Here is a 230,686-nt window from a genome sequence, read left to right on the forward strand (position 1 = left end):
TGGGCACTGAATACTAGACCTCGAAAAAGCCTCGGCTTTAAATGCCCTGCAGAACTGTTTTTACCTGATACATTTAATGGCGACGAGTATTACCGCCGACTTGTTGCACTTCGCACTTGAAACCACCGTCTATCAACACTGTCACTTGCATCAATCAACGAAAGATGAACGCACCTCACGATATTCAGACTTTGCGCTGCCCGCTTCCTGACGAAATGATCGCTGAGCTTAAAGCGTGTTTTGGCGAGCGGTTCTCGATGGCCAATGCCGTGCGAGACCATCATGGCAGGGACGAGTCTCCCTATCCTTCCATGTTGCCCGATGGCGTGGTGTTCGCGCACAGTACTGATGAGGTTGTGACGGTGGTCAAGCTGTGTGACAAGCATGGTGTCCCTCTGATTCCCTATGGCTCCGGATCCTCCCTCGAAGGCCACATTCTGGCTGTGCAAGGCGGAATCAGTCTTGATCTGACCGGGATGAATCAAATTATTGCCTTGCATGCAGAGGATCAGACTGTGACGGTCCAGGCGGGCTTGACACGCAAACAACTCAATGAACAGATTCGGGATACCGGTTTATTTTTTCCGATCGATCCTGGCGCGGATGCTTCACTTGGTGGAATGTCTGCGACACGTGCCTCGGGAACCAACGCCGTGCGATATGGCACGATGCGCGAAAACGTTGTTTCCCTGACTGTTGTGACGGCCCAGGGCAAGGTTATCCGCACTGCGAGACGCGCCAGAAAATCTTCTGCCGGCTACGACTTGACGCGTCTGTTCGTTGGGAGCGAGGGCACGCTAGGTGTCATCACCGAGGTGACTGTCAAGCTCTATCCTCAGCCTGAGGCAGTCAGTGCCGCTGTCTGCAACTTTCCTAGCGTGCATGAGGCGGTTGCCTGCGTGATTCAGACCATTCAACTTGGTGTTCCCGTGGCGCGGGTAGAGCTCATGAATGCAGACGCCGTGCGTGCGAGTAATCTCTACAGCAAGCTGACTTTGCGAGAAACGCCTTTACTGCTGTTTGAATTTCATGGCAGCGAGGCGAGCGTGAAAGAGCAAGCCCAGACTGTGCAGGAGATTGCCAAGGACTGCGGTGGAATGGATTTCGAATGGGCCGAGCGTCCTGAGGATCGAAACCGTTTGTGGACGGCACGCCATAACGCTTATTTCGCAGGCTTGCAGCTACGTCCGGGCTGCAGGGCCAGTACGACAGATGTGTGTGTGCCGATTTCGCGTTTGGCCGAGTGCATTGATGCAGCCACCGAGGCGCTTTCTAAAGTGAGCTTTCCCAGCACGATCGTCGGTCATGTTGGGGATGGTAATTTTCACGTCTTGATGTTGTTGGATCCCAACAGCGATATTGAGTGGCAGGAATCAGAGCGGCTCAACCACCAGCTTGTGACCCAGGCGATTGACGCGGATGGCACTTGCACCGGTGAGCACGGCATTGGTCTGCATAAAAAGCAGTTCATGGCGCGCGAGCATGGCGAGGATGCTTTGGACTTGATGCGCATGCTGAAACAGTCCTTTGATCCCAACAATATCCTTAATCCCGGAAAGGTCATTGACCCTCGGGTTTAGGTCAAACATCGGGTAAGTCCTGTCCTGCGCAAACTTGTCTTCCGCGCTATTGTTGTGACCTATGAATGCGATCATTGAAACTGGCTTATCCCCCTTGATTGTGCCGCCGAAAGAAGAGGTGGTCCTTGCGCTGCGAGCGGCTGTCCCTCCCCATTGCGTGCTCAGTCGCGAGGAGGATACCCGGCCCTACGAGTGCGATGGGTTGTCTCTCTATCGTGCACTACCCATGGCGGTGGTATTGCCCGAAACAGAAGCGCAGATTCAAAACGTTCTAAAGGTGTGTAAGCGTCTGAATGTCCCCGTGGTGGCACGAGGAGCCGGAACAGGGTTGTCCGGTGGGGCGATGCCGCATGCTCAAGGCGTTTTGCTCGGGCTCGCCAAGTTCAATCAGATCAAACATATCGACCCGACCTCCGCGATTGCCGTGGTGCAACCTGGCGTTCGCAATCTTGCTGTCTCTGAGGCGGCAGCGCCTTACGGTTTGTACTATGCGCCGGATCCTTCGAGCCAGATCGCCTGCACGATTGGCGGGAATGTCGCAGAAAATTCTGGTGGTGTGCACTGCCTGAAATACGGACTGACCATCCATAATGTTCTGAAAGTTCGAATGGTCACAATGGACGGCGAAATTGTGGAGCTCGGTTCACTGGCTCCCGATAGTCCCGGACCGGATTTATTATCTGTTTTTGTTGGTTCGGAGGGCATGCTCGGCGTAGTGACCGAAGTCACATTACGCTTGACTCCAAAGCCTGCATTGGCGAGCGTCATCATGGCGAGTTTCGATGATGTCGAAAAGGCGAGTGATGCGGTCGGAAAGATCATCGGCGCAGGCATCATTCCCGCAGGCCTGGAGATGATGGATAAGCAGGCGACTCAGATGGTCGAACCGTTTGTCAAAGCCGGTTACGACATGGACGCTGAAGCGATTTTGTTGTGCGAATCCGATGGCACAACAGAAGAGGTCGCCGAGGAATTGCATCGTATGGAGCAAGTCTTTCAGCGCGCGGGAGCGACCCGGCTGCAGGTTTCAACCAGTGAAGCCGAGCGTTTACGTTTTTGGGCAGGTCGTAAAAATGCGTTTCCCGCAGCGGGACGCGTCTCTCCCGACTATTACTGCATGGATGGCACGATTCCCCGACGCCGTTTGGGTGATGTGTTGAAGGCTATCCAGGGAATGGAAACACAGTTCGGGCTGCGTTGCGCCAACGTGTTCCACGCAGGGGATGGTAACCTCCATCCTTTGATTTTATTTAATTCCAACATTGCCGATGAGGTCCAGCGCGCCGAAGATTTTGGCGCGGCCATCCTTGAGCTATGTGTGGAAGTGGGGGGCACCATAACGGGCGAGCATGGCGTCGGGATGGAAAAGATTAATCAAATGTGCGTGCAGTTCAGCCGCGATGAGTTGGATGTGTTTATGGCGGTCAAGCGTGCTTTCGACCCCGCCTGTTTGTTAAACCCTGAAAAGGTCATTCCCACGTTGGCGCGTTGTGCAGAATACGGCAAGATGCACGTGCATGGCGGAGCGATTGCTTTTCCTGAGCTGCCGAGATTTTGACGTATGAAAAATTACGAAATCTCTCAACTGGTTGATCAAGTGTTGGCGGCGCGCGCGAGTTTCAAACCTGTGCTGATTCGTGGTGGCGGAACGAAAGCTTTCTATGGCAATCCCTTTGAGCATCGGGGTGAGACGCCAGTGACGCTTGACATGCGAAGTGTGCGGGGGATTGTCAACTACCATCCTTCGGAGCTGGTCATGACGGCACTGGCGGGAACGCCTTTGCAAGAAATCATCGATACGCTGGATGCTTCTGGACAAATGCTTGCGTTTGACCCACCCGCCTTTGGTACCGAGGCGACGATCGGCGGGTGTGTATCTGCCGGCTTGGCTGGTCCCGGTCGACAGGCTGCGGGGCCTCTAAAGGATTACGTCCTGGGCGCACATTTACTGGATGCTCAAGGTCGCGTGCTCAAGTTCGGTGGCGAGGTGATGAAAAACGTGGCGGGCTATGATGTGTCGCGCCTGCTGACTGGGGCCATGGGAATGTTTGGAGCCTTGACCCAGGTGTCGATTAAAGTTGCACCCAAGCCTTTTGAGGTGTGCACGCTAGAGTGGGATATTGACGAGCCCGCTGCGTTGGATATGGTGTTGAAATGGCGCGCGCAGCCGCTGCCGATTTCAGCCACGTCCTGGGAGTTTATTGGTGGGGCGGGGCGTTTGCGTGCACGTCTGGCCGGTGCCTCTGCAGCCTTGCGTTCCGCTCGGCAAGTGCTTGGTGGCGATCTTGTCGATTCAGCCGTCGCGACACGTTATTGGTCGGACTTGCGTGAACAGGCACTGGATTTCTTTTCAACACCTGTCTTGTGGCGTATAGCCTGCGCACCAGGAACACCGGTGCTTGGAGTTGGACCCACCCTGATTGAATGGGGAGGCGGACAGCGTTGGGTAGCTGCCGATTGTGATCCTCAACATATACGTCGAATCGCCGAGCAGGCGGGTGGTCATGCGACGCTATTTAGACAGAATGAAGGAAAGGCATTGCCTCCAATGGGTGTTTTTCATCCATTGAGCCAGGGTGCCGCGACGATTGTGCGACGGCTTAAGCAAGAGTTTGATCCGAAGTCACTTTTTAATCCCGGTCGTTTGATCGCAGGTCTATAAAGAGACAATCATGCAGACCAATTTGGCACAATGGGCACGCGACTCCAAGCTTGGGCAAGAGGCTGACGATATTTTGCGTCGCTGCGTGCACTGCGGCTTTTGTACGGCGACCTGCCCAACTTATCAAGTATTGGGTGATGAGCTCGATAGTCCGAGAGGGCGTATTTACTTGATTAAAGAAGTGCTCGAGGGTAAGGAGCCGACCCAAGCGACGCAAGAGCACCTAGACCGTTGTCTGACTTGCCGTAATTGTGAAACAACCTGCCCCTCCGGCGTCGAGTATGGTCACTTGGTTGACATCGGACGCCAGATTGTCGAGGAAAAAGTTCCGAGACCTTTTGTGCAGCGGATGCAGCGCAGTTTGCTTCGAAAGGGCTTGATTTCGCCGCTGTTTGCGCCTGCATACAAGCTTGGGCAATCTGTGCGGGCCTGGTTGCCTGAAACCTTGCAGCGCAAAATTGTGGAGTCTCGTCCTGTTGGTCAGATTCCCTCTACAAAAAGACATGAGCAGCAAGTGTTGTTGCTGGCTGGATGTGTCCAGCCAACCATGATGCCGACAATCGATGCCGCCACAATTCGGGTGTTGGACCGCTTGGGTATCGGCAGTCAAGTTGTTGCCGGAGCGGGCTGTTGTGGTGCATTGAATTTTCATCTTGACGATCAAGATACCGCGCGCGCGCAAATGCGTGCCAATATCGACGCCTGGTTACCCTTTGTTGAATCAGGAAAAATTCAGGCGATTGTAATGAACGCCTCTGGATGCGGTGCAATGGTCGCCGAGTATGCTCATCATCTGCGCGATGATCCAGTCTATGCCCCACGAGCTGAAAAAATTGTTGCGTATGTGCGGGATATTGCTCAGGTTGTTGCGCCCCATGCTGAAACGCTGGCGCAGCAGATTGATCAACAAAAATTACCAAAGCGTCCAGTGTTTCACCCTCCCTGCACGTTGCAACATTGGCAAGGCTTGCGTCCTGAAAGTGAACAGCTTTTGAGCGCTCTTGGGCTGAGTCTTCAGCCTTTCACTGAGACGCATTTGTGTTGCGGTTCTGCAGGCGCCTATTCGGTATTGCAGCCAGAGATTTCAACGTCCCTGCGAGACCGTAAACTTGGTCATATCAATGCTGCATCCCCTGATATGGTTGTGTCCTCTAATATTGGCTGTATCGGGCATTTGCAAAGCGGCACAGATACACCTGTGCGTCACTGGATCGAAGTTGTTGATGCTGCGCTAAAGTAATACGGCATCAGCACTCTTGGCAATCTCTTAGCAATCGATTGTTAAATAAAAAAAGCCCAACTGATCTTCAGTTGGGCCGGTGACTGAGTTTAAGAGTGATCGACTGCTTTGACCATGTCTTCAATCACTTTTTTGGCATCACCAAAAACCATCATGGTTTTGTCCATATAGAAAAGTTCGTTATCCAGACCGGCATAACCTGATGCCATGGAACGCTTGTTGACGATAATTGTTTTGGCTTTATAGGCCTCCAAAATTGGCATGCCGGCGATGGGAGATTTGGGATCTGTCTTGGCTGCGGGGTTGACGACGTCATTGGCCCCGAGCACAAGAACCACATCCGTCTGCGAAAATTCGCTGTTGATGTCTTCCATTTCGAATACCTGATCATAGGGGACCTCCGCCTCGGCGAGCAGGACGTTCATATGACCAGGCATACGACCAGCAACCGGGTGAATGGCGTATTTGACGGTCACCCCACGTTCGGTGAGTTTTTCAGCCAGCTCTTTCAGTGCATGTTGAGCCCGAGCCACGGCAAGACCATAGCCCGGGACAATGGTCACTGTCTCTGCGTTCGTCAACAGAAATGCCACATCATCAGGGCTACCTGAGCGAACTGTGCGTTGTACAGCCGCGCCAGCCGCAGCGCCAGCGTCGACCGCACCACCGAAGCCACCTAAAATCACATTGAAAAAGGACCGGTTCATGGCCTTACACATGATGTAGGACAGAATGGCACCCGAGGAGCCGACTAAAGAGCCGGCAATGATCAGCATTGGATTGTTGAGCGAGAATCCAATACCTGCTGCCGCCCAGCCGGAATAGCTGTTTAGCATCGAGACGACAACGGGCATATCCGCGCCACCAATCGGGATAATGATCAGAACGCCTAAAATGAAGGCGATGATGGTCATGATGATAAACGGCGTCCAGTCTTGTGAGAACATGAACCAAATGCCGCAAGCGATCATGGCAAGCGCCAAGGCCAGGTTGACCATATGCTGACCAGCAAATACGACTGGTGCACCTTGGAATAGGCGGAACTTGTATTTGCCTGAAAGTTTCCCAAAGGCGATAACTGAACCAGAAAAAGTAATCGCACCTACAAACGTACCAATAAACAACTCAAGACGGTTACCCAAGGGGATTGGTTCGCCTTTGGCAGCAACGATATTGAAGGCTTGGGGTTCTGCAACAATTGCGACCGCAATGGCCACGGCGGCCAGGCCGATCATACTGTGCATAAAAGCGACCAACTCAGGCATTTTGGTCATCTCAACACGCTTAGCCATTAGTGTGCCGATCGAGCCACCAATCAGCAAACCAAGCAAGACCCAGCCCAGGCCTGCGCCAGCCTGTGCTTCGCGTGACAAGCTGACGATCAGCGCTGCCGTAGTTAATACAGCGATAAACATGCCAGCCATGCCAAAAGCATTGCCCAGGCGTGAGGTGGTTGGATGTGACAAGCCTTTGAGTGCCTGGATAAAGCAAACTGAAGCGATTAGATAGAAAAGGGTTACGACGTTGATAGAAATCATGCCTGGCTCCCTTTGTTTTCCGCCTTGTTGTCTTGCGCGGATTTATCTTTAGGCGCTTTCTTTTTGAACATTTCCAGCATGCGTCGGGTGACTAAAAAGCCTCCAAATACATTCACCGCAGCAAGTGCCACGGCAAATACACCCATGCCGCGGGCAAGTCCGCCTTCAGTCAAGGCCGCAGCCAGCATGGCACCGACAATCACGATGGCCGAGATGGCGTTGGTGACAGCCATCAGTGGGGTGTGCAGGGCTGGTGTCACGTTCCAGACAACGTGATAACCCACATAGATCGCCAATACAAAAATAATCAGGTTTACGAGAGTTGGGCTAATGGCTTCCATTATTTCTTCCTTAGATTTTTGCCGCCTTCGCAGACGAGGCAAGCTGCAACGATATCGTCATCACGCGCGATGGCCAGATTGGCCTCTTTATCGATGATGAGTTTGAGGAAGTCCAATACGTTGCGGGCATAGAGGGCCGAGGCATCTGTGGCGAGCATCCCAGGCAAGTTGGTCAGCCCGACAAGTGCGACACCGTTTTCATAAACGACCAGACCCTTTTGCGATAGCGGGCAGTTACCGCCTCGCTCTACTGCGAGATCGACAATGACAGAGCCGGGTTTCATGGCCCGCACCGTCTCGGCTGAGATCAGAGTGGGAGCGGGGCGGCCAGGTATGAGCGCTGTTGAAATGACGATGTCGGCTTGTTTGCAACGCTCAGAAACCAAAACGGCCTGACGTTGCATCCAACTTGCGGGCATCGGGCGCGCATAACCACCCACACCTTTTGCAATCTCGCGTTCTTCGTCTGTTTCAAAAGGTACATCGATAAATTTTGCACCGAGGGACTCGACTTGCTCTTTGGCTGCGGGGCGTACATCGGAGGCCTCCACCACAGCACCTAAGCGCTTGGCAGTGGCGATGGCTTGCAAGCCTGCAACACCCGTTCCAAGGATCACCACGCGGGCGGCTTTGATCGTGCCTGCTGCAGTCATCATCATGGGAAACATGCGGCCGTAGTATTGAGCGCCCAACAACACGGCTTTGTAGCCAGCCAGGTTAGCCTGAGAAGACAAAACGTCGAGACTTTGGGCACGCGTGGTACGTGGCGCAGCCTCAAGCGCAAATGCGGTGATTCCGGCTTGCGCAAGGGCGTCCAGACCTGCTTCGTCAAAAGGATCCAGCATACCGATCAAAGTACTGCCGGTGGAGATGCTTGGTAATTCCAAAGCACTGGGCGCACGGACTTTCAAAATAAGTGGTGCGGCAAAGGCTTGCGCAGCGTCGACTATTTTTGCTCCAACTTGCTCATAGGCTTGGTCGGAAAAGTGAGCGGCTAAACCTGCCGCTTGCTCAACGAGCACCTCATGTCCTGCGGCCACATACTTCTTGACCGTCTCCGGTGTTGCTGCAACACGTGTTTCGCTCTCGCGAGTCTCGCGCGGAATTCCGATGCGCATCGAGCTCTCCATTTAAAAAAGATGATTAATCTTTGGTTTATACACCAAGCAAGGGGGGGCTTGCCTGAGGTTTGAGTCTTGTTTGATCGTTCTGCAGCCATGAGTGAGCGTGGAACGACTACAATTTGATCAATATGCAAACTTCAAAAAAACGCGTTGTGGTGGGAATGTCCGGCGGAGTCGACTCTTCCGTGACCGCGTGGCTCTTGAAACAACAGGGCTACGAGGTAGTGGGTCTCTTTATGAAAAACTGGGAGGACGATGATGACTCCGAGTATTGTTCGACAAGACAGGACTGGATTGATGCGGCAAGTGTTGCCGATATGATTGGTGTAGATATCGAAGCGGTCAACTTTGCGGCAGAGTACAAGGATCGTGTCTTCGCTGATTTTTTGCGAGAGTATTCTGCCGGACGCACACCAAACCCCGATGTCCTATGCAACGCAGAAATCAAATTTAAAGCTTTTCTTGATCATGCTATGTCCCTAGGCGCCGATCACATCGCGACGGGGCACTATGCTCGCGTTCGCTCGGTTTCTATGCCACAAGATATCGGCGGCAGTTCTGTTTACCGATTCGAGCTCCTCAAAGCAGTTGATCACACAAAAGATCAAAGTTACTTTTTGCATCGCCTCAATCAAGCGCAGTTGTCTCGCACACTTTTCCCTCTGGGCGAAATCACCAAACAGGAAGTCAGACAGATTGCCCTTGATATTGGTTTGCACAATGCAGCTAAAAAAGACTCCACGGGTATTTGTTTTATTGGGGAACGACCGTTCAGGGAGTTTTTAAATCGTTACCTCCCTACACAGCCAGGTCCGATTTTGACTGAAACGGGGCAGCAAGTTGGTACGCATCACGGCTTATCTTTTTATACTCTGGGCCAACGCAAGGGCTTGGGTATTGGCGGGGTCAAGGGACGCCAGCATGCGGATGGCACAGGCCCTGTCTGGTATGTGGCACGCAAAGATATGGCACGCAACACACTATTTGTGGTTGAAGGGCATGATCATCCTTGGCTCTTGTCAGAAGGGTTGACCGCAGAGCAGCTAAGCTGGGTGAGTGGTGAGACGCCAGCAAATGGCCAGTATGCCGCCAAAACACGCTACCGGCAAAGTGATGCAGCCTGTACTTTTTCAGCTTCGGCAGATGAACATCAGTTTAGTTTGAATTTTAATCAGGCCCAGTGGGCCGTGACCCCAGGTCAGTCGGCAGTTTTGTACGACGGAGACGTTTGTCTGGGCGGCGGGATCATCGCCTGACCAGATTGCTCACGCTTTGCTGGGTTATTGAGCAGGTGGCTTAGTGTCAATAAAGCTTTGGCGCTGACTCAGCTTGGTATAGAGCCTGTCCAGGTTGGGTGATTCTGCCCGCCAATTGATGTGTGGAAATCTAAAGTCCAGATATCCCAACACGCAACCAACAGCGACGTCAGCTAAGCTGAAGTTAATACCCATACAGAAGTTTTTATTGCCAAGATCTGCTTCCATCGCTTTGATGGCAGCGTGGATTTTGCCGTACTGTCTATCTATCCACTCTTGACTTTGCTGCTGTGCGGGGCGTTGCTGCTCCTTGATGATAGTGATGGCGGCATCAAGCGTGCCATCAGCCAGAGCCTCCCAGCATTTGGCCTCTGCGCGATCACGCCCAGTCTTGGGGATCAGTTGGCTGACAGGCGACAAGGTGTCCACATACTCAGCGATCACGCGAGAGTCAAACAGCTTGTTGCCATCCTCTGTGATCAAGCAGGGTACTTTGCCCAAAGGATTGAACTCTTGCATCACTGTATCTGGCGCCCAGACGTTTTCGAGCTGCATCTGGTAGTCGAGTTTTTTCTCAGCCATCACAATACGCACTTTGCGAACATACGGGCTAGTTAGCGAGGCGAGGAGTTTCATGTTCTTTCAACTTTTACGACAGAATCAATAGCAGCTAAGAATAGCCTAGTAAGAAAATTTTTCTCAGCTAGGGTTAAAAGCTATTAAGCTCAAATTATAAGAATATTAATATCAACAAAAACCTGTATGCCAATAGTCGTACATCTGACAAAAGAAGCACAAATTTAGATACTTCAGTACCATACCCCGAGTTGCTCGGTTACGGGGCGTTAATCAGCCTGAACGCCGAGTGATAAACTCAAACTTACCTTTTTTGTCGTTTTTTTGTCAGCTTTCTCCTATGCAAACAAATCCCGCTTTGACAGTTTTAAATGCCGTTTCGCCCCTTGATGGTCGATATGCATCCCGTTGCGATGCCTTAAGACCACTGCTTTCAGAAGCCGGCTTTATGGCGCACCGTGTTGAGGTGGAAATTGCATGGTTAATTGGCTTGTCGCAGGCTAATTTGCCTGAGTTGCCCCCTTTTACTCCCGAAGCCACCCAGATCTTGCGTAATTTGGTAGCCAATTTTTCAGAGGCAGATGCGGATCGCATCAAGCAGATTGAACGCACGACCAACCACGACGTCAAGGCTGTCGAATACTGGCTCAAGGAAAAAGTCGCCGGTCATCCCGAGCTGGAAAAGGCGGGTGAGTTCATCCATTTCGCCTGTACCTCTGAGGACATCAACAACACTTCCCATGCGTTGATGCTCGGGCGTGCGCGTGAGCAGGTTGTGATCCCTCAATTGCAAAAGGTGTTGGATTCTTTGCAACACATGGCGCATTCACAGGCTGCTCAGCCTATGTTGGCCCGCACGCATGGTCAGCCGGCCTCTCCAACAACACTGGGCAAAGAGTTTGCCAACGTGGCCGCCCGATTGCGTGATGCGATTGCGCACATCCAAGCTGTGGTGCCGCTTGCAAAAATGAATGGTGCAACAGGTAACTACAACGCGCACTTGTCCGCATATCCAGAAATAGACTGGCCGGCATTCAGCGCGGGTGTTCTCAAGGAACTGGGGCTTAAGCAAAACCCTCATACGATTCAAATCGAACCACACGACTGGATGGCGGGCTTGTTTGATGCGATTGCCCGTGCCAATACGATTTTGATCGATTTAAATAGAGATATCTGGGGCTACATTGCCTTAGGATATTTTAAGCAGCGCCTCAGGGACGGTGAGGTGGGGTCTTCGACGATGCCACATAAGGTCAATCCGATTGACTTTGAAAACGCCGAAGGCAATCTTGGTTTGGCGAATGCGGTGTTAAGACATCTGTCTGAAAAGCTTCCAATCTCTCGCTGGCAGCGCGACCTGACTGACTCCACTGTGCTGCGTAATTTGGGTGTGGCGCTAGGCTATTGTTTAGTGGCCTATGATGCCTGCCTGCGAGGCCTGGGTAAGCTCGAAGTCAATACGGCTGCGATTGATGCAGATATCGACAACTGCTGGGAGGTGCTTGCAGAGCCCATCCAGACGGTGATGCGCCGTTACGGTTTGCCTCAGCCTTACGAGCAGCTCAAGGCCTTGACCCGAGGCAAGGGCATTACCGAACAGGCCTTGCGAGAGTTCATAGGTGGCCTAGACCTGCCGGCTGATGTGCGTAACAGAATGTTGGCCATGACGCCGCGCAGTTATATCGGCTTGGCTCAGTCTCTTGCCAAAACAGTGAAGTGACCCAAGTTCTGTTCGATCTATTGCGTGAATGTGTGTTTAAGTATGATTTTTGTGTGGTTTACAGGAGCATGTGAATGAAAAAAATCGTTACATTGTTAATTGGTAGCGCCTTGCTTTCCCCTTTGTGGATGTCAACGGCCAGCGCTCAGTTTGCCAAGCCTGAGGACGCCATCAAGTATCGCCAAGCGGCTTTTGTTGTGCTGGCTTCGCAGTTTGGTCGCATGCAGTCAACAGTGAAAGGTCAAGTTCCTTATGATGCAGCAGCTATCAAAGCCAATGTTGAAATCGTGAAAACGCTTTCGACACTCCCCTGGGGAGCCTTTGGTGCAGGCACGCAAGGTAAAAGCGCTGCCAAGCCCGAAGTTTGGTCGGACGCAGCAGGCTTTAAAACGGCACAAGCCAAGTTCGAGAGCGCTGTCGTCAAGCTCTCAGCCGCTGCGGACTCAGGTGATCTTGAAAAGTTGCGTGCGGCCTTTGGTGACGTTGGTGCAAGTTGCAAGGTCTGTCACGACTCCTATCGTGTCAAGAAATAAAAGGTAGCACTGCCGCCAGATATTCGTGGGGAATCTCTGGTGGCGCGATATGCGCACTCGAAACCATCACCATCTTCGCACCGTTGATTCGGTCAACGAGTGCCTGGCCTCGGACTTTGGGTGTGGAAAGGTCAGCGTCTCCAACTACCACTAGGGTAGGTACCTGAATGCGTTCAAGACGTGGGTAAAGATCCATGTCTCGAATCGCGCCGCAGCAGGCTGCATAGCCTTGCGGTGATTGGGATAGCGCAATATTGCGCACACGCTTTAAATGCACATTGTTTTGTGCGACGAATGCCGCTGTAAAAAATCTTCCCATCACACCATCAATAATCGCGGCCATACCGCCGGATTTCAAAGCTGCGATGCGCTGATCCCAGATACCAGGGTCAAACTCAGCAGCCGTATGGCTCAAGATCAGTTTTTTAAGTCCGGTTGGTTTGCGCGCGGCAAGCTCCATCCCTACCATGCCACCAAGAGAAATCCCCCAGTAGTGATAGCTACTTAGTCGCGCGGCAGCGATCACAGCTTGGGCATCATCTGTGAGTTGATTGATCGAATAGGGGCCCGGGGGCGCATCAGAGCCGCCGTGACCGCGGGTATCGAAACGAACAACATAAAAATGTTTCATCAACGCTTCGAGCATGGGATCCCAAAGCGTGAGGTCGCAGCCAAGTGAGTTGCCCAAGACTAAAGCCGGTAGCTGTGTATCTCCGTCTGCACGCCAATAAATTCTGCAGTCACCGTTATTAAGTGTCGGCATTTTGTAATTCCCCCGATGATTTTTATAGTTTGAGACCCAGTATTATTCACTAAAAGTCCGCTCGGAGACACTGTTCTTTCAGGTAAAGCTCGCGGGAGCATTCATGGCAAGCCCCAATAGCCACCAAGCCAGCGCTCCAAGCAAAGCCGCGAGCAGCAGCGCTCCGAGTCTGACGCGCCAGTCATCGCGTGCACTTTGTGTTCCAGCTGGCAACGTATGCTTTGGTACATCTCCTGTCATCATGGGCGGCACGAGCGCCTCGCCACGAATACTGTAGAACCCGATTGCAAGAAGGTGCAGTGCGATGATTGCATAAAGCACATATTCAGTGAGGCTATGAATGCGTGTGAACAGGGCAACGGTCTCGTTGCTGACAAACTGCGCAAGAGGACCTTGTGTCATTACGTCATCGTTTGCAAATAGGCCTGTTGAACTTTGTAATAAAAAAAGAAGGAGCATCGCCAGAACTGACCAGGCGCCTAATGGGTTATGTCCGGCATAACGTGCACCGTGACGCGCACGTAAATAGGCGATTGTTTGAGCGGGAGAACGGATAAATTGAGTGAAACGGGCGTAACGCGGTCCGATTAGCCCCCAAATCAAACGAAAAAGTAACAAGGCAAAGCTGGCAATGCCAAACCTGACGTGCCAGTCCATCCATGATCCACCCAAGTGAATGGTAATCAGCGCGCCAGCGATGTTCGCAGCGAGTAGCCAGTGAAACAGTCTTGTGGGAAGATCCCAGATACGGATTTGAGGGATGGATTTGGAAGCGCGCATGACCAGAGTCGCAGGAATGTCATCTAAGTGAGGAATGTTCACAGTGAAATTTATCACTGTTTGAATCTGATATGTGTCCCTAAACGCGTGATCTTTTATACGGGTGGCTTATAAATGAAAATTCTGACGTGGAATGTCCAGTGGTTTAAAGGACTAGACGGGGCTGTCAATATTGAGCGCGTGATGGACAAAGCCCTTGAAATAGGAGACTTTGATGTGCTATGTATGCAGGAAGTCAGTGTCAATTATCCCGCGCTCACCGGAGATACGGCTCAGGATCAAGTCGCTCGTTTACGTGAGTTGATTCCTGATTTTCAGGTGTTCTTTAGTCCCGCGGTAGATGAGTTGTCCACTTGTGGATCTTATAGACAGAAATTTGGTAATGTGATCGTTTCCAGATTACCCGTGCTTTTGGTTGAGCATGTGTTACTGCCCAATCCTAGACCCTTAGGTGAAAAAAACACTCCAAGTATGCGACGTGTGTGTCTTGTTTGCACAATTCGTGCGCCTTGGGGACCTGTTCGTTTGATGACCTCTCACCTCGAGTATCACAATGGGGCAGCTCGACTGGCGCAAGCGGCAGCCTTGCGCGAGATCCACTTTCAGGCTTGTTCTCTGGCTGAGAGACCGCCTGAAGTGATTCAGGACGGTCCTTATCAAGCTAAACCGCATACACTGGATGCAATATTGTGTGGCGATTTTAATTTTGATGTTCAGAGTGACGAGCATGCAATATTGACCCAGGCTGGCAAGTCCGGGGCGTTGCTCAATGCTTGGAGCGCGTTAGCGCCAGATCAACCTTATCCAGCCACTTTCCGTCTGTATGACAAAACATATGGCCCCAAGCCCGTTGGTTGTGATTTTTTCTTTGTCAGTGCCTCTCTAGGGTCTCGCGTGAAGAGTTTGTCCGTGGATCAGCAAACGCAATTCTCCGATCATCAGCCTGTGTTGTTGACGCTCAGGGACTAGGTATGGATTTTTACTGCGCTTGCAAGCACAACTCCGGTGTTTGAGCGTCATTGCGGTGCTTGCTTTTAAATATTTGCAATGAGTCGCACCTTCCTGGTGCTTTTTCTGCGAACGATCAGTTAAGTCTTTCCATTCACAGTAGTTTGTTTACGCGAGTGCGATGCTGGCACGCCTTTTGCTTGAGTACCTGTATCGAGTTTCTACACAGGGGTGCTCAACATGTCGATCTTCTCCAATCCGTTTGATTCCAAACTTCGTTTGCGTTGTTCGTGTGGTCAGCATGCCACTGCGGCAGAGCATGAGGCGAGCCAGTCCGCGCTGACTGAAATGAAAGATCGGTCCTCCGAGAGTCTCGCAGAGCGCGTTGTGGAGCAAGCTGTCATGCGTGCGGTATTTCCTCGAGATGAAATGCGCCGTCGCTTTTTACAGGCTGTCGGTGCACCGACAGCTTTGGCTGCGCTTTCATCGATATTTCCATTGGCTCTAGCCAAAGAGGCATTTGCCCAGGGTGGCAAGTTAGAAAAAATTAACTTGAAAGTTGGTTTCATTCCCATTACCTGCGCGACACCGATCATCATGGCGGATCCCATGGGCTTTTATAAAAAGCAGGGGCTTAACGTAGAAGTTGTCAAAACCGCTGGCTGGGCGGTGGTGCGTGATAAAGCACTTAACAAAGAATACGATGCCGCGCATATGCTCTCGCCAATGCCGCTCGCTATTTCAATGGGGGCGGGTGCTTCACCAACGCCCTACACAGTACCTGCAATTGAAAACATCAACGGGCAGGCTATCACGCTAGCAGTCAAACACAAAGATAAGCGTAATCCTAAAGACTGGAAGGGATTTAAATTCGCAGTGCCATTCGACTATTCGATGCACAATTATTTGCTGCGCTACTACCTCGCTGAGAATGGTATTGATCCGGATCGAGACGTACAAATTCGTGTTGTGCCGCCACCTGAAATGGTCGCGAACTTGAGGGCTGACAACATTGATGGTTTCTTGGCACCCGATCCGGTGAATCAGCGCGCGGTCTTTGACGGTGTGGGTTTTATCCACATTTTGTCCAAGGAGCTTTGGGATGGGCATCCTTGCTGCGCGTTTGCTGCTAGCAAAGAGTTCATGACAGCGAATCCAAATACCTATAGTGCTTTATTACGGGCGATCGTTGAAGCGACAGCCTATGCACAAAAAGCTGAAAACCGAAAGGAAATCGCCGCCGCGATCCACACCCCTAATTATCTCAATCAGCCACTGACCGTCGTCGAACAAGTACTGACAGGTACTTACGCGGACGGTTTGGGCAACGTTAAAAAAGTACCTGATCGTATTGGTTTTGATCCGATGCCCTGGGAGTCTTTCGCAGTCTGGATCATGACACAGATGCAACGCTGGGGGCAGGTAAAGGGCGATGTTGATTATCAAAAAATCGCACAGGATGTGTTTCTAGCGACTGATGCGCGACGTGCGATGGAGCAGGCCGGTCTGGCTGTCGCGGCACCAGGTAGCAAGAAAATTGTCGTGATGGGTAAACCGTTCGACGCAAGCAAGCCTCAAGAGTATCTCAATAGCTTTGCGATTAAGAGGGTCTAAGGATGATTGGTCGAGAGCGAACAAGAGCGTTGATTTTGTCGGCTTTAATCTTCGCGATTTTTGCCCTGTTTTGGCAAATTGCGACGATGCCAACACAAGGCGTTCAGGTGGTGGACGAAGAGTACGCCAAGCTGGTCGGGGCCGCAGCGGCCACTGGGCAAAAATCTACCTTCCCTGGCCCCCTCGATGTGGGCGCCAAGCTTTTAGATCATTTGTCTGATCCTTTTTACGATCGGGGAGCAAACGATAAAGGGATTGGCATTCAACTTGCCTGGTCTGTCTCGCGCGTCGCTCTGGGCTTTGGACTGGCAGCACTCGTTGCCATTCCGCTTGGCTTTTTAATCGGGATGTCACGACTATTTTTTCAGGCACTTGATCCCTTTATTCAAGTACTCAAACCGATTTCGCCACTTGCATGGATGCCGCTGGCACTGTTCACGCTGAAGGATTCGAATGTTTCAGCTGTGTTTGTGATTTTTATTTGCTCAATCTGGCCAATGCTGATCAACACGGCATTTGGCGTAGCCTCGGTCCGTAAAGAGTGGGTGGATGTCTCACGCACACTTGAGGTCAGTCCGCTTCGTAAGGCTTTTTTTGTCATTCTGCCTGCTGCAGCGCCAACCATCATGACTGGGATGCGCATTTCAATCGGCATAGCATGGCTTGTGATTGTCGCCGCTGAGATGTTAGTGGGGGGGACGGGGATCGGATATTTCGTGTGGAACGAGTGGAATAACTTGTCGATCGCGAATATTTTGGTGGCTGTTTTGATGATCGGTGTGATCGGCATGCTGCTCGACCTTTGTTTCGCGCGTTTGCAGCGCGCAGTGACTTACAAAGATTAAGTTTGAGAGGAAGAGGCGAGATGCAAAATTTTTTGCAAGTGCAAGGACTGCGCAAGGCATACGCTGGCGTAGGTGGTGCAGGTGAGTTAGTGGTTTTTGATGATGTGAACTTCACCATTGATCGCGGCGAGTTCGTTTGCATTATTGGTCATTCTGGTTGTGGTAAGACCACGATTTTGAATGTTCTGGCTGGACTCGAGACGCCTACTGGTGGACATTCCTTTATCGATGGACGTGAGATCAGTGGCCCTAGCTTGGATCGAGGGGTCGTTTTCCAGTCACATGCATTGATGCCTTGGATGACAGTACGCGGAAACATCGCATTCGCTGTTCGCTCGAAATGGTCTGACTGGTCGCGTGAAAAGGTCGATGCACATGTGCAGCTATTCATCGATATGGTGCATTTGACTGGTTCAGAGGATAAAAAACCCGCTCAGCTTTCCGGCGGTATGAAACAAAGGGTTGGCATTGCACGCGCATTCGCGATCCAGCCCAAAATGTTGCTGCTTGATGAGCCTTTTGGAGCACTGGATGCGCTCACGCGAGGCAATATTCAGGATGAGCTCGTCACGATCGTGCGCGAAACACAACAAACTGTTTTCATGATTACGCATGATGTGGACGAGGCTATTTTGTTATCAGACAAAATTTTTCTAATGAGTAACGGACCCCGTGCCGTATTGGCCGAGATTGTGACGAATCCTCTGCCCAAGGATCGAACGCGCGCAACGATGCACCATGATCCGAAGTTTTATGAGGTCCGGAATCATCTAATTGATTTTCTCGTCCATCGATCCAAGACGTATGCCGATGCGTAGTTTTCTAATTTTTTATTTAATGACAAGGAGTAGTCCATGGCTTCCAAGGCAGTTGCAAAACCAATGACACGCGAAGACGTAACAGATTTGATTTATTCGGCCAAAGTTCAAAAGGGACTTAAATGGGCGGATGTCGCAAAAAAGATCAAATTATCAAAAGAGTGGACCACTGCGGCATGCATGGGACAGATGACTCTGACAAAGGCTCAGGCGATGGTGATTGGTAAAACGTTTGACTTGCCACCCGAGGCAATCAATCTTTTGCAGGTTGTCCCTTATAAGGGATCGTTGCGTAGTTCGGTGCCAACAGATCCGCTGATTTATCGCTGGTACGAAATCGTGAGTGTGTATGGCACGACGATTAAAGAACTGATTCACGAGGAGTTCGGTGACGGCATTATGAGTGCAATCGATTTTTCAATGGACATTAAACGCGAGCCTGACCCCAAAGGTGACCGTGTGAATGTGGTGTTGTCTGGCAAGTTTTTACCTTACAAGTCTTACTAAGTCGTTAAAAAATGCCCTAGTCCAGATTAAACTGTCGCTGTTGCCTGGTGGATACGGGCGCTGCGTTTTTTACAGGGACTGGACATGACTGTTTTACAAGAAGTCGGCCAAGACATTATGCAGTGGTCAGAGCGTTTGGCCCTGCATAGCGAGCCGGGGTGGGCTGAAAAAGGTCAGCTGACTGTGACTTACCTGACTCCTGCGCATTTGGCAGTAGCGGGTGAGTTAAAGTCGCTGATGCAAGAAGCAGGCTTTGATGAGATTTCTGTCGACGCGGTGGGTAACGTGGTCGGTGTCTATCACGGTACACAGCCGGCGAGTCCCGCGCTCTTGACAGGTTCACATTACGATACTGTTCGCAATGGCGGCAAATATGACGGCCGGCTCGGCATTCTGATTCCCATCGCTGTTGTAAAGTCCCTTTCTTCACAAAAGCGACGCTTGCCTTTTTCGATTGAGGTGGTTGGTTTTTCCGAAGAAGAAGGGCAGCGGTTTCGTGCGACTTTTCTGGCAGCCGGGGCCTTGACGGGTAGTTTTGATCCTGATTGGTTGACTCAAGTTGATGCCGATGGCATTACGATGGCCCAAGCGATGCAGACCGCCGGCTTGCCCGGAACGCTTTCTGCTATCGAGTCGCTTAAACGCGATCCCAATAAATACCTTGGCTTTGTCGAGGTCCACATCGAACAAGGCCCGGTTCTTTGCGAAAAAGCGCTCCCTCTTGGTGTCGTGACATCGATTAACGCGGGGGTTCGCGCAACCTGCAAAATAACTGGCTTAGCGGGGCATGCCGGCACGACTCCGATGTCGATGCGTCAAGACGCGATGTTAGCAGCGGCTGAAATCAGTCTGATGGCCGAGCGACGTGCGCGCGGCGAGGAGGGGTCTGTCGCAACCGTTGGACAGATCAGTGTGCCGGGCGGCTCGATTAATGTGATACCTGGCGAATGTGTCTTTACCTTGGATATGCGTGCGCCGACGGATCCCCAGCGCGATGCTCTGGTCTCGGATATCGTCAAGGAGGCCCAGGCCATTGCTTTGCGCAGACAGGTGCAGTTTGAGTACAACGAGGTCATGCGAGCGAGTGCTGCGCCCTCTGATCCTGCCTGGCAAGCACGCTGGGAGCGTGCGGTCGCCAAAATAGGTCAGCCCATTTTTAAACTCAATAGCGGTGCCGGTCATGATGCAATGAAAATGCATACCATCATGCCTCAGGCCATGCTTTTTGTGCGAGGGGGCAACCGCGGCATCAGTCATAATCCACTGGAAATAATCACCGCTGAGGATGCAACCCTGGCTACCCGGGCGTTTGAAGCTTTACTAGACGAAATCAACTAAACACTGAATCATTTCTTTCGAAAGTCACTCAACCTTTTCGACTCATTAAACAATGAATAACAATCGCTCGGAACTTTACTCAAAACTAGATCATTGGATCGATGCTCACTTTGACGAGCAGGTCAAGTTTTTACAATCAGTGATTCAGGTCCCTACCGATACGCCTCCCGGTAACAATACTCCACACGCCGTGCACGTCGCCAAGCTCATTGAGCCGTTTGGCATGCGGGCTGAACAGCATGCCGTTCCGGAGTCCGTTGTTCGCGACGCTGGTTTAGAGTCGATCACAAACTTGATTGTCAACAGACAGTACGAAACTGGCGGCAAAGTGCTGGCCCTCAATGCACATGGCGATGTGGTGCCTCCCGGAGATGGATGGACCTACCCACCTTATGGTGGAGAGGTCCATGACGGACGCATCTATGGACGCGCTGCTGCGGTGAGTAAATGTGATTTTTCGACCTATATTTTTGCCGTGCGTGCGCTCGAAGCGCTTGGTGTCCCCTTGAAAGGTCGGATTGAGCTGCATTTCACCTACGATGAGGAGTTTGGTGGCGAACTGGGCCCCGGCTGGTTATTGAAAAATAAACTCACAAAGCCCGATTTGGCGATTGCTGCGGGTTTTAGCTATCAGATCATCACTGCGCACAATGGTTGTTTGCAATTTGAGGTCACAGTAAATGGCAAGATGGGCCATGCAGCCGTCCCGACTTCTGGGGTGGATGCCTTGCAGGCCGCAGTGAAAATTATGAATGCTTTGTATGGTTTAAACGAGACCTACAAATCAGTCAAAAGCCAAGTGTCAGGGATTAACCATCCATATCTGAATATCGGCTTGATACAAGGGGGCACCAATACAAATGTGATTCCCGGAAAGGTCGTTCTCAAGCTTGATCGCCGGATGGTGCCCGAGGAAGACCCGTCTCAGGTCGAGGCAAGTATTCGCGAGACGATTGACGCGGTTTGGAAACAGATACCTGGCATCACAGTGGAAACCAAGAGAATCCTGCTTGCGCGTGCTCTCAAACCGCTTCCTGGCAGCACGGAGCTGGTCAATGCTTTGCAATCCCACGCCGAACAACAGTTTGGTGAAAAGGTTCCGGCTTGTGGCACGCCTCTGTACGCTGATGCCCGCTTGTATTGTGAGGCAGGCATTCCGGTCGTGTTGTACGGGGCGGGTCCGCGCACGGTGGAGGAAAGCCGCGCGAAGCAACCTGATGAGCGCCTAGAGCTCGAAGACCTCCGCCGGGCGACCAAAGTGATCGCCCGGACTTGCCTGGATATGATGAGCTAGGCCGAAAATCGATAGAGACGCTGGGGATTATCGACCATCAGCTGTTGCAACAGCGCTTGCTCAGGCGCAATCTGGGCCAGCGCGTTCACGAGCACTCCATCATCTGGGATATGCGTGTGATTAGGATGGGGCCAGTCCGAGCCCCAGACGCAACGGTCTGGATAAGTCGTCACCAAGTGTCTGGCAAAAGGAATGCCTAGCTTGTAAGGTGGTTGTGCATCGATACGATCAATGCCACTGACTTTGACCATAAAACCGGGTAATTCCAAGAGGCGACAAAATGCTTGGAAATGCTCGTGTTCCAGACCAAGGCTTGCATCGACTCGGCCCATATGATCCATGACAACAGGCACAGCGGATTGCTTGAGTAGCGGGGTGAGTTCCTTGGCATGCATGGCATGCAACTGAAGTTGCAGGTGCATCCCCAAGGGTTCAAGTCGGCGGGTCAATGCCACGACTTGTTCGGGTGTGTAGTCAATTTTATAGCCGGGCATGAAGTGGAATCGCAGGCCGCGAAATCCAACCGAGGCTAGACGTTTAAGCTCAGTATCCGAGAGGTCGACCGGAGTGAGGGCAATACCCAGATAACGTCCCTGTGCCGCACGCATTGCATCTTCGACCACACTATTGTCGTACCCATGCAGCAGTGTGTTGACGATCACACAACGGTCGATACCAAGTTTTTTATGTAAGGCAAACAAAGTCTCCTTAGGGGCGTCAGCCGGTGTAAACCCACGGTTTTCAGCATAGGGAAATTTGTCGTTGGGACCGAATATATGGACGTGCGTGTCGGTTGCGCCTGCTGGTAGTTTTATGGTGACGGGAGTCGGTTGGTCCATGTAGGTTTTGATGATGTCTGCCATCTGGTCGTCTCTTGTGGTTTTTAGGATGTGGAATTTATGCAGGATATTTTGACACGGAGAGAACGTTCCGGCCTGCAGAGAGTCCAAAAAAATGCTAGACTTTCGCCTCTTAGTTAAAAGTTCATTCAACTTTTGGCTATCTGGGGCGCATTAGCTCAGCCGGTTAGAGCGACGGAATCATAATCCGCAGGTCCCCTGTTCGAATCAGGGATGCGCCACCAGTAAAATCAAAGACTTACGTCAATTACCCCATCCACTAGTTTAATCGTTCGGTCACATGACGCGGAAAGCCTTGGGTCGTGCGTCACGATCAGTACGGCGCAGCCAAACTGAGTGTTGAAATGATGAAAAAGCTCAAACATGCTGTCAGCTGTTTTAGTGTCTAGGTTGCCTGTAGGCTCATCTGCCAAGAGCAAAGCAGGGCGGCTAACAAGCGCCCGAGCGATAGCAATGCGCTGTTGCTGACCACCAGATAGTTCACTAGGCTTGCTGTTTGCATATTGTTCAAGTCCGACTTGAGCGAGCAGGGCTTTGGCATGATCCTGTTGCGTGGGTGTAGGCTTGCCTTCTCTCACCATGATTGGCATGAGGATATTTTCTATCGCGCTAAATGCCTCGATTAGGTGATGGAATTGAAAGACGAAACCGATTTCTTTTCCACGCAAAGATGTTCTGGCCTCGTCATCCATTTCACGTGTGGGGGTCCCCAGTAAAAACAGCTCTCCATCTGTTGGTTGATCGAGTAAGCCAATGAGATTGAGTAGGGTGCTTTTGCCTGAGCCTGAGGGGCCGACCAGCGCTGCAAAATCACTGCGCTCAATTGACAGATCGATGCCGTGGAGAACTTCGACCTCAGTGGGCATGCCGATGTTGTACGACTTTCGCAAACCCACTAGTCGTAGAACATTTTCACCGCGATCTTTTTCGCTGTTCTTTTCGCTCATACGTATCTGATCGCGACAACCGGGTTGAGATTAGAGGCGCGCCAAGCGGGAACCATTGCGGCCAGCACCCCGGTCAGGGTGGAAGCGAACATGACAACAGGGATGAGCGCGGTCGATAGAGGGATATAAAAAAGCCTTGGTCCAAAGGTGTTAAATGCCCACACCATTACGATACCCAGCAATACACCAATCGATGCGCCTGTCAGACCCAGAAGTCCTCCCTGAAATAAAAAAACACGTAGCATTTGATTGCGACGGATACCCATTGCACGCAAAATTCCGATCTCTCGTGTTCTTTGCGTTACGCTGATCGCCAGTACGCTTGCAATGCCAAAAGCGACAGATAGGGCAACAAAAAAATTGATGATGTTGGTTGATAAGCTTTGTGAGCTCAGCGCATTCATCAGCTGAGCGTTGGTTTGCATCCAGCTTTCCGATTTGAGTCCCGTCAGTTGCGCGATGCGTTTAGCTGTTGGTTCAGCTTTAAATAAATTTTGAACAGTGACATCCAGAAGTGTGATTGCACCAAACAGCCCCAGCAAAGACTGCGTCTGTTTAATATCCAAATAAACGTAGCGCGAGTCGAGTTCCCTGACCCCCATTTCGAAAATACCTACAAGCGTCACAACGGCAGAGCGTCCTTGGCCAGCCTCTAGGCGCATTTTGTTTCCAACACGTAATCCCAAGTCGTCAGCCAGTATTTTTCCAATCACGGCATCGCCCGGTCCCACTCTAAACTCCCCTCGAATAATGTCTTTTTCGACTGGGATGATTTTTTCATAGCGAACCGGATCGATACCTAGGAGCGAGACCGACTTCAGTACATCACCTCGTCTTGCAAAAGCAGGGCCCGTGATGACGGGTGAGACGGCTTTGACGTCCTCCAGCGACTCCAGCGCCAACATGACCTCTTGCCAGTTATTGATTGAGCGCAGTCTCTGAGGACGTTTGTCCTCCAGAATCAATTGAACAACACCCTCCGGTGCCGGCTGTATGACATTGACTTCATCAAAAGGCTGAACACGAATATGGGACTGGGTGCCCAAGGTGCGATCAACGATGTTTGCCTGTAAACCCATGACAAGCGTGGTAATGAAGACAATGACAGAAACGCCGACTGCAATCCCGACCAGAATAAGGATTGTCTGCGTGAACCCTTGTCGTAAAAACTTAAGGGCGATTGTCGATTCGATCCACATCAGTTGAATTTAACAGGAGTTTCTTTACGGTCTGTTTTACCAGTGTTTGCATCTCTTTCCGATACAGAAGAGGGTAAGGCGAGCGGTTTGATCCTGACGCGTGTACCATCTTGTAGTGCATCATTTTTCGATGCTGATTTCTCGGTCGGAAGAGCCATGACCCAATCTCCCGCCCTGAGTCCAGAAACGACTTCAGTCATGACCAGTCCTCGCAGACCAAGGCCAACCTCAATACGTCGAATTTTTTCATCAAGTACGGTAAAGAGTTCTGCCCGCTCGCCTTGAGAATGCATGAGCGTATCGTTTGGAACTGAAAGCGTCTGAGCACGTTGGCCGGTCAAAATATTGACTGTGACAGTCATGTCCTGGCGTAGAAAGTCAGGAACAGGATCGACGGTCAGGCGTATATCAACGGTTCCCCGTTGTGGATCAACGGTGGGTGCAATAAAGCTGACGCGGGCTTTAAAGTTACGGCCGGGGTAGGCATCGGTCGTGCATAGCGCCTCTTGACCCAGGCGCAGTACACCTAGATTACGCTCATCCAAGGGCACTAAGATTTCTGTCTTTCCGGTGCGTGCGATTTCAAGTAAAACTCGACCAGGTTGAACCAGATCACCTGGCTCGACGTTGCGCGTTAATACCTTGCCATCAATCTGCGACCGGACAAGGGATTTTTCTAAAGATGCTTTGGCAGACTGGAGACGTTCGCGCAAGATGGTTTCCTCTGATGCACCTTCGGCGAGCGACGCGACTAACAGACGGGCTTGCTCGGCATTGGCCCGAGCAGTATTTTCTAGGTGTTCGGACTGCTCTTTTACTTCCCGCGAAATGGATTGCATGAGAAAGAGCTCACGTCTGCGCTGGGCTTCGCGAGACGCTTGTAAAAACTGTGATTCTGCTTGCGCTAATGCGGCTTGTGCTTGGGGACGTCTGGCGTTTCGCAGCTGATCTAAAGCTGCCTGAGCTTCACGCACTTTGGCTGAAATCTCATCTGAACGCAGGATCACTAAAATGTCATTGACGAATACTTGGTCACCCTCCTGTACGCGCCTTTCAGTAACAACGCCGGTGACTTCACTGCCAATCTGCACGCGAGAGGCGGAAATCACTCGGCCAGTCGCAACGACGATTTGTACTAGGGGGCTTGATTCGATTTGGTAAGCAGGCACCAAAGGCCCGCGCCAACGTTGCCAGAAGATACCAGCAGTAACAATGATTCCAACTACCACCAACCCAATGATCAAACGTGGCGGATTTTTCCAAAAAGTCTTCACTTCATATCCTTTGTCTGGCGAACGCAAAAGAGAAATGTGTTAAGTGCCAGACAGGGATATCTTAGACCTTTTTGATGAATACTTATTCTTGATCGTTTGGCTGGGTGATAAAGCCGATTTTCCCTATACCCGCCTGGTAAATGCTGCCTAATACCTTGGCAATCGTCTCGTAGCGTGCGTCTTTGTCTGGATAAAGCAGTACGACGGATTTTGGATCGCGCTGACGTTCAAGCTCTAGTTTGTTTTTGATTAATTCCAAAGAGATAATGTCTTGGCCCATAAGGTATAAGCCTTCATGATTAATCCATATCTTGATAGGTTCAGTTGGTTCGATGAGTTTTTGTGTCGTGACTTTGGGAAGCTCGATATTGACCGCCTGATGAACGAGCGGCAGAGTCACAAGAAAAATGATGAGCAGTACCAGCATGACATCCACAAAAGGCGTCATGTTGATTTCACTCATCATTTCCTGTGAGGAGTTGTCGTGTTGGATGCTCATTATTCAGTCGCCTGAAATTTTTTCGCCTCGACTCTTGCTCCTGTGACGAGATAGGCATGCAGGTCGTAGGAAAAGCGGTTGAGTGCACCAGCAATCTTCTTGTTTGTCCTGATAAGCGCGTTATAGGCGAGTACTGCAGGTATTGCCACTGCGAGTCCGAGAGCAGTCATGATTAAGGCTTCTCCTATGGGTCCTGCGACTTGATCCAGTGAAGTCTGTCCGCTAGAGCCTATATTCACGAGTGCGTGATAGATGCCCCACACCGTTCCGAACAAGCCAATAAACGGCGCTGTTGAGCCAATGGAGGCCAGAAAAGTCAAGCCGGACTGCAGGCGTGTGAGACTGCCCTCAACAGAGTTTCTTAACGCGCGCGTGACCCAGTCGCTCAGATCTAGCTGATCGTGCAGTTGTTTTTCAGAGGGATGCCCCTCGGAGGTGGAGTCTTGCGTGCAAGAGGGTCGTTCAAGGTGCTGAACGGCCTCTATTCCATCTTGAGCGAGATTTAAAAATACATTGTCGCGATGCTGTCCAAGTGCTTTTAAGCCAGCACTAAAGGAAGCGGAGTGCCAAAATCGTTCAATACGTACGCTGAAGGACTTTTGTCTTGCGTGAGCGAGAGCCTTTAAAAGAATAATTGTCCAGGTTAACACTGACATGGCAATCAAAATCGCCGCTACACAATTACTGATGATGTCACCTTGTGACCAAAAATCGGTTAAAGCTAAATGGGCAGTCATGACTCACTCTAAAACAAAGTTGATAGGAATAGTGACCCACATTTTCTGTGAGGTGCCAGCCTTTTTTCCCGGAATAAATTGCCAGGAGCGAACGGCCTCGAGAGCTGAGTGATCGAGTCGAGGGTACCCGCTAGAGAGGCTGAGTTGGATTTGTGAAACCCTTCCTTCGTGATCAACTTCAACTGCCAGGACAACCTTGCCTTGCTCGCCTAAACGCCGGCTTTTCTTGGGGTAGGGTGGTTGTGGATTCGTTGAATAATGAGCATGACTGCTGGGAGGTATCTCGTTGTGCGGATAAGATGCAAGCCCGGCTGGTTTGGAAATGTCAGGTTCGTGCTTGTGCGACTGCGGCACTGCATGCCGGTGACTCGCTATGACAGATACTTTTTTTGAACTGTTCGCTTCTTTGAGTTGTTCACCACCAGGTTCCGATTGATTCGATGCGGATACTTGATATTCTGTATCGGGCAGAGATTTTTCGGGCTGAGAGATCACAGCGGGTGTGATTTCATCCGATTTTTGAGAGGGGCTCTTGGTTGTCACTTCAGCAAGTTGAGGTTGAAGTAAGAAAGATTCAAAAAAGCTCGCTCCGAGTGGTGTATGTGTTTTTTGTTCCTGTCGTTGCGTGCGATGCATCCATGCGAATCCAAGCGCCACTCCATGCGCAAGGAGCACAATTGAAAAGATGATGACTTTGAAGCGCAGACCAGACTGGCCTGTTGGGCTCAAGACAAGTGGACATGGATCAAACATGACTGACATTGTTTAAGAAAAACAATGCAATCTAACACGAATGAGAATTATTATTATTTGTGAGATTTTGTTACAAACGTATGCCGTGCAAACCAAAGGCACCGAGCCTCTCTAGCCGCGAAAACTCTGAGTCAATCAACTGCTCCACCATATCGTAGTCAATCTTTTTGTCACGGTCGCGTCTCTGAGCGAGTACGAGCGTCCTGCTGAGTTGTACACCTGCTATCTGACTAATTTGAATAGTGCTATTTTCCAGATCGTCTTTAAAAACAGAGACTGGCATGATGGTGGAATGGCCACGCCTGAGCACAAGCTCTCTGATGGCATCAACCGAGTCGATAATCCCTTCGATTTTCAGATTTAAATTGAGGGCGCGTAACTGTTGATCCACGATGCCATGATGCAGGCTGGTCATCAGCACAGGTAGTTGTGCGACTTGGTCGATTTGAATAGTTTGTGCCTGACCTTTTCTGTTCGGTGAAATCAGTGCAAACGGCTCGTTTATCAAAGGCCTGAGTAAAAATTTTCGACCGGGTGGAGGATTGGTCACGATTGCCATATCAATGATTCCACGCCCGAGCCATTCAAGCAGTGCAGGCGTAAATGCCTCTCGTGCACGCATGGGACGTGCGCCAGGCAGCTGCAGGCAGCTCTCAAAAAGACCTGGCAATAGGACTCTTCCCAGTGTGGGCGGCACACCTAGGCTCACGCTCGTTGTTCGATGCAGGCCTTCGCGTAAATTTAAACTGACCCGATCGGCTTCCGCCAGGATACGCTGTGCGGACTCATAAAGCGTGACACCGGCTGCGGTCATGCAAACCCCTCTGGGTAAGCGCTGCAGCAAGAGCGTGCCAAAGTCTTCTTCAAGCTCTCTGATCTGGCGGGTCAACGCTGGTTGGGCGATCGCAACGACATTCGCGGCTGCAGTAATGCTACCCGCATCCACCACGGCGACAAAATAGCGTAGTGCTTTTAGATTATTCATGACGTTGATATAGCAAAATGATATGGCAAATTGATAATTTGATATTGGACTTGTTTGACCTTGATTTTTACAATCATAAATTAAGTTAGATATTTAATTACATTTGCCTATTTTTTTGAGCGAATGGATAAGTTGGACACATCACAATGCATAACAATTCAGTATTAGTTCACTTCGACGCACTGTGCGAATTTATTGCACGTGCTTTTGTTGCGGTGGGCTTGCCTGAGCAAGACTCAAAAAAAATCGCGCGTTTGATGGCTAGTGCTGATCTGCAGGGTTCTGACGGCCACGGTGTGATTCGCTTACCTCAGTACGTCAAGCGGATATTAGCGGGTGGGATCAACAAGCATCCAAAGATCGAAGCGCATTCCTCCGCCCAGGCTGTTGCCGTCGTTGACGGCGATAATGGTATGGGGCATCTGGTTGTTTCTCATGCAGTGGACTTGGCGATTGAGAAAGCACGCACGCAAGGTGTTGCCTGGGTCGGGACCAGACGAAGCAATCATGCGGGTCCGGCTTCGCTTTACGCCACGATGCCTGTCAAACACGACATGATCGGACTTTACTTTGCAGTGGGTAATGCCAATCACCTACCTCCGTGGGGGGGGATGGATATGTTGTTGTCGACGAATCCCATTGCTGCGGGTATTCCTTCAGGCAAGGAGAATCCGATTGTCTTGGATATGGCGACGACTGTTGCAGCCTATGGAAAGGTTAAAGCCAAGGCGAAAGCGGGGCAGATGATGCCTGAGGGCTGGATGATTGACCGTCAAGGTCAACCACTGCTCGATCCTGCGCGCTCCGAGGAGGGGTTTTTGCTCCCGATAGGAGGCTACAAAGGCTATGGGTTAGCACTGATTGTTGGCATTTTGGCTGGTACCTTGCAAGGTGCGGCGATGGGTAAGGATGTGATTGATTTCAACAAAGATCACGTTACGCCAACCAATACCGGGCAGGCTATTTTGGTGTTGAATCTCGCGGCCTTTGGCGGTGCAGAGGTGTTCAAATCCGCGATCGATACTCTGATACGTGACATTAAAGCTTCGCAACGATTACCCAATGTTGACCGGATATGGTTACCCGGAGAACAAAGCCATGCCCGGCGGATGGATTATGCGGAACACGGAATACCGATTGCAGCTGGAGTAGTAAAGGAACTGGGCTTGCTATCTCGCGACCTGGGAATACCTGCTTTGATTGAATAAGTGGCTTATATATTTTCTGGAGAAGACAATGAGGGTTTTTAAAAAGATTGCCTTGTTCGCACAAGCTGCGGCGCTAACAGTTGCCTCTATGGGTGTAATGGCGCAAGCGAATTATCCTGATAAACCTATCCGGATGATTATTCCATTGGCGACGGGTAGTGCGGTGGATAACGCGTTGCGATTGGTTGCGCAAAATATGGCCACAAGTATGGGCCAACCGATTGTGATCGAAAACGTGCCAGGATCCTCCGGCCTGATCGGCGCAGATCGCATGCTCAAAATGCCTGCCGATGGCTACACGATCGGCGGCGTCAATGACAGTGTGCTGACAATGGTGCCGCACATCAATCCCAATACAACGTTCAACACCCTAAAGGACTTCGCCCCGATTTCTTTGATCGGCACAATCGAATGGGGTGTGGTGGTGAAAGCCGATTCACAGTTCAAAACACTCGAGGACTTGGTCAAGTTTGCCAAGGCAAATCCCGATAAGTTGACTTTTGGATCGGGTGGCGTGGGGAGTCCTCAGCATCTTGCTATGGCTCTATTGATGCAGCGTGCAGGTGTCAAACTTGTCCATGTGCCTTATAAAGGCGCAACGCAAGCGGCCGTTGGCGCGGCAGCTGGAGAGGTTGATGTGTCGTTCCAAGGTTTAGGGACCGTTGCCGCGTTGATCAATGGAGGCAAGTTGCGTTTATTGGCGCTTTCGACACCCAAACCCTTGGACCAGTTTGCCGGGGTGCCTACAATCGATCAGTCCGTTTTTCCGGGATTCTTTTTTAACTCTTGGGCTGCCATGGTTGCACCCGCCAAAACGCCTAAGGCGATTGTAGAAAAGCTTTCCGCAGAAGCCCGCAAAGCGATGGATAATCCTGACACACGTGAACGTTTTGCCAAGCTTGGGATCACGATTCGCGGAACGACGCCAGCCGAGTTTGAGGAGGCTTTGAAGAAGCAATACGAGCTTTACGGTAAGGTCATCAAAGACAACAATATCAAAGCTGAGTAAATAGGGGTTTAATAATGGCTGAAACTTTAAAACATGCTGTGTTGCGTCCAGATCAAATCAAGAGCCATGATCGGGGCGGTGGTGCCAAGACGATTCCTCTTGTGACCGCTGCGACTGGTGCTAAAGCTTTTATCAACGGAATCACGGAGTTTGGGCCAGGCGCCGAAATTCCTTTTCACAGCCATAACTGCGAAGAGAGCGTGATCTTGCTTGAGGGTGAGGCATACCTGGACATCGCTGGTGAGGTTCATGAAGTCAAAGCGCATGACACAACTTGGATACCACCCAACGTCTCTCACAGGTTCCGTAACAAGTCCAGTACGCAGGGGATGAAAATTCTCTGGACCTACGCTTCACCGATGGCGACACGTACGTTGACCGAGAGTGGTGAGACGCGATACATCGCGGCTGAGCACAATAAATAAAGCAAATTGAATTAACTCAACATCAGGGCGTCATTTAAATTGGCGCCCTGAATGACTGGATTTAATTTAAGGTTAAGACCAATGAGTGTCCGCATCGAATGGGTACACGGGTCTGGTAAGCTTTTTGTATGGAAAGCGAGAATAGTCAGCGCCTGTTACACCACCACCATCACACTCGACGAGTGCTTTGGCGATCGGAACAAAAACCGGTCTGCAATACATGCGCGACTTCAGCAAAATAAAGCGGTGACTGGGTGCATCGATCCCGATATGCGAAAAAATACCCAGATCCCAATGTTCCTGGGGTGTCTCGGTGATCATGACTTTTGCCTGAGGGAGGTCAAGGCATACCGTGCGCCCCATGTGGATGCGTTGCCCAGTGTAAGTGGGACCTGAAACGACATATTGACCGTCCGAGATTGCTGAGACCACTCCTGTCAGCATTCTGGGTGGATTCGTTACGCCCAATTGGGTAAGAGGCACTTTATCTCCAACGGGCAAGCTAACTGTTGCATGAAGCCCCGCTTGGATGATTTGTGCAACAGCTTCCGGGTCGCAGATCGGCCCCACTACGATATCCTCGAGGCCTTGTTTGAGGGCCTCGTGTAAAACGTTCATATCATCACATGTTCCGCCCGACATGCAATTGTCGCCATGATCGAGCAGTAATACCGGGCCTTTTCCGGGTTGCGCGGCAATTTCTTTGGCTCGTCCAATCGATGTCGCCAAGGGTTCATTTTTATAGATGAAGTCGCTGCGTCTAGACCAAATGAATTCGGCGATCCGCTGGGCGACCGCCTCTGCAGCCGCAGCATCGTTGTCACTCACCACAACAACGCTAATGCAGGGGGCAGCGATGTCTGCAAGCGCAAAGCCTGCCAAAACGGATACACCCAACATACCTTCTGCTTCTGCAGCGCGGGCGAGTTCGACCGCTGCGTGCATGGGGCCAATATCTGTGCGACTGCACAGTGTGTTCAGGATCAAAGGTAATCTGCGCCAAGCCAGAGTTGGCTTGATGCGCTGATTGATCATGTCAACAAGCAGACGTCCCGCGTGCGCGCCGGTTTCATACATGTCGACATGCGGATAAGTTTTAAAACTGATGACGATATCGCTGTTATTAATGATTTTTTCAGTCATTTTGCCGTGCAGATCGAGCGCAACAGCAATTGGCGCATGGGGAAGTGCTGCTCGTACACGCTCCAGCAAATCACCTTCGCCGTCTTCAGAGTTTTCAGCGACCATTGCACCGTGCAAATCTAGAGCCACAGCATCACAGCCTTGCGCGGCGGAGACAATCGTATCGCTCAGATGTGTATAGGCTTGGGCGTTAACTGTACCGCTGGGGTTGGCTGTCGCGCTACAGGCGACCACAACCTCGTGGCCTGCCTGTTCAAGCACATCGATAAAGGCGGCAATCCCAGTGCGCGTGTTTTTTGACGCCAGGTACGCCTCCTCTCCATACAACGGACCTTGGTCGCCAAAAGATTTCAGTGGTGTGGCGATAGGGGAGAAGGTGTTTGTTTCGTGGTTCAGCCTGGCGACAAGTATTTTCATGTTAGTCCAGTATCGTTTTAAATGAGGAGTACATCAGTCCAAGTCCCGTCGCTAAAAGCAGAGCTGTCACCAGCAACTGTGCCACTCTGCGGCTGAGATTAATTGGATGTTTAATTTGCAAAATTGTTGCGATGGTAATGGCTGGAAAGGCGATTGCGGACAAAATGACTGCATTCATAGTGAGCTCGCCTGTCAAAAGTGCAATGACCAGTCTCGCGGCAGAGGTCAGACTAAAAACAATGAAAAGATAGTGTCGAACCAGGTCTTTGTCGAGAGGCTGGCTGTATAAATGATAGACCAGTGGTGGTCCGGGCGTGGCGAACATGCCACCAAGAATGCCGGTCAAAAATCCAGCCGTCATTGTTGAGTATTTGCCGGACGTTTTGCGCTTGTTGGTATTGATCATAAACAACGCAATGGCCGAGGCGAATATGCATACTCCAAGAATGAGTCGCAAGGTATTGATCCCGTTGTCAGTAAACCAGGACAATGAGATAAATCCCAACACGAGTCCTATCATGCTCGTGATCAGCATAGGCTTTAACAGGGGCCCTGTGGTCAACCGTGGAGACTTGCTCAGATAAACAACGTTGTTGGCAATGGAAAGTATGCAAGCGATATTGGCGGCATCTGCAATGGAGATAATTTGTAGCGCGCCCGTCAAGCCTACCAAAATCAATCCAAACGCAAAACCGGTCAGGTTTTGGCAAAAGGCGGCGATTAACGCGATAGAAATAAAAGCGACATACTGCGTAAGAGACATATTCTAGTGATTCCTGACTGCTTGCCCGTTGCTTAGGCTTTGAGTTTTTATATTTGGAGACTTTAATCTATTCTTCTTAAACTAAAGCCTAATTTAAATCATTGATTCACTTGCTGCACGGCATAAGGTGTCAGCGTTTTTTGTAGGAGTCGCCAACTTATTGTGACGCCATCAAAATTTCTGATGACATGGGGGAGAAAGCCAGATAACTCAATCCCCTTTGCAGTGAAACAAAAAGAAAAGGGGCTTGTCTCAGGTTGATGGATTGATTCCAATCCGGACACCAGGCTTGGGTCAAACTCTTTTTCTGTTTTTGCAAGTTGCTCGAAGTGCTGTCTGACAGCGCGCTCCATGATCGCTGACCATTCTCCGGATTGAAAAATATCTCCGATTTTTAATGGCCGCTCTTTTGAAAGAGAGTAAATCCCACATTCAGTTTGACTGGATGGATAGGCACCAGTAAATAGTTCAATGTGTGTTTGTTTGAGAAGCCAGTCTGCAGATACTCTGGAAACCTGTGTATCAAAACTTTCAGTTCCTCTGCCTGCGGGAAGTTCAGGCTGGTTTGCAAAGCCTAAATAAGCATTCAAGTTGCGTCCTGTATCTGTTGTGTCGTCAACTTGGATAAATTTCCTTTCAATGACATAGACGGCATCTTGAGCTTTGGTCACTCGGATGTGATTGTCTATTGCTGTGAATGTTTTAAAACCCGCAACGATTTTTCCTGTGTCGTTGAGCTCTTTTATGCGTAACTGGTAGGCGTGTAATAGGCAATCTGTCGCTTCGCGTTGTGATACCGCTGCAGCTTGGGTATCTATCAAGCAATAAGTCCCAATGAATCGAAGCCAGGAGCGTTGACTGGAAACAAGCGTGGTTTGGGCTGTTGAGGAAAGCTTGGCCCGAGCAGTTTTGTAAGCCAAGGAGAGCGTTTCATCAAGCGTTGAAAGGGCAGGGCTGGAGCAAATCGTTCGCTCCATGTTTGTGCGTGCCTTCTGGCAATCAAAGCTTGCTGCTTTAGCCTGATCGGAGTGTGCGATGCCTGCTAAAACTAAGGCGAATAAGAGATATTTAAAACTCATTTGCCTAGCCTGCAGCGCTCAGCATCACTAAATAAAAAATCCCAGCGGCCATCAAAGCAGATGCAGGCACCGTAATAATCCATGCTGCGAATATCTTATAAACGGCGGAGCGTTTGACCAGCTCTTCGCGGTAGACGCGCTTCATTTTTTTGCGCTCTTTCTTTGAAAGCAAAACCTCGGCCTCATTGATTTTGAGTTGTTTGAGCATAAGCTTTTTGGCTGCAATGTCGGCCTGAGTAAATTTAACTAGGTATTGTTCAACAAGCTCCTTATCCTCGCCTGAGTGATGAAGACGAATGTGCTCAACCATTCTTGAGTACTGTTTTTTGAGACGCTCACGTAAAAAACCAACTCCAAAAATACCGCCGATCGCGATATGCGTCGAGCTGACTGGCAAACCAAGTTGAGAGGCGACAATAACAGTCAAGGATGCTGACATGGCGATACAAAAAGCCCGCATTTGATCGAGCTCGGTAATTTCTCCTCCTACTGTTCGTATCAGTTTTGGTCCATAGAGTGTCAGGCCTAACGAAATACCCAGAGCGCCCAAGACCATCACCCAGATTGGGATCTCAGCTTTGCTCGAGACATTGCCTTGCATCACTGTGTCCACAATCGCAGCCAGCGGGCCCACTGCATTGGCTACATCATTCGCGCCATGCGCAAAACTCAGTAACGCAGCTGAAAAAATGAGCGGAACTGTAAAGAGAGAGTTAATGCCAGCCTTATTGGGTTCAATGGTTTTTGCGCGATGGTTGACGAGAGGGCGAACGACCAACCAGGTTAGAGTACCAATCACGATTCCAATCACGCATGCAAGCCAAAAATCAACTTTCCAAATTTTGTTGAAGCCTTTCAAAATCAGATAAGTTGTAAAGGCAAAAGACATAATTCCGATTAAAAGCGGAACGGTTTTTTTAGCTGCCGAGATCATGTCCGGCTGATAGGTGATGGAGCGCTTGATCCAATAGAGAAAACCAGCAGCGACAAGTCCACCTAATACGGGCGATACGACCCAACTCAATACGATGCCAGTCATGACGGGCCAATTCACAACATCCAAGCCCCCCGCAGCCAGGCCAGCCCCCAGCACCGCTCCCACGATTGAATGCGTAGTTGATACTGGCGCTCCAACCATTGTTGCAAAGTTCAGCCAAAGTGCGCCTGCCAGTAGGGCAGAGGTCATGACCCATATAAAGCGGTTGCCATCTGAGATCAATTTTTGATCAATAATGCCACCGCGAATTGTCGAGACTACATCGCCTCCGGCAATTAAGGCTCCCATCATTTCAAAAATAGCTGCGATGATGATGGCCCAAGTCATTGTGAGCGATTTTGAGCCAACAGCTGGCGCCACATTATTCGCTACATCATTTGCGCCAATGTTCATGGCCATGTATCCCGCGATCATGGCAGCGATGATCATGATGGATCCCTGGTTGCCGGAGACTTCAAGCTTGAGCGTCGTGTAGAGCATGATCGCCAAGACAAACAAAAGTCCCATTCCGAGCTTGAAGATTTCTTTTTGAGCGCGGCTGCTCGCTTTTTGCAGCTCTGCGATATTTTTTAACTCCATGCTCTGTCCTGTCAGTCGTTGATGCGTGCGATTGAATAGCTAGGAATTATACGATTGTCTATAGGTCATTGATTTAATTGAATAAACTCTAATCAAGCCTAGGCAAGGGCAGAAGAAGCCATGGGGATTTCCACTTATACTGAGCGCCTCTGAGGGTTATTTGATTATGTCTATTGCCAGCTTGGCGACTTTGCGTGTGTTATCCGTCATCCCTCCGATGACGCAGCTGAACACGCCTTATCCCTCTACTGCTTACTTAACTGGTTTTTTGCGTGCGCGACAAATTGATGCTGTGCAAGAGGATCTCGCTCTCAAGCTTGTGTTGCGTTTATTGAGTGCAGAGGGCCTAGAGCAGGTTGCAAGTTTGGTAGATCGTATCGCGCCACGAAAACGCAGTCTTGTTCTGCAGTCTTTTGCAGAGCAGCGTGCTCAATATCTCAACACCATTCAAGCGGTCATCGCATTTTTGCAAGGTAGGGATTCGACTCTGGCACACCGCATTGTGAGCCGGCAATATTTGCCAGAGGGACCGCGTTTTGCGTCCCTGGACGCCTATGTTGATGATGAAACTGGAGATCCCTTAGGCTGGGCGTTTGGTGCGTTGGGTATGCAGGATCGCGCCAAACATCTTGCCACTTTGTATCTCAATGACTTGGCCGATGTTTTACGCGAGGCGGCCGATCAACGGTTTGAGTTTGTTCGCTACGGCGAGTCGCTCGCAGCGAGCCAAGCAACGTTTGAACCATTAGCGCTGGCCTTGGCTGCGCCTCAAACGCTTGTCGATGAGTATCTCGAGCAATTGACGCTCGAGTCTATTGCCCGTCATCGCCCGACTGTCGTGTTGCTCTCCGTTCCTTTTCCCGGAACGGTTTACGCTGCCTTCAGGATTGCACAGACTATTAAATCCCATTACCCGGATATCAAAATAGTCTTGGGTGGAGGGTTCGTCAATACAGAGCTCCGCGAGCTCAGTGAGCCGAAAGTTTTTGATTTCGTTGACTATGTGACCCTAGATGCGGGTGAGCGTCCCTTGCTTGCTTTGCTTGATCATTTAACCGGAAAGCGCTCACGACAAAGGCTGGTTAGAACATTTTTACGGGATCCTGAGTCCGGACAGGTACGCTACGTCAATATGGTCGAGCCCGAGGTGCCTTTTGAGGAGGTTGGTACGCCAACTTGGGATGGATTGCCGCTCGCTGATTATTTGTCATTATTAGACATGCTCAATCCCATGCACCGGCTATGGAGCGACGGGCGGTGGAATAAACTGACTGTTGCTCATGGCTGCTATTGGAAGAAATGTAGCTTTTGTGATGTCAGTTTGGATTACATCGGACGTTACGAAACTGCATCCGCACAAGTACTAGCCGATCGTATTGAATCGATTGTCCGAGAAACGGGACAGACTGGGTTTCATTTCGTGGACGAGGCCGCACCGCCAAAGGCTCTTAAATCGCTTGCCCTGGAATTGATCAAGCGTAATCTCAATATTTCTTGGTGGGGCAATATTCGGTTTGAAAAAACCTTCACTCCCGAACTCTGTCAGTTACTCGCTCAAAGTGGATGTATCGCCGTCTCAGGCGGACTCGAAGTCGCGTCTGATCGATTGTTGAACCTCATGAAAAAAGGGGTCTCTGTCGATCAGGTTGCGCGTGTGACCCGTGCCTTTAGTGATGCGGGTGTGTTGGTTCATGCCTATCTAATGTACGGTTTTCCGACTCAAACGGTGCGCGACACGGTCGACGCACTTGAGTATGTTCGACAGTTGTTTGCAAACGGGTGTATGCAGAGTGGTTTTTTTCACCGCTTTACTTGCACCGTACACTCTCCTGTCGGACTCAACCCCGAAGAATATGGCGTCACACTCACCCCGTTATCTCCGGTAAGTTTCGCAAAGAATGACGTTGGTTTCATCGATCCGACCAATGTCGATCATGCAGCGTTGGGAGTCGGATTGCGCAAAGCTATTTATAACTACATGCACGGTATCGGGTTAGATGAGGACGTCCGAAGTTGGTTTTCTTTTAAGGTACCTCGCACGACTGTCGCAAGTGATTATATTGAGCGTGCGCTTGAGCGCGCATCATGACCGTTTCGAGCTTCAACATTTAGTCAATAACCTCATAAACCATCATCGCTAACTAAACATCAATATGGAGAAACCTCATGACAACAAACATGCATGAAGAGGATTTCGATTCGCCTTCGATACGTGCATTACGCAAGGACTTGGCCCTGGCGTTACGGGCCGCTGCTCACCATGGTTTGTCTGAGGGCGTATGCAATCACTTCAGCGTGGAGATTCCAGATGATAGTGGTCGTTTTCTACTCAATCCTAGAGGCCTGTTGTGGAGCGAAATTCAGGCGGAGGACATCGTGATGATCGATGAACATGGCGAGATTCTGGCGGGCAAACATCCTGTCGAACCCACGGCAATGTATATACATGCCGCGGTACACAGAATCGCTAAAAAAACGTGCGTCTTGCATACACATATGCCTTATGCCACGGCGCTGACATTGACGCGTCAGCGCGCGCTCGACACGACTCTCTCACAAAACGCGATGCGCTTTCATGGTCGTGTTGCAGTTGATGCGCACTACAACGGTCTGGCACTTGATGTGGGTGAGGGCGAACGCATTGCTCATGCCATGCAAGGTGCGGACGTCGTCTTCTTGGGTAATCATGGTGTCGTGGTGTGCGGTGAACGCATCGATTATGCCTACGATGATCTTTATTTTCTTGAGCGCGCTTGCATGATGCAGGTGCTTGCCATGTCCTCGGGTATCACTCTAGAACCTGTCGACGCTGCACTTGCTCAGCGCGTAGGCGAGCAAACACTGGGTGAAAGACTTCAGTCAGAATTATTTTTCAAAGCATTGGGACGTACTTTATAAGTTATGTAATTGTTAACGAAGTGCATTTTGAATATCGAACATGTAAATTGTTAAGACATGTTTGATTTGTAACTTAGTACTTTCCCGATGTTTCCTCATGTTTACTTTGGAAATAGGGTAAACATTATTTACATAACAAGTGTATTTAGTTACAGTCTGCCCGCGTCTAGTTCAGTGACTGAACTAGACTTCATTTTTTCAAGGAAACCACATGTCTTCATTATCCGTAAAACTGATGACTGCGTCGTTCGCAGTGTTAGCTTCGGCGTTGGTTGCAACACCCGCCGCAGCTCAGGAAAAACTCCGCATTGCACTTGATACGAACCCTGTACATGTCCGTAATAAAGGTGTGGAAGTTTTTGTTGAAGAATTGAAAAAGCGCACAGGTAACCGCTTTACGATCGAGGTCTACCCAAGTGGACAGCTGTTCCGTGACCGTGACGTGCCACGCGCACTCCGTCAGGACGCCTTAGAAATGGCCGTGCCCGGTACATGGCAGCTTGATAGCGCCGAGCCGAATGCCGCACTCCAGAGTCTGCCCATGTTCTATGGTGTTGACGAGGCGACTGTCCATAAAGTCATGGACGGTAAGCTTGGTCAATATCTGAACAAAAAGTTCGAAGAGCGCATGCGCGTCAAGATTTTGGGTAAGTGGATGGATCTGGGTTTTCAAAACACTTACACCATCAACAAAGAAATCAAAACCTATGCTGATATGAAAGGCATGAAGATTCGCTATCCTGGCGGTACAGCGAATGCGCAGCGCATCACCTCTCTAGGAGGCACGCCCTTGTTGGTGCCATGGCCGGATGTTCCTTTGGCAATGAGCCAGGGTGTGATGGATGGTTTGTTGACAACGTACGAGAGCAGCTTTTCGTCCAAGCTGATGGATTCGGGCTTGAAGTACGCTTTTGAAGACAAAAACCAGTTCAATCAATACGTGCCAATGATGCGCGCGAACTTCTTTAACAAGCAACCCAAAGAAGTCCAGCAAGCGATTCTTGAAGCATGGGATATCGCTGCGACACAAGAGCGTAAAGATGCTGCTGCCGCTCAGCTCAAAGCCAAAGACGTATTGGTTAAGGCAGGCTTGAAGGTTGTGATTCCCTCTGATGCCGAGGTCTTGCAAGCTCGCCGTACCTTGATGAAGATACAACCCGAACTCGTCAAGAGCATCAAGATGGATCAGGATGTGGTGGACGAAGCATTGAAAAATCTTAAAGAAGCAGGCGTGGCGTACTAAAAATGCAAGCAAAAGACACTGTTCAGGCAGCTGAGCCGACAGGCAACCGACTCTACGAGACGTTGCGTCAAAAAGCTCAGGCTGACCTTGAGGCGGAAGCCCATGATGTACCCAAATCCCACCCACTCGAAGCATTGGTGGTGGGGGGCTTAGCCACTCTTGCGCTGGTGATGTGTTCCTACAACGTTATCGTGAGATTGGTTGCGCCCTCGTTGACACTGGACTTTGTTGAAGAAGTGCAGGTGTATATGGTGATCTGGGCGGTATTTTTATCGCTCGGCACCGTTACCCTGATGGATCGTCACGTGAAGTCTGATTTTTTTATCAATATGTTTCCACCCAAACTCAAACATAGCGTTGAAGTGCTCGCCGATGTCTTGGGTTTGATTTTTTGTGTATTTGCTGTCTATTACGGTGCAGTCGTTGCCCATCAGGCCTGGGATTTCGGCGATGTCTCCACAACCATGCTTCGGATGCCCTTGTGGATTTATTTCGCAGCGCTACCTGCAGGTGCTTTTGTAATGGGTTTGGCGTATATCGTTCGCCTCTATCGTAAATGGTTCAAGCGGGAGCCGCAGCATGCTTAGTTTTTTCTCTCCCGTATTTATTATTCTATTGATTCTTGGAGTACCCATTTATCTGACAATGGGTTTGACTTCGGGACTGGTTTTTGCAACCGAAGGTAGTTTAGTTCCGCTCGCTCAAAAAATTATTGACGAACTGAACTCGCCAACGCTTCTTGCGGTGCCTTATTTCGTGGTTGCTGCAATTTTCATGGAGCGGGGCGGTGTTGCCAAGGCTTTGATAAATGCTGCAACAGCCTGGATTGGTCGTGTCCATGGTGGACTAGGCCTTGTTTCGGTTTTAACCTGCGCGATTTTTGCGGCAATGTGCGGCTCTTCTGTTGCGACAGCGATTGCAATGGGCACCATCATGATCCCGGCCATGCTTCGCAACGGCTACTCGCCCGCTTTTGCTGGCGGTATTTTGGTATCGGCCGGTACGCTAGGTATCTTGATCCCGCCCTCACTGGCGTTCGTGGTCTACGGGGTTCTTGCTGATGCCTCCATTCCTCGCTTGTTCCTGGGTGGAGTTGTTCCCGGTCTGATCAGCGCAGCAATGATGGGCGTATATGTTTATTTTTTCAGCAAGAAAAACGGCTACGTTGATCGCGTGCCAATGCCTCGCGAAGAAAAAATAAAGAAAACACTTAACGCTGTCCCAGCCTTACTGGTGCCTGTTGTCGTGCTTGGAGGCTTGTATGGTGGATTTGTTACGCTGACAGAGACCGCAGCACTATCCGCTGTTGTTGCGATCGTGTTGGCTTTGTTTGTGTACCGTGAGGTCAAGCCTAGTGATTTTCTTCAAGTCATGACGCATGCTGTGCGAAGCGCCGCTGCCATCATGATCATCATTGCCATGGCACTTGCCTTTGGCCATCTGATCACAGAAACGGGTGTTGCACAAAAGACTCTTGAGTTTGTAAAAGGTCTGGATATCAAACCCTGGCAGTTTTTATTGGCCGTCAACATTCTCTTGATCTTCCTGGGTATGTTCTTGGAAGTCTTCTCGATCTTGTTGATCATGGTGCCGATCATTCTTCCTCTGCTTGAGCCCCTTGGTATCGATCCAATCCATTTTGGTGTGATGCTCGTCATCAATATGGAATTGGCATTAATGTCACCACCTGTTGGTTTGAACCTGTTCGTCATTAGTAATATTTCCAAGATTCCTTTGGCACAGGTGTTGCGCGGCACGATGCCGTTCTTCTTCCTGATGGTTGGATTGTTAATCGTGGTGACTTACATTCCAATCATTTCAACATGGCTACCTAATTTGTTAATGGGTCCCGGTTAAGATGACTGTTGCCGCATCAGCTAGTTTGACTGGCTGGTGTGACGCATCAATCCAGAGAGAGGCAAAGCCCCCTGGCCGGATACGGTTTGGGGGTTTTTTATCACCTCGTCACTCAAGTAAATCAACACATTTCTGCGGAGACTGATGATGTTGGAACACGAGCTTGATTTTGGATTAACCGAGGAGATCACCTACTTGCGCGAAGCGGTTCGAGACTTCGCTTCGCGGGAAATCGCACCGCGGGCTGCTCAAATTGACCGAGATGATCAGTTTCCAATGGATTTGTGGCGCAAAATGGGTGAGATGGGCTTGCTTGGTGTGACCGCAAGTCCTGAATACGGAGGGGCGGGGTTGGGTTATCTCGCCCATATGGTCGTCATGGAGGAGATCTCTCGCGCCTCTGCATCAGTCGGATTGTCCTACGGTGCGCACAGCAATCTTTGTGTCAATCAGATCATGCGAAACGGCACCCCTGTACAGCGTGCTCGCTTGCTACCCCCATTGATCTCGGGTGAGCATGTCGGCGCTCTTGCGATGAGTGAGCCGGAGGCTGGCTCTGATGTGGTCAGCATGCGGCTACGTGCCACAGCAGAGGGGGCAGGGTACCGATTGAATGGCACCAAAATGTGGATTACGAATGGTCCGGATGCTCAGACCCTTGTCGTCTATGCCAAGACAGATCCGGACAAAAAAGCACGTGGTATTACTGCTTTCTTGATTGATCGAGATATGCCGGGATTCTCCGTGGCTCAGCGCTTGGACAAGCTCGGTATGCGTGGTTCGCACACAGGGGAGCTTGTCTTTAATGATGTTTTTGTTCCCGCTGAAAATATACTCGGCCAACTTGATGGTGGCGTGCAGGTATTGATGAGTGGGCTTGATTATGAGCGCGCGGTGCTCGCTGCCGGACCGCTTGGGATTATGGGTGCGTGTCTAGACGTTGTGATGCCATATGTGCATGAGCGTCGTCAATTTGGTCAATCGATTGGCGAGTTTCAGCTCATTCAAGGCAAAATTGCCGATATGTATACAACCTACTCGGCGTGTAAAGCGTATTGCTACGCTGTCGGTCGCACACTGGATATGAGGAGCGGTGATGGGCTGGATCCGAGCGCGCTGCGCACACAGTCAGGCTCACAGCGCGGCATGCGAAAGGACGCAGCAGGGGTGATTTTATATTGTGCTGAAAAAGCGACGTGGATGGCGGGAGAGGCGATCCAGATTCTGGGTGGTAACGGCTATATCAACGACTATCCAACAGGCCGCCTCTGGCGCGATGCCAAACTCTATGAAATTGGGGCAGGAACCAGTGAAATCAGACGAATGCTGATCGGACGTGAGATTTTCAACGAGACAATGTAGGACCTTTGTTCGTTGGGCACAGTCCGACAGCACCTAAACTTTACGAACAACTACTTTTGCTCTCGCCATTTCTCGAGCAGAGAAATGGATTTTTTTCGGGCTTCTTCCAAGTGTCGCGCCTTGACGTGGCCATAACCTCGAATATGTTCAGGTACTGAGGCGATTTGCACGGCAAGGTCAATGTTTTGTCGGGTGAGCTGCGGGAGCATTGCTTCAATGCAAATCCTGTACTCGGAGATGAGTGCTCTTTCAGTACGACGCTCAGACGTGTAGCCAAACGGATCCAATACTGTTCCACGCAAGAATTTCAAGTGCTTGAGCGTCTTGAATACTGGACGTATCCATCCACCAAAGCGTTTTTTTACAAGCTCTCCCTGACTATTGTGTTGAGCAAGTAGAGGAGGGGCCAGGTAATGCGTGATCTGAAATCCAGGTTCAAATTGCTGGTTTATTTTTTCAATGAAATCTTGATTGGTGTGCAACCGCGCGACCTCGTATTCATCTTTGTAGGCCATCAGTTTAAAAAGGTAACGCGCCACGGCTTCAGAAAGCCTTGGCGTATGCTTGGATGGGACAGGCGCTTTCGAGTCTGTCATGGGCGGTACAGACCAGCTTGCTTGTTCAGCTTTGAATACGCGCTCGACAAAATCCCGGTATTCCTGTGCATACTGAGCATTTTGATATTGCGTGAGAAACTCCACGCGTCGAGTGATGAGTTGTTCGAGAGTGGGTTTTGCCTTGAATTGCAGCGGCTGCTCATTAATGGGTTGAGTACGCAGTTCAGCATTCAAGGCCGCAGCGCGTCCCCATTCAAAAGCTAACAGATTGCGCTCAACTTGAACGGCATTGAGTCGTAGAGCCTGTGTTAACGATTCATGAGATAAAGGAATCCAACCCTTTTGCCAGCAAAATCCCAGTAAGAGGGGATTGGCATAAATGGCATCTCCCAGCTTTTCAACCGCAAGTGCACTGGCATCGAGGCTGGCGAGCTGCTCGGCTCCAACGGCCTGAGAGAGTGCCTTTGCGCAGTCGGTATGGGACGATTGCCAATCGGGGCTCTGAACAAAGCCTGCGGTGGGCGTGTCGTGGCTATTCATTGCAATGCGCGTGACACCATTTTGCATAAGCGCCATCGTTGTCTGATTGGCGGCGACCACACTGTCACAGGCCAGGATCAAGTCGGCTTTAGCCAGATCAACTTTTGTGGCATAGAGCGTTTCAGGCGCTTGCGCGATCTGGACATGACTCCAAGTTGAGCCACCTTTTTGAGCAAGCCCGGCTGAATCTTGCGTGATGACACCTTTACCTTCAATGTGCGCAGCGACACCAAGCAATTGGCCGATCGTGATCACACCTGTTCCACCTACTCCGGCAATCACAATTCGATACGGGCTTGCGCAATCGGGTACGTTCGCTGGGGGAAGTTCAGGTAGTGCATTCTGGCTGTTCTTGGCTGCGGGCTGTTTAAGCTTGGCGTTTTCGACCACAACAAAACTTGGACAAAAGCCTTTTAAGCAAGACTCATCTTTATTACAGCTGCTGTGGTTGATCTGCCGTTTGCGACCAAATTCGGTCTCCAGGGGCTCGACAGACAAGCAATTGCTCTTGGCCGAGCAGTCTCCGCATCCCTCGCAGACGAGTTCGTTAATCATGACAACTCGCTTTGGATCTTCGAGCTTGCCAGACTTACGGCGACGGCGCTTTTCGGTCGCGCAGGTTTGATCGTAGACGATCACCGTGGTCCCGGTGATATCTCTAAAGAGGCGTTGTACCGTGTCCAGCTCATCCCGATGCCAGACTCGAACGTCAGGCTCAAGCTTGACGCCCTCGTAGCGTTCCGGATCGTCGGTGACCACTGCGACACGCTGAACGCCTTCGGCAATACAACTTTTAACGATTTGCGGGACAGAAAGGCCTTCGGGACGCTCCCCGACTTGCTGTCCGCCTGTCATTGCCACGGCATCGTTATACAGAATTTTGTAAGTGATGTTCACGCCAGCGACAACTGCCTGACGAATCGCCAGAGATCCGCTATGAAACCACGTACCATCACCAATATTTGCAAAAACGTGCGTATCTTTAACAAAGTGGGATTGGCCGACCCAGGGTGCGCCTTCCCCTCCCATTTGAGTAAAGGTTGAAGTCGAGCGATCCATCCACAGCACCATGTAATGGCAACCGATTCCCGCCATGGCGCGACTGCCTTGAGGCACACGCGTACTCGTACTGTGCGGACAGCCGCTACAGAACCAAGGCTGTCTTTCTCCAAGGGATAGGTCCGTCACACTCATTGCGCGCTGTTTAGCCTCAATGACACTGAGTCTGGATTGAATGCCTGCACGAACAGTTTCGGGAAGCGTAAAACGCAATAAACGTTTGGCGATCGCTTGTGCAATCAAGGCCGGACTTAAGTCCGCATTGGCGCGCAACAGCCGATTACCGACAGGATTGGGCTGAGCCCATTCGCCGCCACTGTAGTCGGATTCGGGCTGGTCGAATTTACCCACAACAACCGGACGGGTGTCTGGACGCCAGTTGTAGAGCTCCTCCTTGAGTTGATATTCGATCACTTGTCGTTTTTCTTCTACGACAATAATTTCTTCGAGACCCAATGCAAACTCGCGCGTTGTACTTGCCTCCAGCGGCCAAACAACGTTAACTTGATGCACGCGCACACCAATTTGACGGCACACTTCATGGTCGAGACCCAAATCTAAGAGTGCTTGGCAGGTGTCACGGTAAGCTTTGCCGCTGGCCATGATTCCTAGTCGATCATGAGGGCCTTGAATGCTTGTATGGTTGAGTTTGTTCGCACGAATATACGCCAACGCCGCATACCATTTGTACTCCATGAGACGGGCTTCTTGCTCCAGTGGTGCATCAGGCCAGCGAATGTGCATGCCGCCTTGCGGCAAGATAAAGTCTTCGGGCAGGATGATGTTGACACGCGCTAAATCAACGTCCACGCTCGCGCTCGACTCAACGACTTCCTGAATAGTCTTCATCCCAGACCAGAGACCGGAAAAGCGACTGAGCGCAAAGGCGTGCAAACCCATATCAAGAATGCCTTGCACGTCACTTGGGAAAAAGACTGGCAACCCACAGGCTTTGAAAATATGATCACTCTGATGCGCGGCGGTAGAACTCTTGGCAATGTGGTCATCACCCGCAATCGCAATGACGCCACCATGCGGCGCGGTACCAGCCATGTTGGCGTGCTTGAATACATCTGAGCAGCGATCAACGCCGGGACCTTTCCCGTACCAGATTCCAAACACGCCATCGAATTTTTTTTGTTCAGGGTAGATCTCGACTTGCTGAGTTCCCCAAACTGCTGTTGCGGCAAGCTCTTCGTTTACGCCCGGTTGAAAAACAATGTTGTGTCGCTTCAAGTGTGCAGAAGCTTTCCACAGAGCTTGGTCATAGCCCCCCAGGGGACTCCCTCGGTAACCGCTGATAAAGCCGGCAGTATTTAACCCTGCTTGCGCATCGCGCATTTGTTGCATCATGGGTAGTCGAACGAGGGCTTGCACACCGCTCATGAACGCACGACCGCGTTCCTGTGTGTATTTGTCTTCGAGTGACACCTTGTCAAGCACCTTGTGGGTGGACTCAGTCAGTGGGGCGTTCATTGGGTAGATCTCCTTTGATCAAAAGGGTTGCCCGTTAGATTTAATCGAGGATCGCAAGATGAAGTGCCTGAACACCTAAAAAGAAATCCTCCAAATTCATGGCTTCATGAGGGTTGTGAGAACCATGTTCATTGCGTATAAAAATCATTCCACTTGGTATACCGGCGTTTGCAAAAACGGCTGCATCATGTCCAGCGCCACTTGCCATGATTTCAGACTCTACTCCGAGTTTCACACATGCATCAGAGATTTTTTTGACCCATTCCTGACTCATCAAGGCGGGTGCTGTATAGAGCTTTCTGTCAAAGATAAACTCCACACCTCTTGAGCGAGCAATATCTTGACATTCATTTTGCATGAGCTGATAGAACTGCTCAAGCGTCGCTTCATTTTGACTACGCACTTCAAAACTAAACTGGACTTCCCCAGGGATGACCGAGAGGGCGTGGCTCGCAGAATTCGTAGAAAAAATACCGCAGGTCATCACCAAGTCCATCCCCATTTGTTGCAACACGCGCCAATGCTCATCGAGGTGAGAGAGCAGCTCCGCGCAGGCCAGCACCGCATCTTTGCGCATCCATCGTGGGACTGCACCTGAGTGACCGGTCTCGCCCTTGCATATGATCCGGTTGTGACGGATATTTCCGCGTATGCCCGAGACGGCTGCGATGGGCCAGTGGCGTGCGACCATCAGCGGACCTTGTTCAATATGTAATTCAAGATAGGCGCATACGTTTGAGAGATCCATCAGTGGCTTACCCTGGTCTATGCTCTCCACCGAAATTTTCAAAGCACGCATGGCCTCACGCAAGCTTTGTTGCGTGTGTCTGGACTTGAGTTGCAAGTCGTCTGCAGTCAGCTTTCCCAGTAAGGCCAGAGATCCCATGTATGCTTTGCCAAACCATGCGCTTTCTTCTCCTCGTAGAGCCAGCACTCGGATGGGTTTTTGTTTTGCGGCGGGTAATTCTTTCATGTGAAGCAAAATTAACAGCCCGGCGATTACGCCTGCCAGGCCATCGAAGTTACCGCCTTGTGGGACCGAGTCCAGATGCGAACCAATCAAGACGATCTTGCCCTCAGGTTCCTCGGGAAGCGTGATGACGAGATTGGCGCCCGCATCAAAGTGACAAAAAAGTCCTTGCTGTGTGGCGTAATCAGCCAGGATTTGTAGTGCAACGGTTTCTCCAGATCCGTAGCTCTCTCGTGTGATCCCCACTGTATCCCGGGTCGCATCCTGAATCTCTTTGAAAAGATAGTCCGCGACCTCAAGGAGCTTGGGATTCAGGGCTGCAGCTTGTTGAGTCATCATTGAGGTACCGTCTTGCGGGGAAACTGACCTGCTCCACCATGGGCCAAGGACCACGCGATGGGGTCCTGAAGAAAAGATTTAATTTCTTTGGCGCGATCGGATGGAAAATAACTGAGTGCCTTGGATTGAGAAAAAATATCCTGCCAAGTAGCCAAGGCATGCAATCTTATTTCGTGTTCAGTGTACGCACGAAGACTTTGTGGATAAATATCGTAATTAAAGACCACGAATACATCGCGAACGGTCGCGCCAGCCTGCCGCAGGGCAAGTGCTGCGCCGATTTTAGAAAGGCCATCCGTGGTCAGATCATCCACAAGTAAACATCTTGCCCCCGGCGCCAAATCTCCCTCGATTTGTGCGTTCGCCCCCCAGCCCATTGCCTTTTTTCTGACATAGACCATCGGTAAATTGAGTCGTTCAGCGATCCAGCAGGCAAAGGGGATGCCGGCGGTTTCAGCCCCTGCGATACAGTCAATTTGAGTGCCGAGCTGCTCACGAAGAAGGCTTGCAGCGTGATCCATGAGTAGAGTCCGGCGGGCGGCATCCGACATGAGTTTGCGGCAATCGACATACACCGGACTTGCCCAGCCACTTGTGTAGATAAAAGGCCGCTCTTGACAGACATATACAGCCTTGAGCGTTAAGAGAGCATTTGCTGTATCTTGTGCAGCGGTTGCTTGTCGGGAAGATCTTTGATGTGTGTCTGTCATTGATGCGCTCACTAAATAAAGCTTTATTTAAAAGAGGTATGGATCCCTAAGCTCAACCGACTCTGTACCGTCCAATCATCGGTGCAGAATACAATGTTGTCAAATAAACAAAGTATCAAAGAGACAAAAAATGAGTGAATTAAGCTATTGGTTGATCCGTTCTGGCAATCAAGTGTTGATATCTGTTGACGAGAGGGGGGTTGAGGTTTTTCCCCAGGCGCATCGAGCAGACTTCGATGAGCAAACTCAGGCTCTGCATATCGGACACTTCAATGGAGTCGCATGCTATGCCATTGAAACCGATGTGATTCCCTCGCATATCGCTGGTGAGCTCAGACCTGTGCGCAGTCTCTTTGCTTCTGCAGGGCCTGAGATTTTTGCTTTGGCGGGGCGCGGGACTCAACTGATCGACTGGATGAAAAATCATCGTTTTTGTGGCCGCTGCGGTACAACAACTGTCATGAAAAACACCGAGTTTGGCATGGAGTGTCCAGCTTGCCGCCTGGTGGCCTATCCCCGTATTTCACCCGCAGTGATGGTGCTGATTGAGCGTGGAGATGAATTGATGCTGGCAAGAAGTCCCCATTTTCGTCCAGGCGTCTTTAGCGCCTTAGCTGGCTTTGTCGAGCCTGGGGAGACTCTGGAGCAATGCGCTCACAGAGAGGTCCGCGAAGAGGTTGGCTTGGAAATTGAAAATCTTCGCTATTTCACCAGCCAGTCCTGGCCTTTTCCCAACTCCTTGATGGTCGCGTTTTTTGCAGATTACGCAGGAGGCGAAATCACGCCTGACCCTTCTGAAATCGAAGCAGCGGGCTGGTTTTCGCGCGACGCGCTCCCCCCGCTGCCTGATCATGTCAGCATCGCCAGACAGCTGATCGATGCTTCCTGCCGGCTGTATGAGAATCAATAAGTATCAAACATCCGCTGAATCTCGTTCCGGTCTTTTGTCTTGGTGAGCGCCATCGCCAGGAGGATGCGAGTTTTCTGAGGGGTTAGATTGTCGGCCTGTATAAAGCCGGCATCACGCATTTTGCTGGGTGCAAACGTTCGTCCCGAACCGGCTCTTGAGGAGATCGCCACAGCGACCCCTTTTTTAACAGCCGCCTCCATCGCGACGAACTCCTCTGGTGAGAGCAGTCCGGGAGCAAAAGCCGCTCCGACAAGGCCTTGCGCACCTGCGTCCATAAACGCCTGGACGGCAACGCCATCCCCTCCAGCATAGCTGTAGACGATATCGACACGCGGCAAAAGGGTGATGTCCCTGAGGTCGAACTCAGTATCGGGGGTGTGACGGCGAGTGGGGCTCCGATAGATGACTATCCGATCGCCGTCGACGTGCCCAAGGGCGCCAAAATCTGGCGAGCGAAATGTCTGCAAGCGACCATTTGATGTTTTGGTGACTTCTCTTGCGGACTGGATTTCATCATTGAGACAGATGAGCACACCAAGGTTTCTGGCCTCGGGACAAGCCGCCAATCGGACGGCGTTATAGATGTTGAGTCCGGCATCGGTAGACAATGCGCTGGCTGGGCGTTGCGCGCCGGTCAGGACAATAGGAATATTCGTTTTCAGACCTAGGTTGAGTGCATAGGCCGTTTCCTCCATGGAAGATGTACCGTGCAAAATGACAATACCGGCTAAATCGTGATGTTTCTGAATTAAATCGCCGATCACTACCGCCAGTTTTTTCCAATGCGGAAAGCTCACGGCAGTCGAAAGCAGCGTATCAAATGCAACAGGTATCACGTCCGCAATCGACTGAGAGTGAGGGAATTTCTCCAGCATCCCAAAGGCATCCAGCCTTTTGCCAGTCGAACTGTACTCAAACATATCGAGCTCACCCAGCACGCTGAGAGAGGTGATTGTTCCGCCGGTGCTGATCAGGGCGACTTTAGGTTTTGTTGTCATGTGCGTTCCACGATCAAAAAAAAACAAGATGAATTGATATCTGCCGTGCTAAAGAACTACTACACTTTGCTAGCTTCCTTTAAAAACAGCCTGACGCTTTTCTTTCCATGCTGTCGCTCCTTCCTTCATATCATCGGATTGTTCCGAGTGTAGAACCGCTTCTTTGATCGCAGCCACATCCAATTGTCCGCGAGCGATGAGATTTAGGTGTTTTTTTATTCCTAACAAGGCTAGGGGAGCCATCGAAGCGAGTTGCTTTGTCAAGGTATTGACGCTTTCTGTCAGAGAACCGGGCTCAACCAATTCGGTCAAAAAACCGATCTCTTTCATTTCGGAAGCTTCAATTTTTTCGGCTGTCAGAAAGAGTCTTTTGGCATGGTTGAGTCCTAGACGCGTCATGTAGCGCACCATTCCGCCTGGATAAAAATGCAAACCGAGTTTGGCTGCAGGCATAAACATATTGGCGTTGGTACTGCCAATGCGAAAGTCGCATGCCAGGCAGAGGTCTGTGCCACCACCATACACTCCGCCATTGATGGCGGCAATCGTGACTGGGCGTGCTTGCTCGATCAGATCAACAGTTTCTCCAAAATAGAGGGAGGAGGGAGCGCTTTCAGCCGCGAGCGAAGAGATGTCATAGCCACTGCAAAAATATTTGCCTTCTGCGATGAATCGCAAAACCAGAATATCTGGATGATGGTTGACTGTATCGAGGTACTCCCGAATCACCCCCAAATCTGCAGGACTTAATCGATTGGCGTAAGCCGGATTCGCCAGGCGAATCGTCGCGATGGATCCATCAAGGGAGAGTTGGGGCGAGGTCGTCTGGATGGGGTTCTGAGTATTCATATTCATTTGAGTGTATTCAAAAATTAGCGCTTGTCATCTTTGATTGTCGCGATCGCGTAACTCTCTGTTTAAAGCTCTTGACCAATCCAAGCCACCAGTATGGATATTGTCAATACCGACAGTACAGTCGAGACCAAAATAGCCCGCGCACTCGCAGCGGCATCGCGCTGATATATTTGTGACAACATAAAAGGACCCGTACCCACCGGCAGAGCCGCGGCAAGAATCGCAACCAAGGCCCATATTTTGGGGACCTCAAACACATACAGGACGAGCAGGGCAGTCAGTGCGGGTTGGACAAGCAGCTTGAGCAAGACAATACGCATCACTTCAGGCCCCGCACTGGGTGCGGTTGTTTGTCCTAAAAACAATCCGATCGCAATCAGTGCGCATGGGGTCGAGGCATCGCCCAACAGACCGATGAAACGCGAAGCGGGTGTGGGCATCGGCCATTGCATTATGGACCAAAACAGGCCTAAAAGTGGGGCAACCAAGAGCGGATTGCGAAGCATGGAGAGTACAACTTTTTTAATAGCGAGGCCTGCGCGTGCGTGGTCGAGTCGCTGCAGTTCAATCAGCATGATAGTGACTGCAAAAAGTAATGAGACGGTAAACACGGCTGTAATGATGGATGGTCCAAGTCCCGCTTTTCCAAACAACATCAGGCACAAAGGAATGCCCATGAATCCGGCATTTCCATACGCCGCGCTCATGCTGTTGATCAGTTTGTCCACAGGTGGGGTTTGCGGCTCCCTTGAAATGAGGGCATACAAGCTGGCTGTGCCGAACATGCCCAAGGCAAAAGACCAAAAGAAGCCAGGCTGAGCCAACTCAGACAGCTCTGCTCCAGACATTGCGGCAAAAAGTTGCGCGGGTAGCGCGAGATAAATCACAAAGTTATTCAATCCCTCGCGACTGGAAGGTCCGAGAATATTGAGTTTTGTGCAGACCCATCCAGTCAGGATCAAGCCAAACACCGGAAAAGCAGCGTCAATGACCGCAGCAAACATAGCCGACCAGCGAATCGATATTATTGGTACCCAAGTGTAGCGCGTTGATACAGATGGATGCTTGAGCTACGCTCCTCGGTCATAATATCTTTAAGTATCGTGAAATTATTTCTGCCAGGGGGGATCAGTTGAAGCCGTCGAATATTCAGATTGTGTTGGGTGATTGGACGAATCTGCGTGATTCTGCCTCTGCGATCCGCTTTGAAGTGTTCGTTGAGGAGCAGCAAGTTCCCGAGAACGAGGAGCTCGATGCGATGGATGATTTGTGTGTACATGCTCTGGCTTTTGATGAGCAGGGTGAGGTTATCGCAACGGGTCGCCTACTTCCCGATGGTCATATTGGACGCATGGCGGTCAAACGTTCTGAGCGTGGCAAGGGTGTGGGCGCGGCCGTTCTACAGGCATTGATGGATGCCGCGCTTAAAAAAGGCTTTGTTGAGGTGGTTTTAGGAGCCCAGCTTCACGCGCAAGGCTTTTATGAGAAACAAGGCTTTGCTGCGTTTGGGGAAGTGTTCATGGATGCGAATATTGAACACATCATGATGAAAAAAACACTCAAACAGACTTTAAATCATTAAAGCGACAGGGATTATGCTTTACACTTCAATGGTGCCCAGAAGAGGACTCGAACCTCCACACCTTGCGGCACACGGACCTGAACCGTGCGCGTCTACCAATTCCGCCACCTGGGCCTATCTGTACTTCAGAAGCACCGCATTATAAGCGAGATTCATACTTTGGCAAATCGCCTTCCCCCCCAATCTAAAAGCGGCCGCGCAAGCGCAGCCAGTCCTGAGTTACCTCCCGACTTTGATCCGGATGTCCCTAGTCGAGAAGAAATTTTAGAGTCCTTGCGCACAGCGCTTGTGCCACTTTCGCCAGAAGATCTGGCGACGCGACTCGGTCTGGATTCTGAAGAAACCCTCAGAGGATTTGCGCGGCGTCTTGCGGCCATGGAGCGTGATGGCCAGCTGCTACCTAATCGCAAGGGTGTTTTATTACTAGCGAATAAGCTCGATTTTGTCGCAGGCCGCGTGCAAGGCCATCGTGATGGTTTTGGATTTTTGGTGCGCGATGGAGGCGGGCCCGATCTGTTTTTGTCACCCCGAGAAATGCTCAAAGTCCTGCACGGCGACCGTGTGCTGGTTAAGCCTACAGGCGAGTACCGCGGCAAACCGGAAGCCACAATTGTCGAGGTCATTGAAAGGCGTACAAATCGTCTGGTCGGGCGGTTTTTGAACGAGCGTGGCTTGACTATTGTGGTTCCAGAAGATCAGCGTATCAAACACGACGTGCTGATCCCTCCGGCAGATACGGGAGGTGCTCAGCACGGTCAAGTAGTTTCAGTGGATATCATCGAGCAACCCACACGACACACACAGCCACTTGGTCGTGTGGCAGAAATCCTCGGTGAAATTGATGATCCCGGAATGGAAATCGAAATTGCCGTTCGCAAGTTTGATGTCCCGGTTGATTTTTCCGATGCAGCGTTGCGGCAGACAGATAAGTTGCCCGAAGGTGTCCGCAAACAGGATCTTAAAGATCGTGTGGATCTCAGGGATGTTGCGTTTATCACGATCGATGGCGAGGATGCACGCGACTTTGATGATGCGGTCTACTGTGAAGAAGTGGATCTTGGTTCCGGACGCAAACGTCCTGCCTGGCGTTTATTGGTTGCGATTGCTGACGTCAGTCACTATGTGACGCCAGAGGATGCTCTGGATATTGATGCCAGGGAGCGTGGGACCAGCGTTTATTTTCCTCGCCGCGTGATTCCGATGTTGCCCGAAAAGCTCTCCAACGGCTTGTGTTCCCTCAATCCTCAAGTGGATCGCCTCGTGTTAGTTTGCGACATGGTCATCCCACTCAATGGCGCCAAGGCTGGTACCGTTGCAGCCTACCAGTTTTATAACGCGGTGATTCACTCTCATGCGCGAACGACCTACAACCAGGTCTGGGAGTCCTTGCAACATCCTCAAGGTCCTGCGGCAAAATCCTTGACTAAGGTGCTGCCCCAGATTCAGGGCTTGCATTCGATTTTTCAGGTTTTACAGCAGTCGCGTAAAGAACGTGGTGCAATTGACTTCGATACGATTGAAACAAAAATAGTTTGTAACGAACTGGGGCGAATCGAAAAAATTATCGGTCTTGTTCGTAATGATGCACATCGTCTGATTGAGGAGTGCATGCTGGCAGCCAATACGTGTGCGGCTGACTTCATGGCGCGCAGCAAACACATTGGACTCTTTCGTATCCATGAAGGGCCAACGACTGATAAGCTCAAGGCATTGCGAGAGTTTTTGCGCACGCTTGGTTTGAGTTTGGGAGGAGGTGCTGAACCAACCGCCAAAGATTATGCTGAGCTCCTGGACAAGGCGCGTGCTCGTCCCGACTACGCCTTACTTCAAACGATGTGCCTGCGTTCGATGCAACAGGCCATTTACGGCCCTGACAATATGGGTCATTTCGGCCTGTCTTATCCGGCTTACACCCACTTTACATCGCCTATTCGACGCTATCCAGATTTGCTCACTCATCGTGTCATCAAGGCCTTGTTGAAAGGGGAACGATATCAGCCGACTCTTCATGGTTTTGTTGCAGCGCCTGGCGCGACCAAGCAAGAGTATGAGCATGATCTGTGGGAGCGGCTGGGTTTGATGTTGTCCGGCACTGAGCGTAGGGCGGACGAGGCCTCGCGTGATGTGGAGGCGTGGCTCAAGTGCTGGTTTGTCAAAGAACGCGTGGGCGAGACCTTTAGTGGTCGTGTCACAGGTGTGGCCAGTTTTGGTATTTTCGTGACTTTAGACACCCTTCATGTTGAGGGTATGGTGCATGTCTCTGAATTGGGAACCGAGTATTTTCAATTCAACGAGTCGATGCATGAGCTGCGAGGCGAGCGCACTGGAATGCGTTACCGGCTGACGGATGCCGTGCAGGTGCAGGTTGCCCGGGTTGATCTCGAAGCCCGTCGGATCGAGTTTCGTCTCGTGGCTGGCACAAGTTTTGTGGCACTGCGTAAGGCGGCGGCGCGTCCTGATGAATCGATCGCCAGACGTGTTAAAAAGGCGGCCCCCACGAAACCCGCTGAATTGCAAGGTAAAGTGGCAAGCGTGCGACGAGCCGAAGCAAAAAAAGCTGGCAAACAAGAAGCTGCGCGGCCTAGCAAAAAACTATTGCGGGCAACTAAAAAAAGCGCAGGTGTTAAAAAATCAGCCCGTAAAGGGCGCTAGGAACTGATCGATGGCAGCAACACAAATGCTCGCGGGTTTTCATGCGGTGATTGCTCGGCTTCGCCAGGCACCTGAGACCATTCGCGAGGTCTATATCGAGGCACAGCGCAAAGACAAACGGATGCAGTCTTTGGTCGACCAAGTCAGTAAGGCCGGGCGCCCCGTTCATTTGGTCGGTGCAGATCGACTGGACGGTTTGGCTGGCGGGGCGCGTCACCAGGGCGTTGTGGCCGTCGCGGATGCTCGAAAATTAGCGGATGATTTAGACGATGTCCTGGATGGCGTAGAGGGTCCCGCGCTCTTGCTGATTCTGGATGGGGTGACGGACCCCCATAATCTGGGTGCATGTCTGCGCACGGCTGATGCTGCGGGTGTCCATGCAGTGGTAGCTCCTCGGGATCGTGCTGTTGGTTTGAACACCACCGTTCAGCGCGTTGCCTGCGGCGCAGCGGAGTCCGTACCATACATCATGGTGACGAATCTGGCGCGGACGATGCGTGATTTAAAAGATCGCGATATCTGGCTTGTCGGCACAGATGATCAGGCGGCAGAAGGCATTCATCAAATACAAGGTAAGCGGGCAATGGGATGGGTCATGGGGGCCGAAGGCGAGGGTATGCGCAGGCTTACTCGTGAAACCTGCGACGAACTGGTGCATATTCCCATGCTTGGCAGCGTTGAGAGCTTGAATGTCAGTGTCGCCACAGCTGTTTGTTTGTATGAAACCGTCAGGCAGCGCAGCCTAAAGTAACCCAGCAAACTGAATCCACTAAACTGTCTTTTTATTTAACAGTCTTTGGTTGAGTATTTTTTATGGCAAAGCACGGATTTACCACTACCATTTTGCATGGCGATCGACGTTTATCTGTCGAACACGGCGCAGTTCATAAGCCGATCCATACGTCCTCTCAATATGCTTATCCGGATGCGCGAGAGCTGGCTGCGGTGTTTCAGGGTAAACCCGGTTATACCTATGCCCGTCAGGGCACACCTACTACGGATGCGCTCGAGAAAAAGATCACCGCGATGGAAGGTGGCGTGGCGAGTTTGAGTTTTGCCACCGGAATGGGCGCGCTGTCTGCATTGTTTACGACGCTCCTCAGGGCGGGTGATCACCTGATTTCCAGTCAATTCATTTTTGGTAATACCAATAGTTTGTTTGGTACCTTGGAGCTACTTGGGATTGAGCTCACGCTGGTGGATCCGACTGACATCCGCGCCGTTACCGCGGCAATCCGCCCAAACACTCGCATGGTATTTACCGAGACGATTGCTAACCCAGGTACCCAAATCGCTGATTTGGAGGCCATTGGTCAACTATGCGCCGAACGCCATTTGATCTATGTTGTTGACAACACCTTGACTTCGCCCTGGCTGTTTCAACCAAAGTCAGTTGGGGCGAGCTTTGTGATGAACTCCCTTTCCAAACACATCGGGGGCCATGCGCATGCGCTTGGCGGCTCGTTGACGGATACAGGTTTGTTTGACTGGACTCAATGCCCCAATATTCTTGATGTTTACAAAAAAGGACCTGTCGCAGGTTGGGGTCTGACTCAAATCAAGAAAAAAGGTCTCCGTGACATGGGGGCAACCCTTTCTGCGGATGCTGCACACAGGATCTCTGTAGGTGCCGAAACACTCTCTTTACGCCTTGGCAAAATATGCAGCAATGCACTCGCTCTTGCGAATTTTTTATCTAATCATCCCGGCGTTGCACGAGTTGCTTATCCGGGGCTTGCCTCTCACCCCCAGCATGAGCGTGCCCGTCGCTTATTTAATGGCAGATTCGGTAATTTAATTGCTTTTGAGCTGATCGAAGGAATTGACAGTTTCGAATTTTTGAATCAGCTCGAAGTCGTGATTCTGGCTACACACGTCGGTGACACCCGTAGCCTCGCTCTGCCAGCTGCACAAACTATTTACTATGAAATGGGCCCGGCATTACGTGCGCAGATGGGTATTGGCGAGGGTTTGATCCGTTTGTCGGTGGGCATCGAGGATGAGGCCGATTTGTTATCCGACTTCGCTCAAGCTTTTGAGAAATGTCAAAAATAATTTCAACGTTTTATGTTGAAATTGGCATGCTTTTAACGCAAATTTTTATTTGTTGCTAGTGTTTGTTGTGCGGTGCGTAAGTATTGTGGCATCTCTTCACATAAATTCTTTCTTTTTCTTACATTCAATTAAATTGCGGCTGATCGGGTGATTTTTTCTTGACAGCCGCAGCTTCACGAGGCTTAATGTCGGCATGTGCTGTTGCAGTTGAATTGCACTATATGATGTGGCACAGATGTTATAAAACATCTGGCTTTCTTTAACACCACTAGAGGTATTTCTAATATGAACAAAACCGAATTGATCGATCACATCGCCACCAAGGCTGACATTTCTAAGGCCGCTGCAGGTCGTTCACTCGATGCAATGATTGCCGCTGTCAAGACAACGCTCAAAAAGGGCGGCACTGTGACTCTCGTCGGTTTCGGCACGTTTGCTGTGACAGCGCGCGCCGCTCGCACTGGTCGCAACCCACGCACGGGCGAAGCAATCAAAATCAAAAAAGCTAAAGTGCCTAAGTTCCGTCCAGGTAAAGCTTTGAAAGACGCAGTCAACTAAGACGCTTTAATTTGCTAAATGTGTGCGGTTCGCTATAATGCGAACCGCATTCTTTTTTTTAGCTGTGTTGGCCCCTAGTTTTTGCACTTTTTTGCATATCTTTAATACTGGGTGCTTAGCTCAGTTGGTAGAGCGGCGCCCTTACAAGGCGTAGGTCACAGGTTCGACCCCTGTAGCACCCACCAACATTCAGCTGAAATGTTTGTCTTTTGATTTTAGTTTTTCTTGCCATTTCTCCTCAGCAAGACTCTTCTCAGCAAGTCCTCCTCAGCAACATCCTCTCAGCAGTATTCCCCCGGCACTGTCCTCTCAGTAACAATCCCACAGTAACCTCCCCGCATCATTTCCCCCCGCATTATTTCCCCCCGCATCAGCTCCCCCTCGGCGATGCCTCTAAATCATCCAAGCGCATTTCGCTCCTTCTGAGAGTAAAATTCGCATATGAGAGTTTTGGTCATAGAAGATGATGCGACGCTTGGTCGAGCACTACAAGAGTTCTTGACCGGGCAAGGCTACGCTGTTGATTGGTTGGCTGACGGTCAACGAGGTCTGCTGGCCGTTAAAAATTACACCTATGATTTAGTCGTTCTTGACCTGAACCTGCCAGATATGGATGGTTTAGAGGTGCTTAAAACACTTCGTATTGAGGGGCGCTCTGTGCCTGTGCTTATTTTGACAGCCAGAGATGCCTTGGCAGACCGGGTAGCCGGTCTCGATGCAGGTGCGGACGATTATCTTTCCAAGCCTTTCGAGCTCGACGAGCTTGCAGCACGTGTCCGGGCTTTTGCTCGCAGACACCTTGGCGCTGTCGTACCCGTTATTGAGTTCGGTGCCATACGCTTTGACAGTGTTCATCGAGAGGTGCGCGTTGCCGGTGAATTACTAACTGTCTCCGTGCGCGAGCTTTCCGTATTGGAGATGTTGTTGTCCCGTGCGGGCAAAATCGTCACTAAACAGCAAATCACACAGGCTTTGTCCGCAATGGATGCCGACTTCAGTGAAAACGCTGTGGAGGTCTATGTCTATAGATTGCGTAAAAGACTCGAAGGTGTTGCCGGTGTGGCAATTAAAACTGTACGTGGTTTTGGATATATGCTTGAGTTAGAAGCAGGCAGCTGATTTTTATCCCTATGCCTTCGCGTAAGGTCTACTTCATCCAACTGTGCGACTCCAAAAGATGAAATTTCCCCCCGCGGGTTCGATGGCAAGGCTATTAATCCTTAGATTGCTGCCGCCAATTATCGCTTTGGTGTTGTTAGATCAGACTGTTACTTGGTTTGTTTCTTACAAACTCGATATGGACGAGTGGCATCGAGATGATATTTTTTGGTTGATGGTGGTTGGACAGTCTTTGTTGATTGCTTTGTTAGTATGGGCAGTCATTAGTGCAGTCAAGCGTAGTATGGCATCAGTTGAAAAGCTCTCAGAAGAGATCGCTCAACGATCCGCCCAGGATCTCGGACGCATGGAGCTTGAGGGCTTACCAACCGAATTCGAGCAATTACTCACGCATACCAATGCTTTATTTGCCCGTCTGAGCGACTCGTTTGAAGCACAGCGAAGTTTTGTCGGGCATGCAGCGCACCAGCTTAAAACACCTCTTGCGGGCCTAAAACTCGAGTGTGAGCTCATGTTGGCTCAACCTTTACCAGCTGATATTCGCGAGCGCGCCGAGCGCATTAAGATGGTGACAGATCGAATGATCCGTATGGGAACTCAGCTTTTATTACTTGCCAGAGTCGACCCTGAGGGAAGACCGCAGGATCAATTTGTTTTGCTTGATTTGTGTGAGTGGACGCGAACATTTGGCGCTGAGTGGCTTGAACGCGCCCGAGCGCGAAATATTGAGCTTCAGCTTGAGGCGCCTGAGCAGCCTGTCTGGATTGAGGGAGATCCGATCTTGTTGCGAGAGTTGTTGGGGAATCTGATTGACAACGCACTCAGGTACGCCAAGGGTGCGCAGCGCATACGTTTGTTGGTGAGCGCGACCCCACCGACATTATCGATTGAGGATGATGGCTGCGGTATCAGTATGGTGGATCAGGAAAGAGTGTTTGACGCTTTTTATCGTGCATCGGATGCGCCTGCAGGGGGATCTGGGCTAGGTCTGGCGCTTGTCAGAGAGATCGCCAGGGCTCACGGAGCCTGGTGGAATCTGGTGAGCGTCCCTCAAATATCAGGTGTACGCATTACGATTCTTTTCCCAGGTTTGAGAAAGGGCGCTCAGCTCAACCGTATTGAGCGCTTGGGTCAGCTACAGCTTTAAGGGCTTTTTAAAATTTAACGTGCCATCGCATTGCACGACAGCACGTTTATTCAAACGAAAATTTTACTTGCGACCAGCACGTGCCTCGATACGCATACGGAGTGCATTGAGTTTGATAAAGCCCGCAGCATCTGCCTGATTATAGGCACCACCATCATCATCAAATGTTGCGATGGTTTGATCAAAGAGTGTATCTTTTGAGTCGCGCGAAACAGTATAGACGCCACCCTTGTAAAGTTTAACGCGCACCCAGCCGTTGACGTCCTGTTGAGTGGTGTCAATCAATGCTTGTAATGCACGTCGCTCAGGAGACCACCAGTAGCCGTTATAAATCAAAGAAGCATAACGAGGCATCAGGTCGTCTTTGAGGTGAGCGACTTCGCGATCGAGCGTGATTGACTCAATGGCACGGTGAGCCTTGAGCATAATGGTGCCGCCCGGAGTTTCGTAGCAGCCACGTGATTTCATTCCGACGTAACGGTTTTCAACCAAATCCAGGCGACCGATTCCGTGCTTGCCACCAAGCTCGTTGAGTTTTGTCAAAACCTGTGCAGGCGAGAGACGCACGCCATTCAAACCAACAATATCTCCGCGCTCAAACTCGATATCCAGATACTCAGCTTGATCAGGTGCGGCTTCGGGAGAAACCGTCCAGCGCCACATGGATTCCTCGGCTTCGGCTTTCGGGTCTTCGAGGTGTCGACCCTCGAAGCTGATATGAAGGAGGTTGGCGTCCATGGAGTAGGGTGCGCCACCTTGCTTATGTTTCATGTCGATCGCGATACCTGCGGCCTCCGCATACTGGAGAAGTTTTTCGCGGGAAACAAGATCCCACTCGCGCCAGGGAGCAATGACTTTTATGCCTGGTTCCAGCGCGTAATAACCGAGCTCAAAACGAACTTGATCGTTACCTTTGCCAGTGGCGCCATGCGAAACCGCATCGGCGCCAACTTGACGCGCGATCTCGATTTGGCGCTTGGCGATCAGAGGGCGGGCAATCGATGTGCCGAGCAAGTATTCACCTTCGTAGACTGTGTTGCAACGGAACATTGGAAACACAAAGTCTCTGACAAACTCTTCGCGCAGGTCGTCAATGAAAATCTGCTCAGGCTTGATACCAAATTTAATCGCTTTGGCGCGCGCAGGTTCAAGTTCCTCACCCTGGCCAATGTCGGCGGTAAAGGTCACGACTTCGCACTGGTAGGTGTCCTGCAGCCACTTCAAAATGACCGAAGTGTCTAGACCGCCTGAATAGGCCAATACAACTTTTTTAATATCGCTCATGAGCTGCTCTGTATGAAGAAAGTAAGGATTTTAACCCGTTGATTGGGTATATTGAACTAGTTCACTTGGCCAAGGAGCAGGAACTCCATCAAGGCTTTTTGGACGTGCAATCTGTTTTCAGCTTCGTCCCACACAACACTCTGAGGACCTTCGAGTACCTCTGTTGTCACTTCCTCGCCGCGGTGAGCGGGTAAGCAATGCATGAACAACGCGTCGGGTGCAGCGCAGGCCATCATTTCCTCATCCACACACCAGTCTGCAAACGCTTTGCGCCGCTCTTCGTTTTCAGCTTCGTAGCCCATGCTTGTCCAGACGTCCGTCGTCACAAGATGTGCGCCTTGGCAGGCGGCGTTGGGGTCGGCAAACTCTTTGAATGTGGCTTCGTTGGTATGACCAATACGTGAGGGTTCGAGACGATAGCCCGCAGGCGCTGAAACATTGAGTTTGAAATCAAGAAGTTCCGCAGCTTGCAACCATGTATAAGCCATGTTGTTGGCATCACCTACCCAGGCAATAGTCTTACCAGCAATACTGCCTCGGTTTTCGATGAACGTAAAAATATCCGCCAAAATCTGGCAGGGGTGAAACTCATTGGTCAAGCCATTGATCACGGGCACACGAGAGTGTTCGGCAAAGCGCTCCAACCGCGTTTGCTCAAACGTGCGGATCATCACGATATCCACCATGCGCGATACTACGCGCGCAGTGTCTTCGATAGGTTCGGAGCGGCCAAGCTGTGAGTCATTGGTCGTCAGATGAATGACAGACCCACCCATTTGGTACATGCCGGCCTCAAAAGATACGCGCGTGCGGGTGCTGGCTTTTTCAAACACCATCGCAAGTGTGCGATCGTGCAAGGAGTGATGGGGTTCGTAGCGTTTGAATTTATCCTTGATCAGACGCGCACGGTCGAGAACGTAGAGCAATTCCGAACGCGTGAAATCACTAAATTGCAGAAAATGTCTGATTTGAGCGTTCGGTTTTGCGGCGGTTGACATAATTGACTCGGTTATTGAAAAGACACTTATTGCTTGGCAAAGGCCTAATTACTCGGCGGTAAAGGCCTTGATCAAAGGGACTAGGATCTTGACGATTTGATCGGTCTCGGACTCAGTAATGATCAAGGGTGGAAGCATACGAATAACGCGGTCTCTCGTGACGTTGATCAGCAGTCCGGCCTCGAGTGCACGACCCACCAGAACGCCACAGGGCTTTTCCAGCTCGATGCCGAGCATCAGACCCTGGCCACGAACCTCCCGCACGCCTGGCACCCCCTTTAGCGCTTGCTGAAGGGACATTTTGAGATGAGCGCCTACTTTGGCAGCATGCTCAAGCAGTTTGTCATCTTCAAGGGTTTTCAGTGTTGCATTACCTGCTGCACAAACAAGTGGTCCGCCTCCAAAGGTTGTGCCATGACTGCCAGGTCCCAATACCCCGGCAGCAGGGCCCCGCGCGGCGATGGCACCGATGGGTACGCCGCCGCCGAGGCCTTTTGCCAATACGACAACGTCTGGCAGGATGTCTGCCCACTGATGCGCTAGCCACTTGCCGGTTCGGCCGATCCCTGATTGCACTTCGTCAATCATCATGAGCCAGCCGCGTTCGTTGCAAAGTTTACGTAAATCTTGCATGTAAGAGACATCAGATGGACGAATGCCACCTTCACCTTGCAACACTTCAAGCAGCACGGCGACGACACGCGGCTCTCGATCGCCAGCGGCTTTGATCGCGTTGAGATCGTTATAAGCGACTTTGATAAAACCTTCAGGCAAAGGACCAAAACCTGTGCGAGCCTTCTCGCTGTCCGTTGCGGCTAGTGTGCCCAGCGTGCGACCATGCCAAGAGGATTCCATCGTGATGATGGTTGGTAGATCATTGCCTTTTTTGTAGCCGTAATAGCGAGCAAGCTTGATGGCTGCCTCATTGGCTTCTGCACCGCTGTTACCGAACAAGACTTCTGTCATGCCCGAGATATCTACGATTTTTTGAGCCAGCGCCTCTTGCTCCGGTACCTGATACAAGTTGGAGGTATGGATGAGTCGCGCAGCCTGTTGACTGATGGCCTCAACAAGTTTTGGATGACCGTGACCCAAGCAAGAAACTCCAATGCCTGCCATCGCGTCAAGATAACGTCGGCCATTGGTGTCCCATAACCAAACGCCTTTACCATGGGTAAACGCGACAGGAAGGCGGGCATACGTATTAGAAATGGCAGAGGTCATTGCCTTGGCTCCGTAGTCAAAATGCCCACCATGCAGGATCGCAAAGTTATGGGCTCAAAACATCAATCATATACAATCTTGGCGATAGGCTCACGTATCAGAATTTCCTGAGTCTAATAATTGGCGATACAGGTTATGCATGACATCAGAAGTTCGCTTTTTCATCATCTACGGTCAGACCCAGTCCGGCACAACTTTCAGACCTAGCGACTGGTCTGAACGGCTGGCGGGCGTGTTGGCCCCTTATCGACCGTCTGGAACGCTGGGCGGTCACCTTTCTTATTCGCCTTTTGCTATACCAACGGTTATCGATGGGATGCGCTGCGTCGTGATCGATGAGCGGCTGCGGGCTTTGGAGCCTCTTGCCTGGAAATTCGTGCAGGACTTTGCCCGTGATAACAATCTCAAGACTGAGACCCGTGTGACGGTTGAGCCACGCTAGTCGATCGGTGTGATCACCTGACCTGTCGAAAAAAATGATTCAAGGTTGTCCAGTAGACAATCAGTCATGGCTCGACGTGTCTCGTGCGTGGCACTCGCAACATGGGGCATCAGCACGACATTGTTCATTGTTTTAAGCGCATCAGGGACTTTGGGCTCTTTGTCGAACACGTCCAGACCTGCACCACCCAATGCTCCCTCAGCCAGCACACGCACCATTGCGGGCTCGTCAATCACTGAGCCGCGGGCGATATTGACCAATATACCTTTGGTTCCGAGGGCCCTCAAAACGGGCTCGTTAATCAGTCCACGCGTGCTGGCGCCGCCAACCGTTGCGACCACAAGGAAATCGCTCCAATTTGCCAGATCAATCAACGAGTCAAAGTAAGTGTAGGGCACGTCCGTGCGTGCACGACGGTTATGGTAAGCGACATCCATATCAAAACCTAGGCCTCTACGGGCGATTGCCTCGCCAATACGGCCGAGTCCGACAATACCTAGTTTTTTCCCGCTCACTCTGGTCCCGAGGGTCAGACTGCCGACCTTATTTTCCCAGTGATTGGCCCGCACAAAGCGATCGCCCCAGGCAATATTGCGGGCAGCCGCAATCAACAGTCCCCATGCTAAATCTGCCACGCAGTCGTTCAGTACCTCAGGCGTATTGCTGACGACAACATTGCGGCTCTGGGCGCTCTCGACATCGATCGAGTCATAACCAACGCCCCAACTGCAGATTGCCCGTAGTTTGGGTAGCGCCTGAATCACCTCTGTCTTGCAGCCAATATTGGCAGATGTAGCAATGACTTCGATACTCTCTGCATGCTCTCTTAGAAAGGCCTGCGGATCAGATGCTTTCCAATACTGTAATACGTCATAACGCGCAGCAAGCTCCGCGTCAGCGGGTGCATGACCGGTGAGTGATCCGATTTGCAAAATACGAGGCTTAGTCATTTTGTATGGTCTGTCCGGTGAGGTAATTTCAACAAGGCACGCTTGACTGATTGATTATAAATATCCGGCTACAACTAATTATTAATACTGACGGCTTAATGCAAAACAGCCCATTAAGGGCTGTTTCAAATTCTTCACCAATAATAATCTAACTGATAGGTAAGTGGGTACAACACTACCGACTGCGCATCGTCACGTAACTACTGAGTATTGGAGATACCAAATCACTCAGACTCGTTTAAATCAGAAACGAAACTTTTAGGCTAGCGACTTGACTGCGGCAGACAAGCGACTCTTGTGACGAGCAGCTTTGTTCTTGTGGATAATATTCTTATCCGCAACGCGATCAATCACGCTTGTTGCTTTCTGGAGCACTTCTGCAGCTGCGGCCTTGTCACCAGAGTCGATCGCTGTACGAACACGCTTGATTGCGGTACGAAGCATCGAACGCAGGCTGGAATTGTGCATGTTGCGAACAACTGATTGGCGTGCACGTTTGCGAGCTTGGGCGGTATTTGCCATGAATGATCTGTCTTATCTTTAAAATGCGCGCAAATGATTGCTGTAAAAGCTGACTATCAAGATCAATTTGCGCTCTTGGTTGAGTTCAGTCCGCTATGATAGCATTAAGTCACTGAATTGCAAACCCTATTTGGCTCAATTTGCTGCCTATGTTGGTTCTGGCGCGCGTCTAAAGTGTTTTAGACGCATCCCTAGCAACCATAAGGTCGAAAGATAGGTTATGGCGGAGATTGATAGAGTTAAAAATAGCAAAAAAACTCTTAGCCACGGTGTTGTTTGCAGATCAAGCCATCCTATGTGATGCGCGGCATACCAAAGTGGCAAAGACATCGCGATCAGGCCACAAGCTTGTCTGAGTAAAAAGGCGAGCCAACCCGGGCAAGGTTGATAGATCCCCTTGCGTCGTAACCCGACATACAGTGCAGTAGCATTCAAACAGGCACCGAGTCCGATTGCAAGTGCGAGTCCTGCGTGTGCAAGCCAAGGCACAAGCAACAGATTTAGAAGCTGCGTCACAATCAGGACGCCAATTGCAATTTTGACAGGTGTGCGGATGTCTTGTTTGGCATAAAAACCTGGTGCGAGAATCTTTATTGTCAACAGTCCGATCAATCCGACGGAGTAGGCCATCACAGCGAGACGGGTTTGCAGTACGTCCGCTGAACTAAAGGCGCCGTAGTGGAAAAGTGTTGCAACTAAGGCGTCGGCAAGCAGCACCATCGTCAATGCCGCGGGTAGGCCAAGCAGTAGCATCAGTTTAAGACCCCAGTCTAATAAATGACTGTAGCGTTGATGGCCATCGGTCTGTGCATGTGCTTTTGAAAGGCTAGGCAATAACACGGTGCCAAGCGCAACCCCAATCAAAGCCGTTGGGAACTCCATCAGACGGTCCGCAAAGGACAACCATGTGACGCTTCCCGGCGTCAGCCAGGTCGCGATATTCGTGTTAATAAGCAAGGATATTTGAGCAACCGAGACACCCAAGGTGGCCGGTAACATTTGTTTCATGATCCTTCTGACGATAGGGTCTTGAAACGCGGGCTTGACGGGACCGATCAAGCGGGGTCTGAGTCCGAGTCGCATTAGCGCCCACCATTGAACTGAGAGCTGCGCCAGACCACCCAGCATCACACCGGCGGCTAAGGCATAGATAGGCTGAGGGAAGAAATTTGACAACAGAAGGCTGCTGCCTATCATTGATACATTCAGCAGAACAGGCGTAAAGGCGGGTACTGCGAAGCGGCGCCAGGTATTGAGCACACCGGAGGCAAAAGCGACGAGCGACATGCAAATAATGTAGGGAAACATCACGCGTGTCATCCAGACCGCCGCATCAAAGTCATTTGCGCGGGCAGGTTCGGTCAGTCCGCTTGCCATCGCCATGACTACCCAGGGAGCGCCGATTACACCAACCACAGTGGTTAGCGTTAAAACAAGAAATAAAGTAATTGCCACGCGGTCAAGCAAGACTCTTACGGCTTCGGGTTCGTGTTGGTTGCGAACTTCACCCAGAATGGGAACGAAAGATTGAGCGAAGGCACCCTCTGCAAAAAGGCGACGCAGCAAATTTGGAATCCGGAAAGCGACCCAAAAGGCGTCTGTTAGCGCTCCTGCACCGAAAGCTCTGGCAATGATAATGTCGCGTGCCAAGCCAGTGATACGCGAGAGCAGCGTAAAGCTGCTGACGGTCGCGGCGGCACGCAACAGGCTCATTTAGGCGGCATGCGAATGGCACCATCCAGCCGAATCGTTTCACCGTTCAGCATTTCGTTGGTGACAATTTGATGGACGAGTTTGGCATAGTCCTCAGGTCGTCCAAAGCGCGAAGGAAAGGGGATACTGGCAGCTAGCGAGTCCTGAACGGCTTGGGGCATGCCAAACATCATCGGTGTGCCAAAAATGCCCGGTGCGATCGTGATGCAACGAATGCCGAGTGGTGCGAGGTCACGCGCGATCGGTAGCGTCATGCCTACCACCCCAGCCTTTGAGGCAGAGTAGGCGGCTTGACCGATTTGACCATCGTAGGCAGCAACGGAGGCAGTGTTGATTAATACACCGCGTTCGCCAGTTGGTTCGGGTTCGTTTTTACTCATCGCTTCGGAAGCCACTCGAATCATATTGAAGCTACCGATTAGATTGATCGTGATGACTTTCTGGAACATATCCAGGGGATGCGCCCCGTTTTTGCCGACTGTTTTTGCAGCAGGTGCAATACCGGCGCAATTCACCAAGCCAAATAGTGGTCCCAGCTCCAGCGCGGCTGCAACGGCGGCACGCGCATCTTGCTCCTGCGTGACATCGCAGTGTACATAGCGTTGTCCGAGCTCTTTGGCGAGGGCGTGGCCCGCTTCGTCCTGAACGTCGGCCAGCACAACATGTGCGCCGTTAGCGCATAGCATTTTGGCTGTTCCCGCACCCAGACCCGATGCGCCGCCTGTCACGATAAAGACTTTATTTTTGATTTCCATGAGGCTTTTCAGTTGAGTTGAACTTAAACGAGGGCGGCGAATATTTTGGCTTTGATGTCATCGACGGAGCCTACGCCTTCGATTTTGCGATAGCGCGGGGCCCCAGAATCTTTGCCAGCCCAGGAGGAGTAATAATCGATCAAGGGACTTGTCTGGTCTCGATAGACTTTGAGGCGGTGTCGAACGGTTTCTTCTTTGTCGTCATCGCGCTGAACCAGAGGTTCTCCCGTCAAATCATCGCGCTCGGGTGTCTTAGGGGGATTAAAGCGCACATGGTAAGTGCGACCGCTCGCCACATGCACTCGGCGTCCACTCATGCGCTCAATAATGTCATCTTCGGGTACTGAAATTTCCACCACGAAATCGAGCGCCACATTCGCATGTTTGAGAGCGTCTGCTTGTGGGATTGTCCGGGGAAAACCATCAAACAGATAGCCTTTGTTGCAGTCAGCCTGTTTGAGGCGGTCTTTGACTAAACCAATAATGATGTCGTCCGAAACCAGACCTCCTGAGTCCATGATTTTTTTTGCTGCTACTCCGAGGGGCGTGCCCGCCTTGACTGCTGCACGCAGCATATCTCCCGTCGAAATTTGTGGGATGCCGAAATGCTCGGTGATGAATGCCGCTTGCGTGCCTTTGCCGGCGCCTGGTGGACCAAGCAGAATTAGACGCATGAGAACTCCCGATACTTTGAGTGATGATTGACAATATTATGCCGCATTGCAACCGCTCAGTTTTTGTTGATTAAAAAAAACCATTTAAATCAATAACTTGTTTTATTAAGATGATGTTTCACTTCAGATAGCTGTGTCAAATTTGTGTCAAATTTGTGTCAAATCTGTATGTCTGACTATGAAAAATATATATATTTCAATAGCTTAGAATCAAAATCAAAATTATTTATAAGAGTAATTGATCTCTCGTATTTAACAAGTTAGTTATTAAAATCAAAAAATTTTTAAAGAGGTTATTTCGATCAAAACGTCCAAATTTTTCAATAAGATTTTTAAAAGGGTTCAAGAAAGTCACAAAGTTTTTGAAGGGAATGGCTAAAACTATCTTTATTTTGATAGCAGAAATATTGTTAGTGCTCTCAGTGTGAATAAAGGTTCCTCATCTAGATGACAGGTGAAATCACAAAAATTACACGCGCTAAAACCTTGAGTAATCCAAACACTTCTTTTGAAATTTGCTGCTTCTTTTCGTTACCATTGCACAGCAAAATTGTTTGTTCAATGACGATTAAGCGCCTTGCGATGATTTTGCCATTATCGAGTAAAAGATAAACACCGTCTGTAGGATCTTCAATTTCGCCGTCATCGACCAACACGACAGAGCCAGAGGCAAGCTCTTTGAATGAATCATCTTCAATGCGAATTAGCTTCAAATTTTCTGGCGACACCTTAATGTCTTTACAAAAATTTTCAGACATAGCAAACCAAGTTAGGACTGACTCGGTTGATACATCCCCAATTTGACCTGTGTTAGGTGCCACAAAGCCCGTTAGCGAGTCTGGAGCTAGATGAGCAAAACGAGGGGAAATCTCTCTCAAGTTAACGCGCAAAATTTTGGCAAATTTAGAAACAGCAAAGAAACTTAACGCTACTTTGCCATTGAGGTATTGGCTAATTGAACTTTGACTGTTGAATCCAAGCTCTTTTGCAGCTCTTACTTGACTTAGCCCCAGTTCATCCTTTTTGTCTTGCCATAGCTTTTTGAGACGTTTTGCATCTTCAATTTCTTGATAGGTTAATGGTGAGCGCCCTTTGCCTGTCATGGCAAAAAATCCTTGAGTTTGATAGCAGCTGCATTGAACAGATAAAACACTAAAAATAATGTTTCTTTGGCATGGATGATAGCTTTAAATATCTCATGGAAAACAGAGATTGATAAAAGATCAAGGTGGTGAGTCTTTGGTGACTCGGAATCTTATACGCTGAAGTTAAATTTTTTCTAAAGTTAATTGCTCTCTTGTTGTATAAAAGAATAACGTAAAACCAGTTAAAAACACTGTGTCAAATTTGTGTCAGTTCACAAGTGATACTTAAAGCTACATACTTCTCTAAATCTTTGCGTGTCCCCGACCAATATGGGTTGATTTGAGAGAGAGTATGTAGCTTTGTAAACATTCTAACCGGCTTGCCGCATCGCAGCACTTGACGCAGTTTGGCTTGTGTGGTGGTTACCCTGATCTTAATCCTTGCTCAGACAATATTCGACGCACGCGCTCCAGGTCGATTTGTGTGTCAACTCCGGCACCGGGGTGATGCGCTGTTTGATGAACCGCGATTTTGTAGCCGTGTTCAAGTGCACGTAATTGCTCGAGTGCTTCAATCCCTTCTAAAACGCCACGGGAAAGGACTGGAAACTTTTTTAAAAAATGCACCCGGTAGGCGTACAAACCAATGTGGTGAAGCGCAGACGGACTGACTGTCTGAGCGCCGTTTGAGAGTGCATCGCGATCCCAGGGTATGGGCGCGCGTGAAAAATATAGCGCCAGATTATTTTGGTCACACACCACTTTGACAACGTTTGGATTGAAAAAATCTGAGGCCTCGACAATCGGAGCAGCGCAGGTAGCGATTGCAGCGGTTGGATGTTGGGCCAGAAGAGATGCCACGTGATTGATCAGTAATGGGTCGATCAGCGGTTCGTCGCCCTGAACATTCACTACGATTGCCTCATCTGGAAGCTCGAGTTGTTCAACCGTTTCAGCGAGGCGATCTGTTCCCGAGGGATGATCGCTGCGGGTCATGATGGTTTGTATATCGTAGGCGCTCACAGCTTGAGCGATCCCTACGTCATCTGTTGCAATTAAGATTTTCTTGGCTTCGGAGAGAGCAGCGCGTTGCGCGACCCGCACGACCATTGGAATGCCAGCAAGGTCCGCCAACATTTTGCCTGGCAGTCTGGTTGAGGCTTGCCGGGCAGGAATGATGACAAAAAAGGGGTGCATGTTGATGACCTGAGGATTTCAGGATTTGTCTGAGGTGATGTCTTCGGTATCTTCGAGTACGCGCGCCTCAGCCTCTAGCATGACTGGCACGCCATCGTGAACAGGAAAGGCAAGTCGATCAGCCCGGCACACAAGCTCGGTGTGATCGGAGTTTGAATACAGGCGACCCTTGCAAAGGGGGCAGACTAAGAGGTCAAGAAGGCGTGTTTGCATAGATGCATTGTAATCATTCGATGGGCAATCGCGCACTTTTTATCTGTAGCTGACGATCAAGCCAAGGCAAAAATTCCGGGTCTGAAAAATACATGTTGACTTCGGCAACCCATACGCGTGGATCAGAAGTGTTCTCACATTTCACCGCATCTTTGCCTGTGATAACAATGACATCTGCAACGAGTCCAGCAAAAGTCTTTGGATCATAAGAAAAATGATCGGGCAGCGGCACTGTTCCTGCAAGTGTGAGGCCGATTTTTTGCAAGCCTTTGAAAAACCTCGCAGGCATAGCGATCCCTGCGACAGCAATGACACGTGAACCACGGACAAATGATAAAAAGCTATCAAGCTCTATCGAGCGACCATCTTGAAGATGTCGGAAACGACAGATCTCCAGACCGACATTAGTATGTCGCGGCACCATACCTTTTTTTACTCCGCCAGAGAGCAAGGAAGACTGTTTTTTTTCAATATTTGGGACGTTGTCATTTCGGGTCAAAATGGCCTGAACGGTACGCAAACGGCTGACAGGTTCTCTAAGAGGGCCGGCAGGCAGGAGCCAGCCATTTCCTGTCCCCCTTGCATCCTGAACGACAAGCTCAATATCGCGAGGCAGCCTTAAGTGTTGCAGGCCATCGTCAGAGATCACCAGGTCGAGCTGCGGGCAATGTTCAAGTAAAGTTTGGTATGCCAAGCGCCTGTTTGGGTGCACGCAAATGGGAACATCTGACTCTCGTGCAATCATTGCGGGTTCATCGCCAAAGCGCTGAGCAGAGATGTGGCCTTGTCCAAAAAGAGGTTTTTCGCCTATTGCTACCCCATATCCCCGGCTGATGACGCCAGGATGCCAGCCTCTTGCTTTGAGTGCATTGACCAGCGCGATGACAACAGGGGTTTTGCCTGTTCCGCCAATGTAGATGTTGCCAACAATCAACACAGGGATCTTGTTTTGTTCATACTGCTTCGGTCGCCATCTCGAAAGTTGTTTGTGAATTTCAAGGCGAATGCACAAGACGATACCAACTAGCAAGGCGAGGGGCGACATCAGCCATGCCCACAGGCCTCGGGTTTGCCATTGTTTGTGCAACCAGTGCTCGAGTCGGGCTCTGAGGGCCGGATTTCTCACTGCGCGACCTGTGTGGCGAAATGAACTTTGCTCAGTCCTGCTTCGCGTGCTGCTTGCATGGCGTGCACTACGGCCTGGTGAGGTGCCATACCATCAGCGCGAATCAGCAAAACGCTGTCAGGTTGACCGTCATGTTGTGCCCTTAAGCCGGCGGACAAATCAGCGGATGAGATGAGACGTCCCGATAAGGAAAAGCGACCATCTTGCGAAATCGAGACCTCCAGTGTCGGAGAGGTCATTTGCTCAGCGGCAGCCTGGGGTAAGGAAATTTTCAACTGGCGGTCACGCGTGAACGTGGTGGTGGCAGCTAAAAAAATCAAAATGACTAGCAGTACATCAATCAACGGGATCAGATTGATATCAGGTGAGTCGTCTGTCGACAATTGTGAGCGAAAGTTCATCTCTTTGCGTGCTTAAAGATTTTGTGCGACGTAACGTGCGGACTGTTCCAGTTTGAGCAAAAGTGCATCAACGCGGGATTTGAACAGTCGATGTGCCAGAACAGCCGGGATGGCGATCAAAATGCCGAAACCCGTGTTGTAAAGCGCGATGGAGATTCCGCGTGCTAGCTCGGTGGGGTCCGAGCCGTCAGGTCGATAAGCGGCAAATATTTCGATCATACCCACTACGGTACCAAACAAGCCCATCAGAGGGGCAATGCTGGCTACGGTGGCTAGGGCAGGTAGGTAGCGTTGCAGGATATGCGCGACATCGTGTCCGGCATCTTCAACTGCAAGTCTTAACTCGTTTGGTGGCAGGTGCCGGTGTGAAAGTAATGCTGCAAGGACGTACCCTAAAGGTGAAGAAGTACGAAGTTTATCAATGGCCTCGGCCGAGTCAGCCTTTGCGCGAACCATCTGGATGACCTGCGCAGTAAGTTCGGAAGGAATAATGCGTTGGGTTGTTAGACTCAATGACCGTTCGATCACGATCGCCAAGCCAACGATGGATAGGGCAATGAGTGGCCATATTGGCCAACCGGCCTGAATCACGATTGATTGCAAAGAAAAACCTCTAGAATTTAAATGAACATATACAGAATATTGTTGGCATGGTACGGGCGCAACGTGATCCTTGGCAAGCTGAGTAAGGATGAAAAGCTATCCACAGAACTTGTGGATAATTCTGTGCGCATCTTCTGAAATGATGGAAAATGGGTGCTTTGAGGCAATTGCTTAATTTTTGAGCAACCGTAAAGTATTTTTATTGTTTTTCTTTTAAAACAATAGCTTACAAAATTTATTTAATTATATTTAATAACTAAATCGATATTTTCTTTCGCCACAATAACTTATTCATTTTTTATTACGTTTGTGGACAATCTTCGGCGCCAATCCCTTATGTCTTCTAGTTTTCAACTAAATAATCCTGCAATGACGCGGGACATTCTCACGGTGTCAGAGCTTAATCAAGCTGTCGCTAAGCTTTTGGAAGACAGCTTCGATGTGAGTTGGGTTAGGGGGGAGGTTTCCAACTTTACTCCCGCGGCCTCTGGTCATTGGTATTTCACGCTCAAGGATAATGGAGCCTCTGTACGTGCGGTGATGTTTAGAAGCCGGGCTGCCTCAGTTGGTTTTATCCCCAAGTCTGGGGATTCGATCGAGCTAAAGGGACGCGTGACGCTTTATGAGGCGAGGGGCGAGTATCAGATTCAGGCAGAACAGATGCGACGTGCGGGATTGGGCTCGTTATTTGAGGCTTTTCTGGCTCTTAAAGCGAAGTTGACCGAAGAAGGCTTGTTTGATCAGGCAAATAAACGAGAGATTGCGGAGCATCCTCGGGCAATCGGCGTCATCACCTCTCTGTCTGCTGCGGCATTGCGTGATGTTCTGACAGCACTCGAACGACGTGCGCCGCATGTACCCGTTGTGATTTATCCCGCAATGGTTCAGGGTGCGGGAGCTGCGTTGCAACTGCGACAGGCCTTGGCTTTGGCCAATGAGCGCCAAGAAGTCGATACGATCTTGCTCGTCAGAGGGGGCGGCAGCATAGAGGATCTCTGGAGTTTTAATGATGAGGCCCTGGCGCGTGATATTTCCGCGAGTCTCATACCTGTTGTCTGCGGGGTTGGGCACGAAACAGACTTTACGATTGCCGATTTTGTGGCCGACCTTCGTGCCCCCACGCCAACGGCGGCAGCTGAGCTTGTTTGTACCGCGCGCAATGTGCTGATCGAAAGGGTTGGGCGCGCGCGTACGCAGCTCGGACTCTCCATTCAGCGAAAGATCGACCGGCTGGCGCAGCGTGTCGATCGCATCGCAGCTGGCGTGGTGTCACCTTCTCAGCGTTTGACGCATCAAGCGGAGCGGCTCGCGGGGGTCGCTTTTAGAATGCGCGCGACGATGCAACGCATTCATCAACAGCGCTTGACCTTAGTCGATCAAACGCAAACAAGGCTAAGAGGGGTCTTGCCTTCCGTGCAGCTAAACCGCGAGCGCTTGCAGCGCAACATCCATGCGCTATCCTCGGCTCAGCACAGGATGCTTTCAGCGCGCGAAACGGGGCTGATGGCGCTCAACGCGCAACTGCGGGCATTGAGCCCAGAGCAAACACTGAATCGTGGCTATGCGATTGTGCGCACAACAGACGGAAAGCTCGTGCGATCGTCCCACGATATTGAGCTGAACGCGTCCCTTGAGCTCAAGCTTGCGACTGGAGCCGCCTTGGTGCAGGTTCAGGCGCTTCGGCATGCTGATGATGCGATCTAGCGTTCGTTAACCCTTGAGAAAGGAGGGGTTGTAGCCAGGAGTTCTGCGCGTCCGATACAATAAGGAATACGGTTTGTTTTACCTACATTCAAGAGGACTTTGCAATAATGGCCCATACACTCCCAGCTTTGCCTTACGCAATGGATGCTTTGGCACCCACCATTTCGAAAGAAACGCTCGAGTTTCACTACGGCAAGCATCATCAGACCTACGTGACAAACTTGAACAACCTGATCCCCGGCACTGAGTTTGAGTCAGCATCCCTTGAGGAGATTGTCAAAAAATCCTCTGGTGGTATTTTTAATAATGCTGCGCAGGTCTGGAATCACACGTTCTACTGGAACAGCATGGCTCCTAATGCTGGTGGAGAACCAACTGGCAAGCTGGCTGATGCAATCAAAGCAAAATGGGGTAGTGTTGCCGCATTTAAAGAGGCTTTTAACAAATCAGCTGCCGGCAATTTTGGATCAGGCTGGACATGGCTCGTCAAAAAAGCTGACGGCTCCCTCGATATCGTTAACACGAGCAATGCCGCGACGCCACTGACCACTACGGATGTGCCGCTGTTGACCTGTGATGTATGGGAACACGCTTATTACATCGATTACCGCAATGCCCGCCCCAAGTACCTGGAAAGCTTCTGGAATCTGGTCAACTGGTCTTTTGCTGCCAAAAACTTCGGATAAGCCCAGATCACTTGGCTTAATCTATCAAACCGGCCCTTGGGTCGGTTTTTTTTCGACCATGTTTTTGAGCTAAGATTTCGCAAGAGACCTTTAACACTTAATGAGTGATTTGCCATGGATAAAAACGCCTATATTTGCGATGCAATTCGTACACCTTTCGGTCGTTATGCCGGTTCGCTGGCATCCGTACGAACCGATGATCTCGCTGCTATTCCTGTTCGCGCGCTGGCTGAGCGTAATCCTGGCGTTAAGTGGGATGAGCTTGATGATGCGTTAATGGGGTGCGCCAACCAAGCTGGCGAAGACAATCGCAACGTCGCGCGGATGGCGACTTTGCTCGCAGGGTTGCCCGACGTGGTGCCCGGTGGCACGATCAATCGTTTATGCGGTTCTGGCATGGATGCCATCGGGACTGCCGCGCGTGCGATTCGTTCAGGCGATGCGTCTTTGATGCTTGCCGGCGGTGTCGAAAGCATGACGCGCGCGCCCTTTGTCATGGGTAAGGCTGATTCAGCGTTTTCTCGAAGTGCTGCGATTTACGACACCACAATCGGTTGGCGTTTTGTCAATAAATTGATGAAGGCCAAGTATGGTGTCGATTCGATGCCCGAGACTGCTGAAAATGTTGCGGATCAATTCAATATCTCACGCGCAGATCAAGATTTATTTGCGATGGCCAGCCAGGAAAAGACCGCAGCCGCTCAAAAGAGTGGTTATTTTGATAGTGAAATCGTGGCGGTCAGTATCGCTCAAAAGAAAGGCGACGCTTTGATTGTGAATCGTGATGAGCATCCCCGTCAGACTAGCCTGGAATCACTCGCTAAACTCAAGGGCGTTGTGCGAGAAGGTGGCTCTGTCACGGCCGGCAACGCCTCTGGTGTCAATGATGGTGCTGTCGCGATGTTGCTTGCTCATGAACAAGCGGCTTCGCGCCACGGCTTGAAGCCCCGTGCTCGTGTCGTGGCAATGGCGACTGCTGGTGTTGAGCCTCGCATTATGGGGATTGGTCCAGCACCTGCCTCACAAAAAGTTTTGGCCCTTGCAGGTTTGACGCTGGCTCAGATGGATGTGATCGAGCTCAATGAGGCGTTTGCCGCTCAGGGTCTGGCAGTTTTACGCCTGCTTGGTATCGCGGACAATGACCCGCGTGTCAATCCAAATGGAGGCGCGATTGCGCTGGGTCACCCATTAGGGGCCAGCGGTGCGCGTCTGGTCATGACGGCGGTCCATCAACTCGAGGTCACCGGAGGGCGCTACGGGTTGTGCACCATGTGCATCGGAGTGGGGCAGGGTATTGCGATGATTATTGAACGCGTCTAGACCAAACTCTCCTGTGCAGGCTTTCTTCAAATACTCGGCTTACTGCAAGCCGAGTATTTTTTTACCTGCAGTCATACCGCGAGCAGCAAACCATCCTTGTTCCATTTCGAGCGCCAGCCTAACCGGCTTTTCAGAGCAGTGCGACTGATCACTTTGTGGCGTCATATCCGCAATATTGACTATTGTTCCGTCATCATGCAGAAAAGCGATCGACAATGGAATGAAGGTGTTGCGCATCCAAAAACATTGCACATTTGCCTGTTCAAAGACAAATAGCATGCCGTGATTGGGAGCAAGCGACTTGCGATACATTAGTCCCGTTGTTCGAGACTCAGGCGTCGCTGCAACCTCGGCTTGAATGACGTGCATGCCGGCACTTAGTTTTTTGATGGGTAATGTGGTTTTAGTTTGCGCATGTGCAGCGCTAAACGTTGAGAAAAAACCAATAATAAAAACAAACAGCACGACCATCAGATCGCGCTGTTTTTCTTGCGGGAACCGTCTATACATTGCGTAGTATCCAAGGGGTTATTCACCCCGGCCGCTTACGCAGCAGTTATATTGGTGGCTTGTTTGCCCTTGGGACCCTGGGTGACTTCAAAGGCGACCTTCTGGCCTTCTTTGAGAGTCTTAAAACCATTCATCTGAATCGCTGAAAAATGAGCAAACAGGTCTTCGCCGCCATCATCTGGCGTGACAAATCCAAAACCTTTTGCATCGTTAAACCATTTAACGGTTCCGGTGACCTTAGGGCCATTACTTGTGGTCGAGTCTGACATTCCGACTGCCTCTTCTGTACGTTGTATAAACTAAACGGAAAACTGATTAATTGCATTTGAATGAAAAAATCTGCTTCCGGCATCTTGACACTCAAAAAAGCCTTGAGTGTGATGTGATATTGGGGAGATTTAAGAAGTTCGTCAAGTATCGGTTTGCCTAGTATTTGCTGCTTTCGCATGGATTTAGTGTATTTGTTAAGTGATTTTTTATACTAATCTGGTCTATAAAACGAACACTGAACTTTATTTGAACTGTTGACCATGCCAGCACGTACCACCCTGACACCAGACCTTGTCGTAGAGAAGCAGAGCGCTAAAACTGCTCCACCTCCCATGTACAAGGTTATTTTGTTAAACGATGACTACACACCAATGGAGTTCGTTGTTCATGTTCTCCAAAAGTTTTTTGGTAAAGGCCATGAAGAGGCGATGAGGATCATGTTGCAAGTTCACCACGAAGGCAAGGGCGTTTGTGGGGTTTACCCGCACGATATAGCTGCGAGCCGAATTGCGCAGGTTTCGCAGCACGCTCGGGCCCGTCAGCATCCATTGCAATGTGTAATGGAACCGGCAAGTGACGAATAAGGCATAGAATGCAATATAACGGTGTAACACTTGATAGAACGTCGGAGGAAATGTGATTTCCCAAGAGCTCGAAGTTAGTTTGCATATGGCCTTTGTTGAGGCGCGATCAGCTCGTCATGAGTTCATCACTGTTGAGCACTTATTATTGTCGCTGCTAGATAACGCAGCTGCGATTGAAGTGCTGCGTGCATGTTCCGCTAACATGGACGAGTTGCGCAACAATTTGCGTAAATTTGTCACGGACAATACACCTGTCATTCCAGCGGGTGCAGAGGTGGACACTCAACCTACACTTGGATTTCAGCGCGTGATACAGCGCGCGATTATGCACGTGTCGGCAGGTGGGGCCTCCAAGAAGCCTGTGACGGGTGCAAACGTTTTGGTCGCCATTTTTGGTGAAAAAGAGTCCCACGCTGTGTTCTACCTCCAGCAGCAGGGTATTTCTCGCCTTGATGTTGTGAATTATCTGTCGCATGGCATCAGCAAACAAGCTGCAGCCGAGACGCCTGTCAACCCCAAGGAGCAACAAGCTGAAGGTTCTGAGCAGAACGCAGAGGGTCGACAGTCTCCACTGGATTTATATACCCAGGATTTGAACGCTGCCGCGACTGCTGGGCGCATTGACCCGTTGATCGGCCGTGAGCAGGAAGTCGAGCGGGTCATCCAGACGCTATGCCGCCGCCGCAAGAACAATCCTTTGCTCGTCGGCGAGGCGGGTGTGGGTAAAACGGCGATTGCCGAAGGTCTAGCTTATCGCATCACGCAAGGCGAAGTGCCAGAGGTTCTGCAAGATGCGCAAGTGTATTCTCTTGACATGGGTGCACTTTTAGCCGGGACAAAATACCGCGGAGATTTTGAGCAGCGTCTCAAAGGCGTTCTCAAACAGCTGAAAAATAATCCTCAGGCTATTTTGTTCATTGATGAAATTCATACGCTGATTGGTGCGGGCTCAGCTTCGGGCGGCACGCTTGATGCTTCCAATTTGCTCAAACCTGCTTTGTCCTCGGGTCAATTGCGTTGCATCGGTGCGACCACGTATACCGAATTTCGCGGTGTGTTTGAAAAAGATGCTGCGCTCTCCCGCCGTTTTCAAAAAGTCGATGTGTCTGAGCCAACCGTGGCACAGACTATTCAGATTTTGCGTGGTTTGAAAGGTCGCTTTGAAGAACACCATGGTGTCAAATACTCAGGCGCGGCACTGACTGCAGCGGCCGAGTTGTCTGCGCGTCACATCAACGATCGGCACTTGCCTGACAAGGCAATTGACGTGATTGATGAGGCCGGCGCAGCTCAACGTTTGCTACCCCGCTCCAAACAAAAGAAAGTCATTGGAAAGACGGATATCGAAGCAATCGTGTCACAGATCGCGCGCATCCCTCCTCAAACAGTTTCAAGTGACGATCGAAGCAAGCTCGCTACCCTTGAGCGTGACCTTAAAACAGTTGTTTACGGTCAGGATGGCGCAATCGAAGCGCTGGCGGGTGCCATCAAAATGGCGCGCTCAGGTCTTGGGAGGCCAGAAAAGCCCATCGGTGCTTTCCTTTTTTCCGGACCGACTGGTGTAGGTAAGACAGAGGTTGCTCGACAATTGGCTTTCACTTTGGGTGTTGAATTGTTGCGTTTTGACATGTCCGAGTACATGGAGCGCCATACTGTTTCGCGTTTAATTGGCGCGCCACCGGGATACGTTGGTTTTGATCAGGGCGGCTTGTTAACTGAAGCGATCAACAAACAGCCTCATTGCGTGCTCTTGCTCGACGAGATTGAAAAAGCGCATCCAGATGTCTTCAACATACTGTTGCAGGTCATGGACCATGGCACACTCACGGACAATAACGGTCGAAAGGCTGATTTCCGGAATGTCATCCTTGTGATGACAACAAACGCAGGTGCCGAGGCTTTGAACAAACCCAACATCGGTTTTTCAAATACCCGTGCAAGCGGAGATGAAATGGGTGATATCAAGCGCTTGTTTTCTCCCGAGTTCCGCAACCGTTTGGATGCAATCGTTCCATTTGCTGCGCTGAGTCAAGAGGTTATTCTGCGCGTAGTGGACAAGTTCTTGATGCAACTTGAGGATCAGTTGCATGACAAGCGTGTGGATGCGACCTTCACCGATGCTTTACGCGCGCATCTTGGCAAAAACGGTTTCGATCCTTTAATGGGGGCTCGTCCCATGCAACGCTTGATTCAGGACACCTTGCGTCGGGCCTTGGCTGACGAACTGCTTTTCGGAAAGCTCGTAGACGGTGGCTCAGTGCTTGTTGATGTTGACGCCGACGGAAAGGTTATTCTTGATTTTGAATCAAAGAGCAATAAGCCAACTGATGCGGCCAAAGGCTCGGATCGGGAGGCTGAGCTTGTCCACTGATGCCATCAGCATCTGGTCATTCAGTCTCTAAGACTACTGTGCAGAGCCCGTCCCTATACCCTGAGCCGGCCTCTGCACGCGCCCTGACTCTGACTTGTCACCAGTGTGGCGCTGTTTATACTCGTCCTGTTCTGGAACCCGACCAATGGTCGCAGTGCGTACGTTGCAATAGCGTACTTGAAACTTATGCGACTTTTACACCAGGCGCTTGGCTAGCCATTATTTTGACGGCCATCATTAGCCTGGGTTTTGCCAACGCCTATCCGGTCGCCACACTTTATCTTCAGGGCCAAGGGCAAGCTGCCACCTTTTTTGATGCGATCGCAGTGGTTTGGCGCGAGGGCTATCCGGAGGTTGCAGTTGTGACGTTTTCGGTTGGTTTTCTTCTACCAGCTATTCATTTGTGCCTGCTTTTATGGGTGTTGCTGCCACTTTCGTTTGGTCGTTTACCCATGTTTTTTGAATCGGCCCTCAAAGCGATTGACCATTTAAAGCCTTGGTGCATGGTGCCTGTTTTTCTGATGGGCATTCTTGTTTCTGTTGTCAAACTTGCTGGTCTTGCCTCTTTAGTTGCCGGAGTTGGGCTTTTTGCAACCGCCTGTGCAGCCATTCTATTAACAAGTCTTGGACGTTTAAGTGAGCATAGATTGCGCATGATGGCAATCGATTTAGGTGTGCCCGCCGAGCTTCCAGTTGTTCCAAAACCGCCATCTCCAGCACAAATTTCTCGGGCCTGGGCACTTGTGATCTCCGCTACGATTCTCTACATCCCCGCAAATCTTTTGCCGATTATGAACATCACGACTGTGGGAGGGAGTTCCGGGCACACGATTGTTGGAGGGGTGATTGAACTCTTGCAGATGGGTTCCTGGGACATTGCCTTGATCGTGTTCGTGGCGAGTGTCATGGTGCCAGTGTTCAAGCTTGTCGCGCTCTCAGTTCTTATCGGGCTGACTCAATACGGAGCCGAGCATGGTCTGCGTAAACGGACACAAATTTATCGTGTAGTTGAGTTTATTGGACAGTGGTCCATGCTTGATGTGTTTGTGGTGATTTTGCTTTCAGCCCTGGGACAATTTGGCGCTTTGCTGAGTATTCAGCCCGGAAGCGGGGCTATCGCCTTTGGCGCAGTCGTTATTTTGACCATGCTGGCAGCCTTAAGTTTTGATCCTAGGCTCGCTTGGCGTCGCGCTGGACATCGGCGTCACGTATCATCACGTTTTAATATTTAGTCGAACGGTCAACAGAGAGAGCACTTTGAGTCAACCTAATGAGTCTGGATTGCCTGAGTCCGCGCCAGCGCAGTCAGGAAAACCTTTGCCCCGTGTAGGCCGCAGGCCTAAAAGGAGCCTTGCTTGGGTATGGTTTATACCCCTTGCAGCCCTTTTAATCGGACTCTCAATTGTTTGGCGCGGGATTTCACAAAAAGGACCCACCATTACCATCTCTTTCCAGTCAGCCACAGGTATCGAGACGGGTAAGACTCAGATTCGATATCGGGACGTTGTGATTGGACTCGTTAAAAGCGTCCGTCTCAATGATAAACAAAATGGTGTGATCGTCGAGGCGGAGTTGACAAAAGATGGCGCAGTGTTTGCCCGAGAGGGCTCCCGATTCTGGGTTGTCAGGCCACGTATTGGTCTAGGAGGCGTATCTGGCCTGTCCACCTTGCTGTCAGGCTCCTATATCGAGTCTGATTTCGACGGTATGGTCGGGGGTCAATCAAAACGCGCGACTGAAAAGGAGTTTGTAGGCCTTGAACAGCCCCCGCCTATTGCAAGCGATCGCCCTGGTACTCGTTTTGTACTTCGCGCGCCCACGCTCGGCTCACTCGGACCTGGCGCACCTATTTATTATCGTCGGATACAAGTGGGACTGGTGACTGGTTTTGAATTAAACAAGGCCGGACAATCCGTTGATCTGAATGTTTTTATTGATGCACCATATGATAAATACGTTGACGCTAGCACGCGCTTTTGGGATGAAAGCGGAATTGATTTGACGATCGGTCCCGCAGGAATGCACATACAGACAGAGTCTTTAATTTCCCTGATAGCCGGAGGCGTATCTTTCGCTTCCTTTGGTAAGCCTCATGCCCTGACCGATGCGAATAAGCCCTTCAAGCTTTTTGAGTCTCGACGGGCAGCAGAAGCTGTGCCCGAGGGCGTGGCTGTTCCAATACGCATGCGCTATGACCAGCCGGTGCGAGGCCTGAGTGTGGGGGCTCCTGTTGCCTTTCACGGCGTCGATATCGGAGTTGTAGATTCTGTGGCTTTGGATTTCGATATCGTGACTCGAAAGTTTTTTACCAATGTGGATGCGACTCTTTATCCTGAACGACTTGGCTCTGTCTATGTGGAGTTAAAGCTTGCCAGTCAAACTCCGGAGGATCTTGCGGCCTCGTTGAGCGAGCTCACGAGTAAGGGATTGCGCGCACAGTTACGTTCGGCAAATATCTTGACTGGCCAGCTCTATATCACTTTGACAGACTTTCAGAATCTTCCGCCGATCGAGACCCCTCAGGTCACATTGCCTTTCCTCATGCCTACGATTGCCTCGGATGATCTGAGCAGTATGCAAGCGCAGATTGCCAACATCATTAGCAAGATTGATAAGATCCCTTTTGAAAAGCTTGCTCTTGATATCGATTCGATGGTCAACGAAATCAAGCGACTGAGTGCCAATATGGATAAAAACGTCACACCCAAGCTCGCTTCCACGTTGTCGCAGATCGAAGTGACAGTTAAAAATCTCAATACCTTGATTGCTCCGGGCAGTCCATTAACAACAAATGCGGAGTCAGCTCTTGAGGATTTGAAAGCCAGTCTGAAGTCTTTGCGCGCACTGACAGATAACTTACAGGCGAATCCTGATTCGATTATCCGCGGAAGAAGCACGCAACCCTACTCAAGAGACACACTTGGAGCCCCAGGAAAATGAAATTATTTTTCAAGCGTTTATCCTTAGCTCTTGGCGTATTGTCACTTGTTGGCTGCGCGGGTCCTCCCGCGCACTACTACACGCTTAGTCGGGCAGGCACGCCCGGCAGCCCGCCCTCAACAGCCGCCTCCATCACACCCGTTAAAGCCATCGGTCCTTACACGCTGTCCGAGATCAGCGTACCGGCACAGGTAGACAATGTGTCGCTCGTCGTGCGTCAGGGCGATGGTCGATTAATGCTTCTGAGCGAGGATCGTTGGACTGGGCCATTGTCTTCCCAAATCTCTACTGCACTGTCACAGTCTTTAACCCAGCTATTGGGTATGCCACCTATTCAACATCTGGTTTCCGAGGCTGCAAAAGCGTCTGTCACAAAAATCCAATTGGACATACAGCGCTTTGACCTCATTCCAGGTCAGTCCGTGGCACTTGATGCGGTGTGGAGTATTCGCACACCAGGCAGCAAATCATTTTTGACTTGTTACACACCACTCGTTCAACCCGTTGGGATTGGTGTGATAGCCCTTGTTGAGGGGCAGCAGGCAAATGTTCAGGCCCTAGCTCAAGAGTTGGCGCAGGCCCTACAAAATGATCAAGCGCCTAAGGGCTCGCGTTGTACACGTTAGGCCGTACCCGTGCTTCCGAACCCACCTGCGCCGCGCGACGATTGATCGAAGTCTTCGACCACATTGAATTGAATGCGTGCGATGGGGAGAATGACGAGCTGTGCGAGGCGCTCCATTGGTTGAAGCGTATATGCGATTTGGCTTCGGTTCCAGGCTGAAACCATTAGAGGGCCCTGATAGTCTGAGTCGATGAGCCCCACAAGATTTCCCAGAACAATGCCATGTTTATGACCTAAGCCAGAGCGGGGCAAAATCACTGCTGCGTACCCCGGATCTGCTAGGTGAATGGCAAGTCCAGTTGGAATAAGTTGCGTCACACCTGGCTCGAGCACAAGTGGACTGTCCAGACAGGCACGTAAGTCCAAGCCCGCGGAACCATCAGTTGCATAGGCGGGAAGTTGATCTCGCATCCTGGCGTCTAGGATTTTTACGTCAACGGCTTTCATGGGTATTCTCTTTGGTCGGTAGGATGATCTCGGCAAGCGCCTTTGAAAAATGATGAGTCCGATCAGGTACGACTACGCTTGCGTGCGTGTGCTTTGCTATTGATCGCCCGTCGTTTTCGAATGACTAACCAGGTAATGACGGCGATCACAGCAATACCCACAGCAGAATAAATAGTCGCATGTTGTCCTTCTTTAAGGGCTTCTACGCTGAGGGTTGCCAGATAGCCTGGCGCCAGGAGAGCTGGCAGCCATAAGATCGCAGAAATAATATTCGCAATCTGAAAGCGAAGCTCAGGCATACCCATGACTCCGGCAACAGTCGGGATGAAGCACCGTAGCGGACCTAAAAAGCGCGCGATGAGTACGGCTAGAAAACCGAAGCGATAAAAGAATAGGCGCGCGCGCGCGATTTGACGTCTATAAGGGTAAAAGCGTTTGTGTCTTAATACTTTAGGACCCATCCAGCGACCGAACCAAAAGGAAACTGCATCCCCGACAATTGCGCCAGCAATCCCCCAGAATAAGATCGGTCCGGCTGCGAGCGTACCGCTCGCGATCAATGTGCCGGTTGCAAAAAGTAAAACAGTTGCAGGCAAAAAAAGTCCCACAATGAAGAGTGATTCACCAAACGAAAAAAGGAATATGACGAGACTGGCCCACGACTGATTTTCTTGAATGAATAATACGATTGAGTCGATCAAAGCTTGCATGGGTGAGCCTGGAATTGATCAAGATGAGGATTGTGATTGTTTGAAACGCTGAGCAATGGCGTACACAAGTTGACGTGCGGCATCTTGTTTATGACTCAAGGGTAATGCATGTTCGCCTTGATCATCAAAAATTGATACTGTAGTGTGATCAGCATCCATGACGTGTTGTGCAAGGTTTCCGATCAGCATTGGGATGCCTTTGCGGAGCCTTTTTTGATGGGCATACTCAGAGAGATTTTCGGTTTCTGCAGCAAACCCAACGCACCATGGTCCATCATGTTTTGCCGCAACGCTGGCCAAAATATCAGGGTTCATTTCAAATTGAAGTTCGGGAGTAGCGTTGCCATCTTTTTTAATTTTCTCTTCAGATACGTTCTTGATTCGCCAGTCAGCAACCGCTGCAACGGCGATAAAAATATCCTGACCTGAAAGATTTTGCATCACTGCATCGTGCATCTGCTGAGCAGTCTCGACATTGATCCTTGTCACCCCATAAGGGCAGGCAAGTGCTGTGGGGCCTGATATGAGCATGACTTCTGCACCAGCTTCCCAAGCGGCTTGTGCGAGTGCATAGCCAGTTTTTCCTGAGGAACGGTTGCTCAACACACGCACGGGGTCAATCGGCTCAACGGTTGGGCCCGCAGTCATGAGCACCCGTGTGTTGACGAGATGTTTGGGTTGAAAGAAACGTCTGATTTCTGCGACGATTTGCAGAGGTTCGAGCATTCGACCATCACCCGTTTCCCCGCAGGCTTGTTCGCCACTACCTGGCCCCAGAACTTCGATGCCATCGAGGCGTAACTGTTGCACGTTACGTTGGGTGGGTGCAGCAAGCCACATTTCTCGGTTCATGGCCGGGGCGACAAGCAAAGGACAGGCTCGCGCCAGACAAAGCGTCGAAAGTAGATCATCCGCACGACCGTGCACGAGTTTAGCCATGAAATCAGCTGAAGCAGGCGCAATGATAATGGCATCTGCACCTCTGGAAAGCTGAATATGAGCCATGTTGTTGTGCACACGACTATCCCAGGCATCTACAAACACAGGGCGACCACTCAAGGCTTGCAGTGTGACGGGCGTAATAAAGCGCGTCGCAGACTCTGTCATCACGACATCGACTTGTGCGCCCCGTTCGATGAGTCTGCGAACAAGATCGGCAGCCTTATAGCAGGCGATGCCACCGCTTAAACCCAGCACAAGCCGTTTGTCATGTAGATCTTGCATGCTGACCCCGAAGTCGAAGAATTTCGTCGATGACTAAAAGGATAGCACCTACAGTAATCGCTGCATCGGCGACGTTGAATGCAGGATAGTGCCATTGCTGCCAGTAAAACAGAAGAAAGTCCACGACGTGACCATAGGCAATGCGGTCAATGACATTTCCGAGGGCGCCACCCAGAATTAAGGTTAGCGCAAGCATAAAACGGTGCTGTTCCCGGTGGGTATGCATCATCCAGAGGATAAAAACGCTCGCACCTAAACCTAAAATAGTAAAAAACCAACGCTGCCAACCTGGTTGGTCTGCTAAAAAGCTGAAAGCAGCCCCCTTGTTGTACAACAAGGTGAAGTCAAAGAAGGGCAAGATATTAATGCGTTGTCCATAACGCAACGTTTGATCAAAACCAATTTTGGTTATTTGATCAATCAGAATCAGAAGCAAAGCCGTGAAAAGCCACCTGCCCAAACCACGATATCCGCTCGGGGTGTTGAGCGATGCATGCGTCTGGTCCTGATTGGCGCTGTTCATACTCAGGTGGCGGCTGCTTCGTTCAGACTCTCAACGCAACGCCCACAAATGTGGGGATGCGCTGAGTCTTGTCCAATATCGTCACGCCAGTGCCAGCAACGCTCGCACTTTTGATGCGAAGAGGCAGCTATACTCACCTCAATGTCACCAGTTCCTGCGTGGATGCCGACGCGTGAAACAATAAAAATGAAGGGCAACTGATCTGAAACGCTTTGCAACAAAGCAAGATCCTCTCCGCTGGCGGTTAAATCGACTTCGCCCTGTAAAGAGGAGCCAATGCTGCCGGCGCTGCGTAGGTCTTCGAGCTTGCGCATCACGAGGGCACGAATTTCTCTCAGGCGCGTCCAACGCTCTTGTAGCTTGTCAGCTCCTGTCACATTGGGAATCTCGTGAAAGCACTCTGTGAAAATCGTCACGCGCCCAATTTTCGGGGTGTTTTTGAGTGTGGTTTGAAGTAAGACACCCCAAGCTTCTTCGGCCGTGAATGACAGGACAGGGGCCATGAGCTTGAGCAAAGTCTGCGTGATATGAAGCAGGGCGGTTTGAGCAGAGCGACGGGCCGCACTACGAGGCGCCGATGTGTATAGACGATCTTTTAGAACGTCCAGATAAAACGCTCCAAGATCCTCGGAGCAGAAATGCTGCAAACGCGACATTGAGGGATGGAAGTCGAATTTTTCGTAATGTGAGAGGACTTCAGACTGCATGTTTGCTGTCATCGCGAGAGCGTAACGATCAATCTCGAATAGACTCTCAACGGAGACAATATCATTGACCGCATCAAAATCAGCAAGGTTGGCCAAAAGGAATCGTAAAGTATTTCGAATGCGTCGATAACTTTCTACCACGCGTTTAAGAATCTCGTCTGAGATCGATAGTTCGCCTGAATAGTCGGTGCTGGCCACCCATAGTCTGAGAATCTCAGCACCAAGGCTATCCGACACTTTTTGAGGCGCAATCACGTTTCCAACGGACTTGCTCATTTTGCGACCCTGACCATCCACGACAAAACCGTGGGTCAGCAAGCTTTTATAAGGAGCGCGACCAGAAAGCATGCAGCCAGTCAGCAAAGAGGAGTGGAACCATCCGCGATGCTGATCGGAGCCTTCCAGGTACATATCCGCAGGCCAGGGCAGTTCGCCATGCGAACCCCGGTGCTGATTGTCCGGTCCACCAAGCACCGTGGCGTGTGTCGTCCCGGAGTCGAACCATACATCGAGCGTGTCGCGATTTTTTTCGTAGTCTTTTGCTTCTTCACCCAGCAGATCAGCAGGCTCAATAGCCTGCCACGCTTCGATCCCATCTTTTTCGACACGCTTGGCCACTTCTTCAAGAAGTGCGGGGGTGTTTGGATGTAGGGCGCCGGTTTCTTTGTGTATAAAGAAAGCCATCGGAACCCCCCACTGCCGTTGGCGTGAGAGTGTCCAGTCTGGTCTGTTGGCAATCATCGCGTGAAGACGCGCACGGCCCCACGCCGGATAAAATGCGGTGGCATCAATTGCCGCCAAGGCGCTTTGCCTCAGAGTCGGCTCGCCCCCCTTGGGTTGAACGTCCATGCCGGCAAACCATTGACTGGTGGCACGATAAATAATTGGTGTTTTATGGCGCCAGCAGTGCATATAGCTATGCGAATGGGGCTCTTGCTTGATGAGCGTGCCAGCGCCACTCAATGCTTCAACAATTTTTGGATTTGCTTCCCAAATACTCAGACCGCCAAAGCCAGGCAGAGAGGGGACAAATTTTCCATCGCCCATGACCGGGTTGATAATGTCAGCATCCTTCATGCCATGGGCTTTACAAGACAAAAAGTCTTCAACACCATAAGCTGGAGCTGAGTGAACAACACCTGTTCCCGTATCAAGGGTGACATAGTCTCCGAGATAAATCGGCGCGGTGCGTTGATAGCCAACATTGAAGTTGGCCAAAGGGTGCTCAAACGTGATCTGATTGAGCGCTTGTCCCACACATTCAGCAATAATTTCGCCCTCGAGACCCCACTCTTTGAGACAAGCCTCAACGCGATCGAAAGCGAGAATCAATAGCTCGCCCGTTGCAAGTGCTGGTGTAACACGCACCAAAGCGTATTTGAACTCAGGGTGGATATTCAGCGCCTGGTTGGAAGGAATCGTCCAGGGTGTGGTGGTCCAAATGACGATCGCACCTGCTCCAATCTCCGCTTGTCCAAAGGCCTTGGCGAGCGCCTGACGATCTGCAAAAGGAAAGGCAATGTGGACGGCTGGATCCTTACGGTCTGCATATTCAACCTCAGCCTCTGCCAGCGCTGAGCCGCAATCAAAACACCAGTTCACGGGTTTGAGACCACGAAAAACATAGCCTTTTTCCAAAATACGCCCAAGAGCACGAATTTCATTGGCTTCATTGCTGAAATTCATGGTCAGATAGGGTCGATTCCAGTCGCCTAAAACGCCCAGTCGCTCAAAGTCTTTTTTCTGGCGCTCGATTTGCTCAAGCGCATAAGCCCTTGCTTTAGCCTGAACTTCGGCAACGGGTAAGTGCTTGCCGAATTTTTTTTCTATCTGGATTTCGATGGGCATCCCATGGCAATCCCAGCCGGGAACGTAGGCCGCGTCAAAGCCAGCCATGTTGCGGCTCTTAACGATGATGTCCTTCAGTATCTTATTGACAGCATGACCGATATGGATATCACCATTAGCGTAAGGCGGTCCATCGTGCAGTAAAAAAGTCGGACGTCCACGGCTTGCATCGCGGATCGCCTGATAAACCTTTTTTTCTTGCCATTGCGCGACCCAGGCGGGCTCTCGACGCGGGAGGTCTCCGCGCATCGGAAAAGGAGTGTCGGGCAGATTGAGTGTGTTTTTATAGTCCATGGAGCGCAAAGTAAGCGCGCGCATGCTGTGCATCGGCATGCATGGCGGCAGTCAAGGTTGGCAGGTCGGGAAACTTTTCTTCATCCCGCAGATGCTGCAGGAGTTCAACGCGCACGAGTTTACCGTATGCGTCTACATTCAGATCAAATAAATGGGTTTCTAGCAAAATACGTCCGTCATTTTCGACGGTAGGACGAACCCCAAGGCTCGCAACGCCGGGCATCGCAGTCGGTCCCAAACCGTGGGCGCGGACGACGTATATCCCGGAGCGGGCTGCGCATCGTGGCGTGACCCGCATGTTCATCGTGGGCATGCTCAGCGTACGGCCAAGTTTCTTACCATGAATGATGTGACCAGTCATCCCATAGGGACGCCCCAGAAGGCTGGCGGCCCGGGCAACGTCGCCCGCTGCGAGTGCGCCCCGGACTTCAGAACTGGAGATCCTGCGGCCTTGGTCATCGGTCACATCGCTCAGAGTATGCACCTCTATGCCACAGCGTTGACCAAGCTCGCGCAGCAAGTGAACATCACCTGCACGCTGTCGGCCAAACCTAAAGTCCTCGCCCACCAGTAACCATCGAACATTAAGTTCTGTAGCCAGCCATTTTGTAACAAAATCCGTGGCAGACATTTCCGCCATCGCTCGGTTAAAACGTGCGAGCACAACACGCTCGATTCCTGCGCAGGCCAGGGCGGTGAGCTTGTCACGTAGACCAGTAATTTGGGGCGGAGAGAGCTCAGGACGGTGGTTTAAATGGGCAAAATATTGCCGTGGATGCGGGGCGAAGGTCAGGATCGTCGGGGAAAGTTTCAGACGAAAGGCCGCATCACACAATTGGGAAATCATAGCCTGATGCCCGCGGTGAACCCCGTCAAAATTACCAATTGACAAGGCGCAAGGCAGGCGAAACTCGGGCGCGGGAGCTTGACGAAAAATGCTGAAAATTGTTTTCACGGATGACAGTTTACAATTTCAGGCTAGCCTTATTGTGGAATCCCATGCCAGACCCCAAAATTTTTCGTCCCCGTTTTGTGATTTTGATCTCAGGACAGGGCTCAAACATGCAGGCAATCATGCGGGCGTGTCAGTCTGGTGAGTGTGCCGCAGACGTTGTGGCGGTGATCGCGAGTCGCTCCGAGACGGCCGGACTGTCTTGGGCGGCTGATCAAGGTGTTGAAACGGTTGGTCTACCTCATCATGCCTTCCCATCCCGGGAGGCTTTTGACCTTGCCTTGGCCGAGACTATTGACCGTTTTTCTCCAGATTATGTCTTGTTGGCAGGCTTTATGCGCGTTTTAACGCCAGGCTTTGTTGAGCGCTATTCTGGCCGTCTAATCAATATTCATCCCTCATTGCTACCCGCTTTTCCGGGTCTACATACTCACGCCCAAGCATTGGCCACGGGTGTGCAGGCCCATGGTTGCACCGTACACTTCGTGACTCCGGTGCTTGATCATGGTCCGATCATTGCTCAGGGCGTGGTGCCTGTGCAGGCGCACGACACCCCTGAAACTTTAGCCAATCGTGTTCTGGACATTGAGCACATCGTTTATCCGCAAGTCGCTTGTTGGCTTGCGCAAGGCCGTGTCAGACTGACGAGTGATCATCGCGTTCAGGTCGACGGTGTCTCCACGCGTCTTTTTATTTCAGGGCCACACTGATGAGCAATCCCAACAAACCTGGCCGTCGGCCCTCTGGCGCGAGCGGCGTCGGGACTAAAAACAAGAAAGATCAAGCGCGCGCCGCTGCGCTCAGTGCTTCTACAGGCAAGGTAAGACCAGGCTCGGCCACAGAGCGTTTGCTCAATGCCCAGCCACGTGGCACGCATTCAGGTGGTTCAACACAAACCGGTGCGCGTTCTGCAGGGCGTGAAGTCGCCGGTCAGGTTGGCGCGCCCGCTGTTTCAACATACGTTCCCAAGCCACGTCAGCCTGTGATGACCGTTCGGTTGGATCAAATTCGTCAGGTGCTCGACGAGGTGCTGACTTGGCGATTTGCGGCGGACTCTGTCGTTTCCCATTGGTTTAGGGCGCACCCAAAGCTTGGTATTCGAGATCGTGCCGAGGTGGCTGAAGTGGTCTATGACGTGATGCGTCATTTGCGTCGATATCGACAGCTCGGTGAGAGTGGAGTGGGTAACGCCGTGCGACGGTTAGCGATTCAGGGTGCCATCGCAACGATGGGCGCTGAGAAAGTGCGTCCTGTTTTAGATGTCGGTGAGCTGGCATGGCTCGATAGGATTGCCCAGATTGATGATCAGTCCCTGTCGCTTCAGGTAAGAACGAGTTTGCCGGACTGGTTGTTTGAACGTATCAAAGATTTACCTGAACTGGAGTCCTTAACGAGCGCGCTCAATTCTGCTGCCCCCCTTGATATTCGTGTCAACCCCATGAAGGCGGACCGCGATGAGATGCTTGCTGATCTTGCCAAGGGAAATGGCGTGCGTCACGCACCCGTTGCCACTCCCTTTTCACCCTGGGGGATTCGTCTGAAAGGACGTCCTGCAATGAATAAGTGGCATCAGTTTGAGCACGGATTAATCGAGGTTCAGGATGAGGGTAGTCAGCTACTCGCCTTGTTAGTTGGCCCAAAAAGGGGCGAAATGGTCATTGATTTTTGTGCGGGTGCCGGAGGTAAAACGCTTTTGCTGGGGGCATTGATGCGCTCGACTGGCAGGCTGTATGCCTTTGACGTATCCGCAACGCGTTTAGCTAAAGCTAAACCTCGTTTTGCACGCAGCGGTCTGTCCAATATCGTACCAGTCGCCATTGAGCATGAAAATGACACGCGTGTACGTCGATTGGCAGGTAAAGCACAAAGGGTTTTGGTTGATGCCCCATGCAGCGGCGTGGGGACCTTGCGCCGAAATCCTGATCTGAAATGGCGTCAGTCCCTACAAAGTTTGCAAGAACTTACAGCCTTGCAGACCCGAATTTTGGCTAGCGCCTCGCGCTGTGTCGCACCGGGCGGACGACTTGTCTATGCGACCTGCAGTATTTTGCAAGAGGAAAATCAAGCACAAGCTGAGTTGTTCCTTGCGAATCATCCCGATTTTGAACTTGTGGACGCCGCTCCGATCCTGGCCGCTCGCACGCCTCTGCAAATTGAAGGACCTTATTTGAGCTTACGTCCGGATATTCATGGGACAGATGGGTTCTTTGCAGCGGTTTTTGAAAGAAAGAAATCCTTGGTTTCTGATCAGCCTGAAACCTTGAGTGATGCACAGTCTGAGTCAGAAGGGCACGTTTCAGAGGATGTTTAGGCTTTAGCGACCGTTAACACTTAAATAGTTGATTTTGCGCAAAAAGTTAAGGGTATTCGCTAGCAGTCAGGCACCGTCTGGGCTAAAATCCTCTACATCTTAATGTCTTGGATTTTAGACGCATACATGAACGACATCATTTCTTTTGCAGCAGGCGGTTTGCTACAGGCAAACTGGTGGCAGGTTGTACTCTTTACGCTGGGGATGACCCACGTAACGATTGTTGCCGTCACCATTTTTCTGCATCGTAGCCAAGCGCACCGTGGTTTGGATTTACATCCTGCCGTGATGCACTTTTTCCGTTTCTGGCTTTGGTTGACCACAGGCATGGTGACCAAGGAATGGGTGGCGATTCATCGCAAGCACCACGCCCGTTGCGAACGTGATGGCGATCCGCATTCACCGATGATCTATGGCATTGGTAAAGTTTTATTTAGCGGCGCTGAGCTCTATCGGCACGAGTCAAAAAACGCAGAAACCTTGTCTAAATTTGGACATGGTACGCCTGACGACTGGCTCGAGCGCAATGTTTACGCGCGTTTCAGCGCCCGAGGCATTATTTTGATGTTGATCATTGATGTCGCGCTTTTTGGCTCGATCGGTTTGACGATCTGGGCGATTCAGATGGCCTGGATTCCTTTCTGGGCAGCTGGCGTAGTAAACGGTATTGGTCATTACTGGGGTTATCGTAATTTCGCCAGTCCCGACACCAGCACAAATGTCTTCCCTTGGGGAATTTTGATTGGTGGCGAGGAACTACACAATAACCATCATGCCCATGGCACTTCAGCAAAATTTTCCAGTAAATGGTACGAATTGGATATTGGTTGGATCTACATTTTGGGGCTAAAGGCTCTTGGGTTGGCCAAGGTGAAAAAAGTCGCGCCTAAGCTTCGTCTTGAAGCAAACGGCAAAGCTGGCGTGGATTTACGAACCTTGCAGGGCGTGATTGCACATCGTTACGAGATTTTGGCCCGTTACACAGGTCTCATGAAGACCGCATGCAAAGATGAGCTCGCCCGCCTAAAGGCCTCCAAAGCCGATAGCCGTGCCGATGCCCTCGCAGCTGCAACCCATTGGCTCGGACGTGGCGAGGAAAACCTTGCTCCAGCTGAGCGTGCGCGTATCGAACAGGCTATTTCTCAGAGCGACTCGTTATCGACACTTGTCCAGATGCGTCATGATCTTGTAAAGCTCTGGGATAGTTCAACAGCCTCCAGCGAGCAGTTGCTGCATGACCTTCAGGCGTGGTGTCAGCGGGCTCAGCAAAGCGGTATTACCAGCTTAGAGGAGTTTGCCTTGCGTCTTCGCCGCTATGCGGCATGATCGATAAGCTTAACGACCCTCAGCGCGCCGCCGTCACTTTACCCGCCCAACACGCTCTAGTTTTGGCTGGAGCGGGTAGTGGAAAGACAAGGGTCCTAACGACTCGTATGGCCTGGCTAGTTCAAACCAGCCAGGTGAGTCCTCTCGGTATTCTTGCTGTCACATTTACTAACAAGGCCGCCCGGGAAATGGTGGCCAGGGTGTCTGCCATCCTGCCGATTGATACCCGTGGGCTTTGGATTGGTACGTTTCACGGCCTTTGCAACCGGATGCTTCGGGCCCACCATAGGGATGCTGGTCTACCCCAGGCTTTCCAAATTCTCGATACAGCGGATCAGTTCGCTGCAATCAAAAGACTGCTCAAAGCCAACGGTATCGATGATGATAAATATCCGCCGCGTGATGTGCAGCGCTTCATCAATGGAGCAAAAGAGGATGGCCAACGACCTGCAGATATTGAGGCTTTTGATAGCTTCCGTCGTCGCCTGATTGAAATTTACACTCTTTATGAGGCTCAATGTCAGCGCGAAGGCGTCGTTGACTTTCCGGAGTTGCTGTTGCGCGCTTACGAACTTTTATCGCGTAATAGTCCGATCCGTGAACACTATCAACGCCGCTTTAAACACATCCTGGTCGACGAGTTCCAGGACACCAATACTCTGCAATACAAATGGCTGACCTTGCTTGCAGGTGGGGGAGCGCATCTTTTCGCTGTGGGTGATGACGATCAGTCGATTTATGCTTTTCGAGGCGCAAATGTTGGCAATATGGCTGACTTTGAGCGTGACTATGCTCGGGGTGCAGTCATTCGACTCGAGCAAAATTATCGTTCTTTCGGACATATTCTCGACTCCGCTAATGCTCTTATCAGTCACAATACCGGACGTCTCGGCAAAAACTTATGGACTGAGCAGGGCGAGGGCGAACAGATTCGCGTAGTTGAACAACCCACTGACTTGCTTGAAGCGCAATGGCTGGTTGAAGAGGTTCGGGGCTTGATCTCTGATGGTCGTGACCGAAGTCAAATTGCGATTCTTTATCGCAGTAATGCCCAGTCTCGCGTGATTGAGCATGCATTGTTCTCCGCCGGCGTGCCTTACAAGGTATATGGTGGTTTGCGCTTTTTCGAAAGACAGGAAATCAAACACGCGCTCGCCTACTTACGCCTGATGGCAAATCTTGATGACGATACCTCTTGGATGCGCGTGGTCAATTTCCCGCCCCGTGGTATCGGCGCGAGAACCCTGGAGCTTCTGGGTGATCAGGCTAAGGCATATGACACGAGTTTAAGTGCTGCCGTTGCAAGAGTGCCTGGTAAAGGCGGTTCTAATCTTGCTCAGTTCTCAATGCTGATACAACGCTTGTCAGAGGAAACGCGTCAGTTGCCTCTTCCTGAACTGGTAGAGCACGTGATTGAGCATAGTGGTCTGATTGCGCATTATCAGCTCGATCGTGAAGGCGCGGATCGCATTGAAAACTTGCGTGAACTCGTCACTGCTGCCGCTGCGTTTGTGGCAGAGTCTGACATGGGTGGCTTGCCAGCTGGGGAAATTGTTCAGAAAGCCGGTCTTCAAGATCCAATGCAAGAAGGCTTTGATGGTTTGTCACCACTGATGGCATTCCTGTCTCATGCTGCCCTTGAAGCTGGAGATAATCAAGCACAAGCTGGACAAGATGCTGTGCAGCTGATGACAGTTCATGCTGCCAAAGGTCTCGAGTTTGATGCTGTGTTTATTACAGGTATCGAGGAAGGCTTGTTTCCGCACGAAAACAGTATTCTTGAGCAGTCGGGTCTTGAAGAAGAGCGTCGCTTGATGTATGTGGCCATCACGCGTGCGCGCGAACGCCTTTACTTCAGTCTGGCTCAGAGTCGTATGCTTCACGGTCAGACACGTTACGCCATGCGTTCCCGTTTTCTCTCTGAGATCCCTGAAGAACACTTGAAATGGCTCACGCCCAAGCAGGGCTTGAGTGACTCTGAGCCTAGATGGAAGTCGAGTCGTTCAGACTTTGACGCCTATGCCAAACAAGGCGCTACGCTGCGCACACCAACAGTCGCCCGTAGTTCAACTTCTGGCGTGACGGTCGGAAGCCAACAATTTCGAGTCGGTCAGGGTGTGCGTCATGCCCGCTTTGGGGAAGGCACAATTTTTGGTCTGTCTGGAAGCGGGATGGATGCTCAAGCCCAAATCCAGTTTAGAGACGTAGGTGCTAAAACCTTGGCCCTTGGTGTCGCGAAACTCGACATCATTCAGGGCTAGCACTTATTTAGAGCTTGTGCTTGCCATGATAAGTTCGATTTCGCTTTGTAGTTCAAGCCAAGTCTCTTCAAGCTGACTATGTCTTTTGGTTAGCTCCCCATGCTGAGCCATTGTATTGAATCTTTCCTGGCGACGCGCCTCCGAGTAAAGATCTGAATCCGCTATTAAAGTATCAAGAGCTTTGAGCTGATTTTGTATGTCCTCAAGTTCTTTTTCGATCTTTGTCAGCTTTGCATCCAAAGGTTTACGTAGAGCCGCAGTGCGTTGACGCTCCAGAGCCTCTTCACGTTTTTGTTGTTTTCGATCCGTATTTGAGGCTTCAGAGCCAGTTGAGCATAGGGAGTTGTCAGGTAAGCTGATATGACTGATCGGACGTGTCGCGCTGTCTTGCTTGCGCGAGTGGGCTTGATGTTGTGCGAGCCAGTCGCGGTAGTCCTCGAGATCTCCGTCAAACTCTTGAACGCAGCCGTCGGCAACAATCCAAAAGCTGTCTACTGTTGTGCGAAGTAAATGTCGATCGTGTGAAACAAGAAGCATGCTGCCACCAAACTCAGCAAGTGCTGTCGTTAAGGCTTCACGTGTTTCAACATCCAGGTGGTTGCTTGGCTCGTCTAACAGCAGCAGGTTAGGTTTTTGCCAGACGATCAGTGAAAGCGCAAGCCTTGCTTTCTCTCCTCCGGACATGGGTTCAACTTTATCTGTGACGCGATCTCCGCCAAAACCGAAACCACCGAGGTAATTGCGCAATTCTTGCTCGCGATGAGTCGGTGCGAGACGCATCAGGTGCTGCAGCGGACTGCTTTCCAGGTCCAGCATATCAAGTTGATGCTGAGCAAAATATCCAACTTCAAGACCGCGAGAAGCTTTGCGGCTGCCAGCTTGAATGTCAAGTTCTCCCGCGAGCGTTTTGACCAGTGTGCTTTTACCCGCACCGTTTATCCCGAGGATGCCAATGCGGTCACCACCGCGGACCATCAAGCGAACATTGCGCAAAATCGTGATCTGCTCGCCATGCTCGTTTGAATAGCCCGCTTGCATATCTTCCAAGACGAGTAAAGGATCGGGCATTTGTTCTGGAGACGGAATACGGATATCGATTCCAGACTCCGCATGAATCGGTGCCAACTGTTCCATTCGAGCCAGTGCTTTGACACGGCTTTGCGCTTGCTTGGCTTTTGATGCCTTTGCTTTGAAGCGATCAATAAAACCTTTCAAACGTGCAGTTTCACGGGTTTGGCGTTCCCAGGCGATTTTGGTTTGTCGTAAACGCTCGGAGCGTTGAATGACGAAGTCCTGATAGCCGCCTTTGTAACGATTGAGTTTGCCTTGATCAAAGTGAAGAATAGTTTGAGCAACGGAGTCTAAAAATTCAGTGTCATGGGAGATCAGAAGAACAGTGCCAGAGTAGGCACTTAGCCACCGCTCTAACCAAAGCATAGCATCGAGATCGAGGTGATTGGTCGGCTCGTCAAGCAGCAGAAGTTCAGAGGGCGCCATCAGTGCCCTGGCTAGCGCAAGACGCATACGCCATCCGCCGGAAAAGCTGTCAACAGGACGATCCCATTGCGCGGGGGTAAAGCCTAGGCCTGCCAGCAGTTGTTCAGCACGAGAGGCGGCTGTCCAGGCTCCCGCCTCGATGAGCTCGGACTCCAGTTCAGCGATGCGAGCGCCTAGCGCTTCGGCTCCAAGGGGATTGCTTTCAAGTTCTTTCGTCAGCAGGGCGCGCGCGCTTTGCAAGGCACGCAAATTGGTGTCGCCATCTATAACAAATTCGCGGGCTGAATCGTCGCTTGAGGCAATCTCTTGCTTCACACTGGCGATTCGCCAGCCTTGAGGGATTTCCAGATTGCCTGCATCCGCCTCGATTTCATGCTGAAGCAGCGCAAAAAGAGTCGACTTTCCTGCACCATTTTTTCCGACGAAACCAACGCGTTCACCGGGATGCACCACAAACTCAGTTTGATCGAGCAATACCTTTGTGCCGCGACGAACCGTCAAACCAGAAGCACGAATCACGGTGTCAATTGCTCTTTAGTCAGGAGAAGAATTTGATCAGAGGCCTCTGCACTATCAAGCCATACAGGCTCTAAATCAGGGAATGCTGCCTCAAAGTAAGGTCTCTCGTGTCCGATTTCTATCAGTAGCAAACCATCCTCGCTCAGATGAGCGGGGGCTTGCTCAATAATCGTTCTGACAAGATCCATGCCATCATCACCACCTGCCAGCGCGAGTGAAGGCTCGTGGCGATACTCGGGAGGGAGTTTCAGCATCGATGCTGAGTTGACATAGGGAGGATTGCTGATAATCAGATCGTAGTGTGCGGAAACAGGGAGCGGATCGTAGAGACTTCCGTGATGCAAGTTGAGTCGATCTTTTAATCCGTGTTGTTCAACGTTAATGAGTGCAACATCTAGTGCATCTTTTGAAATATCTGTGGCATCCACAAAGGCTTCTGGGAATTGATGCGCCGCTATGATCGCCAGGCACCCTGAACCCGTGCACAAGTCAAGAATTCCGGTTACTTCATAAGGATCGGCAATCCAAGGGCTGAGCTGATTCATGAGCAATTCAGCGATCGGTGAGCGCGGGATGATGACGCGCTGATCGACATGAAACGAATAGCCTTGCAGCCATGCCTCATGCGTCAGATAGGGGGCCGGTAAACGTTGCTCGCATCGTAAATCGATCAAACTCAGTGCGGCCTCACGCTCAGAAGGCAACACGCGTGCTTCCATGAAAGGCTCTAGTTGATCGGGAGGAAGATGCAAGGCATGCAAAACAAGATATACAGCTTCATCCCAAGCATTGTCTGAGCCATGACCGAAGAACAGTTTGCTTTCGTTAAAGCGCGATACAGCGTAGCGAACTAAATCACGTACGCTGCAAAGCGCTTCACGAGAACCATCCATTGTTGTGGTCATGCCGGTGTTAAACCTGAAAATTCTTTAGTGAAGTCGCAGATCATTAAGCTCTCAATAAATCGTTGATGCTTGTCTTGGCGCGCGTTTGAGCATCTACACGCTTGACGATGATGGCGCAATTCAAGCTATGTGAACCATCGGCAGCAGGCAAGGAACCAGGTACGACCACTGAGCCTGAAGGTACGCGACCGTAGTGAATTTCTTTGGTCTCACGATCGTAAATGCGCGTGCTTTGAGATAAAAATACGCCCATAGCCAGCACGGAGTTTTCTTCAACGATCACGCCCTCAACCACCTCTGAGCGGGCGCCAATGAAGCAGTTGTCTTCGATGATAGTAGGGTTGGCCTGCAGAGGCTCAAGAACGCCGCCAATGCCCACTCCGCCCGAGAGGTGAACGTTTTTGCCGATTTGAGCGCACGAACCAACTGTGGCCCACGTATCAACCATTGTCCCTTCATCGACATAGGCGCCGATATTGACATAGGAAGGCATCAGCACAACATTGCGGCCGATAAAAGCGCCGCGTCTGGCAACTGCAGGGGGTACTACGCGATAACCACCTGTTTTGAATGCGGTTTCTCCGTATTCGGCAAACTTGAGTGGAACCTTGTCGTAGAACTGCACGGGAGCCTGACCCATGATCGCGTTGTCATATAGTCGAAAGGACAGCAGCACCGCTTTTTTGATCCACTGATGGACTTCCCATTTGCCGTTGATCTTTTCAGCCACGCGCAAACGTCCGGTATCCAAGGCATCGATAGTGTGTTCAACAGCTTCCCGTACGGCGGCGTCTGCTGCGGAGGGGGAAAGATTGGCCCGGTTTTCCCAGCCTTGTTCAATCGTGGTTTGCAGATCGAGAGTCATGACAGTCCTGTAAATAATCGAAAATAAAGAGTTTGGATAAAGAAAAGTATTTCCTAGCGCTTGGTAACTGGGTAGTGTTGACGAACAAAGTCAGCAATCCGGTGAGCGCCTTCAACGCAGTCAGCAAGTGGAGCAACCAGCGCAATCCGTACGCGATTCAAACCTGGATTGACACCATTGACAATGCGTCCGACATAGCTACCGGGTAACAAGGTGACATTGGTGTGAGTGAGAAGCTCTTTCACAAACTTGTCATCGGGTCCTGGCGTACCAGCCCAAAGGTAAAAGGATGCGTCCGGGCGCTCGACATCAAGCACGGGCTGTAGGATGGGCAAGACTGCATCAAATTTAGCTCGATATTGCGCGCGGTTTTCAATTACGTGTGCCTCATCATTCCATGCGGCAATGCTTGCGGCAGAGACGACTGGAGAAAGGGCGCTACCGTGGTAGGTGCGATAGAGCAAAAATTTATCGATAAGTTGTGCATCGCCCGCGACAAAACCAGAACGCATGCCTGGCACGTTGGAGCGCTTTGACAGACTTGAAAAGCTCATCAAATTACGGAAGTCGTGACGCCCAAGCTGATAGGCGGCCTGCATACCACCTAACGGAGGATTATCCTCGTCGAGATATATCTCGGAATAGCATTCGTCAGAGGCAATGACAAAACCGTACTGATCGGAGAGTTCGAACAGGATTTTCCAATCAGACAAAGGCATGACATTGCCTGCTGGATTACCTGGCGAGCAGACAAATAACAGTTGCGTGCGCGCCCACACTTCACTGGGCACCGTTGTCCAGTCGCAACGAAAATTTTTGGCGGGGTCCGAGTTGACGTAAAAAGGCGTTGCGCCTCCTAATAGCGCAGCACCCTCATAAATTTGGTAGAAAGGGTTTGGACAAACCACCAAACCCTCTTTCGTGTCATCAAGAATAACTTGACCAAAGGCAAATAACGCTTCGCGTGAGCCGAGTGCTGGCAAAATTTGTGTTTCAGGGTCAGGACAGGGAATGCCGTAGCGTTTGCCGATCCAACTGCTGATTGCCTGGCGTAATTTGGGATCGCCCTTAGTGGGAGGATAGACAGACAACCCGTCGAGTCCGTTCATGATTGCAGTTTTCACGCAGTCAGGGGCGGGGTGCTTGGGTTCACCAATTGAGAGATTGATTGGCCGCAAGCCCGAGGCGGCAGGATTTGACTGCGCGAGCAACGCACGCAATTTTTCAAAAGGATAGGGCTGTAAAGTATCGAGGCGCGGATTCATTCGGACATTTTAACCAGTTGCTCGACAGGGTGGGGCGGAAAACCCGCCTAGTGTGCGCTACAATGTCTGGCTATTGCGAAGGTGGCGAAATTGGTAGACGCACCAGGTTTAGGTCCTGACGCCGTAAAAGGTGTGCGGGTTCGAGTCCCGCCCTTCGCACCAACCCCGTACCTTTACTCGGCGTGGGCTGTTTGCTGCGCTTTCCGTCCTCTTTGTTTGGTAGATTTTCATGCAACCTGTGGTTGAAACCCTTTCCGGCCTAGAGCGCCGCATTGAAATCTCGGTCTTGTTGGCCGACGTCGAAAAAGCTGTTCAGGCTGAACTCAAGCGAGTGTCCCGGACTGCTAAAGCCCCTGGTTTTCGTCCTGGAAAAGTTCCAATGGCGATGCTTGAGCGCACCCATGCTGCCGGTATTCGTTATGACACGATCAACAGTAAGGTCGGTCAGGCGTTTGAGCAGGCTATCGAAGCCTCCGGTTTACGTATCGCTGGTGCCCCCAAGCTTGAGCCCAAGACTGAGGGGACTCCTGAGGGTACTTTGGCGTTTTACGCAGTATTCGAGGTTTACCCCGAGGTGACCCTTCCCGATTTGTCAACGCTCAAAATCAAACGTGCCGTGACGCCTGTCGGAGACGCAGAAGTCCAAAGCACTGTGGACATCCTGCGCAAGCAGCGTGCTGAGTATGTTGCCCGCGAAGGTCGCGCAGCGACTGACGAGGACCGTGTCACGTTGGATTTTGCTGGCACGATCGAAGGCGTGCCGTTTGATGGTGGCAAGGCAGAGGATTTCCCCTTTGTATTGGGTCAGGGCCGAATGTTGCCCGAGTTTGAAGTGGCCGTGCGCGGCTTGAAAGCCGGCGAGTCTAAGGTGTTCACCTTGGTATTCCCAGCTGATTACGGTAGCAAGGACGTTGCTGGTAAGACAGCTGAGTTCACGATCAAGGTTAAAGAAGTTGCCGAGCCTATTTTGCCCGTTGTGGACGCAGAGTTCGCTAAATCCTTGGGTCAGACAGAAGGCGATGTAGAGAAATTGATGGCAGATATTCGCGGCAATATTGAGCGCGAAGTCAAAGCCCGTACCCTTGCACGCACCAAAAACAGTGTCATGGACGCTTTGATTAGCGCCGCAAGCTTTGACGTACCAAAATCTCTCGTTGAAAGCGAGTGTCAGGCGCGCGTGCAAGCTGCCCGTGCCGAGTTGACACAGCGTGGTGTACCCAATGCTGACAAAATGCCTATTCCCGCTGATGCTTTTACCGCTGAAGCCGAGCGTCGTGTACGCTTAGGACTGCTGGTGTCTGAGCTCGTTCAAAAAGCGCAACTCCAGGCTAAGCCTGAGCAGGTTCGCGCTCGCATTGAGGAGTTTGCTGCCAATTATGAAAAGCCTGCTGAAGTTGTGAGCTACTATCTTTCAGATCGTGCTCGCCGTTCTGAGGTCGAGGGCATCGTGCTTGAGGACAACGTTGTCCAACATGCGCTGGCTCAGGCTCAGGTCGAAGACGAGCAGGTGCCCTTTGATCAAGTGATGGGAACAACCTAAATGCAACGTTTTACCGATTTTTATGCATCCATGCACGGTGGCGCATCTGTCACACCCACCGGGCTTGGTTACATACCGATGGTTGTCGAACAATCGGGCCGTGGTGAGCGCTCCTATGATATTTACTCACGCCTGCTCAAAGAGCGCGTGATTTTTTTGGTGGGACCGGTTAATGACCATTCCGCCAATTTGGTGGTGGCGCAATTGTTGTTTTTAGAATCTGAAAATCCTGACAAGGATGTCGCGCTCTATATCAACTCACCTGGTGGATCGGTATACGCTGGCATGGCGATCTACGACACCATGCGTTTTATCAAACCAGAGGTTTCCACGCTCTGCACGGGTCTCGCTGCAAGCATGGGAGCTTTCTTATTGGCTGCCGGGCAAAAGGGCAAGCGCTTTTCCTTGCCCAATTCCCGCATCATGATTCATCAGCCCTCAGGCGGCGCCCAAGGCCAAGCCTCTGATATTCAGATTCAGGCCAGAGAGATTCTTGATCTGCGCGAGCGTTTAAACCAGATGCTTGCCGAACACACTGGCCAATCAGTTGAGCGTATCGGAATCGATACTGAGCGAGACAACTTCATGTCGGCACCAGACGCTGTTGCATATGGTTTGATCGATAAAGTACTGACTTCACGCGCGGATTCTGTTTAATAGACACTCCGGCCTATGACCGACAGGAACGATATGTCCGAAATTAAAGGATCTGCACCGACTAAGGTCTTGCATTGTTCATTTTGCAACAAGGCGCAGCATGAAGTTCGCAAGCTGATCGCGGGTCCTTCAGTGTTTGTGTGTGATGAGTGTATTGATTTATGCAATGACATCATCCGTGAGGAAGCCCAAGCGAGCGCAAAGGAGTCGATCAAGACTGATTTGCCTACACCCGCTGAGATCAAAGCCTTTTTAGACCAATATGTGATCGGGCAAACCGCACCTAAGCGAGTGCTGGCGGTTGCTGTGTATAACCACTACAAACGCTTGCGCCATGGTGAGATCAAGGGTGATGGCGTTGAGTTGTCAAAGAGCAATATCTTGCTGATTGGCCCAACGGGTTCCGGCAAGACACTGCTCGCCCAGACCCTTGCGCGACAGCTTAATGTTCCTTTTGTGATGGCTGATGCGACGACACTCACTGAGGCGGGTTATGTAGGTGAGGACGTTGAAAACATCATTCAAAAGCTCCTGCAAAACTGTAATTATGAGGTTGATAAAGCTCAGCGCGCCATCGTGTATATCGATGAGATCGACAAAATATCCCGAAAGGCAGATAACCCCTCCATTACGCGTGATGTATCTGGAGAGGGTGTTCAGCAGGCTTTGCTAAAGCTCATCGAAGGAACTGTAGCTTCCGTTCCTCCCCAGGGCGGTCGTAAGCACCCTAACCAGGACTTTGTACAAGTTGACACGACAAATATTCTCTTTATCGTTGGTGGTGCTTTCGACGGTTTAGAAAAAGTTATTCGAAATCGTACTGAACGCTCAGGCATTGGGTTTGGCGCATCAGTCGAGTCGAAAGTCGAACGTTCGACGGGTGATACATTTCTCGAGGTTGAGCCTGAGGATTTAGTCAAATTTGGTTTGATTCCTGAACTGGTCGGACGTTTGCCTGTTATTGCGACTTTGCAAGAGCTCGACGAAGAAACTTTGATGCAAATCTTGACTGAGCCTAAAAACGCAGTCGTCAAACAGTTTCAAAAGCTATTTGCCATGGAAGGAGCGGAACTAGAAATTCGCCCCGATGCGCTCAAGGCAATCGCCCGCAAGGCAATTAAACGCAAAACAGGTGCGCGTGGCTTGCGCTCAATACTTGAGTCCGCACTACTGGATACGATGTATGAGTTGCCAACACAGGGTAATATCAAACGTGTTGTGCTTGATGAATCTGCAATTTCTGGCGAGGGTAAACCTTTGTTGGTATATGCTGATGAAAATGAAGCAAAACCCGAAGCGAAAAAACCTGGTCTGAGGGATGCTGCTGCTTAATTGCTTTAAGGAGTTGGAGTGTGGGGAGTCTCAAGCCTCCTGCACTTGAAGTTCCCAGCCCCTTCTTAGGGGCTTTTGCTTTTATAGGGGTATCTAACTTGAAATTTAGGCTATTGTCCCAATAACGAAGCTATTCGTAGAAACACGGGCTTTGTATCGGCCGCCCTATAGGATTTGCCGAGTTTTTCTTAGGAGGACATCATGTCCGGACATCAGACCTTGCCTTCTGACCCCATTAATTTGCCCTTGTTGCCGTTACGCGACGTTGTCGTGTTTCCACACATGGTTATCCCCCTCTTTGTGGGGCGCCCACGCTCGATTCGCGCACTTGAAGCCGCGATGGAAGCGGGTAAAAGTATTATGCTTGCCGCACAAAAATCAGCTGGAAAAGACGATCCTACCCCTGATGACGTCTATGAAATTGGCTGTGTGGCGACTATTCTCCAAATGCTCAAGCTTCCCGATGGCACCGTCAAGGTGTTAGTTGAGGGTGCTCAACGTGCGCGTGTCACGAGCATTCAGGACGCTGACACACATTTCACCTCTGAGTTGGTGCCGATTGCTCCAGATGCAACTACTGGAGCGGAGATCGAGGCTTTACGCCGCGCAATCGTGAGTCAGTTTGAACAGTATGTAAAGTTAAATAAAAAGATTCCTCCAGAGATTTTGACCTCTCTTGCTGGTATCGATGATGCAGGTCGCCTGGCAGATACGATCGCTGCCCATCTGCCTCTTAAACTCGAGCAGAAACAAAAGATGCTCGAGATCATTTCGACCTCTGAGAGACTTGAGGCGTTGTTGTCTCAGCTTGAAACTGAGATTGATATTCTGCAGGTTGAAAAGCGTATTCGTGGCCGCGTCAAAAAGCAGATGGAAAAAAGCCAGCGTGATTACTATTTGAACGAGCAGGTTAAAGCGATTCAAAAGGAGCTTGGCGAAGGCGAAGAGGGCGCTGACATTGAAGAGCTCGAGAAAAAAATCGAAGCAGCTCATCTCCCAAAAGATGCTCGCAAGAAAGTGGATGGTGAGCTTAAAAAACTCAAGCTCATGTCGCCCATGTCGGCAGAGGCGACTGTTGTCCGCAATTACATTGATACAGTGATCGCCTTACCTTGGCGCAAAAAGAGTAAGGTTAACAACTCCATTCCTAATGCTGAAAGCGTCCTCGACAATGATCACTACGGTTTGGATAAAGTTAAAGAGCGTATCCTTGAGTATCTTGCTGTGCAACAGCGCGTTGACAAGGTAAAAGCTCCGATTCTGTGTTTGGTCGGCCCACCAGGGGTTGGAAAGACCTCCTTGGGTCAATCGATTGCAAAAGCGACGAATCGTAAGTTCATACGCATGGCCTTGGGTGGCGTGCGTGACGAAGCTGAAATTCGCGGACACAGACGGACCTACATTGGTTCGATGCCTGGAAAAATTTTGCAAAACATGTCCAAAGTTGCAGTGCGCAATCCACTTTTCTTGCTCGATGAGATCGATAAACTGGGCATGGACTTCCGTGGTGATCCAGCGTCAGCATTGCTTGAGGTGCTTGATCCCGAACAGAATCATACCTTTCAAGATCACTACGTTGAGGTTGATTTTGACCTCTCCGATGTAATGTTTGTCGCGACAAGCAATACTTTGAATATTCCTCCAGCATTGTTGGATCGTATGGAAGTGATTCGTCTGTCGGGTTACACCGAAGATGAAAAAATACATATCGCGATGGATCATTTGATTCCAAAAGTCATGAAGAATAATGGCGTCAAGCCCGAAGAGCTGGTGGTAGAAGAGTCAGCGATTCGTGACATTATTCGTTACTACACACGCGAAGCTGGTGTACGTTCACTTGAGCGCGACATCGGTAAGATTTGTCGCAAAGTTGTCAAGAAGCTTCTCGCTGAAAACGAGGAAAGAAAGGCGACAAAATCGTCCGAGCCTGTTGCGAAGGTTGTGGTGACCTCAGAAAACTTGAACGACTACCTTGGTGTGCGTCGTTACAATTTTGGTATGGCTGAAAAGGAAAACCAGATTGGCCAGGTAACCGGCTTGGCATGGACTGAGGTGGGTGGTGATTTGCTCACGATTGAAGTGGCTGACATGCCTGGTAAAGGTGTGATTCAACGCACGGGTTCGATTGGCGATGTGATGAAAGAGTCTGTCGAAGCTGCCCGCAGTGTGGTGCGTGCTCGTGCAGCGAGATTGGGCATCATGGATTCCGTGTTTGAAAAACGTGACATCCACGTCCACTTTCCTGAAGGCGCTACACCTAAAGACGGCCCCTCTGCTGGTATCGCCATCACCACCGCGATTGTTTCTGCTTTGACACATATTCCTGTGCGGGCGGACGTAGCCATGACGGGTGAGATCACGCTGCGGGGCGAAGTTCTTGCAATTGGCGGGCTCAAAGAAAAGCTTTTGGCTGCGCATCGTGGTGGAATCAAGACGGTGCTCATTCCTGAGGAAAACGTCAAGGATTTGGCAGAGATTCCAGATAATGTGAAAAATCATCTGGAAATCGTGCCGGTTCGCTGGATTGACAAGGTGTTGGAGGTTGCGCTTTCTGAGCCAACAAAACCTCTTCCTGAGGAGACTGTCATTGCCAAGGAGGTTGTGGCAAAAACGGAAACAACTGCAACAACGGATCCCGTGATCAAGCACTAGGTGATTGTGGACTGATTCATGCAAGTTTTTGTTGATTCGGTTCGCCTTGACAAGTGGCTCTGGGCAGCCCGCTTTTTTAAATCACGTACCTTGGCCGTGAGCGCGATCGATACTGGTCGCGTTCTCGTCAATAACGAGCGGGCTAAACCCGCTCGTTTAATTAAAGTTGGCGAGCGCCTAAAGATCAGTCGGGAACAGGAGCGTTTCGAACTCGTCGTGAAGGGAATTAGTGAGCAGCGAAAATCTGCACCACTTGCAAGACTTCTTTATGAAGAGACACCGGAAAGTTTGCTGACCCGGCAAACTGCCGCAGAAAATAGGCGGTTTTACAGTGAACCCTCTCAGGACATTGCTGGTCGTCCTACAAAACGTAATCGTCGCGCACTGGAAAGATGGAGGGACAATTAAAAGCTTGACACATTCTTGTCAAACTTTGAGCCACTAAAAAGCTCCTTCTATCAGTGCAGTGGGGTATTGCGAATAAGACCCAAGGCAATCCCTTCAACTGAGAAGTCTTGGCCTGGTTGAATCACGATCGGATCAAAATCGGGATTTTCTGGAAGAAGTTCGATGTGATTACCCTTTTTGTTTAAACGCTTGACAGTGACTTCATCGTCAATGCGGGCAACGATAATCTGTCCGTTGCGTGCATCACTCGTTTTTTTAATGGCCAGCAGGTCACCATCCAAAATACCCACATCACGCATGCTCAAGCCTTTCACTTTTAGTAGGTAATCGGGCTTTTGTTCAAATAGGTTTGGATCAACGGAAATTTCTTTTTCGATATTTTCCGCGGCTAGCATCGGGTAGCCTGCTGCAACGCGTCCCACTAGAGGAACCAGCGTGTGCCCCATGTCGGGTAGTGTGCTGAGTTGAGTGCGCGAGGTTTGTACACGCGTTTGATCGTCAGCGCTGTCGAGATTGGCTGACGACTCTAGGTCGTGATCAGAATCCGAATGAAACTCTGCAGCAGTTTCGGTCAAACGAATGCCACGTGATGCTCCAGCAGTCAGCTCGATGACGCCTTTGCGCGCCAGCGCCCTGAGATGATCCTCCGCAGCATTGGCCGATTTAAAACCGAGCTTTTGAGCGATCTCCGCGCGAGTAGGAGGAAATCCAGTACTTGTCAGTGCCTCACGGATGAGATCCAGGATTTGTTGCTGTCGATCTGTCAGTTTGATTGTCACGGTCAAGACCTTTGAGGCTGAAATGCCGATTGCTGTTTTTATATACAGTTAAGATTTTGCATCATTTTTTTATGCTTGGCAAATAATATCTGTATAAAAAAACAGCTCCGCTATAACGGCGGAGCTGGTGAATGGGCTTTTCTTTGACAGCAAAGCGGTATTTTTAAGATATTTAGCCTTTCATGACGCTTGCCATGGCTTTGGCGACTACGTCAATATTGTGGCTGTTCAGGGCGGCCACGCAAATTCGACCGCTGCTGACAGCGTAAATAGCGTGTTCTTCGCGCAAACGCTCGACTTGTGCTGCGGTCAGACCTGAAAATGAGAACATTCCACGTTGCTTCATGACAAAACTAAAGTCCTGAGTAACGCCATGTTGGGCGAGCTTCTCGACCAACTGCCGACGCATTAAACGAATGCGATCACGCATGCCAGCAAGCTCTTTATCCCACAGGGCAAAAAGCTCCGGGTTGTTCAGCACTGTTGAAACAATCGTGCCACCATGTGTAGGTGGATTGGAATAGTTTGTACGAATCACTCGCTTGACCTGACTGAGCACCCGGTTTGATTCGTCCTTGCTGCCAGTGACGATCGTCAGGGCACCCACACGCTCTCCATAAAGAGAGAAAGATTTTGAGAACGAGGAGCTGATGAACATCGTCATATCGTTTTCAGCGAATAGTCTGACTGCAGAGGCGTCTTGTTCCAAGCCATCGCCAAATCCTTGATAGGCGATGTCAAGGAACGGGATGAGGTGAGTGTCTTTAATGACTTTGGCGACCTCTCGCCACTGGTCTGTTGTCAGGTCGACACCAGTGGGGTTGTGGCAGCAAGCATGCAATACAACCACGCTTTGAGCGGGCAGTGCTTTTAATGCGTTGAGCATGCCTTGAAAGTCGAGTCCGTGTGTGGCTGGATCGTAATAGGGATAGTTCACTACCTCAAAGCCTGCGCGCTCAAACAGAGCACGGTGGTTTTCCCAGCTTGGGTTGCTAATTGCGACCTTTGCATTCGGGACCAATTGCTTGATGAAGTCGGCACCGATTTTCAGGGCGCCTGTTCCGCCAAGTGCTTGCATGGTCAGCACGCGTCCTGCCGCGATGAGCGGGGAGTTTTTACCAAGCACCAGCTCTTGTGCGCCTTTGTTGTAGCCAGCAATGCCTTCAATAGGCAAATAGCCCCTTGCCGCAGCGGCTTCGACGCGAGCAATCTCTGCCTTATGAACGGCTGAAAGAAGGGGAATTTTGCCGTTGTCGTCATAATAGACGCCTACGCCAAGATTGACCTTGTGCGCCCGCGTATCGGCATTGAATTGTTCGTTGAGGCCCAAAATTGGATCGCGAGGGGCGAGTTCGACGGATTGAAAAAGAGTGCTCATTTAGGTGTCAATAGAAGAGAGGAGCTGGAGGGTTGAAGCGAATAATAATTTTGTGATTTTAATAACATTATTGGCATTGGGTGGACGCTGCGCAGATCTGGGGACATAATAAGCGGTTGGCCCCGCATCCGAGGGGTTTCCCGAATAAGTCTAGCATGGCATCCAAGACTCCACCCCAAGAAACGCCAGATATTTTCATACCGCCTGCCATTGCGCATGAGGGTGTTTCTTCCACGCGTGTCTCGATTCCTGTGGTGCCAGCCAGTATTTCAACTGGTAAAGAAGAGCCGCGCTTTGTGGACTATCCGGATAGTCCCTTTCACCTTTATCAGCCTTATCCTCCGGGTGGAGATCAGCCCAATGCGATCAATCAGCTGGAGCAGGGGGTGCGAGACGGTCTCATGATGCAGACCTTGCTAGGTGTGACGGGGTCTGGCAAAACATTTACGATGGCAAATATGATCGCTCGTTTGGGCCGACCCGCAGTCGTTCTGGCGCCAAACAAAACACTTGCTGCACAGCTTTATGCAGAGATGCGGGAGTTTTTCCCGAAAAACGCTGTGGAGTATTTCGTTTCATACTACGACTACTACCAGCCTGAGGCCTATGTGCCCACGCGAGACTTATTCATCGAAAAAGACTCATCAATCAATGAACATATCGAGCAGATGCGCTTGTCGGCGACCAAGAGCCTGCTCGAGAGACGTGACACGATTATTGTTGGAACGGTGTCATGTATTTACGGTATTGGAAACCCTTCCGATTATCACGCGATGGTTCTGATATTGCGGACAGGCGACAGAATTCCGCGTAGAGAGATTCTTGCGCGTCTGGTTGCTATGCAATACGAGCGCAACGATACTGAGTTCACGCGCGGAACTTTTCGTGCGCGTGGCGAGACGATCGACATTTTTCCTGCTGAAAGCGCCGAACTCGCGGTTCGGCTCTCTTTGTTTGATGATGAGGTCGAGAGTCTAGAGTTGTTTGATCCACTGACTGGAAAAATCCGTCAAAAGGTGCCCCGTTTTACTGTTTATCCAGGTTCTCATTATGTGACGCCTCGCGAGACGGTGCTGCGCGCGATGGAAACCATCAAAGCAGAGCTCAGAGAGCGCGTGAAATTTTTTGTTGATAGCGGGCATCTTGTTGAGGCGCAAAGGATCGAGCAGCGCACGCGGTTTGACTTGGAAATGCTTGCCGAGTTGGGCTTTTGCAAGGGAATCGAAAACTATTCTCGTCACCTCTCTGGTGCAGCACCTGGGGAACCGCCCCCAACGCTGATTGATTATCTTCCTAGCGATGCCTTGATGTTTATCGACGAAAGTCATGTCACGATTGGACAGCTCGGTGGCATGTATCGAGGAGATCGCGCACGCAAAGAGACGCTCGTGACTTATGGATTTCGACTTCCCTCTGCAATGGACAATCGTCCGTTGAAAATGGAGGAGTTTGAAGCGCGGATGCGTCAATGTATTTTCGTGTCGGCCACGCCCGGGCAGTATGAGCAAACGCATAGCGATCATGTTGTTGAACAAGTCGTACGACCGACTGGGCTGGTGGATCCAGTTGTTGAGGTCAGGCCTGCACGCACACAAGTGGATGATTTGCTCGGTGAGATCAAGCTTCGCCTCGCCCTTGAGGAAAGAGTGCTTGTCACGACACTCACCAAGCGTATGGCTGAGGATTTAACTGACTATCTGGCTGAGCATGGTATTCGAGTTCGTTATCTTCACTCAGATATTGATACGGTTGAACGTGTGGAGATCATCCGCGACTTGAGACTAGGCGTCTTCGATGTGTTGGTTGGGATCAATTTGTTGCGTGAAGGCCTTGATATTCCAGAGGTGTCACTGGTTGCAATTTTGGATGCAGACAAAGAAGGCTTTTTACGTTCCGACCGAAGTTTGATCCAGACAATTGGACGCGCAGCGCGCAACTTGAACGGGCGCGCCATTCTCTATGCTGATCGCATAACTGATTCAATGAAGCGCGCGATGGGAGAAACGGAACGTCGCCGTCAAAAGCAGCTTGCGTTTAATCAGGAGCATGGAATTGAAGCGCGAAGCGTACGAAAAGCTGTGCGAGAGTTGATCGACGGCATTGTTGCCCCAGCCTTCAGAAACCAGGAGGAGCCAGAGGTTTCTCTTGCATTACTGACCGATGAAAAAGCACTCGCAAAAGAGTTCAAGCGTCTTGAAAAGCTGATGCTTGATCACGCAAGAAATCTCGAGTTTGAACAAGCTGCGGCTGCCCGAGATGCGCTAAAAGCTCTCAAAGAGCGTGTGCTCTTGTCCGGTGCATAATTTCTTTTTCTAGGCATTATTTCAGTGCGTGATCTTCGATTTTAAAGAGGGTTTTAGTTTCATTAACTCTCAGTTTTATAAAATTAAAACTTAATGTATTTTAAAAAAATCTCCCATAACACATTGATATAAAAAAATTATTTTTTTAATTCTCTTTTTTATTACATATTAATTTTTTTAAAAAATATCTGGACATCTTACGGGTTTTCCCGCACAATACGCACCATCATGACAAAAGTTCTCTTCGTATGCATGGGCAATATTTGCCGGTCGCCCAGCGCAGAAGGCGTATTCCGCCACCTTATCAATGACGCAGGCCTCTCTGAGGTCGTCGGGATTGATTCCGCCGGTACTCATAGCTTCCACGTTGGCGAGGCGCCTGATCCGCGTGCAATCGCAGCGGCGCGAAAACGTGGCTACGAAATCACTCGAGCAGAGGCCAGACAGGTCGAGCCCGAGGATTTTCATGAATACGATCTGATCCTTGCAATGGATTGGGAAAATCTTTCTGCTTTGCAGCAACAGTGCCCCAAGCCACATCAGCACAAACTGATGTTGTTGATGCGCTTTGCCAACGAGTTCGAAGAGGCAACAGTTCCTGACCCCTACTACGGTGGTCCTGAGGGTTTCGGCAAGGTGCTTGATTACCTTGAAGACGCTTGCCAGGGTGTGCTTGAGTTGGTTCGCAAGCGCGCGACACAATACCAAGCCGCCTGATCCCCTTGAGAGTGAAAAACCGCGCTTAGCGCGGTTTTTTTACGACTGAAATCCTGATATCCAATAAGGTTTTAAGGATATACCCAACTAAATTACTCAGGAATTATGTATACTTGAGTTGTTTAGTCGGGTAAGTCTTTAAACTCAAGGTTTCTTAAAAAGGATACTGTCATGAGGCTCACTACCAAAGGACGTTTCGCCGTTACTGCCATGATTGATCTGGCACTTCGTCAACAGGGCGGTCCTGTCACATTGTCTGCAATCAGCCAGCGTCAAAATATATCGCTGTCTTACCTCGAGCAGCTTTTTGGCAAATTGCGCCGCCATGAGTTGGTTGATAGCGTTCGTGGACCTGGCGGCGGTTATACCTTGTCCCGTCTCGCTCGCAACATCACCGTTGCCGACATTATATTTGCAGTCGATGAGCCAATCGATGCTACCAACTGTGCGGGTAAATCAGCCTGTGACAGCGGTACGGATGGAAAGCCCGGTATCTGTATGACCCACGAGTTGTGGTCTACCCTTAACCGCAAAATGGTCGATTTTCTTGATTCAGTTTCACTTCAGGATCTTGTCGATCAGCAAAGATTGCGACAAATTCAAGAGGCTAGCAAGTCCTCTGGTGCAGGTGTGCGCGTCAATGTAGTCGGTTCAAACAGCTCTCCGCTGGCTACAGAAGCTGCATCGATTAGTCTTTAAAATATTCAGGAGTTTCAGCATGTCAACCCGTCCTATATATTTTGACTATTCGGCTACGACACCAGTAGATCCTCGAGTCGTTGAAAAAATGATTCCCTGGCTGTACGAGCATGCAGGTAATCCTGCTTCACGCAGTCACGCCTATGGGTGGGAGGCCGAAGAGGCAGTTGAGCACGCACGCGAGCAAGTTGCTGCCTTGGTCAATGCCGATCCACGAGAGATTATCTGGACATCTGGTGCGACAGAGTCAAACAATCTGGCAATCAAAGGTGCCGCGACTTTTTATGCCGAGCGTGGCAAGCACATCATCACAGTCAAAACTGAACACAAAGCTGTTTTGGATCCATGCCGTGAGCTTGAGCGCCAAGGTTTCGAAGTGACCTATCTCGATGTTCAGGAAAACGGCCTGATTAGCATGGATGCACTCAAGGCTGCCATCCGTCCCGATACCGTTCTCATATCCGTCATGTTTGTGAACAATGAAATCGGGGTGATTCAGGATGTCGCGGCCATTGGTGAATTGTGTCGCTCAAAAAATATTATTTTCCATGTCGACGCCGCACAAGCCACCGGTAAGGTTGCTATTGATTTACAGACGTTGAAAGTCGATTTGATGTCTTTCTGTGCTCACAAGACATACGGTCCTAAAGGCATCGGAGCCTTGTACGTTCGTCGCAAACCCCGCATCAGGATTGAAGCGCAGATGCATGGTGGCGGGCATGAGCGTGGTTTTCGCTCAGGCACACTCGCAACGCATCAGATTGTCGGGATGGGAGAGGCTTTCGCTTTGGCTCAACAAGAAATGGGCACTGAGAATGAACGTATCCGCATGTTGCGTGATCGTTTGTGGGCAGGCTTGTCCCAAATCGAAGAGGTTTACCTCAACGGTGATCTTGAGCATCGGGTTCCTCACAATCTGAACGTGAGCTTCAACTATGTTGAGGGCGAATCCCTCATTATGGCGATCAAAGAGTTGGCAGTCTCTAGCGGTTCTGCCTGTACTTCAGCGAGCTTGGAGCCATCGTACGTGTTGCGTGCGCTGGGTCGCAATGACGAGCTCGCCCACAGTTCGATACGCTTTACGATTGGCCGCTTCACGACAGAGAAAGACATTGATTTTGCTGTCGAATTGCTCAAGGCACGTGTAGGCAAGCTGCGCGACATGTCACCTCTTTGGGAAATGGCCAAGGAAGGTATTGATTTAAATTCAGTCCAGTGGGCTGCCCACTAGACACAATGGTTGGAGAATAAAAATGGCATACAGCGATAAAGTTCTGGATCACTACGAAAATCCACGCAATGTTGGAACGTTCGACAAGGGCGATGATCAAGTTGGCACTGGAATGGTTGGTGCACCGGCCTGTGGCGATGTCATGAAACTTCAGATCCGTGTGAATGATGCCGGTATCATCGAAGATGCTCGGTTTAAAACATACGGCTGTGGTTCTGCCATTGCCTCGAGCTCGCTCGTGACAGAGTGGGTCAAGGGTAAGACCCTGGATGAGGCATTGACGATCCGTAATACCCAGATCGCCGAAGAGTTGGCACTTCCTCCCGTTAAAATCCATTGTTCGATTTTGGCTGAGGATGCGATTAAAGCCGCGGTTGAGGACTATAAAAACAAGCATACGGGATAATCATGGGCGTCACACTTACCTCTCAGGCTGCCGACCACATCGGCAAATATCTCCAAAAGCGCGGCAGTGGTATTGGTTTGCGTTTGGGTGTGCGTACCACTGGCTGTTCTGGTATGGCTTACAAGCTCGAGTATGTTGATGAGGCGGCTTCCGATGATCAGGTATTCGAGAGTTTTGGCGTCAAGGTTTTTATCGACCCCAAAAGTCTCGCGTACCTTGATGGCACAGAGCTCGATTATGCTCGCGAGGGTCTGAACGAAGGTTTCAAGTTTCGTAATCCAAACGAAAAAGCAACCTGTGGTTGCGGTGAATCGTTCACGGTCTAAAAGCTTTGGATGATTCCCCCCAACGTCCGCTGACCACTCAGGATCATTTCAGCCTGCTCGGTTTGCCTCGTCGTTTTGAAATAGCCCCTCAGGTTTTGGAGTCTGCGTGGAAGAAGGTTGCGCTTGCGGTGCATCCTGATCGGTTTGCCACCCGCTCTGCTGCTGAAAAAAGGGTGGCAATGCAATGGAGTTCACAGGCAAATGAGGCCTATCGGATTTTGAAAGATCCAATGTCTCGTGCCAGATACCTTTGCGAGCTGGCAGGAGTGGATTTACAAACTGAGACGAACACTGCCATGTCGTCTGATTTTTTATTCCGTCAGATGGAGTGGCACGAACAGCTTGATGCTCTGCATGCGTTAGCACCCGGACAAGAAAGCCGCACACATGTTCAACAGACTCTCGAGCATGACTTGATGACTGCCGAGCAAGAGATAACGGCTGCCGTTCAGGAGCATTTAGAGCAAGAGCGCTTTGATTTGGCGGCAGTCCGAGTTCGTGAATGGATGTTTTTAAATAAGCTGATTGCGCAATTGCGTGCAATTAATTAGGCCTTGCGGTCTCTACGCTGCACAGAGTGCGCAACTGAATCAAATATATGGCGTTATTGCAGATTTCTGAGCCTGGCGAATCACCCGCACCACATCAACGAAAGTTGGCGGTCGGGATTGATTTAGGTACGACGCATTCTCTGGTCGCCGCGGTACGTAGTAGCGTACCTGAAGTGTTGTCTGATGAAAGGGGGCGGGCTCTTCTTCCGTCCGCGGTTTACATTAATGCAGGTCAGCAGGCGCTCATCGGTTACGAGGCGATCGAGCAACAGCAAGCCTTTCCGCTTGACACCTTGGTATCGATCAAACGCCTGATGGGCCGCTCATACCAGGAAGCACTTGACTCTGGCATGCCGTATCACTTTATTGAGGATGGGCAGAGCGTTCGGGTCCAGACCCAGCATGCGAGTGTGTCTCCAGTCGAAGTGGCTGCCAAGATTCTTGAAAAACTTAAGTTGTTGGCTGAGGGAACCCTTGGCGATGCGCTTGTGGGTGCTGTCATTACAGTACCTGCTTATTTCGATGATGCGCAGCGTCAGGCTACACGCGATGCCGCGCGTCTTGCCGGACTCAACGTCCTGAGATTGTTGAATGAGCCCACTGCTGCCGCGATAGCTTATGGTCTGGATCATGGCGCCGAGGGGGTTTATGCTGTGTATGACCTAGGCGGAGGCACCTTCGATTTGTCTTTGCTGCGTCTATCTCGCGGAGTCTTCGAAGTTGTCGCAACAGGCGGTGATACGCGTTTGGGTGGCGATGATTTTGATGCGTTGATAGTAGATAATTTCCTAGAGTCACAAAAAATAGCAACGGTCAGTCATGCCTTGCGTCGATCTTTACTGAGTGCTGCGCGTCGCTTGCGTGAGCGTCTGACTGATCACCCTGAACATGTGGAATCGATTGTGCACGAGGGTTCTACCTATACCCTCGCGTTATCACGCGAGATGTTTGAACGTCTCGCTGAGCCCTTGATCGCCAGAACACTTGCCTGTGCACAACAGGCGCTCAAAGATGCCTCTCTGACCAAGCAGGAGATCAAGGGGGTTGTCATGGTTGGCGGCGCCACACGTATGCCCGTGGTACGCAGAAGGGTGGGCGAGGCATTTGGAACGACGCCTTTGACGGATTTGGACCCTGATCAAGTGGTGGCATTGGGTGCGGCGCTCCAGGCAAATCTTTTGGCGGGCAATCGCCATCCGGGTGAGGATTGGTTGCTACTTGATGTCACGCCCCTGACACTTGGCTTGGAGACGATGGGAGGACTGGTTGAGCATATTATTCCCCGTAATAGTACGATTCCAGTCGCTCGCGCTCAGGAGTTCACTACCTTCAAAGATGGCCAAACTGCATTGGCTGTTCATGTTGTTCAAGGCGAGCGCGACTTGGTGTCTGATTGTCGCTCTCTGGCGCGTTTTGAGCTGAGAGGTATTCCCGCGATGGTTGCGGGTGCCGCACGTATTCGTGTCACATTTCAAGTTGATGCGGATGGTTTGCTCAGTGTGACGGCTCGCGAACTTGCCTCTGGCGTTGAGGCTTCTGTCACTGTCAAGCCCTCGTTTGGTCTGAGTGATGATGAAATTTCTCGGATGCTCTCCGAAGGAATGTCCAAGGCAGGTGAAGACGCTCAAATACGCATGTTGCGCGAGCAACAGGTCGATGCTCAGCAATTAATCGAATCTGTCATGGCTGCACTGGCCGCAGATGCGGATTTGTTGAGTGCGTCAGAACAGACTCGTATTTCACAACAACTAGAGATGACCGCAAACGCAGCTTCCGGCAATGATGTCGAGAAAATTCGCGATGCTGTTAAAGCGCTCTCTGCTGTGACGGATGATTTTGCCGCACGACGGATGGATCGCAGTATACGGGCGGCCTTGACGGGTCGCTCGCTTGAGGATTTATAGGACTAATCATGCCAAAAATTACTGTGTTGCCTCACCCCGAGGTTTGTCCACAGGGTAAGGTGATTGAAAATGCGCCAACTGGCGAGTCCATTTGCCGCATATTGTTGGATAACCATGTCGAGATTGAACACGCTTGTGAGCTGTCTTGCGCGTGCACAACTTGCCATGTGGTGGTCAAGGAGGGCTTTCAGTCTCTCGCCGAAGCATCCGATTCCGAAGAGGATTTGTTGGATCGCGCTTGGGGATTGTCCACGACCTCAAGACTCGCTTGTCAAGCCAAGGTCGCTGCCGCAGACCTGGTCATTGAAATCCCGCGCTACACCATTAACCACGCCAAAGAGAATCACTAAATCTCTCTGCCTGGAATCGTGTAAAGTATCTCGCACATCAATAACAGTGGAGATAACATGCGCACAAATAGTATTCGTCAAAAAATTGCTTCAGGTCAGCCTGTCATCAATGGCTGGTTGGCGATTCCTTCATCTTATTCCGCTGAGGTCATTGGCCATCAAGGCTTTGATTCAGTGACTGTTGATCTGCAACACGGGATGATCGGTATCGATGCTGCTTTACCGATGTTTCAGGCCTTATCTTCCACACCCGCAATTCCTCTGGCACGCGTACCTTGGAATGATCCTGCTCAGATCATGCGCCTGCTTGATAGCGGTGCCTACGGTATCATCTGCCCAATGATTTCGACCGTGGACGATGCTGTTAATTTTGTTTCTTCCTGTCGTTACCCCCCGCGTGGACAACGCTCTTTTGGTCCGGCTCGTGCGCTGCTCTACGGTGGTGCGGATTATTATCCTGGCGCTGACAAAGAAATTTTGGCGCTTGGCATGATTGAAACGCAGGCTGGTTTGGATAATCTTGATCAAATTTTAGCGATTGAAGGACTCGATGGCATTTACATTGGTCCCAATGATCTTGCGCTCGCCCTTGGTTCAGTCCCGAAATCTGAGTCTGATGATCCAGTTGTGATAAAGGCAGTCGAGCATATTCGCGCTCGAGCCATTGCGCATGGCAAGATTGCCGGTATTTTTTGCTCGTCCGGCGAGGCTGCAGCGATGCGGATCAAACAAGGTTTTCAAATGGTCACTCCCGGTAACGAGGCTGCATTGATGGCCAACGCAGCGAAAGCTGCTGTCGCCACGGCTCGTGGTGCGCAAGCTACTGGCGTGTCTAAAACAGGTTACTAATTTAATAAGGTGCATGCTTGATGCTACGTTTTTCGGCAAACCTGGGGTTCCTCTGGGCGCAACTGCCCTTGCTTGAGCGTATTGAGCGAGCGGCAGCGAGTCGATTCAAGGCAATTGAGCTCCACTGGCCTTATGATGTGTCTGCTCGTCTAGTGAAAGAGGCTTGCGAAAAATTCGGACTCACCCTTTTAGCAGCCAATGCTCCAATTGGAAATAGCCAATTAGGTGAGTCTGGTTTGGCAGCCTTATCCGGACGAGAAACCGAATTCCGCAAGTCGTTTGAAATTTCTCTTGCTTGGTGTGCCGAGGCGGGTGCTGGAGCGATCCACGTCTTACCCGGAATCATAGATCCGGTCCACAGAGAACAGGCTACCGAAACTTTTGTGTCCAATCTTCAGTGGGCGGCGGATTGCGCAAGCAAGCAAGGTATCACTATTTTGCTTGAGGCGATCAATCAGCGTGATAAACCAAACTATTTTTACTCAACACAAGCCGAGTCAAATGATATTCGCCTGCAGTGCGGTCGTGAAAATATCAAATTGATGTTTGATGTTTATCACGTTGGTGTAGCGGAGGGAGATATCCTCACAAAGCTCGCACATTACATGCCACACATCGGTCATATCCAGATTGCAGCAGTACCCTCACGCGCGGAACCAGACGAAGGTGAGGTTGCTTATCGGGCGGTGTTTGAGCGCATTGCCGCTCTGAACTATAAGGGATGGATTGGTTGCGAGTACAAGCCACGGGCTAGCGTTGAGGCAGGACTCGCATGGCGAGATCCTTACCTCAGTGAGTGATTGCTGAAAATTGCCTTTGATCTTCCGCGTTTAATCTTCTGCGCTTAATCTTCTGTGCTTAATCTTCTTTACGCAGATGTGGAAACAAAATGACATCCCGAATGCTTGGACTGTCGGTTAATAGCATGACAAGTCGATCGATCCCGATGCCGCAACCACCTGTTGGAGGCATGCCGTATTCGAGCGCGCGTATGTAGTCTGCATCATAGAACATCGCCTCTTCATCACCTGCATCCTTGGCCTTGACCTGTGCATGAAACCGAGCTGCTTGATCTTCGGGGTCGTTGAGTTCTGAAAACCCGTTCGCAATTTCCCGACCCGTAATGAACAATTCGTAACGTTCAGTAATGCCTGGACGGGTATCTGATTCTCGGGCAAGAGGAGACACCTCGATTGGATAATCAATGATATAAGTGGGGTGCCAAAGCTTTGATTCTGCTGTTTCTTCAAATAAAGCCAGCTGTAGCGCACCCAAACCTGAGTGAGCAAGATTTGGGGCCGTGACGTCAACGCCACGCTTTTTAAGTTGATTTTTAACAAAATCAATATCAGCAAGCTGAGCTTCTGAGAATTCTGGTACATGCTGAAGGATGGCCTCAACAATCGTTAAGCGATGAAAAGGCTTGGACAAGTCAAGTTCTCGGCCCTGATAAGTCAGCGTAGCTGTGCCGCACGCTTTAATTGCCGCGGCGCGAATGATTTGTTCAGTGAAATCCATGAGCCATTGGTAGTTTGTATAGGCTGCATAAAACTCCATCATGGTGAACTCCGGGTTATGCCGCGGACTTACACCCTCATTGCGAAAGTTTCTGTTGATCTCAAAGACACGCTCGAAGCCGCCGACGATCAGTCGCTTGAGGTAAAGCTCCGGCGCGATGCGCAGGAACATTTCCATGTCTAGCGCATTGTGATGGGTCACGAAGGGTTTAGCCGCTGCGCCACCCGGGATGCCATGCAACATGGGTGTCTCAACTTCGAGAAAGCCTGCTTCCACCATGGTCTGACGAATGGCGCTGATGGCTTTGCTGCGTGCAATGAACGTTTCACGCGTTTGCTCAGTCATGATGAGATCGACATACCGCTGGCGGTAGCGTAACTCTTGGTCGGAAACCCCATGAAACTTATCGGGCAGGGGACGTAGAGATTTTGCCAGCACGCGTGCTTCTGTTGCGTGAATCGACAGTTCGCCCTTGTTGGTTTTAAAGATGCGTCCAGTAATGGCGATAATGTCGCCAATATCCCATTGTTTGAACGCATCATAGATGTCTTCGCCCAGACTATTTCTCTCCAGATAAATTTGGATACGTCCAGTACTGTCTTGCAATGTGGCAAAGCTCGCCTTGCCCATTACGCGTTTGAGCATCATCCTTCCTGCGACCGAAGCGGGATGCGCAGCGGCTGCCAGAGTAGCCTGATCCTGCTCACCAAAGTTTGCATGCAGCGCATCAGCCCGATGGGTGGGAACAAAATCGTTTGGAAAAGCGACGCCGTGCGTACGCAAACCGGCTAGCTTGGTCCGGCGCTCGGCAATCAGGTGGTTTTCGTCGTGCTGGGGTGTGTTCGAATCAGTCATAATTAGGCGGGGTATTGACGAATATCGTCGATGGTTTTGGTGCCAAAGGCTTCGCTTTCGAGCGCTTTGAGTAAACGTTCAGCAACGGCTCCGGGCGCTGCAAGCTGTTGACTCTCTTTGAAGCCAATAAAACGATCCAGCGAGGGCAGGGCATCCTTGGACGTCGCACGAATCGTTTCTTGCATGGGTGTGTCGATGATTCCTGGTGCCATGGATACGACTTTTGCGCGGTCCCCTTGATCAAGTTGTACCGCCTCTGCAAAGCGATCCATGGCGGCCTTAGTCGCACAGTAAACTGCCCAGCCAGAGCTGACGTTACGACCCGCACCGGATGAGATGAGCATGATTCTGCGATCAGTGGCGTGAGGGGTGGCGCTTAAGACATGTGCAGTCAGAAAGATGGCGGAAGTGATATTGACATGAAAGGCGTCATTGATTGCATCGAGATTCGTCAGATTTTCCGACTGCGCGATTGGTTTGACCACACCAGCATTGTGTATGAAACGCACATGCGAATGACTATTGAGCAGCGGAACGAGTTGTGAGGCTGCGCGCTTGACTGCTTGCGTGTCGGAGAGGTCGACTTCGATTTGCGTGAGCGTTGTGTGGTGCTTCTTGGCGAGATCCGAAAGGGTCGACGAGGCTTGACGAGAAAGTGTGACAAGATGCTCCCCGCGCGTAGCGATTTGGTCTGCAAGGGCTGCGCCTAAGCCTCGCGTGGTGCCAGTCAAAATAGTCAGTGTCGTCATTTTTACACTCCTTGCTTCAGGCTTGCTTGAATGAATGGATCCAAGTCTCCATCAAGCACTTTTTGTGTGTTGGAAATCTCAACGTTGGTACGCAGATCTTTAATGCGGCTTTGGTCCAAAACATATGAGCGAATCTGATGACCCCAACCCACGTCAGTCTTGGCGTCTTCCATCTTTTGCTGCTCTGCCATCCGGTTGCGCATTTCGAGTTCATACAAACGTGATTTCAGCATTTGCATCGCTTCAGCACGGTTACGATGCTGAGATCGATCGTTTTGACACTGGACAACGATGTTGGTTGGAATGTGCGTAATCCGCACGGCCGAATCTGTCTTGTTGATATGCTGACCGCCAGCGCCACTTGCGCGATAGGTATCGACTCTTAAGTCAGCAGGGTTGATATCGATTTCAATGGAGTCATCCACCTCGGGGTAGACAAAGACACTGGCAAACGATGTGTGACGTCCCCCAGAAGAATCGAAGGGACTCTTGCGCACTAGACGGTGTACACCACTCTCGGTGCGTAAAAAACCGAAAGCATATTCGCCTTCTATTTTGATTGTGGCGGATTTAATACCAGCCACCTCTCCCTCGGACTCTTCGAGTAGCTCAGCTTTAAAACCTTTACGCTCAGCATAGCGCAGGTATTGACGCAACAAAATAGACGCCCAGTCCTGCGCCTCGGTCCCACCCGCGCCAGCCTGAATATCCAAAAAACAGTTCAGTGGATCTGCCGGATTTGAAAACATCCGGCGAAATTCCATCCCTTCGAGGATCGTTTGAAATTGTTCTGCGTCACTTTCGATTGCTTCAAGCGTTTCATCATCGTTATCTGAGACGGCCAACTCGAAAAGTTCGCGGGAGTCTGCAATAGATTGAGCAAGTGATGTCAGCGTCGTTACGACATCTTCGATGCTTTTTTTCTCTCGACCAAGGTCTTGAGCCCGTTTGGGATCATTCCAGACATTGGGGTCTTCTAATTCGGCGTTGACGACGTGCAGTCGCTCTGCTTTGACTTCGTAGTCAAAGATACCCCCGAAGTGCAGCCTCTCGCGCGGCGTAGTCGGCGAGGCGGGATGAGATTTGGTTCTGGCGTTCTGCGTCCATGTGCTTTGATTTCCGCTATAAAAACAGGTGTAACCACGTATTTTAACGGAGTATCACTGAGCCCTGCACCAAGCGAGGAGCTCAGTGATAGATCTGACTCAAGCTGCCTCTGCGTATTCGACAATAAGTTGGACGGAAATCACACCGTTCCAGACGTTTTGATCGAGCCTGTAGGCCATTTTGACAAATTCAGGCAAACGATCGGTGTGGTTGAACCAAATGGCGTCAAAGCGCTGGTGGCCACGCTGGACTGAGAGTTTCAGGTGTTTTTCTCCGACTAGTTTCTGGCTGCGCACGTGAAACTCATCTAAAAACAGCGGTGCGGTAAATCCCGCGCCCCAGACTTGTTGCTCCAGAATGTTGGCCACTTGGGCATTGGCGTAACCGACTTCGAGCGAACCATCGGTTTCGATCAGAGGTTCAAAGCTCGTGCGACCTGTGAGTTCAGTGACGGCAAGATCAAATGCTGGTGCAAAACGGTCGAAATCACCCCTTCCCAAAGTGAGGCCTGCCGCCATTGCATGACCGCCAAATTTGCGGATCAGACCTGGGTGTCGTTTGGAAACGAGGTCCAGTACATCGCGCAGATGAACGTCCGGGATTGAGCGGCCCGAACCACGCAACTCATCATCTCCCGCAGGCGCAAAAGCGAGAGTAGGTCGAAAAAACTTTTCCTTGAGTCGAGAAGCGACCAATCCGACAACCCCTTGATGCCAATCAGGATGGAACACACAAACAGACGCCCCGAGTGTTCCGGCCTGAACGGATTCCGTAGCGGCCAGTGCCTGCTCTTTCATGATATTTTCAATTTGTTTGCGCTCGCGATTGATCGTGTCAAGTTCACGTGCAAGCTCCAGTGCTTGCATTTCATCATTGGTGATCAGGCATCGAATACCCAGTCCCATGTCTGCCAGACGACCCGCAGCGTTGATACGAGGGCCCAACGCAAAGCCAAGGTCAAACGCGCTGGCAGCTTGCGGATCGCGTGCTGCCACTGCAAACAATGCTCGAATCCCCGGTTGCATCAACCCGCGTCGCATGCGATCAAGGCCTCGTGTTACGAGCAGTCTGTTGTTTGCATCGAGTTTGACAACGTCTGCAACAGTGCCAAGCGCAACAAGGTCGGCTAAGGCATCGAGCCGCGGTCCACCGTTTGAGGGGTAGTGTCCTCGCTTCCTGAGCTCTGCCCGCAATGCCAGCATGAGGTAAAAAATCACGCCAACGCCAGCTAAATTTTTGGAAGGGAAGTTGCAACCTGGCTGGTTGGGATTGACTATAGCCAGCGCTTGAGGAAGTTCGTCCCCCGGCAGGTGATGGTCCGTCACAATCACGCCAATGCCTTGCGCCTGTGCTGCAGCAACTCCCTCTACACTTGCGATGCCGTTATCGACAGTAATCAAAAGGTCCGGACGCCCGGAAGGGTGCTGACAAGTCAGATCCACTACAGCGGGAGAGAGCCCGTAACCAGTTTCAAACCGATTGGGAACAAGAAAGTCGACCAAGGCACCCATTTCCGTGAGTGCGCGCATTGCGACTGCACAAGCTGTCGCGCCGTCACAATCGTAGTCAGCCACGATTAACATTCTTTTTCCGGTCTTGATCGCATCGGCCAGTAAAGCGGCAGCATGCTCTGCCTGCGTCAAAGTGTTAGGTGAAAGCATCGCAGGCCAGTCCAGCTGAACATCTTCTTGGCGCTTGACACCGCGTGCCGCCCAAAGTCGCGCGAGCAGGGGATGGATACCTGCTGATTGCAGCTGTGCGACAGAGGCCAAATCAGTCGGGCGTACAGTTAGTTTTGGAGTGTCCACCAGTTCATCCAGTCTTGGCTACGTCTTGGCAAAAAAGCTTGCCACCAGTGCCTGATTTTTGGGGTGAGCGTCACCGTTCTGCGTTCACCTGTCAAAGTGAGGCTAGTAACAGAGTCGATCGAATTAATGTAGGCGGATAAGGCGGGTAGTTCTTCAAGCCAAGATCCCCAGTCAGAATCTAAGAAACTCTTTGTTAGTCCATGATAGAAAGTGGGTTGAGAGGTTGCTTGGACCGGTTTCCAGCCAAAAGCGCCACCGTATAACCAAAGACTATTGACTGGAGGCAGTCCGCGTTCGACCCTTTTATCGTTAACAGGGTGGTCATGCCAGACCATTTGTACTTCGTTCAACAGTTTTCGCCACGTTTGCATGGAGGGGTCTTGCGGCCACCAGTCAGAGACTGAGAGTGATGACACGGCTTCTGGTGAGATGGAGAGCAGTGTCGCATTGTGTGGTAGCCACACTCTCCAGCGTCCTATGTCAATTGGCAGCGCCGATATTTCGCTGTGTTCCCAGAGGGGTTTTACTACGTCAAATAATGCGTTGGCTTCGTCGGTTTCAAGCGCAAGTGCTTGGGGGGGGATTAAGCGGGCACCTTCACGGCCTACTGCTACGGAACATAAATCGGCTATCCAGACTTTTTCATCGGACGCCGTCATTCCCGCGCGAAGCGGACCTAGTCCAGTACTCAAATTGAATCCCTCCGCAGGGAGAAAACCTTTCTGGGTCAACTCTAAAAACTCCAACGTTGTGCAACCTGTTTCTTCAGGAGGGCACAGCGTTTGCGTAGGGGTCAGCCGACTCATTTGCTCGGTCAGTGCCGGGCAAAGCGTCTTGACGTGGTCAAGGAGTTCCCTTGCAATGGTGGAGGGAGGTAAGGAGCCGGGGATAATCAGATGCATGATTCAAATTGTAGTGTCTAGACTGCCTGTTTGGTTGTTTGATGCGATAATGTTTGCGTGTTTAAACTACCTTACGAACTCTGGATTGGTGCTCGCTATGCGGGTCTGAGTCGCACGCGTGCCCGAGGCGGCCGTCGCGACGGATTTGTCTCGTTTGTGGCTGCGACATCGATGGCCGGTATCGCGCTTGGCGTGGCGGCTTTGATTGTTGTGTTATCTGTCATGAATGGCTTTCAGAAAGATGTGCGCGATCGCATGCTTTCTGTCCTCCCTCATGTCGAAATATACGTACCTGGCGAGGACCCGATGCGGGTGCTCGAGCAGTGGACCGATCTCGCAAAACAAGCGCGACAGTCGCCTCAGGTTGTCGGCGCTGCGCCTTTTGTTGCGGCGCAGGCAATGTTGATGCGTGGTCAGGACCTTCGCGGTGTTCAGGTCCGCGGGATCGACCCGGAGGCTGAAAAAGAGGTATCCGAGGCCGGCAGGCAAATGGTCCGAGGCAAGATGACCGATCTTAAGCCCGGGAGCTTTGGAATTATTCTTGGCCAAGAGTTGGCCGATATCCTTCAGGTTCGAGTAGGTCAAACCGTGATGATGCTCGCGCCTGCCGCAAATATCAGTCCCGCGGGTTTTACACCTCGAATGCGACAATTCACGCTTGTCGGCACATTTCGCTCCGGACATTACGAATACGATTCATCGCTAGCATTCATTGATGCCACGGATGCTGCCAAAATGTTCAGGGATGGCGGTTTGGCCGGCATCCGTTTGCGCGTCGATGACATGCACCGCGCCCCCGAGATTGCTCAATCTCTGATTGCACTCATGCCTGGCAATGTTGCCATCGCTGACTGGTCGCGCAACAACAGAACCTGGTTTGCCGCTGTCCAGACTGAAAAACGCATGATGTTTTTGATTTTGACCTTAATTGTCGCTGTTGCGGCTTTTAATCTCTTGTCTTCCTTGGTGATGGCCGTCAAGGACAAGCAGTCAGACATTGCGATTTTGCGCAGCTTTGGCGCGACACCCGGCGAGGTTGCCAGGATTTTCCTGGTTCAGGGCGCACTGATTGGTGTGGTGGGGACGCTTCTGGGTGTGGCGGGTGGGGCTGCGATTGCTTTTAATGTGGATGTCTTGGTGCCAGCGATTGAGCGCATGATTGGTGTGCAGTTTCTGCCTCGAGAGGTTTATTTCATTAGCGCCTTGCCCTCTGATCCACAGCTTAAGGACATCACAACGATCGGTATCACATCCTTGGTCATGTCCCTGCTTGCCACCTTGTATCCAAGTTGGCGTGCCTCGAGACTTCAGCCTGCCGAGGTGCTGCGCCATGACTGATTTAGCACTGCAGGCACGAAATATCTCCAAACATTATGACGACGGCAACACTCGAATCGATGTGCTGCAAGATGTCAGTCTGGATATCGCGAGAGGTGAGCTTGTGGCTGTGATCGGCGCATCAGGTTCTGGCAAAAGCACGTTGCTGCATGCGTTGGGTTTGCTGGATGTGCCAAGTTCCGGGTCGATTACTGTAGCCGGTCAGCCAGCAGAGGGTTTATCCGAGTCAGCTCGTAGTCGCCTGCGTAATCGTGAACTCGGATTTGTCTATCAGTTTCACCATCTACTCCCTGAGTTCACTGCGCTGGACAATGTAGCCATGCCGTTAATTGTTCGTCGTGAATCCAGAGATCTTGCGCGTCTGGAGGCTTTAAAAGTTTTGGAAATGGTGGGATTGTCCGCGCGGACAACACATTATCCTGGACAGCTCTCTGGTGGCGAGCGTCAGCGTGTCGCGCTCGCGCGTGCCTTGGTTGCGCGGCCCGCCTGTGTATTGGCAGATGAGCCCACCGGTAATCTTGATCGTCATACTGCCCATCAAATGTTTAAACTCCTTAAACAAGTCAACGCTGAATCCAATACGGCTTTTTTGATTGTGACGCATGATCCTGAGTTGGCCGCACTGGCTGATCGGCGCTTGTACATGGATGCCGGGCGACTGGTCGATGCTCCTTGATACCCACTGTCACCTCGATGCGCTAGAGTTTGAGGCAGATCGCAAAGCAGTTATCGATCGCGCGTTGCAGGTCGGAGTCAAAGCAATCGTGATCCCTGCAGTTGAAATGGCTAATTTTGATCGAGTCCGTTTGCTCGCGCATGAGTTTAAAGAGGGTTTTTATGCGCTTGGCATTCATCCCATTTACGTTCAGCACGCGACAGAACAGCACTTGGTCGAGCTTCATCAAGCCTTGTCATTGCATCGAAATGATCCCAAGCTGGTTGCCGTTGGCGAAATAGGGCTGGACTTTTTCGTTCCTGAGATCAGTCATGGGGCGCAGCGTCTCAAACAAGAGCATTTCTATGCGGCACAACTTGCCATGGCGTGCGAGTTTGATTTGCCTGTTATTTTGCATGTGAGACGATCGCAGGATGTTCTGCTGAAGTATTTGCGTCGCAGTGCCGTCTGTGGCGGCATCGCGCATGCTTTTAATGGCAGTATGCAGCAAGCCAGTCAATTTATTGAGCATGGATTTGCTTTGGGCTTTGGTGGTGCAATGACTTATTCAAGGGCCTTGCAGATTAGGCGATTGGCATGTGATCTTCCGTTGAGTGCATTGGTCCTTGAAACGGATGCTCCAGATATTGCGCCTGCATGGCTCACGGATACTCGACGGAATGAACCGAACCAAGTTTCTGGTATAGCAGCAACACTTGCCAGACTCCGAGGCGTTTCTCAAGCTCTTGTTGAGCAGGAGACTGCAAAAACTGCACAGCGAGTCCTGCCTCGATTAGCGGGACTCGCTTGAAATGAATCGAACTGTCAATCCATCTGTATGACTTGATTAACCAGAGTGTGCGCCGTGCTGGTGTTTGCGCCCGCCCTGATGGTCAGGTAAGGTGATTCCTTTTTCTTTTGCGCGTTTTTGCATTTCAGTACGCATGGAGGTGCGCAGTGCTTGACGCTCTTCAGGTGTTTTGGCCGCTTGCATTTTGGCGCGCATTTGATCGCGTTCTTCTTGCGACATCAGTTGCTTCATTTCAGCGCGTTGTCCCTTCATGCCGTGTTGCTTACCTTGCCCCATCCCGTGCCCCATGCCTTGCCCATGGCCCTGACCGCGACCCATTCCAGGTGTTCCGGCAGGAGCAGTAGTCGCGGCCGATGGCTTGCTTTCAGTAGTTTGCGCGGTCACTGACTGAGCCTGGGCGCTGGCGAATGCCACACAAGTACCCAATGTGGCGAGAATAGTCGTTGCGATGTTGCGTGTGCTTTTCATGGTGTATCCCTTCAAGTTTAAGGTGAGATCGCCGCCACAAACATAACAGTGCAGCGGATAAGTCACATTGAATCAGTTCAGGGACGATTTTTTATGTCGTTTTAGTATTGTTTTGTAGCAAAGATCGAGGAAACATCACGTTGATACATTGCAATACAATTTAGACCTGTTTACTGCTGTTTTCGAGGGAGTCAAGCTGGCATCATGAGCGCCATGGATCACATTCTCATCGTTGACGACGACCGCGACATCAGGGAACTGTTGAGCGAATATCTCCAAAAACAGGGCTATCGAGTCAGCGTGGCCGCGGATGGTCGTGCCATGCGTGTATTGATGACGCGTGCCACGCCAGATTTGATCGTGCTGGACTTAATGCTGCCAGGTGAAGATGGATTGACCTTGTGCCGTGAGGTGAGGGCGCATTCCGATATCCCGATCATCATGTTGACCGCTCGGAGTGAAGAAGTGGACCGTATTGTCGGCCTGGAAATGGGTGCGGATGACTATCTTGCAAAACCCTTCAGCCCCCGGGAGTTGGTTGCGCGCATTAAAAGTATTCTGAGACGTATGCGCGCACTCCCTGCCAATTTAAAGCCAGACCAGGCAAAGTCGCTACGGTTTGCTGGTTGGAAGCTTGACATTGCGACGCGTAATCTCATTTCTCCGGAGGGAGTGACGATTGCGCTCAGCGGAACGGATTACAAACTATTGCGTATTTTTTTGGATCATCCCAATCGCGTTTTAAACCGGGATCAGTTGATCGACATGACCCAGTCCCGCGATGCCGGCCCATTTGATCGCAGCATTGACTTGCAGGTGAGCCGACTGAGGCGTCGCCTGAACGACAACCCTAAAGAACCCACGATTATCAAAACCGCACGGGGAGAGGGTTATGTTCTTGCCTCAGAAGTCATCATGGATCACGAATGAAACTCTCTCTGCGCAGACTGTTACCACGGTCACTTTTTAGTCGGTTAGTCATTATTTTTGTGCTTGGTTTGCTCGTGGCTCAAGCAGTAAGTCTGACGATTGTTTTGCAAGACAGGGGAGAGTTTCTCTCGCGCGCCAGTGGCGTGCAATCAGTCCGTCGCATCGCCGATACAGTCATCTTATTTGATACTGTGAACATTCAAGAGCGCGCACGTTTAGTGAAATTATTAAGCTCGCCTGCTATGCGAATCATGATCACGACTGATCCTCCCGCATTGCCCAAGCTGCGCAGGCAAGATGAAAGTTTTGATTCTCCACAGTCTGTTTTTTTTACTTCTATTTTACAAAGAGCCCTAGGTCGTGAGCGTGAAATCAGATTGGTTGTGCTTGAACCGACGCGCGCTCCACGACCGCCCGATCAAGAGCGTCCTATTGGTCCCATGATAGGCCGAGGCTATGCGTCTGAACACATGGGTCAACAGGGTCAGAATGTGGGTAGGCCTTTTGCGCGTTTAAGTGCATCTGTTGTCGCGCAAGTTCGGCTCGACGATGGAAGCTGGGCAACCTTTGACTCTCAGCTCCAGCCCGAGGCTTGGACTTGGCCTTATCGGGCGCTATTCAGTGCGCTTGTTTTATTTTTGACTGTTGTTCTACTTGCGCTAATCGGTGTGCGCTGGGTCACGCGTCCGTTAAAAAATTTCGCCTCTGCGGCGACTGAACTTGGTAAAAATATCGATCGTCCACCTGTTCCGGAAACAGGACCCGTTGAGGTTGTTCAGGCTGCGCGTGCACTTAATGGCATGCAAGCGCGTCTATCCAAATACTTGCATGACCGCACACATATTTTGGCGGCCATGTCCCATGATTTAAAAACACCTATTACGCGCATGCGGCTTCGGGCTGAACTGCTAGATGATGAGTTGGTTAGAGAAAAATTTACCCGCGATTTGACCGAGCTCGAAGCCATGGTGAGCGGGACACTTGATTTCATGCGAGGACTTGAAACGAGCGAAGCTCTTCAACCCTTGGATATCAATGCTTTGCTTGAAAGTTTGCAAACAGATGCGCAAGAACTTGGTCAGTCTGTCGAGGTGACGGGTAAAGCTGCACATCCCTATACATGCAGACCGACAGCCATGAAGCGCTGCCTGTCCAACTTATTGGACAACGCAACGAAGTATGGTGGCGCAGCACACGTTCAAGTGATTTCCTTACCTGCATCACTCCATATCGTAATCAGTGACGATGGGCCCGGTGTGCCTGAGCGCGAGTTGGAGCGCTTGTTCGATCCTTTTTATCGCCTTGAATCCTCACGTAATCGCGATCATGGCGGGACAGGTCTCGGTCTGACCATTGCTCGAGGTATTGCCGAACAGCACGGTGGAACATTGATTTTAAAAAACGGCTTAAAGAAAGGTCTGGAGTGTCATCTCGACCTACCTACGTAATGTTGCGCTTGGATAAAGCGTATTTATCCTCTAGCTTGACCTGATCCTTGTGCGGCAACATCCAGCGTTTGTCTGGAGCGGAGATGGGCAGACTTCTGGCGCTAACAATTGTTGCCGCTTGCGTTTTTTTTCAGACACTTCCCGATGTGCTTGACTGGCGCATGTTGCTTGGCGTCACTGGCGTGTCTTGCGTGGCTATCGTTCTGTGTTGTGCAATCTCACGCTGCATTGCAACTTGGTATACAGGCTCGGCAGTCATCATTTTGCGAACCTTGACTCGCATTTTTATCCTATTGACTACATGGATGATCGCCTTGAGTTGGGCAAACTGGCGAGCTGAAATCAGACTCAAGGATCAACTGGAGACTGCTCAAGAAAACGTTGTGACGCGGGTTTCGTTTCTGATCACTGGCTTGATACAAGATCAAGGTGATAGCTTCAGGTTTGAAGCGCAAGTGCAAGTTGAGCCACAAACGAAAACGCTTCCGGTCGGCATTCCGCGTAACATACAAGTCGTTTGGCCCAAGCCCGGAAAAAATCGCTTTCAAACGGAGCCAGAACGCTTTCCAAATGAAATCTTGCCCGGTCAGCAATGGCGCGCGGCGTTGATTTTTCGGCGTCCGCGGACTGCGCTCAATCCCCATGGATTTGATTATGAGGCGCACTTGCTGAGTCGCAACATCCGCGCAATCGGTCGCGTACGCGGGCATCCGGTCTTACTTGCTCATGCGCCATTTTCCTCTTTGCAAGTCATGGTGTCGAGCGCCCGACAGAGATTACGCGCAGCGATGCGAGAGCATGTCGGCCAGATGAAATTTGGTGCAGTTCTGATTGCTTTGGCTATAGGTGATCAGGATAGCGTTCAGTCTGAACATTGGGATATTTTTAACAAAACAGGTATCACCCATCTTGTATCAATCAGTGGTTCACATGTGACGATGCTGGCAGCTTTTGGTGGTTTATCCATGTTGTGGTGCTGGAAACGTTTAAGGTGGCGGGGAAGATCCGCGGGGGAACGCATACCGGCCAAAGTGGCAGCAAGTATTGCCGCCCTGGTTGTCGCATGGCTCTATTGTCTGTTGGCAGGTTGGGGCGTCCCGGCACGACGCACCTTTTTCATGTTGCTCGTCTCTGGTCTGCTGCTCATTTTGCGCTTGCCCACGACACCCTCGAGCGTGCTATGCCTGGCCGCAGCAGTCGTGACAGTCATTGACCCGTGGTCTCCGGTTACGACTGGCTTTTGGTTGTCGTTTGGCGCAGTTGCTGTGCTTTTTTATGTCGGAAATCAGTCACAAGACTCGCGCACAGAACCACAGAAATTTTTTCATCGTCTTTGCATAGTGCTGAAAGTCTCCGCACGCTTGCAATGGATCATCACGCTTGCCATGTTGCCTGCGCTGGCTTTTTTGTTTCAACAGGTTTCTCTGAGTTCCCCCTTTGCCAACGCAGTCGCTATTCCTGTTGTGACATTTGTTGTAACTCCGCTTGCTTTGATAAGCGCGGTTTTATCAGCCTTTCCAGGTTTGTCGATTTTCTCCTTTTGGACGGCTTGGTTGGCGCATATTTCACTGGAATTTTGCATGGTTCCCGTCACGTGGTTGGCGCAGGCGCCCTGGTTATCGCTTACAGTTGGGGCGATGCCAGTCTGGATGTTGACACTCAGTATTTTGGGGATTGTTTGGGCGTTGCAACCGCCTGGCGTACCTGTCAGATGGGTGGGTTGGACATTGCTGCTGCCTGCTTTGACCTGGCAGCCACAGAAGCCTGGATTCGGCGAGTGGCGTCTGATCGCTTTAGATGTCGGTCAAGGTGGATCGGTATTGCTTCAAACCCAGAATCACACCTTGCTATTTGATGCGGGCCCCAAGTTGGGTGACAGTGATGCAGGACAGCGGGTAGTGATCCCACTATTGAGGGCGTTGGGTGTACGGTATTTGGATACTTTAGTGATTTCCCATTCAGATGTCGACCATGCTGGCGGCGTTCCAGGTATCTTGCGTGAAATTCCCGTCAGAGAAACCTTTTCCAGCTTTGATTTACCGCAATGGCTTGAACATACAGAGCGCGTATTAAAGCTTTCAAAACCTGTCACGCGTCCTCCAATCATGTCTGCGTGTCTGGCTGATACGCAATGGGAGTGGGATGGCGTGATTTTTCGCGTGCTTCATCCTCAGCTTGAGGCAGTTGAGTCGTTAAACAATACATCTGAACGCCCAGCAAAGAAGAAAGTTCGCACGAATGCAAAGAGTTGCGTCCTGTATGTACAAGGGCGTCAACACGCTGCTCTGATGCCAGGTGACATTGGTGTCAAACAAGAAGAGTCGCTGATGCAGAATATGAGTCTGAAAAGCGATGTTGTTGTGGTGCCTCACCACGGATCTTTGACCTCATCTGCACCTGTCTTTGTTACGAATCTGCAGGCGCAGCATGCGATTGCACAGTCAGGATATCTGAATCGCTTTTCGCATCCCGCCCATGAAGTTGAGCGCCGCTGGAGGCAGGCGCAGACGGAATTTTGGAGAACCGACAATCATGGCGCCGTCACCGTGGAATCGAGCGAAACGGGATTAAGGGTCTATACGGAATCCGTTCGCCGCAAACGCTACTGGCATCAAAGAGATTGATTGTTCACTTAGTTTGCCTAATCCAGCGGAATTTGGCAAATTGTCAGTTATTCGACAGGAACTCAGGGTAAAGTAAGGCTTGCCTTTAGACATCTATCGAATGGCGAGTGAGTAGGAATATAAAAAGCACACTGGAGACTGAATGATGCAAGTTAAACATCCAATAATGAATCAGGCAAAGAAAATCGCCGCAATCGCCGGCTTGGCTTCGATTGCCCTTTTAGGTGCGACGCAAGCGAGCGCCCAGGTTTTTTCCGATAAACCTATTCAGTACATTATTCCTTTCCCACCAGGTGGAGAGTCCGATGTTGTGGCGCGCTTGCAAGCTGATATTTCAGCCAAGCAGTTCAAACAACCCATGGTCGTTATTAATCGTGCCGGTGCGGGAGGGGCCTTGGTATGGAGCCAGTTGAATGGCTATCCTAACGATGGTACGAATATTATCGGGGTCAATATCCCCCATATCATGTTGCAGCCACTTCAAGAGGGCACGCAATACAAAACCAATGACGTGAACTCTGTTTATTATTATCACTTTACGCCAGATGCTTTGATGGTTTCGGCTGATAGCCCTTACAAAACATATCAAGAGTTTATCGCTGCCGCAAAGAAAAATCCCGGCAAGATGACGCTTGCGGGTTCTGCTCAATATTCTGCGAATCACATGGCGACTGAGCGTTTGAACAAGCTAGCCGATGTCAAGGTGAACTATGTTCCTTTCAAGGGAACTGGCGATTTGATCTCCTCTTTGATCGGCATGCATGTTGACGGCGCAATGGGTTACTTGCCACTGGCGATTCAACAAAAGAATCGTGTGCGGACACTTGCTGTGGCAACCGAGCAGCGACATCCTGCTTTGCCCGATGTACCGACATTTAAAGAACTGGGTTTGAATTGGGTGGACGGCGCATACCGCGGGATTGCAATGCCAAAGAGTACGCCGCTAGAGACGCAAAAGAAAATGTCTGATTACATGGCTAAACTCAATGCGGATCCGGCAACTAAAAAACGTCTTGAGGACAGTGGTTTTGTCTTGGTCGACATTCCTCTGGACAAAATTCCTGCTTTCATGAAAGAAAAAGAGCCTTTGGTCATGGAAGATGCCCGCAACGCAGGCATGCTTAAAAAATAATCAAATGTTCTAACTGTGCCTGAGGTTTGGGTGCGATGTTGAGTGGTATTTTTGGCCAGAGTGCAGAGCCTCTCTGGCCTTTTTCTTTATTGCTGCAATGCAACCAAAGCTTCAATGAAGGACTACAATAGAAGAATGGCAACTTTGTTTTTTTAATGACCCTTAGGGATTGATCATGCCATCGCAGATATCTTCTCCACGCCTACATGCTGTGTCTTGCGTCAGTCCTGCTGGCTTGCACCGTATGGCCTATCACGAGTGGGGAGATCCACAGCAATCTGAGATTGTGTTGTGTGTCCATGGTTTGACACGTACGGGGCGAGATTTTGACGCGCTTGCCCAGTCACTTTCCTCCCGATTTAGAGTGATCTGTCCCGATGTGGTCGGCAGAGGTCAGTCTGACTGGCTGACTCAGCCAGATGCCTATGCTGTGGGACAGTATGCCGCTGATATGGTGACGCTCATCACTCATTTGCGTCCCACCAAATTACATTGGGTCGGGACGTCGATGGGGGGATTGATTGGACTGGTCTTTGCGGGTTTGCTGGCCCAATCCCGAAGCAAACGCACTCAGGTCCCTCCTGCACAAAGCCATTTTATTTTGCCTGAGACAGATCTACGTCTTGATTCGCTGACTCTCAACGATGTGGGACCTCACATTGAGCTTGCGGCTCTCCAGCGTATCGGAGAATACGTCGGCGAAGCTGTGAGTTTTACGAGCTTTGAGCAGGCAGTGGCCTACATCCAGGCCACCTGCGTTTCGTTTGGTCCACACACTCCATCGCAATGGGAGTCTCTGACCCGTCATGTTTATATTGAGCAACACGGAAAGTGGGTCAAACATTACGACTTGTCGATTGCTCAAGCCTTTAAACAGTTGACTCCAGAGGCTTCAGCGCAAGGTGAAGCCTTGTTATGGGGGGCTTTTGCCAGTATTCAAACTCCCATACAGATCATTCGAGGACAGCTTTCAGATCTGCTGTCCGAGCAAACGTGTCAAAAAATGCTTCAAGTTCAACCCCACGCTCAGCTCGTACAAATACCCGAGGTCGGTCATGCTCCAACCCTAATGACTCCTGAGCAGATTGCTATCGTCTCGAAGTTTCTGTTCAGTCAGGGCGAGAAACGCCTTCATAGTGCTGGGGTGTAAAAAACTAGGTGTGCATACGATGAATACTTTTGCCGATAAATTTTGTGCTGATTTACATTGTCATTCGACTGTATCAGACGGCATTTTTGAACCTGATGAGTTGGCGTTACGTGCTAAAGAATCCGGTGTCACACTCTGGTCGTTAACCGACCACGATGAATTATCCGGTCAGGAGCTTGCGAGTCAGACGGCTCGTGCGATCGGACTTAATTATCTGACAGGCGTCGAGATTTCAGTCACTTGGGCGAACCAAACGGTTCATGTGGTCGGGCTTGGTATCAATCCGACTGATGCCACCTTGGTGGAAGGCTTGCGTCGCACGCGTGCAGGACGCGCCGATCGCGCCAAGCGCATTGGTGATCGACTGGCCGCGCTTGGGATGCCAGGCGCATTTGAGGGAGCACTACCTTTTGCTGGAAATCCGGAGTTGATTAGCCGCACGCATTTCGCCCGGTTTTTAGTGCAGGCCGGATATTTTTCTGATGTGCAGGCAGTATTTGATCGCTTACTCAAGGATGATGGTCCTGCGCACGAGCCGATGCAGTGGGCCACGCTTGAGGCGGCGGTCACTTGGATTCGTGGAGCGGGAGGTGTATCGGTGATTGCCCATCCTGGTCGTTACAAATATACGCCAACGCAGTTTTCGGGGTTATTTGATACTTTTAAAGACTTGGGTGGTCGAGCAATCGAAGTGGTAACGGGTAGCCATAGCGTTCCTCAGTTCAAGGAGTTCGCCCAAGTGGCACGATATTATGATTTTCAGGCCTCATGCGGCTCTGATTTCCACAGCCCGGATGAAAGTCGTGTCCAGCTCGGAAGCCTGCCCCCACTTCCCGCCGACTTGAAACCTGTCTGGCAAGATTTAGTTTGAAATCTCATGAATAAAGCGTTTGTCAAAGAGCAGGATGGAGCCGATGAAGATGAACTGCCAGAGTCGCTCACTCTGCCTGCAGGGACCAAAAATTATCTAACGCCCGGAGGTTATGCATCTTTACGTGACGAGCTTGCGCATCTTATGAATGAAGAACGTCCTGCCATGGTGCAAATTGTCTCCTGGGCTGCCTCAAATGGCGATCGCTCCGAAAATGGTGACTATCTGTATGGAAAAAAAAGGTTGCGAGAAATCGATCGCCGCATGCGTTTTCTGACCAAGCGTTTAGAGATCGCCGAAGTAGTTGATCCCGCACTCCAACTTAACCGTGATCAGGTATTTTTTGGCGCCACCGTCCTGTATGCCAATCAAGATGGACAAGAGTATCGCGTCACGATTGTTGGGGTGGATGAAGCCGAGCCTCTGAGAGGTCGCATTAGTTGGGTTTCTCCTGTAGCACGCGCGTTGACCAAAGCGAAGCTCGGCGATACCGTGACACTCAGAACCCCGGGCGGAATTGAAGAGCTCGATATTTTGGAAATCAACTATCCGGATTGATAAAGTGAGGCGTAGCCCTCTCTGCTGTCGGGCCAGCTGAGCGCAAAGCCGGAGTTGAGCAATCTTGCATTGCTCAGGCGCTTGCTACCAACAAACATGGGCGAGGCCCCCTCGGGCGGTAAGGGGCCGCCAACGAGTTGAGCAAGTGATGTGTAGAGCGTGCGTATTGGCAAGGGTGTACTGTCGGTTATCAGGTACGTTGGCTTCGGATTGGGGAGTGTCATCAGGTGGGTTATGGCGCGGGCCGCATCATCGACATGGATCCGATTGGCCCAATGAACGGGAGTGGAAGGCGCCGCGACAAGACCCTGTTTTAACTTGTCCAACAGGGCGGTGCGTCCTGGTCCGTATATCCCGGATAGTCTGAGACTAAGTGTCGTCACGCCATGTGTGAGCCCATATTGTTTGAGCCATTCCTCGCTTTCGTTCAGCACACGACCATTGAAGTTTTTGGGCTGAACGGGCGTGTCTTCGTCGACCCACTCATCCCCATGTTCGCCATACACAGCGGTGGACGAGACAAAAAGGATGCGTGTCAAAGCAGCGCTGGCTGTGCTTGTGACGATGTTTTGCAGGCCTTCAAAATAGACCGCGCGGTAATCCGCTTCGGTGCGCACGTTGGGTGCAGCACAAAACAGAACATGCGTCAGATTCCGGGGTAAATTCTGCAACGTCTTTGGCTTTGATAGATCGGCTGCGATCCAGTTCAGACCGCCGGGAGACGACTCCTCCGGACGAGCGGAGCGTTTGAGTCCCCAGACTTTATTTGTAGGATTCTTCAGGATATGAATGGCAACGCGTAGTCCTAGGTCGCCACAACCGGCAATCAACAAACGGATTGGTAGAGGGCTCATATTGACGACTCCTTTAGCTCAGACTGAGATACCCGCCCAGTCGTAGGCACAAAAAATCGCTCTTTGAGTTCCTCAAGTCCCAGCCGCTCAAGTAGCGCCTGCAGACGCGCAATGACGTGGGGCTTGGACGGACCTTTGCGTTGCGCAATGAGCAATTCGTTTTTCATTGAATGTTCCCAACCGACTAACTCCGTAACGGTGACTTGGTAACCGTGTGCTTCAAGCTGAAGACAACGCAGAGTATTGGTCACTTGACTCCCAAATTCTCGGGTATGGAGTGGATGGCGCCAAATTTCGGCAAGCGGGTCTTTCAATTGTGTTGCCTTGTGCTTGCGCAAGACCCCTGCGACTTCGGCTTGACAGCAAGGAACAAGCACCATGTATTCGGCACGTTTTGCCAGCCCAAAGCGAATGGCATCGTCTGTCGCCGTATTGCAGGCGTGCAGAGCAGTGACAAGATCAACTTCTTTGGGGAGGCTAGAAGAGGCGATGGATTGGGAAACGGTTTCATTCAGAAAACGCATTTGCGTAAAACCAAGCTCTTGGGCAAGTTTTAGAGTTTGTGCAACGAGTTCAGGTCTTGTTTCAATACCGACCATGGTGGCGGCAGGCGCGTGGTGACGTAGATAGAGGTCAACTAGTATAAATCCCAGGTAGGATTTACCCGCACCGTGATCGACCACCCAAAAGTCTTCACGTTTAAGCTGAATCTGTTTCAGCAAGGGCTCAATGAACTGGAACAAGTGATAAACCTGTTTTAACTTGCGCCGACTGTCTTGGTTGAGCTTTCCATCTCGCGTCAGAATATGCAGCGCTTTAAGTAACTCGACGGATTGTTCTGGACGAATTTCAGGGGTCGACATGGTGTGGGTGTATGACATACAGTCAACATTGAGGCATACTGACTGGTATCGAATAAAGGTTTAACTTAGGAACTCTTTATCTCAATGATTGATTATTCAAAGCATAAGATAGAGGAGCTTGAAGGCATTTGTTTGTTGTTTGATCAAGAGCAGCAAGCGCGTCACACAGCTTCTGAAATCAAAAATTGGAGGCAAGCTCATGGAGCACAAGCTTACCTCAATATTGAACTCAGTTCTTACAAAGGGCAGCACCTTGTTCAGGTCACCGCAACGTCTGCTTTGCAGGACATGACTCCTGGTTATGACACGCTCAATCTGAATAAAAAACTGGGTTTGAATACGGTTGAATATCCTGAGCAGCTCGATCTGGAGATTGTGCTGTGTCTAGCGCGGGCGCCTATCGCGTATTGCTTTCCGTCGTTCGAGGAATTTGAGGCCGCAGTGCGTGTGCGTCATTTTGCTGTCGAGGCTGCGCGTCGAACCGAACTCGCTTTTAATCCTGACGGTTTTGAACGTCCTCAAGAGTGCTGGACTTATGACGAGCGAAGTGGTTTTTTATTGCGTCCCGGTGTGGATATGGTTGAGGCTTTAATCAAGACTACTCAGCCAGAGGTGTCTGGCCAGCAGCTCTACACTTTTTCATGCGGTCGTGCGGCCGAGTACATTGTCTTGCTCGCCATTGCTCAAGAACTCAAAGCCCACAATCCGGCGCTCTACGGTGCGCTTCAAAAACAATGGCAGACGCGCGCTTTACTCGCAGATGACTTCAACGACGCTTTTATTTACGAAGTTGGCAGTCTGGATCACCCTTTACCGATGCGTTTTTATGTTCCCGGGAGTCGCTTATGGTTCAGAAACCCTGATAGTCACTCAGCTGATGTGGAGGGATTTGAGGGATCTTGGGTGGTTTATCATGGTGGCGGTGAGTTTTGTAATCTTTGGGAACGTGCAAAACCCTTTACTTTGATAGACAAGTGTCTGGAGATTTACCACTGGCGCGATGGCGTTTATTTTGATGCTGCAGGCGAGATCAAAATGAATGAAGACATTGTCCGTGAAAAAGTGGCGTTGACAAAACAGTCTCCTGTTGAAACGCAAAGAATTGTCGATCGGATGATGCGCTACCGTGACGTCAGAGGCGTCTATGCAGAGGGTGGTTGTATCGATGCTTCTCGGGACGTTGTGCGCTGGGTGTGTCCTGGAAGTTCAGACTTGGCACTCGGCTCTCACTTAAATTAGTCAAGGTCGTTACAATCAGTGTGTTCAGAACCGCCGGAAACAGACGATGTCTGATGTAATCGCGTTGATTTTTGATTTTGACGATACCTTGGCTCCAGACAGTACTTCGGGCTTTCTGGAGAGTATTGGCGTGGATACGCAGCAGTTTTGGTCAGGCCGAGTAGATCCCCTGTTGGCCAAGGACTGGGACCCTGTTCCTGCCTATTTACACGAGATGATCGCCTTATCAAAAGAGGGCATGCATGGTCCGATTACGCAAGAGCGTTTGAAGAAGTGGGGCCAAGCGCTACCCTTGCACACTGGTGTTGAGACTCTTTTTCGCCGTTTACGAGAACAGGTGAGACTGGTTCACCCTCAAGTTCAGCTTGAGTTTTATCTCATTTCCAGTGGAATTGGCGATGTGGTGCGTCACACCCGAATCGCGTCTGAGTTCACTGCAATTTGGGCATCCGAGTTTATTTATGATCAGCATGGCGGAATAACATTTCCGCGCAGAGTCGTGAGTTTTACAGATAAGACTCGCTACCTCTTTCATATCCAAAAAGGGATTGTCGGCCCCGCTTACATTGGTAAACCTTTTGAAGTCAACCGCAAAATTCCTGAGGATCGTTTGCGCGTGCCCTTTGATCAAATGGTTTTTGTAGGGGATGGCTATACAGACATTCCTTGTTTTTCGCTGATTCGCAGCTCAGGAGGCTTTGCGTTTGGGGTCTGGGATCCCAAGCATCGTGACAAGCGCAGTCGTGCATGGGGATTCATCGAGGATGGACGGGTATCTAATCTGAATCAAGCCCGTTACGATGATGATGCCGAACTCTATCAATGGCTTGAAGAGGCCTTGACAAGTCTAGCCGGTCGAATCGCGTTGAAGTCACGAGTCTATCGTGGATGAATCTTGGATGCGGCTTGCTTTAGCGCAAGCCCTGCAGGCTCAAGATTCGGGCGAGGTGCCCGTTGGCGCTGTGATTGTCGATCGTTGCGGTGACATGCTGGCAACAGGATTTAATCGCACAATCCAGGATCATGATCCGACCGGTCACGCAGAGGTTGTTGCTTTGCGCGCAGCTGCCAAGAAAATGGGTAACTATCGATTACCCGGCGCGACGCTTTACGTGACACTTGAACCTTGTGCGATGTGCCTGGGAGCCATCATGCATGCACGTCTTGCTCGCGTGGTGTTTGGTGCCGCAGACCCTAAAACCGGAGTGTGTGGCAGTGTGTTGAATTTACCTGAAGAGCCGCGTCTTAACCACCACACCGAGGTGCAGGGCGGTGTTCTCGAGCACGAGTGTGGCGAAACGCTCAGAACCTTTTTTAAAAGTCGTCGTAACAAGGAGACTTAAGTTGAGTCGTAGTCCTGGCAGTAACAATAAAGTCTCCACCTCTGTGTCAAATGCAGGACATAGTGGACTGTATATCTTCAGTCCCTCAAGCGCAGTTGCGGATGCCAAGGTCCTCTCAAGAGGTGTGAAGCGTCTGGAAAAAATGGGTTTTAAAGTGGCGCTCGATCGAACAGTACTTGCCCGCGAACAACGTTTTGCGGGGACTGATGCGCAACGATTGGCAGCGTTTGAACGTGCCACGAAACAAAAACTGCCGATTGTGATGGCTTCGCGTGGCGGCTATGGCGTGACGCGCTTACTTCCGCATTTGAACTGGCGCGCCTTGGCTGACTCCGGAAAGCGATTTGTGGGACAAAGCGATTTCACAGCTTTCAACTTAGCGCTTCTGGCCAAAACTGGTCTAATCAGTTACGCGGGACCCACGGCCTGTTACGACTTTGGCGCCGTCAAGCCTGAAATTCTTACAACTGAGATTTTCGGTGAGGTGATGCGGGGCGAGCTTGAAATTTTAAGTTTTGAATCACCCCAGGCCGATCCTGTGGATGGCCGAGGTGTGTTGTGGGGGGGGAACCTCGCGATGATTACCGCTTTGATCGGGACACCTTACATGCCGAAAATCAAGGGAGGCATTCTTTTTGTCGAGGATGTTGGTGAGCATCCTTATCGTGTGGAGCGTATGCTTAATCAATTGGCTCAAGCCGGTATTTTGGGTAAACAAAAAGCCCTGCTATTAGGTGGTTTCACCGATTATCGGTTGGCAGAGCATGATCGTGGGTACGATCTAAACTCTGCGATTGATTTCATTAAAAATTCAGTCAATATTCCGATTGTTCCTGGTTTGCCATATGGGCATACGCCAATTAAAGTGACACTTCCTATTGGCGCCAAAGTTGGTCTTGCAACAGAGGATGGCATGGCTCATCTTGTTCTTGACGAGCATACAGAAACAAGCAGCTGAGTGTTGCATCAATCCTTAGCTGGTCGCTCTGCGGCAAGGTAAGCTTGTGTCTCTTTGATGACGACTCCCGACAAGAGGACAATACCGATCAGATTGGGGAAGGCCATCATGCCGTTGACGACGTCAGAAACGGCCCACACGAGATCTAGAGACACAACCGTGCCAATCATGACAAATCCAGTGTAGAGGCAACGGTATGGCCAAACGATGCGTTTACCCAACGCGTACTGCGCGCATTTTTCGCCGTAATAGCTCCAACCGAGAATAGTCGAATAGGCAAAAAATATTAAACCTATTGTGACGATCCAGCCTCCAGGCCCGGGCAACATCGCATCAAATGTTTGCGCGGTCAGGGCTGCGCCCGTGACACCAGACTTAAATTGTCCACCCATTACTAATACGATGCCGGTGATGGAGCAAACAATGATTGTGTCGATAAACGTTCCTGTCATGGACACGAGTGCTTGTTTGACGGGTTGATCAGTTTTGGCCGCTGCAGCCGCGATTGGCGCAGTACCGAGACCCGCTTCGTTGGAAAAGACCCCTCTTGCCACACCGTAACGAATCATGGACCCGATGGCACCACCCGCCACAGCTGAGCCTGTAAAGGCGTCCGAAATAATCAACTGTAGTGCTGGCCAGAGCAGGCCGATATTAGAAACAATGACAGCGAGTCCACCGAACAAGTAAATCGCTGCCATAAACGGCACGATCACGGCGGTGACGCGCCCGATGCTTTTAATACCACCCAGTATGACCAGTGCAGTAATCGTTGTCAGCACCACGCCCGTTAACCAGCCAGATACACCAAAACTTGCCTCGATGGACTGGGCTAGGGAGTTGGACTGCACCGAGGCGCCAGTCCCCAATGCCGCGATCATGCCAAATACGGCAAACAACATACCGAGGCCTTTCATTTTGAGGCCGATCGAGATGTAATACATCGGGCCACCGGACATCGTGCCATCGGTTTCTTTAACCCGATATTTCACTGCCAGCAAGCCTTCTGCATATTTGGTGGCCATTCCAAAAAAAGCGCTGACCCACATCCAAAAGAGTGCGCCCGGTCCACCTAGCACCACGGCGGTGGCCACACCTGCGATATTGCCTGTGCCAATCGTTGCGGCCAGTGCGGTCATCAGAGACTGAAATTGTGAGATGTCACCGGGTAAATTTGGGTTTTTACCTTTTGAAAATGCCATACGGAGCGCCGAGGGGAGAAGACGTATTTGAAGCGCCCCCAGCCTGATCGTCAGGTACACACCGGTTCCAACAAGTAAAACCAACAGAATAGGTCCCCAGACGTAACCACCCAGGGTATGAAATAAAATAGTAAGTTGTTCCAACTTTTTCTCCTCGCCTTGTGTCATGAAGTGCAGCCTTGTTGCTGACCCTGCGCATAATAGTTATGGAGAATTTAAAAAGGGCTGTTTTGCCCGTGTTGTTACACTGAAAACATATCTATCAAGATGTAACTCCATTATTTACTAAAGTAGCCTAACGTGATAACAGCATCAAACCTAGCCATTCAGTTTGGACCCAAGCCTCTTTTTGAAAACGTCAACGTCAAGTTTGGGGAGGGCAATCGCTATGGGTTGATTGGCGCAAACGGCTCAGGCAAGTCCACGCTGATGAAAATCATTGGTGGTGATTTGGAGTCGACTGCCGGGAACGTTTACTTGGAGCCGGGTTTGCGCTTGGGCAAATTGCGTCAGGATCAGTTCGCATTCGAGGACTATCGGGTGTTGGATGTCGTGCTGATGGGACATACTGAAATGTGGGAGGCCATGTCTCAGCGCGATGCGATCTATGCCAATGCAGAGTCTACAGATGAGGACTATATGCGGGCAGCGGATCTGGAGGCCAAGTTTGCCGAGTATGACGGCTATACCGCTGAGGCGCGTGCCGGCGAGCTTTTGTTGGGACTAGAGTTTCCTGTTGAACAACACCAGTTACCGATGCGTGAAATCGCACCAGGCTGGAAGCTTAGAGTATTACTTGCTCAAGCGCTTTTTTCGAATCCCGATGTGCTGTTGCTTGACGAACCGACCAACAACCTAGACATCAACACCATTCGCTGGCTGGAAAATGTATTAAACGGTTATCAAAGCACGATGATCATCATCAGTCATGATCGTCACTTTCTGAATCAGGTGTGTACACATATGGCTGATTTGGATTTTGGTGAGTTGCGAGTCTATCCGGGAAATTACGACGACTATATGCTGGCTTCCACGCAGGCGCGGGAGCGCGTGTCCAATGCAAACTCCAAGGCCAAAGAGCGCGTGAGCGAATTGCAGGATTTCGTGCGACGCTTCTCTGCCAATAAATCCAAAGCCCGTCAGGCCACATCTCGATTAAAGCAAATCGATCGTATTAAATCCGCCCAGATTGAGGTCAAGCCATCCTCGCGCCAAAACCCCTTTATTCGATTTGAACAAATCAAAGTCCTGCATCGTCAGGCCGTCACGCTTGATTTGGTTGAAAAAAGTTTTGATGCGCCAGTGATCCGGCCTTTCTCGGCTATGGTTGAAGCAGGAGAAAAAATTGCCATCATTGGTGCGAACGGAGCAGGTAAAACGACTTTGCTTAGGATGCTCGCGCTCGATTTGACACCTGATCGTGGATCGATCAAGTGGTCTGAACATGCTGATCTTGGATACATGGCTCAGGATGTTTCTGATCTATTTATGGATAAAGACAGCAACTTGTTTGAGTGGATGACCCACTATCGTCAGCCAACGGACGATGATCAGTCGATTCGTTCAGTCTTAGGACGTCTGCTTTTCTCAGCAGATGATTTACCTAAAGCGCCCAATGTTTTGTCTGGCGGTGAAAAAAACCGTATGACCTTTGGGCGGTTGATGCTTCGAAAACACAACGTCATGCTACTTGATGAGCCGACCAATCACTTGGATATGGAGTCGATTGAGTCTTTACAGCTTGCACTCGACAAGTATCCCGGGACTTTATTTTTTGTCTCCCATGACCGTGAGTTTGTATCTGCTCTAGCGACGCGCGTCTGGGAGATCCAGCCAGGCGGAAACGTGACGGATTATCGCGGTCCTTATGAGGAGTATCTTGCTTCGAAAGGTATTGAGGACTAGCGAACTTATGATCGTTCTCGGGTTTGAAAGTTCTTGCGACGAAACAGGTGTCGCGGTTGTCTGCACGGACAGAGGTCTACTGGCTCATGCATTGCATACTCAGGTTGCCATGCACGCTGCCTACGGCGGCGTGGTGCCTGAGCTGGCCTCACGCGACCATGTTCGCAGAGTTATTCCATTGACACGGACAGTACTTAAGGATGCTGGCTTGAGCTTGAGCGACATTGGAGCCGTTGCCTACACAGCCGGGCCGGGGCTCGCCGGCGCGCTGCTGGTCGGGGCAAGTGTGGCGCAGTCGCTGGCCTGGTCGCTGAGCTTGCCTGCTATCGCCATTCACCACCTCGAAGGACACTTACTGTCCCCCCGCTTGTCAGACCCTTGTCCGGATTTTCCTTTTGTCGCCTTGCTTGTATCCGGTGGGCATACTCAATTGATGCGCGTCGATGACGTCGGTCAGTACACGTTGTTGGGTGAAACAATGGACGATGCAGCCGGAGAGGCGTTTGACAAAACCGCCAAGCTTCTTGGTCTGGGGTATCCCGGAGGCCCTGCCTTGGCCAAACTGGCAGAGCAGGGCCATGCAGCGGCGATTCAACTGCCTCGTCCGATGTTACACAGTGGTAATCTTGATTTTAGTTTTAGCGGCCTTAAAACCGCAGTCCTGACAAGATTAAAAGCCGAGCAGGCACAGGCAGTGGTGAGTGAGACACTTGCCGCTGATTTGGCTGCCGCCACGCAAGAGGCGATTGTTGATGTGCTAGTTTCAAAAGCGATTGCCGCGTTGGATCAAACGGGTCTTAAACGACTGGTTGTGGCAGGGGGTGTGGGTGCCAATCGTTTGTTACGTCATCAGTTGGCGCATGCCTTGGTCAAACGTAAAGCCGAGGCGTTTTTCCCTCCGCTGGAGTTTTGTACAGACAATGGCGCCATGATTGCCTTTGCCGCTGCGCAACGTATTTCGAGAGGCTTGGTCGATTTGAGTGTTCAGCACCACGGTTTCGATGTTCGACCGCGTTGGGATCTTGCAACACTCTGAGGGAGTGTCGTGACACAAGCTTTAAGATTTTTTGCCTTGTCCGATGCGAGGTTCGGTTCCCTGCAATAGACGCTGGATATTGGCTTTGTGTCGATACATTAAAAATAATGCAATCACGATGAGTGCAACGCCAATCGCAAGATGGGACTGCCAGACCAGCATCCCGCCGAAAAAATAATAAAACGGTGCAAAGACCGCGCACGTGAGTGCTGCCAGAGAAGAAAATCTGAAGAAAACGGCCATGATGATCCACGTTGCCATGGTGGCGATGGCCATGATGGGTTGAATCGCGATCATGACGCCAAAGGCCGTTGCGACGCCTTTGCCACCTTTGAACTTGAGGAAAACTGGATAAAGATGACCTAAAAAAACCGCGATGGCCACACCCGCAACAAGCAAAGGCGTGGCTCCAACCCGAGTGGCAAGCCATACTGCCAGCCAACCCTTGGCAGCATCTCCAAGCAAAGTCAATGCTGCAGCGGCCTTATTGCCGGAGCGCAGCACGTTCGTTGCACCAGGATTGCCCGATCCATAGGTCCTTGGGTCTTGGAGACCAAAAAGTCGACTAAACACCACAGCAAAAGGCACTGAGCCAAGCAAATACGCTGCAATAAGCATGCCAAAAGCGGCTAAGGCAGGGTGCGTTTGGTCCATCGTCAATATCCGTTATCAGGCAAAATTGAATAGTTATTCTAGCGTGAAGGTTCGGACCTTGGGCATTTGCTCGCCTGAGTAACGACCTCTGCGAGTACAATGCAGATCTAGCAATGTAAAATTTTATTTAGCGCCAAACTATGCACATTCTTGTCTCAAATGACGATGGTTATAACGCCCCGGGCCTCGAGGCCTTAGTGGCAGTGCTTCGCGATTTGGCAGATATCACGGTCGTTGCGCCTGAGGTCAACCACAGCGGTGCTTCAAACTCTTTGACTTTAAGCCGACCTTTGGCTGTTCGACAAGCAACAAATGGCTTTACCTATGTAAATGGCACCCCCTCGGATTGTGTGCACGTTGCACTCACAGGGCTCTTGGACAGACGTCCCGACCTCGTTGTGTCCGGCATCAATAATGGTGCGAATATGGGCGATGACACCTTGTATTCCGGCACGGTGGCAGCTGCCGCGGAGGGATATCTCTTCGGTATTCCCTCAATCGCTTTTTCTCTTGTCGCAAAAGGCTGGTCTAACCTTGATGCCGCTGCGGCCATGGCCCGAAAAATTGTTTCTCAGCAACTTAAGCAACCGCTCAAAGGTGCTTCTTTACTAAATGTCAATTTCCCGGACTTGCCACTCACACAAAACAAGGGTTTCCTGGCGACACGTTTGGGAAAACGACATCCTTCTCAGCCCGTTGTGCGCTCGAGCACGCCTTATGGCGAGACTGTTTACTGGATTGGCCCTTCTGGCGCAGCGAATGACGCAACCGAAGGAACCGACTTCGATGCGATCACAAAAGGTTTTGTGTCGGTCACGCCTTTGCGGCTTGACTTGACTCAGCATGCACAATTGTCAGATGTCGCGACATGGGTTGGGCCGCTATGCAATGGCTAAGACCTGATCGCCTGCTTGCGTCTGCCAAGGACTTTAAGTCTCTTGGCGCCAAAGGGCTTCAAGGGATTACTGCGACTAATAGCAATACTAAAATATCCGTCTCTCGCCTGCCTAGTTCAGGCGGTGCAACTGCACCAGTCAAACGTGTTCAAGAGAACATTGGCTTGAACTCAGAGCGTTTGCGAGCCGCCATGGTCGAACGCTTGCATGCACAGGGTATTGATAATGAGCGTGTCCTGAGTGCGATGCAACGTGTGCCTCGACACGCCTTCGTGGACGAGGCTTTGGCGAGCCGCGCTTATGACGATGCGGCGCTGCCGATCGGTCATGGTCAAACAATTTCCCAGCCGTGGGTAGTTGCGCGCATGCTGGCCGCCGTGTGTGAGTTTGGTTTACCCAATCGCGTGCTGGAAGTGGGTACTGGATGTGGTTATCAGGCTGCTGTGATGTCGTATGTTTTTGCTCAGGTCTATTCTGTTGAACGTATCCGAGCGTTGTACGATATGGCTAAAGAACACTTGCGAGATTTGCGTCTGACTAAAGTCAGACTCACTTATGGAGATGGAATGGCAGGTCTGCCGAGTGCTGCGCCCTTTGATGCGATTGTGGTTGCCGCTGCGGGCTTGAGGATTCCTCAAGCTTTGATGTTGCAACTCAGCATTGGCGGCACATTGATTGCTCCGGAGGGCGCGAGCGCCCAAAAATTAATTCGAATTCAACGTACTGGCGATTCCAGCTGGTCTAGACAAGAGCTTGAAGAGGTTCGGTTCGTGCCACTAAAGTCCGGATTGCAACCTTGAACACACAGGAGAAAAGTATGCGAGGGGATGCTCACACATGCATCAAGAAACACATTGATACAAATGTGAAATCAGATTTGTCTTTTAAAGCGGTAACTACAGCTTCTTTGGTCGCTGTTGCTTTGATATTAGGTGGCTGTACGTCCAATACAAGTGCGCCGGTTTCCAGTTTATCGTCTGGCGTACCAAGCACAGCAACGTACGTTGTGAAACCTGGCGATACCCTAAATAAAATTTCCCGAGCCACTGGCGTGCCCGAAGCCACCATTGCCCGGATTAATAAAATCTCCAATCCCAATCTCTTGATTGTGGGTCAAACCTTGCGTTTGTCTGACGCGCAGAGTCCTCCACCCGCTCGTGCATCAGCGAGCGCGCCTTCGTCTCAAGCGAGCAAGCCTGTTAACAATACCGAATCAAGCAGTTCACGTGCTTCTGACGCTGGTTTGATCAGCTGGGGCTGGCCCGCCAAAGGGAAAATCATTCAGGGCTTTACTCAGGCAACCAAGGGGATCGATATCGCAGGTAGTTCTGGAGACCCAATCGAAGCCGCTGCAAACGGCAAAGTGATCTTTGCGGGTGACGGCCCGCGCGGCTTGGGTAATCTGGTGATTATTGAACATAGCGATGGATTTATTACTGCCTATGCACACAACAAGACCTTGTTAGTCAAAGAAGGGCAGGTCGTCAAACGAGGTTCTAAGATCGCTGAAATGGGTCAGTCCGATACCACTTCCGTTCGTCTGCATTTTGAAGTTCGACGTCGCGGGACGCCAGTTGATCCTTTGCAGTATTTGCCGCCACGATAGTCACGATAGCCTGCTCTGATGACGCCTACACTTGTATTTGATTTGGAAACGATCCCCGATATAGATGGTTTACGCCGTCTGCATGGCTGGGGGGCTGAGGTGCCAGATTCCGAGGTTGCGCAACGTGCCTTTGCCGCGCGCAAAGAACTGACAGGAAGCGATTTTTTACCCTTGCACTTGCAGCGTGTCGCAGTAGTAGGGTGTGTCTTTAGAGATGATCAAGGTTTTCGCGTCAGGTGTCTGGGGCAGGCCGATGATCCAGAGCACACGCTGCTTTCTGGATTCTTTAAAACAATCGAGCGCTACACGCCAAAGCTGGTGAGCTGGAACGGAAATGGTTTTGATTTACCTGTCCTGCACTATCGCAGTTTGATTCACGGGGTGGTCGCGCCTCGTTATTGGGATACGGGCGATGAGGACAGGGAATTTAAATACAACAACTATTTAAGTCGTTACCATACTCGTCATATAGATTTGATGGATGTTCTGGCCAAGTACAACGGTCGTGGTAATGCGCCACTCGACGACTTGGCTAAGCTGTGCGGTTTCCCAGGCAAGCTGGGAATGGATGGTAGTCAGGTCTGGAACGCCTGGACACAAGGTCAGGCTAATGAGGTTCGCGCTTACTGCGAAACGGATGTAGTCAACACCTGGTTGGTTTATTGTCGTTTCAGATTGTTGCGCGGCGAGCTTGATGCAGCCTCTTACGAAGCTGAAATCGCGCTTGTTCGCGAGACCCTTGAGCAAAGCAATGAACTACATTGGAAGCAATATCTAGAGGCCTGGGGTCGTTAATCATGTTGGATGATGTGTTGCAGGTCGAGTCTCTCGACCTTGAGGCGCGTGGTATTTCTCGTCGCGAAGGCAAGGTTGTATTTATCGAGGGTGCTCTCCCCGGAGAACATGTGACGATCAATACATTTCGTCGCAAACCCTCATATGAAATTGGGCGTGTACAAGAGATTCGAAAGGAATCCTCTCAGCGTGTCATGCCCAGGTGCGAACATTTTGGTGTGTGCGGAGGCTGCGTGATGCAGCATCTTGAGCCGAGTGCTCAGGTCGCAGTTAAACAACGTGCGCTTGAAGATGCCTTGCATCACATCGGTAAAGCGCGTCCTGAACGCGTATTGCCTGCTTTGCATGGCCCATACTGGGGCTATCGTTATCGCGCGCGCTTGGCGGTACGCTGGGTGGCCAAAAAGGGGACTGTTCTAGTAGGATTTCATGAGCGCAAAAGTAGTTTTGTTGCAGACATTAAAACGTGCCATGTCCTGCCACCATCTATCGCGGCGCTCCTGCTGCCTCTTCGCAAGCTTGTGATGAACCTGTCGGCACCTGATCGTTTTCCTCAGATTGAAGTTTCTGTCGGAGAGGGTGTCATTGCACTTGTACTGAGGCATCTATTGCCGTTGACTGTTGAGGATGTGCAGCAGCTGCGTGATTTTGCCGCTCAGTATTCGGTTCAGTGGTGGTTACAGTCTAAAGGGCCGGATACCGTGATTCCTTTGGACCCCGCACATGAAAATACTTTGCACTACACCTTGCCTGAATTTGGTTTGGAAATGCCCTTCAAGCCAACAGACTTTACGCAGGTCAATCATCAGATCAATCGTGCCCTTGTTTCCCGTGCGCTGAAACTTCTTGAGCCTCAAGCGCAAGATCGCATTGCTGATATGTTTTGCGGGCTTGGCAATTTCACTCTCCCTTTGGCGACACGCTGTCAGGAGGTGGTGGGCATTGAGGGCAGTGCCATGCTGACTGCGCGTGCGCAAAGTGCCGCGCAGCGTGCAGGCATACAGCACGCAAAGTTTGAGACCTTGAATTTGTTTGAGGTCACAACGGAATGGTTAGCGGAGCTGGGCAAATTTGATCGGATGCTGATTGATCCGCCGAGGGAGGGCGCTCTTGCACTTTCTCAAGCACTGGCTCATTTACCCGCCAGTTTGCGGCCTGCACGGATCGTCTATGTTTCTTGCAACCCTGCAACGCTCGCGCGGGATACTGCTATTTTGTTACACGAGGGCGCATACACGCTTCGGGCAGCCGGCGTGGTGAATATGTTCCCCCACACCGGTCATGTCGAATCAATGGCTGTCTTTGAGAGTTGAGTCCAGAATTTTCTGAGCAGCTTGACGGACGCGTTCAGGCGCAGTCCCGCCGATGTGATTGCGCGCCGCGACTGAGCCTTCGAGCGTCAGCACGCTGTGAACATCCGCGCCGATTGAGGGATGAAACTTTTGTAGTTCGCTCACCGACAGATCGGCTAGATCGCAGCCCTTTTGTTCGCATTCACGTACAGCGTGCGCAACGGCTTCGTGCGCATCGCGAAATGGCACGCCTCGCTTGACCAGGTAATCGGCTAGATCTGTCGCAGTTGCGAATCCTTGCAAGGCTGCAGCACGCATCGCATCGGCCTTGACTTTGATCCCGGACACCAAGTCAACAAAAATTGTCAGTGTGTCGCGAACTGTGTCGGCTGTATCAAACAGACCTTCTTTATCTTCTTGATTATCCTTGTTGTAAGCAAGTGGCTGACCTTTCATGAGCGTAAGTAGTGCCACAAGGTGACCATTGACGCGTCCAGTTTTACCACGGGCGAGCTCGGGGACATCGGGGTTTTTCTTTTGCGGCATGATGGAGCTGCCAGTGCAGAAGCGATCAGCCAGGTCGATAAAGCCTACTCGCGGGCTCATCCAAATGACAATTTCCTCAGAAAATCTGGATATGTGCGTCATGATGAGTGCGCAAGCACTGCAAAATTCGATTGCAAAATCCCTGTCGGATACGGCATCGAGTGAGTTTTGGCAAACATCGTCAAAATCCAGTAACTTGGCCACCATGGGACGATCAATCGGAAAACTTGTGCCCGCGAGTGCTGCTGCGCCCAGCGGCAAAATATTGACGCGTTTACGACAATCCGCGAGGCGGGCGGCATCACGCCCAAACATTTCTGCATAGGCGAGTAAGTGGTGACCAAATGTGACGGGTTGTGCGACCTGCATGTGGGTAAAACCAGGCAAAATCGTGCTTGAATGTTCAAGCGCCACGGCGGCGAGTGCGTGTTGCAGCTGATGGAGCAGGATAATCAGTCCATCGATCTCGTGGCGCAACCATAGACGGATGTCGGTTGCGACCTGATCATTGCGTGAACGGCCGGTATGCAGTCGTTTACCGGCATCTCCGACGAGTTCAACCAGTCTTTTTTCGATATTGAGGTGAACATCCTCGAGGTCTAACAGCCACTGAAAGGTGCCTGCGTCGATTTCGCTCAAAATCTGGGCCATCCCGCGTTCGATGTCGCTGCGGTCTTGAGGTGTGATGACTTTGGCCGCTTCTAGCATCTGCGCGTGAGCGAGTGACCCCTGAATATCAAAACGCGCCAGGCGTTTGTCAAAATCAACTGAGGCCGTATAGCGTTTAACCAACTCTGAAACTGGCTCCGAAAAGCGGGCGGACCACGCTTGGGCTTTCTTGTCGAATTGGCTCTGAATAGGTTTAGGTGTATTTTTCATGATGGTCAAATTATAGAACGCAGCGCTGGCCTGGCGGGCATGAGATAATTTTTACTCAACGTAACTCCTTTAAACCGGAAACAATATGGCTGCGGTCAGGGTAGGCATTGCGCAAATAAACGCTTTAGTAGGTGATCTGGCGGGCAACGCCAGACTCGTTTTTGAATCTGCCTTGAAAGCCCATCAAGAGGGCGCTCGGGTACTCCTGACCCCTGAACTTGTCCTGACGGGCTATCCACCCGAGGATTTATTGCTGCGTCCCGCTTTTGTTGAGCAGTGCGAGCAATCCCTTGGACAGCTCTGCGCCGAACTGTCAGTTTTAAAGGGCATGCATGTGGTTGTTGGACACGTCTGTCTGGTCCAGGGGCGCTTGCATAATGCTGCTTCCGTTCTGGCTGATGGACAGATTCTGGGGACGTATTTAAAGAAAGAGCTGCCGAACTATTCCGTTTTTGATGAAAAGCGTTATTTCGAACCCGGCGATTCACCGCTGAGCTTCAGCGTGGAGGGTGTGCGTTTTGGAATCAATATTTGTGAGGATATTTGGGGGGACTCCGCACCCGAGCAGGCTGCAGCGCTTGGTATCCAGGCGCTGTTGGTGTTGAATGCCTCACCTTTCAGCATGGGTAAGCAAGCCCAGCGTATACGTGTGGCGCAACGCTGTGTCCAGCGTATTCACTGCGCATTGCTCTATGCAAATTTGGCTGGCGGCCAGGACGAGTTGGTGTTCGACGGTGCGTCGTTTGCGCTGTCACGTGAGGGGAAACTCGTTTTGCGAGCGGCGGACTTCGGTACGGATCTAAGTTTTATTGAGGTTTCCTATTCTGGCGATCTCCTCTCAACGCAATCAGATGCAAAAGAATTGAAATCCGCACTCTCCCCAGAAGTGCAATCCATCGAATCACAAGTATGGGAAGCGCTTAAGTTATGTCTTGCCGACTACATCAAAAAGAACGGTTTTAAAAGTGTGATTTTGGGCCTGTCGGGCGGGATCGACTCTGCTGTCGTGTTGGCCCTGGCGGTGGATGCGCTGGGTGCAGAGCGTGTCCATGCTGTCATGATGCCATCGCGTTACACGGCCGATATCTCCCAGATTGATGCACGTGACATGGTTGCACGTCTTGGTGTGGATTATCGCGAAATTGCGATTGCGGACCTCGCCAATAGCTTTGATCAGGTTCTGGCGCCGATTTTTGCCGGCAGGCCCGCCGATGCGACTGAGGAAAATATTCAGGCTCGTCTGCGGGGGATGCTCCTGATGGCACTGTCCAATAAATTTGGTCACCTGGTTCTGACTACCGGGAACAAATCTGAGCTCTCAACGGGATATTGCACGCTTTACGGTGATATGGCTGGAGGCTTTGCCGTGTTGAAAGATGTGGCCAAAACCTTGGTTTATCGACTCGCACGTTGGCGCAATACACAGGGCGAGGTGATTCCTGTACGGATCATCACACGTCCCCCTTCAGCCGAGTTGCGCGAAGATCAGACCGATCAGGACAATCTGCCTGAATACGATGTGATTGATGCAATTATCGAGGATTATGTCGAACGCAATGCCTCACCTAAAGAGATCATTGCCAAAGGCTATGCACCAGCGGCGGTTGAACAAGTTGTCCGCTTACTGCGTATCAATGAATACAAGCGTAAACAGGGACCGTTTGGTCCACGTATTACGGAGCGAGCGTTTGGACGGGATTGGCGTTATCCTTTGTCTAACGGTTATCGTGACTGATCTGATTTTCATATAAACAGGACTCATCGTGAAGCAAGTGACTGCCATTATCAAGCCTTTCAAACTTGACGAAGTGCGTGAAGCGTTGGCCGAAGTTGGTGTGAATGGTCTAACAGTGACAGAAGTCAAAGGCTTCGGTCGACAAAAGGGCCATACGGAGTTGTATCGAGGTGCTGAATATGTTGTCGACTTTTTGCCTAAGATTCGGGTGGAGATGGTCGTGGCCGATGAAGCGGTCGAACGCGTCATCGAGGCGATTGTCCGGGCCGCGCGCACGGGGAAAATTGGCGATGGAAAAATATTCGTCACACCCGTTGAGCAGGCGATCCGTATTCGAACAAGTGAAAGTGGCGATGCAGCCCTGTGATTTTTAACTGAATGAGTAACATTTAAATGAAACAATTTGACTGGGTGAACCCCTACCCAACCATTCGTATTCCAGTTTTCGCACGCAACGTGGTGTCGACCTCCCACCCCTTGGCTGCTCAGGCGGGATTGCGTATGCTTCTCAAGGGTGGTTCCGCTGTGGATGCGGTGATTGCCGCAGCCGCGGCAATCACACTTGTTGAACCTGTTTCCTGCGGCCTGGGTGGAGATGCCTTTGCAATTGTCTGGGATGGTAAAACGCTGCAAGGCCTCAATGCCTCGGGATATGCACCGAAAGCTTGGGACATCGATTATTTCAAAAAGAAGTATGGAGTAGATGTCAATGGGCTTGCCAAAGCTCCCAAGCGTGGCGTAGACGCGATCACGGTTCCAGGAGTTGTGGCGGGTTGGGCGGCCTTGCATGAGCGTTACGGCAAGCTTCCCTTTGCCGAGCTCATGGAGCCTGCTATTGAGATCGCAGAGCGTGGTTACTCTGTGCCGCCTGTAGTCGCTCAAAAATGGGCGGCTGCGGTTCCTGAGTTAAAAAACCAGCCAGGTTTTGCCAACACCTTCATGCCTGAGGGCAGGGCGCCCAAGGTTGGTGAGCGTTTTGTTTTCAAGGATGCCGCGCAAACGCTCCGAAAAATTGGCGAGTCGCTTGGACGTGATCTTTACGAAGGTGAGACGGCAGAAAAGCTTGTGGCATTCATCCGTGAGCATGGCGGTGTCCACACACTCGAGGATTTCCGTGAATATCGTCCGGAGTGGGTCACCCCCATTTCAAAGAATTATCGCGGCTATACCCTTCATGAGATTCCTCCAAATGGACAAGGTATCTCTGCGCTTCAGGCACTCGGCATGCTTGAGCACTTCGATATCGCCAATATGAAAGTCGACTCAGTCGAGTCCCAGCATGTGCAGATCGAAGCAATGAAGCTGGCAATGGCTGATTTATATCGCTATGTTGCAGATCCTCGCTCCATGGAGGTCTCGGCTGCTCAAATGCTGGATGACGCGTATCTTGCCGAACGTGCCAAACTCATTGATCCGAAGCGTGCGACTCATTTTGCACCCGGTTTTCCGCCAACAGGTGGCACGATTTATCTCACTGCGGCAGACGAGAATGGAATGATGGTTTCGTTCATTCAATCCAACTACATGGGTTTTGGTTCCGGTGTCGTCGTACCTGGAACTGGCGTCAGTTTTCAGAATCGAGGCGTGGGTTTCTCAATGGATCCCAAGTCTGCCAACGCTGTTCAAGGACATAAGCGTCCCTTCCATACAATCATCCCCGGCTTTTTAACTAAAGACGGTGAGCCTGTGATGAGCTTTGGCGTGATGGGAGGTGATATCCAACCACAAGGCCATATCCAGACGGTCATTCGTATGGTTGACTACCATCAGCAACCGCAAGCAGCCTGCGATGCCCCGCGATGGAAAGTCAATCGAGATTTCACGTTAGACGTGGAATCAACGATGAAGGCATCGACGATTTCTGGCCTGGAAAAGCTTGGCCATTCGCTGAAAGCCATCGATGATCCATACATGGACTTCGGCTCTGGTCAGTTTATTTGGCGTTTATCCAAGGATTTAAAGGACGGTTATGTAGTTGCCAGCGATAGCCGTCGGGATGGTCAAGCGGTCGGTTTCTGAACCAGGCGCCAGAAATCGGGTAAAAAACACTCCGCGACTAAAAGAGGGTACCCCTGGCGCCAAAACACCGAACGCCTAGCCAAGAGATTGGTTGTCGCGGGATGCGAAGTCAGACGGGCATTCGCTAACAGTACCGTTCGATACAGTTCAGATTGTCGATGTACGCGCGCGACTTCAAAATTCGAGCGAGTGATCGCGACGTTGTTGTACAAAATATCGGCAAGAGGGCGGCTTCTAAGTCTGCGAATACCTTGCCAGGTTCCATGGGAAGCCTGAAGGGTCGTCAGACTCCTTGCCGCCACACATTGAATGCCCTCAAGGCTCATGACGATTTCCCTGACCCACACCGGTGTACCCGGGCGGATATTGAGTCGCTGAGACTCATTGGCACTGGCGCCTTCTGGATATTCGGCAAGGACGTGCAACTCTAGTACACCCAGTTCGCGCAAGGCGCCAGTCAGGGCTCCAGGTCGCATCAGCCATTGTTTCTGTGGGTTGGACCAAGATGGGGCAGGACGAGTAGTCCAACGCGTAGAGGATTCTAAATTGTTCATGGATGTGTATTATCCAACTTATGGAAAAGTTGCGTATTTCAAAATTAATGGCAGACCGCGGTTTATGCTCGCGTAGAGAAGCGGATAGCTACATCGAAAAAGGCTGGGTTAAGGTCGATGGTGTCGTTGCCACGCTTGGCGAACGGGCACTGCCGACTCAGACGATTACTCTGGATCGCCATGCTGCGGCGCAGCAGGTTTCTCGGGTCACAATTTTGATTCACAAGCCAATGGCTTACGTATCTGGGCAGGCTGAGGATGGTTATACGCCCGCTGTCGCCCTGATTCATGCGAATAGCCGATCCAAAACTGACCGTAGTCCGCTCAAGTTTGATCGCTCACAGCTCCGTGGTTTGGCGGTCGCTGGACGACTTGATATCGATTCAACTGGTTTGCTGGTGCTGACCCAAGATGGTCGCATTGCCAGGCAGTTGATTGGTGAGGATTCTAATGTCGAAAAAGAATATCTTGTACGCGTCCAAGGGCGGCTCGCCCCTGGTGGACTAGAACTTTTGAATGAAGGCTTGTCTCTGGATGGTAAACGCCTCAAACGCGCCCAAGTTCGCTGGCAAAACGAAGATCAACTTCAATTTATCTTACGCGAAGGAAAAAAGCGGCAGATTCGCAGAATGTGTGAACTTGTCGGCCTCAAAGTTTTGGGCTTGAAACGGGTCAGAATAGGTGGCGTCAAACTCGCTGACCTTCCCGTTGGTCAGTGGCGCTATTTGGGTGCGCACGAGCGGTTTTAGCGCAAACAGTCCTAGTGAGACAGAAAATCCAGTTTATAGCTGGCGCGTTCATCTTGACCAAGCGTGCGCACCAGCCAAGGCAAGGCTTCTTTCATGACCGCAGTCAGGGTCCAGGGCGGATTGATGACAAATACTCCGCTTCCGTGGAGTCCGAGTCCGTCTGAGGCAGGTTTATGCACAGTCAAACTGACGTGCGTCCAGTTTTGACCGGCGATCTTTTCAATTTGACGAGGTAGCTCTTGCGCTTCGCGACGTTGAACTTGCGGATACCAGATTACATAGCACCCTGTCGGGAAGCGTTGCATGGCGTCTTTCATGGTGTCGACCACTCTGCGATAGTCTTGTTTGTCCTCATAAGAAGGGTCGATGAGTACGATTGCGCGTCGCGAAGGAGGGGGGATATGTCCTTTGAGTCCTGCAAAACCGTCATCGCCAAATACGGCTGTCTGTCTGGGAACGCGTGATGGACGTTGATCCAGATTTTGTCTCAAGATATCGGCTTCGTTGGGATGCATTTCAAATAATCGCAGCTTGTCTTGAGAGCGACAAACTTGAAGGGCGAGCCAAGGGGATCCCGGATAAATGCGCAACTGACCATCAGGATTCAATTCGTTGATTAAGTCTAAATATTGCATGACCGCTGGTGGACGGGCTTTGGCTTCCCAGACTCGCGCAATCCCTTCAAGATATTCGCCTTTTTTTTGGGCCCATTGTCCTTCGAGGTCGTACAAACCGGCACCAGCATGTAAATCGATAAACCAATAGGGCGTTTCCTTCTGATTGAAATACTGGAGAATATGCGTCAGTACGATGTGTTTGAGTACATCGGCGTGATTGCCTGCGTGAAAACCATGGCGGTAACTGAACAAAAGACTCTCCGTAGATTAATTTTATATATAAAACAAATAGTTATGCTTATTTTATAAGGTATTGTTTTAAAAAGAAAATCACCTCAAATGGATTGCCCTGGTTGGTTTGATTTCTGTGCAGTCGGGTCTCTAAAAGATGTGGACCATCATTTGTCGTGGATGCTTTAAGCATACCGCAAGCCAGTGGTAAACTTCGGCGGCTTACTTTATAGGTGTGCGGCTCATATATGTTTGATTTCATTCGTAATCACCAGCGCTGGATGCAGGTTATCCTGCTTGTCCTGATCGTTCCGTCCTTCGTCTTCTTTGGCGTTCAGGGTTACTCGAGCTTTATGGCCAGTGAACCCGAACTCGTCTCTGTTGGCGATCAACCCATCACGTTGGGTCAGTTCAATCAAGCACGTTCCGCGCAGCTTGAACAATATCGCAATGCGCTTGGATCGCAATTTGATCCGGCCGCGTTTGATACGCCATCTTTTCGCGAGCAGCTTCTCAATCGCATGATTGATGAACGTACGGTTGCGTTAGCTGCAGCAAAGGGCAGGTACTCCGTGTCCGACGAGACGCTGCGTCGCACGATTGCCGCGATCCCAGCTGTGCAGGAAAACGGTCAGTTTTCATCACAGCGCTATCGCGACGTGTTGGCGGCGCAGGGCATGACTCCCACTACATTCGAGCTTGGCTTGCGTCGTGATCTCGCGATTGCGCAAGTCTTGCAGCCGATTGGTCTAACCGCTCGCGTGCCTGCCGAAGTCGCTGAAAAAATCCTTGCTTTGCTGACTGAAAAACGCGTGGTTGAGCGCCGTAGTTTTGCAGCCGCGGATTACGTCAAGTCGATCAATGTGACTGAGGCTGATATTAAAAAGTGGTACGACGACAATCAGGCCAAGCTGCTTATTCCGGAAAATGTTGACGTCAAATATATCGTTCTCAACGAAGAGTCCGCCTCCAAAGATATCAAGGTGACCGACGAGAATATTGAAAGCTTTTACAAACAGAACCAGGCAAGATATGGACAGCCAGAGCGTCGGCGTGTCAGCCATATTCTGATTGAGCTGCCTGCTTCAGCCAATGACGCGCTCAAAGCCGAGGCACGTACAAAAGCCGAGGATATCGCCAAACGCGCAAAGCTAGCTCCTCAAAATTTCGCTGCGCTTGCCAAAGAGTTTTCACAGGATACTGGCTCTGCCAATCAAGGCGGAGACTTAGGCTGGATCAGTAAAAACATGCTCGTTCCGCAGGTGGAGTCGGCAGTATTTGATCTCGAAAAAGGAAATATTTCAGGTGTTGTAGAAAGCCCTTTCGGATTTCATGTGATCAACGTGGTGGATGTGCAGCCCGCATCGGTTAAACCGCTTGCAGAGGTCAAAGAGGACATTACGAACGAAATTCGCAAGCAACTTGCCGCAGATCAATTTGCCCAGCTTGCAAGCAAGCTCACCAGTCTGGTTTACGATCAGCGAGACAGTCTCGCCCCGATCTCGACGGCGTTGAATATTCCTGTCAAAACGACGACAGGGTTAACACGTGAGGGCTTGTTGGCTGCCTCACAACGGCAGGGCGTTGAGCCTTCGGACTTGGAGCAAACCATTCTTGGCAATCCGAAAGTTCGTCAAGCTGTATTTTCGGCTGATGTACTCAAGGAAAAACTGAACTCTGGCGTGATCGAGGTATCCCCCGATGTGATCGTGGCAGTGCGTGTTTCGGCGATTCATCCTGCTCATGTTCCAGCCTTGGCAAATGTGTCTGAGCAAATCAAGCAATATTTGACGGCTGAGCGTTCTCTGGCAGCAGCCAAGGCCGCTGGTCTCAAGGAGCTTGAGGCACTAAAAGCTGCTCCCAATACTGATGCAAAAGACTTTGATGCTGCAGTTGAAGTCACGCGTCAACAGCCTGCCTCTTTGAGCCGAGAGCAGCTTGAGGCGGTAATGTCACTGAGTCCGACTCAATTGCCTCGTTTTGTCGGAGTGGAAGGAGCGGAGCAATACACAATCTTGAAACTTGCTAAAGTAGAGCCAGGCCCAAAGCCTGAGCTGGCTCAAGTTAACCAGCTACAGGCTCAGTTATCTCAAGCATGGGGCGCTGCTGAAGAGCAAGCTGCACTGCAAGTCCTTCGCAAAGAGTTCAACGTGAAAATGCTGCCGGATGCCACTAAGTTAATCAGTGGCGAATTAGACGCAGCCAAACTTTAAATCTTAAATCTCCATCCAGGCCTCACGGCTTGGATGGTTGAGCAAGCATGGGTCCAAGCACTTTCCGGACGTTTTCCATCAATGTGGGTTGTGCTTGCTCATTAGGGTGAATGGTATCGGCCTGAAACATGGCTGGATTCTCGGCGATACCCTCCAGGAAAAAAGGAATTAGGGCAGCTTGCTCTTTTTTAGCCAGGTTTTCAAATAATTCCTTAAAAGCAGTGGTGTATTCCCGTCCGTAGTTTGGGGGGATTTGCATGCCTGCAATGATTGGGCGGGCGCCGGCTTCTTTCACCATTTCTAGCATCGCCATCAAATTACTCTGTGTCATCTCGAGTGGCAGCCCCCTTAGGGCATCGTTTGCTCCGAGCTCAATGAGCACGATGTCTGGCTTGGAGCGATTGAGCAAGGTTTTCAGCCGAGAACGTCCACCGCTCGTGGTGTCGCCGCTGATGCTTGCATTGATTATTTCAACCTGCGGGTAAGTCGAAGCTAATGCCCCTTTAAGCAACTCTACCCAACCAGACCCTCGCTTTAAACCATATTCCGCAGATAGACTGTCACCGACGATTAAGATACGCTGGTGACTGGGGTTTGCATGTTGGTTGTTTTGAGTATTGGCCTGTGTGAAGACAGGCCAAATGCTAAGAGCTAGCACACCAATACTGATTCGACGACGATATTGAGAGAATGAATTCATGAATGCTGTGACCAATGCGATAGTAGTCGATAGGCTTTGTAAGCAGGTAACAGATGCTTCAGGCATCCTGAATATTTTAGATGACGTGAGCTTTAGCATTTCCTCAGGACAGTCTGTGGCGATCACGGGTGCTTCAGGTTCTGGTAAATCTACACTACTCGGACTCCTTGCCGGGTTGGACCAGCCAAGTTCTGGTGAAGTTCATTTGCTCGGTCAATCCATTGTGAGGATGGATGAGGATGGTCGTGCCGCATTCAGAGCAAGTCATGTGGGTTTTGTTTTTCAGTCGTTTCAGCTTTTACCCAACCTGACTGCTCTCGAAAATGTCATGTTGCCGTTGGAACTAGCCGGGCATACTGCCACGGACGCTGCCATTCAAATGCTCAAACGGGTTGGTTTGAGCGCCAGGCTGCACCATTACCCTGCAACACTTTCTGGTGGTGAGCAGCAGAGGGTGTCGATTGCGCGTGCTTTTGTGCAACGCCCAGTCTTGATATTTGCTGATGAACCCACTGGTAGTCTTGATGAAGCAACGGGTACAACGATTATCGATTTGATGTTCGAACTTGCTGCACAGCAAAATACGACACTCGTTCTTGTGACGCATGACCCCTCACTCGCCGCCCGCTGCAATCGGCAGTTGGTCTTGCAAGGCGGGCATTTGATTTCTTGAGGGCACTGCGTCGTTTGACCTGAATGGGGTAAAAACTAAGTTCGACTTCTGCGCCATTCAATCAGGCTGTTGATGATGCCGCTGGCACAAATGATGCCAATCCCCAGCCATGTCGTTGCATCAGGAAGGTGCGACCATATTAGCCAACCGAGCGTTGCGGCAAAGGTGATTTGCAAGTATATGAAGGGTGCCAGCAAGGAGGCTGGCGCGTAGCGATATGATTGGATTTGCAAAAGATGACCGAGTCCGCCAGCTACGCCGCATAACAGCAAGATTACCCAGTTCAACAGACTGAGTGACTGAAGAACGCTCAGCGCCTCAGGTAAAACAAATGGTAAGCAGAGGCTCAATGCTCCAGTACCGATTGCTCCGCCCCATAAAACAGTTGTAAAAGCACTGTCATGTGCAAGCATGCGAGAAAGCAGATGCTGTGCGGTCAAGAGGCAGGCGGTGAGCAAGCCCATTACAACACCCATAGTCGGTAAGCCAGCGGAGGGACGAACCACGATCAAGACACCTAGCAAACCGAATGCGGCCGCTACCCAGCGCGATTTGCGGGTGGGCTCTTTTAAGACCCAAGGCGCAATCGATAGCATCAAGAGTGGTGCGATAAAAATGAGTGCCGTGGCTTCCGCCTGGTGAAGGTACGTGAGGGTCGTAAAAAAAGATAAAGCCGAACCCAGCATCGCTGCACCTCGCAGGCACTGCAGTTTTGGCATTTTGCTACTAAAGACGCTCAGGCCGCGACTGGGGAGGATGATTGCCATCAACAAGACTAAGTGAATGGCATAGCGAAACCAGCAAAACACCAAGAGGGGCACACCGACCGACATGACCCACTTTCCCATTCCGTCCAGGGTAGTCAGTAAAAGCAATGACAGCAGAAAAGAGCCTATCCCAAATAATGGCTGCTGTGCCGGCGGGGCGAATGCCAACGAGGCATTCAATGCGGAAACCCGGGGCATCAACCTGACTCCTTGTTTGAAAAAATTCCCGACTGCTGCGGGGCACGCAGCAGATCATAACGCTGTTATTTAGCTTGTGTCGTGGCAAGGGCTTGTTAAAATCAAAAACCATGAAGATCCCTCACTCACTACCCGCATGGTTTCCAACGTCATTTTATAGTGCCGTATTTGGACTCCTAGTGTGTTTGTACAATCCATCCGCTGCCCAGGTCCTTGCGCCGACTGAGCTTTCTGTCGTTGGCGGCTTGAGCAACAGGTTGACCTTTTCCGAGATTGAACAACCCTTCTGGACACAGACCCTTGCGCAGCGTTCTTCGGGTGCCGTGACGGCCAAGATCAGGGGTTTTGATGAAATGGGGATCAAAGGACAAGAGCTGCTGCGTTTGATGCGCGAGGGCATCATCGAGTTCGGGGTTGTGCCACTTTCATATTATGCTTCTGAGACTCCTGTTTATGAGGCGATTGATATCGCTGGGCTTGAAACGGATGTCAGCAGCGCACGCCAAGCCACTACTGTTTTTTCACCCGTTCTGAATCATTATTTGGAGTCTAGTCACCAAGTGAAGCTCTTGGGCGTGGCCCCTTACGGCGCGCAGTATTTTTATTGCCAGGCAGAGATACGAGGACTGGCTGATCTGCGTGGATTAACCATACGCACAATCACGCAGACGCAGGCTGAGTTAGTCGAGGCGCTTGGTGCGAAAAGTGTCACTGTTCCATTTGGTGAAGTGATTCAGGCTCTTGAGTCCAAAACCATTCACTGCGCGATTGGAGGCGCTTACACAGCCTATGTTGCCAAGTGGTACACACAATCCACTCACCTTTATGCTTTGCCGGTCGGCTGGAATCAAGAGCTTCACGCCGTCAGCCTCAAGGCTTGGGACAAACTTGAGACCCCGGTTCAGCAGTTTATTGAGTCGAATGTTGACCAACTGATACAAGATCTTTGGACTTTTTCAAACAAGCTGACTAAGCGGGGCTTGGATTGCATGACGAGCAGTAAAGAGTGTCCCACGATGCCAAGGGGCAATATGAAACTCGTCATGCCAACCGCAGCGGATCTCGCCGCAGTCAAACGTATTACTACCCAAAAAGTACTGCCTAAATGGGCGGATCGTTGCTCTGACACATGTGTGTCGGACTTTAATCAAACAATTGGTAAAAGTCTCAATGTCACCGCGCTTAAATCTTCGGTGAAAAAATAAGCCGGTGTATTCTGTACTAACCGGCTTTGCCAACTTGTTGTGATTACTTTTTATCTAGATCACTTGCGCGCAAATCCCACAAAAGTCTGAAGCTGTGGTGGGTGTCTTTTGTCAGACCGAGTCGTCCAGCGATCCATGTGCCAGCTTGATCAGCGCCTGACAGGGTTGTCGTATCAACGATGAGGTAGGGTTCAAGGATTCGTTTGGACATGTCTTCTGAGGGGAGAGGGCTAGAGAGCTCCGGATCTGGCGTCAGGATCCTGACGCTAATAATACCGCTCACGTCATCATAAAGTTCCTGTGCAAGATTCAAGGCTTTCTGTGCCCGCTCAACGGTCCCAAGACAAACGAGGCTTACAGCCGCTCCCGTACCAGCACCAAGGATGTCAGTGACGGCATTCACACGTCTATTCGTGTTGTGCATGGCGCTGAAATTACGCACAGACCATTCAGTCTGATTTTCAAAAGCCTTTCGATAGGGAGCGCTTCTGAAAACGTGTAGGCTGTCGGTACGATAAAGGGCCAAATAAGGACGTGAGGCTGTCTCGGAATAATATCGACGTGACCATTGAAATCCGGGGATTGAGGCGCGTTCTTGCATGTGCTCGGTGTCATACCACCGATTAAAGTCATGCTCTTTTTCTGAGGAAATATCTGTCCATATCAAAAGTTCACCCATCGAATCCAGTGATTGCTGGATATCTGCTGAAATTGTCATGGTGTCGCTTAACCTTTGGCTCTGATGATTTTTTTGACTTGTGGGACGTGTCGAATGGAACGGAAGACTTGTGCAAGATGTCTTCTGCTATCGACCTGAACAGTGAGATTCAGTACAACGGTTGCCATGGCATCGTCATGCATGGTCACGTGAATAATATTAGAGTCAGCTTGTGCGACTTCAGCTGCGATTCGACTCAATACACCTCTTTCATTTTTTGCAACGATGTCAATGCGGGCGGATAAGTGTTTGGCTGTGTCTTCATCCCAGGCGACTTCAACCCAGCGATCCGGCTCTTTGATACGTGCCCGAAGCGCGACGGGACATTCGGCGGTATGGACAACTAAACCGTGACCGACACGAATACCTGCAATGATCTGGTCACCGGGAAGGGGGCCGCAACACGGAGCGAGCTGAACTCCCTGTCCCTCGTTGCCATGAATTTGAATGGGCGTCAGTTTGGCCGCCGACATTTCATCATCTGCCGCAGCGGTTGTCGCAATCAGAGGGTGGTCGGGCGCAAAGCGTCGGGCCACAACTGCAGCTAAGCGTTTGCCCAAGCCGATATCAGCCAGGATTTCTTCGCGTGATTTAGCGCCACTCGATTTTGCAAGTTTTTCCCAGATAGGATCGTCAGGCGCTGGCAGGCTGAGGTTAAGTTCGCTGAGCGCCTGCGTCAGCATTCTTTCTCCAAAAGCTGCGGACTCATCGTATTGCAAGGTTCGAAGATAGTGCCTGATCTCCGAGCGTGCACGCCCAGTGCGTGCAAAGTTCAGCCATTGCGCACTGGGTCGAGAGGCTTGCGAGGTGGTAATGGCAACGGAATCTCCATTGGCAAGCTCTGTGCGAAGCGGGACATCCTCTCCATTGACCTGGCAGCCAATTGCGTGGTTTCCGACATCTGTATGAATGGAGTATGCAAAGTCGATGACTGTCGCGCCACGCGGGAGTGAGACGATTTTGCCCTTTGGTGTAAAAACGTAGACCGCGTCGGGAAACAAATCTACTTTGACGTGCTCTAGAAACTCAGTTGAGTCACCCGTCTGATTTTGAATGTCCAGCAATGACTGTAAGGATTTGCTGGTTCGGCTTTGAATATCCTGAAGATTTGACTGATCACCCTTGTAAAGCCAATGCGCAGCAACGCCTTCCTCGGCGACTTGATGCATATCGTGGGTTCTGAACTGAAACTCGATGGGAGTGCCGAAGGGACCAACCAAGGTTGTGTGTAACGATTGGTAGCCGTTGACTTTTGGGATGGCGATGTAGTCTTTAAATTTTCCGGGTACTGGGCGATAAAGTTGATGAACGATACCCATCGCCATGTAGCATTCAGGCAAGGTTCGAACGATGACACGAAAGCCGTAAATATCGAGCACATTTGACAGGCTTTTCTTTTGTTTGACCATCTTGTTATAGATGGCATAAAGTGTTTTTTCTCTGCCTCTTACTTCACTCTCTATGCCGGCCGCAGGTAGAGCCGAACGAACTTGCTCATCGATTCTTGTTAGAACTTCTCGTCTGTTGCCTCTAGCAGCCATGACGGCTTTTTCAAGCACCTTGTATCGATTGGGATAAATGGCCTCAAAACAAAGATCTTGCAGCTCTCTGTACAGCGCGTTTAAACCGAGTCTATGGGCGATGGGTGCGTAAATATCGAGTGTTTCGCGAGCAACCCGACGGCGTTTTTCCGGACTCACTGCGTCCAAGGTACGCATGTTGTGAAGTCGATCGGCAAGCTTAATCAGGATGACGCGAATGTCTCTTGCCATCGCCAAGAGCATTTTTCTAAAGCTTTCAGCTTGTTGCTGGGCTTTGCTGGCGAACTCTAGCCGGTCGAGTTTGGACAGTCCATCAACGAGCTCGGCTACATCAGGACCAAATTTTTCAATAAGCTCTTGTTTGGCGATGTCCTGGTCTTCCATGACATCGTGCAAAAGTGCAGCGCGAATGGCGTCAACGTCGAGCTTCCAGCCAGCACAAATTTCGGCAACGGATATGGGGTGGCTGATGTAGGGCGAACCACTGGAGCGAAACTGACCGAGATGCGCCTGATCTGAAAAACGGTAGGCATCACGGACGAGAGCAACTTCTTTGGGGTCGAGGTACCCATCCAGTAAATGCTGGAGAGATGCCATTGAAGCAATTGCGGGTTCTGCTTCCGTCACGATGGGTGTCGCCGCGCCGGATACCTCTCCCAATCTTTCCTGAGGCGCTGGAGGCCTTCTAGTCAGGCGCGAGCCAGCACGAAGGGCGGCTAATAACCCGGATGATGCGTACCGAAGTCCGGGAAAGGCCATTTTTTTCCTGCTTAGGTTGGAACCTTGCGCAGCATTTCAACACCGGTCAATCCCGCAGCGATTTCGCGTAAAGCGGTCACAGTGGGCTTGTCTTTGCTGTCAATACGAGCGGCATGACCTTGCGCGAGTTCACGGGCACGATAGGTGGCGGCCAACGTGAGTTTGAAGCGGTTAGGGATGTGGTCGAGGCAATCGTCAACAGTAATGCGGGCCATGGAAGTCCTGTATTTTAGGTAAATGCTGCTATGGAAATTCAGTATACCGTGAGCGTTGCTCTCATGGCAGCAGATTCAGAGATCTGAAAAGATCTGGGTGCCGGGCAAGTTGACGAGGATAACGCAACTTGGCCGTTTCAATAATCTGACTTAACTGCGTGAGGGCAATGCTAAAGTCTTGATTAATAATAACATATTCGAACTCAGACGCATGTGAAATCTCCTCGCTTGCAGCTTCGATCCGTCTTTCTATGACCGCTTGGTCATCTTGTCCGCGCTGTGTCAGTCTTTCCCTCAAGGTAGAGATAGAGGGGGGCAAAATAAAAACCCCAATAGCCTCGGGGAACAGTTTTTTGACTTGTTGCGCACCTTGCCAGTCTATTTCAAGCAAAATATCCTGACCGTAGGCAACAGCCTGATCGATTTTGTCCCGGGGGGTGCCGTAGAAATTGCCATGTACCTCTGCCCACTCGAGAAGCAGATTGTTTTGACGCAATGCATCAAATTCAGTCTTGCTCACAAAGCGGTAATCTTTGCCATGTATTTCTCCAGAACGCGGAGCGCGTGTTGTGCAAGAAACGGAGAGACACAATGTCGGGTCCCGGACGAGTAGGGCGTTGACCAAGCTTGATTTGCCCGCCCCACTCGGGGCGACAACCATAAAAACGTTTCCGGCGACCAGTGACATAGGTGACAATGGAGAGAAGTGAATTAAGTTAAAAGCATAGCAGAGTGCTTAACCAGACAACCCCATTCATAAAAGAAGGAAAGCAATGCTCACGAAGACCCCACATTTGATTACCGTTCCCGAACTTCAAGCGTTTCTTGCCAAAGACCCTGGCAAGGTATTGATTTGCGACTGTCGCTATGATTTGGTGGACTCTGAACTTGGCAAACGTGCTTATGACGCTGGGCATATTCCGGGTGCGATTTACATCAATTTAGGCAAGGTACTCAGTAGCGCCTCAAACGGCTCCAACGGAAGACACCCTCTGCCAGACCCTGACAGATTGGCTGCGGATCTTGCAGCTCTGGGAGTCAATGCCGACACCCTCATTGTCGCCTACGATGCACCAGGAGGCTCCTATGCTGCGCGGTTATGGTGGTGTGCACGATGGGTGGGCCATGCACAAGTTGTTGTCTTGGATGGAACAATAGACGCATGGACAAAAGCAGGTCTTGCGCTCTCTATCGAAACACCGGCACCCAGAGCAGCCGGAAACTTCAAGCGTGGCGCCTCGCTGACGAAATCAGTTTCTTATGCAGATGTGCGTGCCGGCCTGGGTCGTGCAGACCGCCTGATCATCGACGGTCGTCCCGAGGATCGTTTCCAAGGACTCAATGAAACACTTGACCCTAAGGCAGGGCACATCCCGGGGGCGCTCAGTCGCTTTTCCAAACATAATTTGGATGAAAATTTTTGTTTCAAATCTCCAGAGGTACTCAAAGCTGAGTTTTTGACGTTGTTTGGTGAACACACTCCCCAAGAAGTTGTCGCAAGTTGCGGGTCTGGCGTATCGGCTTGTCACCTCTTGCTGGCGATGGAGTTGGCCGGGCTCAAGGGAGCTGCGTTGTATGGAGGCTCTTGGAGCGAGTGGTGCGCTCAGGCCGATGCACCTGTTGAAACAGGACCATCAAGAAAATCAGCCTGATGTGGATGGAAAGTACATCCGTTTGAAAAAGATTGATCAAGTTTTTATCAAATGCCCAAGACAGGGCAAAGAGCAAAAGGAAGAAAAATGTCTGATGTGAAGATTGCGGTCATTACAGGAGCAGGTTCCGGCATTGGGCGCGCGGTCGCGATTCATTTAGCTGCGGCGGGTTATCAAGTTGCGTTGGCCGGACGTCGTCTCGATGCGCTTGAGGAAACTAAAAAAGAGGGCGGCGCGCTTGCTACAAATCTACACCCTATTGTGACCGATGTGAGTGATGAAGCTTCTGTCAATGCGCTGTTTGCAGAGGTTGTCCGTCGCTGGGGACGTCTGGATGTTTTGTTTAATAATGCCGGGCGTGGTGGTCCCCCGGTGCCAATCGAGGATCTTCCCGTTGATATCTGGAAAGATATTGTCAACATCAATTTGACGGGCATGTTTCTTTGCGCGCAGGCTGCCATTCGCATCATGAAGTCGCAAAATCCTCAAGGCGGCCGCATCATCAATAATGGCTCCATTTCAGCGCATGCTCCGCGCCCTTTTTCGATCGGCTATACCGCAACCAAACACGCAGTCACTGGGCTGACAAAGTCCATCTCTCTTGATACTCGGGCCTATCGAATAGCTTGCAGTCAGATCGATATTGGAAACGCAGCGACTCCCATGACCGAACGTATGACAAAGGGTGTTCCTCAGCCGGATGGATCCACGCGTGTCGAACCTCGCATGGATGTCAATCATGTTGCGCAGACAATTACGCAGATGGTGAGTTTTCCACTCGAGACTAATGTTCAGTTTGTCACCATCATGGCGACAACCATGCCTTTTGTTGGCAGAGGCTAAGACGTGAAGGAGCACTGGTATTGATTGAGTAACCATCGTCATGATGGATTACTCAATATTCATTGCCTGTTCTTTCATTTGTTCGATCAAGAGTTTTAGATCAATCGCAGCCTTGGACATCTCCAGGCTGCCAGCTTTGGAACCTAGTGTATTGGCTTCGCGGTTCATCTCTTGAAACAAGAAATCGAGTCTTTTGCCAGCACTGCCACGCGCGGTTGTGTTTTTTTGATTGAGGTTTGTTTCAGGTACGTCCTGCAGCAAGAACTCAAGCTCGCTCAGATGTGACTTCAATCGGGTTAGCTCTTCTGCCACATCGATTCGCAACGCAAACAAACTGGATTCGCTGGCAAGTCGTTCGGAAAGTTCAGGTCCGGAGATATGGGTAAAGCCATTAGGAAATGCGTTTTGAATCGTTTCACGCAGCTTTTGTGCCAATCTTTCTTTTTGATTAGCGAGTAACAAGGGCATTTGTTTTTCTACTGCAACCGCCACCTCACTAATTTGGGCAGCAATCGAGAGCATTGCTCGTCCAAGCCGTTGGCCTTCGCGCTTTCTTCCGGCAACCAGTTCCGATAGGGCCTTGTCAAAAGCCTGCATACAGGCCGACATCCAACGCTCGGGGTCTACTTGGGGGTGCATTGAGCTGGTCCAATTTAGTAAATCAGCGAGGCTGGGCGAGGCAGTTTCAGGCAAAATCCCACGGATGCGATCTAGTTGAGCGGCTACCTTTTTCAAGTCTTCATCAGTGATCTCTGTGTCCCCCGCTGTTTGCGTACGGTTGAAATGCGCACGCACTTCAATTTTCCCGCGGGACAATTCAGCAATGAGTCGCTCTTTGATTGGTTGTTCAGCCAAACGTAGTTCATCAGGCAACCTAAACTGCACGTCCAGAAAACGACTATTGACCGATCTAAGTTCAACGCTGACAGAGCCAAAGTCTTGTTCACATTTTCCGCTGCCAAAGGCAGTCATACTTTTAATCATTGCTGTCTCTCTATGCCGATTGCGGCGCCATCGGGGTTGCGTGGATCAGATGCGCCAAATAAGACACCTTGATGAGCTTGCACGGTTTGTACACGTCCCATCGTAGGCATGATACGTACATCATGGCCTTTTGCCTTCAGTAGTCGGATGGTATCGGGACTAATGCCTTGCTCAATGCGCAGATAATCAGGTAGCCATTGATGATGGACTCTTGGCATTGACATAGCCTCAGCGATATTCATTTTAAAGTCTATAGTATTGATAACAGTTTGCAAGACTGTTGTGATGATTCTCGCTCCGCCGGGCGTCCCTGTTGCCAGCCAGGGTTGGCCATCTTTAAAAATAATGACTGGTGTCATCGAACTGAGCGGTCTCTTTCCAGGCTCGATCGAATTTGCATCGCCACCCAGCAAACCAAAAGCATTGGGTGCGCCTGGCTTGGCGGAAAAGTCGTCCATTTCGTTATTGAGCAAAACACCCGTGCCACGTGCGACGATCCCAGAACCAAAATTCAAGTTCAGTGTATAGGTGCAGCTCACAACATTGCCCTGCGCATCCATGACAGAGAAATGAGTTGTTTGATCGCTTTCAAAATCTTTTGGTCGTCCCGCAAGAACGTGTTTGCTGGAGGTGGCCTGATCACGTTTGATCATTTTGACCAATTCTTTCGCATAGGCTTTAGAGGTCAAGCCGCGCTGAGGAACAACTGTGAAGTCCGGATCTCCTAAAAACTCTGCGCGGTCTGCATAGGCTAATCTGGCGCTTTCCGCAATGAGATGGATGGATTGTGCGCTCGCTGCCCCATATTCTGACAGAGGAAAGTGCTCGAGAATATTCAGCATCTGTATGAGATGTACGCCACCTGAACTTGGGGCGGGCATGGACACAATCTCGAAGCCTCGATAGTTGCCCTTGACAGGTTGACGCACGGCAATTTTATAGTTCGCCAGATCCTCTCGCGTCATCGGTCGCGAAGACGTTGTGAGTGTTTCCACAATGCTTTGTGCAACAAAACCCTTGTAAAAACCTTCTGCGCCATGCTGTGCGATCAGTCTAATGGTTCGTCCAAGATCGGGCTGAAGCAGTCGTTCTCCTGCAGCATACGTCTGGAGATTGACAGATGGACAGTGCGCCAATAAACATTCAGGCGAATCTGGTTTGCGTTTGAAAAAGACTTCTCGCGTTGAGGGCCATCGTTCAAGGTGGGGTCTTTGCAAACTGAATTGCTGCGCGAGCACGGGGCTCACGATAAAACCTTCCTCTGCGAGTTTGATCGCAGGTGCGACCAGTTTTTCTAGAGGCAAACTGCCATGGGTGCGTGCTGCATAGGTGAGCCCGGCGACTGTTCCTGGCACGGCAACGGAGTAGGGTGTACGTGTAGATTTACCCGCAATCACCTGACCTTGTTGATCCAGAAACATATCTCGTTTTGCTGCGGAAGGGGCTGTTTCTCGAAAATCAAGTGCTTGCGTCTCCCCGTTTTTTGCGCTTCTGATCAGCATAAATCCACCACCACCCAGATTGCCTGCGTTGGGCAGTACAACGGCAAGCGCAAATCCAACGGCGACTGCCGCATCAACCGCATTTCCCCCTTGCCTGAGGATTTCGACCCCCACTTCGGTCGCGAGTCTTTGCTCGGTGGCGACCATGCCGCCCGATGCCCTGACGGGATGAAAGATTTCCAAACTGTTGTCATAGCGCGTGACGGCAACATTTTCACTTTGCGCGCGTACTTGAGAGGAGAAAATCAGACTGCAGGCGAGGAGGGGCGCTAGCAAGACACCGACAGGTCTGCTGCGTATACTGTGAGGCGGATGCTTCGAGCTTGGTTCTGGTTGCATCATGTCTTATTCTATGATTTTCAATGTATGTGAGAGCACAACGTGTCAAATACTAGCACTAGCCAAGGTCGACCTTCAGGCAGAAAACTCGATGAGCTTCGTACTGTCAATGTTCAGAGAAACTTTACCCGTTATGCGGAAGGTTCAGTGTTGTTCTGCATGGGCGAAACGCAGGTGCTCTGTACGGCAAGCGTACTCGAAAAAGTACCACCTTTCCTGAAGGGAAAAGGTCAAGGATGGGTGACTGCCGAGTACGGCATGTTGCCCCGTGCGACGCATACGCGCTCTGATCGCGAGGCTGCAAAAGGAAAACAATCTGGGCGCACTCAGGAGATTCAGCGTTTGATCGGTAGAAGTTTACGAGCGGTCATGGACATGGAAGCCTTAGGCGAGCGAACCATCCAGGTTGATTGTGATGTCTTGCAAGCTGACGGTGGGACGCGATGCGCAAGTATCACTGGCTCCTGGATCGCAGTCGCGGATGCAGTGGATTGTTTGCTTGCGCAGGGCGTGATTGCGAAAAGTCCTATTAAAGACTCTGTCGCTGCGATTTCTGTAGGCATGGTCAATGGGCAGCCTACTCTGGATTTGGACTATCCCGAGGACTCGGGTTGCGACGCAGACATGAATGTCGTGATGACGGGCGCAGGCCGCTATGTGGAGATTCAAGGCACTGCCGAGGGCCATGCGTTTGATCGTGGTGAACTCAATTCACTGTTGAGTCTGGCAGAGCAGGGTATCCAAGCGCTCAAAGAAAAGCAGAAGTTCGCGCGCACGCGTTAGATATATGAGTGAGCGGGTTAAACCGTTCTGCCGCCGTCTACAGGTAGTTCGACACCCGTCAAAAAAGAGGCCTCTTCTGACGCCAGAAAGACCGCAGCTTGGGCGATATCTTTTGGGACGCTCAAGCGCCCCATGGGTATGGTTGCAATAAAGCGTGCACGATTTTCCGGGGTATCTGGTACGCCCATAAAATCGCCAAGCATGCCCGTGTCACCCATGACTGGGCAAATGACATTTACCCGAATATTGTCGCTGGCCAGCTCAACGGCCAAAGATTTAGAGAGCAAATTCGCCGCGCCTTTCGAGGCGTTGTACCAAGTCAGGCCAGGTCGAGGGCGCATACCTGCAGTGGATCCTATGTTGATGATGCAACCTGATTTTTTCAGTCGCATTTCGGGCACGACTGCATTGATCATGTGATAGATGGCTTTAACATTCACATCAAAGCAACGATCGTAGGTCGCCTCATCAACATCCAGAAAGGGCTGATTTTTATGGGTAAAACCAGCATTATTGACGACGATATCGATTGTGCCGAAATGGTCGCGAGCAGCTTGAACAGCGTGATCAATATCTGTCCGATGACTCACATCACACTTTACAGCCACGGCTGCATTCCCAATATCGGCAGCGACTATTTGAGCCCCAGCTTCATTTAGGTCGGCAAGCACAATCCGAGCCCCTTCGCGCGCATAGGTGCGCGCGATCTCAGCGCCGAAACCACTTGCCGCTCCCGTGACGATTGCAACCTTGTTTTTGAGACGCATCATTTTGATCGATACTCTTTTTATCTGCAAAGCGTTTGAGAGGCTTCGAATATCAAGCGGCGGCTAACAATTGCCCCAACTTTGACTGTTTGCTGATTTCCCAAACAGTCTGAGTCAGTTTTTTAACTTGAGCTTCAGTCGCCGCACCTTGGTAGGTACCGAGTCGTAAGGTTTTCTCTTCGATTTCAGGACGAGAGAGGGTGTTGCCAGGATCGCCTTTTGGCTCGTCGACTCGGCCGGTTAATGTACGCCCATCGACAGTCTTGACTGTCACCTTGCCGATCCAGCGTTGTGGATATGCTGTATCCACTTCTTCATCTAGTTCCATGGTGACCTTGTCACGGAACGCTGCAACAGCCCCATCCTTCAGGGCTTGATCAAATCCGGCCAGATCGGCGGAGTTACGCAAGGCAATCAGTGCCAGAACAGTTCCCATAGAGAACTTCGACTGGTGCACTGTCTGTGGATCCGTGACGGGACCGAGCACATCGATCGCACCTTGATGAACATGGGTCACAACCGAGGCGATGTCGCTGGCCTTCAGACCGTGTACTTTGATGGCGTGTTGCAAAGCATCGGCCGCAGGATGTGTATGCCGGCAAGATGCGTGATATTTGAACGAGGTTTCGGCGAGGGCCCACCGTGTGCCTAAACGATCTGTCAAGCGGGCTGGATCTGCGTCTGTCGACATGCCAGCGGCCATACCTTGCACACCCTCAAGAATGCGACGCGCGCCAGTGAAGCCGTCTTGGGCTAAATATGCAGCAGTCAAGCCGGCGGAGGCGGCATGAGCGGTGTGGAGTTGTTTGGAATCTGCTGCGTCGCGCAAAAATTCCCATAGTCCAGAAGCTGTCGTGCCGGCTGAACCAATTGCGTGCAGCATCTGCTCCGGGTTGAGTTTTAGCAAGCGCCCAACGGTGACTGCCGATGCGACCGTACCGGCAGTGCCAGTGGTGTGAAAAATCTTATAGTGAGATCGTCCCAGAAATTCACCCACGCGAATACCGACTTCGTAGCCTGCCACTGAAGCTGTGATGAACTCTTCGCCCGATGCGCCGATTGCTTGCGCCACGGCCAGTGCAGGGGGAAATACCACGGCAGCAGGGTGAAAAACTGAGCCATTATGCACATCATCTTGTTCGACTACATGGGCTGCGGCTGCATTGACCATCGCGGCAAACACTGGTGAGGTTAGTCGTCTATTGACGAAATCCTCCGACTTGCCATCAGCTGGACCCATCAGTTCAGCATATTTCGCCACAGACTTGACTGCGCGCGCAGTCGATCCTGCCAGAATGGAGGCGAGCGTATCGAGAAACAAGTCCTCACAGCGCATCCGCACTGACTCAGGAATGTCCGAGTACTTGAGCTCGGAGGAAAACTTGGCCAATTCAGCGCTTGGGTGTAGAACAGTTGCACCAGCAGGTGAGCGCGCAGCAGTCATTGCAATCTCCTTTAGAAGGAACGTGGGAGACCGAGAATATGTTCGGCCACGTAAGACAAAATCAGGTTAGTCGAAATTGGCGCAACCTGATAGAGGCGTGTTTCGCGGAACTTACGCTCTACGTCGTATTCGCAAGCGAAACCAAAGCCACCATGAAATTGTAAACAAGCATTTGCAGCTTCCCAGGATGCATCAGCAGCCAGAAGTTTTGCCATGTTTGCTTGCGCGCCGCAAGGCTGGTTGGCGTCAAATAGTCGACAGGCTTCGTAACGCATCAGACTCGCGGCCTCAACGTTAATGTGTGCCCGGGCAATTGGGAACTGAACGCCTTGATTTTGACCGATCGGGCGTCCAAAAACGATACGGTCTTTAACATAGGCCGTGACGCGATCAACAAACCAATATCCGTCTCCGATACATTCTGCAGCGATCAAGGCACGCTCTGCGTTCAATCCGTCCAGAATATATTTAAAACCTTTGCCTTCTTCACCAATCAAGTTTTCCGCAGGAATTTCCAGATTGTCAAAGAACAGTTCGTTCGTTTCGTGATTCACCATGTTCAGGATGGGGCGTACGGTCAGCCCTTTGCCAATCGCATCGCGCAGATCCACGATGAAAATCGACATTCCTTCAGATTTTTTAGTAACCTGTTCGATAGGAGTGGTTCGGGCAAGCAGAATCATCAAGTCCGAGTGCTGGATACGAGAAATCCATACTTTTTGACCGTTGATAACATAGCGATCGCCTTTGCGAACGGCTGTTGTTTTGATTTTGGTGGTGTCCGTACCTGTCGTAGGCTCGGTTACCCCCATTGACTGCAGGCGCAACTCTCCAGCTGCGATCTTAGGTAAATAAAGATTCTTTTGTGCAGTCGAACCATGGCGCAACAAAGTGCCCATGTTGTACATTTGACCGTGACAGGCGCCGGAGTTTCCACCGCAGCGATTGATTTCTTCCATAATGACGGAGGCCTCTGTTAAGCCCAGCCCAGATCCGCCGTACTCTTGTGGAATGAGTGCGGCCATCCAGCCGGCTTGAGTCAGCGCTTGAACGAATTCTTCGGGATAGCCTCTGACTTCATCAACTTTGCGAAAATACTCATCGGGAAATTGTTTACAGAGATCCCTAATTGCGTCACGGATATCCTGATACTGATCAACGGTGGAGTTCATGATTGTCATATGATGGCAAGTGTTAAGTAGCCGCTAATGTGCCCCATGGCGCCAGACTTGACTATTGACGTTTGCTTAACACGGACTTTTTCATTTATTAAGAGACAAACTGCTCTATGGCAAATCATTTTGACCTCACGGATTTGCAGTTGATCGTCAATATAGGCGATGCCAGCAGCCTGACCCGTGGTGCTGAAAAGTCCCACTTGTCGCTTCCCGCCGCGAGCAATCGTGTAAAAAACCTGGAAGACCACTTTGGCACTAGGCTTTTTCATAGAAATAGCCAAGGTGTAACCTTGACGCCCTCAGGCGAGGCTTTTTTGAGGCATGCCAGACTCGTGTTGCGGCAAATCGATCATTTGCGTGGGGATATCCATGAATATGCCCGGGGTATCAAGGGCCAGGTCCGTATGTTGGCCAATACAACGGCGATGACGGAGTTTATGCCTGCTGTACTTAGTCGTTTTTTGGCTTCGCATCCAGATGTCACCGTTGAATTGCGCGAGCGCTTGAGCTATCTCGTGATTAAGGCTGTATCGGAAGGTTCCGCCGATATAGGAATCGTGGCTGGTAAACCAGCATCATCAGAGCTTGAGTATTTGCCCTACAGGGAAGATAGGCTGGTTTTGGTGACCCCGAGTGCTCACGCTTTGAGCGATCTGGCTGAGGTAGCCTTTTCTGACACGTTAGCCTACGAGTATGTCGGCTTGTCTGAGTGGAGCGCCATTCATGCATTCTTGATTCAAGCTGCGGACAAGCTTGGCTACCCATTTCGTTTTCGTGTCGAGGTTGGGAGCTTTGAAGCGGTCTGCAGAATGATTGAGGCAGGTGTAGGGATCGGTATTGTTCCTGAATTGGTTGCAAAACGTTATTCCCAGCGCCTCAACATCAAAATTGTCCGCTTATCGGATGAATGGTCGGAAAGAAAGCTTCAGATTTGTGTGCGCAATCTCCAGCAACTGCCAAGCTTTACCAAAGATTTGGTCAATATGCTCATTGAGGATGTCCCTGTCGTCAGATAGGCGTTCAATTTGAAAAACCATACTCTTTCTCTTTTTATTGAACATCCCCAACATGTTGACATCCATTGTTTTGGCGTCAGGCAATACTGGCAAGATCAAAGAGTTCAGGGCGTTACTCGAACCGCTTGGATTAAAGATCATCCCACAGGGCGAATTGGGCATTGGTGACGCACCCGAGCCATACCTGACTTTTGTTGAAAATGCGCTGACTAAGGCTCGCCATGCGAGCGCGCTTTCTGGCTTGCCTGCTATCGCAGATGACTCGGGCCTCTGTGTCAAAGTATTGGACGGAGCGCCCGGTGTCTTATCCGCCCGCTATGCTCTAAATGACCAGGGTGAACGCTCAGATGTCGCGAACAATCAAAAGCTAGTGAGCAAACTTAAGCACGAGTCTGATCGCAGTGCGTGGTATGTGGCTGTGCTGGTGTTTGTGCTGCATCCCGAAGATCCACAGCCCTTAATTGCAGAGGCAAACTGGCACGGCGAAATTGTTGATAAGCCAAGTGGTGCAAATGGTTTTGGTTATGACCCACATTTTTTCATTCCTGAGTATGGGTGCACAGTTGCTTCGCTCGATCCCGTACTCAAAAACAAGGTGAGTCATCGTGGCCAGGCGATGCAGATATTATTGAACAAAATGCGCGAAAGAGGTCTTGCTTCTTCATGACACGAATCATTCCCATTCGTTCTGATAGCTGGATACCCAGCGCTGGGTCGGGTCATTCAGGGGTTTCTGCTGATTCCACTTCGCGAATAAGGCAGCCTAACCAGTTGCTTCAGACGCTTCCACCTCTCTCCATATATATCCATGTGCCTTGGTGCATTCGCAAATGTCCCTACTGCGACTTCAATTCTCATGAGACATCGGGCGATATTCCTGAAGAGAGATATTTGAACGCTCTGCAGGCAGATATTGAACAGGCATTGCCAGATGTGTGGGGCCGTCAGGTTCATACGGTTTTTATTGGTGGAGGCACGCCTAGCTTGCTTTCGGCAAATGCGGTTGACCGTCTCATGGCGATGCTCAGAGCGCACTTTAATCTCTGGCCTGATGCCGAGATTACCCTTGAGGCAAACCCTGGTGCGGCTGAGGCTTCCCGGTTCAAGTCATACGCAGAAAGTGGCATCAACAGAATATCTCTGGGTATTCAAACCTTTGATGATTTGCTTCTAAAGAAGCTAGGTCGAGTGCACGATGGTCTGCAAGCTCGCCGAGCGATTGAAATGGCCATCGCAGCAGTCGGTCGGGTCAATCTTGATCTAATGTTTGCTCTGCCTGGTCAAAGCTTTAATGCCTGTATGGATGATGCCCGCGAGGCTCTATCTTTTGGTACAGAGCACCTTTCTATTTATCAGTTGACCCTTGAGCCCAATACTGTTTTTGCTAAATTCCCTCCTCAATTGCCTCCTGAGGATTTGGCTGTCGAGATGGAGGAGGGGATCGAGTCGTTGCTTGGGTCTTCTGGGTTTGAGCGCTATGAGGTCTCTGCTTTTGCCCGGCCTGGCGCGCGCGCGCGCCACAATGTGAATTACTGGCAGTTTGGTGATTATTTGGGTTTGGGCCCCGGTGCCCATGGGAAAATATCGTTTCCCGATCGTATTATTCGTGAAGTCCGTTTGCGTAGTCCCGAAAGCTGGATGCAAGCCTGCGTAGAGCGCACGGGTGTCCAACTTGCGGAAAAAAGAGAGGTTTCCCGCGAAGAATTGCCTTTTGAGTTCATGTTGAATGCCTTACGCTTGCGCGAGGGCGTTTCGCTTGATCTTTTTTATGAGCGCACCGGTTTGCGCTACGCGGATATTGAAAAAAATCTTGCGTTGGCAAGACAAAAGAAACTTCTGACTGAAGATCCCTCTAGGTTGAAAGCGACGGAGATGGGGTGGCGATTTTTAAACGAGTTACAAAGTATTTTTTTGTAAACATTTGTCTGTCTTCACCCATTTTCACCATAGTGGTGCATATTAACGTGCAAATGCACTAAACTAGTGCTAATTTGTGCGCTCATTCGGGGCGCGCACTGGGAAAAGTGTCTGGCACACTTTTTGCTTTATCCAAAGCATGCAGAAATAGAAGTCTGCCAAATCATTTAAGTGCAATTTCCTCACATTTTAAAGCGGAGTCAAATAATGAGCACCCCTCAAGACGTTCTTAAAAAGATTGCTGAAAACGAAGTCAAGTTTGTAGATTTCCGTTTTACAGACACCCTGGGCAAAGAACAGCACGTCTCCGTGCCAGTCAGCCAGATGAGTGAGGATAAGTTTAACGATGGTCACGCCTTTGATGGTTCTTCCATTGCTGGCTGGAAAGGTATCGAAGCCTCAGACATGTTGTTGATGCCAGATCCATCGACTGCTCACATGGATCCTTTCCGTGAAGAGTCCACGATGATCATCACATGTGACGTTCTTGAACCAACTGATATGAAAGGTTACGAGCGTGATCCTCGCTCTTTGGCCAAGCGTGCGGAAGCCTATCTGAAGTCAAGTGGTTTGGGTGACACTGCGTTCTTTGGTCCCGAGCCTGAGTTTTTTGTCTTTGACGGTGTCACCTGGGGTGATGACATGTCCGGATGCCATGTCAAGATCAAATCTGATGAGGGTTTCTGGTCATCAAATACCGATAATGAAGGCGGCAACCTTGCGCATCGTCCGCGCGTGAAAGGTGGTTATTTTCCAGTTCCTCCAGTTGATTCAATGCAGGACATGCGTTCGGAGATGTGCATTTTGCTCGAGGAAGCTGGCATCCCAGTTGAAGTGCATCACCACGAAGTCGCTGGTGCCGGACAGCTCGAAATCGGTACTAAGTTCAGCACACTCGTTAAGCGTGCAGACTGGAATCAGGTCATGAAATACACGATTCACAATGTTGCACACGCTTACGGTAAAACGGCAACATTTATGCCCAAGCCAATTGTTGGTGACAACGGCTCCGGCATGCATGTCCACCAGTCAATCTGGAAGGATGGTCAAAACCTGTTTGCAGGTAATGGCTATGCAGGGTTATCCGAGTTTGCGCTTTATTACATTGGCGGGATCATCAAGCACGCTCGTGCCTTGAATGCGATCACCAATCCAGGCACTAACTCCTACAAGCGTTTGGTCCCTCACTACGAAGCTCCAGTCAAGCTTGCCTACTCAGCGAGAAACCGTTCGGCCTCAATTCGTATCCCTCACGTGGCAAATCCTAAAGGCCGCCGCATTGAGGCTCGTTTCCCTGATCCGCTTGCCAACCCATACCTCGCATTCTCCGCTTTGATGATGGCTGGTTTGGATGGTGTGCAGAACAAGATTCACCCAGGCGATCCAGCTGACAAAAACTTGTATGATCTTCCACCCGAAGAGGATGCAAAGATCCCAACAGTTTGCAGCTCGCTTGAGCAAGCGCTTGAGGCATTGAATAATGACCGCGAGTTCTTGACACGCGGTGGAGTGTTCACGAATGAAATGCTCGATGCCTACGTCGAGCTGAAAATGAACGAAGTCAATCGTCTGCGTATGACTACGCACCCAGTTGAATTCGACATGTACTACAGCCTCTAATCAGCCGACGTAACTTGGGGTCGGGCCTCCCGGCCCGATACCCATGATCTCTGTTGAAGCCTTGGATCTACTCGCCACTACGGTTCTTTTGTTGAACCGTAGCGGTGAGATTGTGCAGGCTAATTCTGCTGCTGAAATGATGTTTGGAAGATCCCGGCGTCACTTGATTGGTGCGCCAGCTACACTCCTATTTGAGCAGGACAGCGCACTCGAACAGTCCATTCGTCAAGCTTGCTCTGGCGAGGTGGATGATTGTCGTCAGTTTGCTCGTACGCGACGTGGTACAGAAACAGTTGAAGTGGGCGTCACGTCTATTGCTCTCATTAACAAGCCTTGGTCCGCTCTACTGGAAATCAAGGACATTGAACAACGTGTTCTGGTCGATCGAAGCATTCGTTTAGTCGACGAGATTGAAACACAGCATGAACTTCTTCGTAACCTTGCCCATGAGGTTAAAAACCCGCTCGGCGGATTAAGAGGTGCTGCACAACTCTTGGAGTCTGAGCTGCCTGATGCTGCGTTACAAGAATACACGCGGGTCATTATTTCAGAGGCTGATCGTTTGCAGGCACTTGTTGATCGGCTTGCAGCCCCTCAGCGCATGCCAGTGCAGTGGCAACTAGTCAATATTCACGAGGTGTGTGAAAGAGTCTGCGCATTAGTGCGCGCAGAGTTTCGAGATGTTGCATTGGTTCGTGACTATGATGCCTCGATGCCTGAGTTCCGGGCTGACCCGGCCAGATTGATGCAGGCACTATTGAATGTTGTTCGTAATGCCGCTCAAGTGATGACCGGCTTGAATCCGACCGCTTCTCCGCAAATTATTCTGAAGACCAGGGTCGCTCGTCAGGTGTTATTGCGACATAAACAACACAGGATGGTTGTTGTTGTGTCTGTTATTGACAATGGTCCGGGCGTGCCTGCCAACTTGCAAGATCGTATTTTTCATCCTCTCGTAACTGGGCGCGAGGGCGGGACCGGCTTAGGCCTGAGTCTCGCTCAGGATTTTGTTCAGCAGCACGGTGGGGTGATTGAGTTTGACTCGAGGCCCGGCCATACCGAGTTTCGCCTGATGTTACCCATGGAGCCGCTATGAAACCAGTCTGGATTGTGGATGATGATCAAGCCATCCGTTGGGTGTTGGAAAAAGCGCTTAGTCGTGCAGGTATTAGTACGAGAAGTTTTGTAGGTGCTAGTGATGTGTCGGTTGCTCTTGAATCAGAGCTACCCTCGGCCCTGATTTCTGACATCCGAATGCCCGGCACAGATGGATTTACCTTGCTCAAACATGTCAAAGAAAGATATCCCGACTTGCCGGTCATTATCATGACCGCATATAGCGATCTCGATAGCACGGTCACTGCGTTTCAGGGCGGGGCGTTCGACTATTTAGCTAAACCTTTTGACATCAATGAAGCGGTTGCATTGATCCAGCGCGCCGTGCGGGAACCTTCCTCTACGGATCATGGCGATTCGGTGTCCAACGATAAAGGGGCGAAAGTAGCAAGTGCGTCTGACAAGGGGATTCTGACCCAATCCTCGTCGGTAGCGATGCAAGAAGTATTTCGTGCGATTGGTCGATTGGCGCACTCCAATGTCACCGTTTTGATTACGGGTGAGTCCGGAACGGGCAAGGAGCTTGTTGCACGGGCCTTGCATAGCCATGGCGTTCGATCAAAGGGCCCTTTTGTCGCGCTCAATACGGCTGCAATTCCGCGAGATTTGCTCGAGGCTGAGCTATTTGGTCATGAACGTGGTGCGTTCACGGGTGCCAATTCTTTACGCCGTGGCCGTTTCGAGGAGGCAAGCGGGGGCACGCTCTTTCTTGACGAAATCGGCGATATGCCTTTTGATCTTCAGACGCGTTTGCTTCGTGTGCTGTCTGATGGCACGTTCTACAGAGTGGGAGGTGCGCAACCTGTGAGTGTTGATGTGCGAATTGTTGCAGCAACCCATCAACCCCTCGAAGAACGCGTGCGCGAAGGAAAGTTTCGTGAAGACTTGTTTCATCGGCTTAATGTGATTCGCTTAAGACTTCCTCCCTTAAGGGAGCGGCGCGAAGATATTCCTGAATTGGCGAGACATTTCCTCACAGTTTGTGCGCGTGGAGTGGGTGTTCCAGTCAAGCGTATTTCTGACCAGGCGATGCAAATGCTTGCTCAATTCGACTTCCCCGGGAATGTCAGACAACTTGAAAACTTCTGTCATTGGCTGACTGTGATGGCGCCTGGTCAGACAGTCGAAGTCACAGACTTACCTGCTGAGGTACGGGCGGCTGAGCTACCTAAAATTGCATCGAGTCAAACTGATCAAGGAAATCAGCAAACCTGGCAGCAGTTACTGGCTTTGGAAGCCAACGTGCGCTTATCGCGCTCTGATCCTGAAGTTTGGTCGGCCTTGACACGGCAGTTTGAACGCACCTTGTTGAAATCTTCGCTGGAAGTCTGTCGAGGTCGCCGAGTCGAGGCTGCTGCGCGCTTGGGGATGGGGCGCAATACCATTACACGCAAACTCAGGGAATTAGGGATGGATTCTGGCTTTCCGGAGAGTTCCAATGAGACTTCTTACTAATTATTACTAATCTACGTGAATCTTTCAGATTTCTTGGCATCTAGGCTATCGGTTTCAGCTATTGAACGTTAAAATTCGATAGTCTTTAATTTGGAGCCATGATGTCTAAACAAATCATTCACACAACGGCAGCACCAGCTGCTGTCGGACCTTATTCCCAAGCTGTCGTTGCACCCGCTGGACAGCTAGTATTTTTGTCCGGTCAGATTGGCTTAGTCCCTGAAACGGGATTAATGGTGTCTGATAACTTTGAAGCTCAAGTCAGACAATCTTTTTCCAATATGAAAGCTGTGATTGAAGCAGCGGGTGGACGTTTAGAAAATATTGTCAAGTTGACCCTGTTTTTGACTGACTTGAAGCAATTTCCAGTTGCCAACAGCATCATGGCTGAATTGATTCCCGAACCTTTCCCTGCACGTTCCACAGTGGGGGTCAGCAGCTTGCCAAAGGACGCACAGTTCGAAGTCGAGGCGATCATCGTCATCTGATGTTTCGCACGTCTGGCCGGAATATGCATGACTAGCTCTCACAAGCGAAATTCTCCTAGTGTCAAATCGACAGACCTGTCGATGCGTGGAAAATTTGAACGTCTAGGACTGACTTCTCCCGAAGCACTGATTCTGCATTTGCCGCTTCGTTATGAAGATGAGACGCGTATTCAGTCCATTGCTGAGTTGCGTCCTGGAATGTCTGCACAGATCGAAGGTGAGGTGATACGTTCTGATGTGTTGACCAAACCGAGGCGTCAATTGACGGCTACCGTTCGAGATGACACGGCTGAAATCAGTTTACGTTGGCTGACTTTTTATCCGAGCCAGCAGAATCAGATGCAAGCCGGCAAGCGTTGGCGCATCAAAGGCGAAGTGCGAGGTGGGTTGTATGGATTTGAAATGATTCATCCACGCATCTCAACGCCTGGTGCGCCGCTGTCCTCTGTCTTGACCCCGGTTTATCCAACCACAGATGGTTTGTCTCAGCCCAGCCTAAGAAAAGCGATCTCTCAGGCTTTTGCAAGTGCCGACTTGGTGGATACCTTACCCAAGGAGTTAATCAAAAAGTTAGGATTGCTGCCTTTTGATTCAGCGATTCGAACACTTCACGCGCCTACGCCAGATATGGACGCTCAAGCACTCATCGAACACGAGCATCCCGCCTGGAACCGCATTAAATTTGATGAGTTGTTGGCGCAACAGCTCTCCCTCGCAGCGGCACGCGCGGCACGTCAAGCCAAACGTGCGCCTCCCTTCGAGCCTAAGCACGGTCAGCAGAGCCTCGTTTCACGCTTGAGAGACGCACTTCCTTTTTCTCTTACTTCCGCTCAGCAGCGGGTCTGTGAAGAAATCAGTACCGACTTGGCGCGTCCGCATCCGATGTATAGATTGTTGCAAGGCGATGTCGGAAGTGGAAAGACAATCGTTGCTGCATTGTCGGCGCTGCAGGCCATCGAGCACGGCGCACAGGTCGCATTGATGGCTCCCACTGAAATTCTTGCTGAGCAGCATTACCTCAAGCTTCGAGTATGGTGCGAGCCCCTTGGTATTAAAGTTTATTGGCTCACTGGAAGCGTACCCGCCAAGGTGCGTAGAGAGGCACTAGCTGCCATTCAGTCTGGAGAAGCAAAGCTAGTTGTCGGCACACAAGCGCTGATTCAAGAGAGTGTTGATTTTCATTCGCTTGGTTTGATCATTGTTGATGAACAACATCGCTTCGGTGTGACACAACGTCTGACCTTGTCAAGAAAAGGGGAGAGTGACAACACGGAGACCGGCACGGAATACGTTCCCCACCAGCTCACAATGAGTGCGACTCCCATTCCGCGCACGCTGGCGATGACTTTCTATGCGGATTTAGAGGTTTCATCAATCGACGAGTTACCTCCGGGAAGAACCCCAGTTATCACTAAATTAATTGCGTCAGACCGTCGCGGCGAATTGATCGAGCATATTTCTCAGGCATGTGCCAAAGGGCAGCAAGTCTATTGGGTATGTCCGCTCGTGGAGGAAAGTGAAGCGTTGGATCTACAAACTGCTGTCGACACTCATCAAGATTTGACTGCGGTTCTAAGTGGACTGCATGTAGGTCTGGTGCATGGACGCTTATCTCCGACAGAAAAAGCACAAGTGATGCAGGCTTTTCGCTGCGGTGAAATCAATGTTCTCGTTGCGACAACGGTCATTGAAGTGGGTGTCGATGTACCCAATGCCTCACTGATGGTGATCGAACACGCTGAGCGTTTTGGTCTGGCGCAGTTACATCAATTACGCGGTCGGGTCGGACGGGGATCTCTGCAATCAGTGTGTGTGCTTCTTTATCAGACACCGCTTTCTCTGATTGCACGACAACGTTTACGCGCGATGTACGAAACGCAAGACGGGTTTGAGATCGCGCAGCGCGATCTTGATTTAAGAGGTCCGGGTGAGCTGTTAGGTGCCAGACAGTCTGGCATGGCTCTACTAAGATTCGCGGATTTGGCCTCAGACTCTGGTTTGGTGAATGTTGCCAGAGAAGTCGCAATAGAGCTTCGACGAGATGCGCCTGAAATCGTTGAACGGCATCTGGCGCGCTGGATGCGCGGCAGAGAGGATTATCTACGCAGTTAAATCGATTCAACAGTGTGATTTTTTCTTATACATAAAAATACTTGAAAAGAAGAATGTGATATGACTTTGACCGAACTTAAGTACATCGTTGCCGTTGCAAGAGAGCGGCATTTTGGACGCGCTGCTGAAGCATGTTTTGTCAGTCAACCAACACTATCGGTTGCGATTCGCAAGCTTGAAGACGAGCTTGGCATCACATTATTTGAACGCGGTGGAACCGAGGTCGGCGTGACGGCAATCGGTCAGCAGATTGTGTCGCAGGCACAAAAAGTCCTGGAGGAAAGCGCGAATTTAAAAGAACTCGCTCGACTGGGGCACGATCCCTTGGCGGGTGCCTTGAGAGTAGGTGTGATCCATACGATCGGACCTTATCTTTTGCCTAAGCTTGTACCCACTCAAATTGAACGTACTCCTCAAATGCCTTTGATTCTGCAAGAAAATTTTACAGTTCGGTTGATTGAATTACTCAGGCAAGGTGAGATTGATTGTGCCATCATGGCTTTACCTTTGCCAGATGCGGGATTGATGACACAGCCTCTTTATGATGAAGAGTTCATTGTGGTCATTCCTGCCAAGCATCCCTGGGCAGACCGCAAGGCGATTTCCGCTGAGGATCTCAAACAGCAAAATATGCTTTTGCTTGGAAGCGGTCATTGCTTTCGAGACCAGGTGCTGGAGGTCTGTCCGGAGCTGTCCCGCTTTGCTGCTTCAAGTGAAGGTATTCAAAGAACGTTTGAAGGCTCATCGCTTGAGACCATTCGACACATGGTGGCTGCGGGTATTGGTATTACCGTGATGCCTCGGACCTCTGTTCCTAAAGAAGAGCGTAACAACAAACTATTGCGATATATCCCTTTTGAGCGTCCTATTCCTGATCGTCGCGTAGTGTTGGCTTGGCGCAAAAGTTTCCCTCGCGCCGCCGCGATTGATGCGCTTGCTCAAGCGGTTTATGCCTGTCAATTGCAAGACGTTAAAATGTTGCCACAACAATCAGTCTTACAGACACAGATACAGTGACATCCGCAGACTCTATGCACTTAAGTTGACCTCAATGTCAAAACTATCGCTTTACTGGCGTCTGGTGCGGCTCGATAAGCCCATCGGAATCCTGTTGCTTCTCTGGCCGACTTTATGGGCGCTTCTGGCTGCTTCGCACGGCATGCCTGATTTACATGTATTCATTGTCTTTGTTTTGGGGACAATTTTGATGAGATCCGCAGGGTGTGCGATGAACGACTATTTCGATCGAGATGTTGATTTGCATGTCAAACGAACTCAGGATCGGGTCCTTGCAACGGGGGCCTTGGCGCCTCGCGAAGCACTTTATGTTGCGGGTTTCTTAGGTCTTGTCAGTTTCGCTCTTGCTCTGACAACGAATACCCTGACAATCATGCTTGCGTGTATTGCAGCCATTCTGGCTGTGACGTATCCCTTATTCAAACGTTTCTTTGCGATTCCGCAGGCCTATCTGGGTATTGCGTTCGGGTTTGGGATTCCAATGGGCTTTGCGGCAGTTCAGGGAGTGGTTCCGCCAGTTGCCTGGCTCATGCTGGTCGCCAACATCTTCTGGGCAATTGCCTATGATACAGAGTATGCGATGGTGGATCGTGATGATGACATCCGTCTGGGGGTGAAGTCTTCCGCTATCACTTTTGGTCGATTTGATGTGGTGGTGGTGGCCTGTTGTTATGGAATAGCTTTAATTTTGTTAGGCATCGCCGGAAATTGGCTTGGCTACGGATGGATGTTCTATGCCTCGCTTAGCGTTGCGGCAGTGATTGCTTCGAAGCATATCGGCTGGATCAGAGGGCGTGATAGACAGGCTTGTTTCAAAGCTTTTTTACACAATACGTGGATTGGTGCAGCCGTCTGTGCTGGTTTTGCATTAGAGGTTTTGACTTAAACGTCGAGTTTTTTGAGTAGTCCTTCAAATTTTAAATGGGTATTGCGATGACTTCATTTCCCTCCGTGGCGTTTATTGGTGGTGGCAATATGGCCAATGCCCTTGTATCGGGGCTTTTAAGCCAAGGTTGTCCAAAAGAGAATCTGTACGTCATCGAGGTTGCTCAAGCGCTACGTGAACAATGGGCGTTGCGTGGTGTCAAGACAAGCGCCACACCGGATCAGCAACTCAGTCCGTACCAAGTCTGGATTTTTGCTGTGAAGCCTCAGCAAATGAAAGACGTTGTATTACAGTGCAAACCATGGATGTCTCCAGAAACACTTGTCATCAGCATTGCAGCGGGCATTTCGCTTGCCTCGCTCGCGACATGGCTAGGATTACCACATGCGCCCTATACAAAGATTGTTCGGTGCATGCCGAATACGCCTGCACTTGTTGGCGCAGGTGTGACCGGTCTTGCTGCGCCTGTCTCCTTGTCTCCATTTAATCGTGAAATTGCAACAAGTTTATTATCAGCAGTAGGGAAGGCCGTTTGGGTGAAGGATGATGCCGCGATCGATGCTGTGACAGCTCTTTCAGGCAGTGGTCCGGCGTATGTGTTTTTGTTTCTTGAGGCGTTGATCAAGGGAGGCGAGGCGCTCGGTTTAACACCTGCTCAAGCAAAAGAGCTCGCTCTGGCGACATTGTCCGGAGCGAGTCAGCTGGCAAGTGACTCATCTGAGCCGCCTGCTACGTTGCGTGAACGCGTCACGTCCAAAGGCGGGACAACGGCGGCAGCGTTAGGCGTGTTTCAGGAATCACGATTTGTTGAAATTGTTACCCAGGCGATGAAGGCGGCAGATCAGCGGGCGGCAGAGCTGTCCAAGGAATTTGGTTCTTAATTCACCAGTGTCAGTTCTTTTAAATTTGGTTGTCGTTTACGCTTAAATCATTGGGATACTGAAGTGAAAAAAACATTAAGTTTGTTATTTGCTGTGATTGCTACGTTGATCGTAGTTTGGTTAGGTGCGAGCTTTTATTCGGCGCGTATGGCAGGTAACTATGTGACATCTTTGCCTGAGCGATACAAGCAAAATGACCACATTCACATCAAAACAATTGAACATCATCAATCTGTTTTTTCCTCGAATGGAAAGTTTGAGATTCGCTTTCCGAATTACATTCCTCGCGATCAACAGGCACCCACTGCCATCGGTCTCATCGTTGAATATAAGATTTCAAATCTGCTCTTACCAGACTCGGCTGGTCGTCTGGAGTGGAAGATGACGGGTGATGAAGCGATTGACCCGTTACTCAAGCAACTCTTCGGACAAGGTCCGACGATGCAAGGAAAGGGATTCATTCGTTATAGCGGTCAGCGACAGTCGAGTGTCGAGCTGTCTGAGCTGTTATTTAAAGACGCGCAATCCTCCTTAAAGCTTACCCCTCTCTCGGGCCAGGCGACTTGGGATAATGAGACGCTGCAATTAAAACTCAAATCCGCCCACCTTGACGCACGCACTGAAGGTTCAGTCACTGAGTGGCACGGAATGAGCATAGATATCAATCTTTCAAATCGAAACTTGGGAATCGGCACATATGTTTTCGACATTGAAAAGGGCGCCACGATTTCTTCAAGATTTGAAGGGATGAAAATCACAAAAATTGCGAGTCTTGTGAATGATCGCTTCAACTTTGCAATCACTCAGACGATCAAACAGTATTCATTCGACAAAATCAAACTGAGTGATGTGGATCAAGAGTTTTTGTTGAGCGGTATCGACAAAGAAAGTGTCATGGCGATCTCCTCGATTTTTCGCGATGCGAAAGATGTGAATACTTTGAGCGCTGAGGAGCGCATAAAAATGTCAATCGCTTTGCGAAATCTATTTAACAAGGGATTTTCCTTTGGTATTCCCCGTCTTTCCACCAAAATAGACGGAGGAACGTTGACTGGAAAATTAAATGTTGAGGTACTTAAGGCCGATGGAGCAGATATTGCTTTTTCCACCGCACAACGTTTGCGAGCGTCAGGAAATATTGATTTGACCGGTCGTGGCGGTCTGGATAATACTCAAAGAATGACTGCCTTAATGCTGGGTCTGGCAGTTAAGACACCAGAAGGACTACAGACAAGCTTCGAATTTTCAAATGGTGTCATCAAGGCCAACGGTAAAACCTTTGACATTAAGGATAATCTTAAATTTCTTGATAACGTTGTCAATGGTGTACTCACACCATAAATTTAATCAGCAATCGTAAAAAAAAGAGGATCAAATTAATTTGATCCTCTTTTTATTGACAGTCGCTTGGATTATTTTGGACTTTTCAACAGGCCTCTTTACACCGGTGTAAACATTGGCACAGGAGGCCCATCCTCAGTCGTCGGTTTGAAAATCAATTTAACCTTTTGACCGATTTTGAGTGCGGCTAAATCACAATCAACGATTTGCGTCATCATCGTGACACCCTCATCTAGCGTGACATAGGCGATGCAATAAGGATTGGGGTTTCCACGTTGCATGACGCTGAGCGAGTAGATGGTCCCTTTTCCTGAACCTTCCTTCCATTCGGTTTCACCAAAACAAAAAGGACATAGGGTACGAGGATACCAATGCGGTTCCTTGCATGATTTGCAATACTTCACCAGGAACTTACCGGTTTTTGCTGCTTCCCAAAAAGGCTGGTTGCCTTGTTCTTCAGCGGGAGCAGGGATCGGGTTGGGTTGATACATCATTGTCATGATTATTCACGCTCCATGATCAGAGTTGCGCTGCCATGGCGCGATCCTAGAAAACCGCCCGTACCGTGGGCAAGTGCGATATCGCAATTTTTAACTTGTACGGCAGGATGAGCTTCGCCGCGTAACTGACGAACTGCCTCGATCACTTTAGTGATGCCGCCACGATTTGCGGGATGATTGTTACACAACCCGCCGCCATCCGTATTGAAGGGAAGCTTGCCTACACCAGAGATCAAGTTGCCATCTGATACAAACTTGCCACCTTCGCCTTTTTTACAGAAACCCAAGTCTTCGAGTTGCATCAGAACTGTGATGGTGAAGCTGTCGTATATGGAGGCATATTTGATGTCTTGAGGAGTCAGTCCTGCCTCTTCGAAGGCGCGAGCCCCCGAGATGCGTGCACCTGAGTAGGTCAGGTCGACACGACCGCCCAACTGACCCTTGACGGACTCACCCGCTCCGCGAAGCTTGACGAGGGGACGCTTGAGTGACTTGGCGATGTCAGGACGGGCGACGATAAGCGCGCCTCCGCCATCACTCACCACACAACAATCCAAACGGTGTAGGGGAGTGGAGACGAGCGGGGAGTTCAATACATCCTCGACTGTGACGACATCGCGCAACATTGCATGAGGATTATGTTGCGCGTGATGAGAGGCGGCAACCTTGATCCATGCAAGTTGCTCAGATGTAGTGCCGAACTCGTACATGTGACGTGCGGCGACCATTGCATAGCTATTGACTGTGACAGGCCCAAAAGGCGCCTCAAAGGGCACGTCAGGCAAATCATTTCCCCAGTTTCGGGGCTGTAAACCAGAAGAACCAGCAGAGCGAGGACGGCCTGCAAGTGTGATCAAGGCGATGTCGCATTTTCCCGCGGCAATGGCTTGTGCGGCATGTGAGACATGGATCAAGTAGGAGCAGCCACCCGTCTCAGTCGAGTCAACATGGCGCAGCTTGTTGAGACCCATGTAATCTGCCATGTTCAACATCCCAAGGCCGGGAGCATCACCTGCGCAGAAATAACCGTCAATATCGCTCAAAGTTAGACCAGCGTCCTCAAGCGCGCCTTTAGCTGACTCTGCATGGAGTTGAGCGACGGATTTGTCGGGTGCTTTGCGTGTGGGGTGCTCGTATGCCCCGACGATATATGCTTTGTCTCGTATAGTCATTGGATTCAATACTAAGTTGTGAAAGAAAATGAAGAAAAAGAAATATCCCTCTTTTTACCACTCTTACAGGGATCCGTTTTCAACTTTGGTTATCCGACTTCACTTTTTGTTTCATGCCGGCTGCACCTAGCAGGAGCCAACCAACCATGAGGCATATGCCGCCAGTGGGTGCGACGATGGTCGCTTTTGAAATATCGAATATGTATTTGAGCTCAATCGAACCACAAAACAGCACGATTCCGATTAAAAGGAGCCAACGACTTATTTTAGCGAGCCGTCCATGCAACTGACTGGCAAAGAGCAAGACGACCGCGTGGATCAATTGATAGAGTGCTGCCTTTTCAATTGCCGATACGGCCTTGATATCGGTGACGGCATGGGAGGCTATCGCACCAAGCCCCACAGCAATAAAACCTAAAACCGCTGCCAGGAGGATCCAGCGAGTATTTTGATCGTGTCGAACATTCATCAGGCAGTCTAAAAGTCGTAAAATCATTGATCGGGTGTTCCCGTATTATGCAACTATTGGCTCTTTTGAGCCTGATTCAGGCGAATACTATGACATTTAAATGGATGATTGCTTTGGCACCGTTGCTTCTTGGTGCGTGCATGGGGGTCAATCAAAATTCTTCACCCAAAGACACCTTCACGATTCCTGTGTCATACGATGTGGTTTTTGAGCGCGCGCAGGCACAGGCAAAGCGTTGCTGGAGCGCGGACGGCGAGTTTCCTGTGATTGGTTCGATCGATCGAACTGCCCGCACTGCATTTGTGGCGGTGACAGGAGAGCTTGGGGGTAACCGCTATGGACAAGTGGACATACGCGCCCTGGATGACCAATCCAGCCAAGTTCAGGTCATGGTCAACGGAATCAATATCTGGAATGTGAAATCACTTGCAGCCATGCATGAGGTGTTGCAGTTTGGCACACCGACCTGCATCAGCTATATGCCCAGGCCTCAGCCTTAGTTTTAATAGTTTCTTTCAGTCTACTCATTTTATATATTCGTTAACTTTTTCAGAGCAGCACAGTGTCCTTAGCAAAACCTAACACCTATTTTGGCTTAGAAATACCGTATCTTGATTTTTTACAGCTTGAGCCCGTTCTCTGTCAGGATGACCGTGCAGTCACACGCATCAAAATTCGAGATGAGTTACGCAATAGTCGCGGCCATATTCACGGCGGTGCGATTATGAGCATTCTTGATTTCACGCTGAGTGCGGCGGGTCGTTCCATAGATCCGCTGGGCATAGGCATGGCGACAATTGATATGCACACGACTTGCCTGGAGCCTGCCGTGACAGATCTCACTGTCGAAGCACGCTGCATCCGAAGGGGAAGTTCAATCGCCTTTTGCGAGGGAGAGGTGCTTGATACGGAAGGAAAGGTTATAGCCAAAGCCACCGCAGCATTCAAAGTGCTTCGGGTAAAAGCTTAAGGTAAATACTTAAATTAATACCCTACGTGCCAAATAGTGGCAAATGTTTTTAACCAAGCCTTGCTTTGACTTGCGCAGAAAGTGCAGACATCTCTGCGCGGCCTGCAAGTGCTTGTTTCAAAATAGCCATGACTTTGCCCATTGCGGGCGCTCCAGTGATGCCCTGTGCTGAAACCTCTGCAAGTGCTGCATCAATTGCCGCTGCGACCTCGGCTTCTGAGGCTGCCTGAGGTAAAAACTCTTTCAAGATCGTTAATTCCGCAGTTTCTTGCGCCGCTGTTTCAGTCCGTCCCGCCTGCTCGAATGCTGCAATGGATTCGCGACGCTGCTTGATCTGTTTTTCGATGATTGCAGTCACGTCTGCATCAGTCAGATCCTTGCGTTCATCGACCTCGCGTTGCTTGATTGCAGCCTGTAAAAAACGCAAAGTCGCTAGACGTTCGGTCGCCTTGGCACGCATCGCGTCTTTTACGGCGTCTGTGATTCTGTTTTTTAACTCTGACATGGGTTGGCCTTCAGCGATTAACAAAGTTTTTAGATTATATCTGCCGCTCCCGGAACGATGCGTTGCTTTTTTGTGTCGATCGTCCAGAGACTCTCACCGCTCTTGGATCCGCTTGAGTCGAATCGTTTTTCGAAAAACATCGCCATGCCATCCGAGCGCTGCATAATCAACGTTGTGCAGCGGGTGCCATAACGATCATTTTTTATAAAAGGGCTACCCAAAAGTTTTTCGCGCTCTGGACCTATTCCGGTATCAGGAAGCTCTTGGATAGAGGCTGAGCGGGTGTCTTGCATAATTTCGAAGAATCGTTCTGGTGCCAGCGAAGAAGAGTTGGCGCTTGATGCAAGATATTCAGATACGGCTTGTTTGGTTCTGGTGAGTTTTGGCCAAGGAGTGTTCAACGAGGCATTGGAGATACCAGCGACGCCTGCTTTGACTGCTTGGGCGCTGACGCCCGAGCGATTGGAGAAATACCAAAGACCTGAGGCGTCTGAGAGTAATAAATTGAAACCGTTATAGGCTGATGTGGAACCTTCAAGTGCTTGTGCGAAAGTCATTGCAGACATGTCGCTTCGTAAAAAACCATCTGTCAACTTGCCGCGCGAGGGAGCTTGAGGGTTATTTTGCCCGGGCTCGCGATAGTTTGTCAGCAGGGCAATACGCCCCTGGGTGGTCATTCCCAGCCAAGTGCCTCCTGCAGTGAGATCCCGTCCGCCCAAAATGTTTGCTGCATCAGTCCAGGGACTGGCGGGGAGGGTCGGGCGGTTATGCAACTCATCGCGATTGGCGATAACAATCAGAGGCCAGTCTGGACGAGTATTTAAAGCGATGATGGCGAGGCACATAGAATTAGACGGATGATTTAGCTTTTTTTGCCTGGTCAGCTATTTCCGCCATCTTAGAAGGCCAGTTGACCATAATGACTCCAATCATCACCAACAGCGCACCCCAGACAAACTCTGCGTGCAAGGGCTCATCAAGAATCAATACGCCAAAGGTGACGCCAAGCAAGGGGGTGAGAAAAGTGAAGATGGATACACGAGAGGCAAGATAGTGCTTGAGCAGCCAAAACCAGACCAGCAAGCTTAAAAAAGCAATCAAGACACCCTGACTCACAATGCTGATAATCAAAAATGGGCTCCAGTTAACCACGAACTGCCCGGTCACTAAGCACGCAACGAGCAGAGCAACGGCTGCAAAAAACAACTGATAAAAAGTTGTTTGAGTGGCGGGAAGTTTCGCGAGTCCTGTTGTGCGTATCAAAATGGTGGTAATGGCCCACCCGAGTCCCGCACCGAGTGCCAATAAGTCACCTAGAAGCATGCGCAGGTCAAAATGTGGCTGGTTGGCGCCACCGATAAAGCCAATGCCAATCCCTATGAAGCTGACCAATACTCCGAGCCATTGACGTCGATTTAAATGTTCCTCCGGGACCCAGTAGTGCAGGCCCAGAGCAGTGAATATCGGTGCGGTATATAAAAAGACAACCAGATGTGATGCTGTTGTCAGGCGCAAACTTTCGCCTATCATCCACCACTCCAATCCAAACAAGAGGCCAACAGCCATACCAGCGCGCCAAGGGCCACGCCAGAGCGCAAGGGAAGTCCCTTGGTACCACATGAAAAGTGCCAGCAAGATGCATCCAAGAGTGGAACGCAAGCCTATTTGCATGGAGGGGCTGATGTCATCCATGCTGAATTTAAAGAGAATTTGCTGACCACCCCAAAGCGTGCAAAGCATAATGATGCAAAGATATGCAGTAGTATCCAGCGGCTTGCGTGAGGTGGTCATGCGATTCCTTTCTATGTCATTGATTTTACACACAGGTTCTGACACGCAGGCGTTTGCTTGGATATTGAAAGCGGACTGTTAAAATTCCGGCTTCATAGCTTCTTTTGACCCTCAACTTTTATGGCGATCTCGCACCCTCCCGTTGGCGCTCCGCTGGACACTTGGCTTCTCTATCTTGAGTCACTGCATCCGAGCAAGATTGACATGGGTCTCGATAGGGTCCGCGCTGTCGCGAATCGTTTATCTCTAGACTCGCCGGCTATAAAAATTGTCGTAGGCGGAACAAATGGCAAAGGTTCGACCTGTGCCATGCTGGAGTCCATTTTGCTTGCGGCAGGTTATCGAGTTGGGCTTTACACTTCTCCGCATTTAGTGACCTTCAATGAGCGCGCTCGTGTAAATGGCGACATCGTGAAGGACGCTGAGCTTATTCGTCAATTCGAGGCCGTTGAGGCCGCGCGTAATGGGGTATCCCTCACGTATTTTGAGTTCACAACTCTTGCGATCCTTCGACTGTTTGCCCAGTCCTCACTCGATGTGATGGTGCTCGAGGTTGGTTTAGGCGGTCGTCTGGACGCAGTCAACATTGTTGATGCTGATTGTTCGATCGTGACAAGCGTCGACATCGATCATGTCGACTGGTTAGGTGATACCCGCGAAAAAATCGGTTTTGAGAAAGCGCACATATTCCGTGCGGGACGTCCCGCTATTGTCAGTGATCCTGCACCACCTCAGTCTTTACTCGACTATGCCCAGCAGATTGGTGCTGATCTGTGGTTATTTGCTCGCGATTTCAATTATTCTGGCGACCGGCAGCAGTGGGCATTCGGAGGCCGCGAACAAAGACGCAACGCGTTGGCCTATCCCGCTTTACGAGGTGCAAATCAGTTGCTAAACGCTTCGGCCGCACTTGCTGCGCTCGAGTCCTTGCGTGACCGCTTGGCGGTTCCTCAGCAGGCGGTGCGTCAAGGTTTACTTCAGGCCTCACTGCCAGGAAGATTTCAGATTTTGCCTGGTCAACCAACCATCATCTTCGATGTCGCCCATAATCCCCATGCAGCTGCCGTTCTAGAAAAAAATCTTGGGAATATGGGGTTCCATCCTTATACCTATGCCGTATTTAGTATGCTTTCTGACAAGGATGTGGCTGCTGTTGTCAGACACATGGCTCCTCGGATCGATCACTGGTTTTGCGCAGCCTTGCCAGGGCCACGCGGACTATCAAGTGAGGCAATTCAAGCCAAGGTTCGGGCGGTTCTTTCAGAATCGGACTCGAAAGCACCAAAAGATGTTCAGGTTTCTGGCTTTGACAGGGTCAAGGACGCCTTTGCTGCCGCACGCAGAAAAAGCAACCTGGATGATAGAATCGTGGTGTTTGGGTCGTTTTTAACGGTCGCTGAGGCGCTGAGCGCGAAAGATGAAGTTTAATTTCCATTTTCACCTTACAAACCTTCGCTTAAAGCGCATGTTTAGCCAGTTTGTTTTTCCGGTCAGGATGTTTTAAATGGGACTGTTTTCCAGAAAAGATAGTGCCCCCTTGCGTAAGCCTGCTGGCAAGCCGCGGCCATCCGTTACGAGTGAGGCACAGGCAGCCGAGCTTCGTATCAAGGCAAGACGGCGCCTGGCGGGTGCGGTTGCTCTAATCCTTGCAGCGGTAGTGGTACTCCCCATGCTGTTGGACTCCGAGCCAGCTCCCGTTGCGAGCAACATTCCTATACGTATTCCCGATCGACAAACGCCTTTTCAGCCACATTTATCCGGACCTGACGCAGCCGCATCCAATGCTGAGTCGCAAGTCTCCGCAGGTCAGTCTGCGAATAATGCTTCAACCGGTCAGTCTGGGGCATCGGGTTCTACGGATGCTGCCGCCGCACCCGGTCAGATCAAACCTGACACTGCAACAAAGCCCGTCGCACAACAGAATTCCGAAGCGGCTAAGGTTCCACCCGCAAAGCCCGCTTCACCCCCAGCCGCTCCGCCCCCATCGGCCCAGCAACGCAAGGATGATGCCGCTCGGGCACTCGCTCTGCTTGAGGGTCGTACGCCTGTTGCCAGTGCACCAAGCCCCAAGCCGCCTGTCAAAGGTAATTTCGTCGTACAGGCGATGTCCCTTGATTCAGCCGCAGAGGCACAAAAACAGCGCAATGTTCTGATTTCAGCTGGACTGAATAATGCGTTTGTCGATGGCCCTGTTGATGTGAACGGCCGACCAAAATACCGTGTGAGAGTGGGGCCATTTCAGTCCCGTGAAGCTGCTCAAGCAGCTCAAACTCGGCTTCGTACACAAGGGTATGGCGGCGCGTTTATCACTACACAGTGACCGGCTTCGACTTTGTCCTGTTGGCGATTTTGGCCATTTCGGTGGTGCTGGGATTATTGCGAGGCCTGCTTAAAGAGGTGTTGTCCCTAGTCGCATACGCTTCAGCTTTCCTTGCGGCAATTTGGTGGGGACCTTTGGTATCAGAGTTTTTTTCACAATGGATCACTCAGCCCTTTGTCAGCATGGCGCTGGCCTATTTAGGTGTTTTTATAGGTGTTCTACTGTCTATTGGTTTCATTAACATGACGCTCTCGGCTTTGCTCAGCAAAACAGGCCTGACTCCAGCAGACCACGGTTTAGGAGCAATCTTTGGATTATTGCGCGGAGTGCTTTTCGTATTGGTTCTTGTCATCCTAGCCGGATACACACCCTTGCCCGAAGAGCCTTGGTGGAAGAACGCCATGTTTTCAAAACAAGTTGTTGGTGCGGTGCAGCAAATTAAGCTCAGACTGCCACCGCCCGTCAACGATTGGCTGCCTTATTGATTTTGAGTGTTTATTTAATTTTGGTTTAACCGTAATCAGGATATTTCATGTGCGGAATTGTTGGAGTCGTTGGGCGCGGACCTGTTAACCAGCTTTTATACGATGCGCTGTTGCTTCTGCAGCACAGAGGACAGGATGCTGCAGGCATTGCGACTTCGAATGGTAATCAGTTCAACATGTACAAAGCACATGGGCTTGTGCGTGACGTATTTCGTACCCGCAATATGCGCTCGTTGCCTGGAACATCCGGCATCGGTCAGGTACGCTACCCGACAGCAGGCTCCTCAGAAAGCGTTGAAGAGGCGCAACCCTTTTATGTCAATGCTCCGTTTGGCATTACCTTTGCGCACAATGGAAATCTAACCAATTGGCATGAGCTTCGAGAGTCTTTATTTAGGGTGGATCAGCGTCACATCAACACAAACTCTGACTCGGAAGTTTTACTCAATGTGCTCGCACACGAACTCCAACGCGCTGCAAATGGCGTTTCTCTCGATGAGTCGGCTATTTTTCGAGCCATCAAGGCTGTTCACCAACGCGTGAAAGGTGCCTATGCGGTGGTCGCACAAATTTCGGGCTATGGCTTGATCGCCTTTCGTGACCCCAATGGTATTCGCCCACTCTGTCTTGGTCAGTTTGAGAGCCCTCAAGGCACCGAATGGATGGTCGCCTCTGAGTCCGTTGCGCTAGAGGGTTCTGGATTCCAGTTTGTTCGAGATATTCAACCCGGTGAGGCAATTTTCATTTCTCTTGATGGAAAACTCAGCAGCGAGCAGTGCGCACCTGACGGTATTCATGCGCCCTGTATATTCGAATATGTGTATTTTGCTCGTCCCGATTCTGTATTAGATGGTGTTTCAGTATATGGATCTCGCCTGAAGATGGGCGAGTATCTGGCAGATAAACTCGCCAAGACTCTTCGCTTAGGAGATATTGACGTGGTGATGCCCATACCTGACTCATCGCGCCCCTCTGCCATGCAGCTTGCCGACCGTCTGGGTCTCAATTATCGCGAAGGGCTAATCAAAAACCGTTATGTGGGCCGTACGTTCATCATGCCGGGTCAGGCCGTTCGTAAAAAGTCTGTTCGACAAAAACTCAACACAATCGGTATGGAATTCAAAGGTAAAAACGTTTTACTTGTGGATGATTCGATCGTGCGCGGCACAACCAGCCGTGAAATCGTGGAGATGGCTCGCGCCGCGGGTGCAAACAAGGTTTATATGGCGTCCGCTGCGCCTCCAGTTCGCTATCAAAACGTTTACGGTATTGATATGCCTACTCAGAAAGAGCTCATCGCGACAGGTCGAAATGTTGAAGAAATCGCCAAGATCATCGGCGCGGACGCACTTGTTTACCAAGATATAGATTCTATGCAGCGATCCGTGACAGATTTGAATCCAGCATTGACCCGCTTTGATAACTCTTGTTTTACAGGCGAGTACATCACAGGTGACATCACCCCCGAATATCTCGAACGTATCGGTCGCAATCGATCGGGCGCTCAGGATGGTTCAAATGGTCTGCTTTTCAATATGGGTTTTGCAGCAGAGGACAATTAAACTTCTTTTTGTTCTCTTAACGATTTGAACCTCTCGATGAAAGCTTAGCTGCTGCGAGCACGTATCAGCGAACCTATCACTATTAAAGCCAGTACACACAGTAAAAAAAACATCGCCAGACTCCACCAGGCGTATTCAATACCAAGCAGCTTGACGCGAGCTTCCATGCAGCTTGCATAAATACCAAATAGCCATGGCGCTCCGGCGTCCAGTCCGGTTTTAGTCATGATTTGATCCGCCAAGGTTTGGGCGCAGGAAAAGTTATTTGCAGCAACTTTTTCCTGATACCAAGCAGAGGTGATCCCCCCAATTGCTCCAGCAGAAATCAATGCTGCGCCGAGAGCCAGCCTAGTTCGAGCCGGATCTTTTAGGGTAATCACAAAAGCAACTGAGCCAATGACGAGATAGAGTAATCGCTGAAAGACGCACCAGGCGCACGGCTGCATGTCATAGACATATTGCGAGACGAGTGCAACAACGACAGAACTGAAGCTCAGCAAGCTAATGAGACGCAGAACGAAGATTTCACGCTGCACGTTGATTTTCCTGAGAAAGTGTGTCGAGTAAGGCACGTTCAAATTGTCTTTGGGTGCGAGGTTGCGCGAGCGCCTCGCCTTTTATGACAAAAACATCCTCTACACGATCACCTAGTGTCATGACTTTAGCTGTTTGCAAATAAACATTGAATGCGACAAACACTTGCGCCAAGTCGCTAAGAAGACCGGCTCGATCAGTGGCCGTTATGTCCACGACCCAAGAGTCATTGCCTTCGCCAGGTTTGATTTCCACAGAAGGAGGAAATGGAAATGCTTTGGAGAGCCGCGAGGATCGCATGCCGATTTGTTTATTCAGATCAGCCAGACTCAGTTGATCGAGTTGGGTCGACAACTCGTGTTCGATAAGGGCTGAATCTGATCGAAGATCTCTTTGTCGGTCGATTGGCAAAACGATAAAACTGTCTAACCCATAGCCACCTCGCGTGGTGTGGATGCGCGCATCTTGAATACTTAGCCCTCGACTGCCAAAGTATCCACAGAGACGTGCAAAAAGTCCCTTTACATGCTTTGTGTAGATCATCACCTGGATACCTTCGCCACCTTCAGTCGGTCGTGCCTTGACAACCGTCTCGTCAGTACGGAAGCAGTGATAGAGATGACGAGTATGCCAAGCGATTTCAGCGGCATCATGCCTTAAAAAATAGGCAATATCCAATTCATTCCAAAAGGCTTCGCGCGCGTCATCCCGCAGACCTGCGAGACGCGTCAGACTCGCGGCTTCATCCATGCGCTGGCGAAGAACGGTATTTGAGTCCCCTGAAGATCCCCCTAATTTTGCAAGCGTCAAGTTGAAAAGATCTTCAAGAAGTTTGCCTTTCCAGGCATTCCAGACTTTTGGGCTGGTGCCTCGAACGTCTGCGACAGTCAAAAGGTATAGGGCAGTGAGATTTCTAGGCGTTTGAACAATCCGAGCAAATTCATGAATAACCTGGGGATCAGACAAGTCTTTCTTTTGAGCGACCTGCGACATGAGCAAGTGATGCCTGACGAGGAAGACAACTAGTTCTGTTTCGTCACGCTCTAGACGATGCGCTCGAGCAAATTTCTTGACTTCTTCGGCCCCTAAAGTGGAATGATCTCCGCCACGACCCTTTGCAATATCATGGAAAAGCGCAGCAACATACAGCAGCCAGTGACGATCAAAGTTAGCAGTCAGGCGCGTAGCCAGCGGATACTCTTGGGCGTGTTCGACCATCGTAAAGCGCCTGATATTTCTCAGGACTGCCAGAGTATGCTGGTCCACTGTGTAGACATGAAACAAATCGTGTTGCATCTGTCCCACGACACGTCTGAATGCTGGCAGATAGCGAGGCAAAATATTCAACATGGTCATGCGTCGCAGTGCATGAACGATGCCTTGGTTTTGTTTCAGAATATCAATGAATAAATCTCGATTGACGGGGTCAGCCCTAAATTTCGCATCAATCAAATGTCGTGCGTGCCAAATCGCTCGCAAAGCTCGTGCAGAAAGTTCTGTGAGCTCTGGATGCTGTTGCATCACAAGAAATACATTGAGCAGTTCCGATGGGTGCTTTTGAAACAACTCTTCGTCATTGATGTCTAAACGGTTGTGATGTGCTTGGTAGTGTTGGCTTAGCGCATGCCCGTTTAAGGAAGGAAGAGGAAACAAATGCTCCCCAATTGCTTGGACCAACAGAGTGTTGAGCTGGGTGACCAAGCGTGCAGCCCAATAGTATCGTTGCATCAGTATTTCACTGGAGCGCCTGGTAATAGTAGGTTTGATTTGGTAGGCGTCGGCCAACCCATGCTGCAAGTCAAACAACAGACGGTCTTCCCGACGATTGACCAGCAAATGCAACTCAATACGCAGGCGTTTAAACGCCTGTTCGGCACGATTCAGATCCCGCGCTTCGGTGCGCGTCAGGAGTCCTGACTGCGCAATCTCTCGCCAGCTTTTGCCAAATCCTGCAGCCTTTGCCATCCATAAGATGACCTGTAAGTCTCGCAAACCGCCTGGTGATTCTTTGCAGTTCGGCTCAAGAGAGTAGGGCGTATCTTGATACCGGGCATGGCGTTGCTGCATTTCGCTGCGTTTTGCTTGAAAAAAATTTCGCGCATCAAGTTGTTCTTTCATGCGTGTAATCAAGCGCTGTGTGAGCGCGCGGCTACCTGCAATCCACCGCATTTCAAGCAATGAAGTTTCTACTGTAATGTCGGATCGAGCCTCCGAGAGACATTGTTCGATCGTTCTGACACTGCAGCCTGGTTCGAGACCGACATCCCACATTGCTGCGACAAGTCCGCTAAGGGTGGTCTCATCAGCGGGAGTGGGCTCCGAAGGCAAGAGAATTAAAAGATCGACGTCAGAGAACGGGTACAGCTCACCACGTCCAAAGCCCCCGACGGCGGCCAGTGCGGCACCTTTTGGAAGGGGATAGAGCTCCAACAGGTCACGCAAGGCTTTGTCGGCAAGGATTCTCAGTGTTTTAAGTAACGTATCCGCACGAGGTCTTACTCGAAAACGATCACAAGCCTCTTGCCTCGCGCGCTGAAGGTTTGCACGGATGTCACTAATACGCTGTGTGAACTGATGAGGTAAAGACTGATCAGTTAAAGTTTTACTTAGACTATTTTGCTCATTCATCTGCACACCCTAAGTGAGGGGCTTCAACATCAAGCGATTGCGACAAACGCGTTACAACGTGATGAACGACGGTGGTTGAGGCATACCGGGAGACTGGGTGAGTACTTCTACTCCAGAGTCCGTAACCATCACGGTATGCTCCCATTGAGCGGATAGACTGTGATCCCTGGTTACGACAGTCCAGCCGTCTGCGAGTTGTCGGATTTCTCTTTTGCCCGCATTGATCATCGGCTCAATCGTAAAAATCAGGCCAGGCTCGAGTTTTTGCCCTGTTCCAGCTTTTCCGTAATGCAAAATTTGCGGATCCTGGTGAAATTTCTGACCAATCCCGTGGCCACAAAACTCCCGGACAACAGAAAACCCTTGTTGTTCTGCATACTTTTGAATGGCATGCCCGATGTCTCCCAAGGTGTTACCAGGTTTGACTTGGGCGATACCAAGCCACATACATTCATAGGTCACTTCAGTCAGGCGTTTTGCAAGAATGGAGGTTTCCCCAACGGCGTACATACGGCTGGTGTCACCAAACCAGCCGTCTTTGATAATGGTGACGTCAATATTCAACACATCACCGTTTTTTAGTACCTTGTCACCAGGTATGCCATGACACACCTGGTGATTGACGGAGGTGCAGATCGCCCCCGGGAAAGGCGGGTAACCGGGCGGGGCATAGCCTACAGTCGCGGATTTAACCTTAAGTTCTTCAGTTAAAAACTTCAGGCATAGTTGATCAAGCTCACCTGTTGTCACGCCCGGTTTGACGTAGGGTGTGATGAAGTCCAGGACTTTTGCCGCATCACGGCAGGCTGCCCGCATTTTGGCCTGATCTTCTGGATTAGTGACTAGACTCATGGTGACTTGAGTAAATGTAGTGAAAGATAGTAGAATTATAGGCTTACCTAGTTTTGTAGTGGTCGATTGTCCTTATCTGTGACCCCACTGAACGCGATGTCCCACATCTAATGGGACATTGTCAGGTAAAAATCGCGTGCCATGTCACCAGGGTGCTTGTTTATCAGGTGCAGACATGGTGCTAGACCCAACCCTCGGAGTTTTATTATGTCTTTAATGCGTGAAATGCTGGAAGCGGGCGTGCACTTTGGTCACCAGACCCGTTACTGGAATCCCAAGATGGCCCCTTATATTTTTGGTCATCGCAACAAAATTCACATCATCAACCTCGAAAAGACTGTTGCAAACTACCAAGATGCAACCAAGTTCTTGCGTCAGGTTGCTGCGAAGGGCGGTACGGTCTTGTTCGTTGGCACCAAGCGTGCAGCGCGCGAACTCGTTGCTGCGGAAGCCGCACGCGCTGGGATGCCTTTCGTTGATAGTCGTTGGCTCGGTGGCATGTTGACTAACTTTAAAACAGTTAAGAGCTCAATCAAGCGCCTCAAAGACATGGAAGTCATGATCGCCGAAGGCGCAACCGAGCGCATGACTAAAAAAGAAGGCCTCATGTTCCAGCGCGAACTCGACAAACTGAATAAGTCGATTGGCGGCATCAAGGATATGAATGGTTTGCCAGACGCGATTTTCATGATTGACGTTGGTTATCACAAAATTGCTGTTGCAGAGGCTAACGCCTTGGGCATCCCAGTTGTTGCTGTGGTTGACACTAACCACTCGCCTGATGGCATCGACTTTATCATTCCTGGTAATGACGACTCCGCTAAAGCTATTGCGCTCTACGCCTCTGGTGTTGCGGATGCTGTGATCGCAGGGCGTGGCGACAACGTCAATGGTTTGGTCGAAGAACTCACACAGGGCGAAGAGTTTGTAGAAGTCGACCAGGCTAAAGCCTAATCGTTGTGATCGCCCGTCAAATTGCGGGCGCATGATTGACACACCCTGACCAAACGGTTCAGGGTGCTTTTATTAATACTGGAGCAAACATGGCTGAAATTACCGCCGCAATGGTCAAAGAGTTGCGCGAAAAAACCGACGCACCAATGATGGAGTGCAAGAAAGCCCTGACTGAAGCCGCTGGCGATATGGCCCGTGCTGAGGAAATTCTGCGAGTCAAGCTCGGCAGCAAAGCCAGCAAGGCAGCGAGCCGCGTCACGGCGGAAGGACTGATCGGGCTGTACATTTCTCCCGATGCTAAAAAAGGTGCTGTGATTGAGGTGAATTGCGAGACCGACTTTGTAGCTAAAAACGACGATTTCGTTGCTTTTGTAGCCAATCTGGCAAAGCTCGTAGCCTCCGAAGGTGTTGCTGACGTTGCAGCATTGTCAACCGCTCCGATGGCTGATGGTACTGTTGATAGCGTGCGCACTGCACTGATTGGTAAGATTGGTGAAAACATTTCGATTCGCCGTTTTCAGCGCTACGAAACACCTAACAAACTCGCAAGCTATGTGCATAGCGGGAAAATTGGGGTGTTGGTAGAGTTTTCTGGTGCAGACGAAGTTGGCAAAGATTTGGCCATGCATATCGCCGCGACCAAGCCACGTGCGGTAGATGAAACCGGTGTTTCTGAGGCTGATAAAGAAACAGAACGTTCAGTTGCCCGTCAAAAGGCTGCTGAGTCAGGCAAGCCTGCTGAGATTGTCGAGAAAATGGTCGAAGGTGCTGTCCAGAAATACCTCAAAGAAGTCGCTTTGCTTTCACAGCCTTTTGTTAAAAACGACAAACAGACTGTTGCCCAAATGCTTAAAGAGAAATCTTCTGCGATTTCAGGGTTTTCCCTGTTTGTGGTAGGCGAGGGCATTGAAAAGAAGACGAGTGACTTTGCTGCCGAAGTAGCCGCAGCGGCTGCCGGTAACGCATAATTTTTTGTACCCAAAGCCGGGCGGCGCATGATTGGCCGCCCGGCTTTCGCTTACAATTTTGTTTGTGTTTAATACTCCGGATTAATTCCCACTATGACCAGCAGAATGCATAAACGAGTCCTTCTCAAACTGTCTGGCGAAGCATTGATGGGAGATGATGCCTTTGGCATTAATCGCGCCACGATCATGCGCATGACCGATGAGGTGGCAGAGGTCGCCGCTATGGGCGTCCAACTTGCCATTGTGATCGGAGGAGGCAACATCTTTCGCGGTGTCGCGCCCGGTGCACAAGGTATGGATCGTGCAACGGCTGACTACATGGGTATGATGGCAACGGTCATGAACGCGCTTGCCCTTCAAGACGCCCTAAAACACCGCGGTGTTGATGCTCGCGTTCAGTCTGCTCTCAACATCGAACAAGTCGTCGAACCCTACATCCGACCCAAAGCTTTACGTTACCTCGAAGAAGGCAAGGTTGTGATCTTTGCCGCAGGCACAGGCAATCCTTTCTTTACGACTGATACGGCTGCTGCGTTGCGCGGAGCTGAAATTGGTGCCGAGGTCGTACTGAAAGCCACTAAAGTTGACGGCATTTATAGTGCGGATCCAAATAAAGATCCCGCAGCGACTCGCTATACACGCATAAGTTTTGACGAAGTGATCGTGAAAAGACTTGAAATCATGGATGCAACGGCATTTGCTCTGTGTCGTGATCAAAAACTACCCATCAAAGTGTTTTCAATCAATAAGCCTGGTGCGCTCAGGCGTGCCGTGAGTGGTGAGGACGAGGGTACCCTCGTTCACGTCTAAAGGAAATGAAATGAGTATCGCGGACATTCAAAAATCTGCAGAGAGCCGTATGGGGAAGTCTATTGAAACCCTGAAGGCAAACCTTGCCAAGATTCGTACAGGTCGTGCCCACACAGGCATTTTGGACCACGTGCAAGTTGAGTATTATGGCTCTCCTGTTCCGATCAGTCAGGTTGCCAACGTCACATTGATGGATGCGCGTACGCTCAGCGTGTCAGTCTGGGAAAAAAACCTGGGTGCAGCCGTTGAGAAAGCCATTCGCGACTCTGACCTCGGTTTGAATCCAGTGGGAATGGGCGATAGCATTCGCGTGCCCATGCCTGCCTTGACCGAAGAGCGCCGTCGTGACTTAAACAAAGTGGTTAAGTCTGAGGGTGAGGACGCCAAAATTGCGATTCGCAACCTTCGTCGCGATGCAAATGAAGCCTTCAAAAAGCTTGTCAAAGAAAAGGAAATTTCTGAAGACGATGAGCGTCGCGCACAAGACGTTGTACAAAAGCTCACGGATCGCTGCGTGGTTGAAATCGATAAAATGATCGCGCAGAAAGAAGCTGAGATCATGACGGTTTGATCCGTCAAACTTATGGCTCTTAGCTCAACTCTTGATATACCCGTCACGACTGCAATTCCAAAGCATGTTGCTATCATCATGGATGGTAACGGTCGTTGGGCAGCCAAGCGTCTGTTGCCCCGCACTGCGGGGCATGCAAGAGGTGTTCAATCCGTTCGCTCCACTGTGGAAACCTGTGGAAAGTTGGGAGTGAAATACCTGACGCTCTTTGCCTTTAGCTCAGAGAACTGGCGCCGCCCCGCTGACGAAGTATCCTTATTGATGCGTTTGTTTGTTCAGGCGCTTGAGCGAGAGGTCTCACGCTTGCAGGAGCAGGGCGTCCGTCTGCGTGTGATAGGGGATCTTTCTGCGTTTGAGCCCAAGCTTCAGGAGCTGATTGCTCAGGCTCAGGCTAACACTGCTCACAATGACCAACTCCATCTGACAATCGCCGCCAACTATGGCGGACGCTGGGATATTTTGCAGGCGATGCGAAAGATGATGCGGGCTAAACCCGAGCTTGCCTCGCAACCCGAGCAAATCGATGAGTTAGCGTTATCCGAATATCTTTCCATGGCTTGGGCTCCTGAACCTGATTTGTTTATTCGAACAGGCGGAGAACAGCGTATTTCTAACTTTTTAATCTGGCAACTTGCTTACACAGAGTTGTTTTTTACTGATTGCTATTGGCCCGACTTTGACCCCGATGAGTTGAAAAAGGCATTTGAGTGGTATCGCAATCGTGAACGCCGCTTTGGACGGACAAGCGCCCAACTCCAAACCGTTCCTTCGAGCTGATTGTTATGCTCAAACAGCGCATCCTCACCGCAATCGTCTTGTTTCTTGTGCTGGCGGGCGTTCTTTCCGTGACTTCCGAATGGCCTTTTCTAGTCTTTTTAGCCTTGACTTGCGGGTTGGCTGGCTGGGAGTGGACAAGACTGACTTTGGGACATCAATCACGCATCCCGGTTTTCCTTGGTGTTATTCTTTTTCTGGTGAGCCTAATCCAGGCATATGTCTGGGTGACGCTAGGCTCATCTAGCACGGCAATCGTTCAAATCTGTGTCTTGCTCAGCGTTATTTTGTGGCTTTGTGCGGTGAGCATTGCATTATTTCGAGCCCAAGTCACCACTCCCGTCGCGCCGTTTCTTTGGAGCGGATTTGCATTCGTGACGTTATTTGCGACCTGGGGAGCGTTAGCTGAGCTCTACCGTACGCACGGGGTCGTGTATGTGGTTTCGCTTTTGGTTGTGATCTGGGTCGCTGACATTGCCGCATATTTTGTTGGTCGCGCTTTGGGTCGTCGCAAACTTGCTCCCGCTATCAGTCCAGGCAAAACGCGCGAGGGCGCGCTTGCCGGTATTTTGGGTGTTGTGATTTGGATAATTGCCTCGTCCCAATGGCCTTCTAGTTTTGGCGCGGATCTTGTCAACAAATGGGGACTGACTGCTGCTGTTGTGTTATCAATTGTCATGGCGGTATTTTCAATATCCGGTGACCTGTTCGAATCCTTGCTTAAACGCAGAGCTGGAGTAAAAGACTCAAGCGCCTTATTACCCGGTCATGGTGGTGTTTATGATCGTATTGACGCTGTCGTTGCAGTCGTTCCTCTTGCCTACATGCTTACTGGAGGTATTCAGCTTTGAACCCGTCACGCGTCACAATTTTGGGTTCAACTGGTTCTATTGGACTGAACACTCTTGATGTCATTGCGCGACACCCAGATCGTTTCGTCGTGTACGCTTTATCCGCGCACACTCGTATTGAAGAGCTTGCACAACAGGCTCGGGCAACCAAGGCACAAGTCGTCATCGTACCGACCCATGATACAGCACGTGTGTTCAAGGACTGCTGGCAACCAGGTGAAAAGTTACCCGAAGTGCGTGTAGGGCCTCAAGCTCTCGCTGACACTGCTGCCGATACGCAAACAGACATTGTGATGGCTGCTATTGTTGGTGCTGCAGGACTTCCTGCCGCACTCTCAGCTGCCCAGGCGGGCAAGCGCGTGCTACTTGCCAATAAAGAGGCCTTAGTTGCTGCGGGCTCTTTGTTTATGGCCGCTGTGAGGCAAAGTGGCGCGGAGCTTCTACCGATTGATAGCGAACACAATGCCATTTTTCAATGTTTACCACATGACGGTCGAGCCAGTGCACCGACAGGACCTACTCAAGGTGTCAGAAGATTAGTTTTGACAGCATCTGGCGGCCCATTTCGAACAAGGCTTTGGAGCGAGCTTGAGCATGTCACGCCAGAGCAAGCCTGTGCTCACCCAAACTGGAGCATGGGTAGAAAGATATCTGTTGATTCCGCCACAATGCTCAACAAAGGGTTGGAGGTCATCGAAGCACACTGGCTCTTTGCCATGCCGGCTGATCGTATTCATGTAGTGATCCATCCCCAAAGCGTGGTGCACTCCATGGTTGAATATGAAGACGGCTCAGTTATTGCGCAGTTGGGTCAGCCTGATATGCGTACGCCCATTGCTTATGGTTTGGGTTTTCCTGAGCGTATTGCCTCCGGTGTCGGATTACTTGACCTTGCCCAGGCAGGCAGACTTGATTTTGAGCAGCCTGACCTCATTCAGTTTCCATGCCTGAAACTTTCGTTTGATGCGTTGCGTAGCGGCCAAGGTGCCTGTATTACTCTGAATGCCGCAAATGAAGTCGCCGTTGCCGCATTCCTGAATGGAAAGCTCCGTTATACCTCAATCGCCTCCATCATCGATACAATGTTGAACTGGCAAGCGGGTCTGACAGACCGCTCTTTGAATTCTCTTGATGATGTGATGGCTCTTGATTCGGAAACACGTCGTCACATAGAACAATTCTTGCCAAGATAGACCTACAAGCACTGTCACACATTCAATGAGTTAGGATTTAACTTAATTTTTAGCTGGGTGTATGCTTACAACGCTTCTTTCCTTTTTTGTCACACTGGGCATACTCATTACTTTTCATGAGCTCGGCCATTATTGGGTCGCACGCTGGTGCGGTGTCCGCGTGTTGCGTTTTTCCGTTGGGTTTGGAAAAGTCTTAATCAAACGCGTGGATAAAAACGGAACTGAATGGGCGTTGTCTGCCATTCCTTTGGGCGGTTACGTCAAAATGCTGGATCAAGACGACTTGTCGCCTACTGATGCAGCTTCATCTTCTTTTTCAACGAGCTCGGCTTCTACAGCTACGTCAACCTCTGCAGACTCAATGTCTGCTGGCAAATCCGTTGTTGATCCGAGGGGCACAAGTTTTCAATCCCAACCTGTCTCTAAGCGCTTCGCCATTGTTGCCGCCGGCCCCTTATTCAATTTGATTCTTGCCGCGCTTCTGTATGCTGGTCTGAATTTTGTTGGCACGCAAGAGCCTGAGGCAATTTTGGCTCAACCTGCAGCGAGCACTCCTGCCGCCCAAGCCGGACTTCAGGCTGGGGACAAGCTTGTTGCTATCAATCAAACTCCGGTTGCCTCATGGCCCCAAGTTCGCTGGAACTTATTGCAACGCCTGGCCGATGGCGGTGAAGTCCAACTCACTATCGAACAGGGTGGTGCGCAACTGACTCGAACTATGTTGTTGCCATCTGTTGGAGATCCTTCTCAAGCGGATCCTATGCGTGACTTAGGATTAAGTTTGGCGAGTGGGCCGCCTTTTGTTAGGGGGCTTGTTGAAGGCAGTGTCGCGCAGCGCGCAGGGCTCGAAACAGGCGATCAAATCATCCGCATCAATGCAATCAATCGTCCCGATACTGGCACTTTAATCAAAACGATTCAACAACACGCCGGACGAGAGGTTGATATAGAGGTGCTACGCAATGGGCAAGCTCTAAAGTTTGCCTTGATACCCAATGCGCATACCCTTGAAAACGGTCAAACGGTTGGCCGCGCTGGCATACAACTCGGTGCTGATGTTGCAATGGTGAATGTACGGTATGGATTGTTTGAAAGCTTGATCAATGGAACCGTCAAAACCTTTGATACTGCATGGTTTTCTCTCAAGATGATGGGCCGCATGTTGACTGGAGAGGTTTCTCTAAAAAATATCAGTGGCCCCGTTACTATCGCGGACTATGCAGGACAAACTGCCAAAATCGGCTGGGCGGCTTACGTTGCCTTTTTGGCATTGGTTAGTGTCAGTCTTGGGATATTGAATCTCCTGCCAATTCCTATGTTGGATGGGGGGCATCTACTGTATTATCTGATCGAGATGGTGCGTGGAAAACCACCTTCTGCTTTAGTGATGGAGTGGGGGCAAAGGGTTGGGATTTCCTTGCTTGGAGGTCTGATGGTTCTCGCACTATTTAATGATTTGCTGCGCATTTTCAGCTAAGGCAGTTCTGACTTAAAATCCACTCATCGCAGCTTTTTTTTGCAGCTTGCGTTTGACCGATACACAAGATATTTAAGGATTACCTGGGATGCTCGCTCGTTTGCCATATCTGTTCAACAAAGGTTTGCGCGCGTTGACGCACACCTTGTTCCAGGCGCTGTTGATGGCATCTTTGTTGATCCCGTTTGGGGCACAAGCTTTCCAGCCCTTTATCGTGAGTGATATTCGTGTTGAGGGCATGCAACGCACGGATCCTGGTTCTATCTTTTCACAGTTGCCTGTAAAAGTTGGTCAGAAATTTACTGAAGAGCTTGCAACGGAGTCGATTCGTAGACTTTACGCGACCGGATTGTATGCGGATGTTCGTATCCAGACCGCAAATCGTGTTGTGGTTGTCTCTGTTCAGGAACGCCCAACAATCGCTGCTATCACGTTTACTGGCATGAAAGAGTTTGAGCCCGATACCATTATCGGAAATCTCAAGCAAGTTGGTTTTGCCCAGGGGCGCGTATTTGACCAATCCATGCTCGAGCAGGCCCAGTTTGAGTTGCGTCAGGCTTATCTCAACAAAGGAAAATACGCCGTCGAGATTTCTCCAACTGTCACACCCTTGCCGCGCAATCGCGTCGGGATTAATTTTGATCTTTTCGAAGGCGGTGTTTCCCGCATCCGAGAGATCAACATAGTCGGTAATACGGCATTTACACAGAGCAGATTACGCGACCTCATGTCGTTGACGACTCCTGGCTGGTTGACTTGGTATACCGACACCGATAAATATTCACGTGAAAAGCTCGAGCGTGATATTGAGGCGATCAAGTCTTTCTATCTTGATCGCGGCTATCTTGAATTCAAAATTGAGCCTCCTCAGGTCACGATCTCTGGTGATCGGAAAGATATTTTTATCACCCTCACTATTTCAGAGGGCAAGCCTTACACCGTATCTGATGTTAAGTTGGCCGGTGATCTGCTGGGTCTTAATCAAGAGATCAATGAGCTTGTCCAACTCAAAGCCGGACAAGTATTTTCAGGTGCAAAAACGAATGCCACGGCCAAGGGTATTACCGACTTTCTCGGTGGCCTTGGCTATGCGTTTGCCAACGTGAATCCAAACCCTGTTCTGAATCGGGAAAATCAAACTGCTGAAGTGACTTTTTATGTTGATCCGAGCCGTCGTGTCTACGTTCGTCGTGTTCAGATTACTGGCAACCATCGCTCAAAAGACGAGGTCATTCGTCGAGAGGTGCGACAACCCGAAGCCGCTTGGTATGACTCCGGCAAAATTAAATTGTCCAGAGATCGTCTGGATCGTGTGGGTTACTTCAAAGACGTGAAAGTTGGTACAGAGCCAGTCCCTGGTTCACCTGACCAAGTCGACGTTAATTTGACAGTTGAAGAAAAGCCTACAGGTATGCTCAACCTTGGTGTGGGTTATGGTCAGGTTGATGGCGTGATTCTTTCTGCCGGTATCTCTGAGGAAAACGTCTTCGGAAGCGGTACCAACTTGACGCTGAATCTCAATACGAGTGCGTCAAATCGAACCGTTGTCTTGGCTCATACTGATCCGTATTTTACAAATGATGGTATTAGCCGCACGACCTCACTGTATTACAGGACTGTCACGCCTTATTCGAACAACCCTGGTAATTACAAAGTCACAACGGGTGGTTTAGGCTTGAACTTCGGCGTTCCGATTACCGAGTTCGACAGAATTTTCACTGGCGTGAGCCTTGAGCGTAACTCTATCGGCTTGTATGACAACTCTCCGATTGCTTATCGCGAATATGTCAGAGATTACGGTGAAACAACGACAGCTGCCATTCTGAACTTAGGTTGGTCCAAAGATAACCGTGATAGCGCACTAAGTCCAACAAAAGGTTCGTTTACTCGACTCAAGGTCGATGTGGGTACGGGCAGTCTCGACTACTATATGTTTGGTGCTCAGTACCAAACTTATCTTCCGATCGGCCGCGACTACACTCTTGCGTTTAACGGAATGTTTGATTACGGTAATAGTTATAAGACGAATCTTCCTTATCCAATCATTAAAAACGTGTACGCCGGCGGTATCGGAACTGTGAGAGGCTATTCGCAAAACTCTCTGGGTCCGACTGATCCGCTGACAGGTACTTATTTGGGTGGCTCAAAGCGGGTTGTCGGTAACGTTCAGTTTTATTTGCCGTTCCCCGGTAGCCAACAGGATCGTTCATTACGCTGGTTTGCTTTTGCCGATGGCGGTCAGGTCTACGGCACAGATGGCTTGGGCAATGACACGGCGATTGATTTTGGTCAATTACGCTATTCGGCTGGTATCGGCTTGTCATGGATTTCGCCCTTGGGACCGCTCCAACTTTCTTTTGCCAAACCGCTTAATGCAAAGCCCGGTGACAATACTCAGATTTTTCAATTTCAAATCGGCACAGGGTTCTAAAATATTATTTAGTATCGTTTAGTGGCACAATACCAATCTGTAATTTCGTTTATCGTGAGAATTAAATAATGGCTTCATCCACTGTTTCCCCATTTCAACTGCGCAATGCTTTTACCGGATTTTCCAAAAGATCCATGGCGTGGATGCTTGCCTTATCCTGCCTGACTTTTGTGTTTGCTTTTGGTAGCGTTTCTCACGCGCAAGGCACCAAGATCGGTTTTGTGAATACTGAGCGGATTCTGAGAGATTCTGCGCCAGCCAAGGCCGCTCAAACCAAAATTGAATCAGAATTCAAAAAGCGTGAAGAAGAGATCCAGCGTTTGGGTAATAATCTTCGTACAGCAGCCCAGAAATTCGAAAAAGACGCACCTGTTTTGTCTGAGTCAGACCGTAATAAGCGTCAACGCGAACTTGCCAATATCGACGCCGATTTGCAACGCAAGCGTCGCGAACTTCAAGAGGATTTCAACCGCCGCCGCAATGAAGAGTTTGCAACCATCATTGAACGCGCAAATACTGCGATCAAGCGTATTGCAGAAAAAGACAATTACGACATGATTCTGCAGGATGCAGTGACAGTTAATCCACGCGTTGATATTACTGATAAAGTAATTCAAGCGTTGGGTGCTAAATAACAAGACCGGTTCATGCCCGTCCTGTTAGACCCAACCCGGGCACCTGTCTTATCTGAGCTATTACGCGCTGTCCCTGGCGGGTTAGTTCAGGGCGTGGTTCCGGGAGCTGAGTGCAATGAAGACCCACGCATCGCTGGTCTGGGATCTTTGGCCAATGCCAATGAGCTAGAGATCTCATTTATTGTTCATCCGAAATATCTTGAGCACTTGTCGCGCACCCGTGCCTGTGCAGTGATTGTGCTGCCCGAAATTGAAGAAGCGCTTGCGAAGGCTGTTCCTGCGCCTCAATTTGCACGGATCGTTTGCAAGCATCCATACTTGCTTTATGCGCGTATTTCACAGTGGTTCGAATGGGCAAGACAGCCTGCATTTGATCCCGGGATCCATCCAACGGCAATCGTCGACCCCACAGCAACGATTGCGCCAAGTGCCCTGATTGGACCACACGCAGTGATTGGTGCCCGTTGCTCGATTGGAGCCATGACACAAATTGGTGCTGGCTGCGTAATCGGTGATGATGTTTCAATTGGCGCATCTTCTATACTTTATCCACGCGTGACGATTTACTATGGCGTGAAAGTCGGCGACCGTGCAATTATCCATAGCGGCGCAGTGCTGGGTGCGGACGGCTTTGGTTTTGCTCCAGATCCCAGTTTGTCAAAGGGTGCCTGGGGAAAAATTCCCCAATTAGGTGTCGTGTTGATCGGTCATGATGTTGAAATTGGTGCGAACACTACGATTGACCGTGGCGCCCTGGATAATACGGTTGTTGGTGATGGTGTCAAAATAGATAACCACGTGATGATCGGACACAACTGTCAAATTGGTGCGCATACAGCGATTGCTGCTTGCGTAGGGATTGCGGGCTCCACAGTGATAGGTTCTCGCTGCACAATAGGCGGCATGGCAGGAATATCTGGTCATTTGCTGATTGGTGATGATGTGCACATCTCAGGCGGAACGGGTGTGATTGCCAGCATCGATCAACCTGGTCGTTATACGGGTGTGTATCCCTTTACAGAACATAAAGAGTGGCAACGCAATGCTGCAGTGATTACTCAGCTTTCTAGTTTACGCAAACGGGTGAGGGCGCTTGAGCGCGAATAGATAGATAAATTGCAACCCGCTTTGCTGATGGCTCGGGACCTTTAATAAGCTTTGCCGTTTTGGTTTTACATTCATGAAGCATCTAGGATAAGTTATGCAACTTGATATTAAAAGTATTCTCGACAGACTTCCGCATCGATATCCCATGCTCTTGATTGATCGTGTCATTGACATGGTCCCCGGCAAATCCATCAAGGCCTTGAAAAATGTTTCCATTAATGAACCTTTTTTTATGGGACATTTTCCTCATCACCCTGTGATGCCCGGTGTACTGATTCTCGAAGCAATGGCCCAGGCAGCGGCAATTTTTTCGTTTGCTGATGAAACCGGGCTCAAACCGAAAGATGAAGAAATTTTGTACTACTTTGTCGGCATTGATGGCGCGCGTTTTCGCAAACCTGTTTTGCCTGGAGATCAATTGCACATCGAGGTTGTTGCCGAACGTCTAGGGCGAACAATTTGCAAATACCAAGGGCATGCTTTTGTCGATGGACAAGAGGTTGCCGAAGCCAAACTGATGTGTGCCATCAGACCTATGGAAAAATAAATGACTGCGTTGATTCATCCAACCGCTCTCATCGACCCCCAGGCACAGTTGCACGAATCAGTGTCGGTCGGTGCATATTCCATCATCGGACCTAATGTCAAAATTGGTGCGCATTCTATTGTGGGACCACATTGCGTCATCGACGGTCATACCGTCATTGGTGAAAGCAATCACTTCTATCGTTTTTGTTCAGTTGGCGGCATGCCACAGGACAAAAAATATGCAGGCGAGCCAACCCGTCTAGAAATGGGTGACCGCAACATGGTGCGTGAATATGTCACCATTAATACGGGAACAGTTCAGGACGTTGGTGTGACACGCCTTGGTTCTGATAATTGGATCATGGCCTATGTGCATGTTGCGCATGATTGTCAGATCGGCAGTCAAACCATTCTAGCCAATGGCGTTCAGATGGGAGGTCACGTACACATCGGTGATTGGGCAATTGTTGGTGGATTGGCAGCTGTGCATCAGTTTGGAAAAATTGGAGCACATAGCATGACGGGCGGTCAAAGTGCTCTGCATATGGATATTCCGCCCTACGTCATGGGTTCCGGTAATCCATGCGTGCCCGTTGGCATCAACGTCGAAGGGCTCAAGCGTCGTGGTTTTAGCCAAGAGTCTATCTCTGCACTGCGCGATGCCTACAAAATCATTTATCGTCGCGGCTTATCCTTGAGTGATGCCTGCGCAGAGTTGCGTCAGCGTCAACAGCAAGAGCCTGGCGTGGCTGCCGCGCTTCAACCTTTGCTGGACTTTATCGAAGCGAGCAAGCGAGGCATCATCCGACCATGACTTGGCGCCTAGGGCTCATTGCCGGCGAGCCTTCCGGGGACTTAATCGCCGCAAGGGCCTTAGCAGGCCTGAAACTGGCTGACCCACAGGTACGTCCAGAAGGAATTGGCGGTCCTCATTTGGCAGCAGAGGGGCTTGAAGTGTGGCACCCTATGCACGCATTGAGCGTATTTGGTTATGTTGATGCGATCAAGCGTTTGCCTTCACTAATCAATATTTACAGAGACGTAAAAAATCGCTGGTTACGTCAGCCTCCGGCAGTCTTTTTGGGGGTAGATGCTCCAGACTTTAATTTGCGTCTAGAGCACCGTTTGCGTCGCGCTGGGGTTCCAACAGTTCACTTTGTCGGGCCTTCCATTTGGGCTTGGCGTTATGAGCGTATCCATTACATTCGTGAAGCTGTCTCGCATATGCTGGTGTTATTTCCTTTTGAAGAAGCAATTTATAAAAAGGAAGGTATTCCTGTCACGTATGTCGGTCACCCTATGGCGGATGCGATCGCAATCAAACCTGATCAACAAGCTGCCAGAGTTCGATTGGGTCTAGATCCTACGGCTCGAATCATTGCGGTTTTACCCGGCAGTCGTGCCTCTGAGATCAAGTTGATTGCACCACGTTTTCTGCAAGCCGCTCAACGTTTACAAAAACAAGATCCTGCTTTGCAATTTGTTGTTCCGATGGTAAATGAACAACGCGCGCGCGAGTTCGGAGTGTTCCTAAAACAGTTTCCAGTCGAGAATCTGCATACGATTCTTGCGCCAAAATGCATTGTTGGTGCCTCTGATCCGATTGCCTGGTCTGTACTGGAGGCTTGTGATATCGCACTTGTCGCAAGTGGCACTGCAACACTTGAGACGGCTCTTTTTAAAAAACCAATGGTGATTTCTTATGCAGTTTCACCTTTGGTTAGAAAAATTATGGCTTGGAAATCCGGACAGCAAAGACCTTATTTACCCTGGGTAGGGTTGCCAAATGTCTTGCTCAATGACTTTGCTGTACCCGAGTTGATTCAAGACGATGCAACACCTGAGAACCTTGCGCGTGAACTTTCAGCTTTGCTCGGCGATGAGCGTCGTTGTGAAACGATTCGAAACCGGTTCACTGAAATGCACCATACCCTTCGTTGTGATACCCCTGCTCGTGTGGCGCAGGCAATAGAATATGTTGTTCGCAATGGCTAAAGCTAGGCATTCACTTGCTCAACCTGGATTGTTTGATTGCTCTGATGATCAGGCGTCTAGTGTTGCCGGTGTAGATGAAGCGGGCAGAGGACCGCTTGCGGGAGATGTTTATGCGGCCGCTGTCATACTTGACCCTCATGACACAATCGAAGGTTTGGCTGACTCAAAGACTTTGTCAGAAAAGAAACGCGAATATTTTGCCCAAGCGATTAAAACGCGTGCTTTATCTTGGTCTATCGCAGTCGCGACAGTTGCTGAAATTGATGAATTGAATATTTTGCAGGCCACTCTTCTTGCAATGAAACGAGCGGTAGAGGGGCTTTCAGTCAAACCTGAACTCGTCTGGGTGGATGGTAACCAGTCCCCACGCCTGGGCTGTCGAGTGCAAACAATCGTTAAAGGCGATGCTTTGGTGCCTGCTATTTCTGCGGCATCCATTTTGGCTAAAACAGCGCGCGATCATGACCTGCAACGCTTACATTTACTATACCCCCAGTATGCTTTTGATCAACATAAAGGCTACGGTACAGCACTTCATATGGCACGACTCAAGCAATATGGCCCGAGTCCAGTACACAGGCGCAGTTTTGCACCGGTGCGCGCCTGTTTGGAATCATGATGAAACACATCGAGTCACGCGCTAATCCTCTTTATAAGCAGCTTTTTAAATGGCAGTCCAGTGCCGGACGTCGTGATGAACCCGTGCTGCTAGAAGGGGTCAATCTCTGTCAGTCCTGGCTGGATCTTGGTAGACAGCCCAATCATGCGATTTTCGACATCGATAGAATCGGTCAGCCTCATCTGACAGCCTTGATCGACAAGTTAAATCCGGATGTGTGTCTCACGATGTCAGGTTCTTTACTTGGCAATCTTTCAAGCGTGGATACTGATCAAGGGGTCTTGTTTGTCGCACAGCCGGCTATTCATCCTATTCCTGAGAAGATTGCTGAAAATGTTGTCCTGTTGGATAGATTGCAAGACCCCGGCAACGTGGGCGCGATTTTGCGTACATGTGCGGCAGCTGGGATTAAACGAGTATTTGCTTCAAGTGGAACAGCCGGCTTGTGGTCTCCAAAGGTATTGCGAAGCGCACAAGGTGCGCATTTCGTTTTGAAGTTACATGAACATATTGACTTATTGTCGTTGACGACCGCCTTGAGTGTGCCTTTAATCGTTACAACTCTTGAGCGCGCGAGTGATCTCTATCAAACAGTTTTGCCCAAACATGCAGCTTGGGTCTTTGGCAATGAAGGGCAAGGTGTCGCACCCGACTTGATGTCACGTGCAGATTTGCGTGTCAAAATCATGCATGATCAAGCAGTGGAATCTTTAAATGTCACCGTTGCTTCGGCAGTGTGTCTCTTTGAGCAGAGACGACAACATCTTTTTTAATATGCAGAGTGTCGGTCTAGTCCGACTTCCTGTAGCACGGTTGTCGAAATTTCTTCGATTGATTTGGTTGTCGTCGACAGCATGGGGATAGACTCTCTTCTCATCAGTCGCTCTGCCTCCGCAACCTCATGGCGGCATTGAGGTAAAGACGCATATAAGCTATCCGGACGGCGTTCGTGCCTGACCTCCATCAGTCGTTCGGGTTGAATAGTTAGTCCAAAAAGCTTTGACCGAAAGGGCATGAGTGTTGATGGCAAGGCTCCCCGGTCAAAATCCTCAGGAATTAATGGGAAATTGGCTGCTTTAACGCCATATTGCATCGCTAAATAAAGACTAGTCGGTGTCTTTCCACATCTAGAAACACCTACCAAAATCACATCAGCTTGTGCCAATCCTGATACAAATTGACCATCATCATGCGCAAGGCTGAAATTGATTGCTTCGATTCGATTTCGATATTGTGTCGAGCTGACAGCCTTGTGAGACTTGCCGATTGAGTGACTTGATTTCATCCCCAAATTTTGTTCGAGAGGTTCGACAAAAGCGCCAAACAAATCTAGAAACAGAGCATGGGCAAGCTTGACCCTCGCCAAAACGTCAGGGTTGACAAGAGTTGTAAAAACAATCGGTGGAGTGCCTTGGTCGGCTGCGCAGCGATTGATCCGTTGAACAACGGTATCCGCTTTTTCGACGGTATCAATAAATGGGACCCGGACTTGTCGAAAAGTGACAGACTCAAACTGAGATAAAACTGAGTGGCTGAAGGTTTCCGCCGTAATTCCCGTACCGTCAGAGATGATGAAAACTGTGCGTTCGGTGGCGGGTATGGTCATGAAATTGATCCGAAATCGTTAGCTTGAGTAGTATAATGCAGCGCAGCAATTGTTTAGTTGAATGGTCACCCCAAAACGGCCAAGGCCAGTTTGGTTAGTGCGCTTGTATCTCATCACACGCCTCATCTTTTTTACTTTGAGGCTTCGCTGAGGTCAATGCCTTAACCAAACTCGCTTTCTCACATTGTAAAGGGTGACTTTCATGTCATATGTCGTTTCTTTCGAGCAGCTCCGCATGTCGGATGTTGACTCTGTTGGAGGTAAGAACGCTTCTTTAGGCGAAATGATCAGCCAGCTTTCTGATGCTGGTGTGCGGGTACCTGGTGGCTTTGCCACCACTGCGCAGGCCTTCCGTGACTTTCTGTCCGGAACGGGTCTGGATAAGCGTATCGCCGAGCGTCTTTCAACCCTCAATCCTGATGATGTCCGTGAGCTTGCTTTGGCGGGTGCACAGATTCGCCAGTGGATTGTCGAGGCTCCTCTACCTGATCAGCTTCATCAGGACATCAAGAGAGCTTTTATCGCCCTGGATGCAGACGGAAAGGGCTCCTTTGCGGTCCGTTCATCCGCGACGGCTGAGGACTTGCCTGATGCCTCCTTCGCCGGCCAGCAGGAAACTTTCCTGAACGTGGTTGGCTTCGATGATGTGATCGACAAAATCCGTCATGTATTCGCCTCGCTTTATAACGATCGCGCGATTTCATACCGCGTGCACAAAGGTTTTGCGCATGCTGACGTAGCGTTGTCCGCGGGTATTCAGCGTATGGTGCGTTCAGACAAGGGTAGTGCAGGTGTCATGTTTACCCTTGATACGGAGTCTGGTTTTGAGGATGTTGTCTTTATTACCTCCTCCTATGGCTTAGGAGAAACTGTTGTTCAGGGTGCGGTCAATCCTGATGAGTTTTATGTGTTTAAACCCACGCTTGCATCGGGACACTATCCAATTGTCAATCGTCGGATCGGTTCCAAACTACTCAAAATGGAATTCGATCCCGCGCGAACAGAGGGTAAAGCGGTCCGTACGGTTGATGTTCCAGTATCCGAGCGTAATCGCTTCTCTTTGACTGATAACGAAGTCATCGAGCTCGCGCGCTACGCCGTCATTATTGAAAAGCACTATCAACGTCCCATGGACATTGAGTGGGGCCGTGACGGTATTGATGGAAAGATTTATATTTTGCAAGCCAGACCTGAGACCGTGAAATCTCAAGAAAGTAATGGCGACGTTCAACAACGTTACAAACTCAAAGCGACCGGTGAAGTGATTGTCACAGGTCGTGCCATCGGACAGAAAATCGGCTCAGGTCCTGTGCGAGTGGTGAGTGATCTTTCTGAAATGGATAAGGTCCAGCCTGGTGACGTGCTCGTCACGGACATGACTGATCCCAACTGGGAGCCAGTCATGAAACGTGCTTCAGCCATCGTGACCAATCGTGGTGGCCGGACATGTCATGCGGCAATTATTGCTCGCGAACTCGGTATTCCCGCTGTAGTAGGATGTGCGGATGCGACCGATCGACTCAAAGAAGGTCAGCAAGTAACGGTTTCTTGTGCCGAGGGCGATGAAGGCAGAATCTATGATGGTCTGATCGAAACAGAAATAGAGGAAGTTCGTCGAGGTGCGATGCCTGAAGTTGGGCTTAAGGTCATGATGAACGTGGGGAATCCTCAGTTAGCCTTCGATTTTTCCCAAATCCCTAATCATGGTGTCGGCCTGGCACGTCTTGAGTTCATCATTAATAACAATATCGGCATTCATCCCAAGGCTGTTTTGGATTATCCCAATGTGGATGCCGAGCTCAAAATCGCAGTCGAATCCGCAGCGCGAGGACATGCGAGCCCCCGCGCGTTTTTTGTAGAAAAATTGGCTGACGGCATTGCGACTATTGGTGCGGCGTTCTATCCAAAGTCTGTGATTGTTCGACTGTCTGATTTCAAATCAAACGAATATCGCAAACTCGTCGGTGGTTCGCGCTACGAGCCCGAAGAAGAGAATCCAATGTTGGGCTTTCGAGGTGCTTCACGTTATATTTCCGCTGATTTTGCCGAATGCTTCAAAATGGAGTGCGAAGCCCTTAAGCGTGTACGCGATGAAATGGGCCTGACGAATGTGGAAATAATGGTGCCCTTTGTGCGCACCGTCAAGCAGGCTGAGAGAGTGATTCAATTGTTGGCTTCACACGGTTTAGTCCGTGGTGAAAATGGGTTGCGCATCATCATGATGTGCGAAGTGCCATCAAACGCAATCCTAGCCGAACAATTCCTGGAACATTTTGATGGATTTTCGATTGGTTCGAATGACATGACTCAGCTTACGCTCGGACTGGATCGTGACTCCGGGATGGAGTTGCTGGCAACTGACTTTGATGAACGTGACGATGCAGTGAAATTTATGCTGAGACGTGCGATTCAGGCTTGCTTAAAGGCTGGTAAGTATGTCGGTATATGCGGTCAGGGGCCAAGTGACTATGCCGATTTCGCGATTTGGTTGAAAGAAGAGGGTATCTTGTCAATGTCCCTCAACCCTGATACCGTCGTCGAGACTTGGAAAAAACTCGCCTCTTAATTACAACGATTGCATTTAACGGCTGATGACAATGCAGTTTGCTTAGTGCTTTGCAGACTGGAATGGTGACATCAGTCGCGAGAGCGTGTGTCGTGCTTCATCAGACGCTCTTTCTCCCGGGCCCAGTCTTTCTCTTGAGCTGCATCGCGTTTGTCATGCAGCTTTTTGCCTTTTCCAAGTCCAAAATCAAGTTTGATTCGACCGTTTTTAAAATGAAGATTGATTGGCACTAAGGCATAACCGCGCTGTTCAACTTTACCGATCAGTTTGCTGATTTCCTCGGCCTTGAGTAACAGCTTGCGCGTGCGCATTGCATCCGGATGGATGTGAGTCGATGCCGAGTGCAAGGGGCTGACATGCATACCCAGAAGCCAAAGCGCGCCATCCAAAACAACGACATAGCTTTCCTTAAGCTGTGCGCGACCCGCACGGATAGCCTTAACTTCCCAGCCCTGAAGCACGAGTCCTGCCTCGAACCGCTCCTCGATGGTGTAGTCGTGGAAGGCTTTCCGATTTTCGATAATACTCATAAGTTCCCTGCGTCATTGACGCATTTGCAACAAAAAATTACTGTAAAAGATGCACTAGCTAAAAAAACGACTAAAACTCTTCAATGATAACTAATAATAGTTAAAATTCTGGTTACTAATTATTAACAAAAAAACAGACGCCTTGCTTTGGATTGATAGGCCACAGCGTTGAGGTCGACATCGGGCTGCCATGGTTTTTTCCTCACTGGTCTTTTTATATCTGTTTTTACCAGTCAGCCTCATTATCTACTATTTGATTGGGTCAAGGATTGGTCGTCGCCGGCAAAATGGCGATGAGATCAGTGCTGGCCACGCTACGCAAGCACAAAACCTTATTTTAATCGCCTCAAGTTTCTTTTTTTATGGCTGGGGAGAGCCTGTATGGGTTGGATTGCTTGTGGTGAGTTCGGCTGTGGGTTGGTTAGTCGGTCTTTGGGTCGAGCGTTGTCAAACGATGCGTTGGAAGAAAATCGCAGTGTTTGTTGCTGTTTTATCAAATCTCTGTTTGCTGGGGATTTTTAAGTACAGCGATTTTATTGTTGAGAACATTAATTACGCATTCATCACGGGCCTCGATACACCAGGCTTTGCTCTTCCTATTGGCATCTCTTTTTACACTTTTCAAATTTTGTCTTATGTTGTCGATGTGTATCGAGGCGAGGTGAGGGCGCAAAGACGGTTTTTAGATTTTCTACTTTATGTCAGCCTGTTTCATCAGCTTGTGGCGGGGCCTATCGTGCGTTATGTCCACATCGCCAATGAAATCAATCATCGCATTCATACCTGGAGTGACTTTAGTCGTGGCTTGCATCGCGTTTGTGTTGGTTTATTTAAAAAAGTCTTTATTGCCAACGTCGCGGGTGAGTGGGCCCAACGCACACTTGGTTCGGACTTGTCTTCATTGTCAGTAGCAGATGCCTGGCTCGGTCTCGTCATGTTCACGATACAAATCTACTTTGACTTTTCTGCATATTCAGACATGGCAATTGGACTAGGGATGATGTTTGGTTTTCACTACAGAGAAAACTTTAACTACCCCTACATTGCCAAATCAGTGACGGACTTTTGGAGGCGTTGGCACATTTCTTTAGGGACTTTTTTTAGAGATTATGTCTATATCCCGCTAGGAGGTAATAAAAGCTGGGCTTTCCGCAACCTTTTCATTGTCTGGGCCCTGACTGGTTTTTGGCATGGCGCCAGTTGGAATTTCATGCTGTGGGGGCTCTATTTTGGCGTTTGGATTGCGCTGGAGAGATTATTTATTGAACGCATGCTCAATGCTTTACCTGTAGCGATCAGCCATTTCTATCTCATGACGATTGTTACCCTTGGGTGGGCATTGTTTTACTTTACCGATTTTGAAAGACTCACCATCTTCTTTCAAGTTCTTTTTGGTTATACCTCTTCAGATCTGGTCGGATTGACAACGCTAAGTGACTTGCGCGCGCATGCGTTATGGTTAATTTTGGCTATTTTATGGTGCATGCCAGTAGGTACATGGTTGCAAACCCATTTCAAGTCTTTGAGATTTGATCATTGGCGACCTGCAACCCAGTCCTGGTCTTTATTGTTAGTGGATGTCTTCTTGTTGATCACGTCAACCGCCTTATTAGTCGGTCAGACTTACAACCCATTTTTGTATTTTAGATTTTAGTGATGTGCGAACACTTTGAGCCGCCTTTGAGAAAAAGCCCTGCCGCCCATAGGGTGCATGCGCTCGTGGTCACGATGCTCATTGCTCTGGTTGGTTTATTGTTTGTATTTACCTTTCGCTTCAATCCTGAAATTTCCGAAATTGAAAATCGTCGCTTGGCGGCTTGGCCGACTTTTAGCTCTGAGTCGCTGCTCAATGGTCAATATGCTCGGGATATTGAAACTTATGTTTCTGATCATTTTCCTGGCCGCACATGGCTAACAGAACTTGCTTTCGCTATTCGCACTTATCGCGGCATTGACTTGGGTGATCGTATTATTCAAGTCAAGGGCGCTGAGACAGGTTTTGAAGATGTCAGTCAATGGGCTGGATCAACAGAAGCAACCTCCGAGTCTGAGTCTGCTGTGACGCAAGCCGACACACTGCCGGATGTGAAAACTGAATCACAAACAGAAGCTGAGCCAGAGCGACTAAGTAAACTTAATCCAGAGCCCAAAACAAAGCTAGATGCAGAGCTACAGGTAGAACCCAAAGCAGAGATAAAAATAGAGCTACAAGCAGAATTACAAGCAGCGTCAAAAGCAGAGACACCGACAGATGAGCAATTAGAGCCACAAAAAGAGACAGACGCTTTGCCTCGACAAGAAAAACAGGCGGAAATAGAATCAATTTCTCGACACGAATCACAATCTGCATCGTATTCTGAATCACAACCTGCATCGCAAGCTGAACCTCAATCTCATACTCAATCTGCATCACAAGCAGAATTACAAGCAGAAGCACAAGCAGAAGCACAAGCAAAATCGAAAGTAGCTCCGAAGACAGCGTCAATTGCGCAAGCCACTCAAGCTAAAGAGGTCGATCCTTTACCCAAGAAGGATCACGTTGAAACAAAGCCTGCATCGACGGTGCAAAGCCCGCCGGCGCCTGTCGCGTTGCCGCCAAAGCCCGCAACACCCGCCGCGCCCCAGGTATCAAATAATCAAGCCAAGCCGTTGAATGTCGTCGGTGGTGTCTTGCTGCATGACGGTCAAGCGCTATTTATGTTTCAAGGTACGGACAGAGGGGCGCAAGGCTATGCAAATGCTGTGAATACGTGGGTGGAGTTGGTGGCTAAAAAGCGTCCAGGCATGACCACTACCGTTGTGGTCACGCCAACAAGCAGTCATTTTTATCTTCCACCTGCAGCGCGTGCCCGTACGACTTCAGAGGCCAAAAATCTTGCTGCAAT

213 protein-coding genes, 4 tRNA genes and 3 pseudogenes (1 of these 220 cut by a window edge) are annotated in these 230,686 nt (G+C 50.5%); 132 read left to right on the plus strand and 88 right to left on the minus strand.

Annotated elements, in window-relative coordinates:
• From QWY27_RS15375 to glcF, 5 genes and pseudogenes are all read left to right on the plus strand, one after another.
• A pseudogene (locus QWY27_RS15375) lies at positions 1–120 on the plus strand (IS30 family transposase); the annotation flags it as partial.
• A gap of 44 nt (positions 121–164) precedes the next feature.
• Positions 165–1,580 carry an FAD-binding oxidoreductase gene (locus tag QWY27_RS01660; RefSeq protein ID WP_290194106.1) on the plus strand — a complete coding sequence of 472 codons (1,416 nt, stop codon included), beginning with the start codon at positions 165–167 and terminating at the stop codon, positions 1,578–1,580.
• Between the two features lie 61 nt (positions 1,581–1,641).
• On the plus strand, positions 1,642–3,138 hold the full coding sequence (locus QWY27_RS01665; protein ID WP_290194107.1) for an FAD-linked oxidase C-terminal domain-containing protein: 1,497 nt from the start codon (positions 1,642–1,644) through the stop codon (positions 3,136–3,138).
• Between the two features lie 3 nt (positions 3,139–3,141).
• Entirely contained in the window at positions 3,142–4,242 is a 1,101-nt protein-coding gene (gene glcE, locus QWY27_RS01670; protein ID WP_290194110.1) for a glycolate oxidase subunit GlcE, read from the plus strand.
• A gap of 10 nt (positions 4,243–4,252) precedes the next feature.
• Positions 4,253–5,482: a glycolate oxidase subunit GlcF gene (gene glcF / locus QWY27_RS01675; RefSeq protein ID WP_290194111.1), complete on the plus strand. Its 1,230-nt coding sequence runs from the start codon at positions 4,253–4,255 to the stop codon at positions 5,480–5,482.
• Positions 5,483–5,571: 89 nt separating this feature from the next.
• On the opposite strand, the gene QWY27_RS01680 is transcribed toward glcF, so the two are convergent.
• From QWY27_RS01680 to QWY27_RS01690, 3 genes are read right to left on the minus strand one after another with little or no spacing between them, the layout of a single operon-like run.
• The gene (locus tag QWY27_RS01680) at positions 5,572–7,020 is read right to left on the minus strand and encodes an NAD(P)(+) transhydrogenase (Re/Si-specific) subunit beta (RefSeq protein WP_290194113.1); all 1,449 of its coding nucleotides are present in this window, start codon (positions 7,018–7,020) and stop codon (positions 5,572–5,574) included.
• A complete protein-coding gene (locus QWY27_RS01685; RefSeq protein WP_290194114.1) occupies positions 7,017–7,361 on the minus strand; it encodes an NAD(P) transhydrogenase subunit alpha part 2 in 345 nt (114 codons plus the stop codon). The genes QWY27_RS01680 and QWY27_RS01685 overlap by 4 nt, the downstream gene beginning before the upstream one ends.
• Positions 7,361–8,479 carry a Re/Si-specific NAD(P)(+) transhydrogenase subunit alpha gene (locus QWY27_RS01690; RefSeq protein ID WP_290194116.1) on the minus strand — a complete coding sequence of 373 codons (1,119 nt, stop codon included), beginning with the start codon at positions 8,477–8,479 and terminating at the stop codon, positions 7,361–7,363. Before QWY27_RS01690 ends, QWY27_RS01685 begins: the two co-directional genes overlap by 1 nt.
• A 134-nt stretch (positions 8,480–8,613) precedes the next feature.
• Between QWY27_RS01690 and mnmA the strand changes: the two genes are divergently transcribed.
• On the plus strand, positions 8,614–9,741 hold the full coding sequence (gene mnmA, locus QWY27_RS01695) for a tRNA 2-thiouridine(34) synthase MnmA (protein ID WP_290194118.1): 1,128 nt from the start codon (positions 8,614–8,616) through the stop codon (positions 9,739–9,741).
• 24 nt (positions 9,742–9,765) lie between these two features.
• On the opposite strand, the gene QWY27_RS01700 is transcribed toward mnmA, so the two are convergent.
• Positions 9,766–10,377, minus strand: a complete 612-nt coding sequence (locus QWY27_RS01700) for a glutathione S-transferase (protein ID WP_290194120.1) — start codon at positions 10,375–10,377, stop codon at positions 9,766–9,768.
• A 280-nt stretch (positions 10,378–10,657) separates the two neighbouring features.
• Here QWY27_RS01700 and purB point away from each other — a divergent pair, with 280 nt between their 5' ends.
• The gene (purB, locus tag QWY27_RS01705) at positions 10,658–12,037 is read left to right on the plus strand and encodes an adenylosuccinate lyase (protein ID WP_290194122.1); all 1,380 of its coding nucleotides are present in this window, start codon (positions 10,658–10,660) and stop codon (positions 12,035–12,037) included.
• A gap of 74 nt (positions 12,038–12,111) precedes the next feature.
• Positions 12,112–12,570: a c-type cytochrome gene (locus QWY27_RS01710; RefSeq protein ID WP_290194124.1), complete on the plus strand. Its 459-nt coding sequence runs from the start codon at positions 12,112–12,114 to the stop codon at positions 12,568–12,570.
• Here QWY27_RS01710 and pcaD read toward each other — a convergent pair.
• Together pcaD and QWY27_RS01720 are read right to left on the minus strand one after the other, a co-directional pair.
• On the minus strand, positions 12,560–13,333 hold the full coding sequence (pcaD, locus tag QWY27_RS01715; RefSeq protein ID WP_290194126.1) for a 3-oxoadipate enol-lactonase: 774 nt from the start codon (positions 13,331–13,333) through the stop codon (positions 12,560–12,562). The genes QWY27_RS01710 and pcaD overlap by 11 nt on opposite strands.
• Positions 13,334–13,411: 78 nt before the next feature.
• Positions 13,412–14,113, minus strand: a complete 702-nt coding sequence (locus QWY27_RS01720; RefSeq protein ID WP_290194128.1) for a cytochrome b/b6 domain-containing protein — start codon at positions 14,111–14,113, stop codon at positions 13,412–13,414.
• A gap of 114 nt (positions 14,114–14,227) precedes the next feature.
• Here QWY27_RS01720 and QWY27_RS01725 point away from each other — a divergent pair, with 114 nt between their 5' ends.
• The 7 genes and pseudogenes from QWY27_RS01725 (at position 14,228) to QWY27_RS01755 (ending at position 21,477) form a co-directional block, all read left to right on the plus strand.
• Entirely contained in the window at positions 14,228–15,082 is an 855-nt protein-coding gene (locus QWY27_RS01725; RefSeq protein ID WP_290194130.1) for an endonuclease/exonuclease/phosphatase family protein, read from the plus strand.
• Between the two features lie 219 nt (positions 15,083–15,301).
• Positions 15,302–16,675 (plus strand): CmpA/NrtA family ABC transporter substrate-binding protein, encoded by a 1,374-nt coding sequence (locus QWY27_RS01730; protein ID WP_290194132.1) that lies wholly within the window; start codon positions 15,302–15,304, stop codon positions 16,673–16,675.
• A 2-nt stretch (positions 16,676–16,677) separates the two neighbouring features.
• Positions 16,678–17,520 carry a nitrate ABC transporter permease gene (gene ntrB, locus QWY27_RS01735; RefSeq protein ID WP_290194134.1) on the plus strand — a complete coding sequence of 281 codons (843 nt, stop codon included), beginning with the start codon at positions 16,678–16,680 and terminating at the stop codon, positions 17,518–17,520.
• Positions 17,521–17,540: 20 nt separating this feature from the next.
• Positions 17,541–18,338 carry an ABC transporter ATP-binding protein gene (locus QWY27_RS01740; RefSeq protein ID WP_290194136.1) on the plus strand — a complete coding sequence of 266 codons (798 nt, stop codon included), beginning with the start codon at positions 17,541–17,543 and terminating at the stop codon, positions 18,336–18,338.
• Positions 18,339–18,401: 63 nt separating this feature from the next.
• Positions 18,402–18,845, plus strand: a complete 444-nt coding sequence (gene cynS / locus QWY27_RS01745) for a cyanase (protein WP_290194569.1) — start codon at positions 18,402–18,404, stop codon at positions 18,843–18,845.
• Positions 18,846–18,947: 102 nt separating this feature from the next.
• Positions 18,948–20,183, plus strand: a pseudogene (locus QWY27_RS01750) (hydantoinase/carbamoylase family amidase); the annotation flags it as partial.
• Positions 20,184–20,235: 52 nt separating this feature from the next.
• Entirely contained in the window at positions 20,236–21,477 is a 1,242-nt protein-coding gene (locus tag QWY27_RS01755; protein WP_290194138.1) for an ArgE/DapE family deacylase, read from the plus strand.
• Here the strand turns inward: QWY27_RS01755 and QWY27_RS01760 are convergent.
• Complete coding sequence (locus QWY27_RS01760; RefSeq protein WP_290194140.1) at positions 21,474–22,340, minus strand: amidohydrolase family protein; 867 nt, start codon at positions 22,338–22,340, stop codon at positions 21,474–21,476. The genes QWY27_RS01755 and QWY27_RS01760 overlap by 4 nt on opposite strands.
• A gap of 144 nt (positions 22,341–22,484) precedes the next feature.
• Here QWY27_RS01760 and QWY27_RS01765 point away from each other — a divergent pair.
• Positions 22,485–22,561: transfer RNA gene (locus tag QWY27_RS01765), tRNA-Met, on the plus strand.
• Between the two features lie 6 nt (positions 22,562–22,567).
• On the opposite strand, the gene QWY27_RS01770 is transcribed toward QWY27_RS01765, so the two are convergent.
• The 7 genes from QWY27_RS01770 to QWY27_RS01800 all read right to left on the minus strand — a co-directional run bounded on the left by QWY27_RS01770 (position 22,568) and on the right by QWY27_RS01800 (position 28,731).
• A complete protein-coding gene (locus QWY27_RS01770; protein ID WP_290194143.1) occupies positions 22,568–23,284 on the minus strand; it encodes an ABC transporter ATP-binding protein in 717 nt (238 codons plus the stop codon).
• On the minus strand, positions 23,281–24,483 hold the full coding sequence (locus QWY27_RS01775) for an ABC transporter permease (protein WP_290194144.1): 1,203 nt from the start codon (positions 24,481–24,483) through the stop codon (positions 23,281–23,283). Before QWY27_RS01775 ends, QWY27_RS01770 begins: the two co-directional genes overlap by 4 nt.
• A complete protein-coding gene (locus tag QWY27_RS01780) occupies positions 24,483–25,757 on the minus strand; it encodes an efflux RND transporter periplasmic adaptor subunit (RefSeq protein ID WP_290194146.1) in 1,275 nt (424 codons plus the stop codon). The genes QWY27_RS01775 and QWY27_RS01780 overlap by 1 nt, the downstream gene beginning before the upstream one ends.
• An 82-nt stretch (positions 25,758–25,839) precedes the next feature.
• Positions 25,840–26,256 carry an ExbD/TolR family protein gene (locus tag QWY27_RS01785; RefSeq protein ID WP_290194147.1) on the minus strand — a complete coding sequence of 139 codons (417 nt, stop codon included), beginning with the start codon at positions 26,254–26,256 and terminating at the stop codon, positions 25,840–25,842.
• Complete coding sequence (locus tag QWY27_RS01790) at positions 26,256–26,993, minus strand: MotA/TolQ/ExbB proton channel family protein (protein WP_290194149.1); 738 nt, start codon at positions 26,991–26,993, stop codon at positions 26,256–26,258. Before QWY27_RS01790 ends, QWY27_RS01785 begins: the two co-directional genes overlap by 1 nt.
• 3 nt (positions 26,994–26,996) lie before the next feature.
• On the minus strand, positions 26,997–27,746 hold the full coding sequence (locus QWY27_RS01795; protein ID WP_290194151.1) for an energy transducer TonB: 750 nt from the start codon (positions 27,744–27,746) through the stop codon (positions 26,997–26,999).
• A gap of 70 nt (positions 27,747–27,816) precedes the next feature.
• The gene (locus QWY27_RS01800) at positions 27,817–28,731 is read right to left on the minus strand and encodes a LysR family transcriptional regulator (protein ID WP_290194152.1); all 915 of its coding nucleotides are present in this window, start codon (positions 28,729–28,731) and stop codon (positions 27,817–27,819) included.
• Positions 28,732–28,877: 146 nt separating this feature from the next.
• Here QWY27_RS01800 and QWY27_RS01805 point away from each other — a divergent pair, with 146 nt between their 5' ends.
• The 3 genes from QWY27_RS01805 to QWY27_RS01815 are packed head-to-tail and all read left to right on the plus strand — an operon-like array spanning position 28,878 to position 31,373.
• Positions 28,878–29,939 (plus strand): Ldh family oxidoreductase, encoded by a 1,062-nt coding sequence (locus QWY27_RS01805; protein WP_290194154.1) that lies wholly within the window; start codon positions 28,878–28,880, stop codon positions 29,937–29,939.
• Positions 29,940–29,967: 28 nt separating this feature from the next.
• Positions 29,968–30,948, plus strand: coding sequence for a Bug family tripartite tricarboxylate transporter substrate binding protein (locus QWY27_RS01810; protein ID WP_290194157.1), 981 nt, complete (start codon positions 29,968–29,970; stop codon positions 30,946–30,948).
• Between the two features lie 14 nt (positions 30,949–30,962).
• Positions 30,963–31,373 carry a cupin domain-containing protein gene (locus QWY27_RS01815; protein ID WP_290194159.1) on the plus strand — a complete coding sequence of 137 codons (411 nt, stop codon included), beginning with the start codon at positions 30,963–30,965 and terminating at the stop codon, positions 31,371–31,373.
• 72 nt (positions 31,374–31,445) lie between these two features.
• Here the strand turns inward: QWY27_RS01815 and QWY27_RS01820 are convergent, their stop codons facing one another.
• The 4 genes from QWY27_RS01820 to QWY27_RS01835 all read right to left on the minus strand — a co-directional run bounded on the left by QWY27_RS01820 (position 31,446) and on the right by QWY27_RS01835 (position 36,351).
• Positions 31,446–32,933 (minus strand): M81 family metallopeptidase, encoded by a 1,488-nt coding sequence (locus QWY27_RS01820; protein WP_290194161.1) that lies wholly within the window; start codon positions 32,931–32,933, stop codon positions 31,446–31,448.
• A 1-nt stretch (position 32,934) separates the two neighbouring features.
• Complete coding sequence (locus QWY27_RS01825; RefSeq protein ID WP_290194163.1) at positions 32,935–33,696, minus strand: sulfite exporter TauE/SafE family protein; 762 nt, start codon at positions 33,694–33,696, stop codon at positions 32,935–32,937.
• Between the two features lie 98 nt (positions 33,697–33,794).
• Positions 33,795–34,775 carry a lysozyme inhibitor LprI family protein gene (locus tag QWY27_RS01830; protein WP_290194165.1) on the minus strand — a complete coding sequence of 327 codons (981 nt, stop codon included), beginning with the start codon at positions 34,773–34,775 and terminating at the stop codon, positions 33,795–33,797.
• Between the two features lie 4 nt (positions 34,776–34,779).
• Positions 34,780–36,351 (minus strand): inorganic phosphate transporter, encoded by a 1,572-nt coding sequence (locus tag QWY27_RS01835; protein WP_290194167.1) that lies wholly within the window; start codon positions 36,349–36,351, stop codon positions 34,780–34,782.
• Between the two features lie 166 nt (positions 36,352–36,517).
• On the opposite strand from QWY27_RS01835, the gene QWY27_RS01840 reads away from it, so the two are divergent.
• From QWY27_RS01840 to QWY27_RS01865, 6 genes are all read left to right on the plus strand, one after another.
• Positions 36,518–38,440 carry a B12-binding domain-containing radical SAM protein gene (locus QWY27_RS01840; RefSeq protein ID WP_290194169.1) on the plus strand — a complete coding sequence of 641 codons (1,923 nt, stop codon included), beginning with the start codon at positions 36,518–36,520 and terminating at the stop codon, positions 38,438–38,440.
• A 77-nt stretch (positions 38,441–38,517) separates the two neighbouring features.
• Complete coding sequence (locus QWY27_RS01845; RefSeq protein ID WP_290194170.1) at positions 38,518–39,249, plus strand: aldolase; 732 nt, start codon at positions 38,518–38,520, stop codon at positions 39,247–39,249.
• A 211-nt stretch (positions 39,250–39,460) separates the two neighbouring features.
• Positions 39,461–40,492, plus strand: a complete 1,032-nt coding sequence (gene dctP, locus QWY27_RS01850) for a TRAP transporter substrate-binding protein DctP (RefSeq protein WP_290194172.1) — start codon at positions 39,461–39,463, stop codon at positions 40,490–40,492.
• Between the two features lie 2 nt (positions 40,493–40,494).
• Positions 40,495–41,079 (plus strand): TRAP transporter small permease, encoded by a 585-nt coding sequence (locus QWY27_RS01855; protein WP_290194174.1) that lies wholly within the window; start codon positions 40,495–40,497, stop codon positions 41,077–41,079.
• The gene (locus QWY27_RS01860) at positions 41,072–42,349 is read left to right on the plus strand and encodes a TRAP transporter large permease (RefSeq protein WP_290194176.1); all 1,278 of its coding nucleotides are present in this window, start codon (positions 41,072–41,074) and stop codon (positions 42,347–42,349) included. Before QWY27_RS01855 ends, QWY27_RS01860 begins: the two co-directional genes overlap by 8 nt.
• Before the next feature lie 144 nt (positions 42,350–42,493).
• On the plus strand, positions 42,494–43,711 hold the full coding sequence (locus QWY27_RS01865; RefSeq protein ID WP_290194178.1) for an isovaleryl-CoA dehydrogenase: 1,218 nt from the start codon (positions 42,494–42,496) through the stop codon (positions 43,709–43,711).
• Positions 43,712–43,761: 50 nt separating this feature from the next.
• On the opposite strand, the gene QWY27_RS01870 is transcribed toward QWY27_RS01865, so the two are convergent.
• The 3 genes from QWY27_RS01870 to QWY27_RS01880 are packed head-to-tail and all read right to left on the minus strand — an operon-like array spanning position 43,762 to position 49,362.
• Complete coding sequence (locus tag QWY27_RS01870) at positions 43,762–47,343, minus strand: indolepyruvate ferredoxin oxidoreductase family protein (RefSeq protein WP_290194180.1); 3,582 nt, start codon at positions 47,341–47,343, stop codon at positions 43,762–43,764.
• 40 nt (positions 47,344–47,383) lie between these two features.
• A complete protein-coding gene (locus QWY27_RS01875; RefSeq protein ID WP_290194181.1) occupies positions 47,384–48,652 on the minus strand; it encodes a hydantoinase/carbamoylase family amidase in 1,269 nt (422 codons plus the stop codon).
• Entirely contained in the window at positions 48,649–49,362 is a 714-nt protein-coding gene (locus QWY27_RS01880) for an orotate phosphoribosyltransferase (protein WP_290194183.1), read from the minus strand. Before QWY27_RS01880 ends, QWY27_RS01875 begins: the two co-directional genes overlap by 4 nt.
• A gap of 103 nt (positions 49,363–49,465) precedes the next feature.
• Here QWY27_RS01880 and nudC point away from each other — a divergent pair, with 103 nt between their 5' ends.
• Positions 49,466–50,272 (plus strand): NAD(+) diphosphatase, encoded by an 807-nt coding sequence (gene nudC / locus QWY27_RS01885; RefSeq protein ID WP_290194570.1) that lies wholly within the window; start codon positions 49,466–49,468, stop codon positions 50,270–50,272.
• Here nudC and QWY27_RS01890 read toward each other — a convergent pair.
• The 3 genes from QWY27_RS01890 to QWY27_RS01900 all read right to left on the minus strand — a co-directional run bounded on the left by QWY27_RS01890 (position 50,266) and on the right by QWY27_RS01900 (position 53,129).
• Complete coding sequence (locus QWY27_RS01890) at positions 50,266–51,270, minus strand: asparaginase (protein WP_290194185.1); 1,005 nt, start codon at positions 51,268–51,270, stop codon at positions 50,266–50,268. The two genes, nudC and QWY27_RS01890, sit on opposite strands and share 7 nt — an antisense overlap.
• A 69-nt stretch (positions 51,271–51,339) precedes the next feature.
• A complete protein-coding gene (locus tag QWY27_RS01895) occupies positions 51,340–52,125 on the minus strand; it encodes an enoyl-CoA hydratase/isomerase family protein (protein ID WP_435433432.1) in 786 nt (261 codons plus the stop codon).
• A 62-nt stretch (positions 52,126–52,187) separates the two neighbouring features.
• Positions 52,188–53,129 (minus strand): AEC family transporter, encoded by a 942-nt coding sequence (locus QWY27_RS01900; protein ID WP_290194187.1) that lies wholly within the window; start codon positions 53,127–53,129, stop codon positions 52,188–52,190.
• 128 nt (positions 53,130–53,257) lie between these two features.
• Between QWY27_RS01900 and QWY27_RS01905 the strand changes: the two genes are divergently transcribed.
• Complete coding sequence (locus QWY27_RS01905) at positions 53,258–53,707, plus strand: GNAT family N-acetyltransferase (protein WP_290194189.1); 450 nt, start codon at positions 53,258–53,260, stop codon at positions 53,705–53,707.
• A 29-nt stretch (positions 53,708–53,736) separates the two neighbouring features.
• On the opposite strand, the gene QWY27_RS01910 is transcribed toward QWY27_RS01905, so the two are convergent.
• Positions 53,737–53,821: transfer RNA gene (locus QWY27_RS01910), tRNA-Leu, on the minus strand.
• Positions 53,822–53,866: 45 nt separating this feature from the next.
• Between QWY27_RS01910 and rnr the strand changes: the two genes are divergently transcribed.
• The 7 genes from rnr to QWY27_RS01945 all read left to right on the plus strand — a co-directional run bounded on the left by rnr (position 53,867) and on the right by QWY27_RS01945 (position 61,238).
• Complete coding sequence (rnr, locus tag QWY27_RS01915; RefSeq protein ID WP_290194191.1) at positions 53,867–56,359, plus strand: ribonuclease R; 2,493 nt, start codon at positions 53,867–53,869, stop codon at positions 56,357–56,359.
• Positions 56,360–56,369: 10 nt separating this feature from the next.
• Entirely contained in the window at positions 56,370–57,110 is a 741-nt protein-coding gene (gene rlmB / locus QWY27_RS01920; protein WP_290194193.1) for a 23S rRNA (guanosine(2251)-2'-O)-methyltransferase RlmB, read from the plus strand.
• A gap of 62 nt (positions 57,111–57,172) precedes the next feature.
• A complete protein-coding gene (locus tag QWY27_RS01925; RefSeq protein ID WP_290194194.1) occupies positions 57,173–58,414 on the plus strand; it encodes a cystathionine gamma-synthase family protein in 1,242 nt (413 codons plus the stop codon).
• A gap of 285 nt (positions 58,415–58,699) precedes the next feature.
• On the plus strand, positions 58,700–58,972 hold the full coding sequence (locus tag QWY27_RS01930; RefSeq protein ID WP_028816768.1) for an HU family DNA-binding protein: 273 nt from the start codon (positions 58,700–58,702) through the stop codon (positions 58,970–58,972).
• A 109-nt stretch (positions 58,973–59,081) separates the two neighbouring features.
• Positions 59,082–59,157 (plus strand) — tRNA-Val (locus QWY27_RS01935).
• Positions 59,158–59,413: 256 nt separating this feature from the next.
• Positions 59,414–60,091, plus strand: coding sequence for a response regulator transcription factor (locus tag QWY27_RS01940; protein ID WP_290194198.1), 678 nt, complete (start codon positions 59,414–59,416; stop codon positions 60,089–60,091).
• Positions 60,092–60,149: 58 nt separating this feature from the next.
• Positions 60,150–61,238 carry a sensor histidine kinase gene (locus QWY27_RS01945; protein ID WP_290194200.1) on the plus strand — a complete coding sequence of 363 codons (1,089 nt, stop codon included), beginning with the start codon at positions 60,150–60,152 and terminating at the stop codon, positions 61,236–61,238.
• A gap of 63 nt (positions 61,239–61,301) precedes the next feature.
• Here the strand turns inward: QWY27_RS01945 and QWY27_RS01950 are convergent, their stop codons facing one another.
• The 3 genes from QWY27_RS01950 to QWY27_RS01960 are packed head-to-tail and all read right to left on the minus strand — an operon-like array spanning position 61,302 to position 64,744.
• Positions 61,302–62,522 carry an argininosuccinate synthase gene (locus tag QWY27_RS01950; RefSeq protein WP_290194202.1) on the minus strand — a complete coding sequence of 407 codons (1,221 nt, stop codon included), beginning with the start codon at positions 62,520–62,522 and terminating at the stop codon, positions 61,302–61,304.
• Positions 62,523–62,578: 56 nt separating this feature from the next.
• Positions 62,579–63,520, minus strand: a complete 942-nt coding sequence (gene argF / locus QWY27_RS01955; protein WP_290194204.1) for an ornithine carbamoyltransferase — start codon at positions 63,518–63,520, stop codon at positions 62,579–62,581.
• Between the two features lie 48 nt (positions 63,521–63,568).
• Positions 63,569–64,744, minus strand: a complete 1,176-nt coding sequence (locus QWY27_RS01960; protein ID WP_290194206.1) for an aspartate aminotransferase family protein — start codon at positions 64,742–64,744, stop codon at positions 63,569–63,571.
• Positions 64,745–64,883: 139 nt separating this feature from the next.
• Here QWY27_RS01960 and QWY27_RS01965 point away from each other — a divergent pair, with 139 nt between their 5' ends.
• On the plus strand, positions 64,884–65,186 hold the full coding sequence (locus tag QWY27_RS01965; RefSeq protein WP_290194208.1) for a DUF3579 domain-containing protein: 303 nt from the start codon (positions 64,884–64,886) through the stop codon (positions 65,184–65,186).
• Here QWY27_RS01965 and QWY27_RS01970 read toward each other — a convergent pair.
• The 11 genes from QWY27_RS01970 to QWY27_RS02020 form a co-directional block, all read right to left on the minus strand.
• On the minus strand, positions 65,183–66,136 hold the full coding sequence (locus QWY27_RS01970; protein ID WP_290194210.1) for a 2-hydroxyacid dehydrogenase: 954 nt from the start codon (positions 66,134–66,136) through the stop codon (positions 65,183–65,185). The two genes, QWY27_RS01965 and QWY27_RS01970, sit on opposite strands and share 4 nt — an antisense overlap.
• A 258-nt stretch (positions 66,137–66,394) precedes the next feature.
• On the minus strand, positions 66,395–66,658 hold the full coding sequence (rpsT, locus tag QWY27_RS01975; protein WP_290194212.1) for a 30S ribosomal protein S20: 264 nt from the start codon (positions 66,656–66,658) through the stop codon (positions 66,395–66,397).
• A gap of 147 nt (positions 66,659–66,805) precedes the next feature.
• The gene (murJ, locus tag QWY27_RS01980; RefSeq protein ID WP_290194215.1) at positions 66,806–68,371 is read right to left on the minus strand and encodes a murein biosynthesis integral membrane protein MurJ; all 1,566 of its coding nucleotides are present in this window, start codon (positions 68,369–68,371) and stop codon (positions 66,806–66,808) included.
• Positions 68,368–69,126, minus strand: a complete 759-nt coding sequence (locus tag QWY27_RS01985; RefSeq protein ID WP_290194217.1) for a 3-hydroxyacyl-CoA dehydrogenase — start codon at positions 69,124–69,126, stop codon at positions 68,368–68,370. Before QWY27_RS01985 ends, murJ begins: the two co-directional genes overlap by 4 nt.
• A 23-nt stretch (positions 69,127–69,149) precedes the next feature.
• Complete coding sequence (adk, locus tag QWY27_RS01990; protein ID WP_290194219.1) at positions 69,150–69,800, minus strand: adenylate kinase; 651 nt, start codon at positions 69,798–69,800, stop codon at positions 69,150–69,152.
• Between the two features lie 443 nt (positions 69,801–70,243).
• Positions 70,244–70,903: an XRE family transcriptional regulator gene (locus tag QWY27_RS01995; protein WP_290194221.1), complete on the minus strand. Its 660-nt coding sequence runs from the start codon at positions 70,901–70,903 to the stop codon at positions 70,244–70,246.
• A 405-nt stretch (positions 70,904–71,308) separates the two neighbouring features.
• Positions 71,309–72,082: a 3-deoxy-manno-octulosonate cytidylyltransferase gene (kdsB, locus tag QWY27_RS02000; protein ID WP_290194223.1), complete on the minus strand. Its 774-nt coding sequence runs from the start codon at positions 72,080–72,082 to the stop codon at positions 71,309–71,311.
• Positions 72,083–72,100: 18 nt separating this feature from the next.
• Positions 72,101–72,295, minus strand: a complete 195-nt coding sequence (locus QWY27_RS02005; RefSeq protein ID WP_290194225.1) for a Trm112 family protein — start codon at positions 72,293–72,295, stop codon at positions 72,101–72,103.
• 13 nt (positions 72,296–72,308) lie between these two features.
• The gene (gene lpxK, locus QWY27_RS02010; protein WP_290194226.1) at positions 72,309–73,421 is read right to left on the minus strand and encodes a tetraacyldisaccharide 4'-kinase; all 1,113 of its coding nucleotides are present in this window, start codon (positions 73,419–73,421) and stop codon (positions 72,309–72,311) included.
• Positions 73,418–73,822: an ExbD/TolR family protein gene (locus tag QWY27_RS02015; RefSeq protein WP_290194228.1), complete on the minus strand. Its 405-nt coding sequence runs from the start codon at positions 73,820–73,822 to the stop codon at positions 73,418–73,420. The genes lpxK and QWY27_RS02015 overlap by 4 nt, the downstream gene beginning before the upstream one ends.
• A 12-nt stretch (positions 73,823–73,834) precedes the next feature.
• Positions 73,835–74,425, minus strand: a complete 591-nt coding sequence (locus tag QWY27_RS02020; RefSeq protein WP_290194229.1) for a MotA/TolQ/ExbB proton channel family protein — start codon at positions 74,423–74,425, stop codon at positions 73,835–73,837.
• Positions 74,426–74,761: 336 nt separating this feature from the next.
• On the opposite strand from QWY27_RS02020, the gene xseA reads away from it, so the two are divergent.
• The 3 genes from xseA (at position 74,762) to pcaF (ending at position 78,135) form a co-directional block, all read left to right on the plus strand.
• The gene (gene xseA, locus QWY27_RS02025; protein WP_290194231.1) at positions 74,762–76,129 is read left to right on the plus strand and encodes an exodeoxyribonuclease VII large subunit; all 1,368 of its coding nucleotides are present in this window, start codon (positions 74,762–74,764) and stop codon (positions 76,127–76,129) included.
• Between the two features lie 107 nt (positions 76,130–76,236).
• The gene (gene sodB, locus QWY27_RS02030; protein WP_290194233.1) at positions 76,237–76,815 is read left to right on the plus strand and encodes a superoxide dismutase [Fe]; all 579 of its coding nucleotides are present in this window, start codon (positions 76,237–76,239) and stop codon (positions 76,813–76,815) included.
• A gap of 114 nt (positions 76,816–76,929) precedes the next feature.
• Complete coding sequence (gene pcaF / locus QWY27_RS02035; protein WP_290194235.1) at positions 76,930–78,135, plus strand: 3-oxoadipyl-CoA thiolase; 1,206 nt, start codon at positions 76,930–76,932, stop codon at positions 78,133–78,135.
• A 39-nt stretch (positions 78,136–78,174) separates the two neighbouring features.
• On the opposite strand, the gene QWY27_RS02040 is transcribed toward pcaF, so the two are convergent.
• Complete coding sequence (locus tag QWY27_RS02040; RefSeq protein ID WP_435433435.1) at positions 78,175–78,606, minus strand: DUF192 domain-containing protein; 432 nt, start codon at positions 78,604–78,606, stop codon at positions 78,175–78,177.
• A gap of 74 nt (positions 78,607–78,680) precedes the next feature.
• Entirely contained in the window at positions 78,681–78,914 is a 234-nt protein-coding gene (locus QWY27_RS02045; RefSeq protein ID WP_290194239.1) for a cold-shock protein, read from the minus strand.
• 261 nt (positions 78,915–79,175) lie between these two features.
• Between QWY27_RS02045 and clpS the strand changes: the two genes are divergently transcribed.
• From clpS to QWY27_RS02070, 5 genes are read left to right on the plus strand one after another with little or no spacing between them, the layout of a single operon-like run.
• Positions 79,176–79,499 (plus strand): ATP-dependent Clp protease adapter ClpS, encoded by a 324-nt coding sequence (clpS, locus tag QWY27_RS02050; protein WP_290194241.1) that lies wholly within the window; start codon positions 79,176–79,178, stop codon positions 79,497–79,499.
• A 52-nt stretch (positions 79,500–79,551) separates the two neighbouring features.
• Positions 79,552–81,870, plus strand: a complete 2,319-nt coding sequence (clpA, locus tag QWY27_RS02055; protein ID WP_290194244.1) for an ATP-dependent Clp protease ATP-binding subunit ClpA — start codon at positions 79,552–79,554, stop codon at positions 81,868–81,870.
• Positions 81,870–83,102, plus strand: coding sequence for a paraquat-inducible protein A (locus QWY27_RS02060; RefSeq protein ID WP_290194246.1), 1,233 nt, complete (start codon positions 81,870–81,872; stop codon positions 83,100–83,102). Before clpA ends, QWY27_RS02060 begins: the two co-directional genes overlap by 1 nt.
• Before the next feature lie 25 nt (positions 83,103–83,127).
• Positions 83,128–84,810, plus strand: a complete 1,683-nt coding sequence (locus QWY27_RS02065; RefSeq protein WP_290194248.1) for a PqiB family protein — start codon at positions 83,128–83,130, stop codon at positions 84,808–84,810.
• A complete protein-coding gene (locus tag QWY27_RS02070; protein WP_290194250.1) occupies positions 84,807–85,436 on the plus strand; it encodes a PqiC family protein in 630 nt (209 codons plus the stop codon). The genes QWY27_RS02065 and QWY27_RS02070 overlap by 4 nt, the downstream gene beginning before the upstream one ends.
• Here the strand turns inward: QWY27_RS02070 and dut are convergent.
• The 6 genes from dut to QWY27_RS02100 form a co-directional block, all read right to left on the minus strand.
• Positions 85,433–85,882, minus strand: a complete 450-nt coding sequence (gene dut, locus QWY27_RS02075) for a dUTP diphosphatase (protein ID WP_290194252.1) — start codon at positions 85,880–85,882, stop codon at positions 85,433–85,435. The genes QWY27_RS02070 and dut overlap by 4 nt on opposite strands.
• A gap of 62 nt (positions 85,883–85,944) precedes the next feature.
• Entirely contained in the window at positions 85,945–86,592 is a 648-nt protein-coding gene (locus QWY27_RS02080; RefSeq protein ID WP_290194254.1) for a DedA family protein, read from the minus strand.
• A gap of 18 nt (positions 86,593–86,610) precedes the next feature.
• Positions 86,611–87,816, minus strand: coding sequence for a bifunctional phosphopantothenoylcysteine decarboxylase/phosphopantothenate--cysteine ligase CoaBC (gene coaBC, locus QWY27_RS02085; RefSeq protein ID WP_290194256.1), 1,206 nt, complete (start codon positions 87,814–87,816; stop codon positions 86,611–86,613).
• The gene (gene lspA, locus QWY27_RS02090) at positions 87,800–88,339 is read right to left on the minus strand and encodes a signal peptidase II (protein ID WP_290194258.1); all 540 of its coding nucleotides are present in this window, start codon (positions 88,337–88,339) and stop codon (positions 87,800–87,802) included. The genes coaBC and lspA overlap by 17 nt, the downstream gene beginning before the upstream one ends.
• A gap of 2 nt (positions 88,340–88,341) precedes the next feature.
• Positions 88,342–91,188: an isoleucine--tRNA ligase gene (gene ileS / locus QWY27_RS02095; RefSeq protein WP_290194574.1), complete on the minus strand. Its 2,847-nt coding sequence runs from the start codon at positions 91,186–91,188 to the stop codon at positions 88,342–88,344.
• A complete protein-coding gene (locus QWY27_RS02100) occupies positions 91,178–92,143 on the minus strand; it encodes a bifunctional riboflavin kinase/FAD synthetase (protein WP_290194260.1) in 966 nt (321 codons plus the stop codon). Before QWY27_RS02100 ends, ileS begins: the two co-directional genes overlap by 11 nt.
• Positions 92,144–92,187: 44 nt before the next feature.
• Between QWY27_RS02100 and purN the strand changes: the two genes are divergently transcribed.
• The 4 genes from purN to QWY27_RS02120 all read left to right on the plus strand — a co-directional run bounded on the left by purN (position 92,188) and on the right by QWY27_RS02120 (position 98,038).
• Positions 92,188–92,850 carry a phosphoribosylglycinamide formyltransferase gene (gene purN / locus QWY27_RS02105; protein WP_290194261.1) on the plus strand — a complete coding sequence of 221 codons (663 nt, stop codon included), beginning with the start codon at positions 92,188–92,190 and terminating at the stop codon, positions 92,848–92,850.
• Positions 92,850–94,451: an RsmB/NOP family class I SAM-dependent RNA methyltransferase gene (locus QWY27_RS02110; RefSeq protein ID WP_290194263.1), complete on the plus strand. Its 1,602-nt coding sequence runs from the start codon at positions 92,850–92,852 to the stop codon at positions 94,449–94,451. The genes purN and QWY27_RS02110 overlap by 1 nt, the downstream gene beginning before the upstream one ends.
• Positions 94,452–94,577: 126 nt before the next feature.
• Positions 94,578–95,777: a DesA family fatty acid desaturase gene (locus QWY27_RS02115; RefSeq protein WP_290194266.1), complete on the plus strand. Its 1,200-nt coding sequence runs from the start codon at positions 94,578–94,580 to the stop codon at positions 95,775–95,777.
• On the plus strand, positions 95,774–98,038 hold the full coding sequence (locus tag QWY27_RS02120; protein WP_290194268.1) for a UvrD-helicase domain-containing protein: 2,265 nt from the start codon (positions 95,774–95,776) through the stop codon (positions 98,036–98,038). The genes QWY27_RS02115 and QWY27_RS02120 overlap by 4 nt, the downstream gene beginning before the upstream one ends.
• 3 nt (positions 98,039–98,041) lie before the next feature.
• Here the strand turns inward: QWY27_RS02120 and QWY27_RS02125 are convergent, their stop codons facing one another.
• The 4 genes from QWY27_RS02125 to dapC are packed head-to-tail and all read right to left on the minus strand — an operon-like array spanning position 98,042 to position 103,089.
• Positions 98,042–100,054 (minus strand): ABC-F family ATP-binding cassette domain-containing protein, encoded by a 2,013-nt coding sequence (locus QWY27_RS02125; protein WP_290194271.1) that lies wholly within the window; start codon positions 100,052–100,054, stop codon positions 98,042–98,044.
• On the minus strand, positions 100,051–100,959 hold the full coding sequence (gene prmB / locus QWY27_RS02130) for a 50S ribosomal protein L3 N(5)-glutamine methyltransferase (protein ID WP_290194273.1): 909 nt from the start codon (positions 100,957–100,959) through the stop codon (positions 100,051–100,053). Before prmB ends, QWY27_RS02125 begins: the two co-directional genes overlap by 4 nt.
• 43 nt (positions 100,960–101,002) lie before the next feature.
• Entirely contained in the window at positions 101,003–101,824 is an 822-nt protein-coding gene (gene dapD / locus QWY27_RS02135) for a 2,3,4,5-tetrahydropyridine-2,6-dicarboxylate N-succinyltransferase (RefSeq protein WP_290194275.1), read from the minus strand.
• 53 nt (positions 101,825–101,877) lie between these two features.
• Positions 101,878–103,089 carry a succinyldiaminopimelate transaminase gene (gene dapC, locus QWY27_RS02140; protein ID WP_290194277.1) on the minus strand — a complete coding sequence of 404 codons (1,212 nt, stop codon included), beginning with the start codon at positions 103,087–103,089 and terminating at the stop codon, positions 101,878–101,880.
• 75 nt (positions 103,090–103,164) lie between these two features.
• Here dapC and QWY27_RS02145 point away from each other — a divergent pair.
• From QWY27_RS02145 to QWY27_RS02170, 6 genes are all read left to right on the plus strand, one after another.
• Positions 103,165–103,251 (plus strand) — tRNA-Leu (locus tag QWY27_RS02145).
• A 67-nt stretch (positions 103,252–103,318) separates the two neighbouring features.
• Complete coding sequence (tig, locus tag QWY27_RS02150) at positions 103,319–104,629, plus strand: trigger factor (protein ID WP_290194278.1); 1,311 nt, start codon at positions 103,319–103,321, stop codon at positions 104,627–104,629.
• Positions 104,630–105,286: an ATP-dependent Clp endopeptidase proteolytic subunit ClpP gene (gene clpP, locus QWY27_RS02155; protein ID WP_290194280.1), complete on the plus strand. Its 657-nt coding sequence runs from the start codon at positions 104,630–104,632 to the stop codon at positions 105,284–105,286.
• A gap of 33 nt (positions 105,287–105,319) precedes the next feature.
• On the plus strand, positions 105,320–106,618 hold the full coding sequence (clpX, locus tag QWY27_RS02160) for an ATP-dependent Clp protease ATP-binding subunit ClpX (protein WP_290194282.1): 1,299 nt from the start codon (positions 105,320–105,322) through the stop codon (positions 106,616–106,618).
• Between the two features lie 201 nt (positions 106,619–106,819).
• Complete coding sequence (gene lon, locus QWY27_RS02165; protein WP_290194284.1) at positions 106,820–109,270, plus strand: endopeptidase La; 2,451 nt, start codon at positions 106,820–106,822, stop codon at positions 109,268–109,270.
• Positions 109,271–109,288: 18 nt separating this feature from the next.
• Positions 109,289–109,678 carry an RNA-binding S4 domain-containing protein gene (locus QWY27_RS02170; protein ID WP_290194286.1) on the plus strand — a complete coding sequence of 130 codons (390 nt, stop codon included), beginning with the start codon at positions 109,289–109,291 and terminating at the stop codon, positions 109,676–109,678.
• A gap of 50 nt (positions 109,679–109,728) precedes the next feature.
• On the opposite strand, the gene lexA is transcribed toward QWY27_RS02170, so the two are convergent.
• Both lexA and QWY27_RS02180 read right to left on the minus strand, forming a co-directional pair.
• Entirely contained in the window at positions 109,729–110,457 is a 729-nt protein-coding gene (gene lexA / locus QWY27_RS02175) for a transcriptional repressor LexA (RefSeq protein WP_290194288.1), read from the minus strand.
• A 172-nt stretch (positions 110,458–110,629) separates the two neighbouring features.
• Positions 110,630–111,835: an amino acid aminotransferase gene (locus QWY27_RS02180; RefSeq protein ID WP_290194289.1), complete on the minus strand. Its 1,206-nt coding sequence runs from the start codon at positions 111,833–111,835 to the stop codon at positions 110,630–110,632.
• Positions 111,836–111,990: 155 nt separating this feature from the next.
• Between QWY27_RS02180 and uvrB the strand changes: the two genes are divergently transcribed.
• The 11 genes from uvrB (at position 111,991) to QWY27_RS02235 (ending at position 121,971) form a co-directional block, all read left to right on the plus strand.
• Positions 111,991–114,138, plus strand: coding sequence for an excinuclease ABC subunit UvrB (gene uvrB / locus QWY27_RS02185; protein ID WP_290194291.1), 2,148 nt, complete (start codon positions 111,991–111,993; stop codon positions 114,136–114,138).
• Positions 114,139–114,363: 225 nt separating this feature from the next.
• Positions 114,364–114,855, plus strand: coding sequence for a low molecular weight protein-tyrosine-phosphatase (locus QWY27_RS02190; protein ID WP_290194576.1), 492 nt, complete (start codon positions 114,364–114,366; stop codon positions 114,853–114,855).
• A 171-nt stretch (positions 114,856–115,026) separates the two neighbouring features.
• A complete protein-coding gene (locus QWY27_RS02195) occupies positions 115,027–115,554 on the plus strand; it encodes a Fe-S cluster assembly transcription factor (protein ID WP_290194293.1) in 528 nt (175 codons plus the stop codon).
• A 19-nt stretch (positions 115,555–115,573) separates the two neighbouring features.
• A complete protein-coding gene (locus QWY27_RS02200; RefSeq protein ID WP_290194295.1) occupies positions 115,574–116,785 on the plus strand; it encodes an IscS subfamily cysteine desulfurase in 1,212 nt (403 codons plus the stop codon).
• Between the two features lie 22 nt (positions 116,786–116,807).
• Entirely contained in the window at positions 116,808–117,191 is a 384-nt protein-coding gene (gene iscU, locus QWY27_RS02205) for a Fe-S cluster assembly scaffold IscU (RefSeq protein ID WP_290194296.1), read from the plus strand.
• A gap of 2 nt (positions 117,192–117,193) precedes the next feature.
• The gene (gene iscA / locus QWY27_RS02210) at positions 117,194–117,517 is read left to right on the plus strand and encodes an iron-sulfur cluster assembly protein IscA (protein WP_290194299.1); all 324 of its coding nucleotides are present in this window, start codon (positions 117,194–117,196) and stop codon (positions 117,515–117,517) included.
• 29 nt (positions 117,518–117,546) lie between these two features.
• Complete coding sequence (gene hscB, locus QWY27_RS02215) at positions 117,547–118,068, plus strand: Fe-S protein assembly co-chaperone HscB (RefSeq protein ID WP_290194577.1); 522 nt, start codon at positions 117,547–117,549, stop codon at positions 118,066–118,068.
• A 47-nt stretch (positions 118,069–118,115) separates the two neighbouring features.
• On the plus strand, positions 118,116–119,972 hold the full coding sequence (gene hscA, locus QWY27_RS02220) for a Fe-S protein assembly chaperone HscA (protein WP_290194300.1): 1,857 nt from the start codon (positions 118,116–118,118) through the stop codon (positions 119,970–119,972).
• An 8-nt stretch (positions 119,973–119,980) separates the two neighbouring features.
• Positions 119,981–120,322, plus strand: coding sequence for an ISC system 2Fe-2S type ferredoxin (fdx, locus tag QWY27_RS02225; protein ID WP_290194302.1), 342 nt, complete (start codon positions 119,981–119,983; stop codon positions 120,320–120,322).
• Between the two features lie 57 nt (positions 120,323–120,379).
• Positions 120,380–121,171: an HpcH/HpaI aldolase family protein gene (locus QWY27_RS02230; protein ID WP_290194304.1), complete on the plus strand. Its 792-nt coding sequence runs from the start codon at positions 120,380–120,382 to the stop codon at positions 121,169–121,171.
• Positions 121,172–121,191: 20 nt separating this feature from the next.
• Complete coding sequence (locus QWY27_RS02235) at positions 121,192–121,971, plus strand: hydroxypyruvate isomerase family protein (RefSeq protein ID WP_290194306.1); 780 nt, start codon at positions 121,192–121,194, stop codon at positions 121,969–121,971.
• Positions 121,972–122,029: 58 nt separating this feature from the next.
• Here QWY27_RS02235 and lysS read toward each other — a convergent pair whose 3' ends face one another.
• From lysS to QWY27_RS02260, 5 genes are all read right to left on the minus strand, one after another.
• Positions 122,030–123,544, minus strand: coding sequence for a lysine--tRNA ligase (gene lysS / locus QWY27_RS02240; RefSeq protein WP_290194308.1), 1,515 nt, complete (start codon positions 123,542–123,544; stop codon positions 122,030–122,032).
• A gap of 2 nt (positions 123,545–123,546) precedes the next feature.
• Positions 123,547–124,293 (minus strand): SDR family NAD(P)-dependent oxidoreductase, encoded by a 747-nt coding sequence (locus QWY27_RS02245; protein ID WP_290194310.1) that lies wholly within the window; start codon positions 124,291–124,293, stop codon positions 123,547–123,549.
• A 2-nt stretch (positions 124,294–124,295) separates the two neighbouring features.
• Positions 124,296–125,400 (minus strand): peptide chain release factor 2 gene (gene prfB, locus QWY27_RS02250; RefSeq protein ID WP_290194312.1). Its coding sequence is split into 2 segments (ribosomal slippage): positions 124,296–125,318 and positions 125,320–125,400, totalling 1,104 coding nucleotides; the frame shifts between segments, so codons are not numbered across the junction.
• Between the two features lie 98 nt (positions 125,401–125,498).
• Positions 125,499–127,208, minus strand: coding sequence for a single-stranded-DNA-specific exonuclease RecJ (gene recJ / locus QWY27_RS02255; RefSeq protein WP_290194314.1), 1,710 nt, complete (start codon positions 127,206–127,208; stop codon positions 125,499–125,501).
• Positions 127,190–128,110 (minus strand): hypothetical protein, encoded by a 921-nt coding sequence (locus QWY27_RS02260; protein WP_290194316.1) that lies wholly within the window; start codon positions 128,108–128,110, stop codon positions 127,190–127,192. Before QWY27_RS02260 ends, recJ begins: the two co-directional genes overlap by 19 nt.
• 105 nt (positions 128,111–128,215) lie before the next feature.
• Between QWY27_RS02260 and QWY27_RS02265 the strand changes: the two genes are divergently transcribed.
• From QWY27_RS02265 to QWY27_RS02275, 3 genes are read left to right on the plus strand one after another with little or no spacing between them, the layout of a single operon-like run.
• The gene (locus QWY27_RS02265; protein ID WP_290194580.1) at positions 128,216–129,448 is read left to right on the plus strand and encodes a lipoprotein-releasing ABC transporter permease subunit; all 1,233 of its coding nucleotides are present in this window, start codon (positions 128,216–128,218) and stop codon (positions 129,446–129,448) included.
• The gene (locus QWY27_RS02270) at positions 129,441–130,124 is read left to right on the plus strand and encodes an ABC transporter ATP-binding protein (RefSeq protein ID WP_290194318.1); all 684 of its coding nucleotides are present in this window, start codon (positions 129,441–129,443) and stop codon (positions 130,122–130,124) included. The genes QWY27_RS02265 and QWY27_RS02270 overlap by 8 nt, the downstream gene beginning before the upstream one ends.
• Positions 130,114–130,914 (plus strand): TatD family hydrolase, encoded by an 801-nt coding sequence (locus QWY27_RS02275; protein ID WP_290194582.1) that lies wholly within the window; start codon positions 130,114–130,116, stop codon positions 130,912–130,914. Before QWY27_RS02270 ends, QWY27_RS02275 begins: the two co-directional genes overlap by 11 nt.
• A 36-nt stretch (positions 130,915–130,950) precedes the next feature.
• On the opposite strand, the gene QWY27_RS02280 is transcribed toward QWY27_RS02275, so the two are convergent.
• Positions 130,951–131,382: a hypothetical protein gene (locus QWY27_RS02280; RefSeq protein WP_290194320.1), complete on the minus strand. Its 432-nt coding sequence runs from the start codon at positions 131,380–131,382 to the stop codon at positions 130,951–130,953.
• 204 nt (positions 131,383–131,586) lie between these two features.
• Here QWY27_RS02280 and QWY27_RS02285 point away from each other — a divergent pair, with 204 nt between their 5' ends.
• From QWY27_RS02285 to greB, 7 genes are all read left to right on the plus strand, one after another.
• On the plus strand, positions 131,587–132,312 hold the full coding sequence (locus tag QWY27_RS02285; protein ID WP_290194321.1) for a response regulator: 726 nt from the start codon (positions 131,587–131,589) through the stop codon (positions 132,310–132,312).
• Complete coding sequence (locus QWY27_RS02290; RefSeq protein WP_290194324.1) at positions 132,309–133,760, plus strand: ATP-binding protein; 1,452 nt, start codon at positions 132,309–132,311, stop codon at positions 133,758–133,760. The genes QWY27_RS02285 and QWY27_RS02290 overlap by 4 nt, the downstream gene beginning before the upstream one ends.
• Positions 133,761–133,843: 83 nt before the next feature.
• Positions 133,844–136,384, plus strand: a complete 2,541-nt coding sequence (locus QWY27_RS02295) for a DNA internalization-related competence protein ComEC/Rec2 (protein ID WP_290194325.1) — start codon at positions 133,844–133,846, stop codon at positions 136,382–136,384.
• A gap of 142 nt (positions 136,385–136,526) precedes the next feature.
• A complete protein-coding gene (locus tag QWY27_RS02300) occupies positions 136,527–137,516 on the plus strand; it encodes a Bug family tripartite tricarboxylate transporter substrate binding protein (RefSeq protein ID WP_290194327.1) in 990 nt (329 codons plus the stop codon).
• Positions 137,517–137,691: 175 nt separating this feature from the next.
• Positions 137,692–138,666 carry an alpha/beta fold hydrolase gene (locus QWY27_RS02305; RefSeq protein ID WP_290194330.1) on the plus strand — a complete coding sequence of 325 codons (975 nt, stop codon included), beginning with the start codon at positions 137,692–137,694 and terminating at the stop codon, positions 138,664–138,666.
• A gap of 19 nt (positions 138,667–138,685) precedes the next feature.
• Positions 138,686–139,537: a PHP domain-containing protein gene (locus QWY27_RS02310; protein WP_290194332.1), complete on the plus strand. Its 852-nt coding sequence runs from the start codon at positions 138,686–138,688 to the stop codon at positions 139,535–139,537.
• A gap of 6 nt (positions 139,538–139,543) precedes the next feature.
• Positions 139,544–140,095 carry a transcription elongation factor GreB gene (gene greB, locus QWY27_RS02315; protein ID WP_290194335.1) on the plus strand — a complete coding sequence of 184 codons (552 nt, stop codon included), beginning with the start codon at positions 139,544–139,546 and terminating at the stop codon, positions 140,093–140,095.
• Here the strand turns inward: greB and QWY27_RS02320 are convergent.
• Together QWY27_RS02320 and QWY27_RS02325 are read right to left on the minus strand one after the other, a co-directional pair.
• Positions 140,083–140,949: an SDR family oxidoreductase gene (locus QWY27_RS02320; protein WP_290194337.1), complete on the minus strand. Its 867-nt coding sequence runs from the start codon at positions 140,947–140,949 to the stop codon at positions 140,083–140,085. The two genes, greB and QWY27_RS02320, sit on opposite strands and share 13 nt — an antisense overlap.
• A complete protein-coding gene (locus QWY27_RS02325) occupies positions 140,946–141,830 on the minus strand; it encodes a class I SAM-dependent methyltransferase (RefSeq protein WP_290194340.1) in 885 nt (294 codons plus the stop codon). Before QWY27_RS02325 ends, QWY27_RS02320 begins: the two co-directional genes overlap by 4 nt.
• A gap of 66 nt (positions 141,831–141,896) precedes the next feature.
• Here QWY27_RS02325 and QWY27_RS02330 point away from each other — a divergent pair, with 66 nt between their 5' ends.
• The 4 genes from QWY27_RS02330 to QWY27_RS02345 are packed head-to-tail and all read left to right on the plus strand — an operon-like array spanning position 141,897 to position 145,352.
• Positions 141,897–143,051: a TGL-type protein-glutamine gamma-glutamyltransferase gene (locus QWY27_RS02330; RefSeq protein ID WP_290194342.1), complete on the plus strand. Its 1,155-nt coding sequence runs from the start codon at positions 141,897–141,899 to the stop codon at positions 143,049–143,051.
• Between the two features lie 46 nt (positions 143,052–143,097).
• Positions 143,098–143,943 (plus strand): HAD family hydrolase, encoded by an 846-nt coding sequence (locus QWY27_RS02335; protein WP_290194344.1) that lies wholly within the window; start codon positions 143,098–143,100, stop codon positions 143,941–143,943.
• A gap of 7 nt (positions 143,944–143,950) precedes the next feature.
• Complete coding sequence (gene tadA / locus QWY27_RS02340; RefSeq protein WP_290194584.1) at positions 143,951–144,394, plus strand: tRNA adenosine(34) deaminase TadA; 444 nt, start codon at positions 143,951–143,953, stop codon at positions 144,392–144,394.
• 1 nt (position 144,395) lies between these two features.
• Positions 144,396–145,352: an LD-carboxypeptidase gene (locus QWY27_RS02345; RefSeq protein ID WP_435433433.1), complete on the plus strand. Its 957-nt coding sequence runs from the start codon at positions 144,396–144,398 to the stop codon at positions 145,350–145,352.
• A gap of 8 nt (positions 145,353–145,360) precedes the next feature.
• On the opposite strand, the gene QWY27_RS02350 is transcribed toward QWY27_RS02345, so the two are convergent.
• On the minus strand, positions 145,361–146,698 hold the full coding sequence (locus tag QWY27_RS02350; protein ID WP_290194346.1) for an alanine/glycine:cation symporter family protein: 1,338 nt from the start codon (positions 146,696–146,698) through the stop codon (positions 145,361–145,363).
• A 156-nt stretch (positions 146,699–146,854) separates the two neighbouring features.
• Here QWY27_RS02350 and QWY27_RS02355 point away from each other — a divergent pair, with 156 nt between their 5' ends.
• A complete protein-coding gene (locus QWY27_RS02355) occupies positions 146,855–148,459 on the plus strand; it encodes an ABC-F family ATPase (RefSeq protein WP_290194348.1) in 1,605 nt (534 codons plus the stop codon).
• Between the two features lie 7 nt (positions 148,460–148,466).
• Positions 148,467–149,495 (plus strand): tRNA (adenosine(37)-N6)-threonylcarbamoyltransferase complex transferase subunit TsaD, encoded by a 1,029-nt coding sequence (gene tsaD / locus QWY27_RS02360; protein ID WP_290194350.1) that lies wholly within the window; start codon positions 148,467–148,469, stop codon positions 149,493–149,495.
• 21 nt (positions 149,496–149,516) lie between these two features.
• On the opposite strand, the gene plsY is transcribed toward tsaD, so the two are convergent.
• On the minus strand, positions 149,517–150,149 hold the full coding sequence (gene plsY, locus QWY27_RS02365; protein WP_290194352.1) for a glycerol-3-phosphate 1-O-acyltransferase PlsY: 633 nt from the start codon (positions 150,147–150,149) through the stop codon (positions 149,517–149,519).
• A gap of 140 nt (positions 150,150–150,289) precedes the next feature.
• Between plsY and surE the strand changes: the two genes are divergently transcribed.
• The 5 genes and pseudogenes from surE to rlmD form a co-directional block, all read left to right on the plus strand.
• The gene (gene surE, locus QWY27_RS02370; RefSeq protein WP_290194354.1) at positions 150,290–151,045 is read left to right on the plus strand and encodes a 5'/3'-nucleotidase SurE; all 756 of its coding nucleotides are present in this window, start codon (positions 150,290–150,292) and stop codon (positions 151,043–151,045) included.
• Positions 151,033–151,845, plus strand: coding sequence for a protein-L-isoaspartate(D-aspartate) O-methyltransferase (locus tag QWY27_RS02375; protein WP_290194356.1), 813 nt, complete (start codon positions 151,033–151,035; stop codon positions 151,843–151,845). The genes surE and QWY27_RS02375 overlap by 13 nt, the downstream gene beginning before the upstream one ends.
• Positions 151,846–151,910: 65 nt before the next feature.
• On the plus strand, positions 151,911–152,651 hold the full coding sequence (locus QWY27_RS02380; RefSeq protein ID WP_290194358.1) for a peptidoglycan DD-metalloendopeptidase family protein: 741 nt from the start codon (positions 151,911–151,913) through the stop codon (positions 152,649–152,651).
• Between the two features lie 18 nt (positions 152,652–152,669).
• On the plus strand, positions 152,670–153,446 hold the full coding sequence (locus QWY27_RS02385; RefSeq protein ID WP_290194359.1) for a 3'-5' exonuclease: 777 nt from the start codon (positions 152,670–152,672) through the stop codon (positions 153,444–153,446).
• A gap of 5 nt (positions 153,447–153,451) precedes the next feature.
• Positions 153,452–154,756, plus strand: a pseudogene (gene rlmD, locus QWY27_RS02390) (23S rRNA (uracil(1939)-C(5))-methyltransferase RlmD); the annotation flags it as partial.
• On the opposite strand, the gene argH reads toward rlmD, so the two are convergent.
• Positions 154,736–156,163, minus strand: coding sequence for an argininosuccinate lyase (gene argH, locus QWY27_RS02395; RefSeq protein ID WP_290194361.1), 1,428 nt, complete (start codon positions 156,161–156,163; stop codon positions 154,736–154,738). The pseudogene rlmD and the gene argH sit on opposite strands and share 21 nt — an antisense overlap.
• 85 nt (positions 156,164–156,248) lie before the next feature.
• Between argH and QWY27_RS02400 the strand changes: the two genes are divergently transcribed.
• The 3 genes from QWY27_RS02400 to QWY27_RS02410 are packed head-to-tail and all read left to right on the plus strand — an operon-like array spanning position 156,249 to position 159,917.
• Positions 156,249–157,898, plus strand: a complete 1,650-nt coding sequence (locus QWY27_RS02400; protein ID WP_290194362.1) for an NAD+ synthase — start codon at positions 156,249–156,251, stop codon at positions 157,896–157,898.
• Between the two features lie 28 nt (positions 157,899–157,926).
• The gene (locus tag QWY27_RS02405; protein ID WP_290194364.1) at positions 157,927–158,265 is read left to right on the plus strand and encodes a P-II family nitrogen regulator; all 339 of its coding nucleotides are present in this window, start codon (positions 157,927–157,929) and stop codon (positions 158,263–158,265) included.
• A gap of 26 nt (positions 158,266–158,291) precedes the next feature.
• Positions 158,292–159,917 carry a gamma-glutamyltransferase family protein gene (locus QWY27_RS02410; protein ID WP_290194366.1) on the plus strand — a complete coding sequence of 542 codons (1,626 nt, stop codon included), beginning with the start codon at positions 158,292–158,294 and terminating at the stop codon, positions 159,915–159,917.
• On the opposite strand, the gene QWY27_RS02415 is transcribed toward QWY27_RS02410, so the two are convergent.
• Entirely contained in the window at positions 159,899–160,471 is a 573-nt protein-coding gene (locus QWY27_RS02415; protein ID WP_290194368.1) for a chorismate--pyruvate lyase family protein, read from the minus strand. The two genes, QWY27_RS02410 and QWY27_RS02415, sit on opposite strands and share 19 nt — an antisense overlap.
• A gap of 20 nt (positions 160,472–160,491) precedes the next feature.
• Between QWY27_RS02415 and QWY27_RS02420 the strand changes: the two genes are divergently transcribed.
• Entirely contained in the window at positions 160,492–161,220 is a 729-nt protein-coding gene (locus tag QWY27_RS02420) for a pseudouridine synthase (RefSeq protein ID WP_290194370.1), read from the plus strand.
• 11 nt (positions 161,221–161,231) lie between these two features.
• On the opposite strand, the gene QWY27_RS02425 is transcribed toward QWY27_RS02420, so the two are convergent.
• Positions 161,232–162,089 (minus strand): 23S rRNA (adenine(2030)-N(6))-methyltransferase RlmJ, encoded by an 858-nt coding sequence (locus tag QWY27_RS02425; protein ID WP_290194372.1) that lies wholly within the window; start codon positions 162,087–162,089, stop codon positions 161,232–161,234.
• A gap of 227 nt (positions 162,090–162,316) precedes the next feature.
• Here QWY27_RS02425 and QWY27_RS02430 point away from each other — a divergent pair, with 227 nt between their 5' ends.
• Entirely contained in the window at positions 162,317–164,281 is a 1,965-nt protein-coding gene (locus tag QWY27_RS02430) for a SurA N-terminal domain-containing protein (RefSeq protein ID WP_290194374.1), read from the plus strand.
• 22 nt (positions 164,282–164,303) lie between these two features.
• Here the strand turns inward: QWY27_RS02430 and QWY27_RS02435 are convergent, their stop codons facing one another.
• Entirely contained in the window at positions 164,304–164,981 is a 678-nt protein-coding gene (locus QWY27_RS02435; protein WP_290194376.1) for an arylesterase, read from the minus strand.
• Between QWY27_RS02435 and QWY27_RS02440 the strand changes: the two genes are divergently transcribed.
• Complete coding sequence (locus QWY27_RS02440) at positions 164,980–165,654, plus strand: ABC transporter ATP-binding protein (RefSeq protein ID WP_290194377.1); 675 nt, start codon at positions 164,980–164,982, stop codon at positions 165,652–165,654. The genes QWY27_RS02435 and QWY27_RS02440 overlap by 2 nt on opposite strands.
• A 35-nt stretch (positions 165,655–165,689) precedes the next feature.
• Here the strand turns inward: QWY27_RS02440 and QWY27_RS02445 are convergent, their stop codons facing one another.
• Positions 165,690–166,619, minus strand: coding sequence for a DMT family transporter (locus tag QWY27_RS02445; protein ID WP_290194379.1), 930 nt, complete (start codon positions 166,617–166,619; stop codon positions 165,690–165,692).
• 179 nt (positions 166,620–166,798) lie between these two features.
• On the opposite strand from QWY27_RS02445, the gene QWY27_RS02450 reads away from it, so the two are divergent.
• Positions 166,799–167,824 carry a TRAP transporter substrate-binding protein gene (locus QWY27_RS02450; RefSeq protein WP_435433436.1) on the plus strand — a complete coding sequence of 342 codons (1,026 nt, stop codon included), beginning with the start codon at positions 166,799–166,801 and terminating at the stop codon, positions 167,822–167,824.
• Positions 167,825–167,867: 43 nt separating this feature from the next.
• Here QWY27_RS02450 and QWY27_RS02455 read toward each other — a convergent pair whose 3' ends face one another.
• From QWY27_RS02455 to gmk, 4 genes are all read right to left on the minus strand, one after another.
• On the minus strand, positions 167,868–168,542 hold the full coding sequence (locus tag QWY27_RS02455) for a DUF4286 family protein (protein ID WP_290194383.1): 675 nt from the start codon (positions 168,540–168,542) through the stop codon (positions 167,868–167,870).
• Between the two features lie 8 nt (positions 168,543–168,550).
• The gene (locus tag QWY27_RS02460; protein WP_290194384.1) at positions 168,551–170,842 is read right to left on the minus strand and encodes a RelA/SpoT family protein; all 2,292 of its coding nucleotides are present in this window, start codon (positions 170,840–170,842) and stop codon (positions 168,551–168,553) included.
• 11 nt (positions 170,843–170,853) lie between these two features.
• Complete coding sequence (gene rpoZ, locus QWY27_RS02465) at positions 170,854–171,057, minus strand: DNA-directed RNA polymerase subunit omega (RefSeq protein ID WP_290194386.1); 204 nt, start codon at positions 171,055–171,057, stop codon at positions 170,854–170,856.
• Positions 171,058–171,118: 61 nt separating this feature from the next.
• Positions 171,119–171,745: a guanylate kinase gene (gene gmk, locus QWY27_RS02470; protein ID WP_290194388.1), complete on the minus strand. Its 627-nt coding sequence runs from the start codon at positions 171,743–171,745 to the stop codon at positions 171,119–171,121.
• Positions 171,746–171,830: 85 nt separating this feature from the next.
• On the opposite strand from gmk, the gene QWY27_RS02475 reads away from it, so the two are divergent.
• Both QWY27_RS02475 and QWY27_RS02480 read left to right on the plus strand, forming a co-directional pair.
• Positions 171,831–172,709, plus strand: a complete 879-nt coding sequence (locus tag QWY27_RS02475; protein WP_290194390.1) for a sulfurtransferase — start codon at positions 171,831–171,833, stop codon at positions 172,707–172,709.
• 87 nt (positions 172,710–172,796) lie between these two features.
• Complete coding sequence (locus QWY27_RS02480; RefSeq protein ID WP_290194392.1) at positions 172,797–173,552, plus strand: SDR family oxidoreductase; 756 nt, start codon at positions 172,797–172,799, stop codon at positions 173,550–173,552.
• A gap of 48 nt (positions 173,553–173,600) precedes the next feature.
• Here QWY27_RS02480 and QWY27_RS02485 read toward each other — a convergent pair whose 3' ends face one another.
• Entirely contained in the window at positions 173,601–174,536 is a 936-nt protein-coding gene (locus tag QWY27_RS02485; protein ID WP_290194394.1) for a YicC/YloC family endoribonuclease, read from the minus strand.
• Positions 174,533–176,377: a gamma-glutamyltransferase gene (gene ggt, locus QWY27_RS02490; RefSeq protein ID WP_435433437.1), complete on the minus strand. Its 1,845-nt coding sequence runs from the start codon at positions 176,375–176,377 to the stop codon at positions 174,533–174,535. Before ggt ends, QWY27_RS02485 begins: the two co-directional genes overlap by 4 nt.
• 42 nt (positions 176,378–176,419) lie before the next feature.
• Here ggt and rph point away from each other — a divergent pair, with 42 nt between their 5' ends.
• Entirely contained in the window at positions 176,420–177,160 is a 741-nt protein-coding gene (rph, locus tag QWY27_RS02495) for a ribonuclease PH (RefSeq protein WP_290194398.1), read from the plus strand.
• 17 nt (positions 177,161–177,177) lie between these two features.
• Here rph and QWY27_RS02500 read toward each other — a convergent pair whose 3' ends face one another.
• Genes QWY27_RS02500 through QWY27_RS02510 form a run of 3 tightly spaced genes read right to left on the minus strand, consistent with a single transcriptional unit; the run spans position 177,178 to position 180,543 of the window.
• The gene (locus tag QWY27_RS02500; RefSeq protein ID WP_290194401.1) at positions 177,178–177,930 is read right to left on the minus strand and encodes a glucose 1-dehydrogenase; all 753 of its coding nucleotides are present in this window, start codon (positions 177,928–177,930) and stop codon (positions 177,178–177,180) included.
• Between the two features lie 49 nt (positions 177,931–177,979).
• Positions 177,980–179,371, minus strand: a complete 1,392-nt coding sequence (locus tag QWY27_RS02505; RefSeq protein WP_290194403.1) for an MmgE/PrpD family protein — start codon at positions 179,369–179,371, stop codon at positions 177,980–177,982.
• 11 nt (positions 179,372–179,382) lie between these two features.
• Positions 179,383–180,543 carry an acyl-CoA dehydrogenase family protein gene (locus tag QWY27_RS02510; RefSeq protein WP_290194404.1) on the minus strand — a complete coding sequence of 387 codons (1,161 nt, stop codon included), beginning with the start codon at positions 180,541–180,543 and terminating at the stop codon, positions 179,383–179,385.
• Between the two features lie 116 nt (positions 180,544–180,659).
• On the opposite strand from QWY27_RS02510, the gene QWY27_RS02515 reads away from it, so the two are divergent.
• The 12 genes from QWY27_RS02515 to QWY27_RS02570 all read left to right on the plus strand — a co-directional run bounded on the left by QWY27_RS02515 (position 180,660) and on the right by QWY27_RS02570 (position 194,398).
• Positions 180,660–181,565: a LysR family transcriptional regulator gene (locus QWY27_RS02515; protein WP_290194406.1), complete on the plus strand. Its 906-nt coding sequence runs from the start codon at positions 180,660–180,662 to the stop codon at positions 181,563–181,565.
• Positions 181,566–181,617: 52 nt separating this feature from the next.
• Positions 181,618–182,232 carry an RdgB/HAM1 family non-canonical purine NTP pyrophosphatase gene (gene rdgB, locus QWY27_RS02520; RefSeq protein ID WP_290194408.1) on the plus strand — a complete coding sequence of 205 codons (615 nt, stop codon included), beginning with the start codon at positions 181,618–181,620 and terminating at the stop codon, positions 182,230–182,232.
• Entirely contained in the window at positions 182,229–183,482 is a 1,254-nt protein-coding gene (gene hemW / locus QWY27_RS02525) for a radical SAM family heme chaperone HemW (RefSeq protein WP_290194410.1), read from the plus strand. The genes rdgB and hemW overlap by 4 nt, the downstream gene beginning before the upstream one ends.
• Positions 183,483–183,689: 207 nt before the next feature.
• The gene (gene glnA, locus QWY27_RS02530; protein WP_290194411.1) at positions 183,690–185,102 is read left to right on the plus strand and encodes a type I glutamate--ammonia ligase; all 1,413 of its coding nucleotides are present in this window, start codon (positions 183,690–183,692) and stop codon (positions 185,100–185,102) included.
• A 43-nt stretch (positions 185,103–185,145) separates the two neighbouring features.
• Positions 185,146–186,198, plus strand: coding sequence for a nitrogen regulation protein NR(II) (glnL, locus tag QWY27_RS02535; protein WP_290194414.1), 1,053 nt, complete (start codon positions 185,146–185,148; stop codon positions 186,196–186,198).
• Positions 186,195–187,673 carry a nitrogen regulation protein NR(I) gene (gene ntrC / locus QWY27_RS02540; protein ID WP_290194416.1) on the plus strand — a complete coding sequence of 493 codons (1,479 nt, stop codon included), beginning with the start codon at positions 186,195–186,197 and terminating at the stop codon, positions 187,671–187,673. The genes glnL and ntrC overlap by 4 nt, the downstream gene beginning before the upstream one ends.
• Positions 187,674–187,774: 101 nt before the next feature.
• Positions 187,775–188,161 (plus strand): Rid family detoxifying hydrolase, encoded by a 387-nt coding sequence (locus tag QWY27_RS02545; protein WP_290194589.1) that lies wholly within the window; start codon positions 187,775–187,777, stop codon positions 188,159–188,161.
• Positions 188,162–188,188: 27 nt separating this feature from the next.
• Entirely contained in the window at positions 188,189–190,273 is a 2,085-nt protein-coding gene (gene recG / locus QWY27_RS02550; RefSeq protein ID WP_290194417.1) for an ATP-dependent DNA helicase RecG, read from the plus strand.
• Positions 190,274–190,333: 60 nt separating this feature from the next.
• The gene (locus QWY27_RS02555; protein ID WP_290194419.1) at positions 190,334–191,290 is read left to right on the plus strand and encodes a LysR substrate-binding domain-containing protein; all 957 of its coding nucleotides are present in this window, start codon (positions 190,334–190,336) and stop codon (positions 191,288–191,290) included.
• Between the two features lie 34 nt (positions 191,291–191,324).
• Entirely contained in the window at positions 191,325–192,176 is an 852-nt protein-coding gene (gene ubiA, locus QWY27_RS02560; protein WP_290194421.1) for a 4-hydroxybenzoate octaprenyltransferase, read from the plus strand.
• 47 nt (positions 192,177–192,223) lie between these two features.
• A complete protein-coding gene (proC, locus tag QWY27_RS02565; RefSeq protein WP_290194423.1) occupies positions 192,224–193,057 on the plus strand; it encodes a pyrroline-5-carboxylate reductase in 834 nt (277 codons plus the stop codon).
• 63 nt (positions 193,058–193,120) lie between these two features.
• Positions 193,121–194,398 carry a DUF945 family protein gene (locus QWY27_RS02570; RefSeq protein ID WP_290194424.1) on the plus strand — a complete coding sequence of 426 codons (1,278 nt, stop codon included), beginning with the start codon at positions 193,121–193,123 and terminating at the stop codon, positions 194,396–194,398.
• A 98-nt stretch (positions 194,399–194,496) separates the two neighbouring features.
• Here QWY27_RS02570 and QWY27_RS02575 read toward each other — a convergent pair whose 3' ends face one another.
• The 3 genes from QWY27_RS02575 to QWY27_RS02585 all read right to left on the minus strand — a co-directional run bounded on the left by QWY27_RS02575 (position 194,497) and on the right by QWY27_RS02585 (position 196,539).
• Positions 194,497–194,898: a Zn-ribbon domain-containing OB-fold protein gene (locus QWY27_RS02575; RefSeq protein ID WP_290194426.1), complete on the minus strand. Its 402-nt coding sequence runs from the start codon at positions 194,896–194,898 to the stop codon at positions 194,497–194,499.
• A gap of 2 nt (positions 194,899–194,900) precedes the next feature.
• A complete protein-coding gene (locus QWY27_RS02580) occupies positions 194,901–196,070 on the minus strand; it encodes a thiolase family protein (protein WP_290194428.1) in 1,170 nt (389 codons plus the stop codon).
• A 79-nt stretch (positions 196,071–196,149) separates the two neighbouring features.
• Positions 196,150–196,539 (minus strand): DUF423 domain-containing protein, encoded by a 390-nt coding sequence (locus QWY27_RS02585; protein ID WP_290194430.1) that lies wholly within the window; start codon positions 196,537–196,539, stop codon positions 196,150–196,152.
• 89 nt (positions 196,540–196,628) lie between these two features.
• Here QWY27_RS02585 and QWY27_RS02590 point away from each other — a divergent pair, with 89 nt between their 5' ends.
• Together QWY27_RS02590 and QWY27_RS02595 are read left to right on the plus strand one after the other, a co-directional pair.
• The gene (locus QWY27_RS02590; RefSeq protein ID WP_290194432.1) at positions 196,629–197,039 is read left to right on the plus strand and encodes a BPTD_2524 family lipoprotein; all 411 of its coding nucleotides are present in this window, start codon (positions 196,629–196,631) and stop codon (positions 197,037–197,039) included.
• Between the two features lie 62 nt (positions 197,040–197,101).
• Positions 197,102–197,509, plus strand: a complete 408-nt coding sequence (locus tag QWY27_RS02595; protein ID WP_290194434.1) for a PaaI family thioesterase — start codon at positions 197,102–197,104, stop codon at positions 197,507–197,509.
• A gap of 49 nt (positions 197,510–197,558) precedes the next feature.
• Here the strand turns inward: QWY27_RS02595 and QWY27_RS02600 are convergent, their stop codons facing one another.
• From QWY27_RS02600 to QWY27_RS02610, 3 genes are read right to left on the minus strand one after another with little or no spacing between them, the layout of a single operon-like run.
• Positions 197,559–198,014: a GatB/YqeY domain-containing protein gene (locus QWY27_RS02600; protein ID WP_290194435.1), complete on the minus strand. Its 456-nt coding sequence runs from the start codon at positions 198,012–198,014 to the stop codon at positions 197,559–197,561.
• A 29-nt stretch (positions 198,015–198,043) separates the two neighbouring features.
• Complete coding sequence (locus QWY27_RS02605; protein WP_290194436.1) at positions 198,044–198,859, minus strand: NRDE family protein; 816 nt, start codon at positions 198,857–198,859, stop codon at positions 198,044–198,046.
• A gap of 4 nt (positions 198,860–198,863) precedes the next feature.
• A complete protein-coding gene (locus tag QWY27_RS02610; protein ID WP_290194438.1) occupies positions 198,864–199,805 on the minus strand; it encodes a DMT family transporter in 942 nt (313 codons plus the stop codon).
• 120 nt (positions 199,806–199,925) lie between these two features.
• Between QWY27_RS02610 and folC the strand changes: the two genes are divergently transcribed.
• The 4 genes from folC to purF all read left to right on the plus strand — a co-directional run bounded on the left by folC (position 199,926) and on the right by purF (position 204,172).
• Positions 199,926–201,233, plus strand: a complete 1,308-nt coding sequence (gene folC / locus QWY27_RS02615; RefSeq protein WP_290194439.1) for a bifunctional tetrahydrofolate synthase/dihydrofolate synthase — start codon at positions 199,926–199,928, stop codon at positions 201,231–201,233.
• Between the two features lie 76 nt (positions 201,234–201,309).
• Entirely contained in the window at positions 201,310–202,125 is an 816-nt protein-coding gene (locus QWY27_RS02620) for an SPOR domain-containing protein (RefSeq protein ID WP_290194440.1), read from the plus strand.
• Positions 202,122–202,610 (plus strand): CvpA family protein, encoded by a 489-nt coding sequence (locus tag QWY27_RS02625; RefSeq protein ID WP_290194441.1) that lies wholly within the window; start codon positions 202,122–202,124, stop codon positions 202,608–202,610. The genes QWY27_RS02620 and QWY27_RS02625 overlap by 4 nt, the downstream gene beginning before the upstream one ends.
• Positions 202,611–202,657: 47 nt before the next feature.
• Entirely contained in the window at positions 202,658–204,172 is a 1,515-nt protein-coding gene (purF, locus tag QWY27_RS02630) for an amidophosphoribosyltransferase (RefSeq protein WP_290194442.1), read from the plus strand.
• Positions 204,173–204,216: 44 nt separating this feature from the next.
• Here purF and QWY27_RS02635 read toward each other — a convergent pair whose 3' ends face one another.
• The 3 genes from QWY27_RS02635 to map are packed head-to-tail and all read right to left on the minus strand — an operon-like array spanning position 204,217 to position 208,186.
• Positions 204,217–204,708, minus strand: coding sequence for a disulfide bond formation protein B (locus QWY27_RS02635; RefSeq protein ID WP_435433434.1), 492 nt, complete (start codon positions 204,706–204,708; stop codon positions 204,217–204,219).
• Entirely contained in the window at positions 204,698–207,334 is a 2,637-nt protein-coding gene (locus QWY27_RS02640; protein WP_290194443.1) for a [protein-PII] uridylyltransferase, read from the minus strand. Before QWY27_RS02640 ends, QWY27_RS02635 begins: the two co-directional genes overlap by 11 nt.
• Positions 207,335–207,385: 51 nt before the next feature.
• A complete protein-coding gene (map, locus tag QWY27_RS02645; protein WP_290194444.1) occupies positions 207,386–208,186 on the minus strand; it encodes a type I methionyl aminopeptidase in 801 nt (266 codons plus the stop codon).
• Positions 208,187–208,393: 207 nt separating this feature from the next.
• Here map and rpsB point away from each other — a divergent pair, with 207 nt between their 5' ends.
• From rpsB to QWY27_RS02725, 16 genes are all read left to right on the plus strand, one after another.
• Positions 208,394–209,140 (plus strand): 30S ribosomal protein S2, encoded by a 747-nt coding sequence (gene rpsB, locus QWY27_RS02650; protein ID WP_290194445.1) that lies wholly within the window; start codon positions 208,394–208,396, stop codon positions 209,138–209,140.
• 89 nt (positions 209,141–209,229) lie between these two features.
• A complete protein-coding gene (gene tsf, locus QWY27_RS02655; RefSeq protein ID WP_290194446.1) occupies positions 209,230–210,108 on the plus strand; it encodes a translation elongation factor Ts in 879 nt (292 codons plus the stop codon).
• 93 nt (positions 210,109–210,201) lie between these two features.
• Positions 210,202–210,918, plus strand: coding sequence for a UMP kinase (pyrH, locus tag QWY27_RS02660; protein ID WP_290194447.1), 717 nt, complete (start codon positions 210,202–210,204; stop codon positions 210,916–210,918).
• Positions 210,919–210,928: 10 nt separating this feature from the next.
• Positions 210,929–211,489 (plus strand): ribosome recycling factor, encoded by a 561-nt coding sequence (frr, locus tag QWY27_RS02665; RefSeq protein WP_290194448.1) that lies wholly within the window; start codon positions 210,929–210,931, stop codon positions 211,487–211,489.
• A 12-nt stretch (positions 211,490–211,501) separates the two neighbouring features.
• The gene (gene uppS / locus QWY27_RS02670) at positions 211,502–212,266 is read left to right on the plus strand and encodes an undecaprenyl pyrophosphate synthase (protein ID WP_290194449.1); all 765 of its coding nucleotides are present in this window, start codon (positions 211,502–211,504) and stop codon (positions 212,264–212,266) included.
• 5 nt (positions 212,267–212,271) lie between these two features.
• The gene (locus QWY27_RS02675; protein WP_290194450.1) at positions 212,272–213,114 is read left to right on the plus strand and encodes a phosphatidate cytidylyltransferase; all 843 of its coding nucleotides are present in this window, start codon (positions 212,272–212,274) and stop codon (positions 213,112–213,114) included.
• Positions 213,111–214,307 carry a 1-deoxy-D-xylulose-5-phosphate reductoisomerase gene (locus QWY27_RS02680; protein ID WP_290194451.1) on the plus strand — a complete coding sequence of 399 codons (1,197 nt, stop codon included), beginning with the start codon at positions 213,111–213,113 and terminating at the stop codon, positions 214,305–214,307. Before QWY27_RS02675 ends, QWY27_RS02680 begins: the two co-directional genes overlap by 4 nt.
• 61 nt (positions 214,308–214,368) lie before the next feature.
• Entirely contained in the window at positions 214,369–215,784 is a 1,416-nt protein-coding gene (rseP, locus tag QWY27_RS02685; RefSeq protein WP_290194452.1) for an RIP metalloprotease RseP, read from the plus strand.
• 163 nt (positions 215,785–215,947) lie between these two features.
• A complete protein-coding gene (gene bamA, locus QWY27_RS02690) occupies positions 215,948–218,215 on the plus strand; it encodes an outer membrane protein assembly factor BamA (protein WP_290194593.1) in 2,268 nt (755 codons plus the stop codon).
• A 143-nt stretch (positions 218,216–218,358) separates the two neighbouring features.
• The gene (locus QWY27_RS02695) at positions 218,359–218,850 is read left to right on the plus strand and encodes an OmpH/Skp family outer membrane protein (RefSeq protein WP_290194595.1); all 492 of its coding nucleotides are present in this window, start codon (positions 218,359–218,361) and stop codon (positions 218,848–218,850) included.
• Between the two features lie 12 nt (positions 218,851–218,862).
• Complete coding sequence (gene lpxD, locus QWY27_RS02700; RefSeq protein ID WP_290194453.1) at positions 218,863–219,957, plus strand: UDP-3-O-(3-hydroxymyristoyl)glucosamine N-acyltransferase; 1,095 nt, start codon at positions 218,863–218,865, stop codon at positions 219,955–219,957.
• A gap of 94 nt (positions 219,958–220,051) precedes the next feature.
• Positions 220,052–220,504, plus strand: a complete 453-nt coding sequence (gene fabZ, locus QWY27_RS02705; protein ID WP_290194454.1) for a 3-hydroxyacyl-ACP dehydratase FabZ — start codon at positions 220,052–220,054, stop codon at positions 220,502–220,504.
• Positions 220,505–221,299: an acyl-ACP--UDP-N-acetylglucosamine O-acyltransferase gene (lpxA, locus tag QWY27_RS02710; protein WP_290194455.1), complete on the plus strand. Its 795-nt coding sequence runs from the start codon at positions 220,505–220,507 to the stop codon at positions 221,297–221,299.
• Positions 221,296–222,480: a lipid-A-disaccharide synthase gene (lpxB, locus tag QWY27_RS02715; RefSeq protein WP_290194456.1), complete on the plus strand. Its 1,185-nt coding sequence runs from the start codon at positions 221,296–221,298 to the stop codon at positions 222,478–222,480. Before lpxA ends, lpxB begins: the two co-directional genes overlap by 4 nt.
• A complete protein-coding gene (gene rnhB / locus QWY27_RS02720; protein ID WP_290194457.1) occupies positions 222,473–223,099 on the plus strand; it encodes a ribonuclease HII in 627 nt (208 codons plus the stop codon). The genes lpxB and rnhB overlap by 8 nt, the downstream gene beginning before the upstream one ends.
• Positions 223,096–223,872 (plus strand): TrmH family RNA methyltransferase, encoded by a 777-nt coding sequence (locus QWY27_RS02725; RefSeq protein WP_353958758.1) that lies wholly within the window; start codon positions 223,096–223,098, stop codon positions 223,870–223,872. Before rnhB ends, QWY27_RS02725 begins: the two co-directional genes overlap by 4 nt.
• On the opposite strand, the gene ppsR is transcribed toward QWY27_RS02725, so the two are convergent.
• Entirely contained in the window at positions 223,869–224,705 is an 837-nt protein-coding gene (gene ppsR, locus QWY27_RS02730) for a posphoenolpyruvate synthetase regulatory kinase/phosphorylase PpsR (RefSeq protein ID WP_290194458.1), read from the minus strand. The two genes, QWY27_RS02725 and ppsR, sit on opposite strands and share 4 nt — an antisense overlap.
• Before the next feature lie 202 nt (positions 224,706–224,907).
• Between ppsR and ppsA the strand changes: the two genes are divergently transcribed.
• Positions 224,908–227,271 carry a phosphoenolpyruvate synthase gene (gene ppsA, locus QWY27_RS02735; protein ID WP_290194460.1) on the plus strand — a complete coding sequence of 788 codons (2,364 nt, stop codon included), beginning with the start codon at positions 224,908–224,910 and terminating at the stop codon, positions 227,269–227,271.
• 71 nt (positions 227,272–227,342) lie between these two features.
• Here the strand turns inward: ppsA and smpB are convergent, their stop codons facing one another.
• Entirely contained in the window at positions 227,343–227,801 is a 459-nt protein-coding gene (smpB, locus tag QWY27_RS02740; RefSeq protein WP_290194462.1) for an SsrA-binding protein SmpB, read from the minus strand.
• A 190-nt stretch (positions 227,802–227,991) separates the two neighbouring features.
• On the opposite strand from smpB, the gene QWY27_RS02745 reads away from it, so the two are divergent.
• Entirely contained in the window at positions 227,992–229,455 is a 1,464-nt protein-coding gene (locus QWY27_RS02745; protein WP_290194464.1) for an MBOAT family O-acyltransferase, read from the plus strand.
• A gap of 26 nt (positions 229,456–229,481) precedes the next feature.
• On the plus strand, positions 229,482–230,686 hold the 5' portion of the coding sequence (locus QWY27_RS02750) for a DHHW family protein (protein WP_290194466.1). 757 nt of this gene lie beyond the right edge of the window; the window shows 1,205 of its 1,962 coding nt (coding positions 1–1,205); its start codon is at positions 229,482–229,484; its stop codon lies off the right edge, out of view.

The sequence above is a fragment of the Zwartia vadi genome (assembly GCF_030410375.1).
Lineage (GTDB): Bacteria > Pseudomonadota > Gammaproteobacteria > Burkholderiales > Burkholderiaceae_B > Zwartia > Zwartia vadi.

Coding starts and splice junctions, on each gene's coding strand:
- QWY27_RS02435 (WP_290194376.1), bottom strand. CDS start 164,981: ATGAATTCATTCTCTCAATATCGTCGTCGAATCAGTATTGGTGTGCTA.
- QWY27_RS02260 (WP_290194316.1), bottom strand. CDS start 128,110: ATGCATCTGATTATCCCCGGCTCCTTACCTCCCTCCACCATTGCAAGG.
- QWY27_RS01835 (WP_290194167.1), bottom strand. CDS start 36,351: ATGGAGTTAAAAAATATCGCAGAGCTGCAAAAAGCGAGCAGCCGCGCT.
- QWY27_RS02500 (WP_290194401.1), bottom strand. CDS start 177,930: ATGATGCGTCTCAAAAACAAGGTTGCAATCGTCACGGGAGCGGCAAGT.
- map (WP_290194444.1), bottom strand. CDS start 208,186: ATGAGTCTAGTCACTAATCCAGAAGATCAGGCCAAAATGCGGGCAGCC.
- QWY27_RS02230 (WP_290194304.1), top strand. CDS start 120,380: ATGCGCACAAATAGTATTCGTCAAAAAATTGCTTCAGGTCAGCCTGTC.
- QWY27_RS01890 (WP_290194185.1), bottom strand. CDS start 51,270: ATGACAACAAAACCTAAAGTCGCCCTGATCAGCACCGGCGGAACAATC.
- QWY27_RS02575 (WP_290194426.1), bottom strand. CDS start 194,898: ATGACAATGATGTATCAACCCAACCCGATCCCTGCTCCCGCTGAAGAA.
- QWY27_RS01665 (WP_290194107.1), top strand. CDS start 1,642: ATGAATGCGATCATTGAAACTGGCTTATCCCCCTTGATTGTGCCGCCG.
- QWY27_RS02275 (WP_290194582.1), top strand. CDS start 130,114: ATGCTCCTTGATACCCACTGTCACCTCGATGCGCTAGAGTTTGAGGCA.
- mnmA (WP_290194118.1), top strand. CDS start 8,614: ATGCAAACTTCAAAAAAACGCGTTGTGGTGGGAATGTCCGGCGGAGTC.
- QWY27_RS02060 (WP_290194246.1), top strand. CDS start 81,870: ATGCCATCAGCATCTGGTCATTCAGTCTCTAAGACTACTGTGCAGAGC.
- purN (WP_290194261.1), top strand. CDS start 92,188: ATGCCAGACCCCAAAATTTTTCGTCCCCGTTTTGTGATTTTGATCTCA.
- QWY27_RS02325 (WP_290194340.1), bottom strand. CDS start 141,830: ATGTCATACACCCACACCATGTCGACCCCTGAAATTCGTCCAGAACAA.
- QWY27_RS02695 (WP_290194595.1), top strand. CDS start 218,359: ATGCTTGCCTTATCCTGCCTGACTTTTGTGTTTGCTTTTGGTAGCGTT.
- argF (WP_290194204.1), bottom strand. CDS start 63,520: ATGTCAACCGCCGCAAAACCGAACGCTCAAATCAGACATTTTCTGCAA.
- QWY27_RS01720 (WP_290194128.1), bottom strand. CDS start 14,113: ATGCGCGCTTCCAAATCCATCCCTCAAATCCGTATCTGGGATCTTCCC.
- tsf (WP_290194446.1), top strand. CDS start 209,230: ATGGCTGAAATTACCGCCGCAATGGTCAAAGAGTTGCGCGAAAAAACC.
- QWY27_RS01680 (WP_290194113.1), bottom strand. CDS start 7,020: ATGATTTCTATCAACGTCGTAACCCTTTTCTATCTAATCGCTTCAGTT.
- QWY27_RS02420 (WP_290194370.1), top strand. CDS start 160,492: ATGGAAAAGTTGCGTATTTCAAAATTAATGGCAGACCGCGGTTTATGC.
- QWY27_RS02515 (WP_290194406.1), top strand. CDS start 180,660: ATGGCAAATCATTTTGACCTCACGGATTTGCAGTTGATCGTCAATATA.
- prmB (WP_290194273.1), bottom strand. CDS start 100,959: ATGACCACAACAATGGATGGTTCTCGTGAAGCGCTTTGCAGCGTACGT.
- plsY (WP_290194352.1), bottom strand. CDS start 150,149: ATGGACCAAACGCACCCTGCCTTAGCCGCTTTTGGCATGCTTATTGCA.
- QWY27_RS02285 (WP_290194321.1), top strand. CDS start 131,587: ATGAGCGCCATGGATCACATTCTCATCGTTGACGACGACCGCGACATC.
- ubiA (WP_290194421.1), top strand. CDS start 191,325: ATGTCAAAACTATCGCTTTACTGGCGTCTGGTGCGGCTCGATAAGCCC.
- rseP (WP_290194452.1), top strand. CDS start 214,369: ATGCTTACAACGCTTCTTTCCTTTTTTGTCACACTGGGCATACTCATT.
- QWY27_RS02410 (WP_290194366.1), top strand. CDS start 158,292: ATGAAACAATTTGACTGGGTGAACCCCTACCCAACCATTCGTATTCCA.
- QWY27_RS02040 (WP_435433435.1), bottom strand. CDS start 78,606: ATGGTCGTGCTGTTTGTTTTTATTATTGGTTTTTTCTCAACGTTTAGC.
- QWY27_RS02745 (WP_290194464.1), top strand. CDS start 227,992: ATGGTTTTTTCCTCACTGGTCTTTTTATATCTGTTTTTACCAGTCAGC.
- QWY27_RS02485 (WP_290194394.1), bottom strand. CDS start 174,536: ATGATTAAAAGTATGACTGCCTTTGGCAGCGGAAAATGTGAACAAGAC.
- greB (WP_290194335.1), top strand. CDS start 139,544: ATGAATAAAGCGTTTGTCAAAGAGCAGGATGGAGCCGATGAAGATGAA.
- QWY27_RS02505 (WP_290194403.1), bottom strand. CDS start 179,371: ATGACTGCTGCGCGCTCACCTGCTGGTGCAACTGTTCTACACCCAAGC.
- recG (WP_290194417.1), top strand. CDS start 188,189: ATGACTAGCTCTCACAAGCGAAATTCTCCTAGTGTCAAATCGACAGAC.
- cynS (WP_290194569.1), top strand. CDS start 18,402: ATGACACGCGAAGACGTAACAGATTTGATTTATTCGGCCAAAGTTCAA.
- QWY27_RS01755 (WP_290194138.1), top strand. CDS start 20,236: ATGAATAACAATCGCTCGGAACTTTACTCAAAACTAGATCATTGGATC.
- QWY27_RS01995 (WP_290194221.1), bottom strand. CDS start 70,903: ATGACAGGCAAAGGGCGCTCACCATTAACCTATCAAGAAATTGAAGAT.
- QWY27_RS02400 (WP_290194362.1), top strand. CDS start 156,249: ATGGCTGCGGTCAGGGTAGGCATTGCGCAAATAAACGCTTTAGTAGGT.
- coaBC (WP_290194256.1), bottom strand. CDS start 87,816: ATGCAAGATCTACATGACAAACGGCTTGTGCTGGGTTTAAGCGGTGGC.
- QWY27_RS02605 (WP_290194436.1), bottom strand. CDS start 198,859: ATGTGCCTCGCCATCATCGCTTTAAATACTCGTCCAGACTGGCCTCTG.
- dut (WP_290194252.1), bottom strand. CDS start 85,882: ATGAAAGCCGTTGACGTAAAAATCCTAGACGCCAGGATGCGAGATCAA.
- QWY27_RS02580 (WP_290194428.1), bottom strand. CDS start 196,070: ATGACTATACGAGACAAAGCATATATCGTCGGGGCATACGAGCACCCC.
- fabZ (WP_290194454.1), top strand. CDS start 220,052: ATGCAACTTGATATTAAAAGTATTCTCGACAGACTTCCGCATCGATAT.
- QWY27_RS02005 (WP_290194225.1), bottom strand. CDS start 72,295: ATGCAAACACGCCTTCTTGACCTCTTAGTCTGCCCCCTTTGCAAGGGT.
- uppS (WP_290194449.1), top strand. CDS start 211,502: ATGGCTCTTAGCTCAACTCTTGATATACCCGTCACGACTGCAATTCCA.
- uvrB (WP_290194291.1), top strand. CDS start 111,991: ATGGCATCCAAGACTCCACCCCAAGAAACGCCAGATATTTTCATACCG.
- lon (WP_290194284.1), top strand. CDS start 106,820: ATGTCCGGACATCAGACCTTGCCTTCTGACCCCATTAATTTGCCCTTG.
- lpxD (WP_290194453.1), top strand. CDS start 218,863: ATGCCCGTCCTGTTAGACCCAACCCGGGCACCTGTCTTATCTGAGCTA.
- ggt (WP_435433437.1), bottom strand. CDS start 176,377: ATGCAACCAGAACCAAGCTCGAAGCATCCGCCTCACAGTATACGCAGC.
- QWY27_RS02195 (WP_290194293.1), top strand. CDS start 115,027: ATGAGGCTCACTACCAAAGGACGTTTCGCCGTTACTGCCATGATTGAT.
- QWY27_RS02610 (WP_290194438.1), bottom strand. CDS start 199,805: ATGACCACCTCACGCAAGCCGCTGGATACTACTGCATATCTTTGCATC.
- adk (WP_290194219.1), bottom strand. CDS start 69,800: ATGCGTCTAATTCTGCTTGGTCCACCAGGCGCCGGCAAAGGCACGCAA.
- QWY27_RS02600 (WP_290194435.1), bottom strand. CDS start 198,014: ATGTCAGAGTTAAAAAACAGAATCACAGACGCCGTAAAAGACGCGATG.
- surE (WP_290194354.1), top strand. CDS start 150,290: ATGCACATTCTTGTCTCAAATGACGATGGTTATAACGCCCCGGGCCTC.
- QWY27_RS01740 (WP_290194136.1), top strand. CDS start 17,541: ATGCAAAATTTTTTGCAAGTGCAAGGACTGCGCAAGGCATACGCTGGC.
- QWY27_RS01860 (WP_290194176.1), top strand. CDS start 41,072: ATGCTTAGTTTTTTCTCTCCCGTATTTATTATTCTATTGATTCTTGGA.
- QWY27_RS02045 (WP_290194239.1), bottom strand. CDS start 78,914: ATGTCAGACTCGACCACAAGTAATGGCCCTAAGGTCACCGGAACCGTT.
- dapD (WP_290194275.1), bottom strand. CDS start 101,824: ATGACTCTCGATCTGCAAACCACGATTGAACAAGGCTGGGAAAACCGG.
- QWY27_RS01790 (WP_290194149.1), bottom strand. CDS start 26,993: ATGACTGCCCATTTAGCTTTAACCGATTTTTGGTCACAAGGTGACATC.
- kdsB (WP_290194223.1), bottom strand. CDS start 72,082: ATGCACCCCTTTTTTGTCATCATTCCTGCCCGGCAAGCCTCAACCAGA.
- QWY27_RS02180 (WP_290194289.1), bottom strand. CDS start 111,835: ATGAGCACTCTTTTTCAATCCGTCGAACTCGCCCCTCGCGATCCAATT.
- QWY27_RS01730 (WP_290194132.1), top strand. CDS start 15,302: ATGTCGATCTTCTCCAATCCGTTTGATTCCAAACTTCGTTTGCGTTGT.
- clpP (WP_290194280.1), top strand. CDS start 104,630: ATGCAACGTTTTACCGATTTTTATGCATCCATGCACGGTGGCGCATCT.
- glcE (WP_290194110.1), top strand. CDS start 3,142: ATGAAAAATTACGAAATCTCTCAACTGGTTGATCAAGTGTTGGCGGCG.
- QWY27_RS02590 (WP_290194432.1), top strand. CDS start 196,629: ATGACATTTAAATGGATGATTGCTTTGGCACCGTTGCTTCTTGGTGCG.
- QWY27_RS02245 (WP_290194310.1), bottom strand. CDS start 124,293: ATGACGACACTGACTATTTTGACTGGCACCACGCGAGGCTTAGGCGCA.
- QWY27_RS01830 (WP_290194165.1), bottom strand. CDS start 34,775: ATGAGTTTTAAATATCTCTTATTCGCCTTAGTTTTAGCAGGCATCGCA.
- smpB (WP_290194462.1), bottom strand. CDS start 227,801: ATGAGTATTATCGAAAATCGGAAAGCCTTCCACGACTACACCATCGAG.
- QWY27_RS01725 (WP_290194130.1), top strand. CDS start 14,228: ATGAAAATTCTGACGTGGAATGTCCAGTGGTTTAAAGGACTAGACGGG.
- ppsA (WP_290194460.1), top strand. CDS start 224,908: ATGTCATATGTCGTTTCTTTCGAGCAGCTCCGCATGTCGGATGTTGAC.
- QWY27_RS02510 (WP_290194404.1), bottom strand. CDS start 180,543: ATGAACTCCACCGTTGATCAGTATCAGGATATCCGTGACGCAATTAGG.
- QWY27_RS01845 (WP_290194170.1), top strand. CDS start 38,518: ATGACAACAAACATGCATGAAGAGGATTTCGATTCGCCTTCGATACGT.
- tig (WP_290194278.1), top strand. CDS start 103,319: ATGCAACCTGTGGTTGAAACCCTTTCCGGCCTAGAGCGCCGCATTGAA.
- purF (WP_290194442.1), top strand. CDS start 202,658: ATGTGCGGAATTGTTGGAGTCGTTGGGCGCGGACCTGTTAACCAGCTT.
- QWY27_RS02430 (WP_290194374.1), top strand. CDS start 162,317: ATGTTTGATTTCATTCGTAATCACCAGCGCTGGATGCAGGTTATCCTG.
- QWY27_RS02455 (WP_290194383.1), bottom strand. CDS start 168,542: ATGACAATTTCAGCAGATATCCAGCAATCACTGGATTCGATGGGTGAA.
- QWY27_RS01690 (WP_290194116.1), bottom strand. CDS start 8,479: ATGCGCATCGGAATTCCGCGCGAGACTCGCGAGAGCGAAACACGTGTT.
- QWY27_RS02270 (WP_290194318.1), top strand. CDS start 129,441: ATGACTGATTTAGCACTGCAGGCACGAAATATCTCCAAACATTATGAC.
- pcaD (WP_290194126.1), bottom strand. CDS start 13,333: ATGCCGACACTTAATAACGGTGACTGCAGAATTTATTGGCGTGCAGAC.
- QWY27_RS01685 (WP_290194114.1), bottom strand. CDS start 7,361: ATGGAAGCCATTAGCCCAACTCTCGTAAACCTGATTATTTTTGTATTG.
- tadA (WP_290194584.1), top strand. CDS start 143,951: ATGCGGCTTGCTTTAGCGCAAGCCCTGCAGGCTCAAGATTCGGGCGAG.
- pcaF (WP_290194235.1), top strand. CDS start 76,930: ATGGATAAAAACGCCTATATTTGCGATGCAATTCGTACACCTTTCGGT.
- QWY27_RS01940 (WP_290194198.1), top strand. CDS start 59,414: ATGAGAGTTTTGGTCATAGAAGATGATGCGACGCTTGGTCGAGCACTA.
- QWY27_RS02725 (WP_353958758.1), top strand. CDS start 223,096: ATGATGAAACACATCGAGTCACGCGCTAATCCTCTTTATAAGCAGCTT.
- fdx (WP_290194302.1), top strand. CDS start 119,981: ATGCCAAAAATTACTGTGTTGCCTCACCCCGAGGTTTGTCCACAGGGT.
- QWY27_RS01770 (WP_290194143.1), bottom strand. CDS start 23,284: ATGAGCGAAAAGAACAGCGAAAAAGATCGCGGTGAAAATGTTCTACGA.
- QWY27_RS01805 (WP_290194154.1), top strand. CDS start 28,878: ATGCATAACAATTCAGTATTAGTTCACTTCGACGCACTGTGCGAATTT.
- QWY27_RS02295 (WP_290194325.1), top strand. CDS start 133,844: ATGGGCAGACTTCTGGCGCTAACAATTGTTGCCGCTTGCGTTTTTTTT.
- rpsB (WP_290194445.1), top strand. CDS start 208,394: ATGTCTTTAATGCGTGAAATGCTGGAAGCGGGCGTGCACTTTGGTCAC.
- QWY27_RS02080 (WP_290194254.1), bottom strand. CDS start 86,592: ATGCAAGCTTTGATCGACTCAATCGTATTATTCATTCAAGAAAATCAG.
- QWY27_RS02335 (WP_290194344.1), top strand. CDS start 143,098: ATGTCTGATGTAATCGCGTTGATTTTTGATTTTGACGATACCTTGGCT.
- QWY27_RS02280 (WP_290194320.1), bottom strand. CDS start 131,382: ATGAAAAGCACACGCAACATCGCAACGACTATTCTCGCCACATTGGGT.
- lpxA (WP_290194455.1), top strand. CDS start 220,505: ATGACTGCGTTGATTCATCCAACCGCTCTCATCGACCCCCAGGCACAG.
- QWY27_RS02475 (WP_290194390.1), top strand. CDS start 171,831: ATGCTCACGAAGACCCCACATTTGATTACCGTTCCCGAACTTCAAGCG.
- QWY27_RS01945 (WP_290194200.1), top strand. CDS start 60,150: ATGAAATTTCCCCCCGCGGGTTCGATGGCAAGGCTATTAATCCTTAGA.
- QWY27_RS01985 (WP_290194217.1), bottom strand. CDS start 69,126: ATGGAAATCAAAAATAAAGTCTTTATCGTGACAGGCGGCGCATCGGGT.
- QWY27_RS02170 (WP_290194286.1), top strand. CDS start 109,289: ATGCAAGTTTTTGTTGATTCGGTTCGCCTTGACAAGTGGCTCTGGGCA.
- pyrH (WP_290194447.1), top strand. CDS start 210,202: ATGACCAGCAGAATGCATAAACGAGTCCTTCTCAAACTGTCTGGCGAA.
- proC (WP_290194423.1), top strand. CDS start 192,224: ATGACTTCATTTCCCTCCGTGGCGTTTATTGGTGGTGGCAATATGGCC.
- murJ (WP_290194215.1), bottom strand. CDS start 68,371: ATGAGCCTGTTGCGTGCCGCCGCGACCGTCAGCAGCTTTACGCTGCTC.
- QWY27_RS01820 (WP_290194161.1), bottom strand. CDS start 32,933: ATGAAAATACTTGTCGCCAGGCTGAACCACGAAACAAACACCTTCTCC.
- QWY27_RS02585 (WP_290194430.1), bottom strand. CDS start 196,539: ATGAATGTTCGACACGATCAAAATACTCGCTGGATCCTCCTGGCAGCG.
- purB (WP_290194122.1), top strand. CDS start 10,658: ATGCAAACAAATCCCGCTTTGACAGTTTTAAATGCCGTTTCGCCCCTT.
- QWY27_RS01960 (WP_290194206.1), bottom strand. CDS start 64,744: ATGACCTCTGCCATTTCTAATACGTATGCCCGCCTTCCTGTCGCGTTT.
- lspA (WP_290194258.1), bottom strand. CDS start 88,339: ATGAACAGCGCCAATCAGGACCAGACGCATGCATCGCTCAACACCCCG.
- QWY27_RS01775 (WP_290194144.1), bottom strand. CDS start 24,483: ATGTGGATCGAATCGACAATCGCCCTTAAGTTTTTACGACAAGGGTTC.
- QWY27_RS02330 (WP_290194342.1), top strand. CDS start 141,897: ATGATTGATTATTCAAAGCATAAGATAGAGGAGCTTGAAGGCATTTGT.
- QWY27_RS02385 (WP_290194359.1), top strand. CDS start 152,670: ATGACGCCTACACTTGTATTTGATTTGGAAACGATCCCCGATATAGAT.
- QWY27_RS02640 (WP_290194443.1), bottom strand. CDS start 207,334: ATGAATGAGCAAAATAGTCTAAGTAAAACTTTAACTGATCAGTCTTTA.
- folC (WP_290194439.1), top strand. CDS start 199,926: ATGGCGATCTCGCACCCTCCCGTTGGCGCTCCGCTGGACACTTGGCTT.
- QWY27_RS02480 (WP_290194392.1), top strand. CDS start 172,797: ATGTCTGATGTGAAGATTGCGGTCATTACAGGAGCAGGTTCCGGCATT.
- iscU (WP_290194296.1), top strand. CDS start 116,808: ATGGCATACAGCGATAAAGTTCTGGATCACTACGAAAATCCACGCAAT.
- QWY27_RS01810 (WP_290194157.1), top strand. CDS start 29,968: ATGAGGGTTTTTAAAAAGATTGCCTTGTTCGCACAAGCTGCGGCGCTA.
- hemW (WP_290194410.1), top strand. CDS start 182,229: ATGACACGAATCATTCCCATTCGTTCTGATAGCTGGATACCCAGCGCT.
- QWY27_RS01965 (WP_290194208.1), top strand. CDS start 64,884: ATGACATCAGAAGTTCGCTTTTTCATCATCTACGGTCAGACCCAGTCC.
- QWY27_RS02305 (WP_290194330.1), top strand. CDS start 137,692: ATGCCATCGCAGATATCTTCTCCACGCCTACATGCTGTGTCTTGCGTC.
- QWY27_RS02110 (WP_290194263.1), top strand. CDS start 92,850: ATGAGCAATCCCAACAAACCTGGCCGTCGGCCCTCTGGCGCGAGCGGC.
- tsaD (WP_290194350.1), top strand. CDS start 148,467: ATGATCGTTCTCGGGTTTGAAAGTTCTTGCGACGAAACAGGTGTCGCG.
- lysS (WP_290194308.1), bottom strand. CDS start 123,544: ATGACTGATTCGAACACACCCCAGCACGACGAAAACCACCTGATTGCC.
- QWY27_RS02015 (WP_290194228.1), bottom strand. CDS start 73,822: ATGAACTTTCGCTCACAATTGTCGACAGACGACTCACCTGATATCAAT.
- glnA (WP_290194411.1), top strand. CDS start 183,690: ATGAGCACCCCTCAAGACGTTCTTAAAAAGATTGCTGAAAACGAAGTC.
- QWY27_RS02460 (WP_290194384.1), bottom strand. CDS start 170,842: ATGGCCTTTCCCGGACTTCGGTACGCATCATCCGGGTTATTAGCCGCC.
- argH (WP_290194361.1), bottom strand. CDS start 156,163: ATGAAAAATACACCTAAACCTATTCAGAGCCAATTCGACAAGAAAGCC.
- QWY27_RS01700 (WP_290194120.1), bottom strand. CDS start 10,377: ATGAAACTCCTCGCCTCGCTAACTAGCCCGTATGTTCGCAAAGTGCGT.
- iscA (WP_290194299.1), top strand. CDS start 117,194: ATGGGCGTCACACTTACCTCTCAGGCTGCCGACCACATCGGCAAATAT.
- QWY27_RS01865 (WP_290194178.1), top strand. CDS start 42,494: ATGATGTTGGAACACGAGCTTGATTTTGGATTAACCGAGGAGATCACC.
- dctP (WP_290194172.1), top strand. CDS start 39,461: ATGTCTTCATTATCCGTAAAACTGATGACTGCGTCGTTCGCAGTGTTA.
- lpxB (WP_290194456.1), top strand. CDS start 221,296: ATGACTTGGCGCCTAGGGCTCATTGCCGGCGAGCCTTCCGGGGACTTA.
- QWY27_RS02310 (WP_290194332.1), top strand. CDS start 138,686: ATGAATACTTTTGCCGATAAATTTTGTGCTGATTTACATTGTCATTCG.
- QWY27_RS01800 (WP_290194152.1), bottom strand. CDS start 28,731: ATGAATAATCTAAAAGCACTACGCTATTTTGTCGCCGTGGTGGATGCG.
- QWY27_RS02320 (WP_290194337.1), bottom strand. CDS start 140,949: ATGAGCCCTCTACCAATCCGTTTGTTGATTGCCGGTTGTGGCGACCTA.
- hscA (WP_290194300.1), top strand. CDS start 118,116: ATGGCGTTATTGCAGATTTCTGAGCCTGGCGAATCACCCGCACCACAT.
- QWY27_RS02300 (WP_290194327.1), top strand. CDS start 136,527: ATGATGCAAGTTAAACATCCAATAATGAATCAGGCAAAGAAAATCGCC.
- QWY27_RS01970 (WP_290194210.1), bottom strand. CDS start 66,136: ATGACTAAGCCTCGTATTTTGCAAATCGGATCACTCACCGGTCATGCA.
- QWY27_RS01825 (WP_290194163.1), bottom strand. CDS start 33,696: ATGTCTCTTACGCAGTATGTCGCTTTTATTTCTATCGCGTTAATCGCC.
- QWY27_RS01900 (WP_290194187.1), bottom strand. CDS start 53,129: ATGTTTGCTGCGGTCATTGACGCTGCTTTTCCGGTGTTTGGCTTGATC.
- glcF (WP_290194111.1), top strand. CDS start 4,253: ATGCAGACCAATTTGGCACAATGGGCACGCGACTCCAAGCTTGGGCAA.
- rpoZ (WP_290194386.1), bottom strand. CDS start 171,057: ATGGCCCGCATTACTGTTGACGATTGCCTCGACCACATCCCTAACCGC.
- QWY27_RS02555 (WP_290194419.1), top strand. CDS start 190,334: ATGACTTTGACCGAACTTAAGTACATCGTTGCCGTTGCAAGAGAGCGG.
- QWY27_RS01840 (WP_290194169.1), top strand. CDS start 36,518: ATGTCTATTGCCAGCTTGGCGACTTTGCGTGTGTTATCCGTCATCCCT.
- rpsT (WP_290194212.1), bottom strand. CDS start 66,658: ATGGCAAATACCGCCCAAGCTCGCAAACGTGCACGCCAATCAGTTGTT.
- xseA (WP_290194231.1), top strand. CDS start 74,762: ATGTCTTCTAGTTTTCAACTAAATAATCCTGCAATGACGCGGGACATT.
- QWY27_RS01815 (WP_290194159.1), top strand. CDS start 30,963: ATGGCTGAAACTTTAAAACATGCTGTGTTGCGTCCAGATCAAATCAAG.
- QWY27_RS02290 (WP_290194324.1), top strand. CDS start 132,309: ATGAAACTCTCTCTGCGCAGACTGTTACCACGGTCACTTTTTAGTCGG.
- QWY27_RS01660 (WP_290194106.1), top strand. CDS start 165: ATGAACGCACCTCACGATATTCAGACTTTGCGCTGCCCGCTTCCTGAC.
- QWY27_RS02545 (WP_290194589.1), top strand. CDS start 187,775: ATGTCTAAACAAATCATTCACACAACGGCAGCACCAGCTGCTGTCGGA.
- rnhB (WP_290194457.1), top strand. CDS start 222,473: ATGGCTAAAGCTAGGCATTCACTTGCTCAACCTGGATTGTTTGATTGC.
- gmk (WP_290194388.1), bottom strand. CDS start 171,745: ATGTCACTGGTCGCCGGAAACGTTTTTATGGTTGTCGCCCCGAGTGGG.
- ntrC (WP_290194416.1), top strand. CDS start 186,195: ATGAAACCAGTCTGGATTGTGGATGATGATCAAGCCATCCGTTGGGTG.
- QWY27_RS02445 (WP_290194379.1), bottom strand. CDS start 166,619: ATGCCCCGGGTTTCCGCATTGAATGCCTCGTTGGCATTCGCCCCGCCG.
- frr (WP_290194448.1), top strand. CDS start 210,929: ATGAGTATCGCGGACATTCAAAAATCTGCAGAGAGCCGTATGGGGAAG.
- QWY27_RS02235 (WP_290194306.1), top strand. CDS start 121,192: ATGCTACGTTTTTCGGCAAACCTGGGGTTCCTCTGGGCGCAACTGCCC.
- rlmB (WP_290194193.1), top strand. CDS start 56,370: ATGGCAGCAACACAAATGCTCGCGGGTTTTCATGCGGTGATTGCTCGG.
- QWY27_RS02415 (WP_290194368.1), bottom strand. CDS start 160,471: ATGAACAATTTAGAATCCTCTACGCGTTGGACTACTCGTCCTGCCCCA.
- QWY27_RS01950 (WP_290194202.1), bottom strand. CDS start 62,522: ATGAGCGATATTAAAAAAGTTGTATTGGCCTATTCAGGCGGTCTAGAC.
- clpX (WP_290194282.1), top strand. CDS start 105,320: ATGTCCGAAATTAAAGGATCTGCACCGACTAAGGTCTTGCATTGTTCA.
- QWY27_RS01760 (WP_290194140.1), bottom strand. CDS start 22,340: ATGGCAGACATCATCAAAACCTACATGGACCAACCGACTCCCGTCACC.
- QWY27_RS02440 (WP_290194377.1), top strand. CDS start 164,980: ATGAATGCTGTGACCAATGCGATAGTAGTCGATAGGCTTTGTAAGCAG.
- QWY27_RS02620 (WP_290194440.1), top strand. CDS start 201,310: ATGGGACTGTTTTCCAGAAAAGATAGTGCCCCCTTGCGTAAGCCTGCT.
- QWY27_RS01880 (WP_290194183.1), bottom strand. CDS start 49,362: ATGACAGACACACATCAAAGATCTTCCCGACAAGCAACCGCTGCACAA.
- QWY27_RS01875 (WP_290194181.1), bottom strand. CDS start 48,652: ATGATGACTCAACAAGCTGCAGCCCTGAATCCCAAGCTCCTTGAGGTC.
- QWY27_RS02115 (WP_290194266.1), top strand. CDS start 94,578: ATGAACGACATCATTTCTTTTGCAGCAGGCGGTTTGCTACAGGCAAAC.
- QWY27_RS02675 (WP_290194450.1), top strand. CDS start 212,272: ATGCTCAAACAGCGCATCCTCACCGCAATCGTCTTGTTTCTTGTGCTG.
- QWY27_RS01795 (WP_290194151.1), bottom strand. CDS start 27,746: ATGTTTGATCCATGTCCACTTGTCTTGAGCCCAACAGGCCAGTCTGGT.
- ntrB (WP_290194134.1), top strand. CDS start 16,678: ATGATTGGTCGAGAGCGAACAAGAGCGTTGATTTTGTCGGCTTTAATC.
- QWY27_RS02375 (WP_290194356.1), top strand. CDS start 151,033: ATGCAATGGCTAAGACCTGATCGCCTGCTTGCGTCTGCCAAGGACTTT.
- sodB (WP_290194233.1), top strand. CDS start 76,237: ATGGCCCATACACTCCCAGCTTTGCCTTACGCAATGGATGCTTTGGCA.
- QWY27_RS02120 (WP_290194268.1), top strand. CDS start 95,774: ATGATCGATAAGCTTAACGACCCTCAGCGCGCCGCCGTCACTTTACCC.
- dapC (WP_290194277.1), bottom strand. CDS start 103,089: ATGAATCCGCGCCTCGATACTTTACAGCCCTATCCTTTTGAAAAATTG.
- ileS (WP_290194574.1), bottom strand. CDS start 91,188: ATGGACTATAAAAACACACTCAATCTGCCCGACACTCCTTTTCCGATG.
- QWY27_RS01930 (WP_028816768.1), top strand. CDS start 58,700: ATGAACAAAACCGAATTGATCGATCACATCGCCACCAAGGCTGACATT.
- QWY27_RS01710 (WP_290194124.1), top strand. CDS start 12,112: ATGAAAAAAATCGTTACATTGTTAATTGGTAGCGCCTTGCTTTCCCCT.
- QWY27_RS01785 (WP_290194147.1), bottom strand. CDS start 26,256: ATGAGCATCCAACACGACAACTCCTCACAGGAAATGATGAGTGAAATC.
- bamA (WP_290194593.1), top strand. CDS start 215,948: ATGGCATCTTTGTTGATCCCGTTTGGGGCACAAGCTTTCCAGCCCTTT.
- QWY27_RS01895 (WP_435433432.1), bottom strand. CDS start 52,125: ATGAATATGAATACTCAGAACCCCATCCAGACGACCTCGCCCCAACTC.
- QWY27_RS02070 (WP_290194250.1), top strand. CDS start 84,807: ATGAAATTATTTTTCAAGCGTTTATCCTTAGCTCTTGGCGTATTGTCA.
- QWY27_RS01925 (WP_290194194.1), top strand. CDS start 57,173: ATGGCAAAGCACGGATTTACCACTACCATTTTGCATGGCGATCGACGT.
- QWY27_RS01870 (WP_290194180.1), bottom strand. CDS start 47,343: ATGAACGCCCCACTGACTGAGTCCACCCACAAGGTGCTTGACAAGGTG.
- ppsR (WP_290194458.1), bottom strand. CDS start 224,705: ATGACCATACCCGCCACCGAACGCACAGTTTTCATCATCTCTGACGGT.
- QWY27_RS02200 (WP_290194295.1), top strand. CDS start 115,574: ATGTCAACCCGTCCTATATATTTTGACTATTCGGCTACGACACCAGTA.
- glnL (WP_290194414.1), top strand. CDS start 185,146: ATGATCTCTGTTGAAGCCTTGGATCTACTCGCCACTACGGTTCTTTTG.
- QWY27_RS01855 (WP_290194174.1), top strand. CDS start 40,495: ATGCAAGCAAAAGACACTGTTCAGGCAGCTGAGCCGACAGGCAACCGA.
- clpS (WP_290194241.1), top strand. CDS start 79,176: ATGCCAGCACGTACCACCCTGACACCAGACCTTGTCGTAGAGAAGCAG.
- rdgB (WP_290194408.1), top strand. CDS start 181,618: ATGTTGACATCCATTGTTTTGGCGTCAGGCAATACTGGCAAGATCAAA.